The following is a 168,655-nucleotide window of genomic DNA, read 5'->3' on the forward strand; positions in this document are numbered from 1 at the left end:
CAGGGTCTTGCGCCCGTCTTCCTTCGCCTTGGCGATGCGGGATTCAAGGTCGGCGGGGGTCGCCACCGGCTCCTGCCCCGCTTCGACGATGACGTCGCCGAGATCGAGCCCGCGCTGGGACGCGGCACTGTCGCGGTCGACCTCCGTCACCACCAGCCCGTCGACATCGTCGGCGATGGAGAAGGTCTGGCGCAGGCCGGGGGTCAGCGGGGCGAGCTTGAGGCCCAGCGCCGACTTGCTCTCCTCCGGTTGGGCGGAGCGGGGGGCGCCGCTCGATCCGGACAGCGCCACCTGCTGCGGTTCGTCGCGCAGTTCGCCGATCGTCACCTGGACCGATTCCTCCTTGCCGCCGCGCAGCAGGGTCATCGGAACGGTGCTGCCGATCCCGGTGGAGGCGACGAGGCGGGGCAGCTGGCGCATCTGTTCCAGCGGATCGCCGTTGAAGGCGGTGATGACGTCGCCCTGGCGCAGGCCGGCCGACGCGGCCGGGCTGTCGGGGGACACGCTGGTGACCAGCGCGCCGCCGGTGCCGTCCACGCCCAGGCTTTCGGCGATGTCCGGCGTCACGCGCTGGACCTGGACGCCCAGCCAGCCCCGCCGCACCTTTCCACCGTCCTTCAACTGGTCGATGATCGGCTTGGCCAGCGAGGACGGAATGGCGAAGCCGATGCCGACCGACCCGCCGGTCGGCGAATAGATGGCGGTGTTGATGCCGATCACCGCGCCGTTGGCGTCATAGAGCGGACCGCCGGAATTGCCGCGGTTGATGGCGGCGTCGGTCTGCAGATATTCGTCGTAGGGACCTTGCTGGATGTCGCGGGCGCGGGCGGACAGGATGCCGGCGGTCACCGACCCGCCGAGACCGAAGGGATTGCCGATGGCGACCACCCAGTCGCCGACCTCCACGGATTCGCTGTCGCCCCAGTGGGCGGCGATCAGCGGCTTGTTGCTTTCGACCTTCAGGAGCGCAAGATCGGTCGGGGCGTCGGACCCCACCAGCTTCGCCGGCAGCTTGGTCCCGTCATGCAGGGTGACGGCGATCTCCGCCGCGTCGGCCACCACATGGCTGTTGGTGACGATCAGGCCCGACGGATCGATGATGAAGCCGGAGCCGAGCGCCATGCTCGGCAGGCCGTTCGGGCTTCCGTTCGGCGCGCCGTCGGGCGGGGCGTCTCCCTGCCCTCCCCTCTGGCGGTTGCGGAATTCGCGGAAGAACTCCTCCAGCGGCGATCCCGGCGGAAGGTCCAGCCCCTCCGGCAGCCGGCCGCCGCCGGCCGAGGCCTGGGGCGCCTGGGTGCTGGAGATGTTGACGACCGTGTCGATTTGCGTCCGGGCGAGGTCGCGGAAAGACGGCGGCGAATAGGTCCTGCTCGCCCCCGGCTGCGCGGAGGCATCCTGTGCAGCCGCAGGCAGCACCGGCAAAAGGACCGCGCCGGACAGCAGCGCGCACAGCGCCGCAGCCGGAAGGCGTCGGAAGATCGGATACGAGCGCGGCACGGACGCATGCGGCATGGACGGTCTCCGCAAAAAACGGTTGGGGCTGTTCTGCAACTGAAAACACGCCAGCCCCCGTCCGGGGTCCATCGCACTTTTCAAAAGTCGGCAATCGAAAGATGCCGGTAGCCGGATGCTGCGACCGGGGGTTTACCGCCGCTTGCGTATTTTAAAACACCCGATCTCCACCAAGCGTCGTACGCTGTTGTGACACCGGATACAAAATCACGATTCCGTGCAAAGTTATGCTGGCATTTTTGAGAAGAGTTTCCGATAGTCGTCCATACCGAAAACATCGCCCGCCAGCGTGAAGCCTCGATGCTGCTGACGCACGCGCCCGCGTGGTCCCGCGTCTGAAGCGTGCGGTCCGGGTAGACATGCTGACGAATGACTGAAAATTCACTTTGGCAACCGAGCGATATAATGAACGCAGAAACCGGGAGCGAACCGGAGTCTCCCAAGAAGCGTGGGCGCATTCCGCAGTCGGCGTGGCCCCAAATTCTTGAACGTTACCGCAGCGGCGTGACCCTTTCGGCCATCGCGCGTGAATTCGAATGCACGCCCAGCGCCATCTCCTACATCATCAAGAAGGCGGAGGCCGCGAGCGGCCAGGGCGATGCCGCTCATGGTGATGCCGGCGCCGAAGGGATGGGCGCCGAAGGGATGCAGGACGAGGCGCAGGCCGCCGCCGACACCTCTTCCGCAGCGCCGGAAACGGTTGGCGAGGCGGCCGCTCCGGTGACTCCGGCGGTCCCGGAAACGCCGGCACCCGCCGCTCCCGCCGCCGCGGAGGCCGGAACCCCGGCCGAACCGCGCCGCGCCGCCGGCCGAACCGGCCGCACCACGCTGACCCGTGCCCCGCGGACCGAGCCGGCCACCGAGCAGGCTTCGGCCGAGACGCCGGCTGCCGCGCCGGCTCCGACGGAGACGCTGCGCCTGAACCGGCCGGAGCCCGCCGCGGCTCCCGCGCCGGCTCCGGTTGCCGCCCCTGCTCCCGCCCAGTCTCCCGCTCAGGCTCCCGCCGCGCCGGAGACCCCGCGTGCCCCCGGCCAGCCGACGCCGCCGGTGGATGCGGTGGAAGGCCGTCTGCGCGACACCGCCAAGGCCTGCATTTCCGCTTATCGCGGCTGGCGTCAGCAGCCGAGCGAGGCGACGATCCAGGCGCTGTCCGAAACCGTGCACGAACTGCGCAAGGCCCTGGCCCGCGTGGAGATCGACATGTCGGCCAGCCGTCGCGAGGAACAGGCGATCCGTCCGATCCCGATCCCCGCGCACCGGGCGTCGCGCCGCCCGAACTGAGCGGTCTTTGAAAAGGGGGTTTGAAAAAGCCCCCTTTGAAAATCCGCCGTCTGAAAAAACCTCCGTTCCCACCCGGGGCGGAGGTTTTTTCATGGCCGCGTCTCCGCTTGCACCATCCACGCAAAAGGGGCTTGACGGCCCCCCGATCGAAAGGCTAATCCTCTGCGCCCCGATGGAAGGGTGGCCGAGTGGTTAAAGGCAGCAGACTGTAAATCTGCCCGCGTTAGCGTACGCTGGTTCGAATCCAGCCCCTTCCACCATCGCATTCAAATCGAGCGCGTCCGGCGAACGGAACAGCCCTCGCGAATGTCGAATCCCCCCTCATCGTCTTTTTAAAAATCTGCCGCCTACAGCGGCAGCGGTTCGGCCGGAGTCACGCGCGGGAAGCGCAGCGTGAAGGCGGTCCCCGCCCCCGGTGCGCTGTCCAGCCGCAGCCGGCCGCGCAGGGTCCGCATGACCAGCGTGTAGACGATGTTCAGCCCCAGCCCGCTGCCACCGCGGTCGCGGCTGGTCGTGAAGAAGGGCTCGAACACCTTGCCGTGCAGCTCTGCCGGAATGCCGCGTCCGTCGTCGGCATAGACCAGCTCCACCTCTCCATCCATCGCCGTGACGGTCACCGTCAGTTGGCCGCGCACCCCCGGGTCGTAGCCATGCAGAAGCGAGTTGATGACGAAGTTGGTCAGGATCTGGCTGAACGCCCCCGGAAAACTGTCGATCGTCAGATCGTCCGGGCAATGGACGGCAACTGTATGGCCGCTGCGGCGGATGCGCATGCCCAGGCTGCGCAGAACCTCGTGGATGTAGTTGTTCAGTTCGAAGACGCGGCGCTCCTCGCTCGCCTGGTCGACGGCGATCTGCTTGAAGCTCTGGATCAGTCGGGTGGCGCGCTCGATGTTCAGCAGCATCAACTGCGTCGCCTCGTCGGCGATGTCGATGAACTCGGCGAAATCGCCCCGCCGCAGCGCACCGGCCTCGAACAGGTGGCGCAGCGCGCGGGTCTTCTCCGCCAGCAGCGAGGCGCCGGTCAGGGCGATGCCGACCGGCGTGTTGATCTCGTGCGTCACTCCGGCCACCAATGAGCCCAGCGCCGCCATCTTCTCCGCCTGGATCAGTTGGACCTGCGCCTCCTTCAGGTCCTGCAGGGCGCGTTCGGCCTCTTCCTTGGCGGCGCGCACGGCTTCGGCCGCGCGCACGCTCTCGGTGACGTCGGTGTGGGAGCCGACGATGCGGAAGGGCTTGCCGTCGCCGCCCGCCACGGCGAGCGTTCGCGTCTCCAGGAAGACCGTGGCGCCCGAACGGTGGTGAAAGCGCTGCAGCAGCCGGCCTTCCGACCGCCGGCCGGCCGCCAGATCCCGTTCCATCTCCAGTGCGGCGCCGAGATCCTCGACGTGGATCAGTTCCTCCCAGCGGCGGCGGCTGTTGTCCATCTCCGCCTCGGAATAGCCCAGCAGGCCCCACCATTGCGGGGAGAACCACACCTCGCCGGTGCGGAGATCCCATTTCGAGATGCCTTCGCGCGCCGCTTGGATCGCCAGTTCCAGCAATTCCCGGCTGGAGGCGACCTCGCGCTCGGCCTGCTTGCGCTGGGTGATGTCGGTGTAGGTGGTGACGAACCCGCCGTCGGGCAGAGGCAGGGTCACCGTTTCGATGACGACGCCGTCGGGCCGCACGCGCTCGTTGTAAAAGGGCCAGGAGGCCTTGCGGATATAGTCCAGCCGCTGCGCCACCAGATCGTCGACTTCGCCGCGGCCATAGCCGCCCTGCTCCGCGATGTGGCGGACCACCGCCTCATAGGGCTGGGCATAGCGCGGAAATCCAGGATCGATGTAGAGCAGTTCCAGCACGCGCCGGTTCCAGGCGACCAGCCGCAGGTCATGGTCGAAGGCCATCACCCCTTGGCTAAGGCAGTCCAGCACCGAACTGGTCTTCGCCCAGGGCTCCTGCTCGGCCGGCGTCGCAACCGCATCGATCGCCGTCAGCAGCCATTCGTCCGCCCCGCCGGCCCCCAGCGCAAGGGTCACGGCGCTGCCGTCGGGGAGCCCCCGCGTCAATGGACAACCGCGGCGCAGGTCGGCAACGGCGGCACAACCCAGCAGGCCGCCGAACAGCCCCTCCAGCGTCGCATCGGCCGGCACGGCGAATCGGGCCGCGAAGGCGGCATTGGCCCATACCAGGCGTTCGTCGGCGTCAAAGCGGGCGAACCCGGTCTCCCCCATGCCCGTGCCTACTCCCTCCGCTGAATGGCGGGTTGAATTCACGGCCGGCATCCAACCGACGGGAGAAACCCGGCGACAGGACACGCGGCGTGACCCGCGATCGCATTCTTGTCTCTTGACGGTTGACGGGCAAGCGTCATTCCGCACCTGCCGGCGCCGGACCCGGCCGGGAGACCGGTTGTTTTTACGAAACAGTGAAGCGTAATCCTGCGCCTGTCCAGGGGCCGTGGCGGCCAAGCCGTTGTCCAGGATAAGGATTTGCACGATGGCAGATGCGGCGGCCTGTGGAAGCACGTTCCTGGCGGAGCCGGCCGCCGCGACGATTTTTCCCGCCCGGTCCGCGCTTCGGCCGGCCGGACCGCATGCATCGGCCAACCATCACGACGTTATCCTGACACTGGTGGCCGACATCCTGCGCATCGGCCTGCGACTGTCCCTCCTGCCCGTAACCGTCGGCTAGCTCAAACGGTGCGTTTAGCTGATTGCTTTGCTGAGATACAGTGTAGTCTCAGTATTATACGTGATACCTTTATTGTCGAACAATAATCAGCTTGTGGATTGGCCACCCGCCACAGTATTAACGGACCCCGAAACGCGGATCCCTCGAACCGGTGAAAAGCCTTAGATCTGGAATGGCTTTTCGGAATATCGACGTTGTTTGACAGAGGTCAAACACGCCGCACTGGTGGTCGAATATGCTCCGCGCCAACGTGGAACCGGAAATCAGGCGCATCGACATGCCAGACGGAAGCATCGTTCAGCAGGGCTCTGCCCAACCCGCCAAGGTCCCGCTGTACGAAAGCCATAAGACGATTCATCCGAAGGCGGTCAAGGGCCTCTATCGCCGCCTGAAGACGGTCACCTTCTCCGTTCTTCTGGCGCTGTTCTTCATCGCTCCCTGGATCCGGTGGGAACGCGGTCCCGACGCGCCGGCCCAGGCGGTGCTGTTCGACCTGACCACGCCCCGATTCTTCCTGTTCTGGATCGAGATCTGGCCGCAGGAAATCTACTACCTCACCGGCATCCTGATCGTCGCGGCGCTGGGCCTGTTCCTGGCGACGGCGCTGGCCGGCCGCGTGTGGTGCGGCTTCGCCTGTCCGCACACGGTGTGGACCGACCTGTTCGTCTGGATCGAGCGCATCTTCGAAGGCGACCGGGCGGAACGCATCCGCATGGAAAAACAGCCCTGGACGACGCGCAAGGCTCTGCGCAAGGCCGGCAAGCATGCGGGCTGGCTGACGCTCAGCCTCGTCACCGGGTTCGGCTTCCTCGCCTATTTCACCGACGCCCCGGCCCTGCTGCATGATCTGCTCACCTTCCAGGCCAGCTACGAGGCGGTGTCCTTCTTCGCCATCTTCGTCGGCATGACCTATGTGATGGCCGGCTGGGCGCGCGAGCAGATGTGCATGTACATGTGCCCGTGGCCGCGCATCCAGACCGCGATGCTGGACGAACATTCGCTGATCGTCACCTATCAGGCCGACCGCGGCGACAACCGCGGCCCCAAGCGCAAGTCGCAGAATTGGGACGAGCGGCGCGCCCAGGGCTTCGGCGACTGCATCGACTGCGGCCAGTGCGTGCAGGTCTGCCCGATGGGCATCGACGTCCGCACCGGCGAGCAGGCGGACTGCATCAATTGCGGCCTGTGCGTCGACGCCTGCGACAGCATCATGATCCAGCAGGGGCTGCCCACCCGCCTGATCGCCTTCGACAGCCTGGCCGCCCAGGACACCCGGGCCTCCGGCAAGACCTATCAGTGGCGTCTGATCCGCCCGCGCATCATTGTCTATGCCCTGCTGATGCTGGTCATCGGCGGCGCCATGGCCTGGAGCTTCGCGCTGCGTCCCAGCCTGAACATCACGGTGCTGCGCGACCGCGCCCCGCTGTTCGTGACGCTGTCGGACGGCTCGATCCGCAACGCCTACACCTTCAAGGTCGCCAACAAGACCCGGCAGGACCGCTCCTACACCCTCAGCGTCGCCGGCTTGCCCAATGCCGAGATCAAGGTGATCGGCGAGGCGGAGGATGAGGCCGCCGCCCACACCGCCACCATCTCCGCCGCGCCGGACAGCGTCGCCACCTACCGCGTCTATGTGACGGCCCCGCGCACGGCGGTCTCCGCCACGTCGCTGCCGCTGACCTTCCAGCTGTCCGACACCGGAACGAACGAGAAGAACAGCCACGACAGCGTCTTCATGGGTCCGGCGAACTAGCGTCCGAACCCTCCTTGGCACGAGCGCGAAAGGCGGGGGCCGGCGGATCGGCCTACCGCCTTTCGTGTTTTTGCGCAAAGGGAGGGCACCCGCATGGGCAGTTTGCGCGAGCTGGCAAGCCACTCACCTGACTCAGGCCAACGAAGGCTGGACCGCGGCGACGCCGGGCCGGCCTGCAGCGAGGTGAGAGACCCATGCTTTTCGACTTCGAGCCATCGGGCATCAACGACACCTACCTGCGCCTGACGCGGAGCGGGCTGTCCTGCATCGTCGCTCCGGCCGGCGCGTGGAACGGGCTTTTACGGGTCAACTACATCGTCGCCGGCGCCCCCGGCGGCGGCGAACCGCACATGATCTTCCGCAGCCTGGATGTCGGCTGGGATGATGGCCGCTTCTGCTGGAAAGGCCGGGCGGCGCCGGTGATGACCAGTTCCGGCATGGTCGACATCCTGCTGGAACGCGGGCTGGTGACCGACTCGGAGGCGGAGCGGCTGCTGTTCGGCATCAACACGCCGGCGGCCGGCGCCACCTCGGACGAGGCGCTGATGATCCGGGCGCTGCTCAGCGGCTGCAGCTTCACCCCCGTCTACGACCAGCCGCCGCTCAGCAGCGAGCCGCCGGTGGTCGCCGGATTCGCCATGCGCACCCTGGCCGATCCCGGCGCCTACATGCTGGAGGCCCGCAACGGCCTGCCGGTTTTGGACGGCGAGGCCCGCGACGCGTTGCGCCGGTTGGTCGGTCTGGTGATGTGACGCCCTCCTTCTTTGGTCGAAGACCGGGGCGAAATCGACCGAATCCCACCCCTATGGCGTAGGGACTAGACCTTCGGGCGATAGAAACTGTCACGTTGCCGGGACATTCTTATTGCAACTGCTCACAGGAGCCATGCTGCCGCTGACCCCGATCCCTTGCGAGAGAGCCCGACCGCCATGAACGCCAATCTGTCCCATCGCTGCACCGCCCTGATCGACCGCGCCCGCGCCGCCTGGCTGAGCCAGCCGCTGGCCCGCAAGCTGGCGTTCCGCAACGCCGCCCGACACACGTCTGCGGGGCGCCGCCGGATGTCGATGGAACTGTTGGACCTGGAACTCTTCCGCATCGACATCGGTGGCCGATAAGGGCGGCCCAAAAGAGACGGCTGAAAGAATCCGCCCTATTTCGCCAGCAGGTGTTCGTACCGCGCGTCGGTCAGCGTCTTCATGAAGGCGACCAGCGCCTTGACGCGGCGGGTGTCCAGCGCCGGTGCCGATTCCAGTTCCTTGGTCGACAGGTTCGCCGCCACCTCCGGCGGTCCCCAGGGCTTGCCGGTCTCCGGATTGATCGCGGCCTTTTCCGTACGATTGTTGTAGTGGTCGTAGAATCGGACGACCGTCTCCAGATCCTTGAAGACGCCGTTGTGCATGTAGGGTCCGGTCACCGCGACGTTGCGCAGGGTCGGCGTCTTGAACTTCCCTTCATAGGCGGGCTTGGCCGCGGCCGGGTTGTCGTGCAGCCCGCGGTCGGCGAAACCCGGTTTGCCGGAGGCCTCGCGCAGGGCGGGATTGGCGGGCACACCGATGTTGTGATGTTCGTAATTCGTGAACATCTCCCCCTCCGCGGCCGGCATCGCCTTCAGCTTGTGGCACTGGTTGCAGTTGGTGAACTGGGTGGAGAAGAACAGGGTCATGCCCAGATCCTCCTCCGGCGTCATCTTGTAGTCGCCGCGCAGATAGCGGTCGTATTTCGAATCGAAGGGCGCGAAGCGGTCGGTCTTCTCGAAAGCGGCGAGGCTGTCGGTCATCGCGTCATAGGCGCGCCCGGCATCATCCAGCACCCCGGCGCCGTAGAGCGCCACGAAGGCGCGGGCATAGTCGGGATTCTCCGCCAGCCTGTCTCGCGCCTGCTCCTTGGAGGTCAGCCCCATCTCCGCCGGGTTCAGCGGCGGGCCGCCGGCCTGATCCTTCAGCGTCGCGGCGCGGCCGTCCCAGAACTGGCCGCCGACCGCCTTGCCGTCCGCCTTGATGTGGAAGGCCGGCGTGAAGGCCGCATAGGCCGCCGTCGGCGCGTTGCGGTCGCCCACCGACTTGCCGTTGTCGCCGACCGACGCCGCCCCGCCCGCCCCGCCGGTCCGCGGATCGGCAAAGCCGAAATCCGGGTTGTGGCAGTCGGCGCAGGATTGCGTGCGGTTGGCCGACAGCGCGGTGTCGGAAAACAGCGCCTCCCCCAGCTTCTCCTTGCTCGACAGATTCGCGGCAAGAGCGGCCCCGCCCCCGGCCAGCCCGGCCGACAGCAGAACCAGCGCAAGCGCGTGGCGGAACAGGGGAGAAAGACAGACGGACATGACGACGCTCCTGGCAACGGCCGCTGACTGGGGTCAACACTGAGCGTCAAAGGTTAATCGAGAGTGAGAATCGTTATCAATTCGTCCGTGCATAGGGAGGGTGGGGCGAAAGGTCGCTGGCCCGCAAAGGGGGATGGCCGGTCAGGCCGGCTTGCTCCCCTCCCCCTCCGTCAGCAGCCGGCGGATGGCGGTGACCAGCGGCTTCATGTGGAAGGTCGAGTCCGGGGAAACCGCGACGGTGCCGCCGGCCGCCTCCACCGCTTCCGCCACCACCGGGCCGACGGCGGCGATGCGTGTCCTGGCGAAGCCCTGGCGGAAAGCGTCGCCGAGGCCGCAGGCCTCCGCCACCTCATGCAGGCGCCGCACCTGGGGCGAGGCGGTGAAGGCGACGAAATCGATGCGCCCGTCCGCCATGTCGCGGATCGCCGTCTGGACGGCGCCGGTCTCCGAGTCGTTGGCATAACGGTAGGGGGTCACCGCCACCGGACTGCCGCCACCGGCCCGCACCGCCTCCAGCAGCGGTTCGTTCGGGTTGTCGGGGTAGAGCTGAATGCCGACGCGGCGGCCGGTGAGGTCCTCCTCGCCCAGCATGGCGATGACGCCGTCAGTGGTCGGGGCGGGGGCGGATTTGTAGGGCGCGCAGCCGATCTCGCGCAGCGCCTTCACCGGCTTCGGCCCGCGCACGAAGACGCGCGCGCGGCCGATGGCGGCGACCACCTCGGCCTCGCGCTCCATGGCGCGGGCGACGGTCATCAGCCGCCGCAGCCCCTCGCCCGTCAGCAGGACGATGTCATCAAATCCTTCGGTCAGCAGCCGCTCCAGCCATTCCCTTGCCGGCGCCGGATCGTCGAGGTCGAGGATCTTGACCAGCGGGCAGCGGATCGTCTCGGCGCCATGCTGCTCCATCATGCCCGCGAACAGGTCGAGGTCCCGGCTTTCCGGCACCAGAATCCGCTTTCCCGCCAGATCGCCGCCCTGCTCGGCCATATCCCCGCTCCCATGGTCGCGTGTGTGGTGACGGCGAGACTAGATCGGATCGCGTAAAATCGGAATCGATTTGGAGCGTGAATCCGATCGCCAACCATAAGGCTACAGCAGGCGACCGGCGCGGTCACGCGGGATGGACAGGCGCTCCTATCCCCGCCGGCAATGCAGCAGGCTGAACAACCCGAAGGGCGGCAGGGTGCGGATGCTTTCCACTGCCAGCCGCGAGCCGGCCATCATCGCGTCCAGCGTGAAGTCGGGCCGCCAGCCGAGCTTCTTCGAAAGCGGCGACAGCCAGCCCTCCACCGCGCGGCGGACACCGGGGCAGGGGGCGGCGAAATGGTTGACGATGACGATGTCGCCGCCGGGTTTGCAGACGCGCTCCAGCTCCGCCATCGTGCCCTGGGGGTCGGGAACGACGGTCATCACATACATGGCGACCACCACGTCGAAGCTGCCGTCGGCGAAGGCCAGCTTGCCGGCATCCATCTCCAGCAGCCCTTCGACATGGTCGAGCTTTTCGCGTTCCACCCGCTCCTGCGCCACCTTCAGCATGTCGGTGGACAGGTCGATGCCGACGACACGGTTGTCCTTGCGGTAGTCGGACAGCGACAGGCCGGTGCCGACGCCGACCTCCAGGATGCGCAGGCCGCCGCGGCGGTTCAGCCACTCCACCGCCGCATGCCGGCCGGAGGCCAGCAGCACGCCGAACACCCGGTCATAGAATCCGGCATAGCGACGATAAGCGGCGCGAATGGATTCGGCGTCCATGATCCTGTCTCCCCCGTTTCGATCCCGTTGCCTGCATGTGCCGCAAGGTCCAGCCCAAGCCGGCAGCGGCGCACCATACCCGCCTTTTCCATGCCATGAAAGTGACGCAAACAACAGATGCCCGCCAAAGTCACCGCTGGTGAGCCCATTCATTTGTCATATCCGTTTGGTTGATTTGTGTTCGCACGACTCCTCGATATTATTGATTGGACGTTCATTCAAGAACCCTGACCGTTTTACCAACCCTCCCGGCGGCGGCAAAAGGCGCTGGACAGTATCGCCCCGGCGGTCCCATAGACAGGCCATGGCCGACACCGTCTCATCCCGTTCGCTGCGCCACCGCCGGCTGGCGATCCTCATCACGGCGCTGGCCGCGGTGACGGCGCTGGCCTGCTGGGGCGCCTATCGCTGGGCGGAGGCGGAGGCGCGGGCGGCGCTGACCCTGAACGGCGACCAGCGGCTTGGCCTCTATGCCAGCAGCATCCGCAATGCGGTCGGCCGCTACGACTACCTCCCCTTTCTGGTCGCCCGCGACCATGAGGTGCTGGACCTGCTCGATGCCCCGTCGGAAACGCGGCGCGACGCGGTGAACCGCCGGCTGGAGACGGCGAACGAGGCGGCGGGATCGGCGGCGCTCTATGTGGTGAACCGGTCGGGCCTCGCGCTGGCGGCAAGCAACTGGGCCGATCCGGCGCAGAGCTTCGTCGGCCAGACCTATGATTTCCGTCCCTATTTCCGTCAGGCGGTGGAGTCCGGCAGCGGCCGTTACTTCGGCATCGGCGTCACCACCGGCCTGCCCGGCTATTTCCTGTCACACGCCGTGCATCGGGGGGAAGCGCTGATCGGCGTCGCCGTGGTCAAGATCGACCTGGAGCCGCTGCAACGCGATTGGGCCGCCGGTGGCGAGCGGGTGCTGGTGACCGACGAGAACGGCATCGTTTTCCTGTCCAGCCACGCCGACTGGAAATACCGCGCCTTGCGCCCGCTGCCCGACGTGGTGAAGGCCCGTCTGGCACAGACCCGCCAGTATGACCGCAGCGAACCGGCCCCGCTCGGTCTGCGCGACGGCCCGCTGGCGGAAAACGGCGCGCGGCTGGTCAGTCTGCCCGATCCGCTCTCCCACGGCGCCCGCCACGCCTACCTGATGCAGGAACTCCCCCTGCCGGAATTCGGCTGGACCATCCGCTTCCTGTCGGATCTGGAGCCGGTTAAGGCGCAGGCGGCCGGTGCCGCCGTGCTGACCGCGATGGGCATCCTGCTGCTGGCCGCCGCCCTGGCGCTGGGCTGGCAGCGGCGCCAGACCCTGCGGCTTCAGCATGAGGCGCGCGTGACGCTGGAACGCCGGGTGGAGGAGCGCACGGCCGAACTGCTGACCGCCAACCGCGTCCTGCGCGAGGCGCAGGAGGAGCTGGTGCAGGCCGGCAAGCTGGCGGCGCTGGGCCAGATGTCGGCGGCGCTGGCGCACGAGATCAACCAGCCGCTGGCCGCCATCCGCACCTTCGTCGCCTCCACCCGCCTGCTGGCCGAGCGGGGCGAGACGGCGATGGTCCGCGACAACCTCGCCATGATCGGCGATCTGGCGGAGCGGATGGCGGTGCTGTCCGGCCATCTGAAGGACTTCGCCCGCAAGGGTCCGGCGCGGGTGGAGGCGGTGCCGGTCGCCCGCGCCATGGACCGCGCGCTGGCCCTGCTGGCCTCCCGCCTGCGCGAGGAGGAGGTGCAGGTGGAGCAGAGCATCCCGCCCGACGCCCGCGTCCGTGGCGACGCGGTGCGGCTGGAACAGGTCTTCGTCAACCTTCTGCGCAACGCCGCCGACGCCATGGCCGAGTGCGAGGAGCGGCGCCTGACCCTGACGGCCGACCGGAGTAGCGAGGGCTGGGAGATCCGCATCCGCGACACCGGCACCGGCATCGCCGAGGCGCACCAGTTCCAGCTGTTCGACCCCTTCTTCACCACCAAGGAGGTCGGACAGGGGCTTGGCCTGGGGCTGTCGCTGTCCTATGGCATCGTGCGCGACTTCGGCGGCACGCTGCGGGCGGAGAACAATCCCGAAGGCGGCGCCTGTTTCGTCGTCCAGTTGCCGGAAGCACAATGAGGGGCAGATGATTACCGATCCGCATGCCACCCCCGTCCTGTTCATCGACGACGAGCTGGCGATGCGCGTGTCGGTGACGCAATGGCTGCAACTGGCCGGCTTCGCCGCGCAGGGCTTCGAGACGCCGCAGCCGGCGCTCGACCTGCTGGCGCCCGACTTTCCCGGCGTGCTGGTCACCGATGTGCGAATGCCGCGGATGGACGGCATGGCCGTGCTGGAGCGGGCGCTGGAGCGTGACGCCGACCTGCCGGTGATCCTGGTGACCGGCCATGGCGACGTGGCGCTGGCGGTGGAGGCGATGCGGCGCGGCGCCTACGACTTCATCGAAAAGCCCTTCGAACCCGACCATCTGGTCGCCGTCATCCGCCGTGCGGCGGAGAAGCGGCGGCTGGTGCTGGAAAACCGCGGCCTGCGCCGCCGGGCCGGCGGTGGCGGGATCGAATCGAAGCTGATCGGCACCTCCCCCGCCATCGCCGAGCTGCGGCGCGACCTGATCGACCTCGCCGCCACCAGCGCCAGCGTGCTGATCCATGGCGAGACCGGCACGGGCAAGGAGCTGGTCGCCCGCTGCCTGCATGATTTCGGCCCCAGGGCTGCGAAGGGTGCGTTCGTCGCCGTCAATTGCGGCGCCATCCCCGACAGCATGGCGGAAAGCGAGCTGTTCGGGCATGAACCCGGCGCCTTCACCGGCGCCACCCAGCGCCGCGCCGGCAAGCTGGAGCATTCCAGCGGCGGCACCCTGTTCCTCGACGAGATCGAGAGCATGCCGCTGGCCATCCAGGTCAAGCTGCTGCGCGCCCTGCAGGAACGCACCATCGAACGGCTGGGCTCCAACAAGCAGGTTCCGGTCGATCTGCGGCTGGTGGCGGCAACCAAGATCGACCTGCTCGACCTCAGCGAGGAGGGGCGGTTCCGTGCCGACCTCTATTACCGCCTCAACGTGGCGGAGCTGCACATCCCGCCGCTGCGGGCGCGGGCGGAGGACATTCCGCTGCTGTTCGACTATTTCACCGCCGAATTCGCCGCCCGCCATGGCCGTGAGCCGCGCCCGCTGGAGCCGGCCGACATCGACGCGCTGCTGGCACATGACTGGCCCGGCAATGTGCGGGAACTGCGCAATCTGGCCGAGCGCCATGTCCTGTCGGTCGGGCGCAGCGGCGTCGCCGGCCTGCTGCGCCGCCGTCCCGTCGGCGGTGAGGCGGCAGTAACCCCGCGCGCGCTGGCCGATCAGGTCGACGCCTTCGAGAAGCGGGTGATCGAACAGGCGCTGGACCGCTGCAAGGGTGACATCAAGTCGGTGATGGACCTTCTGAACATCCCCCGCCGCACCCTGAACGAGAAGATGGCCCGCCACGGGCTGGACCGCGCGCGCTTCCTGCCAAAGGGATAGCCGTCACCAATGCCGCCGGAGGCGGCGGTCACCAATGCCGCTGATGCCGGCCGGTGCGCAGGCGGGCCATTTCGACGGTCGTTTCCGCCGGCTCCGCCGGCTTGCGCATATCCTTCACCACCGCCAGCAGGGCGCCATCGCGTTCGACCTCCGCCACCGTGGGACCGGTCATCAGCGCGTCGCAATCCTCCTGCGTCGGCGCGATGAAGAAGTCGGCTCGATTCCAGTCGTTGACCCAGCGCATGTTGGCCGGCGCCAGCTTTTCGAAGGCCAGCGGCTCGGCGCAGACGGCGACGCTGTAGGTCCTGTGATGGTGGGTGCGCGCTTCCTCCGCCGCGATCACCTCAGACAGATCCTCCACCGCTTCCGGCAGGCTGTTGACCCAGTAATCGACATCATACTTGCGCACCGCGCCGGCGACACCGCCGACCAACTCGTTGAAATAGACATATTCGTCCGGATGCAGCGACTCCAGGACCGTAGCCTCGCGGCCCAGCACCAGCGCCAGCGCGACCCCGGCCAGGACCGCCGCCGACAGCCCGCGCCCGGTCCGCTGCGACACGCCGAACCTCCAGGCTCCGGCCCAGCCGAGCAGCCGGTCGAGCCCGATGCCGCCCAACACCGCCAGCGGCGGCAGCACGAACAGGAAATGGCGGATCGCGGTGTAGCCGGGGGCATGGGTGACGGTGAACCAGGCGATCGGGAACAGCGCCGCCAGCGCCACCAGCCCGCAGCCGACCGCGCGGACCCGTCCATCGTCCACCGCCAGCCGGTCGCGATACATCATCACCGGCAGCACCAGCACCCCCAGCGCCACCCCGCCCAGCATCACCAGCGGCAGCTTGACCCCGAGATACCAGACCAGATAGCTGCGCGGCACCTCGTACATCCAATATTCGGTGCCGCCCAGCATGGTGCGGATCGGATAATGGAAATGCGAGAAATCGGCCAGCGCCCGCAACGGGTTCAGCGGCTCCAGCACCGCCCAGGGCCAGAATACCGCCATCAGCCCATAGGCGACCGGCAGCGCCGGCAGCAGCCGCAACGCCCCCCGTCCGGCGTCGCGCAGCCGTCCGGCGGAGACTCCGCCCACCAGCACCCAGCCCGCCAGCGCCGCCGCAGCGTAGCCGGCCACCAGCAGCGCCCCGACCCGGATGCCCAGCGCCAGCCCGGCGACCACGCCGAATCCCAGCACCGTGCCCCAGCGGGGCCGCGGCATCTGCCCGACCAGCCGGATCAGCATCGCCACGGCGGCCATCATCAGCACGCCGAAGGGCACGTCCTTGGTGTGGTTGAACAGCCCGCCATACCAGGGACCGCACAGCGCCAGCAGCGCCCCGGCCAGGAACCCGGCCCGCGGCCCGGCGACCCGGCGGCCGACGCCCCAGACCACCGCGATCCCCGCCACCCCGATCAGGGCGCACAGCAGGTGCCGCGTCTCATAGGGATCGAAGGGCAGCAGCGGCGCCAGCGCCACCGCCGCCATGTCGAACAGCCCGCCATAGAGATAGAGGTTCTTGTAGGTGAAGGCCGAATCGTCAGTGAAGCCGCTGCGGTACCAGTCGATCAGCTTGGCGCCATAGACATGCTGCACCTCCTCGTCATTGGAGATGCCGTATTGCCGGAAGGTGACGGCGACCAGCACGATCAGGGCCAGCAATCCCAACGCCGCGGCAAGATCCCACGGCTCGCCGATCAGCCGGCGCAAAACGCTGCTCTTCCCCCGCACGCCCGGCTCCCTCGCTTCCCGTCCGCAAGCCCCCCAAGGCCGATCTGCAGAAAGCACCGGCCGCCGCGGCTTGTCATGTGAAATCTCTGACATGACCGTGGATGCGCGGACCGGGCGTTCGGACACCGTGAGAAGGTAGGCGCCTCGGGCGCATCGCACATCACCGAGAACGGGAAGAAAGCAATGATCCTCAATCAATTTTCAGAATACTGGCGAATTATCTAAAATACTCGCACTTGTTGCACGGCCGCTTTTCCAAGCCTCTGCATGCGACACTCTAGCGCGCGTCCTTTGTAAGGATTTGGTTCACTATTCGCGCAACAATTCGCCGCAAGACAAGGCGTGTAAAGTGCGCCGAAAGGTGGTGAGCCATGACAGGAACTTCTCTCTCGATCCGTGCGAAGCTGCTGATGCTGGTTGCAACAGCCAGTCTCGCCTGTTTGGCAATCGCCGGTGCCGGGCTTTATCTCAGCTATAATCGGATGTACCAGGACCGCGTCGATGCCCTTCGTTTCATGGTCGAGGCGGGACACAGCATGGCGGCACGGTTCGAAGGCGAAGTCGCCGCCGGCCACCTGACCCGTGAGGAGGCGCAGGCCCGCTTCAAGGAAGCCTTCCTCGCCATCCGCTACAGTGGGGAGGAGTATCTGTTCGCCCACACCTATGACAGCATCGGGTTCGCCCATGCCAACAAGGCTTTGATGGGCAAGGACGTCTCCGGCATCAAGGACGCGGCGGGTCTGCCCGTCATCCCGGCGCTGATCGACATCGTGAAGAAGAAGGGCGAGGGCACCTACGCCTATGACTGGCCGCGCACCGTCGGCGGCACCGAGACGGCGGTGAAGCTCGCCTATGTGAAGGGGTTCGAACCCTGGCGGATCTTCATCGGCACCGGCGTCTTCATCGACGACCTGTGGTCCGCTTTCCTGTCGCAGCTATGGACCCTGCTCGGCGTCATCGGCGGGCTGGCGCTGCCGGCCATCCTGCTGCTGGCGCTGGTCGGGCACAACATCAGCGCCACCATCCGCTCGCTTGCCGGGCGGATGCGGGCGATGGCCGACGGCGACCTGACGGTCGGCTTCCCGGAAACCAGCCGCGGCGACGAACTGGGCGACATGAGCCGGGCCACCCAGGTGTTCAAGGAGAATGCGCTGGCCAAACAAAGGCTGGAGGCCGAACGGGCCGAGCAGGCCCGCCGCGCCGAGGAGGACAAGCACCGTGCCGTCGCCGCGATGGCGGACCGCTTCGAACAGGCGGTCGGCGGCGTGATCCATGCCGTGGTGGTGGAGGCCGCCGGCATGGAAAGCCGCGCCAGCGCCGTGACCAGGGCCGCGGACCAAACCGGCAAGCTCGCCGGCGACGTGGCGGTGACCACCGGTCAAACCTCCGCCAACGTCCAGACCGTCGCCGCCGCGACCGAAGAACTGACCAGTTCCATTGGCGAGATCAGCCGGCAGGTCGGCCAATCCTCTGAGATCGCCCGCGAGGCGGTCGGGATCGCGGAGCGCGCCAACGTCAAGGTCGGCGGTCTGGCCGAGGCGGTCGAGCGGATCGGCGCCGTGGTCGAACTCATCAACTCCATCGCCAGCCAGACCAACCTGCTGGCGCTGAACGCCACCATCGAGGCCGCCCGCGCCGGAGAGGCGGGGCGCGGATTCGCCGTGGTGGCGAACGAAGTGAAGGCGCTCGCCACCCAAACGGCCAAAGCCACCGACGATATCGCCGTCCAGGTCGCCGACATCCAGTCGATGACCGGTGACGCGGTGGGCGAGTTGCAGCAGGTCGTCCGGGTCATCGGCCACATCAACGAAGTCGCTACCTCCATCGCCTCCGCGGTCGAAGAGCAAGGCGCCGCCACCCGCGAGATCAGCCGCAACATCCAGCAGGCCGCCCAAGGGACGCAGACCGTTTCCGACAGCATTGGCGGCGTCAATCGGGCGGCGAGCGAAAGCGGCAAGGTCGCCTACGAAGTGCTGGCCTCCGTCCGTCAACTGTCCAGCCACACCGACTCGCTGAGCCAGGAGGTGAACCGCTTCCTCACACAGGTGCGCGCGGGCTGACAGCACGGTTGCACATAAAGTCCGCTTTAGCTCATTGACGTTGACTTCCCCCTGCGCCCGTGGCGAAATTGGTGGCACAGGGGAATGTCCATGGCCGAACGGGATCGGGTGTATGGCGTGACGGAGCTGGCGGCGGAGTTCGACCTTACGCCGCAGGCGTTGCGCTTTTACGAGGAAAAGGGACTGCTGGCGCCGCAACGGGCCGGGGGACGGCGGGTGTTCACCTACCGCGACCGCGCCCGGCTGAAGCTGATCCTCAAATTCCGGCGGGTCGGCTTCTCGCTGGAACAGATCGCCGAATACCTTGCCCATTACCGCTCCGGCCGGCCCAGCGCCGGGCAGTACCGCGACGGCCTGCGGAAGATCCGCGCCCGCCTGACCGAGCTTGAACGCATGCAGTCGGAAATCGCCGAGGTGATCGGCGAGTTGAAGGCGATGGAGGGCGATGCCGAACGGCGGCTCGCCGCCTGCTTGCCTGACGCCTGCTTGCCTGACGAAGACCCAAAACAGACCGTGCCCACACAGAAGAGAAATGAACCGGGAGTGAAACGATGCTGCGCGGAATGATGATGAATGGCCCGCTGCTGGTGACGTCGATCCTGCGTCACGCGGCGCTCTACCATGCCGACACCGAGATCGTGTCGCGCACCACCGAGGGGCCGATCCACCGCTACACCTATGCCGACGCCTGGGTCCGCGCCCAGAAGCTGGCGAATGCGCTGGCGGCGCTGGGGATGCAGCCGGGCGACCGCATCGGCACGCTGGCCTGGAACGGCTACCGCCATCTGGAATGCTACTACGGCATCGGCGGCTCGGGCATGGTCTGCCACACCATCAACCCGCGCCTGTTCCCGGAACAGATCGCCTACATCGTCAACCATGCCGAAGACCGGCTGCTGTTCACCGACCTGACCTTCGTGCCGCTGCTGGAGGGCATCGCCCACGAGCTGACCGGGCTGAAGGGCATCGTCGTGATGACCGACCGGGCCAACATGCCGGCCTCCAGCCTGCCCAACCTGCTGTGCTACGAGGATCTGCTGGCCGAACAGCCGGACAGCTTCGAGTGGCCGGAGCTGGACGAGAACACCGCCTGCGGCATGTGCTACACCTCCGGCACCACCGGCAACCCGAAGGGCGTGCTGTACAGCCACCGCTCCTCCTACCTGCATGCCATGGCCGCCTGCATGCCGGACGTGTTCGGCCTGTCGGCCGCGGACGTGGTGCTGCCGGTGGTGCCGATGTTCCACGTCAACGCCTGGGGCGTGCCCTATGCCGCGCCGATGGTCGGCGCCAAACTGGTCTTCCCCGGCGGCAAGCTGGACGGCGCCAGCCTGTACGAGCTGTTCGAAAGCGAAAAGGTCACCAACACCGCCGGCGTGCCGACCGTGTGGCTGGCCCTGCTGAACTGGCTGGATGCCAACAGGAAGAAGCTCACGACGATGCGCCGCATCGCCATCGGCGGCTCCGCCTGTCCGCCGGTGATGATCCAGCGCTTCCAGGAGATGGGCGTGGAGGTTCTGCATGCCTGGGGCATGACGGAGACCAGCCCGCTCGGCCTCGCCAACATGCCGAAGGGCAAGCATCGTGGGCTGGACGCCGACGCGGCGCTGGCGCTCGCCTCCAAGCAGGGTCGGCCGATCTGCGGCGTGCAGTTCCGCGTGGTCGACGGCTCCGGCAACGACGTGGCCCGCGACGGCACCAGCTTCGGCCGGCTGCTGGTGCGCGGGCCCACAGTCTGCTCCGGCTATTTCGGCGTGACGGAAAGCCCCGCCCATCAGACGGTGCCGGGCTGGTTCGAGACCGGCGACGTGGTGACGATGGACGCCGACGGCTATGTCCAGATCGTCGACCGCACCAAGGACGTCATCAAGTCCGGCGGCGAATGGATCAGCTCCATCGACCTGGAGAACATCGCCGTCGGCCATCCCGGCGTCCAGGAAGCCGCCGCCGTCGCGGTTCCCGACGAGAAATGGGGCGAGCGCCCGGTGCTGGTCGTCGTCCGCAAGCCGGACTCCACCCTGACCCGCGAGGAACTGCTGGCGGTCTTCGACGGCAAGGTGGCGAAATGGTGCATCCCCGACGACGTCCGCTTCGTCGACAGCCTGCCCCACACCGCAACCGGCAAGCTGTTGAAGAGCGAGATCCGCCACATACTGACCAGCCCGGACGGAGTGTGATCCAAAAAGAAAACGGGCCGGACGGCATGAACCGTCCGGCCCAGTGTCCTCGCGGGATTGGCGAGGACGACGCACCCGAGGGAGGAGCGCGCAACCAAGGTCAATCTACCGGCCGACGAAGACGGCGACTTGTTCGTCTGCGCCACAAACTCAGCAATTTCACGCCATCGAAGCTGCTTCAACGCTCCGACCGCACCCGCGCCACGGCGTCGCGCCAGCCGCCATAGAGGCGGTCGCGCCTGTCCTGCTCCATGCGCGGTTCGAACCGGCGCTCGCTGCGCCAGGCGTCGGACACCGAGTCCAAACCGTCGAACACGCCGACCCGCAGCGCCGCGAGGCAGGCGGCACCCAGCGCCGTGGTCTCGATCACCTTCGGGCGTTCGACCGGCATGTTCAGCAGGTCGGCCAGGAACTGGCAGAGCCAGTCGTTGGCCGCCATGCCGCCGTCGATGCGTAGCGCGTTGATGGTGCCGCCCCAGTCGCCGGCCATCGCCTCCATCAGGTCGCGGGTCTGGTAGGCGACCGCCTCCAGGGCGGCTCGGGCGATGTGGGCCGGGCCGACGTCCAGCGTCATGCCGAAGATCGCGGCACGGGCATCCGAATCCCAATGTGGCGCGCCCAATCCGACGAAGGCCGGGACGAAATAGACGCCGTGGCTGTCGGGCACGCGGGTCGCCATGTCGTCGGTCTGGCTGGCATGGGTGATGATGCCGATGCCGTCGCGCAGCCACTTGATGGCGGCACCCGCCACGAAGATCGAGCCTTCCTGCGCATAGGCCGTCTTGCCGTTCAGCCGGTAGGCGACGGTGGTCAGCAGCCGGTTCTTCGACACCACCGGCGTCTCCCCGGTGTTGATCAGCGCGAAGCAGCCGGTGCCGTAGGTCGATTTCGCCATGCCCGGCGTCAGACAGGCCTGCCCGAAGGCCGCCGCCTGCTGGTCACCCGCCACCCCGGCGATCGGGATCGGCCGGCCGAGCAACTCCGGCTCGGTGGCGCCGAAATCGTCGGAGCTGTCCAGCACCCGCGGCAGCATGGCGCGCGGCACCCGGAACAGCGCCAGAAGCTCGTCGTCCCAATCCTGGGCATGGATGTCGAACAGCATGGTGCGCGAGGCGTTGGTCGCGTCGGTCGCATGCACCTGACACCCGGTCAGGTGATAGATCAGGAAACTGTCGATGGTGCCGAAGCACAGCTCGCCGCGTTCGGCCCGCGCGCGGGCGCCCGGCACATGGTCGAGAATCCAGGCGATCTTGGTGGCGGAAAAATAGGCGTCGATCAGCAGGCCGGTCTTGGCGCGCACCAACTCGGCATTCCCTGAAGCGACCAGATCGTGGCAGAGCGACGCGGTGCGGCGGTCCTGCCAGACGATGGCGCGGTGGATCGGCTCGCCGGTGGCGCGGTCCCACACCACGGCGGTCTCACGCTGGTTGGTGATGCCGATGGCGGCGATGGCGGCGACATCGACCCCGGCCTTCTCCACCGCCTCGCGCGCCACGGTGCGGATGTCGCGCAGGATGTCGGCGGGATCATGCTCGACCCAGCCGTCGCCGGGATAATGCTGCGGGAACTCGCGCCGCGCCTCGGCCAGCGGAGTCCCCCTGCCATCGAACAGGATCGCCCGCGACGAGGTGGTGCCCTGGTCGATGGCGAGGATATGGCTGGCCTTGGTCATGCTGCGTGTCCCCCAGTTTTCCAATTATCGCGCGTCTCCCCCTCTCCCCCACTCACGCGCAAACTTCGTTTGCGCTGACGCGACAGGCGGACCCCCGGCCCGCCGAAAGCGGGGAGAGGGTCGGGGTGAGGGGGACGCATGGCGTGATTTTTCAAGGAATGCGGAGCGGCTTCAACAAACGAAGCCCACGCCGCGCACCCCCCTCACCCTAACCCTCTCCCCGGGGGGGAGAGGGGATTGGCTAGTGGTCGTATAAAGAAAAGGGGCGACGGCATGCCGCCGCCCCAGGGTCACCTCCGGCGCAACCAGGACGCCCGCCGGAAGAGCGAACCCGTCACCGCATCCCGGATCAGCGGGCGCGGCCTTCCTTCCAGGCCTTCAGCAGGTCGTCATAGGCAACGGTCTCACCCTTCGGCTTCTCGTTGGCCAGCTTCGGCTTCGGCGCGCCCGGCTTGTCGAACCAGACCTTGGCGTCCTCCGGCTTGTTCAGCTGCGGGGCGCACTCGCCGCCGATCTTGGCGCGCTCCATGCGGGCCATGACCTGCTCCATCTGGTCGGCCAGATTGTCCATCGCCTGCTGCGGGGTGCGCTCACCCGTGACCGCCTCGGCGATGTTCTGCCACCACAGCGGGGCCAGCTTCGGATAGTCCGGCACGTTGGTGCCGGTCGGCGTCCAGGCGACGCGGGCCGGGCTGCGGTAGAACTCGACCAGACCGCCCAGCTGCGGCGCGACCTTGGTCATCGCCTCGGACTGGATGTCGCTTTCGCGGATCGGCGTCAGGCCGACCAGCGTCTTCTTCAGCGACGCGGTCTTCGACACGGTGAACTGGGCATAGAGCCAGGCGGCCTTGCGGCGTTCCAGCGGAGTGGACTTCAGCAGCGTCCAGGAGCCGACATCCTGGTAGCCGAGCTTCATGCCCTCTTCCCAGTACGGGCCGTGCGGCGAGGGGGCCATGCGCCACTTGGGCGAGCCGTCCTCGTTGACGACCGGCAGGCCCTTCTTGGTCATGTCGGCGGTGAAGGCCGTGTACCAGAAGATCTGCTGCGCGACCGCACCCTGGGCCGGCACCGGACCGGCTTCGGAGAAGGTCATGCCAGAGGCTTCCGGCGGCGCGTACTTCTTCAGCCAGTCGATGTACTTGGTCAGCGAATAGACGGCGGCCGGGCCATTGGTGTCGCCGCCGCGCTTGACCGAGGCGCCGGCCGGGCGGCAGCCCTCGACGCGGATGCCCCACTCGTCCACCGGCTTACCGTTCGGCAGGCCCTTGTCGCCGGCGCCGGCCATCGACAGCCACGCGTCGGTGAAGCGCCAGCCGAGCGACGGGTCCTTCTTGCCGTAGTCCATGTGGCCATAGACGCGGGTGCCGTCGATCTCCTTCACGTCGTTGGTGAAGAAGTCGGCGATGTCCTCATAGGCCGACCAGTTCTGCGGCACGCCCAGATCGTAGCCGTACTTGGCCTTGAACTTCTCCTTCAGGTCCGGACGGGCGAACCAGTCGGCGCGGAACCAGTAGAGGTTGGCGAACTGCTGGTCGGGCAGCTGGTAGAGCTTGCCGTCCGGGCCGGTGGTGAAGCTGGTGCCGATGAAGTCCTTCACGTCCAGCGTCGGCAGGGTGACGTCCTTGCCCTCGCCCGCCATGAAGTCGGACAGCGCGACGGCCTGACCATAGCGGACGTGGGTGCCGATCAGGTCGCTGTCGTTGACGTAGGCGTCATAGACGTTGCGGCCCGACTGCATCTGCGTCTGCAGCTTCTCGATGACGTCGCCTTCCTGGATCAGGTCGTGCTTCAGCTTGATGCCGGTAAGCTCGCTGAACAGCTTGGCGAGGGTCTTCGATTCGAACTCGTGCGTCGTCAGCGTTTCGGAGACGACGTTGATCTCCATGCCCTTGTACGGCTCGGCCGCCTTCACGAACCATTCCAGCTCCTTCATCTGCTCGTCCTTGGAGAGCGTGGAGGGCTGGAGTTCCTCGATGATGCGCTTGGCGACGGCTTCCTGGTCCGGCGTCATGGCGGCGGACGGACCCGCCGAGGCCATCGCCAGCAGAACGCCGATGCCGCCGGCCATCACGGCCCCGGTCAGGCGGCGCCGCAGAGTCTGGTGCTGAAGCATGCTTCCTCCCACTTGTCGACTTGGTGTCTGGTTGACGTTTGATTGTTGAGCTACCGGCGGAAACCACCGTTCTTCCCGTATTCCCCGCAGCCCCGCGGAGGAACGGATCCCTTGAAAACCTCTGGCTCCCCCCTCAGCCGAAGCGGATCACGAAAGCAATCCACAGCAGCGAGACCGCAAAGGCGCCCCACAGCGACACGTCGGTCGCGGCGAGCCAGCCCAGATGGATGAAGGCGCTGCCGAGCAGGCCGATGAACAGGCGGTCGCCGCGGGTGGTGCGCATCGGCAGGAAGCCCTTGGCCTCCACCGTCGGCGACAGCACCTCCCACACCGTCATGCCGGCCAGCATCAGGGCGATGCAGACGAAGAAGATCGCGGTCGGCGCAGTCCACGCCATCCAACCCATATCCATGACGCGGCCTCCCTCAGACCCGGCCCAGGGCGAAGCCCTTGGCGATGTAGTTGCGGACGAACCAGATCACGAGCGCGCCCGGCAGGATGGTCAGCACGCCGGCGGCGGCCAGCAGGCCCCAGTCCATGCCCGACGCGCTGACGGTGCGGGTCATGGTGGCGGCGATCGGCTTGGCGTCGACCGAGGTCAGCGTGCGGGCCAGCAGCAGTTCGACCCAGCTGAACATGAAGCAGAAGAAGGCGGTGACGCCGACGCCGGCCCGGATCATCGGCAGGAACACCGTGCCGAAGAAGCGCGGGAAGCTGTAGCCGTCGATGTAGGCCATCTCGTCGATCTCGCGCGGCACGCCCGACATGAAGCCTTCCAGGATCCACACCGCCAGCGGCACGTTGAACAGGCAGTGGGCGAGCGCCACGGCCAGATGCGTGTCGAACAGGCCGACCGTCTGGTAGAGCTGGAAGAAGGGCAGCAGGAACACGGCCGGCGGCGCCATCCGGTTGGTCAGCAGCCAGAAGAACACATGCTTGTCGCCGATGAAGCGGTAGCGCGAGAAGGCGTAGGCCGCCGGCAGCGCCACCGTCAGCGAGATCACCGTGTTCAGCGTGACGTAATAGATCGAGTTGATGTAGCCGCTGTACCAGCTGGGATCGGTGAAGATGGTGACGTAGTTCTGCAGCGTCGGATTGCGCGGGAACAGCGTCAGGCCGGACAGGATCTCCTCGTTCGTCTTGAAGGACATGTTGACCATCCAATAGATGGGCAACATCAGGAAGACGATGTAGCAGACGAGAACGATCGTCCTGTTCGACACCCGGGCGGAGGACCGGCGGATGTTGGCCGGGGCGGCCAGCGAGCCGGGAGCGAGAACCGCAGCCTTGCTCATTTCTTCTCTCCCGATCCGGAGTTGGTGATGACGGTGTAGAAGATGAAGCTGAACAGCAGCACGATCAGGAAGTAGACGATGGAGAAGGCCGCGGCCTTGCCGATGTCGAACTGCCCCACCGCCATCTGCGTCAGATACTGGCTGAGGAAGGTGGTGGAGTTGCCGGGGCCGCCGCCGGTCAGCACGAACGGCTCGGTGTAGATCATGAAGCTGTCCATGAAGCGCAGCAGCACCGCAATGATCAGGACGCCGCGCATCTTCGGCAGCTGGATGTAGCGGAACACCGCCCATTTCGACGCGCCGTCGATCTTGGCCGCCTGATAGAAGGCCGGCGGGATCGACTGCAGCCCGGCATAGCACAGCAGCGCCACGAGGCTGGTCCAATGCCAGACATCCATGACCAGCACGGTCATCCAGGCATGGGCCGAGTTGTTGGTGTAGTTGTAATCGATGCCGAGGGCGCGGAAGGTGGCGCCCAGCAGGCCGATGTCGCCACGGCCGAAAATCTGCCAGATGGTGCCGACCACGTTGAACGGGATCAGCAGCGGCAGGGCCAGCAGCACCAGCGTCAGCGACGTCTTAGCGCTGCGACCGCCGGGCATGCCGAGAGCGATCAGGATGCCCAGCGGGATCTCGATCGCCAGCACCGCCAGCGAATAGATGATCTGGCGGACCAGAGCGTCATGCAGCCGGTCGTCGGTCAGCACCGCCTCGAACCATTCGGTGCCGACGAAGAAGGTCTGACCGGGGCCGAAGATCTCCTGCACCGAATAATTGACCACCGTCATCAGCGGGATCACCGCGCTGAAGGCGACGATCAGAAAGACCGGGATGATCAGGAACCAAGCCCGGTTGTCCTGGACCTTATCCATGGCTTGTGCCTCCTTCAACCGACCAGATGGCTGTCGCGGTAGAGCTTGGTCCACCGGGTGGGGAAACGGATGGCGGCGTCCAGCGCCGGGATCTCCTGCTCCTCGCTCAGCCGCGCCTTCAGCGTGTGGCTGCCCAGCCGCACCGTCGCCAGCTTGGAGGTGCCGAGATCGTCGACACCGGTGACCTGCACCGGGATCGATCCGGCGCTGCCGCTGCGGGTCAGCTCCAGGAATTCCGGCCGGATGCCCAGCTCGAACTTGCCCCCCACCGCGGGCACGGCGCGGTCGGGCAGCGGGATGGCGATGCCGTCGACCAGCGCATGGTCATTGCCCAGCGTGCAGGGCATCAGGTTGATGCCGGGGCTGCCGATGAAATAGCCGACGAAGGTGTGCTCAGGATTCTCGAACAGCTCCTGCGGGGTGCCGAGCTGGACCATGGCGCCCTCGTACATCACCGCGACCTTGTCGGCGAAGGTCAGCGCCTCCACCTGGTCGTGGGTCACGTAGATCATGGTCAGGCGGTATTCCTCATGGATCTGGCGCAGCTTGCGGCGCAGGATCCACTTGGTGTGCGGGTCGATGACGGTCAGCGGCTCGTCGAACAGGATGGCCGCCACGTCCGAGCGCACGAGGCCGCGGCCCATCGAGATCTTCTGCTTGGCGTCCGGCGTCAGCCGCTGGGCGCGCTTCTTCAGATCGTCGGTCAGGTCCAGCGCCTCGGCCACCTGCCGCACGCGGCGGTCGACATCGGCAGCCGGAACCTTGCGGTTGCGCAGCGGGAAGGCGAGGTTCTCGTACACCGTCATGGTGTCGTAGATCACCGGGAACTGGAACACCTGGGCGATGTTGCGCTCCTCGGGCGTGCAGCGGGTGACGTCCAGCCCGTCGAACAGAACCCGCCCCTCGCTGGGCACCAGCAGGCCGGAGATGATGTTCAGCAGCGTGGACTTGCCGCAGCCCGAGGGCCCCAGCAGCGCATAGGCCTTGCCGTCCTCCCACTCCTGCGACAGGCGGCGGAGCGCGTAATCCTCCGGCTTCGTCGGGTGCGGGTGATAGGAGTGGCCGAGATTGTCGAATTGGATGGTCGCCATCGCTTCCGCCCCCCTTAAGCGATGTTGCGCAGCGCGCCGCGCCGCCAGTTGGGTGCCGCCACCAGCTGCCCGGCGGTGGAGAAGACGAAGATGCGGTCGGGATCGGCGTAGACCTGGATGTCGCTGCCGATGGGATGGCTGTGCACCCCCTCCTCGCGCGCGATCAGCGTGGTGTCGCCGTGGCGCAGATGGACGAAGGTCTCCGACCCGCTGATCTCAGACAGGGCGACCCGGCCCTTGATCGGCACCAGCCGCTCGCTCCGCCGCAGCACCGTCAGGTGGTTGGCGCGGATGCCGACCCGGCAGGGGCCGGCCGGCAGGTTGCGGTCGTGGGCCGACAGCGGCAGGCTGGTGCCGTCGGACAGGGCGACGCGGTCGTTGGTGAGGATCGCGTCCACCACGTTCATCGGCGGATCGCTGAACACCTGTGCGCATTCCAGCGACGCCGGCGTGTGGAACACGTCGCCGGTCGCCCCTGTCTGCAGCATCCGCCCCTCGTGCAGCACCGTGACGTTGCCGCCCAGGACCAGCGCCTCCTGCGGTTCGGTGGTGGCGTAGACCACCGTGGTCTTGCCGTCCGCGAAGATGTCGCGCAGTTCGGCGCGCAGTTCCTCGCGCAGCTTGTAGTCGAGATTGACCAGCGGCTCGTCGAGCAGGAGCAGGCCGGCACCCTTCACCAGCGCCCGCGCGATGGCGCAGCGCTGCTGCTGACCGCCCGACAGTTCGGCCGGCAGGCGCTCCAGATAGGGCTCGATCCGCAGCATGGCGGCGGTCCGGCGCACCTTTGCATCGATCTCCGCCTTGTCCTTGCCCTGGCGGCGCAGCGGCGAGGCGATGTTCTCGTAGACCGTCATCGCCGGGTAATTGATGAACTGCTGGTAGACCATCGCCACGTCGCGATGGCGCACCGACGCGCCGGTGACGTCCTTGCCGTTTTCCAGCACGCGCCCGGCGGTCGGCTTGTCCAGCCCGGCCATCAGCCGCATCAGCGTCGTCTTGCCGGCCAGCGTCCGCCCCAGCAGGACGTTGAAGCTGCCGGGTTGCAGCTCCAGCGACAGGGGGTGGAGATGCTGCTCGGCGCCGACGCGCTTCGCCACGCCTTCCAGTGTGAGTGTCACCGCATTCCTCCCATCGACCGCAGGCCGGCGGTATCACCGCTCGTATCCCTGTTGGCCGTAGCTTCGCGGCGCCGGTCGAACCAGCCGCCGATGGCCTCCCGGACATTTGCGTCCAGGTGCAGCCCAAGTTTGGAGCGCCGCCACAGGAAGTCGTCGCCGGTCATGGCGAACTCCTCCCGCGCGGCATAGTCGAGTTCGGCCTCATAGACGCCGCCCCCGAAATCGATACCCAGATCGTCCAGCCCCTGGGCCGCGCCCAGCAGCCGCTCCACCCGCGTGCCGTAGGCCCGCGCCAGCCGATAGGCCACCGCATCGGGCAGCCAGGGCCGGCTGCGCTTCAGACCGGCCAGGAAGCCGGCGAAATCGGCGTCGGCGATGTCGCCGCCGGGGAGCGGCACGGCGGCCGTCCAGGTGGCGCCGCCCTTGCCGAGCGCCTTGCCCAGCTTCTCCGTCGCCTCCTCCGCCAGCCGGCGGAAGGTGGTGATCTTGCCGCCGAAGATCGACAGCATCGGCGCCTGCCCGGCCGGCTCGTCCATCTCCAGCACATAGTCGCGGGTAACGGCCGAGGCGTTGCCGCTGGCGTCGTCGAACAGCGGCCGGACGCCGCTGTAGGTCCACACCACGTCGCGCTCGCGCACCGGCTTGGCGAAGTAGCGCGACACCGCCCGGCACATGTAGGCGATTTCGTCAGGGGCGATCGCCACCGCGCCGGGGTCCCCCGAATAATCGAGGTCGGTGGTGCCGATCAGGGTGAAATCGCGCTCGTAGGGGATGGCGAAAACGATGCGGCGGTCATCGTTCTGGAAGATGTAGGCGTGTTCGCCTTCGAACATCTTCGGCACGACGATGTGGCTGCCCTTGACCAGACGCACCGACTTGTCGACGGTGACGCCAGTGCGCTTGGCAATCATTTCCCGCACCCAGGGGCCGGCGGCATTGACCAGCGCACGGGCGCGGACGGTGCGGGTGGCGCCGGTGGTCACGTCGACCAGCGTCGCTTCCCACAGCCCGTCGCGCCGCTCGGCCTTCTCGCAGCGGGTGCGGGTCAGGATTTCCGCGCCGCGGGCCTTGGCGTCCATCGCGTTCAGCACGACCAGCCGGCTGTCCTCCACCCAGCAGTCCGAATATTCGAACGCCTTGGTGAAGCCGCCCGACAGCGGCTTTCCCGCCGGCGCGCTGGTCAGATCGACGCCATGCGATCCCGGCAGTAGCTTGCGCTTTCCCAGATGATCGTAAAGGAACAGGCCGATGCGCACCATCCAGGCCGGGCGCATGCTGCTGTCATGAGGCAGAACGAAACGCAGCGGCCAGATGATGTGCGGAGCGGCGCGCAACAGAACTTCGCGCTCCTGCAGGGCCTCGCGCACCAGACGGAATTCGTAATATTCGAGATAGCGCAGGCCGCCGTGGATTAGCTTGGTGCTGGCCGACGAGGTGGCGCCCGCAAGGTCGCCCTGTTCGCACAGCACCACCGACATCCCGCGCCCGACTGCGTCACGGGCGATGCCCGCGCCGTTCACGCCGCCGCCGACGATCAGAAGGTCGGTAACTGCGGACTCGTTTGCCATGAGTTCCTCTCCGTACCGCGCCGGTTCCTTGCGAACCCGGCCGCTTTCGTTTCGGAACATATGATGTTCGTTCACGGTTGAAAAGGAAAATGTTTGTTCAGCGGACCATGTTTTGAGGCTACGCCGGTTTGCCTCCACTGGCTACGGGTAAATGGGGTGGGGGGACGGGAGCGGGACGATGAGCGCCGCAGGCCTTCGAGCTGCCACTGATTGGCGATACGCTTTCGTTTCCGAATATGCTTGTCTGGCGAACAGTCTTGCCTTTACGGTGAGGCTCGCGCTCTGCGGCGGATCGACCGATGGCAGCGCGGCCACCTGCTTTTCGCTTTGACCCATTCCGCGCATCTGATTGACTGACGCCCCACCCGACCGGAGACAGCCCCCCGATGGATGCGCGCCTGGACGCCGAACGCCGCCAGCAGGAAATCGTGGCCCTGGTCCATGCCAAGGGCATGGTGCAGATCCAATGGCTGGCCGAACATTTCGACGTCACGCCGCAGACCATCCGCCGCGACATCGAGCATCTGGCCGGGCAATCCGCCGTCCGCCGGTTCCGCGGCGGCGTCACCGTGCCGTCCAGCGTGGAGAACATCGCCTATTCCACCCGCCAGACCCTGATGGCGGAGGAAAAGCGGCGCATTGCTGAAATGGTCGCCCGCCATGTGCCGGAGGACGCCTCGCTGTTCCTCAACATCGGCACGACGACGGAGGCGGTGGCCCAGGCGCTGCTCGGCCACAAGCGGCTGCGGGTGCTGACCAACAACCTGAACGTCGCCACCATCCTGCACAAGAACACGAACTTCGCCCTGTCCATCGCCGGCGGCTTGGTCCGCGAGCGTGACGGCGGCATCATCGGCGAAGCGACGGTGGAGTTCATCCGCCGCTACAAGGTCGACATCGGCATCATCGGCATCAGCGGCATCGACGCCGAAGGCGACCTGCTGGATTACGACGAGCAGGAGGTCCGCGTCGCCCGCGCCATCATCGAAAGCTCGCGCCGCGTCTTCCTGGTCACCGACCACACCAAGTTCGGCCGCAACGCCATGATCCGCATGGCCGACGTCAGCGTGCTCGACGCGCTCTTCACCGACCGCCTGCCGCCGCCCGAACTGATGGAGGTGCTGAGCAACGCCGACTGCCAGGTCCATGTCGCCGACGGCAGCGAGCCGGCGAACGGCGACGGCGATGATGGGGAGGAATAGGAGGAAAGCAGTAGATTTCCCGGCCTTCGAACCACTTCCTGCCGATCGGTTTGGTGGCGATGGTGTGCTGAACGCGGATTTTCGAGGCAAGGCCGCGTTAGCGCACCATGGTCTGGTTCAAGATTGCGTTAATCCAACGGCTGAACGGACAGTTGCCGGATTCCCGCCCGGAAGCCGTCGGAAACCATCAGGCGAATTTCCAAATCGTTGGCTTTCTCATTGAGAGTGAATTCTCCGGAGATCAATTTCTTTGTCAAATCGTCCTGCGTAATTTGGCGAGCATAGATAACGTTTTGACCTGCACTATAGCAAATATCGACCACCATTGTGTCGGCTACCTGTGCATCAGGATCAAGCGCGTACTCGAACCGGTATTTTCCTTTTGCCAACTTCAAATAGGGCCCGTAAACCACAAAAGTTGGCTGTGAGTTGACCGGAACATCAATGTGAAGCGCATCTCCAGCGGCCGTCCCGAAATTCGAACCGATTTTCGAATCGGAGCCGGAAATAACGATCGGATCATATTTCCGGGCTGCATACCAAAAATGAGTGTCGACACAGGTACCACGCCAACCTGTCCTAAAAAGCAGCTCCTCAAAGAAATCACTGTGAAATCCAAGTTCCATCCAGCCGTTTTGCCGCACGACGAACAGCGCTTCACCATCAAGGCGCACGCCCCATGGCATCGGAAATTCCATGTTGATCGGCTCTCCGCCGAAATATATTTTCCCTCCGGGCTTTACAACTTTATGAAGAGATAGCAAGATCCTTTCGAATTCCCAGCAATGGTGGAAAGATTCGAAGAAGCAGACAGCGTCATATTTTTCTTCGGTCGTTTCAATCCATGTGAAATCAGAATGAACGACCTTTATGTCGACCTCGTGCAAGGCAGCTCGGCGTCGGACCACTTCGCAGTAGGACTCTGCGATATCAAGCGCAGTAACCTGACAGCCGAGCATTGCTAGAGCTAGTGTGGTGTTGCCAAACCCAACGCCACATTCCAGGATGGAACCTCCGGACTTGATGTCCATCATCCCCAAAAATTTACCAATTAATGAATAATGTTGCGCTGCAAGTTTAATGCTTTTTGTAAAGAACGGAAAAGGCCGGACGGTGAGTTCGTCTACATTGAACCCGGCCACTTCGTTGACAATAGAATAAGAATTTCTGGAGGATGCTTTTTTATAAATTTCCAATATTTTGTTGGAGTAAGCCGCAGAGAATGGGTCGGATGGAAGGTCCTCTGGCGGAACAACCTTGATCTCGGAAAACCTTCTATAAGCCTCATCTTGAGAAATCTTGTAACCTTCGTCGAAGTAAATCATAAGGTCATCAAGATCATCAAACGGAACGAGACGCATCATTAATCTCCAGAATTGCAATTTTATCCATAATAGGCACGCAGTCACGAAGTGCATAGTTTTTTTTCTGAGAAGGGTATGCGCTTCAGGCGAGAGGATTGGATTGCGATTGAGCGGCGAGCGCTCGGTACCAGGGCTTCCGGACGCACGGCGTCCGGTAGAGCATTTGTTTCGTCTTCCGGGCGGTTGGCAACGCAAAAAGTACTCCGGCAATGGTTGGTCGTCTCTCTTCCTGCGATGTCCGGGGAAGAGGGGAAGATGCGTCAGACATTGCGTGCGCGTGCCACGGCTTCGATGACCCTTGCCGAACGGAGGAACCACCTCCACTCTGTGATGTCGGGCGTTAGTTCAGCGGTCGGCCCGACCAACAGAGGGAACAGGTGTGCGGTGATCATCGAAAGCGACCTCAAGCTCGACTTCAAGGATGTGCTGATCCGGCCGAAACGCAGCACGCTGCAGAGCCGCAACGACGTGGACGTCAACCGGACCTTCACCTTCCTGCACACCCAGCGCGACTGGACCGGCTTCCCGCTGATCGCCGCCAACATGGACGTCACCGGCAGCATGGGCATGGCCCGCGCGCTGTCGCGCTTCGGCGCCATGACCGCCCTGCACAAGCATTACAAGGCGGACGAACTGGTCGCCTTCTTCCAGGCGGAGGCGGAATCCGCCGTCCAGTCGAACGTCTTCTATTCGATGGGCATCGCCGACGCTGACCATGACAAGTTCCAGGCGGTGAAGGCCAAGGCCCCGGTGGGCAAGATCTGCCTGGACGTCGCCAACGGCTATACCGAGCGCTTCGTCGAGGTCATCGCCCGCCTGCGCGAGGAGAACCCGGAGACCGTCATCATGGCCGGCAACGTCGTCACCGGCGACATGACGGAGGCGCTGCTGCTGGCCGGCGCCGACATCGTCAAGGTCGGCATCGGGCCGGGATCGGTCTGCACCACCCGCAAGATGACCGGCGTCGGCTATCCCCAGCTGTCGGCCATCATCGAATGCGCCGACGCCGCCCACGGGCTGAAGGGTCAGGTCTGCGGCGACGGCGGCTGCACCGTGCCGGGCGACATCTCCAAGGCCTACGGCGCCGGCGCCGACTTCGTCATGCTCGGCGGCATGCTGGCCGGCCATGACGAGTGCGAGGGTGAGATCCGCTACGAGGACCGCGACGGCGACCGCGTGCCGGTCGCCATGACCTTCTACGGCATGTCGTCGGACACCGCGATGCACAAATACTCCGGCGGCGTCGCCTCCTACCGCGCGTCGGAAGGCAAGACGGTGGAGATCCCCTATCGCGGCCCGGTGGAGAACACGATGCAGGAGATCATGGGCGGCGTGCGCAGCATGATGACCTACATCGGCGCCACCCGGCTGAAGGAGGTGCCGAAACGCACCACCTTCGTCCGCGTCGGCGCCCAGCTGAACACCGTGTTCGGGGGCTGACCCAGCCCCTTGCCGCATGGCAGATCCCTGCCGGAAGCCTCGTCCGAATCTTGTCTCTTGGACCCGTTCCGTTCTACTGCTTGGGTGAGCGGCGAATCGGAGCTTTGCGGGAACGAGAGAGCTTATGGACGGGGTGCCCGGCAGCGGAGCGGACGTCATCCGCGCCCAGTTGCCGACCCTGCCGGACACGCCCGGTGTCTATCAGATGCTGGCGGCCGACGGGTCGGTCCTTTATGTCGGCAAGGCGAAGAACCTGAAGCGCCGGGTGGCCAGCTACACCCGGACCGACGGGCTGCCCAACCGCACCCGGCGGATGGTGTCCCTGACCCGCTCCATGGAGTTCGTCACCACTCACACCGAGGCCGAGGCGCTTCTGCTGGAAGCGAACCTGATCCGCAGCCTGCTGCCGCCCTTCAACATCCTGGTGAAGGACGACCGCTCCTTCTCCTACATCGTCATTGGGAAGGGTCACGACTTCCCCCGTCTGATGCAGCATCGCGGCAGCGCCGAGCGGCGCGGCACATCAGGCAAGGGCAACCGCAGGGATTCCGACCTGTTCGGCCCCTACGCCTCGCCGCATCTCGTCGGCATGACCATCGCCGCCCTGCAACGGGCCTTCCTGCTGCGCAGCTGCGACGATGGCGTGTTCGCCTCGCGCACCCGCCCCTGCCTGCAGCACCAGATCAAGCGCTGCTCCGCCCCCTGCGTCGGCCGCGTCAGCGAGGAGGAGTATGCCGATCAGGTCCAGGGCGTGCGCGACGTGCTGTCCGGCCGCAGCGCGGAGGTGCAGGCGGAGTTCGCCCGCCACATGCTCGACAGCTCCGACCGGCTGGAATATGAGGACGCCGCCCGCTGGCGCGACCGCATCCGCGCGCTGACCGCCCTTCAGAGCCGCCAGGACATCAATCTGGAGGACACGCTGGGCGACGCCGACGTGCTGGCCCTGCACCGCGAGGGCGGTGCGGCCTGTGTCCAGGCCTTCTTCTTCCGCGGCGGCCGCAACCAGGGCACCCGCGCCTTCTTCCCGCGCATCGACGCGGAGGAGGAACCGGGCGACATCCTCGCCGCCTTCGCCGCCCAGCTCTATGCCGACACCCTGCCGCCGGCCCTGCTGCTGCTGAGCGACCCGGTCGAGTCACCGGACCTGCTGGCCGACGCGCTGAGCCTGTCCGCCGGTCACCGCGTCACCGTGGAATGCCCCAAGCGCGGCCCGAAACGCCGCGCGGTCGAACACGCGCAGACCAACGCCCGCGACGCTCTCGGCCGCCGGCTGGCCGAGCGCTCCACCCAGGCGACTCTGCTGGAGGGGGTGGCGCGCATCTTCGGCCTGCCCGCCGCCCCGCGCCGCATCGAGATCTACGACACCTCGCACATCCAGGGGGCCTTCCCGGTCGGCGCCATGGTGGTGGCCGGGCCGGAGGGGTTCCAGCGCAACGCCTACCGCCGCTTCTACATCCGCGATCCGGAAGCCGCCGGCGACGATTACGCCATGCTGCGCGAGACCTTCACCCGCCGCTTTCACCGCAGCAGCAAGTCCGACCCTGATTCTGCCCAGTGGCCCGACCTCGTCCTGATCGACGGCGGTCTGGGGCAGCTGAACACGGTGAAGGACGAATTGGCGATGCTGCAGATCACCGACATACCGCTGGTCGCCATCGCCAAGGGTCCCGACCGCAATGCCGGGCGCGAGCGCTTCTTCCGCCCCGGCCAGCCGCCGCTGACGCTGGAGCCCAACGATCCGGTTCTGCATTTCCTGCAAAGGCTGCGCGACGAGGCCCACCGCACCGCCATCGACAGTCACCGCGCCCGCCGCATGAAGGCGATGTCGCACACCCGCATCGACGGCATCCCCGGCATCGGCCCGGCCCGCAAGAAGGCCCTGCTCCACCATTTCGGCAGCGCCACCGCCGTCGCCTCCGCCGGCCTGAAGGACCTGGAGGCCGCCCCCGGCATCAGCGAAACCATTGCGCGGAAGCTCTACGAACACTTCCACGGATAGAGGGTTACGGCACCGTCTTGCCCGTGAACGGGTTCCAGCCCACCGCCGCCAGAGCCGCCCAGGCGGTGGCGCCCAGATGGGGACGGCGGTAATAGAGGAAGTCGTCGGTCTTGCTGTCCGGCCCGATGGCAAGGCCGGTGGACAGCACCTGCGGCCGGGTGGCGTAGAGATAGCCGCCGGGGCTGATCTCCTTCAGCAGTTCGCCGAACAGCCGGTCGGCATCGCCGCGGCGACCGACGGCGCGGTAGGCGAGCGCCGCCTGCGCCGTGCCCTCCACCCACATGCCGTCGCGGTCGTCGTTGAAGTCGAAGCCGCCGTCGGCGCCATGGGCGCGCTCCGCATAGGACAGGGCGGCACGCCAGGCCTCCGGCGCCTTCGGCAGCAACAGCGGCCAGAGCTGGGCATCGAGGCCGGAGGTGGAGGTGCTGACCGTCACCCCGTCCGGCGCGGTGCCGATGGGGAAATGATCGCCGCCCGCCATCCACATCTTATCGAGGAAATCGCGCGCCTCCTTCTCCGGCCCGGCGAAATCGCCGCCCATATCTCTTGCCAGCCAGCCGAACAGCGCGACCAGATCGGTGTTGTGCTCGGTCGATTTCCAGGTCAGCGGCTGCGGTGCGTCGTCGAAGCCCTGCAAACCGCCGTTGAAGCCGCCGGGGCCGCGCGGATCGCGGGTATGCTCGACCACCCAGCGCGCCAACTCCGCCGCTCCGTCGCGGAAGCGCGTTTCGCCGGTCGCATCGGCCAGCGTCAGCAGGGCCAGCCCGGCCCAGGCGACGTTGCCGGTGGCGGTGCCGACCTGATAGGGGTCCTCGCCCCAATGGTTGCCGACGGCATCCCACCAGCCATTCGGCGGGATCGGCCGTTGTTTCTGCGCACCGGCCCGATAGGTGTTGCGCAGCCGCCCCTTCCAGCCGGCGCGGTCGAGCGACACGGCGTCGAGCAAGGCCTCGCCGATGCGCAAGGCCTTGTCGCGCTGGCCGCAACCGGTCAGCGCCATGATCGCCAGCGCGTTGTCGTAGGTGAAGGCAGCGTTGGAGAGCGCCGGTTCCGAGGTCGGGCCGGGCGCGTATGAATTGTCGTAGCTGCGCAGGAACAGCGGCCCCCGCCCGGACACCGCATCGACCCGCGACGCGAGCGTGCCGCAGGTCTTCTGCGCCAGCTCCTTCGCCGGAGGAGCGGGTGCGGCGGAAGCGGGGGCGGTCATGAGGACGGAAACCCCAAGTGCGACTGCCGCCAGCGCGGCACGGCCGAACCGCGCCCCCCGCCGGGAGAGCATTCGCTTGACGCTGACACGCTTGGACATCGACACCGCCGGCCAGTTCCAGAAAGCCCCAGATATGGCCCCTTCGCCGGCCGACGGCAACCAAACGGGATGGCGTAGCCCTCGTTACAGCGGCGCCAGCCCGGCCATGATGTGCTTCTTGCGATCGTCATAGGCGCCGCCCAGTTCGGCCGCACGGTCGTCGTCGAGGACGTCCCTGGCCTCCTCGAACAACTCCTCTTCCTCTTCGTCGAGGTGGTGGCGGACCAGTTCGCCCAGCACCTGCAGCTTTTCCTTCCAGCCGCTGTCGGTGGTCTTCATCGCGTTCAGCTCGTCGAGCAGGCCGTTGATGAGGTGATGCTCGTTCAACCCCTCGACGGTTTCCGACTTCGCCTCCTTGGCCTTCTTCAGAGAGGCGTAGAAGACGCCTTCCTCCACCTTCGAATGGGCCCACAACTCGCGCTGCAGCTCCTCGAACACGGCGCGGCCGCTGCCGTTGGCCTTCTCGGTCTTGTCCAGAAGGCCGCGGATGGTGTCGTGATCGGTCTTGATGCGGGCGAAGATGTCGGTCTGGGTGCCGGTGGTCTTGCTGGCCATCGTCGGGGTCCTTGGAGGTCGTTAAAAGGCAATCGTTGAACGGTTGCCATTAGAACCCCGCCGCGGCCGGACTGTTCCCGCCCCCTTGACCTCAGCCCTGCGGATGCGTTTCCACGAATTCCCGCAGGGTGTGCATCAATTCCACCGCATGGTCGACATGCCCGTGGGCACAGGCGTCCGCGATGTCGTCGGCGATGATGTGGGCGATGCGGTCGGGTCCGCCGGGGCAGTGGGCAAGGCAATAGCCCATCTCCACCGCCACCATTTCCGGCAGATGTTCGTGTTCGGCGATCGCGTCGATCTCGGCTTCGGTGAGATCGCTCAGAGCGATGCAGTCCTTGATCGTCAACATGGCGCGTTCCTCCCGGGAACGGCCGGGCTGCAAATGCCGGCGCCGCACGGGATCCCCGCCGGAACAGGCGGCAGGGAAACCCGCGCGGCCGAAGACCGCAAAGATCAGTGGGCCATAAGAACCGGCAGCCCGGCGTGGTTCAGCACGTAGCGCGTGACACCGCCCAGGATCATTTCCCGCATCCGGCTGTGGCCATAGCCGCCCATAACCAGCAGGTCGGCGCCCAGCTCCACGGCTTTCTTGGTGACCGTCTCCCCAACGGGTTCCGATCCCGGATGCAATATAGTTAACTCAGGGTTAACACCCTGCCAAGCGAGATATTGGGCAATGCGGCGTCCTGTCGCGCCTTCCGTCACCGAAGTTTCGGCGGTCAGCACATGGGTGCGCTCGGCGCTGCGCAGGAAGGGCAGGGCCGCGGCGACGGCGCGGGTGGCCTCCGTCTTGCCGTTCCAGGCGACGGCGACGGTGTGACCGATCTCCGCCGGCAGGGTCTTCGGCACCAGCAGCACCGGCCGGGCGGATCCCAGCAGCGCCGTTTCCATGGTGGTGTAGCCCTGCGTGTCCGCCTCGATCGAGGTGTGGGCGCAGACGATCAGGTCGGCCAGACGACCCTCGGCCGGCACCACGTCCTCGATCCGGCCGACGACCTCGCGCCAGGAGGCGGACGGCGCCTCGACCCCGCCGGGGACCTCGCGCATCTCAAAGCCGGCCTCGGCGACGGCGGCGTCGAAGGAACGGCGGGCGGCGGCGCGATGGTTGTGCGATTCGGTCTCGGCCGCGCGCATGATCTCGTCCACCATGGCGCCGGACATGCCCTCGCCCAGCATCGGAACGGCATCGCGCGGGTCGAGGCTGACGAACAGGCCGACAAGGTGGGCGTCGAAATCGCGCGCCACCGAAATCGCGCCCTTCAGGGCCACCGGATCGTTCTCACTGCCGCAGAGCGGCACTAGGATGGTCTTGTAGGTCATGGACTCCTCCCGGACCGGTTCGAGCGGCCCTTCCCGGACGGCGGCGGTCCGTCCGCCGGTGCGGCGGGCGATTCTCACCGGGCCATCATTCGCCCCATCGTCGCTGCGGTCCGCGGTCCGGGGCAAGGGCCGCAAACCTTGAAGATTCAGTCCATAAGATGCTGTCACTCCTGGAATTAGGCCAAGCTTGCGCGGGCGTCGTCCAGCACATCCGCTGCAACCCTGCCAGAATCCAGGCGCGTCCAATCGATTGTACCCAAATCATAGGATTCCTGCCGTTCCACCACGTCGGCGGTGGCGTCGGACGCATCGTTGCGACGATTGGTCACACGCTCCACCCGTTCCGACAACGGCGCCTCCATCCAGATCCCGTCGAACCGCACCCCGGCGTCCGCCGCGACCCCTTCGATCCGGCGGCGCTCGTCCGGCCGGGCGCTGACCGCATCGACCACCACGGCATGCCCGGCGGCCAGAACCGCCGCCGCCCTTCGGTACAACTCATCATAGACCCGTTCCGTCACCGCCGGGGCATAGCCGTCGGCCGGCAGCCGGTCGGTGTCGGCGACTCCGCACAGCCGCTTGCGCAGCACGTCGCTGCGCAGCACCACCGCACCGGGCGACGGACCCAGATCGGGCGCGATCCCCTTGGCCAGTTTGGTCTTGCCGGTGCCGGACAGCCCGCCGACCGCCACCAGCCGCGCCGGCGTCGGGTCCAGCGCGGCGAGCGCTTGGTCCAGATAGCGCCGCGCCTCCTGCGCCAGCCCCTCCGCCTTTCCGCCAAGCCGCAGCGCCGCGGCCGACACCTTCGCCCGCACCGCCGCGCGCAGCGACAGGAACAGCGGCAGCGCCGCCAGCCCGCCGTAATCCTCCGTCTCCTCCAGATAGCGGTTCAGCACCGCGTTGCCCAACGGCCGCAGCCCGCGGTGATCCAGATCCATCAGCAGGAAGGCGAGGTCATAGAAGACGTCGGCCACCGCCAGCGCCTCGTCGAACTCGATGGCGTCGAACAGGGTCGGCTCGCCGTCCAGCAGGACGATGTTGCGCAGATGCAGGTCGCCATGACCGTGGCGGACGAATCCGTCCCCCCGCCGCGCCTCCAGCAGCGGCGCCAACCGGTCGAGCGCGTCGCCGGTGCGCTCTGCAAGCCGGGCCACCGCGTCTGCCGGGAACAGGTCCGGCGCGGCGCGCAGGTCCTCCAGATTGCCGTCCGCCACCGCGCGCAGCGCTTCCACCCCGCCGCCATCCGGCCGTGGAGCGGCGTCGCGGTGGAAGACGGCGATCCGCTCGGCCAGCCGGCGCATCAGGGCAGGGGTCAGGCCGCCCCGCTCGGCCATGCGGTCGAACAGCGCCTCGTCGGGGAAGCGCGCCATCGACACCAGCCAGTCGATTGCGTCCCCCGCCGCCTCACCGCCCTCTTCGTCCAGCCGCAAGCGCCCATCGGCCTCGCGGCGGATTGCGACCACGCCCCGATAAAGCGTCGGTGCGGTGCGACGGTTGATCGCCAGCTCCGCGACGCAGGCCGCATGGCGCTTCGCAACCGTCGAATAATCCAGATAGGGATAGCGCACCGCGCGCTTCAGCTTCAGCGCCCGGTCACCGGCCAGGAACACCAGGGCGGCATGGGTGTCGATCCGCTCCACCGGATGCCCGCCATGGGTGCGCGGATCGCCCAGGAAGGCGATCGCCTCCTCCTGCGGCCCAGGGCCGGACGCTGGCTCGGCGGGATGCACGCTCATGAGCATATGGTAACAGACAACCGTCCCGCACCGCTCATGCTTTCATGGTTGAAACGCGGATGGCGATCACGACATCCTAGGGGTAGTGCCGATACTCCATGGGTCAGTCGCCACGCCCCATCGTTATAGTGGCCGGACCGCGTGGTGCGATCCGACGCGTCACCGGGAGGGGGTGCCCGTGAACCGCCTGTTCAGCCGCCAGGGAAATTGCCGCCATAGGATTTGCCGGCCGGCCGTCTTGCCCGCCTGCCTGCTCGCGCTCGCCGTCACTCTTCTGGGCGCCGGCGCCGGATCGGCGCGGGCGGAGTCGATCGACGCGGACGGCCGGTTCGGCAACTGGGCGGTCGGCGGCCTCGCCTACAGCCTGCAGCCGCCGGCGGAAAGCAACCTCACCATCCTGAACAGCAAGATGCGGATCGGGTCTTCGCTGATCCCGCAGGTAGAACCCTATGTCAGCATCCAACCCTGGATCGGGCCGGGCAGCGGCAGCAGCCTGACCCCGCGCGGCGCCGTAACCGGCGTCGGCCCGGGACTGACTGGGGGACTGACCGGCGGCCTGAGCGGCGGCGTGCTGGTGGACGTGCCGCTCGGCTCCTTCGTCTTCACCCCCAGTTTCGGCGCCGGCACCCTGCCCACCGCCCGGCGCGAGGGCGCCCCCACCACCGAGTTCCGCTCTCAGCTGGAATTGGGATACGAGTTCGACAACAAGTCACGCTTCAGCCTGGGCTACAGCCGCATCGTCAACGACGCTGCGGCGGGCGATCCGGCGGCAGGCACCAACAACGTCTTTGGCTTTTACTATCGCTTGCCTTTCGGCGGCCCCTGACTGGTCGCCGAGCTCAGGACATCGTGTCGCGGCGTCTGGCGCCGGCAAAAGGCGCGCAAGGGTAGCGTCTTAACCACATCTTAAACATGGTTGGTTCAAGTGGACGCGGACCGAACGCTCCCCGGGGAACCCACCATGGCCACCAAGCGCAAGACCGCCTCTTCCGCCGCTCCCGCAACCGCTCCTGCCGCCACTGCCGCCGCCGCGCCGGTGTTCGAGGCTCCGGTGGAAAGCTGGGCCGACACCATCCTGCGCACCAACTTCGCGTCGGTGGAACAGGACAGCATCGTCCTGCTGCAGGCGGCCAGCACCCTGCTGGAATCGGATGTGCCGGAAAAGGTCAACCTCGCGCTGGACCAGAACCTGAAGCTGTGGATCGCCATCAAGACGGTCCTGCTGAACGACGACTGCCCGGTCGAGCCGGAAGTGAAGGCCAACCTGCGCAATCTGGCGCAGTATGTCGTCTCCACCACCATGCTGGCGACCCAGGGCGCGATCGAGACGCGCAAGCTGGTCTCGCTGGCCCGCCTGAACATGAACATCGCCGAAGGCCTGCTCAGCGGCCAGCGCAACCGCATGATCCAGGAACGCGCCTATCAGATCTGGCAGGAGGAAGGCTGCCCCGAAGGTCGCGAGCAGGAGCACTGGCTGCGCGCCGAGGCCGAAATCTCCGGCCTGTTCAAGGTCTGAGCGAAGGTCGGATGTTCCGGGCCGAGCGCCCGCGCGGGTTTACGCAACACCGCCATACCGCCCCGACATGACCGCCCGCGTCGCGACACAGTGACGCGGGCGGCAACGCTTGGTAGGCTCGGCGCACCGTGAAAGTCCCGCCGCAAACCATCCCCAAGCCGCACAAGCGCGTCGACAACACCCCGCTCGGCATCGCCTCGATGCTGATTTCCGTGCTGTTCTTCTCGCTGATGAACGTCCTGGCGAAGCTCCTGATGGACCGCTTCCCGGTGACCGAGGTCATGTTCTTCCGCAGCCTGTTCGCACTGATCCCGGTCTGTCTGGCGATCCATTTCGGCATGGGCTTCGTGACGACGCTGCGCACCCGCTATCCCTGGGGCCATCTGGGGCGGTCGCTGATCGGGCTCAGTTCCATGGCCGCCATGTTCTGGTCCTTCCACCTGCTGCCGCTGGGCGACGCCATCTCGCTGAATTTCGCCGCCCCGCTGTTCCTCACGGCGCTGTCGGTGCCGCTGTTGAGCGAGAAGGTCGGCATCCACCGCTGGAGCGCGGTTCTGGTCGGCTTCGTCGGCGTGCTCATCATCGTCCGGCCCAGCGGCGACGTGCTGAATCTGGGTGCGCTCATCGCGCTGTTCGGCGCGCTGACCAACGCGCTGGCGATGATCGCCATCCGCCAGCTGAGCCGGACGGAAGTTCCGAACACCATCGTCTTCTACTTCACCCTGCTGACCACCGTCCTGCTCGGCCTGACCCTGCCCTTCTCCTGGATCACGCCGGCCCCGATGGACTGGCTGCTGCTGCTGGCGACCGGGCTGTGCGGCGGCGGCGGCCAGTTGATGCTGACCCGCGCCTATTCGCTGGCCCCGGCCGCCCTGGTGGCGCCGCTGAACTACACTTCGCTACTGCTGGCGGTCGGCTTCGGCTGGCTCCTGTGGGGGGAGGTGCCGACCACGACCATGGCGGTCGGCGCCGCCGTGGTGATGGCGAGCGGCCTTTATATCCTGCACCGCGAAACCCGGCGCGGCACGGCCGTGACCAAGCCGCTCCCGGCCGGCGAAGGCGACTGACGGCACCCCGCGCGCCCCGAAATTTCGGCGGATCGCCGCGCGTCATAGTTTCGCCATGGCGCAATGATGGGCTGTAGCATTGCACCGGTGAACAAGTCGGTGGGCAAAAACCGCAGGCGGCACCTATATGATTGGCTCGCGCAGCATGACCGGTCGGCGGCGCCAAGCGAACCGCCGGACCGGCTGCATTTCGGCGCGGAGGGGGCGGCATGAAGCAGAACGAGCGACGCGGCGACTCCGGGCCCGGCCAGAATCAGGCTGCCCAGAACCGGGCAGCCGATGATCGTGGCGACAGCGACGGCGTGACCGAACCGCGCCTCCGCCTTGCCCAGGCGCGCGCGGCGCTGCTGTGGGAACGGCTGGGGCCGGCGCTGTGGGCTCCGCTGTCGGTGCTGGGCGCCTTCCTCGTGCTGGCGCTGCTGAATCTGCTGGTCCTGCTGCCGGGCTGGCTGCACGGGCTGGCCCTGCTGGTGCTTGCCGCCGCCTTCCTGCTGTCGCTCGTCATCGGGGTCCGGCGCTTCCGCAGCCCGGCCGAGGATGAGGCCCGCCGCCGGCTGGAACGGGACAGCGGGCTCGCCCACCGTCCGCTGCACACCCTGCGCGACCGGCCCGCCGGCAACGACCCGACCGCCCAGGCGCTGTGGCGCCTGCATCAGGAGCGCACACGCGCCGCCATGCGCGGCCTGCGCGTCGCCTGGCCGGGCACCGAGGTGCCGTCGCACGACCGCTATGCCCTGCGCGCCCTGGTGATCCTGACGCTGGTGGTCGCCGGTGCAGCATCCTGGGGTGACTGGCGCCCGCGCATCGCCGCCGCGCTGACCCCCCATTTCGCCGGCGGCACCGTCACGGCGGCGGCGACGCTCGACCTCTGGATCAACCCGCCCGACTATACCGGCCTGCCGCCGGTCTTCCTGAAATCCGGCTCCACCGCAAAGCCGGCAAGTCAGCAGACCGCCGGTTCCCCCACCGCCAACCACTCCGGCGACCACCCCGCCGACCAACCGGTGAAGGTGCCGCAGGGCAGCCTCGTGCTCGCCCGCGTCACCGGCGGCGGCGGCACCCCCAGCCTGGAGGCCGGCGACCAGACCGGCCCGTTCGAGGCGGTGGATTCGACCAATTTCCAGGTGCAGAAGCCGGTGACCGGCGGCACCCGCATCGCCGTCACCCAGGGCGGGCGCACGCTGGGCTCCTGGCCGATCGAGGTGGTGCCCGACCGCGCACCCATCATCGCCCATGCCAATCCGCCCGCCGCCGGAGAGCGCGGCGCGCTGAAGCTGGACTATGCCGCCCGCGACGACTACGGCCTGACCGAGGTGAAGGCGCAGATCCGCCGCGCACCCGATGTTCCGCCACCCCCCGGCGCCGCGAACAATGGCGCCGCGAAGACCGAGGCGCCGAAGGCCGAAGCCGACCCGGTTCTGGAATTCCCGCTGTCGCTGCCCGGCGTCCGGCCAAAGGAGGCGCACGCCACCGCCTTCCAGGACCTGACCGCCCATCCCTGGGCCGGCATGCCGGTGACGGTGCGGCTGACCGCGACCGACGGCGCCGGCCAGACCGGCCGGTCGGAGGACGCGGCCATCATCCTGCCGGAACGGACCTTCAACCATCCCGTCGCCCGCGCCATCATCAACCAGCGCAAGGTCCTGACCCGCAATCCGCAGGAGTCGCGGGTCCAGGTCGCCCGCGCGCTGGCGGAGATCTCCGCGCGCCCCGGCACCTATGGCGACGACATCGTCGCCTTCCTGTCGCTGCGCACCGCCATGGCCCGGCTGATGCTGGACCAGAGCGCCGACTCCGTCCCGGCCCTGCAGCAGCTTCTGTGGGAAACCGCGCTCCGCATCGAGGATGGCGGGCTGTCGCTGGCGGAGAAGGACCTGCGCGACGCCGAGAAGCGGCTGTCCGAGGCGCTGGACAAGAACGCCTCCGACGAGGAACTGAACCGCCTGATGGACGAGCTGCAGGCGGCGCTCGACAAGTTCATGGACGCCATGGAACAGCGGATGATGGAGGCGCTGCAGCGCGGCGAGAAGATCCCGATGGTCCCGCCGGAAATGGCCGACCAGATGACCGACCGCAACGACCTGCAGCAGATGCTCGACAAGATGCGCGAGATGGCGCAGACGGGGTCGCGCGACGCCGCCCGCCAGATGCTGTCCCAGCTTCAGCAGATGCTGGAGAACATGCGCTCCGGCGCCATGGCCCAGATGAACCAGCAGCAGGCCCAGCAGCAGAACCAGGCCTGGGAGATGATGCAGCAGTTGCAGAAGCTGGCGCAGCAGCAGCAGCAGCTCCTCGACCAGAGCTTCCGCCAGTCGCAGGAGTCGATGGATCAGCAGCAGCAGGGGCAGCAGGGCGAACAGCCCCGCGGCCGCCAGCCCAACCAGCGCCGCAACCAGAACGGCCAGCAGCAGAATCCGGGCAGCCCGACCCTGCAGAAGCAGGCCGAACAGCAGGAGGCTCTCCGTCGTCAGCTGGGCGAGCTGATGCGCCGCATGGGTGAACAGCAGGGCGGCGAGATCCCGCAGCCGCTGGGCCGCGCCGAGCGTGCCATGCGCGACGCCGCCCAGGCGCTGCAACAGGGCGCCCCCGGCGCCGCGGTGCCGTCGCAGACGGAGGCGATGGAGCAGCTGCAGCAGGGCATGCAGGGCATGGCCGAACAGATGGCCCAGCAGATGATGGGCCAGGGGGGGCAGGCGATGATGGGCCAGCAGGGCCAGATGCCCCGCCAGGGCCGGGGACGCGACCCGCTGGGCCGCCGCCCGTCCGGCTACGGCATGCAGGATTCCAACGACGTGAAAATCCCCGAACAGTCGGAACTCCAGCGCGCCCGTGAAATCCTGGACGAACTCCGCCGCCGGTCCGGCCAGTACGGCCGCCCGCAGGAGGAACGCAACTACATCGACCGGCTGCTGAAACAGTTCTGATACCTGTCGGGAGAATTCCGGCGATTCGGGCCGGAATTCCCGCCCGCCGAACCGCTTCGACTTGCAACGCTCCGCTCCCGCCGTCATTTCCTCAAATTCCGGCCAAACCGGAGCGGAGCGGTCGGCAAGTGGGGGAGAGCGGGCGTATGAAGGTCATCATCTGCGGGGCGGGACAGGTCGGGGCCAGCATCGCGCGGCATCTCGCGCTGGAAGACAACGACATCACGGTCATCGACACCTCGACCGAGCTTGCCCAGCGGATGGACGAGAGCCACGACGTGCGCGGCATGGTCGGCTACGCTTCGCACCCCGACGTGCTGGCCCAGGCGGGGGCGCGGGACGCCGACATGCTGATCGCCGTCACCCACTCCGACGAGGTCAACATGGTGGCCTGTCAGGTCGCCCATTCGGTGTTCGACATCCCGCTGCGCATCGCCCGTATCCGCAAGCAGGCCTATCTCCAGCCGGAATGGTCGAAACTGTTCGCCCCGGAGCATCTGCCGATCAGCGTTGTCATCTCGCCGGAGGTGGAGATCGCCCATAGCATCGCGCGCCGCCTGCGCTCCCCCGGCGCGTTCGAGATGGTGCCGCTCGCCGACGGCAAGGTGCATGTGATCGGCGTCCACTGCACCAACAGCTCGCCACTGCTGAACACGCCGCTGCGCCGCCTGACCGAGATGTTTCCCGACCTGCGCGCCGCCGTGCTGGCGGTCTTCCGCGACGGCACCGGCTTCGTGCCGAAGGGTAACGACCAGCTGCGGCTGGGCGACGACGTGCATCTGGTCTGCCGTACCGCCGACATCGTCCGCGTCGTCGCCCTGTTCGGCCACAGCGAGGCGCCGGCCCGCCGGCTGGTCATCGCCGGCGGCGGCAATGTCGGCTTCAATCTGGCGCAGATCGTCGAACGCCACATGCGCGGCATCTCGATCAAGATGATCGAGGGCAACGCCGACCGGGCGGAGCTGATCTCGCGCTCGCTGCGCTCCAGCACGGTGGTGCTGAACGGCGACGCGCTCGACCATGAGATCCTGGAGGAGGCGCAGGTCGGCCGGGCGGAGACCATCGTCGCCGTCACCAACGACGACGAGACCAACGTCTTCACCTCGCTGCTGGCCAAGCGCGCCGGCTGCGGCCGGGCGATCACGCTGCTGAACAAGACCTCCTACGCGCCGATCGTCGCCGGGCTGGGGATGGATGTCGTCGTCAACCCGGCGGCGGTCACCGTCTCCTCCATCCTGCGCCATGTCCGGCGCGGCCGGGTGGCGGCGGTGCAGACCATCGGCGACAATTTCGGCGAGGTGGTGGAGGCGGAGGCGCTGGAGACCTCGCGCGCCGTCAGCGGCCCCATCGGCACCATCGGCCTGCCGGCCGGCATGATGATCGGCGCGCTGGTCCGCGGCGGCGAGGTCATCATCCCCACCAGCCAGACGGTGATCGAACCGCGCGACCGCGTCATCGTGATGGCGACTGCCGATCTGGTGCGCAAGGTCGAAAAGCTGTTCGCCGTCGGGCTGGAGTTCTTCTGATCGGCCGCTCCCTCCCGTTGAGAATTCGCAGCCGCCCCATTCTGCCGTCCAGAGACATCATGCCGAATTTCAGGCCGATCCTGTTCATCATCGCCATCGTGCTGCTGGCGCTCGCCGCGACGATGCTCATCCCGGCCGCGGTCGACTATGCCTATGGGAATCCGGATGCGCGGGTCTTCCTCTATTCCGCCGCCTTCACCAGTGCCTGCGGCGCGGCGCTGGCGTGGTCCGCGCGCTGCCATCTGCACGGCGGGCTGTCGCTGCGGCAGGCCTTCCTGCTGACGCCGCTGACCTGGACCACCACCGCGGCCTTCGCTGCCTTGCCGTTTCAGTTCGGCCATTTCCCCGACCTGTCGCTGAACTACGCCAACGCCTTCTTCGAGACGATGTCGGGGCTGACCACCACCGGATCGACCGTGCTGGTCGGGCTGGACCTGACGACGGAGGGGATCCTGCTGTGGCGGGCGCTGCTGCAATGGCTGGGCGGCATCGGCATCATCGGCGTCGCCATCGCGGTGCTGCCGGCGCTCAGGGTGGGCGGCATGCAGCTGTTCCGCACCGAATCCTCCGACCGCTCGCAGAAGGTGCTGCCGCGCGCCCAGCAGATCGCCAAGGCCATCACGGCGGTCTACACCGGACTGACGGTGATCTGCGGTCTCAGCTATTGGCTGGCCGGCATGACCCCGTTCGAGGCGGTGGTGCATGCGCTGACCAGCCTGTCGAGCGGCGGCTTCTCCACCTCGGACGCTTCGGCCGGGCATTTCAGGAATCCGGTGCTGCATTGGCTGATGACGCTGTTCATGCTGGCGGGCAGCCTGCCCTTTGTCCTCTATGTCCGCACCCTGACCGGCCAGCGCGACGCGCTGTGGCGCGACAGCCAGGTGCGCACCTACCTGACCTTCCTGACGGCGGTGATCCTGCCGCTCAGCCTCTGGCTGACGCTCAAGCATGACTACGGCTTCGCCGATGCGCTGCGGCTGGTCTCCTTCAACGTGGTGTCGGTCGTCACCACCACCGGCTACGCCTACACCGACTACAGCCTGTGGGGAAATCTGGCGGTCGGCGTGTTCTTCGGCCTGACCTTCATCGGCGGCTGCACAGGATCGACCGCCGGCGGCATCAAGATCTTCCGGTTCGAGGTGATGGCGACGGTGCTGCGCACCCATTTCCTCCACCTGATCTATCCCCGCGGCGTCTTCCCGCGCCAGTACGGCAACCGGCAGCTGGACGACGACGTGCTGGGATCGGTGATCGTCTTCTTCGCGTTGTTCTTCACCGCCTACAGCGTCACCACGATCGCGCTGATGGCGCTGGGGCTGGACTTCATCACCAGCGCCAGCGCCGCGGTGACCGCGCTGGCCAATGTCGGCCCCGGGCTGGGCGACGTCATCGGTCCGGCCGGGACCTTCGCCCCGCTGCCGGATTCGGCCAAATGGCTGCTGTCGCTGGCGATGCTGCTGGGCCGGCTGGAGCTGTTCACCGTGCTGGTGCTGTTCATGCCACAATTCTGGCGGGGCTGAAACGGCGACGGGACCGGCTTTCGCACGGTCCCGTCCCGAAACACCTCAACCGGTACCCGGCATCATTCGTCAGGATTGTGGTTGGCGACGTGGTCCTGCATCTGTTCGGTCTGCACGGCCTTGCTGTCCAGGCCGCGGGCGTCGGAATGACGGGACTTGTCGCGGTTCGACAGCACTTCGTTGTCGCCGATGGAGCCGGCGGGCAGGTCGGTGGTGGCGCCGGTGCCGGTGCCCTTGCCCTGTCCACTCGGGCTCATGTGCTTCTTGCTGGCGTTCGCCATGGCGTTATCTCCGTCGGTTGGCCGTGTCGTTTGGCTGTACGGGGCCGCCGGGAAGACGGTCCCCGGCGGCCGACGGCTGGAAGCGGGATCAGGAGTGACCGTCAGGCCCAGCCAATGTTACTGCGGCTTGCTCACTGCGGGTTGCGCGGCTTGGTGCTGTCCAGGCTGTTGGCCGTGCCATGGGTCGCATCGTCGGACATGCCGCTGTGGTTGGCATTGCTGCCGGTGCTGCCGGTGTTGTGGTCGCCGTTGCGCTTGCCCAGTGAGACGGTGTTGTCGTCGTACTTGAACTCCGCCATCTGCTTGACCTGATCCTCGGTCACCTGACGGGCGACGACGCGGTCGCCGTCGGTCCGCAGCAGGTTGTAATCCAGCGCCACCTGCTTGGCGCCGATGCCCAGCACGCCGCCGCGGTTCAGGATCACCTGGGTGGCCTTGCCGCTCTGGGCGTCGAGGATGATGTCGGCGACGTCGCCCAGCTTCTTGCCGTTCTCGCCGTAGACGTCCTTGCCCATCATCTTCTCGAAGCTGGTGCCCTGCTGGGCGGCGGCACCACCGGCGGAGGCGACGGCCGGGCGCTGGTCGCGGGCCATGCGCAGATGCTGTTCCAGCGTCGGCAGGGTCTGCTCGGCGAAGCGCTTCAGGTCGGCGTCCTTGCCGTTCTGCGCCTCCTCACGGAACAGCGAGACGGCGGTCTGGTGGGCGTCGGCCTGACCCTGCATATAGGCGGAATCGAACTGCTCGCCCTTCATGCCGCGCAGCTTGTCCAGCTTCTGCTGGTGTTCGGAATCGAGCTTGGTCGGCAGCGTCATCGACTTCTTCTGCGCCATCTCCTTCATGGCGTCGGAGGTCTTGGTGTGGTCGGACACCATGTGGCTGCCGAACTGCTTGACGTCCTTGTCCTTCGCCTGGTCCTGCGCCAGCTTGCCCGCCTGGATTTCGAACATGTCGCTCATCGCCGCCTTGGTGGCGAAATTCATGTCCTGCTGCGCCAGCTGGCCCTTCTCGGTCACCTTGGCGGTCGGCGTCGGCGTCTGGGCCAGGGACAGGGCGGGGGCCGCGAACAGAACCAGGGCGGCGGTCGCGAGAAGATGATGGCGTTTCATGGAGGCGGCTCCTGCAATTACATGGTTTTCCGGTCGCCGACAGTCCGACCTCGCGGCCGGGCCGAAGCGCCCTTCTTCGCCACCTCAACCGTCGAGCGCGGCGGTCGTTCCCTTCCACCCGGCAGACTGGCCGGCCCCCCCCACCCATCCCCCACCCATCCGGACCACCCCGTCCGGTTCGTCCGGGGTGCCGCGCTTGTGTGCCGATTCGGCCAATGGGGACGCGCCGGGGGTATAGCCGAAAGAGCACTCGGCCTAGGCCGCGCGTCCGGGGCAAGAAGGGTGGTCTATGACCCCTGTTTGGAGGCCCGCTTGCTTCGTGACGCCCGCCATGTCCTGAACGGCACGCACATCGATTGCGATCTGTGCGTGATCGGTGGCGGTGCCGCCGGCCTGACCATCGCGCGCGAACTGGCGGGCGGCAGCTTGAGCGTCGTCCTGCTGGAAGGCGGCGGGCTGGAGGTCGACGGCATCTCCCAGGCGCTGTACGCCGGCCGCAACGTCGGCCTGCCCTATGAACGGCTGACCACCGCGCGCAGCCGCTATCTGGGCGGCAGCACCAATTGCTGGGGCGGCTTCTCCCGTCCGCTGGAGCCGGGCGATTTCGCCGAGCGCCCCTGGATGCCCGGCAGCGGCTGGCCGATCCCACGCGACACGCTGATGCCCTATTACGAGCGCTCCCACGACGTGCTCGGCCTCGGTCCCTTCCAGTATGACAACGATTTCTGGATGGAGCGGGTCGGCGGGCCGAAAACGGCGCTGATCCCGCTGGAAAACGACGGCAATGGCGGCGGCGATTTCGAGAACCGCGTCGCCCAGCTCAGCCCGCCGATCCGCATGGGCGAGGCCTATCGCGCCGAGATCGGGCGGGCGGCCAACATCACCGCCTTCCTCAACGCCAACGTCACCGGACTGGACACCAACCCGACCGCCACCGCGGTGGAACGGGTGCAGGTCCGCACGCTGGCCGGCCCCAGCTTCACCGTCGGCGCCCGGCTGTTCGTGCTGGGCTGCGGCGGGATCGAGAATGCGCGCATCCTGCTGCTGTCCAACAAGGTGCAGGCTGCGGGGCTGGGCAACGGCAACGATCTGGTCGGCCGCTATTTCGCCGACCACCCGCGCTTCAAGACCTCGCCGATCCGCCTGACCCGGCAGGGGCAGCACCGCACGCTCTACGACGTCAGCCTGTGCCTCGCCCGGCGGCGGCTGCGCCGGCCCCATCCGTCGATCGCGCTGGCGCTGTCGCCAACGGCGGAGCTTCAGGAACGGCATGGGTTGCCCAACTCGCGCACATATCTCGTCGCCTCCTACCATTCCGGGGCGTTGGACGCCTTCAAGGCGATGCGCGACCTGCGGCTCCTGCCCTCGCGCCACAGCTGCCGCCGCTTCGGCGTGTCGGAGGACGAGGCGGCGAGCCTGCTGCGCAATGCCGGCCCGCGCATCCTGCGCAGCCTGCCGCAGCTGACCCATGCGCTGTTCGACAGCACCATCGACCCCGGCTGGCTGTCTCGCCGCTTCACCCTGGAAACGGTGCTGGAGCCGGTGCCCAACCCCGACAGCCGGGTGACGCTGGACCACGCCACCGACCCGTTCGGCTGCAACCTGCCGCGGGTCGACTGGCGCCTGACCGATCAGGACCGCCGGGGCGCCACCGAGACCCAGCGCCTGCTGCGCGAGGACCTGCTGCACCGCGGCCTGATCACCGTGGAGGACGGGGGCGAGGCGTCGGCCGAGGCGACGATGGCCGATGTCGGCTGGTGCTGGCACCATATGGGCACCACCCGCATGCATGAATCGCCGCGCCACGGCGTGGTCGATCCGGACGGCCGGGTCCATGGCGTCGGCAATCTCTATGTCGCCGGCAGCTCCGTCTTCCCGACCATGGGGGCGGACCATCCGACCATGACCATCGTGGCGCTCGCCCTGCGGATGACCGACCGCATCCTCGCCCTGCTGCAGGACGAACGCAGCAGTCCGCCTGCTCCCGCGGTCGCCGCCTCGCTTTGAGCGGGGCGGCGGCATCCTATATTCCTCTCCTTCGCGGAGAGGATTTCACCATGGATCTGTTCGACGATGTCCCGGCCCCACGTCCGGAGGGGTTGCCGCTTCCGGACGGTCCGCTGCCGGACATCGTGGCGCCGGGGCTGGACTGCCTGTTCGTCGGCTTCAATCCCGGTTTGCGGTCGGGGGCGCTCGGCCATCATTACGCCGGGCGCGGCAACCAGTTCTGGCGCCTGCTGGCCGAGGCCGGCCTGACCCCGCGCCTCTACCGGTCGGAGGAGGACGTGACCCTGCCGGCCATCGGGCTCGGCTCCACCAACCTCGTCGCCCGCGCCACCGCCAGCGCCGCAGAGCTGTCGCGGGCGGAACTGCGCGGCGGGGTGCCCCGGCTGGCGCGGATCGTCGCCTTCGTCCGGCCGCAGGTGCTGGCCTATACCGGCAAGGGCGTCTATCTGGCGGCGACCGGCCTGCCCGACGCCCCCTGGGGCGTGCAGGACCGCGGCCTGTTCGACGGCGTTGCCGACGTGGTGGTGCCCTCCCCCAGCGGCCTCGCCCGCCTGCCCTTCGAGGAAAAGCTGCGCTGGTTCCGCGAGGTGCGGGCCGAGATCGGGCGGCGGCGTCCCGGCTCCTTTGCAATTCCTGGCTAGGCGGTAGAGATAACGATCCGGACGGGGAATGCCGGCAGGCGGTGGGGGAACGCGGGTGGCAATCCCCCTGCCCTGGCGGTTCGCCGGGAAAGGCTGGGGGCATCGGCACCGCCTTGAGCGATGCTGTGCCCCGCATGACCGCCATACACCGCCACAGCACCCGTCACGACCCACTGCCCGCGCCGGAGACCGACATGGTCGCCCGGCAGCTGCGCCGCCGTCATTGGGCAGTGCTGGCGCTGGCCGTCCTGCTGCTGGCCGGAGTGCTGCGCGCCGCCTTCTACCTCACCGCGCTGACGCCCGCCCAGACGGCGACCGGCACGGCGACCGGCACGGCGCCCGCCACAGCGACGGCCATGGCCGATCCCTGGGGACCGCATCTGCCAACGCCGTCCCTTCCGGTCGTCAAATCCTTGCGGCTCGCCAAGTTTCTGCGCATGGAGCCGCCACGCAAAAAAGAACCGGCGGAGACGTCCGTCCCCGCCGGTCCGACGCGGGTCGATCCCGCGGTGAGGCTGCTGGTGGACCAGGGCTGGCCCGGCCGCCGGCCGGCGGCGCTTCCCGCCGCCGCCCGGACTGCCAGCATTGGGACGGCCAGCATCGCCCCGTCCCCGCAACTGACCTCGGCCCAACCGGTCCCCGCCCAACTGACGGCGGAGACCAAGTCGGTCTCGCCCTAGCCGCCCCTACTCAGCTGACGATGCCGCCACGGCTGAAGGGCAGCGTCTGCAGCGGCTGTCCGGTCACCGAGAAGACGGCGTTCGCCACCGCCGGCGCCACGGTCGGGACGCCGGGTTCGCCGGCGCCGGTCGGCCGTTCGTGCGAGGGCACGATGTGGACCTCCACCGCCGGCATGTCCGACATCCGCATCGGCAGATAGCTGTCGAAGTTGGCCTGATCCACCTTGCCGTCGGTCATGGTGATCTCGTCGCGCAACGCATGGCCGATGCCCCAGCCGGCACCGCCCTCCATCTGCGCCTTGACGATGTCGGGGTTGACCACCTCGCCGCAATCGACGGCGACGACGACGCGATCCACCTTGATCTGACCCTTGGCGTCGACCGACACGTCGGCGACATGGGCGACATAGGTGTTGAAGCTTTCATGCACGGCAACGCCGCGACCCTTGCCCTGCGGCAGCGGCTGGCCCCAGCCGGCCTTCTCCGCCGCCAGCTTCAGCACGCCGGCCAGACGCGGATGGTCCTTCAGCATCTCCATGCGGAAGGCCACCGGGTCCTTGCCGGCCGCCTTGGCGAGACGGTCGATCATCACCTCCTTGGCATAAGCCGTGTGGGTGTGCCCGACCGAGCGCCACCACAGCGTCGTCACCGGCGAGGCGACGGTGTGCGCGTCAACCGCAAGGTTCGCCACCGGATAGGCCATGTCCGAGGCGCCCTCGACCATCGTCGCATCGACGCCGTTCTTGACCATCACCGCCTCGAACGGCGTGCCGGCCATGAAGCTCTGGCCGACGATGCGCTGCTTCCAGCCGACCAGATCGCCCTTGGCATCGACCGCCGCGGTGATCCGATGCAGGACCAGCGGACGGTAGCGGCCGCCCTTGATGTCGTCCTCGCGCGTCCAGACCAGATGCACCGGGGCCTTGGGATAGGCCTTGGCGATGGTCACCGCCTCGGCGATGTAGTCGGCGCTGGGGGTGGCACGCCGGCCGAAGCTGCCGCCGGCCCACTGGGTCTCGATCTTCACCTGCTCCGGCTTGCAGCCCAGGATGTGGGCGGCGGTCATCTGCTCGACCGTCTGGAACTGCGACCCGGCCCAGATGGTGCAGCCACCTTCCGGATTCAGCGCCACCACGGCGTTCAGCGGCTCCATCGGCGCATGGGCGAGGTAGGGGAAGACGAACTCGCCTTCCACCACATGGCCGCCCTTGGCCTTGGCGTCGGCAATCGCCTTCTCCGCATCGCCCTTGGCGGCGGCGACGTCACCCGGCTTCTCCGCCGCCTTGCGGTAGTCGGCCAGCATGGCGTCGGTGCCGCGCGTCTCGGCCTTGGCATCGTCCCAGGCGACCGTCAGCGCCTCGCGGCCCTTGATGGCGGCCCAGGTGTTCCTGGCGATCACCGCGACGCCGACCGGCAGGGTCAGCACCTCGATGACGCCCGGCACCTTGCGGGCGGCGGCGTCATCGACGCTCTTCACCGTGCCGCCGAAGCGCGGGCTGCGGGCCAGCACCGCCGTCACCTGGCCGGGACGGCGGATGTCCATGGCGAAGATGGCGGTGCCGTTGGTCTTGCTGACATGGTCCAGACGGTGCAGGGCCGGGTTGCCGATCAGCACATAGTCCTTCTGGTCCTTCAGCTTGACCTGCTGCGGCACCGGCAGCTTCGCCGCCTCTTCCGCCAGCTCGCCGAAGGTCAGGCTGCGGTTGCTGGCGGCATGGCGGACCACGCCCTTCGACACCGTCACCTCGCCGGCCGGCACGTTCCAGCGGGCGGCCGCGGCGGCGACCAGCATGGCGCGGGCGGCGGCGCCGGCCATGCGCAGCTCGTCCCAGCTGTTGGCGACGGCGGTGGAGCCGCCGGTGCCCTGTACGCCGAACATATGGTTGGCATACAGCTTCTGGTTGGCCGGAGCGAAGGCGCCGCGCACCTGGGACCAGTCGGCGTCAAGCTCCTCCGCCGCGATGGTGGCGAGGCCGGTGACGATGCCCTGGCCCTTGTCCAGATGCTTGGCCAGCACGGTGACCGTGTTGTCCGGCGCGACGATGATGAAGGCATGCGGGCGCGGGTCGGCGGGCCCGACGATCTTGGGTGCCGCTTCCGCGGCCAGCGCCGGCATGGGCAGATGCGCGCCGATGACCAGCGCGCCGGCCCCGACGCCGATGGCCTTCAGGAAACCGCGGCGCGACGGGGCCGGCAGCGGACCGGGAGCGAAACCGGACTCCGGAAACCCATGCTCGGCGGCGTGGCGGATCAGATGATGCAGCATGGATCAGGCCCTCATCGTCTGGGCGGCATCCTTGATCGCCGCGCGGATGCGGACATAGGTGGCGCAGCGGCAGACATTGCCGTCCATCGCCGAATCGATGTCCTGGTCGGTGGGGTTCTGGTTGTCGGTCAGCAGCGCGATGGCGCTCATGATCTGGCCCGACTGGCAATAGCCGCACTGGACGACGTCCAGCTTCTGCCATGCCGCCTGGACGGCCTGGGCGGCCTTGCCCTTCACGCCCTCGATGGTGGTGATCTTGCTGTCCGGCGTCAGCATGCTGACGGGGGTCTGGCAGGCGCGGGTCGGCGTGCCGTCGACATGGACGGTGCAGGCGCCGCACTGGGCGATGCCGCAACCGAACTTGGTGCCGGTCATGTTCAGCTCGTCCCGCAGAACCCACAGGAGCGGCATGTCCTCCGGAACGTCGACCTGACGCTCCTCGCCGTTGACGTTGATGCGAACCATGGCTCTTGCCTCTTTCTCCCTGAACGGAACCGCCGGCTTTTTGGGGGCGACGACAGGTCCGCTGCCCGGCTATGGGCGTTGGCTAGGAATTGAAAGTTTTTTGATTGTCGGCTGCTGGGTCAGCTCTGCCTCGACAGAATACACCGTCCAGTGCACAATGAAGTAGGTGGCTTTGGTTCATATCGTCATGAAGGCAATTCATAACCCCGCGCTCGACCTCAACCTCATCAAGGTGTTCGACGCGCTCTTGGAGACCCGCAACGTCTCCCGCGCCGCTGACGCGCTGGGTGTCAGCCAGTCGGCGGTCAGCCACGCGCTGGCCCGGCTGCGCACGCTGGTCGGCGACCCGCTGTTCGTGCGCACCGGCAACCGGATGGAGCCGACGCCGCGCGCCCAGCGTCTGGCCGAACCGCTGCGCGACCTGCTGGTGGGGGCCGCTCGCGCCCTGTCGGCGGAGGAGGATTTCGATCCCCAGCGGGAGGAGCGGAACTTCACCATCTCCACCTCCGATTCGATGCAGGCGGTGCTGCTGACCGGCATCCTGCGCGATGCGGTGGAGGGCAACCAGCGCGTCACGGTCTCGCTGCTCAGCCTCGATCCCGACGCCATGCTGAACGCGCTGGACGATGGCACGCTGGACCTCGCCATCGGCTATCTGCCGGAGCTGCGGCGCTGGCACGACCGGCAGGTGCTGTACCGGGAAACCCATGTCTGCCTGTTCAACCCGGCGCTTGTGCCCGTCACCCCGCCGATCGGGCTGGAGGATTACACCCGCTATCCGCACCTGATGCCGTCGTTGCGCGGCGGCCTGACCAGCTTCATCGACGACGAACTGGCGGCGCTGGGCACAAGGCGGCGCGTCGCCGCATCCACCACCCAGTTCCTGGCGATCCCGATGATCCTGACCCAGGCGCCGATGCTGACCTCGCTGCCCGCCCGGCTGGCCCAGTTGTGCGCCGATGCGCTGGGGCTCGCCACCAGCCCGCTGCCCTTCGACGTCGGCGACTACGAGGTGTCGATGATCTGGCACCGCCGCAACACCGGCTCCCCCTCCCACGGCTGGCTCCGGCAACGGATGGCCGAGGAAGCGGCGAAGCTCTGACACGAAAAGGGCGCCCACACCGGGGCGCCCCTCCTTTGCCGTCCTGTCCGCCGTCCCTCAATCCGCCGTAATCGACCGGATCTCGTCCTGGCTGAAGCGCTGCTGCTCCTCCATCACCATCTGGGACAGCTCGCGCTTCAGGCGGTTGAACTCCGAGGCGGAGCCGTCGCGGGGACGCGGCATGTCGACCAGCACGTCGCGCTTGATGGTGCCCGGCCGGTAGGTCATCACGATGATCCGGTCGGCCAGATAGATGCTCTCCTCGATGGAGTGGGTGACGAACAGGATGGTCTTGCCGACCTCCTCCCAGATGCGCAGCAGCTCGTCCTGAAGGGTGCGGCGGGTCAGGGCGTCGAGCGCGCCGAACGGCTCGTCCATCAGCAGGATCGGGCTGTCGAGCGCCAGCACGCGGGCGATGGCGACGCGCTGGCGCATGCCGCCCGACAGATCCTTGGGGAAGCGGTTGCGGAAGTCCTGCAGGTGCAGCTTCTGCAGCAGCCACTCCACCCGCTCCGCGATCTCGGCCTTGGACATCCCCTTGATCTCCAGGCCGAAGGCGACGTTCTGCGCCACCGTCATCCAGGGAAACAGGGCATATTCCTGGAACACCATGCCGCGGTCGGGACCGGGTTCGGTGATGGTGCGGCCATCGACGGTGACGGTGCCCTTCGTCGGCGGCTGGAACCCGGCCACCGCGTTCAGCAGCGTGGACTTGCCGCAGCCCGATGGCCCCAGCAGGCAGACGAACTCGCCCTTGCGGATGTCGAGGTCGATGTTCTGCAGGGCGACGATCTTCTGCGCACCGACGGAGAAGGTCTTCTCCACCCCGCGCACCTGGATCTGCACGGGCGCGGCGTCGGGAACGGGCGTGGTGTCGGCAACGGTCTTCAGCATGGACATCATCTCCAGTCCCTCCCCATCAATTCTCAAGCCCGCGGTGCCAGCGCAGCAGGTGGTTGTTCAGGCGGTTCATGCCGATGTCGATGGCGAGACCCAGCAGGCCGATGGTGAACATCCCGGCGATGATCTTGTCCGACCACATGAACTCGCGCGCTTCCAGGATGCGGAAGCCGAGGCCGGAGTTGACGGCGATCATCTCCGACACGATGACGACGATGAAGGCGGTGCCGATGCCGATCCGGGCGCCGGCCAGGATATAGGGGGTGGCGGCCGGCAGGATGACGCGGACGAACATGGTCAGCCGGCCGGCGCCCAGGTTGCGGGCGGCGCGCAGATAGATGCCGTCGACATGGCGCACCCCGGCGATGGTGTTCATCAGCACCGGGAAGAAGGCGCCGATGGCGATCAGAAAGATTGCCGGCGGGTTGCCCAGCCCGAACCACAGGATCGACAGCGGGATGTAGGCGATGGGCGGGATCGGCCGCAGCACCTGCATCAGCGGATCGAACAGCGCGTAGATGCGCGGATTGCCGCCCATGGCGAGACCCAGCGGAAGGGCCAGCCCGGCGCCGACGGCGAAGCCCAGCACCACGCGGTACAGGCTGGACCAGGCGTCGAACAGCATCTCGCCCGACAGCGCCCACAGGATCCAGCTGGATTGCGCCGGATCATAGGGCTCGGTCGGCAGCAGATAGGCCCACCAGCGCTCCACCACCGCGACGGGCGACGGCAGAACCACCTGGTTGATCAGGCCGGAACTGGACAGGGCCTGCCACAGCGCGATGGCGAGGACCGGAACCAGGGCGCCGCGCGCGACGGCGGCGGGCGAGAAACGGGGCTTGGCTTGGGACATCGGGCGTCCTCCTTCCGCTGGGTGTGGCTCAGTTCGCCTTCACGGTGCCGGCATCAGCCGCCTTGGTGGCGGCCTTCGCCTTCTCCAGCAGGTCCAGCTTCACCCAATCCTCGGCCTTCGGCGGGGTGTCCATGCGGCCGACGCCGAACTTCTGCATCATGTCGGTCGTGACCTGCACATGATGGACCGAGATGTCGTAGCTGTAGGGCGAGTTGCCGATGGCGTCCTTGAAGTCCTGGCTGCTCAGCTGGCCCTTGAACATCTTCTCGCGGACATAGGTCTCGGCCAGATCAGGGTTGGCGATGAAGGTCGCCGTCGCCTCGACGAAGCAGCGGACCAGCCGCTGGGCGACGTCCGGCTTCTTCTTGTAGAAATCCTCGGTGACCACCAGCGACCGCACCGGCTCGCCCAGCTCGGTGTCGTAGGGCTTCACCACCTCGACGCCGAAGCCCTTGTTGATGGCCTGGCTCGACTGCGGTTCGGACTGCGACATGGCGTCGATGCTGCCGGCCAGCAGGGCCTGATTCATGTCGGCGTAGGCCATGTAGACGATCTGCACGTCCTTGCCCGGACGGTCGGACCAGCTCAGCCCATGCTTCGACAGCTCGGCCAGCAGGATCAGCTCCTGGGCGCCGCCGCGCGGGGTGGCGACCTTCTTGCCCTTCAGGTCGGCGATGCTCTTGATGCCGGCGTCCGGCTTGGCGACGATGCGGGCGCCACCCTTGGCGAAGCCGGCCACCGCATAGATCGGCACGCCGGACGCGCGGCCGGCGATGGCGGCGTCGACGGCGCTGGCGGCGACGTCGATCTCGCCCGCCACGATGGCCGGCAGGATGTCGATGCCCTTGGCGAAGACCCGCTCTTCGATCTTCAGGTCGTACTTGCCGGCGATCTCCTTCATGTAGGAAACCGCGCCGTAATGGGCGAATTTCAGGTTGCCGAGTCGGACCAGATCGGCGGCCGAGGCGGCCTGGGTGGCGAGCGCGGCGGCGGCGAAGGCGGTGGCGGCAAGCAGGGTCTTCCTGAGCATCTGGTCTCTCCCATGGGGCTTGGTCCGCGACCCGTCGCCGCGGTTGACCAGGAAGAGAGCAAGCGCCGTGCCATAATCAGTTCGCTGCGCAAACAGTTGAAAAGCCTGGACCCGGCCTTTCCGGCCACAGATCCTTTCGGCGGAAATCCGCCGTCCCGGCTCCAGCGGTCGGCGGATTTCCGCCGATGGCAGGGCTGCGTCAGGTCGCCGCGCCGGGCGGAAGCCCGCCTTGCCGCATACGACAAGTCATCGCAGCGCAACGAAAAAACGTGTAGAAGATGCTGCATCTGCGAACCAACGCACGCGCTCAACGATAGGGACAAGAAACATGGCCGAGAGCATGGGAATCGAGACCATCGGCGTCATCGGCGCCGGACAGATGGGTAACGGCATCGCCCAGGTCTGCGCCGTCGCCGGCCTGACGGTGGTGATGACCGACATCTCCGAGGCAGCGGTGCAGCGCGGCCTGTCGACCGTCGCCAGCAGCCTGGACCGTCTGGTCAAGAAGGAGAAGATGACCGCCGCCGACCGCGAAGCGGCCCTGGCGCGCATCACCGCCACCACCGACAAGTCGAAGCTGGCTGCTTGCGATCTGGTGATCGAGGCCGCGACCGAGAACGAGGACCTGAAGGTCAAGATCCTGAAGGATCTCTGCGCGACCCTGAAGCCGGAGGCGCTGGTCGCCACCAACACCTCGTCGATCTCCATCACCAAGCTGGCGACGGCCACCGACCGTCCGGACCGCTTCATCGGCCTGCACTTCTTCAACCCGGTGCCGCTGATGGCGCTGTTGGAGATCATCCGCGGCATCCAGACCAGCGACGACACCCACGCCAAGGCGATGGCCTTCGCCAAGCGCGTCGGCAAGTCGCCGATCACCGCGAAGAACAGCCCCGGCTTCGCCGTCAACCGCATCCTGTGCCCGATGATCAACGAGGCGATCTTCGCGCTGCAGGAAGGCATCGCCACGGCCGAGGACATCGACGCCGGCATGAAGGCCGGCTGCAACCACCCGATCGGCCCGTTGGCGCTCGCCGATCTGATCGGTCTGGACACCATGCTGTCGGTGATGGAGGTCTTCTATGAAGGCTTCAACGATCCGAAGTACCGCCCGGCCCCGCTGCTGAAGGAGATGGTCGACGCCGGCTTCCTCGGCCGCAAGACCGGCCGCGGTTTCTACGACTACAGCAAGTGAGCTAAGGGGGTGGGGGAAGTTAGACCCCCACCCTAACCCTCCCCCGCTCTCAGCGGACCTACGGTCCGCCTGTCGCGTCAGCACAAAGCGAAGCTTTGTGCGAGAGCTTCGCAGGGGAGGGGACTGCCGCCACTGTTCCGCTCAAGCGCCTGCCCCCTCCCCCGCACAGCGGGGGAGGGTTGGGGTGGGGGCACGCCCGCGCTCCGCCGCCGCGACCAGTTCGCGCTCCAGCGTCTCGGCCCGGTGCGCCGCGGTGTGCGCGGCCAGGATGCGCCGACGCGCCTGCTCGCCGATCTCGCCCTCCGCCGCCGGGCGGCGCAGCACCTCCAGCACCTCGCCGGCGCTTTCGGCCAGGATGATCTCCCGCCCCGGCTCCAGCAGCGTGTCGATGCCGTCCCAGATGTCGGAGATGATCGGCGTGGCGCAGGCTGCCGCTTCGAACAGGCGGACGCTGGGGCTGTAGCCGGCGCGGATCATGTCCTCGCGCGTCACGTTCAGCGTGAAGCGGCTCGCCGCATAGAAGGCCGGGTGGTCGGCCGGCGGCACATGGTGCAGCCGCTCGACATTCGCCGGCCAGACGATGTCGTCCGGGTATTGCGGCCCGGCCACCACGAAGCGCAGCTCCGGCGCCCGGCGGGCCGGTTCCAGCAGCAGGCGGTCCAGCGTCGGCTGGCGGTCGATGCTGTAGGTGCCGAGATAGCTGAGGTCCCAGCGCTTGGGCACCGGCATCGGCGCATAGGCCTCCGCATCCACCGAGCAATAGAGCGCCCTTGCGGCAGGCGACCCATACTGCCCCATCAGCCGGTCGAGCGTCGGCCCGCCGGTGAAGGAGAAATACACATCAAAGCCGGGGATGATCTCCGGGGCGAGATACTCGTAATCGCCGCGCTCCAGCTTCGCCAGCGTCACCGGCGTGTCGATGTCGTAGAAGACCACCGCGCCACGCGCCGTCTCCTGCGCCCAGCGGCCGACCGCCACGCCCTCCGGCACATAGGATCCCACCAGCACCGCATCGGCCCCGGCAACGGCGGCGGTGAAACGCTTCAGATCCTCAAGGTCGCTGTAGAGGGCCAGCTCGCACCAGCCCGGATTCGGCAGGTCGCGGTTGTTCGCGTACCAGGGAACGTCCCGCTCCAGGAACAGGATCTCGTGCCCGCGCGCCGCGAAGGATTTCAGCAGCGCGCGGAAGGTGGTGGCATGCCCGTTCCCCCAGGAGGAGGACAGGCTGAGCCCCAAAACGACCAGCTTCATGCCGCGCTCCGTTCCCGGCGGGCGGCCAGCGCGCCGCGCAACAGCTGGTCCACCTCGACCGCCCGGCGGGCATAGGTGTGGCCGGCCAGGATGCGGCGCCGCGCCGCCTCGCCGATGGCACGGGAGCGTTCCGGCGTCAGGGCGCGCAGATGCTCGGTCACGTCCTGTCCGTCGCGGGCCACCAGCACCTCGTCGTCCGGGGCCAGGAACAGCTCCACCCCCTCCCAGGCGTCGGTGATCAGGCAGGCGCCGGCACCGGCCGCCTCGAACACGCGGGTGGCGGGGGAGAAGCCGACCTCCGCCATGCTGTCGCGGGCGATGTTCAGCACCGCCTTGGCCGAGGTGTTGAAGGCATTGTGGTCGGCGGTGCCGACATGGCCGATGTGGGTGACGTTGGCCGGCAGCCCCTTGGTCTCCCAGCCGCTGCCGCCGATGATGTAACGGGCATCCGGATTGCGCGCCGCCGGCTCCAGGAAGAAGCGCTCCACCCGCGCCTCGCGGTCGGGCAGCCGGTTGCCGAGGAAGTTCAGGTCGGCGCGGAAGCGGTCCTGCGGCGGCACCGGATGGTGGGTCGACGGGTCCAGCGCGTTGTAGACCGGCCGGCAGACCGGCGCCCCCATCGCCTCATAGGCCGTCACCACCGACGGCCCGCCGCCATAGGTCAGCACGAAGTCCAACTCCGGCAGGCGGCGGCGCAGCACATGGTCGGGCGCCTGCCGCAGCTCCGCCAGAGTCGCCGGGGCGTCCACGTCCCAATAGATGCGCAGCGCCTGCGGGTTGGCGGCATCCATCACGCCGTCCAGCAGTTCGTCGTCGAAGACGCCGACGCCATTCGCCTTCACCACCACGTCGGCCTTCACCGCTTCGGCGATCACCGCACGGCAGGCCTCGGGCGTGGCGTCATAGACGACAACCTTGGCGTAGTCCGGCGGCTCGATGTCACGGTGCTTCTGGCGGTCGAAGGCGTCCGGCTCGTAAAAGGTGATGTCCCAGCCATGCTTGGCCAGTTCGCTCAGCATGCCGCGGTAATAGGTGGCCGCGCCGTTCCAGTAGGAGGACAGCAGGCTGGACCCGTAAAAGGCCATCTTCATCGGGCGGACTCCTCGAGAACCGGTTCTTTTTCATTGCCGCGCAGGCTGCCGACGATGGTCAGCAGCTCGTCCACGCGATGGGCGCAGGTGTGACGGGCGCGGATCGTCTCCAGCCCGTTGCGGATCAGCTCGGCGCGCAGCCCCTCGTCCCGGTCGATGGCGCGCAGGTGGGCGGCCATTTCCTCGCCGTCGCGAGCGAACAGGAAATCGCGGCCGGGGCGGAACAGCCCTTCCGCATCGCTCCACGGCGCGCTGACCAAGGGGATGCCGCAGGCCAGCGCCTCGAACACGCGGATGGTCGGGATGCCCGGCAGCAGGTCGACATAGAAGCGGCGCGGCACATGGACGGTGACGCGGTGGCGGGCGAAGATCTCCGGCGCCCGAGCGTTCGGCAGCCAGCCCTTGTAGGCGATGCCGTAGCGCTTCAGCGTCGCCAGCGCGGCGGCCGGATAGCGCACGCCGTAGATCTCCAGTGGCAGCCCGGCGTCCCTGGCCGGTGCGAACAGGAAGCGTTCAAGCTCCTCCGTCCGCTCGCCGTCGCCCCAATTGCCGATCCACACCGCGCCTTCACGCGACCCTTCCTCGGCCGGCGGATGGAACAGGCGGATGTCGGCCGCCTCGTGCCAGACGAAGACGCGGCCTTCCCAGCCCCAGCGGCGGTAGACGGCGGCGAGCGTCTCGCCGAAGGCCAGCACGCCGTCATAGCCGGACAGGTCGAAGGCGTTGATCGCCTCAGGCTCGCTGACCGCGCGGTGGTGGGTGTCGTGGAACAGCAGGGTGAAGCGCCCGCCGCGCTTGCGCGCTTCGCCCACCGCCGCGACCAGCGCCGGGTCGTTCCATTCATGAACGATCACAAGATCGGCACCATCGCAAGCCGCCTCCACGTTGAAGCCCTTCGGCATAGCCCGCGACGACAGTTCCGGATACAGCGTGCGATAGGCCTCCAGCCCCGCCTCGCCATGGTCGGCAAGCAGGTTTTGCAGGCTCCAAGCCCCTTCCGGTTCCAGCACCTGCACATCATGGCCGCGGGCGATCAGGTCGCGCAGGACGCCGCGCAGGAAATGGGCGTTGCCGTGGTTCCAGCAGGAGGCCAGCGAATGGGTGAAATAGACGATCCTCACGCGATCACCTCCGAACGCACGGGATGCGTCACCGACCAATAGACGTAGAGCATCCCGGCGGTGAGCCGGTCCATGTCATAGCGGGCGGAGCGGCGGCGGGCGGCGGTGCCGAGCCGCCGGGCCTCCAGCGGGTCGTCGAGCAGCCGGCGCAGGGTCGCGGCCAGCGCCTTGGCATCGCCCGGATCGGCGAAGATGGCGGCGCCGTCCCATAACTCGCGGAAGCTGGCGATGTCCGACAGCACCAGCGCGCAGCCGGCCTGCGCCGCCTCCAGCACCGTCAGCCCGAAGGGCTCGTAGAGCGGCAGGGAGGCGAAGACCGGCGCCCGCGCCATCCATCCGGCGACCGACGCGCCGTCCAGCCGCCCCAGCGCCCGCGCATGCCCCAGCGCCACGCGATGCCCGGTCGGGCTTTCCAGCGACCCGGCGGCGAAGACCGGCACATCCAGCAGCTTCGCCGCCGCGTCCAGCAGCGCGACGTTCTTGCCGCAATCCCACAGCCGCCCGGCAGTGAAGACGAAGCGCTCCCGCCCCATCGCGGCCCGCCGCGGTCCGGCCTTGCGGGCATAGCGCCCGTTGCGCACCACCACCGGCGCCGCCACGCCATACAAGGCGGCGGTCGCTTCGGCAAAGGCGGCACTGGGCGCCACCAGCACGTCGCAGGCCTGATAGCCGCGGCGCAGCAGCTCCGTCCGCCAGCGGAAATCCTCCGGCATCCCGCCGCCGCGCACCGCCACCCACCAGCTCGCCATGCAGGAATGGCAGACGCCGACGACCGGCATGGTGAAGCCGGCGTCGGCGGCCAGCGCCGGACTGTTCAGATGCACCACGTCGGGACCGAGCCGCGCGGCCAGATCGCCCAGCGCCTCCGCCGTGCGGCGCACGGCCGCCTCGTCGGGGGCGGTCCAGTCCAGGGCCAAGCCGGTGTCGATCAGTTCCAGCCCGTCCACCGCCGCGGCGGCGGCGATCTGGTCGGGGTGGGGCGACGGCCCCAGCACCGCCAGCGTCACCCGCGTCCCCTGCCCTGCCAGTTCACGCGCCAGATCCAGCGCATAGGTCCACACCCCGCCGACACTGTCGGCCGTCATCAGCACGTATGGGGGTTCTGCAGGCAGCGGTTTCTTCTGGGCACCAGTCAGCGGCAGGAGCATGCCGCCTCCAGTTCCGTCAGCGGCAAGGGCTCGTCCTCCTGGATGTCGCTCAGGCGTTCGAACTGGCCAAGGTAATGCTCGTGTGCCCGCTCCCACGCCCGGTCGTCCGGCTCGCCCCACAGGCGGCGGTAGTCCGGCGATGCCGGATAGGGATAGAGCGGCACCGGGTCGTTGGCCCACACCCCGGCGGCCAGCAGCTTCTCCCGCCAGGTCTTGACCATGTCGGCGTCGTCGCCGGCCATGGCGATCAAATTGGCCTGGACGAAGGGCACGCTGCGCCGGGCATGGATCAGCCGGTCGGCCAGATCGTCGGTGCTCATCCGGCATTTCTTGTCGAGCGAGGCGCGGCCTTCCTCGGTCAGGCTTTCCACCCCGGCCTCGATCGAGACGCAGCCGGCCGCGCCCAGGAGGTCGAGCATGTCCGGCTTCCACAGATCGATGCGCGTCTGCACGCCGAACTGGATCGGCCGCTCCACCAGCGCTTCCAACAGGTCGCGCCGGGGCAGGAAGATTTCGTCGATGAAATAGACATAGCGGACGCCGGCCGCGATCAGCCCGTCGATCTCCTCCAGGATGATGGCGGTGTCGCGCCGCCGGTACTGGTCGCGGAAATCGATCTTGGCGCAGAAGCTGCAGTTGTAGGGGCAGCCGCGCGACGCCTCCACCTCCGCCCCCGGCCCGACCGGCTCGGTGCCATAGCGGTGGTGGTGGTGCGGATGGCGCTGCAGCCACTCCACCGGCCAGGATTGCGCCGGCAGATCGGTGAAGCGCGCCGCGTGCGGCCCGCCGGTCACCACCAGATCGCCGTCGCGGCGGAAGGCCAGTGCCGGAATGTCGTCCAGCGCCCCACCGTCAACCATCGTGTCAGCCAGTTTGGCGACGATCTCCTCGCACTCCCCGCGCACCACCAGATCGACGCCGAGCTTGCTCAGCGTCGGAGCCGGGGTGGTGGAGCCGTGCGGCCCGACCGCGATGGTCCGCCCGCCCCGGCCGTCGAGCGCCGCCAGGAACTCGCGCGGCACCCGCAGCTCCGGCTGGGCGCAGCGCCAGAACAGGTAGGTCGGCGCCGTGGTCAGCACGGTCATGGTGGGGGCGAACGCGGCGACCCGCTCCGCCATCTCCGCGTTCGACAGGCCGTCCAGTGCGCCGTCGAGCATCAGCACCTCGTGCCCGCCCTGCTCCAGCAGCGCTTTGCTGTATCCCAGCTCCAGCGGCAGATGCGCTTCGCGGCATCCGAAATAGATGCTGTGGTCGAAGCTCCAGGCCGGGTTGACCAGCGCGACCCTCATCAGGCCGCCTCCACCGACGGGGCGGCTTCGGGCAGGCCGCTCTTCTCCGCCCGCAGCCATTCGGCCAGCAGAGCCACGCCGCGCTTCCACTCCGTCGGCGCGGCCAGTCCCAGCGCGTCGCGCACCGCGCGGGTGTCCGACACGTAATAGCGCTGGTCGCCCGCCCGCCAGTCGCCGTAGCTGACCTCCACCTTGCGGCCCATCAGATATTCGATGTGCGCGATCAACTGGCGCAGGCTGATGGCGTTCGCCGCCCCGCCGCCCAGGTTGAAGGCGCGGCCCTTCACCTGCTCGATCCGCTCCCAGGCAGAGACATAGGCCTGCACCGTGTCGGCGGCGAACAGCACGTCGCGCACCTGCCGGCCGTCGCCGTAGATGGTGATCGGCTCGCCGTTCAGCGCGCGGATCAGGAAATGGGCGACCCAGCCCTGATCCTCCGTTCCCATCTGGCGCGGGCCATAGATGCAGCTCATCCGCAGCACGGCGGTCGGCAGGTCGAAGCTGCGGGCATAGTCCAGCACATACTGGTCCGCCGCCCCTTTCGAGCAGCCATAGGGGGTGTGGAAGTCGAGCGGCCGGGCCTCCGACACGCCATGCGCGCGGATCGCCGGATCCACCGGCGCATAGGCGTCGTTCACCAGTTCCAGGGGCACGTCGGCGAGGTCGCCATAGACCTTGTTGGTGCTGGCGAAGATCACCGGCGTGCGCCGGCCGGTTCGGCGCACCGCCTCCAGCAGGGACAGCGTGCCGCGGATGTTCACCTCGAAATCGTCGACCGGGTCGACCATGCTGGTGGTCACCGCCACCTGGGCGGCCAGATGGAACACCGCCTTGGCGTCCTTCGCCGCATCGGCCAGCGCCTGTTCGGCGCGCAGGTCGGCGATGACGGCGCTGATGCGCGACGGGTGACGGGCCTGCAGCCAGCGCAGGTTCCGCTCCACCCCCGGACGGCGCAGCGCGTCGTAGATCAGCACGTCATGCCCGTCCGACGCCAGCCGGTCGGCAAGGTTCGATCCGATGAATCCGGCGCCGCCGGTGATCAGAATCGGGTTCTTGGTGCCGCTCATGCCACCAGACCCCGCTCTTCCAGTTCGCGGCGGGCGTCGGCGACGCGGTCCTGCGCCTCCTGCCGGGCGACCCACTCGGCCAGCTCGGCGAGCCCTTCGGAGAAATCCTCCTTCCGCTCATAACCCAGCACGGTGCGCGCCTTGGTCAGGTCGGGGATGTTGTGGCGGATGTCGCCGGCGCGCGCCTTGCCGGTGATCTCCGGCGACAGGTCGGCGCGGCCCATCGAGGCGGCCTGCAACAGCGCCACCTCCTCCACCGTGCGCTCCTCGCCGGAGCCGATGTTGAACACCTCGCCGTTGGCCGCCGGGTTATCGAGCGCCAGCAGGAAGGCGCGGGCGACGTCGCGGACATGGACGAAGTCGCGGCGCTGCTGCCCATCCTCGAAGATCATCGGGCGCTGGCCATTGGCGATGCGGGAGGCGAAGATCGCCAACACACCGGTGTAGGGGTTCGACAGCGCCTGCCCCGGCCCATAGGCGTTCCACAGGCGAAGGGCCGATCCCTCCATCCCGTACTGGGCGGTCAACGTCAGGGTCAGCCGTTCCTGCACATATTTGCCGATGGCATAGACCGACTTCAGCGCCGGGCGCTTGCTTTCCGGGGTGCGCACCGGCACCAGCGGCCGGCCCTGCTGGTCCAGCGGATCCCAGGTCCCATCCGGATTGCGGGCGCCGCGGACGACGTCCTCCATCAGCGTGCCGTCGGCGGTGCGGTACAGCCCCTCGCCATAGATGCTCATCGACGAAGCGACGACCACCCGGCGCACCGGCTTGTCGATCAGGCGCTGGAACAGCACGGCGGTGCCGTAGTCGTTCACCGAGGTGTAGCGGTCGACCGCATACATGCTCTGGCCGACGCCGACTTCGGCCGCGAGGTGGATCACCGAATCAACGCCTTCCAGCGCCTGGGCCACCATCGCCTCGTCGCGCACGTCGCCGACCAGCAGCTCCACGTCGGGGTCCAGTTCATCGGGGCGCTGCTGCGTCGGGTGCACCTGTTCGATCAGGCTGTCCAGAACCCGGACACGGTCGCCGCGGGCAAGCAGGGCCTTGGCGACGTGGCGGCCGATGAAGCCGGCTCCGCCAGTGACGAGAACGGTCTCTCCCACAAGTCCCTCCGAGGAATTTCAAACATTCTTGACGTTGACGTGCGGAAACAAGGGGCAGGGCCTGCGGACATCGACACCGCGAGCCCCCCGCTCGTCCCCGCAAGTTGCCCAGGGCACCCTGTGCGGTTTTATTTCAGGACCGGCTCGCAACTCATTGTCGGAGTCACGTCGGCCGTACTGTCGACGTTAACACCGGCGTGAAAAATTGCGCACCTCGTCCAAAAGGCTTGCTACCAACGACCGATCTTCCGATGACTCCTTTTAAAGTCTACAAATATCCGCGCTCCGTGAAATGACGTGCATTTAAGGACGGGAGATCTCAGTGACTGGGAAAAAGCTCCGGGTAGCAATCGCTGGCGTCGGAAATTGTGCATCATCTTTTGTACAAGGGATATGCTATTATGCTGACGCCAAAGCCAATGAGCCGCCACCGGGGCTTATGACTGTCGATCTTGGCGGTTATCACGTTGGAGACATCGAGATTTCTGCGGCCTTCGATGTTGCAGCCTCAAAAGTGGGTTTTGATGTCGGAGAGGCTATTTTCGCACCTCCAAATAATACTTTCCGCTTCGCCAAGCCGCCGCGCTTCGGCGTGCAGGTCGACCGTGGGCCGACGCTGGACGGCATAGGAAAATACCTCGCCGGTGACATCACCGAATCGGAGCAGCGGCCGGTGAACGTGGCGGAAACGCTGCGCCGCACCGGCACCGACATCCTGGTGTCCTACCTGCCGGTCGGGTCGCAGCAGGCCACGGAATTCTATGCCGAACAGGCGCTGGAGGCTGGCTGCGCCTTCGTCAACTGCATACCCGTCTTCATCGCTTCCAACCCCGTCTGGGCACGGCGCTTCGCCGAGCGCGGGCTGCCGATCATCGGCGACGACATCAAGAGCCAGGTCGGCGCCACCATCGTCCACCGCATGCTGGCCAACCTGTTCCGCGAGCGCGGCGTGCGGCTGGACCGCACCTACCAGCTGAATTTCGGCGGCAACACCGACTTCAAGAACATGCTGGAACGCGAGCGTCTGGAATCGAAGAAGATCTCCAAGACCCAGGCCGTCACCAGCCAGCTCGACGTGCCGCTCGATCCGGATGACGTGCATGTCGGCCCCAGCGACCATGTGCCGTGGCTGACCGACCGGAAATGGGCGCATATCCGGCTGGAAGGCACCACCTTCGGCGGCGTGCCGCTGAATGTGGAGCTGAAGCTGGAGGTCTGGGACAGCCCCAATTCCGCCGGAATCGTCATCGACGCGGTGCGCTGTGCCAAGCTGGCGCTGGATCGCGGCATCGCCGGCCCGCTGGTCGGCCCGTCCAGCTACTTCATGAAGTCGCCGCCGGAACAGTTCACCGATCATGAAGCGCGGGAGCGCACGCTGCGCTTCATCGCCGGCGAGCCGCCTATGGATTTCCCGCGGGAGCCCAAGCCGACCCGCCTGATGTGAGCGGCGGCATGGAAACCATCTTCATCCTGATCCGCCACGGCTCGCACGACCGGCTGGGCTCGGTCCTGTGCGGCCGCATGGCCGGCGTGACGCTCAGCGCCCAGGGCCGGGCGGAGGCCGACACGCTGGCCGACCGCCTGTCGGGACAACGCCTGGCCGCCGTGCTGTCCAGCCCGCTGGAACGCGCGATTGAGACCGCCACCCCCATCGCCGAACGGCAGTCCCTTCCCCTGACCATCGAACCGACGCTGAACGAACTCGACCTCGGCGCCTGGAGCGGCAAGCGGTTCGAGGAACTGCACGGCGACCCCGCCTGGGACCTGTGGAACCGGGCGCGCAGCCATGGCCGCCCCACCCCCGGCGACACGCCCGGCGAGTCGATGGCGGAGGCGCAGAACCGGATCGCGGCGCTGCTCGACCGGCTGCGCCGCGCCAACCCCGGCGGCATGCTGGCCCTGGTCAGTCACGGCGACATCATCAAGGCGGCGCTGGCCCACGCCATGGGCCTGCCGCTGGATTTTTACGGACGATTCGAAATCAGCCCGGCTTCCCGCAGCGTCCTGATCGCCGGTGATTGGGGGCTGAAGGTCCACAGCATCAACGAGGGTGCGGCATGACGAGCCTGACGGCCGACCAGATCCGCGAACGGGTGGCCGAACTCGGCGACTGGTTCCACAACATCGACCTCAACGGCGTGCGCACGGCGCCCAACCATTTCCTCAACGACTACCCGAACGTGAAGTGGAAGCGCTTCGAGCATGCGGTGCCGAAGGATCTGACCGGCCGCACCGTTCTCGACATCGGCTGCAACGGCGGCTTCTACTCCATCGAAATGAAGCGCCGTGGCGCCGACCGGGTGGTCGCCATCGACTTCGACGACCGCTATCTGGCCCAGGCGAAATTCGCCGCCGAAGTGACCGGCCAGGACATCGAGTTTTACAAGATGTCGGTCTATGACGTCGCCAAACTCGGCGAAAGCTTCGACGTCGTGCTGTTCATGGGCGTGCTCTATCACCTGCGCCATCCGCTGCTGGCGCTCGACCTGATCCACGACCATGTCGCCAAGGATCTGATGATCTTCCAGTCGATGCAGCGCGGCTCGGCCGAGGTGGCGCCGGTGCGCGCCGACTACGACTTCTTCGAACAGGATCACTTCGACGATCCCGGCTATCCGAAGCTGCATTTCATCGAACACGAATACGCCCGCGACTGGACCAACTGGTGGGCGCCCAACGCCGCCTGCGCCGAGGCCATGCTGCGCAGCGCCGGCTTCGCCATCACCGAACATCCGGAACGCGAGGTCTATGTCTGCCGCCGGGTCGACCGCCCGACCGAGGCCGGTGCGGTGTATCCGGCCCAGCCCAAAGAAGACGCCGTGAAGAAAGGGACCGAGGGATGATCGAAGCCGCCAAGATCTGGAACGAGCCGAACAACAAGTCGCACTGGGATCCCAACCTCGACCCCGAATGGGACCTGTTCGCCCGCATGACCATCCTGGCCGGGCAGGCGATCCGGGCGGAGAACTCCACCATCACCCGCGTGCTGGGCGGCATGTCCCCCATCGACCCGTCCTTCGTCCGCCGGCTCGATGAGCGCGGCGTGCTGGAGGAGGTGGACGTGGTGGCGGTCCACGGCTTCCCGCTCGACTGGAATCTCTGGCAGATCCACGAGTGGCCGAACAAGATCGACGAGATCCGCACCGTCACGGACAAGCCGATCTGGGTGACCGAGGCCGGCGTCTCCTCCTTCGGCGCCGAAGAGGTGCAGGCCTGGGGCGTCAAGCGTACCGCCGAGCTATTGATCGGCAAGGTGCCGCGCATCCACTGGTACAGCCTGTACGACCTGCCCAGCCACTGGGAGGCCACCACCCGCCACAAGGAGGCGGAGGGGTCGTCCTACTACCGCCATTTCCACATGGGGCTTCTGCGCGCCGACGGCACGCCGAAACCGGCGGTGGAGGCCTTCGCCCCCTATGCCGGCCAGATGGGCATCTGCCAGTGGTTCCATTACGAGGATCACCGGCTTGACGAGGCGGTGGCGTGGCTGAAGCGGCTGGGTGTCCGCCACCTGCGCACCGGCCTGTCCTGGGCCGACAGCTTCCGCCCCAATGCGCTGGATTGGTTCGACCGCCAGATGGAGGCGCTGGCCGATTTCGAGGTGACCGTCACCTTCTGCTTCACCCCGGAACACCGCGGCGTCGAACCCCACCACACCAGCCCGCCCCAGGTGGCGGAGGAGTTCGCCGAGTTCTGCGCCGCGATGATCCGCCGCTACGGCACCACGCGGACGGCCGATTCGGCAGCGTCGATGGCGGCGGTGGGGTAAGCCGCGCGCAGAACCGGCAAAAGCGGTTCGGAAGGAGCAATCACGCCACCGGGCATCTCCCTAGGATCGGTGCAGTCCAGCGCCCTAACGGAGATGCCCCATGTCGGCCCGCCTTCGCGCGGCGGCGGTTGCCCTTTTGCTGTGGATCGGTCCGGCCTATGCGGCCCAATCGACAAATCCACCGCCGCTGACCAACACCCGCTTCGACGAGGATTACCGCTACCTGCTCTCGCCCGAGGCCCGCTCCGGCGCCTTTTGGGAGCGGTTCAAGGCCATCCCGGTCACCGGCGACGGCACCGCCTCGCTCTCAACCGGCCTGGAGCTTCGCCTGCGCGGCGAGGCGATCCGCAACAGCAGCTGGGGCCAGGACGAGCCGCGCAACGACGCCTACGGACTGTGGCGCGCCCTGCCCTATGCCGACCTGCGCGTCGGCCAGAGCCTTCGCCTGTTCGGCCAGCTCATCATGGCCGGCACGGCGGGCAAGCTGGACCCGCTGGCGCCGCCGGACGCCGACCGCATCGACCTGATGCAGGGCTTCGCCGACCTGAACGCCCCGCTCGGTGATGCCCAGGGCACGCTGCGCGTCGGCCGCCAGATGCTGGCTTATGGGTCAGAACGGCTGATCTCCATCCGCTATGGCGCCAACGTGCCGCGCTCCTTCGATGCGGTGAAGGGGATCGTCACCGCCGGACCCTGGCGGATCGACGCCTTCCTCGGCCGCCCGGTCCAGCCGACGCCGGAGCTGTTCGACGACGGCCGCGACGCCAAGCGCACGGCATGGGCGCTCTACGCCACTCGCCCGCTTGATTTCGGTTGGACCGACAGCGCCGGGCTTGATGCCTACTACATCGGCTACCGCAACCGCCGCGCCAGCTTCGACTCCGGCAGGGGTAACGAACTGCGCCACACCATCGGCCTGCGCAGCTTCGGCAAGGCCGCCGGCTGGGATTGGAACTGGGAGGCGATGGGCCAGTTCGGCCGCTTCGCCAATAATTCCTCTGGGGGCGGGTCCATCCGTGCCTGGTCGCTCGCCACCGACAGCGGCTATCGCTTCACCACGCTGCCGTTGCAGCCCCGCCTCAGCCTGAAGGCCAACATCGCCAGCGGCGACGGCAATCCCCGCGACGACCGGCTGGAGACCTTCAACCCCCTGTTCCCGCGCGCCCAATATTTCGGCGAGCTGACGCCGATCGGTCCCTATAACCTGATGAACCTGCACCCGACGCTCGACCTCGCCCTGACCGACGAGTTCAGCCTGTCCGCCTCCGCCATCGCCTATTGGCGGGAGAGCCTGGACGATGGGGTGTACGACCTGACCGGCGGCCTGCTGCGCTCCGGCGCCGCGTCACGGGCGCGCTATGTCGGCACCCAGGGCGAACTGGTGCTGTCCTACAGCTCCGGCCGCTCCTTCGAGGGGCTGGTCTCCTATTCGCTGTTCCGCCCCGGTCCCTTCCTGAAGGACAGCGGCCCGGCCAAGACCATCCATTTCGCCGGCATGGAAGCGGTCTTCAAATTTTAAAGGCGCGGCTCCCGCGACCCGAACGCGGTTTCGCGCGTTCAGACTATCGGGCGGAAAGCCCGAACGGACGAACAGCGGAAACAGGATCCGGTGGAGCGGCGAATACAGGACAGAAGACGAGGCAGGCCGTCCCTGAAGAAGGGGCGGCTTCTCCATGTCCGCTCCGGCCTGTCGGCGGAAAAGACCCTGCTGCTGCGCATCGGGATCGTCGCCGTCCTGATCGCGCTGGTCATCGCGGTGTTCTGGTTCGACCGTGACGGACTGAAGGACCAGATCGACGGCACCATCAGCTTTCCCGACATCCTCTATTTCGCCATGATCACGGTGACCACCGTCGGCTATGGCGACATCGTGCCGGTCAGCCACTCCGCCCGCCTGATCGACGCCTTCGCCGTCACCCCCATCCGCATCTTCATCTGGTTCATCTTTCTCGGCACCGCCTACGAGCTGGTGGTGCAGAGGATCGTGGAGGAATTCCGATTGAGCCGCATTCAGAAGCAGTTGCAGGGCCACATCGTGCTGTGCGGCTTCGGGCACAGCGGATTCATCGCGGCGCAGGAGACCGTCGCGAAGGGCCATCCCGCCGACCACATCGTCGTCATCGACGATTCGGAGGACCGCATCCAGTTGGCCGCCGACGCCGGCTTCATCGGCCTTCTCGGCGACGGCACCAGCGAGGAGACGCTGACCAAGGCCTGCGTCGGCAAAGCCAAGGCGGTGATCGTCAGCACCGGGCGCGACGACACCACCATCCTGGTGATCCTGACCGTGCGCCACCTGTCCGCCGACACCAAGATCGTGGCGAACATCAGGCAGGAGGAGAACATCAAGCTCGCCAACCTCAGCGGCGCCGATCTGGTGGTGTCGCCGCCGAAGATCGGCGGCTACCTGATGGCCGACGCGGTGGAGACGCGCCACGCCACTCCCTTCCTGTGCGACCTGATGTCGACCGGCGGGCAGATGGTGCTCAGCGAACGCCGTGCGGAACCGGACGAGGTCGGCCTGACGATGGCGGAGGTCACCGGCGGCATGGTGGTGCAGGTGCACAGCCACGGCCGCAACATCCCCTTCACCGAACGCAACCGCTACATCATCCAGCCCCAGGACACGCTGCTGATCATCAGCCCGCCGGGCGACAGAGGTCAGCCCTTGTAATGCCGCCCGAAGCGGTTGTTCAGGAAGGCGTCCAGCGGCACCTGCTCCTGCCGGATGAAGCCGGCCTGCGGGATAGAGCCCTCGCGCAGCAGGTCCAGCACGGCGCAGATGCCGGCGGCGGTGGTGACCTGGATGGCGCTCCAGGTGCGGCCGGCGATCTGCTTGCTGTAGATCTTGGTGGCGAAGGTCTCCTGCCGCAGTTCGCCCTCCTGCACGCCGGTGGCGGTCGCCAGCACCAGAACCACGTCCTGCAGCGTCAGCGGCACCGCCGTCTCCAGCACGTCCTTCAGCAGGTGGCGCCGCTCGCCCAGCCGCAGGTCGCGGATCAGCAGGCGGACGATGTCGCGGTGGCCGGGATAGCGCACCGTCTTGTAATCGAGGTTCCGCACCTTGCCGGCCAGCGTCTCGCACAGCGACCCCAGCCCGCCCGAGGTGTTGAAGGCCTCGTAATCGACGCCGTCCAGCGCGAAGCGCTCGTCGCCCTCCAGCGGCATCACCTCGTGCGGGCGGCCGTCGACGATGGCCTCGCACGGGTTGCAGTATTCGTTGATCAGCCCGTCGGTGCTCCAAGTCAGATTGTACTTCAGGGCGTTGGTCGGATACTGCGGCAGGGCGCCGACCCTAAGGTGCAGGTTGTGCAGCTCGTCGAAGCGGCGGGCGAGGTCATGACCGACGATGGAAATGAAGCCGGGCGCCAGACCGCATTGCGGGATCAGCGCGCTGTTGGCGGTTTCCGCCAGCGACTTCACCTTGCGGGTGGCGGCGACATCCTCGGTCAGGTCCAGGTAATGGGCGCCGGCCGCGACGGCGGCGGTGGCGATGGCCGGGGTCAGGGTGAAGGGGCAGGCGCTCAGCACCGCATGCTGGCCGGCCATGGCGGCGCGCAGGGAATCGTGATCCTCCACATCGACGCGCATCACCCGCAGCCCGGCATGTTCGGCGCGGTACAGCAGCGCCTCGTCCCGGTCGCCGATGGTGACGGCGAAATCGTCGGTCTCGGACAGCAGCGTGCCGATCATCGACCCGATCTTGCCGGCCCCCAGAACCAGAACCTTCATCGTTGCCATCTCTCGCGCTCCTCTGTTCAGCCGTATCCGTGTTGGCGAGCCAAGCTGACGATTTGGCTCGCACACAAAAGGTGCCGGCGGATGTGGCCGGGCTGAACCGGGCAATGCGCCGGTCACGCTGGAGATTTCCGGCGGAATGACGGAGACTCCGTTGAAATGACGGATGCGCTTTATCCCTCGCGCAGCGTCGGCACCGGCGCTAAGGTCGCAGCCGGTTTTCACGAAGTCCGGCCCGCACCCATGACCACGCGCCAACTGACCGCCCCGCACGCCGTCCTGCTGGAGGAGCCGCAACAGGGCATCCCTCAGACCAGCGAGATGATCCGCGGCGAACGTTTCTGCATTCTGGAGGAGCGTGACGGCTGGCTGCGGGCGGAGAACGCCTTCGACGGCCATGTCGGCTGGCTGCCGCCGGGTACCGCGCATCGGGAGCCGGTGGCCCCCACCCACCGCGTGCGGGCTCTGCGCGCCGACCTGCACCCCGGACCGACGCACCGGGCGCCGCCGGTGGCGACGCTCAGCTTCGGGTCGCTGGTGACGCTGGACGGCCGGGCCGAGAATGGCTGGGTCGGCACCGACGACGGGCTTTGGCTGTTCGCGGGCTGGCTGGAGCCGGTGGACGCCCCTCCCGCGACCGACCATCTCGCCACCGCCCTGCGCTTCCTGGAGACACCCTATGTCTGGGGCGGACGCAGCAGCTTCGGCATCGACTGTTCCGGGCTGGCGCTGACCGCCATGGCGGCGGCCGGCGTGGTCTCCCACCACAGCAGCGGCATGCAGCGCAAGGACGAGCGGCTGGGGGCGTGGGTGTCCGACGATGGCCGCGACGTGGAGTATCGGCGTGGCGACATCGTCTTCTTCCCCGGCCATGTCGGGCTGATGGTGGACGGGGCGAACCTGCTGCACGCCACCGTCTTCACCATGTCAGTCGTGATCGAGCCGCTGAGCGAAGTCGCCAAACGCGCGGAGATCAATGGAGTCCGCCGTCCCGGCCAGGGCGTCCGCCGCCCCGACCTGACGCGGGCGTAGCGCCTCGCCCACCAGCAGCAGGGTCGGCCCCTTGCCGGCGGCCACCCCCTGCTCCGCCATGGCGCCGAGCGTCGTCCAGTAACGCCGCTCATCGGGCCGGCAGCCGTTTTCCACCGCCAGAACCGGCGTGTTGGCCGGCAGCCCGGCCCCTGTCAGGCCCTGGCCGACCGCGCGCGCCTGCTCGCGTCCCATATAGATCGCCAGCGTGCCCTGCGGATCGGCCAGCCGCGCCCAGTCGGGCTCGAACCGCTCGCCGTCGCGGCCATGGGCGGTGACGAAAGTGACGGCGCGCGACACCCCGCGCCGGGTCAGCGACAGCCCCGTCGAGGCCGCACAGCCGAGCGCCGCGGTGATGCCGGGGATGACGCGAACCGGAATGCCGAGGCTGTCGAGATGCTCGATCTCCTCGCCGGCGCGACCGAACACCATCGGATCGCCGCCCTTCAGCCGCACCACCCGCTTGCCGCGCCGGGCATGGAAGGCGATCAGCGCGTTGATCTCCCCCTGCGGCAGCGAATGCCGGCCGGAGCGTTTGCCGACGCAGATGCGCTCCGCCTTCGGGTTGGCGAGATCGAGAATGCCGTCGCCGACCAGCGCGTCATAGAGCACGACCTCGGCCGCGGCGAGCGCCTTCACCGCCGCGACGGTGAGCAGGTCCGGGTCGCCGGGACCGGCGCCGACGAGGCTTACGGTGCCTCCCCTGCCCATATCCCCCTCTCCCCCCCGGGGAGAGGGTTGGGGTGAGGGGGAAAACTTCTCCGAAAGACGAGCGAACATTGGGAATGTGGCGCGCAGCCAATCCCAGAAGGCCCCGCCGCGCATCCCCCTCACCCCGCCCCTCTCCCCGCTAACGGCGGACCAAAGGTCCGCCTGTCGCGTCAGCGCAAACGAAGTTTGCGCGTGAGCGGGGGGGAGAGGGAGGGTCTGGCCATCACGCCACTTCGCGCTGATGAGCATGACGAAGCACCTCCTTGAGTTCAGGCACGCAGGAACCACAATTCGTCCCGGCCTTCAACGCCGCACCGATCTCCGCCACGCTGGTCAGCTGCCGGTCGCGGATCGCCCCCACCAGCCGGTTGATGCCGACGCTGAAGCAGGCGCAGACGATCCGCCCCTCATCCGCTTGCCTGCCCGGCTCCCGCCCGGCAAGCAGCCCGGCCCGCGCGCCATCATCCAGCCCGTCGACCTCCAAGAGCCCGGCGAGCCAGCCACGCGGCGGCAGGCGCCCGTCGGAGGCGACGAACAAACAGGCCTCCAGCCGGTCCCCGTCCATCCAGGCCATCCGCAGACCGCCGCGCGCGTGGTCACGGAACTCCACCACCGCCTCGGCCGGGTCGAGACCGGGCAGCCACGCCGCAACATCGGGGATCGCCCCCGTCCCGGCCATCTCCACCAGATGTCCGCCGCTCACCGCCCGCCGCGCCCAATAGCCGCCATGCCCAGGTTCAACCACCCGGCGGGTCAGCAGGAAGGCGGTCCAGTGCGGCCGCCATGGCTCCACCGTCGCCGGCATCCGCTTCAGATCCGGCTGGCCGGAGACCGGGTCCACCGCCTCGTCGTCGATCAGCCGGCCGATGACACAGGCGCCGGTGAAGCGGTCGGTCCAATGCATCGGCAGGAAGATCGTGCCTTCGCTTTGGGCATCGGTGACGCGGACCCGCGCCAGCGCCTCCCCCGCCGCCGTGGCGATGCGAGCCAGCCCGCCATCGTCCACGCCCCGCGCCGCCGCATCCGCCGGGTGAATGTCCAGCCGCGGTTCCGGCACATGGGCCGACAGCCGCGCCGACAGTCCGGTGCGCGTCATCGTGTGCCACTGGTCGCGCAGCCGCCCCGTGTTCAGCAGCAAGGCACCGTCCGGCACCGCACGCGGCATCGGCTTCGCCGTCACCGCCAGCATCCGCGCCCGCCCGTCGGCGGTGAAGAATCGGCCGTCGCCGAACAGCCGCTTCTGCGGCTCGCCCCCGGCGCGCCAGGGCCAGGGGAAGGGCGCCAGGGCGTCGTAACCGGCATCATCCAGTCCGCTCAGCGCCCCGATGTCGAAGGCCCGCGAACCGCCATTCTCGAAATCCGACAGCGCCGCATGCTCGCGGAACACCGCGGCGGCGGTCTCATACGGAAAGGCCTCGGCGAAGCCCATCCGCCGCGCGACCTGCGTCACGATCCACCAGTCCGCCCGCGCCTCTCCCTCGCCATCCTTGAAGGCCCGCTGCCGCGAAATGGTGCGGTCGGAGTTGGTGACGGTGCCGTCCTTCTCGCTCCAGCCCTTGGCCGGCAGGCGGATATGGGCGAAGCGGCCGGTGTCGGTGTCGCGGATGCAGTCGGAGACCACCACGGTTTCACACTTCGCCAGCGCCCGGCGGACCCGCCCGGCGTCGGGCATGCTGACCGCCGGGTTGGTCGCCATGATCCACACTGCCTTGACCGAGCCGGCCTCGATGGCGCGGAACAGATCCACCGCCTTCAGCCCCGGCTTGTCCGCCATGCGCCGCGCCTGCCAGAAGCGGCCGACCCGCTCGACCTCTTCCGCCGTGAAGCCCATATGGGCGGCAAGCTGGTTCGCCAGCCCGCCGACCTCGCGCCCGCCCATGGCGTTCGGCTGCCCGGTGACGGAGAAGGGACCGCAACCCGGCCGGCCGGTGCGCCCGGTCAGGAAATGCACGTTCAGGATGGCGTTGACGGTGTCGCTGCCCTGGGACGACTGGTTGACGCCTTGCGAATAGACCGTCACCACCCGTTCCGTCGCCGCGAACTCGGCATAGAAGGCGGCGACCTCTGCCTCCGCCAGCCCGCAACGGCGGGCCACCGTCTCGATATCGGCCGCATCAGCGCGGGCGGCGGCCAGCGCCTCCTCCACCCCCTCGGCATGGGCGGCGACGAAGCCGGCATCGCGATGGCCCCGGCTGTCCAGATATGCCAGCAGCCCGTTGAACAGCACCGCGTCGGTCCCGGCGTTCAGCGCCAGATGACGGTCGGCGGCATCGACGCAATCGGTCCGCCGCGGATCGACCACGATGATGCGCGTGCCGCGCTCCGCCCTCGCCGCCAGCAGCCGCTGGTTCAGCACCGGGTGGCACCAGGCGAGGTTCGACCCCACCAGCACCACCAGATCGGTGCACTCGAAATCCTCGTAGCTCCCCGGCACCGCATCGGCGCCCAGCCCGCGCTTGTGCCCGACCACCGACGAGGCCATGCACAGCCGCGAGTTGGTGTCGATGTTCGCCGAGCCGATGAAGCCCTTCATCAGCTTGTTGGCGACGTAATAATCCTCGGTCAGCAGCTGGCCGGAGACGTAGAAGGCGACCGAGTCCGGCCCATGCTTGGCGATGGTGTCGGAAAACCGCCGAGCCACCTCGTCCAGCGCCTCGTCCCACGACACCCGCCGGTCCCCGATCTCGGGATGGAGCAAGCGCCCATCCGGCACCAGCGTGTCGGCCAGCGCCGATCCCTTGGAGCAGAGCCGTCCCCGGTTCGCCGGGTGGTCGGCATCGCCGCGTACGGTGACGGCGCCATCGGCCGAAACGCGCGCGATCACCCCGCACCCGACCCCGCAATAGGGACAGGTGGTCTTCACCTCCCGTTTCGGCCCGGAGGTTGGCTCCGCTCCATCAAACATGGCCGCAGGCCTTGCGGCAGCCGCCGCGAGACAGCTTGGCCTCGCCGAGCGCGATGGCAACGCTGCGCCCCTCGACCCGCACCGGAACATGGCCGGTGCGGCCCTCGTCGGGGGCGACGGCCTCGCCGGTCGCCAGCTCGATCACCCAATTGTGCAGCGGGCAGGTGACGCGGCGGCCATGGACGATGCCCTGGGACAGCGGCCCCTGCTTGTGCGGGCAGGCATCCTCCAGCGCGAAAACCTCGTCGGCCGCCGTGCGGAACAGGGCGATGTCGCCGCCGGGAGTGCGGACGACGCGCGAGCCCAGCACCGGGATGTCGTCGATGTTGCCGACCTGGGTCCAGACGGTTTCCATGATGATGCTGTCCATGATCCTTACCCCACTTCGGCGAGCAGATTGAATTCGTGACGGTCGACGCCCTTGGCGGCGCGCTCCGCCCACGGGTCGTCCTGCGAGAAGGTCTGCGAGAACAGGAAGCGCGCGTTGAGCGCCCGCCGCCGCTCCGGATCATCGACCAGCGCCGCCTTGATGTGGTCGAGGCCGACCCGCTCCACCCACGGCGCGGTGCGCTCCAGATAGCGGGCCTCTTCGCGGTACAGCTGCATGAAGGCGCCGGTGTATTCCAGCACCTCCTCCTCCGTCGCGACGCGGACCAGCAGGTCGCAGGCCCGGACATGCAGGCCCCCGTTGCCGCCGACATGCAGTTCATAGCCGCTGTCGATGCAGACGACGCCCAGATCCTTGATGGTCGCCTCGGCGCAGTTGCGCGGGCAGCCGGACACCGCCAGCTTGACCTTGTGCGGGGTCCAGGTGCCCCAGGTCATGCGTTCCAGCTTCACGCCCAGCCCGGTCGAATCCTGCGTGCCGAAGCGGCACCATTCCGACCCGACGCAGGTCTTCACCGTGCGCAGACCCTTGGCATAGGCATGGCCGGACACCATCCCGGCGGCGTTCAGATCGGCCCAGACCGCCGGCAGATCCTCCTTCTTCACGCCGAACAGGTCGATGCGCTGGCCGCCGGTGACCTTCACGGTCGGAATGTTGAACTTGTCCACCACGTCGGCGATGGCGCGCAGCTCGGCGGCGTTGGTCAGGCCGCCCCACATGCGCGGCACGACCGAATAGGTGCCGTCCTTCTGGATGTTGGCGTGGGCGCGCTCGTTGATGTAGCGGGACTGATAGTCGTCCCGATACTCGCCGGGCCACGCGCACAGCAGGTAGTAGTTCAGCGCCGGCCGGCAGGACGCGCAGCCGTCGGGCGTCGTCCATTCCATCGCCTGGAACACCTCGGCCATGGTCTTCAGCCCGTGCTCCACGATGGCCGCCCGCACCGCGTCATGGGTGTGGTGGGTGCATTTGCACATCGGCTTGACCTTGGGCGCCGCCGTGAAGCCGTCGCCCAGCGTCACCGCCAGCAGCCGTTCCACCGTGCCGGAGCAGCCGCCGCAGGAGGCCGAGGCCTTGGTGTGCGCCTTCACCTCGTCCAGGCTGGTCAGGCCCTTTTCGGTGATCGCCTTGACGATGGTGCCCTTGCACACGCCGTTGCAGCCGCAAATCTCGGCGCTGTCGGGCAATGCTGCGATGGCGGCGTTCGGGTCGCCCGCATCGGCACCGCCGAAGCCCTGCCCGAAGATCATGGTGTCGCGCTCAGCCGACACGTCGGCGCCGTCCTTCAGCAGCGAGAAGTACCAGGCGCCGTCCTTGGTGTCGCCATACAGCACGGCGCCCAGCAGCTTGCCGTCCTTCAGCACCAGCCGCTTGTAGACGCCGCGCGCCGCGTCGCGGAACACGATGTCCTCGGTCCCCTCCCCGCCCGAGAAATCGCCGGCGGAGAACACGTCGACGCCCGTGACCTTCAGCTTGGTCGAGGTGACGGAGCCGGTGTAGGCCGCACCCTCCCCGCCCGCGAGGTCGTGGGCCAGCACCTTCGCCATTTCGAACAGCGGGGCGACGAGGCCCCAGGTGACGCCGCGATGCTCGACGCACTCGCCGACCGCGTAGATCGACGGGTCGCTGGTGCGCATCTGGTCATCGACGCGGATGCCGCGCCCGCACTCCAGCCCGGCCGCTTTGCCCAGCGCCATGTTCGGGCGGATGCCCACCGCCATGACGACGATGTCGGCAGGCAGCTCGCGCCCATCCTTCAGCCGCACCGCGCTGACCCAGTCATCCCCGACGATTTCCGCCGTGTCGGCGCCGGTCAGCACCTCGATGCCGCGGCGCTCCAGTTCGCGCTGCAGCAGCATGCCGGCCGACGGGTCGAGCTGGCGTTCCATCAGCGTCGGCATCAGGTGGACGACGGTGACGTCCATCCCCTTGACCCGCAGGCCGTTGGCTGCCTCCAGACCCAGCAGACCGCCGCCGATCACCACGGCGCGCCCGCCCTTCGCCGCCGCCGCCAGCATGGCGTCCACGTCCGCCAGATCGCGGAAGCCGATGACGCCCGGCAGGGTCGATCCCGGCACCGGGATGATGAAGGGCATCGACCCGGTGGCGATCAGCAGCTTGTCGTAGGGAACGACGCGGCCGGACTGCGAGACCACCGTCCTGGCCGCGCGGTCGATGCCCTCCACCGGTTCGCCGGTCAGCAGGGTGATGCCGTTGGCGTCGTACCACTCGCGGCTGTTCAGCACGATCTGGTCGAAGGTCTTCTCTCCCGCCAGCACCGGCGACAGCATGATGCGGTTGTAGTTCGGATGCGGCTCGGCCCCGAAGACGGTGACGTCAAAGCGGCCCGGCGCCTTGGCCAGCAGCTCTTCCACCGTCTTCATGCCGGCCATGCCGTTGCCGACCACCACCAGCCGCTCCCTGGCCGGGCCGGCACTGCGCAGTTCGGCCTCGTTCAGTTCAACGACGGGCCCGTTGTTCGATGAGAGATGCATGTCCATGGCGCGTCTGCCTCGTCAATCGTGTCCGGCCTGCCGCAAAGTCAGGCACGGGGCCAAAAAGAAAGGCGTCCGAACGGGCCGTCTCCCTGCCCCGCGAGTGGATCGCGAAGGAGGGTGCAGACCTGTTCGGACGCCGTTGTCCGGGCGGTTCGTCGTCGAACCAGAGCCAATTCCGCACGTCGTCGCACGGCTTCGGCCGATGTCGCGGGTTTCGGCGACGTTGCCGGCACCCGCTGCTGTCTCGCCACTCCCTTCGCAATCCGTGTGCCAATCGCCCCGCCAGCAGGCCGGCGCAGGAAAACTCCAGGGAATCCGCGGGGTCCTGCCCGGATCCGCACCCAAGACCTAGGTGCCTGTTTTTGGATCATCCATAGGTGCTGCACAAAGGATGACCATGCGGGCTTGTGTGCGCCGCAAAAATCGGCAGGCACACCGCGGCCCTGTCAGGTGCTTCATACCTTCCGCCGGGTCATAGTCAGCAAAATCAACCTCTGCGGCTCGATTTCCGGCAAAACCCATCCTTTGGCATGAGGCTTGCGAAGAGGGAGGCCAGAGACGCGCCAACGACGGTGCGTGCATCCCAAGCGTCCAATGATGGGCCAGCCCCCGGCAGTGTTGCCGACCCCGGTATCGACACGCTTTTCCGGTCGATCCCGCTGGACGCTTTCGACGGCCAAGGTGCGCAAGAGCCATCTGCCCGAAAAACAGCCAGTCGGGGACCTGCCCAGAAAATCGCCAAGGTTCGAGACCGGTGTCGCCCCACCCGGCCGCTGGCCCGGATTTCAGAGATGGAGCAACCGACGTGGCTCATACCTCCCGCACCACCTCCCGCCCTCTGCGCCACCTTCTCGCATCCGCCGCTGCGGTCGTCGCCCTGACCGCAGGCGTCTCTGCCTATGCCGCCCCGCTCGACGTGGAGAAGGAGCAGCTGAAGCTCGGCTTCATCAAGCTGACCGACATGGCGCCGCTCGCCATCGCCGTCGAGAAGGGCTTCTTCGAGGATGAGGGCCTTTCCGTCACGCTGGAGCCGCAGGCGAACTGGAAGGTCCTGCTCGACCGCGTGATTTCCGGCGAGCTGGACGGCGCCCACATGCTGGCCGGCCAGCCGCTGGGCGCCACCATCGGCTTCGGCACCAAGGCGCACATCGTCACCGCCTTCTCCATGGATCTGAACGGCAACGGCATCACGCTGTCGAACGATGTCTGGCAGAAGATGAAGGCCAACGTGCCGAAGGGTGCCGACGGCAAGCCGGTCCACCCGATCAAGGCCGACGCGCTGAAGCCGGTGATTGCCCAGTACAAGGCGGAGGGCAAGCCCTTCAACATGGGCATGGTCTTCCCGGTCTCGACCCACAATTACGAGCTGCGCTACTGGCTGGCCGCCGGCGGGATCAGCCCCGGCTTCTACAGCCCGACCGACGTGTCGGGCCAGATCGGCGCCGACGCGCTTCTCTCCGTCACCCCGCCGCCGCAGATGCCGGCGACGCTGGAGGCCGGGACCATCTATGGCTACAGCGTCGGCGAGCCGTGGAACCAGCAGGCGGTGGTCAAGGGCATCGGCGTCCCCGTCATCACCGACACCGAGATCTGGAAGAACAATCCGGAGAAGGTCTTCGGCGTCACCGACGATTGGGCGAAGAAGAACCCCAAGACCCATCTGGCCGTCGTCAAGGCGCTGATCCGCGCCGCCCAGTGGCTGGACGAGAACAATAACGCCAACCGCGCCGAAGCGGTGAAGATCCTGGCCAAGTCCGAATATGTCGGGGCCGACGCCAAGGTCATCGCCAACTCGATGACCGGCACCTTCGAGTATGAGAAGGGCGACAAGCGCGACGTTCCCGACTTCAACGTCTTCTTCCGCTACAACGCGACCTACCCCTTCTATTCCGACGCCGTCTGGTACCTGACCCAGATGCGCCGCTGGGGCCAGATCGCCGAGGCCAAGCCCGACAGCTGGTACGACCAGACCGCGCGCAACGTCTACAAGCCGGACATCTACCTGCAGGCCGCCAAGCTGCTGGTCGAGGAGGGCAAGGCGAAGGAGGCCGACTTCCCCTGGAAGAGCGACGGCTACAAGCCGGTCGACACCGGCTTCATCGACGGCATCCCGTACGACGGCCACAAGCCCAACGACTACCTCGCCAAGCAGCCCATCGGCCTGAAGGGCGACCAGAAGGTTGAAGGCGGTCAGGTGGTGGGGGGCTGAGCGCCCGCAGCACTTCCACCCGCCAAATCCCCCTCTCCCCCCCGGGGAGAGGGTCGGGGTGAGGGGGATCCGCTTCGAGGATCTCTTCGGCTGCGCCGAACCCCCTCATCCTAACCTTCTCCCCAGGGGGGAGAAGGGACCTTGCCGAAGGGACACCCCGCCATGACCAGCCTGACCGACAGCACCGCCTCCGACCTCGCCCGCGCCCAGCGCAAGGCGCGGCGCGCCCACGCTCTCAACCGCATCGCCGCCGTCCTGACCACCGTCGGCCTCGGCTGGCTGGCGCCGCTGCTGCGGCTCGCCGCCGGCGAGAACCCGCGCCAGCAGGGCATCGAGCTGTGGCGCCAGATGGGCGTCCCGCTGACCGCCATCCTGCTGTTCCTCGCCGCCTGGGGCTGGGCCGCGCCGCAGGTCCACACCAGCCTCGGCGCCATCCCCGGCCCGGCCCAGGTGTGGGAGCAGGCGACCAACCTCTACGCCGACCACAAGGCCGAGCGCGCCAAGGAAGCCGCCTTCTACGAACGCCAGGAAAAGCGCAACGCCGAAAAGCTGGCGAAGAACCCGGCGGCGGAGGTGAAGACCCTGCCCTATGCCGGCAAGCCGACCTACCTCGACCAGATCGTCACCAGCCTGAAGACGGTCTTCACCGGTTTCCTGCTGGGCGCCCTGGTCGCGGTTCCGCTGGGTGTCGCGAGCGGCCTGTCGCCGACCGTCAACGCCGCGATCAACCCGCTGATCCAGATCTTCAAGCCGGTGTCGCCGCTGGCCTGGCTGCCGCTGGTCACCATGGTGGTCAGCGCCACAGTGTCGGGCAACGACCCGCTGTTCGAGAAGTCCTTCCTGACCTCCGCCATCACCGTCACGCTCTGCTCGCTGTGGCCGACGCTGATCAACACGGCGGTCGGCGTGTCCTCCATCGACCGCGACCTGATGAATGTCGGCAAGGTGCTTCAGCTCTCCGGCTTCACCATGGTGCGTCGCCTCGTGCTGCCGTCGGCTCTGCCCTATATCTTCACCGGCCTGCGGCTGTCGCTGGGCGTGGGCTGGATGGTGCTGATCGCGGCGGAAATGCTGGCCCAGAACCCCGGCCTCGGCAAGTTCGTCTGGGACGAGTTCCAGAACGGCTCCTCCAACTCGCTCGCCAAGATCATGGTCGCCGTCTTCACCATCGGCCTGATCGGCTTCCTGCTCGACCGCGTGATGCTGGCGCTGCAGTCCGCCGTCAGCCACAGCCCCGCCCGCTAAGGAGACCTCGGCCATGGCGATCCTGGACCTGAAGGGCGTGTCGAAGTCCTACGGCGGCAACACCGTGCTCCACAACATCGACCTGTCGATCGAAGAGGGCGAGTTCGTCGCCATCGTCGGCTTCTCCGGCTCCGGCAAGTCGACGCTCATCAACCTGATCGCCGGTCTGGCGATGCCGGACGCCGGCGAGGTGCTCTACCGCGGCAAGCCGGTGACCGGCCCCGGCCCGGAGCGCGGTCTGGTCTTCCAGTCCTACTCTCTGATGCCCTGGCTCAGCGTGAAGGAGAATGTCGCGCTGGCGGTCGACGCCGTCCACACGGCCAAGCCGTCGGCCGAGCGCGGCGTGCTGACCCGCCGGGCGGTGGAGACGGTCGGCCTCGGCCACGCCACCGACCGCCGGCCCAAGGAGCTGTCGGGCGGCATGCGCCAGCGCGTCGGCTTCGCCCGCGCGCTGGCCATGAGCCCGGAGATGCTGCTGCTGGACGAGCCGCTGTCGGCGCTCGACGCCCTGACCCGCGCCAAGCTGCAGGACGAGATCGAGGCGATCTGGCGCAAGGACCGCAAAACCGTCATCCTCATCACCAACGATGTGGACGAGGCGATCTTGCTGGCCGACCGCATCATCCCGCTGACCCCAGGCCCGAACGCCACGCTCGGCCCCGCCTTCACCGTCGATCTGCCGCGTCCCCGCGACCGCACCGCCGTCAACCATGACGAGGATTTCAAGCGCCTGCGCGCCGAGGTCACCGCCTATCTGATGGAGGTCGGCGTCGCCCGCGGCACCGGCGGTGACGACGATCTCGTCCTGCCCGATGTGAAGCCGATCACCGCCTCGCCCCCGCCCAAGGCCTATATCGAGGCGATGGGCGGGCGCGGGATGGAGGACCGCTATCTCGAATTCACCCGCCTGACCAAGACCTTCGCCACGCCCAAGGGTCCGCTGACCGTGGTGGACGGCTTCGATCTGAAGATGCGCAAGGGTGAGTTCGTCTCGCTGATCGGCCATTCCGGCTGCGGCAAGTCCACCGTGCTGTCGATGGTGGCGGGTCTCGCCGACGTGACCAGCGGCGGCATCGTGCTGGACGGCAAGGAGGTGGACGGCGCCGGCCCCGACCGCGCCGTGGTGTTCCAGGCCCCCAGCCTGTTCCCCTGGCTGACCGCCTACGAGAACGTCATGCTGGGCGTCGACCGCGTCTTCCCCCATGCGAACAAGGGCGAGCGCGCCGACATCGCCCGCTATTACCTCGCCCGCGTCGGGCTTGGCGATAGCATGGACCGCAAGGCGTCGGAGTTGTCCAACGGCATGAAGCAGCGCGTCGGCATCGCCCGCGCCTTCGCCCTGTCGCCCAAGCTCTTGCTGCTGGATGAGCCCTTCGGCATGCTCGACAGCCTGACCCGCTGGGAATTGCAGGAGGTGCTGATGGAGGTGTGGGCGCGCACCAAGGTCACCGCGGTCTGCGTCACCCACGATGTGGACGAGGCTCTGCTGCTGGCCGACCGGGTGGTGATGATGACCAACGGCCCGAACGCCAAGATCGGCCACATCCTGACGGTGGACATCCCCCACCCGCGCACCCGTCAGGCTTTGCTGGAGCATCCTCGCTATTACGACTACCGGGAGGAGCTGCTGAACTTCCTGGAAGGCGGCCATGCCGGGGCGCCGAAAAAGGCGGCATAACCCCGTCCCATCCCCCGGAAAGCCCACCGAAGATCCATCGACAAGCTGGCCCCGCAGGACCAGCTTGTTGTCTTTCGGTACGACAGACGGGAGAGACGGAGATGAAGCGCGTGACCCTGCCCGACGGCACCGAGGTCCCCGCTCTCGGCCAGGGCACCTGGATGATGGCGGAAGGGCGCGGCGACCGCGCCGCCGAGATCGCCGCGCTGCGGGCCGGCATCGACCGCGGCATGACCCTGATCGACACCGCCGAGATGTACGGCGACGGCGCGTCGGAGGAGCTGGTGGGCGAGGCCATCGCCGGCCGCCGCGACGGCCTGTTCATCGTCACCAAGGTCCTGCCCAGCAACGCGTCCCGCATCGGCACGGTGAAGGCCTGCGAGCGCAGCCTGAAGCGGCTGGGGATCGACCGCATCGACCTCTACCTGCTGCACTGGCGCGGCGGCGTGCCGCTGGAGGAGACGGTGGAGGCGTTCCAATCGCTGATCCAGGCCGGCAAGATCGCCCGCTGGGGCGTGTCGAACTTCGACGTCGACGATCTGGAGGAACTGGCGGAGATTACCGACCTGCACGGCTGCGCCGCCAATCAGGTGCTCTACAACCCCGAACATCGGGGGATCGAATACGATCTTCTGCCCTTCCAGCACACCGCGCGCATGCCGCTGATGGCCTATTCCCCCATCGGCCAGGGCGGCCGCCTGCTGCGCTCCCCCGCCCTGTTGGCAGTGGCGAAGCGCCACGACGCCACCCCGGCGCAGGTGGCGATTGCCTGGGCCTTGCGGCAGCAGGGCGTGATCGCGATTCCCAAGGCGGGAACGACGGAGCACGCGCTCCAGAACGCCGAGGCCGTGAAGCTGACTCTGACCGCCGAGGACATCGCGGAGATCGACAAGGCCTTCCCGCCGCCGAAGCGCAAGCAGCCGCTGGCGATGATTTGAGGAGCGGGTGTTCAAAATAGAGAAGGCCGCCAACCCGCTCTGGTTGGCGGCCATTATGATGGTGGTCCCGACTGGGATTGAACCAATAACCTTTACGATTTCAACGGATGAATAACAACTAACGGGCGGAAACCTCGACCCTGGTTACTGCCGGACTGAGCTTGCCGCTGAAACCTCAATTCTTACGTTGGCACACAGCCATCCAAGCACGGCCGCTGCACCCATGTTATACTGCCAACTTTAAGCAACTGCCCGTCTCACCGCAGCGGCGATCTCCTCAAAAAATTTATACAACTGAACTTCCTGGTGCGCCCCGCCTCGTTGTATCATATTGGGATCACGAATCGATCATTTTAAACTTTCAGTATACGTTTGCATGCAAAGGGGATCAGAGATGGCGGTTCCGTTTATCTTAGCCGGCGCAGCGTTGCTTGCTGGGGGATTTGGCATCAAGAAAGGCATCGATGCCAAACGCGATTTTTCGGAAGCCAGCGACACCAATGACAACGCAAATCAGATTGTCGAGAATGCGCAAAGATCTCTGAATTTGGTTCGTCAGCAGACCCAAGACAGGATTGAGGGCCTGGGAAAGGCGAAGCTCAAGGCCTATAAGACTGCACTCATTCCGTTCGTAGAAGCTTTTAAGCAGCTGAAGAATGTCGATTTCCAAGAGCGGGCGGTGAACGGGGAAGTTAAGCTTACCAAGGCGTCCTTTGCAGAACTCGAAGCAGCCAGTGGCTACATGAGCCCCATTCTTCTCTCTGGCATCAGTTCTCTGGGTGCTGGCGGGTTGGCCGGCCTGGCGGCCTTCGGTGGCGCAGGGGCATTCGCCGCGGCCTCGACCGGCACCCCTATTGCTGTTCTGAGTGGCGCCGCCGCAACGAACGCCACGCTGGCATGGTTTGGCGGCGGGGCTCTGAGCGCCGGTGGACTGGGCATGGCCGGAGGCACCGCCATTCTCGGCGGAATTGTCGCCGGGCCGGTGCTGGCAGTGGGGGGGATGATGCTGGCATCAAAAGCCGAGGCCGCCAAGCACGCCGCCTATGAGAACCTCGCCAAAGCACGGGCAGCAGCCGAAGAGATGAAGGGCGCGGAAGTTATGGCCAAGGGAATCGGCACATCGTTCGCACAGGTGCGGGTCGTGCTCGAGGATTTGCTTGTGCGGTTCAATCCCTTACTGACCGGGTTGCAGGCCGCTGTCGCCCACAGCACCGACTACCGGACCCACACAGAGGAGACCCGAAAGGGCATAATGATGACCGCCGCATTGGCGTCCACGATACGTAACGTCATCGACAAGCGCCTCCTCACAGACGAAGGCACCATCATCCAGGAAGCATTGGGCGAGATCGAACATCTACGCTCCAGCGCCGCGGCGCAACGATCGGTTTCGTAAAACTGATGCCCGGGTGCGGCAGGAACCGTGCGCTGCCGCACCGCAGTCTGCATCCTGATTTCCTGAGGAACAGCCATGCCGCGCACCAAGGGCGACGCAGCCATCTCGTTTTTCTCCACGCTGATGGCAGAGCAAAACACCAAAGTTCTTAGCGAACGGACGCGAGAGTTCTTCAGCGACACGGACCGCCTGCGCCGCATCGCGCTGCAACGCCAGAACATGATGGCGGACAAGGCACAGGGATTCGTGTTCGAGCAGCTTGAAGTATCGAAGTTCAACTTGGACGCTTTATTCAAGAATAGCTCATACAAAGCAACCACAACGGACGCTTTGGGTGAAATCAACAATCCGATAGCCGATATCCGGATCAAAAATTCCGAGACTGGTGAAGTCGTAAAGAGTTACCAGGCAAAATCCTGCGCAAAGCCGTCGCATACACTTTTCGAGCTGAGGAATCCAAAGTACGAAGAGGTATCGCTGGTCGGCCCCTCCGAGCAGCATCAGGAGATGCAGAAACTCATCAATGACCGTACAGAAAAGGCCGAGTCGATCTATGCCCCTCAGTACGAAAGCGCAAAGAAGCGGCTGGATCAGGGAATCCAGCATGATGGGGTGCAGTCCGGCGGCACCACACATGAGGAGGCTATTGCGAACACCAATGCCGCCACAGCCGCACAAACTGCCTCAAAGATGGAATGGCAGGCGATTGGCAACGAGATGCATAAGGCCGGCATGCAGGCAGGGACGTTCGCCGGTACCGTAGGCGGCGGTGTCGCGTTGGCCGGGGGACTCTGGAAGCTGCACAAAGGAGAGGTTACACCGACGCAGGTGGCACTGGATACAATCTACGCAGGGGTCGGGAGCTTCGCGACGGGCTACGCGTCGGCGGCAACCGCGAAAGGGATACCGCACCTCCTGACCGGCATGGGTATCAGCGATGCCAGCTTGGGATCGCTCACGAGGTCCAATGCGCATGTCGCGATAGCGAGCGGAATTATTCAGTCAACGAAACACGTCGCCCAGTATCTTAAAGGCGATATCGATTTCGACGAGATGGTCAATCAGGTCGGCGGCACCGCGATCATTGGGGCAAGCAGCTTCTACTACGGAGCTCTGGGTCAGGTTCTGATTCCTATACCCGTCGTCGGAGCAATGGTCGGCTCCTCGGTCGGATACTTTGTCGGCAACATCCTTCATCAGTCCGGAGTGATCAGCCTGGGCGAAAGCGCCCAAGTCCGTGTGGCCCGTGAAAGGCGAGAGCGCATAGAGCAACTCTGTGTCGAGGCAGTCGCAAGGATGCAAGCGGCCCGCTTGGCCATGACGGAACTGATGGAGGAGCACTTCGCCGCCCAGGCCGCGGCCCTCTCGACCGCCTTCGATGATATGGATGAAGCGATGATGTCGTGGGATGCCGACGGCTTCATGAAGGGGCTAACGAACCTGAACAGCACATTCAGCCTCTCGCTGCCTTTTCATGACTTTGAGAGCTTCGAGAACTTTATGCATGACGATGATGCGGTGTTCGTGTTGTGAAGCCCTTTGAGTGTTCATCCTGTGGTGCATGCTGCCGCCACGTTCACCTGTCGCCCGAGACCAGATTCCTTGATAGAGGGGATGGTGTCTGCAGAGAATACGAGGACGTCACTCGCCTATGCAAAATCTACCAAGTTCGCCCGGAAATCTGCCGGATTGATGTCCAGTACGAAAAGCGGTTCCAGTCTCAAATAACCTGGGAGGATTTCTGCTCCCTGAATCACAAGTCGTGCTCGTTATTGCGGGAAAAGTGCTAAGCGACCAGCGCTAAACTTCGCTGCTCAGCCCGACCACGATGATACTGACCCCCAAAATAGCGAAGGCCCCCACCCGGTTCGGGTGGGCCCTTCATAGATGGTGGTCCCGACTGGGATTGAACCAGTGACCCCTACGATGTCAACGTAGTGCTCTCCCGCTGAGCTACGAGACCACGGGAACCCAAAACTGTCGCTCCAGTAATGGAGCGGGCGAAGGGATTCGAACCCTCGACCCCAACCTTGGCAAGGTTGTGCTCTACCCCTGAGCTACGCCCGCAAAGTGGCGCGAGTGACGGGACTTGAACCCGCGGCCTCCGGCGTGACAGGCCGGCGCTCTAACCAACTGAGCTACACCCGCGCTGAGGAGCGGCGCCTTATACAAGGCTTCACCCCGACAGACAAGACCTAAACCTACCAAAACCTTCAGAAGTGGTGGAGCCAAGGAGGATCGAACTCCTGACCTCTACAATGCCATTGTAGCGCTCTCCCAGCTGAGCTATGGCCCCACTATACTTCTGTTCCTCTACACCAACACTTGAAGTGTTGGTGCGCTTGGAGGGACTCGAACCCCCACGGCCTTTCAGCCACTAGGACCTGAACCTAGCGCGTCTACCAATTCCGCCACAAGCGCTTTCCCCGCACCGCGTTGTGCGCCGCGGGGAGCGCCTATGTAGCGGGATGGACCGCGGCCCGCAAGCGGAGAATTCACTCTCCGCGAAAATTTTTCCCAAGCCCGTTCCGGCGGGCCAGAAGGGCCAGTCCGACACCAACCGCTGCCCCCGCGGCGACCCCGACCCCGACGCGCCATGCCGCCCGGTTGACGTCCCCGAACGCCGTCGCGCCGCGCAGGATCGTCTCCGCCATCGGCTCCGGCCGGTCGGGGTCGAGCAGGCGCTCGTCCACCAGTCGGCGCTCCGCCTCGTTCAGCGGCTCCAGTTCCAGCGGGCGGAGCGAGCGGCCGGCCGGGCGCATCAGCCGGTCCACCATGGCGGTCAGCGACCCGGTCTCCTCCTCCGTCCGCTCCACCTCCTCCACCCCGACCCCCAGATGCTCCGCCATCAGGCGGGTGCGGACGGAGCGGATGGCGCGGCACACCTCCGGCCGCTCGCCCTGCGCGACCTCGATGGCGAGGTCGCATTCGGTGTCCAGCCCCTGGGAGCGGTTGTTGATGTTGGACGATCCCACCCGCAGCAGCCGGTCGTCGACCACCAGCACCTTGGCATGGACATAGATACCCTCTCCGCCCTCGGTCACCGGCGAGAGGATGCGGAAACGCCCGTGCGGATCCTGCTCGCGCAGGCGCTGGACCAGCAGCGAGCGGGCGCTGCCCATCGCCTCCTCCTCCACCCAGCCGGGGGTGCGTTCGGGGTTGACCACCACCACCTCCGGCCCGTCGGGTTCCGACAGCCGGGCGGTGATGGCGCCGACGATCCTCTGCGAGGCGAAGTACTGGCTTTCCAGATAGATGAAATCGCGTGCGGCGGCGACGGCGGCCAGATACAGCGCCTCGATCTCGCGGGCACCGCCCTGGGGTTGGTCCGTCATCGGATCGGTGCGGGCAATGGCGACGGGGATGTCGCGGAAGTCCGGCGTCAGGTCCTCGGGCCAGTGCGCCTTGGTCGGCGGCGGCGGGGCCAGCTCCTCGCCGGTCGCGCGCCGCCAGCGCTCCCGTGCCAGGTCGCCCAGCGCCCGCGCGGCCTCCCCGTCGACCGCCGTCGTCACATCATGGAAGGGGCCGTATGGCTCGCCGCTCGGCCGCACCCGGCGCGGGTCGCCGTCGCGGTGGTCGGGCGTGTCCCAGCGGTCGGTCGTCATGTCGATGCCGCCGCAGAAGGCGAGCGCATCGTCGATGATGGCGATCTTCTGGTGGTGGCAGGCGCCCGGCGGGTGGGCGGAATCGAGGCGGAAGCGCAGGCGCCGGCTGGTCATCCAGTCCAGCAGCACCAGCGGGGTCCCGCCGCGGAACGGCATCTTCAGGATCGACAGATCCCATTTCAGCACATTGATGGTCAGTTCCGGCCGCACCCGGACGATCCAGCTCAGGAAATCGCCCAGCTCGTTCGGCACGCCCGGCATCGGTTCGTCGGGCTCCAGCTTGATCCGGGTGTCGAAATCCCAGCCGATCAGCATCACCGTGTGGCGGGCATTGAGGATGGCGGCCTTGATCCGGGCGAAATAGGCAGCGGCGTCGATGATGACCGCCACCCGATCCGCCTTTTCGATCCGCCAGCAGGTCCGGCCGGGCACCAGAACCGGGTGGGCCGGGGTCTGGCCAGCCTGATATGCGGACTCTGGGCGGGCGGCGTCCGGCATCGCAGCCATGTCGAGCTTTCCTTCCGGCGTTGTGGAGCGGCATCGCAGGACCGGCAGCGGAACCGCTGCCATGCCCTTCGATGAACCCCGCAATCCGGCGGACGGTTCCCCGATTCCGTTCAGTCCGCCCTGAATCGCAGCCGCATCCGATGGCGGTAGGTTTCGCCGGGATCGAGCCGCGCCGACGGGAAATGGCCGATGTTCGGGCTGTTGGGAAACCGCTGACTCTCCAGCGCCAGCCCGGCGAAGCGTCGGTAGGGTTGTCCGCCCTTCCCCACGATTTTTTCGCTGAGATAGCCGCCGCTGTAGACCTGCAAGCCCGGCTGGTCGGTCGCCAGCTCCATCCGCCGGCCGGATGCCGGATGCTCCAGCACCGCCACCGGCCGCAGCTCCCCCGCCGGACCGTCCAGGCACCAGTTATGGTCGAAGCCGAAGCCGCCGACCGCCTCCAGCGCCTCGCCCAGCTCCACCCCACCACGCAGGTCGAAGGCCGTGCCGTCCACCGGCCGCACCTCCCCCGTCGGGATCAGGTCGGCACCGACCGGCGTGGTGAAGCCGCCCCGCACCGTCAGCTGATGGTCGCGCAGATCGCCGGAGGCATGGCCCCCGAGGTTCCAGTAGCTGTGATGGACGATGTTGACGATGGTCGGCCGGTCGGTCGTCGCCGTCATCCGGATGTCCAGCACTCCGTCATCGCTCAACTGGTAGCGCGTGCTCGCCGTCAGCGTCCCCGGATAGCCCTGGTCGCCATCCGGCGACTCATGCGTGAAGGTGACGGCGTTCTCCGCCTCATCGACCTCGGCCTCCCAGATGCGCCGATCGAACCCCTCCGGTCCGCCATGCAGCTGGTTTGGCGGCTCGTTGACGGCCAGCTCATGGCGCACACCGTCGAGCGCGAAGGCCGCACCGCCGATGCGGTTGCCGTAGCGGCCGCAGGTGGCGCCGAAATAGGCGTCGCTCGCCAGGTAATCGGACAGCCGGTCGAAGCCCAGCACCACATCGGCTCTGTTCCCGTCGCGGCCGGGCACCATCATCCGCACCAGCCGGGCGCCATGGGCGATGACGGTCGCCTCCAGCCCGCCGGCGGAAAGGGTGAACCCCTCCACCGGCCGCCCCTCGACGGTATCGAACAGGAAACTCTCGATGGGCATCACGCCTCCGCCGGTTCGCCGCCGCGGCCGGCCCAGACCGTCAGCAGACCCTTCTGCAACAGGATGAAGACGAACAGCAGCACACCAATGGCGATCTTGGTCCACCAGCTGCTCAAGGTGCCGTCGAAGGTGATGTAGGTCTGGATCAGCCCCTGGATCAGCACCCCGACGAAGGTGCCGACGACATAGCCATAGCCGCCGGTCAGCTGGGTGCCGCCGATCACCACCGCGGTGATGGTGTCCAATTCCACCCCCGTCGCCGCCAGCGAGTATCCCGCTCCGGTGTAGAGCGAGAAGACGATCCCCGCCAGCCCAGCCAGCAGCCCCGACAGCGCATAGACCGCCACCGTGGTCCGCCCGACCGGCACGCCCATCAGCTCCGCCGACTGCCGGTTGCCGCCCAGCGCGTAGAGGTTGGCGCCGAAGCGGGTCCAGTGCGCCAACACAACCGCCGCGACCACCACCCCCAGCATCAGCATCGCCGGCAGGCTGAGCTTGCCGCCGGCGCCGAAGCGCAGCGCGATGTCGTTCAGCTCGCCATAGAGCGGATGGTTGATCGGCACCGAATCGGTGGTCAGGACGAAGCCCAGGCCGCGGGCGATGAACATGCCGGCCAGCGTGACGATGAAGGGCGGCATCTGGAAGACATGAATCACCCCGCCCATCGCCGCGCCGAAGCCGCCGGCGGCGATCAGCGCGACGGCGAAGGCGGCCAGCGGGTGCCAGCCGCCATGCTCGATCAGCACGGCCAGCAGCACGGTGGTGAAGCCGATCACCGCCCCCACCGACAGGTCGATCCCGCCGGACAGGATGACGAAGGTCATGCCGACCGCCGTAATCCCGAGAAAGGCGTTGTCGGTCAAAAGGTTGCCCACCACCCGCCAGGAGGCGAAGTTGGGGAACTGCGCCGCGCACAGCAGGAACCCGACCACCAGCACGGCGGTGGTGACGATCAGGGGAAGGAACCGCTGGAGTGCACTGGTCATGGCTTAGCCCCTCCGCTGGTCGGCGCCACCGGCGGCTTGACCCTGGCCATCGGCCGCGCCCCCTTCGGGTGCGGCAGGAACAGGGTCAGCGTCGGCGATTGCAGCAGCAGGACGACCAGCAGGACGCCCGCCTTGACGATCAGGTTGAATTCCGGCTTGAAGCCGCTCAGCAGGATGCCGGTGTTCATCGCCTGGATGATCAGCGCCCCAACCACCGACATCACCAGCCCGAAACGCCCGCCCAGCAGCGACGTGCCGCCGACCACCACCGCCAGGATGGCGTCCAGCTCCAGCCACAGCCCGGCATTGTTGGCGTCGGCGCCGCGGATGTCGGCGGTGACGATCAGCCCGGCGACCGCGGCGCACAGCCCGCACCAGACATAGACGGCGACCAGCACCACCGGCGTATTGACGCCGGCCCCGGCGCTGGACAGCCGGTTGATGCCGACCGCCTCGATCATCAGCCCCAGCGCAGTCGCCCGCACCAGCAGCGCCGTCACCGCCAGCAGCGCCACGGTGATGACCACCGGCATCGGCACGGTCAGGAAGGATCCGCCGCCGATGAAGGCGAGCGCCGGGCTGGTGAAGGTGACGATCTGCCCCTCCGTCACCAACTGGGCGATGCCGCGCCCGGCGACCATCAGGATCAGGGTGGCGATGATCGGCTGGATGCGCAGCACTGCCACCAGCAGCCCGTTCCACAGCCCGCACAGCAGCCCGGCCGCCAGCGACGCCGCCAGCACCGCCGGCAGGCCCCAGCCCGCCCCGGTCATGGTGGCGGCGATGGCGCCGGAGATCGCCATGACCGCACCCACCGACAGGTCGACGCCGCGGGTGGCGATGACCATCGTCATGCCGATGGCGAGCAGCGCCACCGGCGCGCCGCGGTTCAGCACGTCGATCAGGCTGCCGAACAGCCGGCCGTCCTGCAGACGGATCGCGAAGAAATCGGGAAACAGCAGCCAGTTGGCCAGCAGAACGGCGACCAGCGCGCCATATTGCGGCAGGTTGCGCGACGGGCCGGGAGCGGACAGCGTCATTGCCGCACCTCTGAGCCCGATCCGGCTGCATTCGGCGTCTCGGACGCGATGGCGGCGACGATGCGCTCCACGCTGACCTCCCCTCCCCTCAGTTCCGCCACATGGCGGCGGTCGCGCAGCACGACGACGCGGCGGCTGTAGGCGACGATCTCCTCAAGCTCCGACGACACCACCAGCAGCGCCATGCCGTCGGCGCACAGCCGCTCGATCAGGCGGATGATCTCGGCATGCGCGCCCACGTCGATGCCGCGCGTCGGCTCGTCGAGGATCAGCAGCCGCGGCTCGGTCGCCAGCCAGCGCGCCAGCAGCGCCTTCTGCTGGTTGCCGCCCGAGAGCAGCTGGATCGGCCGTTCGGCGTCCGGCGTGCGGATGTCGAGCAGGCGGATGAAGCGGTCGGCGATCTCCTCCTGCCGGCGGCGCGGGATCGGCTTCAGCCAGCCCTGCCGCGCCTGCAGCGCCAGGATGATGTTCTCCCGCACCGACAGCTCGCCGACGATGCCCTCCTTCTTGCGGTCCTCCGGACAGAAGCCGAAGCCGAGCCGCACGGCGTCGCGCGGCCCCTTCAGCCGCACCGGACGGCCATCGACGGTCGCCTCGCCCTGGTCGGCGCGGTCCATGCCGAAGACCAGCCGCACCGTTTCGGTCCGCCCCGATCCCAGCAGACCGGCCAGCGCCACCACCTCGCCGGGACGGATGTCGAGGTCGAAGGGCTCGACGCTGCGCGACTTGCCGAATCCCTTGAAACGCGCCAGCGGCGGACGGCTGTCCACCTCCGCCGGGCCGAGGTCGATGCGGTGCGCCGCCGCCTCCAGCTCCCGCCCCAGCATCATGGCGACCAGATCCAGGCGCGGCAGCTCGGCCGTCCGCCGCTCACCCACCAGCCGGCCGTTGCGCAGCACGGTGATGCGGTCGCAGACTTCATAGACCTGATCGAGGAAATGGGTGACGAAGACGATGCCGATCCCGCGCGACCGCAGGGTCCGCATCACCTTGAACAGCACCGCCACCTCCTGCGCGTCCAGGCTGGCGGTGGGCTCGTCGAGGATCAGCACCTTGGCCGACATGTCGACCGCGCGCGCGATGGCGATGATCTGCTGGGTCGCCACCGAAAAGCGGCCGAGCGGCGCCGTCACGTCGATCGACAGGCCGTAGGGCATCAGGATGGCACGCGCCCGCCGCCGCATGGCGCCACGGTCGACCAGCCCGAAGCGCATCGGCTGGCGCCCCAGGAACAGGTTCTCCGCCACCGACAGGTTGGGCAGCAGGTTCACCTCCTGATAGACGGTGCCGATGTGCAGGCGCTGCGCCTCCTCCACCCCGCGCGGCGCGATCTCCCGTCCCTCAAGCGCCACGGTGCCGCCATCGCGCTGGTAGACGCCGGTCAGCGTCTTGATGAGCGTCGATTTGCCGGCGCCGTTCTCGCCCAGCAGGGCATGGATTTCGCCATGGCGCAGGGTGAAATCGACGCCGTCGAGCGCCTGGACGCCGAGAAAGGCCTTGGACAGCCCGCGGATCGCCAGCAGCGGCGCGGAGGGAGGAGCGGTGGATGCCGTCATGGCGGACCTCGCCGGAAGCGCGGAGAAACAATGTGGGAAGACGCAGCCCTCTCCCGTCCCGGGAGAGGGAGGGGACCCACGAAGTGGGGAGGGTGAGGGGTGGCCCAAGAATTCTGAACCGCATGGTTCCTTGGATCACCCCTCACCCTCCCCACCGCTTCGCGGCGGGCCCCTTCCCTCTCCCGGGACGGGAGAGGGAGACTTCACCCCCCGATCAATAAGCGTCCTTGCGGCGCTCATACTCTTCCTTGGCGGTGTCGGGCGTGAACAGCTTCGATTCCGTCTGGATCCACTTCGGCGGCATCTTGCCGTCCTTCTTGTAGGCGATCAGCGCGTCGAAGGCCGGGCCGGCCATGTTCGGCGTCAGCTCCACCGTGGCATTCGCCTCGCCTTCGGACATCGCCTTGAAGATGTCGGGCACACCGTCGATGGACACGACCAGGATGTCCTGGCCCGGCTTCAGGCCGGCTTCCTTGATCGCCTGGATGGCGCCGACCGCCATGTCGTCGTTGTGGGCGTAGACGGCGCAGATGCCCTTGCCGCCATTCTCGGCCTTGATGAAGCTCTCCATCACCTCCTTGCCCTTGGCGCGGGTGAAGTCGCCGGACTGGGTGCGGATGATCTTCATCCCCGGATTCTTGGCGACGATCTCGTCGAATCCCTTCTTGCGGTTGATGGCGGGCGAGGAGCCGACGGTGCCCTGCAGTTCCACCACCGCGCATTTGCCGCCGGTCTTCTTGGCCAGCCATTCGCCCGCCACGCGGCCCTCATGCACGGTGTCGGAGGTGACGGCGGTCATGTACAGGCTCTGGTCCTTGGTCTCGATCTGGCGGTCGAGCAGCATGACCGGGATCTTCGCCTCCTTGGCCTCCTTCAGCACCGAATCCCAGCCGGTCGCCACCACCGGCGCGATGAAGATCGCGTCGACGCCCTGGGCGACGAAGGACCGCACGGCTTTGATCTGGTTCTCCTGCTTCTGCTGGGCGTCGGAGATCTTGAGGTCGATCCCGCGCTTCTCGGCTTCCGTCTTGGCGGTTTTCGTCTCGGCCGCGCGCCAGCCCGATTCCGATCCGATCTGCGAGAAGCCGACGACCAGCTTCTTGGCATCGGCGGCCTGGACGGCGCCCAACCCGATGAACAGCGCCGCGGCGGCGGTGGCGGCGGAGATCACCCATTTCCTGGACATCCGTTTCACTCCCTGAGGTTTTATGGCGAGGATTTATTGCGGTGCTTGCTGGATGGAGGCAGGCGACGGGACGGGCGCGGAATTTTCCTGATCGCAGCCCGGTCCGAAATTGTTCGTCATGCCTACTTTAAGTACACAGAACCATAACTGTCCAATACGATTCTCGACCTGAACGATGTCGAAAAGAATATGGCCGGCCCAAAATCAGGCGAAAAAGTCAGGTCGAAAAAACGGCCGGGCAGCGCAAGGCCGCCCGGCCGTAAGGTGACCCTGCTCCAGTCCGGAACAGGGCCGACGCACCCGAGGGAGAGCGCGCCGGGACGCAACCGCCGCGGCGGGATGGAGAGCAACACCGCGGGCGGCGCGAAGCCGAAAGAAAGGGCCAGGACGTCAACCGGCCGGTATCAGAGGGCGAGGCCCTTAGAAGGCGAGGCCCTTAGAAGGCAAGATTCGCCTGGACCAGGAACATGTCGCCCTTGTCGCTGTTGGCGGCGACGTCGGAGCTGAGCTTGAAGTGGTTGTATTCCGGCCCGATGGCGAAGCCGGGGGCGACGACATACTTGGCGCCGACGGTGATCAGCTCGAACTTGGTCCGGCCGCGCACGGTCAGGTCGCCGGCGTCCTTGGCGTTCAGGTAACCGACGCCCAGCGTGGTGGGGCCGAAGGTGTACTGCGCGCCGGCCGTCCAGACGTCCTGCTTCTCGCGGCTGACGATGCCGGCGGTGCTGGACTTGGCATAGCCGCTGTCGCCCGACCAGGCATAGCTGCCGCCGACCTTCAGCCCGCCATAGGCCACGGTCAGGCCGGCATGGGTGGAGGACAGATCGTCGAAGCTCGCCCCGGTGATGCTGGAGTCCTTGGCCTTGCCGCCCAGGTAGAACAGGCTGGCATTGACCGCGACGCCGCCGAAGTTGTTGGTGTAGGTGCCGCCGACCTCGTAGACGTCGCGATAGGCGCCGGTGCGGTTGGCCGAGGCCAGCGCGAACTTGGAGCGGTTGACGTCGGTGCCGCTGCTGTCCGACGACGGCTGGTAGGAGGCGCCGAGCTTGAAGCCGGCGATCTCCGGCGTCCAGTAGGTGGCGCGGGTGGCAGGGTTGCCGGAGATCAGGGCGCGGATGTTGCCGATGGTAACCGGCGAATTGGCCGCGCTGTTGCCGAGCCAGGACGGGAAGGAGCCGTCGACGCCGCCGGTGCCCCAGTCGGACGGGGCGATGATGCCGCTGTCGTCGGACGGGCCGTTCTCCACGCCCATATGCACAGTGCCGAAGCTGCCGTTGACGAACAGGAAGGCGCGGTCATAGGTGGCGGTGCGGGCGTTGCTGGTGCCGTTCTCGGCCAGCAGGCGCAGGCGGGCGCCATATTCCAGCCCGTTGTCGGCCTTGGCCTTCGGCGTCACCAGCAGGCGCAGCCGGTTGCGGAACTCGGTGGAGCGCAGGCCGGCGTCACGGTCCTGGTCGACATAGCCGGCTTCGAAATAGGCGTCGCCGCCAATGACGACGTCGAACTTCGACTGGGCGGAGGCCGGGCCGGCCGCCATGACGGAGACGAGCGAAAGGGTGGCTGCGCCAAGCAGTAGAGCGGATCTCACCATCAGGGTTTCCTCTTAATGCGGTTTGTTCTTGCTTCGGTACCGTTTGCGGGAGCGGTGCTTCGGCCGTGCGCGGACGCACGCCGTCCCCGGCCGCCGAACCCGGCACACGGCCGGCTCCGACGGTTTGCTCTGCGTCAGCGCTCCCTCTGACGCAGCCGTTGCGGGTTGCTGGTGTCGGTCAGTCCTGTCCGAGTTTTCCGTCGATGCGCCGCCACAGCCCCAGCGGGTTGCCGTCGCGCAAGGGCTCCGGCAGCAGGTCGGGCGGCAAGTCCTGGTAGCAGACCGGGCGCAGGAAGCGGCGGATCGCCAGCGTGCCGACCGAGGTGCTGCGCGGGTCCGAGGTCGCCGGGAACGGGCCGCCATGCACCATCGCGTGGCAGACCTCAACCCCCGTCGGCCAGCCGTTCGCCAGGATGCGGCCAGCCTTGCGCTCCAGCGTCGGGATCAGACCCGCCACCGCGCCCTTGTCCTCCGCATCCATCTGCAAGGTCGCCGTCAGCTGCCCTTCCAGCTTTTCCGCCACCGCTTTCATCGCCGCCACGTCCGGGCAGCGGATCAGCAGCGACGCGGCGCCGAACACCTCCTCCTGCAACTCGGTGTCGGCCAGGAAGGCGTCGGCCGTCGTGGTGAAGAAGGCCGCCTGCGCCTGGTTCGGGCCGCTGCAGGCCAGACCGCGCGCCAGCGTCGTCACATCGCCGCTGCCGGCCAGCTTGGCGACGCCGGCGTCATAGGCAGCGTGGATGCCCGGCGTCAGCATGGTCGAGGCCGCACTGCCGCCGAGAGCCGCAACCGCAGCATCGACGAAGCGGTCGAGGTCCGGCCCTTCGACGCCCAGCAGGATGCCGGGGTTGGTGCAGAACTGCCCGGCGCCCATGGTCAGCGAGGCGACGAACGCCTTGCCCAGAGCCTCGGCCCGCGAGGACAGCGCCGCCGGCATCAGGAAGACCGGGTTGATGCTGCTCATCTCGGCATAGACCGGGATCAGCTCCGGCCGCCGGGCCGCCACCTCCATCAGCGCCAGCCCGCCACGACGCGAGCCGGTGAAGCCGACCGCCTTGATCCGCGGGTCGGCGACCAGCGCCGTGCCGATCTCGTTGCCGGTGCCGAACAGCAGGGAGAAGACGCCCTCATGCAGGCCGCAGGAGGCGACCGCCGCCTGGATGGCGCGGCCGACCAGCTCCGACGTGCCGGGATGGGCGCCATGGCCCTTCACCACCACCGGGCAGCCGGCGGCGAAGGCCGAGGCCGTGTCGCCACCGGCCACCGAGAAGGCGAGCGGGAAGTTGGACGCGCCGAACACCGCGACCGGCCCCAGCGCGATGTGGCGCTGGCGGATGTCGGATCGGGGCAGCGGCGTGCGCGCCGGCAGGGCCGGGTCGATGCGGGCCTCGATCCAGCTGCCCTCGCGGACGACCTGGGCGAACAGGCGGAGCTGGCCGACGGTGCGGCCACGCTCGCCCTCCAGCCGGGGGCGCGGCAGGCCGGATTCGGCCATGGCGCGGGTGATGAGGTCGTCGCCGATGTCGAGGATGTTCTGGGCGACCGTTTCGAGGAAGGTCGCGCGCTGCTCCAGGCCGGTCTCGCGGAAGCTGTCGAAGGCGGCCCAGGCCAGGGCGCAGGCGCGCTCCACCTCTGCCGCGCCGCCGCCGCCGAAGACGGGCTCCAGCACCTCGCCGGTGGCGGGGTCGACGGCGCGGAACTCGCCCTGGGCGCCGCGGTGGGCGCTCGCGCCGATCAGCATCTCGCCGGTGATGGTCATGATGTCTCCTTCGTCGGGGCGTTTTGCCCCCTCCCTAACCCTCCCCCGCCCTCGGTCGGCCGAAGGCCGATCCGATCGCGGGAGAGGGGACTGCCGCCGTCCTTTACTGAACCCTCGCAAAGCTCCTGCCCCCTCTCCCGCCAAAGGCGGGGGAGGGATGGGGAGGGGGCACCCGTCGCGACGACCTACCGCCCCCAGCGCAGCACCAGCGGATCGAGCCGCCTTGCCGCGTCCAGCAACCCCTCGCGGCTCATCGGGTGCGGACCGGCCAGCGGGTGGCGCATCGCGTCGGACTTGATGACGCCGCCCTCCTTCATCAGGATTTTCGCGGTGGCGATGCCGCACTGGCGGTTCTCGTGATTGATCAGCGGCAGCCAGCGCCCATAGGCCGCCACCGCCGCCTCGCGGTCGCCCGCCAGATACGGATCGAGGATCTGCCGGATGCCGTCGGGATAGCCGCCGCCGGTCATCGCCCCGGTCGCCCCGGCGTCGAGGTCGGCCAGCAGCGTGATCGCCTCCTCGCCGTCCCAGGGGCCTTCGATGGCGTCGCCGCCCAGCTCGATCAGCGTCCGCAGCTTCGCCGCCGCCTGCGGCACCTCGATCTTGAAATAGGAGACGTTGGCGATCTCCCGCGCCATCCGCGCCAGCAGAGGCGCGGACAGTGCGGTGCCGCTGACCGGCGCGTCCTGGATCATGATCGGGATGTCGATGGCGTCCGAAACGCGCTGGAAGAACTCGACGATGCCGGCCTCCGGCACGCGGATGGTGGCGCCGTGGTAGGGCGGCATCACCATCACCATCGAGGCCCCGAGATCCTGGGCGCGGCGGCTGCGCTCGGCGCAGGCGCGGGTGCTGAAATGGGTGGTGGTGACGATCACCGGCACCCGGCCGGCGACATGGGCCAGCATCGTCTCCATCAGCACCGTGCGCTCGTCGTCGGTCAGCACGAACTGCTCGGAGAAGTTGGCGAGGATGCACAGGCCGCTGGAGCCGGCATCGATCATGAAGTCGACGCAGCGCTTCTGACCGTCGAGGTCCAGCTCCCCCGACTCAGTGAAGATGGTGGGGACGACGGGGAAAACGCCGCGATAGGGGCGTGCGCTGGGCGGCATGGTGAAAGTATCCTTTATCGAAATCCAGTCGGCGGTCAGCGCGAGGCGGGTCCGAACCCGCAGGCCGGCAGGCCGCGCACGCCCGGATCGCACTCGAACAGTGCGCCGGCCAGCGGTTCCTCGTCCCGGCCATGCGCCGCGGTGGTGATGAACATCCGGTCCAGATCGGGACCGGCGAAGACGCAGGAGGTGACGCGGGACACCGGCAGCGCGATCACGCGGTCCAGCGTCCCGTCGGGACGGAAGCGGCTGACGCGCGCGCCGTCCCAATGGGCGATCCACAGCCCGCCCTCGGCATCGCAGGTCATGCCGTCGGGATAGCCGTCGGCCTCGGCGAAGCGGATGTGGACGCGCTTGCCCGACAGGCCGCCGTCGGCGCCGATGTCGAAGGCGTAGACCGTCCGCGCCGCGCTGTCGGTGTGGTAGATCGTCCGCCCGTCCGGCGACAGCGCCGGTCCGTTGGCGACGGTGTAGCCCTCATCGACCCGCGTGACCGAGCCATCGCCGTCGATGCGGTAGAAGCTGCCGGCCGGCGCCTCCTCCGCATCGTCCATGCTGCCGACCCACAGCCGGCCGTCGCGGTCTGCCTTGCCGTCGTTCAGCCGGTTGCCCGGCATGTCCGGCTCGATCCGCGCAATCTCTTCGGCAACCGCCGCCTGTCCCGGCTCCAGCCGCAGCCGGACCACCCGGCGCGAGCGCAAGCCCCCGATGAAGCCGTCGCCATCGGCGCTCTCCACCAGCCAGCAGGCGGCGTCATCCAGGTCCCATCCCGCCTGCGAACCATCGGACAGGCCGTGGCGCAGGATGCGGGAACCACGGATATCGACGAAATAGACGGCATCCTGCCGCGGGGACCAGAGCGGACCTTCCCCCAGCAGCGCCCGGGCCTGCCAGACGCAACGCGCTTCCTGCGCCATGCCGCTGTACTCCCCCTCACCCCGACGGACCGCCATTCGCCGGCGGCCTTTTCAAAATTTGTTGACGGCCCAAACGATAAGGGGCCACTTGATAATCGTCCAATATGAAGATCGGCGTTTGCGATATCAAATGTCGTATCCCGGCATTTCCGATCCCGACGCCGCTGCCCCACCGGAGGCATTCCCCCGTGACCCCGCAACGCTTTTCACCCAACTGGTTCCAGAAGGCACGGCTTAAGCTGCGCCATCTCCAGCTGTTCGCGGCGCTCGACGAACACCGCAACCTGCACCGCGCCGCCGCCAGCCTGAACATGTCGCAGCCCGCCGCCTCCAAACTGCTGGGCGACCTGGAGGAAACGCTGGGCATCGAGCTGTTCGACCGCCATGGCCGCGGCATCGAACCGAACTGGTACGGCAGCCTCATGATCCGCCACGCCCGGATGATCCTCAGCGAGCTGCAGGAGACGGGGGAGGAGCTGAACGCCCTACTCGCCGGCCACAGCGGCCGGGTGTCGATCGGCACGGTGATGGCCCCGGCGGTGGAGCTGGTGGTGCCGGTCATCAGCAGCCTGACCCGCGAGCATCCCAACCTGAAGGTCGCGGTGGCGGTGGAGACCAGCGACGTTCTGGCCGACCGTGTCCATCAGGGGGTGATGGATTTCGCCATCGGCCGCCTGCCCGGCCATTTCGACCCCACCGCCTTCGAATATCAGGAAATCAGCAGCGAAGAGCTGTGCTTCATCTGCCGCGAGGGCAACCCCCTTCTGCAGCTGGGCCGTCCGCTGACCGCCGCCGACCTGTCCGACGCCACCTGGATCCTGCAGCCGGTCGGCACGCTGCTGCGCGACCGGGTGGAGGCGCTGTTCCGGGCCGAAGGCGCCCGGCTGCCGCACCGGGTGATCGAAAGCGCCTCTCCCGTCATTTCGATGGCGATGGTGGCGGAAACCGAGTCGATCACCGTCTTCGCCCGCGCGCTGGCCCAGGTGTTCTCGCCCAGCGGCTGCTGCGCCATCATGCCCTTCCACAAGCGCTTCAGCGTCGAACCCTACGGCATCTTCTGGCTGAAGGACCGGCCGCTGTCGCCCGGCGCCCGCACCGTGCTGTCGGCGGTGCGCGCGGCGTCGGAGCTCAAGATGCGCCTGATGTCGGCCACCGCCGCCGCGCTGTGACGGCCGATACCTAAATGCATATCGATTTGCCGAATAATCATATTTGACAGTTATGGGAAAACGGAGGATTGCTAGGGACACAAACCATCGCGTCCGACGCCATCCGCGCCACAGAACGCGGGGGCGGCGTATCGCGTGCCGCAGTAACGGGGAGGATTCCGGTCCATGTCGTCTCCTAAAGGGTCTTCTTTCAGCTCCAAGTTCGCCGGCCTCGCCGTCGGCCTGCTCGTCGCCACCAGCGCTCTCGTCCCGGCCATGGCCCAGGACAAGCCGACCGTCGGCATCGCCATGCCGACCAAGTCGTCGGCGCGCTGGATCGACGACGGCAACAACATGGTCAAGTATTTCCAGGAAAAGGGATACAAGACCGATCTGCAATATGCAGAGGACGACATCCCCAACCAGCTCGCCCAGATCGAGAACATGGTCACCAAGAACGACAAGGTTCTGGTGATCGCCGCAATCGACGGGACGACGCTGACCGACGTGCTGCAGAAGGCGGCGGAACAGGGCGTCAAGGTCATCGCCTACGACCGGCTGATCCGCAATTCGCCGAACGTCGATTACTACGCCACCTTCGACAACTTCCAGGTCGGCGTCCTCCAGGCCTCCTACATCGAGAAGGCTCTCGGCCTCAAGGACGGCAAGGGTCCGTTCAACATCGAGCTGTTCGGCGGCTCGCCCGACGACAACAACGCCTACTTCTTCTACAACGGCGCCATGTCGGTGCTTCAGCCCTACATCGACAGCGGCAAGCTGAAGGTGCAGAGCGGCCAGATCGGCATGGACAAGGTGTCCACCCTGCGCTGGGACGGCGCCGTCGCCCAGGCCCGCATGGACAACCTGCTCAGCGCCTATTACGGCGACAAGAAGCTGGACGCCGTGCTGTCGCCCTATGACGGGCTCAGCATCGGCATCATCTCGTCGCTGAAGGGTGTCGGCTATGGCACCCCGCAGCAGCCGATGCCGGTCGTCACCGGCCAGGACGCCGAGGTGCCGTCGGTCAAGTCGATCCTGGCGGGCGAGCAGCGCTCCACCGTCTTCAAGGACACCCGCGAACTGGCGAAGGTCACGGTGGGCATGGTCGACGACCTGTTGGCCGGCCGCAAGCCGCAGGTCAACGACACCAAGACCTACGACAACGGCAAGAAGGTGGTTCCCTCCTATCTGCTGAAGCCGGTCAGCGTCGACGCCTCCAACTGGAAGCAGGTCCTGGTCGACAGCGGCTATTACAAGGAATCGCAGATCAAGTGAGTGAACGGCGCGGGGAGCGGGGGTGCCGACCGGCGCCCCCCCCGCGCTCTGCCCAAGAGCGGATCGGGCGATCAGGGGTTTATCAATGGACAGCATTCTTGAGATGCGCGGCATCACCAAGACGTTCCCGGGCGTCAAGGCGCTCGACAACGTCAACCTCTCGGTCCGCGAGGGGGAGATCCACGCGCTGATCGGCGAGAACGGCGCCGGCAAATCGACGCTGATGAAGGTGCTCAGCGGCGTCTATCCGCACGGCACCTACGAGGGCGAGATCCGCTTCCGCGGCCAGCCCGTCGCCTTTCGCGGCATCGCCGACAGCGAGAAGCTGGGCATCATCATCATCCATCAGGAACTGGCGCTGGTTCCACTGCTGTCGATCACCGAGAACCTGTTTCTCGGCAACGAGCAGGCCCCCAGTGGATTTTTGGGTCGCGGCCGGATCGACTGGATCGCCGCCACCGCCCGCGCGCGCGAGCTTCTGCGCACGGTCGGCCTAACCGATTCCCCCGAAACCCTGATCACCGACATCGGCGTCGGCAAGCAGCAGCTGGTGGAGATCGCCAAGGCCCTGTCCAAGGAGGTCAAGCTGCTGATCCTGGACGAGCCGACGGCCAGCCTGAACGAAAGCGACAGCGACGCCCTGCTGGCCCTGCTGCTGCGCTTCAAGGAACAGGGCATCTCCTCCATCCTGATCTCGCACAAGCTGAACGAGATCGCCAAGGTCGCCGACCGCGTCACGATCCTGCGCGACGGCACCACGGTGGAGACGCTGGACTGCCACGACGCGCCGATCAGTCAGGACCGCATCATCAAGGGCATGGTCGGCCGCGACCTTGCCGACCGCTATCCGCGCCGCACCAGCAACCCCGGCAACATCCTGTTCGAGGTGAAGGGCTGGAGCGCCGACCACCCGATCCATCCCGGCCGCCGCGTCGTGCGCGACATCGACCTGCATGTCCGCCGGGGCGAGGTGGTGGGCATCGCCGGCCTGATGGGCGCCGGCCGCACCGAATTCGCCATGAGCCTGTTCGGCCGCTCTTACGGCCGCAACATCCGCGGCAAGGCCTTCCTCGCCGGGCGCGAGATCGACGTGTCGACCATCCGCAAGGCGATGGACAGCGGCCTCGCCTACGCCACCGAGGACCGCAAGCATTACGGCCTCGTTCTGGACAACGACATCCGCCACAACGTGACGCTGGCCAAGCTGGACGGCGTCGCCAAGCGCGGCGTCATCCACCACGAGCGCGAGATCGAGGTCGCCAACGACTTCCGCCGCCGTTTGCGCATCCGCTGCTCCGACGTGTTCCAGCAGACGGTCAACCTGTCCGGCGGCAACCAGCAGAAGGTCGTGCTCAGCAAATGGCTGTTCGCCGACCCGCAGGTGCTGATCCTGGACGAACCGACCCGCGGCATCGACGTCGGCGCCAAATATGAAATCTACACCATCGTCAACCAGCTGGTGGCCGAGGGCCGCGGCGTCATCCTGATCTCGTCGGAACTGCCGGAGCTTCTGGGCGTCGCCGACCGCATCTACGTGATGAACGAAGGCGCGCTGGTCGCCGAGATGCCGGCGGCGGAAGCCAGCCAGGAAAAGATCATGCACGCCATCATGTCCTCCGCCTCCAGATCACCAGCCAATTCTCCGGCAGCAGCCGTCCGGGAGTCCCTGCAATGAGCGCCGAACTGAACATGCCCGCCGCGCCGTCCCGCCAGGCTTCGATGGCCAAGTTCCTGAAGAGCCACATGCGCGATTACGGCATGCTGATCTCGCTGCTGGCGATCGTGGCGTTCTTCCAATACATGACCAACGGCACGCTGCTGCAGCCGCTGAACCTGACCAACCTCGTCCTGCAGAACAGCTACATCGTCATCATGGCGCTGGGCATGCTGCTGGTGATCGTCGCCGGGCACATCGACCTGTCGGTCGGGTCCATCGTCGGCTTCATCGGCGCGCTGGCCGCCATCCTGATGGTGCAGTTCCACTGGCACTTCGTCCCCACCGCCATCGTCAGCCTGATCGCGGGCGCCGCCATCGGCGCGGCACAAGGGTACTGGGTCGCCTATTTCCGCATCCCGTCCTTCATCGTGACGCTGGCCGGCATGCTGGTCTTCCGCGGCCTCAGCCTCGCGCTGCTGGCCGGCCAGTCCGTCGGTCCCTTCCCGGTGGAGTTCCAGCGCCTCAGCTCCGGCTTCATTCCGGACATCTTCGGCACCACCGGCTTCCACACCACCACTCTTCTGCTGAGCATCGCGACGCCGGCCATCCTGATCGCCTTCAGCGTCGCCGCCCGCATCCGCCGCCACCGCTTCGCCATCGAGCAGGAGCCGCTGGTCCTGTTCGTGCTGAAGAGCGCCGGGCTGTTCGCCGTGGTCTCCTATGTCGGCTGGCTGCTGGCGACCTACAAAGGGCTGCCGAACGTCCTCATCATCATGGCGCTGCTGATCGGCCTCTACGCCTTCGTCACCCGCGACACCACCATCGGCCGGCGCATCTACGCGCTGGGCGGCAACGAGAAGGCGGCCAAGCTGTCGGGCATCGATACCCGCCGCCTGTCCTTCTACACCTTCGTGAACATGGGCGTGCTGGCGGCGCTGGCCGGCCTGATCTTTGCCGCCCGCCTCAACACCGCCACGCCGAAGGCCGGCGTCTCGTTCGAACTGGACGTGATCGCCGCCTGCTTCATCGGCGGCGCCTCGGCTTCGGGCGGCGTCGGCCGGGTGACCGGTGCGGTGATCGGCGCCTTCATCATGGGCGTGATGAACAACGGCATGTCGATCGTCGGCATCGGCATCGACTGGCAGCAGGTCATCAAGGGTCTGGTGCTGCTCGCCGCCGTCTGCTTCGACGTCTACAACAAGGGCAAGGCCTGAGGCTTTCGGCCCCGACCGGACTAACCGCCATGACGCTCCCCACCCTCGGTCTCGTCGGCTTGGGCAAGATCGCCCGCGACCAGCACATCCCGGCCATTGCCGCCACCGGCCTGTTCCAACTCGCCGCCGTGGTCAGCCCGGACGGCGCCGGCACCGAAGGCGTGCCGACCTTCCGCTCCCAGGCGGAGATGCTCGCCGCCCTGCCCCATCTCGACGCAGTGGCGCTCTGCACCCCGCCCGCCGTCCGCCACGGCCTGACGGTGGAGGCCCTGCGCGCCGGCAAGCATGTGCTGATCGAGAAGCCTCCCGCCGCCACCCTGTCGGAGCTTCACGATCTGGTGGCGGAGGCCGATGCCGCCCACCGCACGCTGTTCACCGCCTGGCATTCGCAGTTCAACCCGGCGGTCGAGGAGACCCGCCGCCGGTTGGCGGACACCGACATCCGCAGCGTCGCCATCACCTGGAAGGAGGATGTGCGGCGCTGGCATCCGGGCCAGGACTGGATCTTCGCGGCCGGCGGCTTCGGCGTCTTCGATCCCGGCATCAACGCCCTGTCGATCCTGACCGACATCCTGCCCGCCCCGGTCTTCGTCCGTTCCGCCGACCTGCATGTGCCGGCAAACCGCGACACGCCGATCGCCGCGACGCTGGACATGAGTGCGGCCCCCGGTTCCCGCATCGGCCGCGTCACCGCCGATTTCGACTTCCTCCAGCAGGGCGAGCAGACCTGGTCCATCGTCATCGACACGGCCGACGGACGCCTCGACCTCACCCATGGCGGCACCCGCCTGCTGGTGGACGGCGTCCCGGTCCTGGCCGAGCCCGACACCGAATACCAGCGCATCTATCGCCATTTCCATCGGTTGATCGGCGAAGGGGCGAGCGACGTCGATGCCCGTCCGCTGTCGCTGGTCGCCGACGCCTGCATGGTCGGGCGCTGGCACCGCACCGACTCCTTCGACTGGTAGAAGGCCCCGGGAGAGGGTCCGGCAACAGGGAGGTTCCCCGCATGTCCATCGCCACCCGCGTGCAAATCGGCACCCGCATCGGCCACCGGATCACCGCCGGCAGCGCCGGAATCCTGCTGTTCCTCGCCGCCGTCGCCGGGGTGGGCATCAACGCCCTGTCGGAGACGGAAACGGTGGTGCGCCGCAACGGCGTGCTGGCGGAACAGGTGGTCGATCTCGGCCGCATGCAGACGCTGATGCTGGACATGCGCCTCAAGACCACCGCCTTCCTGCTGAACGGCCGCGACGAGGATGCCGATGCCGTCGCCTCGCTGGCGGCGGAGGCCGCCGCTCTGGTCGCCGCCGTCGACCAACGCCTCAATGGCAGCGGCGACACCGCGGCGGTCCAGCAGATGAAGGCCCGCGTCGCCCAATATGGCGACAGCTTCGCCTCCGTCCGCGCCGCCCATGCCCAGCGCAGCGAGGCGGTGGCCGAGGTGGCGAAGTTCGGGTCGAAGCTGCAGACCATGCTCAGCACCATCCTGACCAACGCCAAGAACAGCGGCAATGTCGACGCCCTGAACCTCGCGGCCCAGGCGGCGATGCATGTCCAGGCCGCCCGCACCGTCGCCGCCCGCTTCCAGGGGGAGGGCACGGCCGGCCTCGCCACCGCGACGAAGACCGAGCTGAAGACCGCCGCCCAGAATGGCGACACCATGGCGAAGACGCTGACCGACCCGGCCCTGCGCGGGCTGGTCGCCGCCTTCCTGAAGACGCTCGACGGCTATGCCGCCGGCTTCGACCGGCTGGTGGAGACGACGCAGCGCCGCGACGGGCTGGTCACCGGCACCCTCACCCCGCTCGGCACCGCCATCGGCGAGCAGGCCCGCGCCCTGACCGACCAGGGCATCGCCGACGAACAGCAGCTGCGCGCCGACACCACCGCCGACATCGCCGGCTACCGCAGTGCGATGGTGCTCGCCTCGGCCGCCGGCCTGATCCTCGGCCTTGCCGCCGCGGTGCTGATCGCCCGCAGCCTGTCGCGCCCGGTGGTCGCCATGACCGACGCCATGACCCGGCTGGCCGGCGGCGACCGCTCCGTCGCCATTCCCGGCCTCGACCGCCGCGACGAGATCGGCGGCATGGCCAAGGCGGTGCAGGTCTTCCAGGCCGGCCTGATCGAGGCCGACCGCATGGCCGCCGACAAGGCCGCCGAGCATGAGACCCGCGTCCGCCGCGGCGAGCGCATCGACCGCCTGACCCAGGAGTTCGAGCGCATGGTGGAAAGCACGCTGGGCCGCGTCGCCAGCGCAGCCACCCAGCTGCAATCGACCGCCCACTCCATCCAGTCGACCACCGACGAGACCAGCCGGCTGGCCGGCGACGCCGTCCGCAGCTCCGGCGAGACCACCGGCAGCGTCGAGACGGTGGCCGCCGCCGCCGAGGAACTGGCCGTCTCCATCGCCGCGATCAGCCAGCATGTCGCCCACAGCGCCCAGGTGACCGAGCAGGCGGTCGGCATCGCCCGCATCACCGACGAGACGGTGCGCAGCCTGACCGGCGTCGCCCGCCAGATCGGCGACGTGGTGCAGTTGATCGGCTCCATCGCCGCCCAGACCAACCTGCTGGCGCTGAACGCCACCATCGAGGCGGCACGGGCCGGCGAGGCGGGGCGCGGCTTCGCCGTGGTGGCGAACGAGGTCAAGAGCCTCGCCGCCCAGACGGCGAAGGCGACCGAGGAGATCGAGACCCAGATCGCCGCCGTCCAGCGCGTCAGCAGCGAGGCGGCCGGCGCCATCACCGAGATCACCAAGGTGATCGGCGAGGTCAACGAGGTCTCCACCACCATCGCCTCCGCCATCGGCGAGCAGCGGGCCGCCACCCAGGAGATCAGCGGCAGCATCCAGCTCGCCGCCCGCGGCACCCAGGATGTCCGCGACACCATCACCGGCGTGACCCACGCCTTCCAGGCCACCAGCGACGCCTCGCGTCAGGTCAAATCCGCCGCCGACGGCCTGTCCGGCGAGGCCGACGACCTGCGCGGCTGCGTGTCGCGCTTCCTGGCCGACATGCGCGCGGCCTGATCCAACCCATCGAGACACAAACCCAACTCCGGCGCCCAGCCATCCGCTCCGCGCCCCAACCTGAAACCGGTGCCGATATGTCCGAGACGAAGCCCCCCTTCCCCGCCAATGCCGACGGTTCAGAACGGCGTCTGCGTTCGCGCGCGTGGTTCGACAATCCCGCCAACCCCGACATGACCGCGCTCTATCTGGAGCGGTACCTGAATTTCGGCCTGACGCGGGAAGAGTTGCAGTCCGGCGCCCCGATCATCGGCATCGCCCAGACCGGCTCCGACCTCAGCCCCTGCAACCGCCACCATCTGGTGCTGGCCGAACGCCTGCGCGAGGGCATCCGCACCGCCGGCGGCATCGCCATCGAGTTTCCCGTCCACCCGATCCAGGAAACCGGCAAGCGGCCGACCGCCTCCATCGACCGCAACCTCGCCTATCTCGGCCTCGTCGAGGTTCTGCACGGCTATCCGCTGGACGGCGTGGTGCTGACGATCGGCTGCGACAAGACCACGCCGGCCTGCCTGATGGCCGCCGCCACCGTCAACATCCCGGCCATCGCCCTGTCGGTCGGCCCGATGCTGAACGGCTGGTTCCGCGGCGAGCGCACCGGCTCCGGCACCATCGTGTGGAAAGCGCGCCAGATGATGGCGGCCGGCGAGATCGACTATCAGGGCTTCATCGAGCTGGTGGCCTCCTCGGCCCCCTCGACCGGCTACTGCAACACCATGGGCACCGCCTCCACCATGAATTCGCTGGCGGAGGTGCTGGGCATGCAGCTCCCCGGCTCCGCCGCCATCCCCGCCCCCTACCGCGAGCGCCAGCAGGCCGCCTATGAGACCGGCAAGCGCATCGTCGAGATGGTGCGCCAGGACATCAAGCCGTCCGACATCCTGACCCGCGACGCCTTCCTGAACGCCATCGTCGTCAACTCGGCCATCGGCGGCTCGACCAACGCGCCGATCCACATCAACGCCATCGCCAAGCACATCGGCGTGCCGCTGACGGTGGACGACTGGCAGACCCACGGCCTTGACATCCCGCTGCTGGTCAACCTCCAGCCGGCCGGCGAATATCTGGGCGAGGACTTCCACCGCGCCGGCGGCGTCCCGGCCGTGGTCGGGCAGCTGATGACCAAGGGCCTGATCCGCGAGGGCGCCCCCAACGTCAACGGCCGTACCATCGGCGAGAACTGCCGCAACACCGAGATCCTCGACACCCGTGTCATCCATCCGATCGACGATCCGCTGAAGATCAACGCCGGCTTCGTCGTGCTGCGCGGCAACCTGTTCAACGCCGCCATCATGAAGACCAGCGTGATCTCCGACGAGTTCCGCGAGCGCTACCTGTCCAACCCGAAGGACCCGGAAGCCTTCGAGGCCAAGGTCGTCGTCTTCGATGGTCCGGAGGACTATCACCACCGCATCGACGACCCGTCGCTGGGCATCGACGCCTACACCATCCTGGTCATCCGCGGCGCCGGCCCGATCGGCTACCCCGGCGCGGCCGAGGTGGTGAACATGCGTCCGCCCGCCGACCTCATCAAGCAGGGCATCCATTCCCTGCCCTGCATCGGCGACGGCCGCCAGTCCGGCACCTCGGGCTCGCCGTCCATCCTCAACGCCGCCCCGGAAGCGGCGGCCGGCGGCAACCTCGGCATTCTGCGCACGGGCGACCGCGTGCGGATCGACCTGCGCCGCGGCAGCGCCGACATCCTGATCTCCGAAGCCGAACTGGCCGACCGCCGCGCCGCCCTGGAGGCCGCCGGCGGCTACCCCGCTCCACCGTCGCAGACCCCGTGGCAGGAAATCCAGCGCGGCATCGTCGACCAGCTGGACGAGGGCATGGTCCTGAAGCCGGCGGTCAAGTACCAGCGCGTGGCGCAGACCATGGGGATCCCACGCGACAACCACTAAAGCAGAGAGACTTTGGGCCGCACGCCGCCCTCCTGCATTGCGGGAGGGTGGCGGTGCCTTTGGGCATGGAAGCGGTAGATCTCCGTTGGGACTCCAACACTTTTTTATTCTCCTCCTTTGCCGGGCGACCTCACCGCTCCAATTCGTCACCCGCCTGCGGCGGTCTGTCCGGCACCGTGTCCAGGAAGGAGCGCAAGCCGGCACCGGTCGCGTTGCCGGCGCGGGCCTTCAGGAAGGAGGCTGCCGTTTCGACGGCGCCGACCTTCTCGGCCACGGCTGCGGCGATCCACTGGTTCAGCGACACGCCATCTTCGCGTGCCAGCCGGGCGGCGGCATCCTTGACCGATGCGGGCAGCTTCAGGGGATAGGTCGCCTTGCTCATGTCGCTACTCCTCGCAGGAACTCCGCCGGCCGGAGAACCGGAATGCCAAATCGCGTTGCGGCGCCGGCGAAGTCCCGGACATTGTGGGTGACCAGCACATCCGCCCGGCCGTTGACCGCCGCCTCCAGCACCATCTCGTCGGCCGGGTCCGAGAGTTGCGGGCGCCAAGTGAAACGCACGTCCACAGGCTCCAGGACTGCGGCCAGTTCGCTCAGCAATCGATCCACGTCGGCCTCGTCCAGTCCGTGAACCTCGTGTTGTTCCGGACGCTTCAACACCGCCTCGTATTCCAGGAACAGGGCAGTCGTCACCAGTGCCCGGAACTGTCCATCGGCAAGAAGGCTCAGCACCGCAAATGAGGCGCCCCGGCGGCTGCGCAGCCCTGCGGTCAGAATATTGGTGTCGAGGACGGCTCTCTTCATGCGAGTGATTATAGGCGCGTATATCAAGCCAAGCAAACGATGTGAGATCCTATGGGATGTCCAACCGACGGCATCGGGCGAGGGTTGGCCGGCTACGCATCCCAGCAATGCCCCACCATTTCGTGTGACTTTTCACGCCCGCCCTTGACGTACGCCTCGCTTTGCCCACATAAGCCCTCACGAGACATCCGAACCCCAGCCGTCCGACGGCCGCCGCCAAGGCGCCTCCGGCCGGGTCCCCCCACCCCCGAGATCCGCATCGACGAGCGATGCACGCCCGTCCGGCAGCGTCGAATGCCGGCTTATGTGAGACGTACGACAGAGGCATGACGTTTGATTCAAAGCGGCGCCGGATGGCGCCGAACAACCGCGCACGCAACCGCAACCCGCGTCCGCGTGACGATTTCGACGGCTCCCGCCCGGCGACCATTCCGGTCCATGGCGGCGGCCCCACCGGCCCGGTTCCGGGCAAGGACGAGATCCTGTTCCTTCCGCTGGGCGGCTGTTCCCGCATCGGCATGAACATGGCGCTCTACGGCCACGCCGGCAAATGGCTGATCGTCGACGCCGGCGTCGCCTTCATGGGCGACGAGGCGCCGGGCATCGACAGCCTGATGGCCGATCCGACCTTCATCGAAGAGCGGATGCAGGATGTCGTCGGCCTCGTGGTGACCCATGCGCACGAGGACCATATCGGCGCGATCCACCATCTGTGGCCGCGCCTGCGCTGCCCGATCTATGCCAGCCCCTTCGCCTCCCACATCATCCGGGACCGGCTGAAGGAAAAGGGCGCGCACCGCGCCGCCAAGGTGCAGACCTTCGAAATCGGCGACACGCTGACCATCGGTCCCTTCCGGATCGAGACCATCGCCGTCACCCATTCGATCCCGGAGCCGATGTCGCTGGCGATCCGCACGGCGGCCGGCACGGTCCTGCACACCGGCGACTGGAAGTTCGATCCCAACCCGCTGGTCGGCCGCAGCACCGATTTCGCCGCGCTGAAGCGTCTGGGCGACGAAGGGCTGCTCGCCATGATGTGCGACAGCACCAACGCCGACGTGCCCGGTTCCACCGGCTCCGAGGCCGACGCCCGCGCCGGCCTGATCGGCGCCTTCGCCGGCCGTTCCGGCGCCATCGCCGTGACCGGCTTCGCCTCCAACGTCGCCCGCATGACCGCGGTGGCGGAAGCGGCGGCGGCGGTCGGGCGCAAGGTGGTTCTGGTCGGCCGCTCCATGCTGCGCATGGAAAAGGCGGCGCAGGCCTGCGGCTATCTCGACCATGTGCCGGACTTCATGGATGTCCGCGAGGCCTCCTGGACCCCGCGCGAGAACCTCGTGTTCCTGTGCACAGGCAGCCAGGGCGAGGAGCGGGCGGCGCTGAGCCGTCTGGCCCGCAACGAACACCGCGACCTCTGGCTGGAAGAGGGTGACACCGTCATCTTCTCCGCCCGCGCCATCCCCGGCAACGAGGAGGTGCTGGCCGACATCCACGCGCATCTGCGCAGCATGGGTGTCGAGATCGTCACCCCGGCCGATGCGCCGGTCCATGTCTCCGGCCACCCGAAGCGCGACGACCTCGCCCGCATGTATGGGCTGGTCCGCCCCCGCTTCGCCGTGCCGGTCCATGGCACCATCGAGCATATGGAGGCCCACGCCCGCCTCGCCCGCACTTGCGGTGTCGAACGCGCGCTGGTTCCGGAGGATGGCGACATCCTGCGCATCGCCAAGGAAGGCACCCGCGTGATCGGCCGCATCGAGCCGAAGCGCCTCGCCAACACCGGGCGGGACCTGATCCCCTGGATCCCGCCGGTGGCGGTGGACGCAGAGGAAGAGCGCGTCGCGGCCTGACCGCCGCCTCCCCTCTCCGAACGAACAAAAGCAAACGGGTCCTGTGGAACACTCCACAGGACCCGTTTACATTTCACGACACTGAAACCGTCATTCGGCCGGGGTAGCGACCATCGGAACCTCGACGGCGCGGGCCTGCAGCAGTTCCTTCCACTTGCGGAAGGCGGCGATCAGGATGATGAAACCCAGCACCAGCATGATGATCGAGATGCCGGCGTTGAAGGGGTTGTAGCCCTTGGCGGCCTTGTTCAGATAGACGTTGGCGATCATCCAGTAGCCGGCGACGTTCACCGTCACGAACAGGTAGGCCAGCGGGACCAGGCAGGTCAGCATGTAGATCCGCTTCTGGGCCAGCCGCAGGATGATGGTGGCGCCGATGATGAGGCCGACCGAGGCCATCAGCTGGTTCGACACGCCGAACAGGGCCCAGACCGAGTTGATGTCGCCCGACGTCAGCAGATACCCCCAGGCCACGCAGGCGATGACGCTGGCGATGATCGAACCGGGAACCCAGTCCAGCCGCTTCATCGGGGCATAGATGTCGCCCAGCAGGTCCTGGATCAGGTAACGGGCGACGCGGGTGCCGCTGTCCACGGCGGTCAGGATGAACACCGCCTCGAACATCACGACGAACTGGAAGAAGTAGGAGGCGAGGCTGTTGAACCACGGCACGCGGGTGAAGATCTCGGTCATGCCGACCGCCAGGGTCACAGCACCGCCGGTCCGGCCGTAGAGGTCGAGGCCGATTTCCTGGCTCAGCCGCGGCAGGTCCACCACATTCATGCCCAGGGCCTTGAAGGCGGCCGGCGCGGAGTTGATGGCGAAGTAATCGGCCGGATGCAGCGAGGTCGCGGCGATCAGCGCCATGACGCCGACCAGGCATTCCGCCAGCATGCCGCCGAAGGCCACCGGACGGATGTCGCTCCACTTGTCGATCAGCTTGGGCGTGGTGCCCGATCCGATGAAGGCATGGAAGCCGGAGATGGCGCCGCAGGCGATGGTGATCGAGATGAAGGGCCAGACCGGGCCGTTCAGCACCGGGCCGCCGCCATGGATGAAGTCGGTCAGGGCGGGGAAGCGGATTTCCGGGTTGATGAAGACGACGCCGACGACCAGCGCGCCGAACACCCCGACCTTCATGAAGCTGGACAGGTAACCGCGCGGGGTCAGCAGCAGCCACACCGGCAGCGCCGTGGCGAAGAAGGCGTAGATGGGCAGGATGACGGCGACCGTTTCGGCATGCAGCGTCAGCCATTCGCCCAGCAGCGTGCCCTGGATGTAGGGGCCGGCGAAGACGGACGCGGCGATGGCGGCGATGCCGACCTGGGTGGCGCCCTTGGACGAGCCGGTGATCTTCTCGTAGAGGCCCAGCGCGATGGCGATCGGGATCGTCATGAACACCGCGAAGGCGCCCCAGGCGTTGCGTTCCAGCGCATGGACGACGACCATCGACAGGCCGGCCATGGTGATGGTGATGATGAACAGCATCGCCAGACCGGTGCACCAGCCGGCCACTGGGCCAAGCTCGGCCTTGGCGACCTCGGACAGCGACTGTCCCTTGTGCTTCATCGAGGCGAACAGCACGACGGTGTCGTGCACCGCGCCACCGATCACGCAGCCGATCAGCAGCCACAGGAAGCTCGGCAGATAGCCGAACTGGGCGGCCAGAACCGGGCCGACCAGCGGGCCGGCGGCGGCGATGGCGGCGAAATGCTGCCCGGCATTCACCCACTTCTTGGTGGGCACATAGTTACGGCCGTCCGCCAGCATGTGGGACGGGGTGACTTCCGAATCGTCGGCACGGAGAACCTTGCGCACGAAGAACACGCCGTAGAAGCGGTAGCAGAGCGCAAGAATGCAGAGTGTCGCGATCACAAAGGTTAGGGCGTGATCCATGACGGCTCTCCTGAAAAGGATATGCCGCCGGTGTACGCCCGCCGCGGAGCCCCGTGTGGTGGAATGCCGCGAGCGGCAGCCGGGACGTGCTAAGCGGCAGCCGGCAGGGGGCGAGCGGCGGCGCTCAAGCCCCCTACCCGCCGCTCACTTGCCGCCAGTGACATCGAGGAACGTGCCGGTGATGAAGGAAGCCTCGGCGCTCGCCAACCACAGGATCGCCCGCGCAACCTCCTCGGGCTGGCCGCCTCTTCCCATGGGGATCGACTCCTTGACACGGTCCACCCGTCCCGGCTCCCCGCCGCTCGCATGCATGTCGGTGTAGATGTGGCCGGGGCGGATGCAGTTGACGCGGATGCCGTCCCGCGCGACCTCCTTGGCGAAGCCGATGGTGAAGGTCTCCAGCGCGCCCTTGGAGGCGGCATAGTCGACATATTCGTTCGGGCTGCCGAGCCGGGCCGATGCAGACGAGATGTTGATCACGACGCCGCCCCGCCCGCTGTGGCGATGCGACATGCGCTTCGCCGCCTGCTGCGCGCAGAGGATCGGGCCGATTGCGTTGACCGCGAAGATGCGCTGCATCCGTTCGAAGCCGAGATCCTCGGTCCGGCACTGCCGCGCGAGCACCGCGGCGTTGTTGACCAGCACGTCGATCCGGCCGAACTCCCGGTCGATCGCGGCGAACAGCGCGGCGACTTGCGCCGGATCCGCGCTGTCGGCGCGCACCGCCAACACCCGGCGACCCAGGGCTTCGACATCCGCCACCACGGCACGGGCGGCGGTCTCATCGGAGACGAAGCTGATCGCGACATCATAGCCCTGGGCGGCGGCAAGCCTTGCGGTCGCGGCGCCGACGCCACGGCTCCCGCCCGTTACCAGAATCAGCGGCGTTTCAGAGACGGTGGTCATTGAGACGATCTCCATATGGCGGTGGAACGGTCACGCGGAGCGCGGCAGGCCGGGCTTCCCATGCGGCTCCGCGGCGGCGGCGCCCAGATGGGGCCTCAGCATCAGGACAAGCGGAACGATCAGGGCGGCGGTCGCCGCCGAGGCCAGCACGCCGGTCGTCTGGCTGCTGTGATCGGCGATTGCGCCATAGAGGATCGGGGCCAGACCGCCGGACCCGATGACGCTGGTGTAGAAGACCGCGAAGGCCCGGCCGGTATCGCCGTTGGAAAGCTCCGGCACGGTGCCGTAGAGCACCGAAGAGGTGCCGTTGAGCACGATGCCGAGCAGCGGCAGCAGGACGAGCGTCGGCGTCAGCGAGGTGAGCAGCGTCGCCGCGATCAGCACGGCCGTGGCGGCTTCGGTCACCATGACGCTGCCGACGACGCCCAGCCGCTCCCCGAGCAGGCCGCAGGTCGCCTTTCCCAGCGCGCCGCCGATGAACAGCAGGGCCAGCGCCAATCCGACGGTCGCCGAGTCCCCGCCCTGGCCCTGGATAAGGAAGGGCAGAAACAGCAGATAGCCCATGCGGGTCGCCGTATCGAGCGCACCGATCACCGTCAGTATGCCGAAGCCGCCGCGGCCGCGACCCGCCGTGGTCCCGGTCTTTGCGGTCCTCACGATGGGAACCGCCGGCGCCAGCGGCAGCAGGGCGAGCGACAGGGCGATGCCGATCACCGCCATCAGCCCCAGCACCGGTTGCCAGCCGAACGTCGGCAGCAGCACCGCGACGAGCGCCGGCAACGCCGCTTTCCCGAGGTCGCCTGAAAAATTGTAAATGCCGAGCGGATGCCGTGATGCCGAACCGTAACTGACGGTGACGAGCATCGACCCGCAGGGGTGCTGGATGCTCGATCCGATGCCGGCGACGACGAGGCCGACGCACAGCCCCGGCAAGCCGAACGGCAACGCCATGATCAGCAAGCCCGTCGCCGCGAGTATTGTCGACAGGATCAGCGCCGCCCGCGGCGACAGGCCGCGAAGAGCCCGGTCGGCCGGGATTTGCAGTCCCCCCATAGTTGCGGAGTAAAGGGCGCGGATGATGGCAAGCATCGCATAGGAAAGGCCGAACTGCGCCTGCCAGACCGGCAGGAAGACATAGAGCGCGTCGGTGTATCCATCATGCAGCGCATGGGCAAGGCACGCGCCCGTCAGGCTTTTCTTCTTCTCTGTCCACCAATGTCTCGGATTCATCTTCAATGGCTTTCCCAGAGGCGCCACAGGCATTGCCCGGCTGGTCTGAATGGAAAGGCAGGGTATACGTGTGAAATTTCAGCGACTAGTATGCTTTGATTCACGGATAGCGTTCGTTTTTCTCACGGATCGCCCTTACGGACTGCCCATGCGCCGCCTTCCTCCCCTGAACGCCCTGCGCATCTTCGAGGTCGCGGCCCGGACCGGCAGCTATGCCGAGGCCGGGACTGAACTCGGTCTCACCCATGGCGCGGTGAGCCGGCAGATCGCTGCGCTCGAAGGCTGGCTCGGACAGAGGCTCTTCGTGAGGGACGGGCGCCGCATGGTCGCGACGCCGATGGCGAGGATCTTCGCGGCAGAGGTCGGCCTTTCCTTCGACCGGCTGGCCGTCGCGGCGGAAGCCTGCGGCCGGCCCGACGCGCGCCGCATCCTGCGGGTCAGCGCACCGACCAGCTTCGCGATGCGCTGGCTGATCCCGCGGCTCAGCCGCTACCACGCCGACCATCCGCAGGTCGAAGTGGCGGTGACGACGGTTTCGACCGTGCTTGAGGAACTGCGCGGCGGCGTCGACGTGGCGATCCGGCGCGGCGTCGCTCGGGAGCATGTGTGGCCTCAGCATCGCGTCGTCCCCGTGCTGGATGACGTGGACACGCTGATCATGAGCCCGGCGCTGTTCGCCCGACGGCCGATCCGCAAGCCCGCCGACATCGAGGGACACACGCTGCTCGCAAGCGAGACCCGTGCCGGCGATTGGACGGGCTGGCTTGAGGCGGCAGGACTCCAGCACCTTGCCGGGCATCCCCGCCAGATATTCGATCACTTTTACGTCACCCGTCAGGCGGTGGAGGATGGGCTTGGCATCGGGATCGGCCCGTTGCCGATGCTCGACATCGACATCGCCGGCGGACGGCTGATGACGCCGTTGCCCGATATTCGCGTTCCCAGGACCGGGTACGTCGCTCTCGTTCCACGTCAGGCCGACGCCGGAAACCTCGTTGCCGGCTTCGTCGACTGGCTTGTCGGAGAGGCGCCGGGACCACGGTGACGGGCCGGGCATCGAACCGCTCAGGCTCCGGATTACGCCACTCAGACGGCCAAACCGCCGCTCGCCGGAAACCGGCTCAATGCCTGCCGCAACGGCGCTAACGTGGGACGTCCCACAACGCCGGCTCCCGCCAGAGGTCTCCGATGGACACTCCCTGCCCCCGCACACCCCTGCGTAAGGCCCTCGCCAATCTGCGTCGTCTGTTCAACGACGACTCCTATGACCGCTACCGCGAAGCCCAGGCCCGCCTCGCCCCGGAGGAGGAGCCGCTCGACGAACGGTCTTTCAAGGCGCGGCAGATCCTGATGACTCTGGGACGCGGCTGCTGCGGGCGGTAGCCCCCTCCCCTACCCCAGGGCCTACCCCAGGGCCCACCCCAGGCCCCGCCTCCGGGTTCAGCCCCGGCATCCGTGCCCGGCTGCCGCTGCGCTCCGAATAGGCGCGGGTCAGTTCCGCCCCGAACAGGAAGATCACCGCCGAATAATAGACCCACAGCAGGATCAGCACGAAGGACCCCGCCGCGCCATAGACCGTCACCACACCGCTGGTGGCGATGTAGAATCCGATCAGGAACTTGCCGACCGCGAACAGGAAGGCGTTCGCCGCCGCCCCCAGCCAGACGTCGGTCCAGCGGATGTAGGTGTCGGGCAGGATGCGGTAGATCATCGCGAACAGCCCGGTCAGCACCACCCAGGACGTGACGACGTCGAGCAGCCACAGCAGTGACGGCATCGCCGGCAGATAGCCGGCGGCCCAGCGGCCGGCCGCCGCCAGCGCGGCGCTGACCACCAGCGACACGATCAGCAGGAAGCCGATGGCGCCGATCAGCGCCAGCGCCTTCAGCCGGACCCGCACCAGCCATGTGATGGTCGATTCCTGCGGCGCCGCCACCCGCCAGATGCGGTTCAGCGCGGTCTGCAGTTCGACGAAGACGGTGGTGGCGCCGACGATGATGGTGCCGATGCCGATGACGCTGGCGACGATCCCGGTCTCCCGCGCGCCAGCCCGCGCGATCAGATCCTGCAGGGTCTGCCCGGCGTCGCGCCCGACCAGCGCGGTCAATTGCTCGATCAGCGCGCCGCGCGCCGCCTCGTCGCCGAACACCAGCCCGGCCAGCGCAATCACCAGGATCGCCAGGGGCGCCAGCGAGAAGATGGTGTAGAAGGCGATGGACGCCGCCATGCTCATCGCATCGTCGTTCATCCAGCCATAGGCCGCATCGACCACGATCCCCCACCCCCGCCGCACGCCGCCCATCGCCACCCTCCCGTCCCGAACCGTCCCATCCCTGGGGTAACAGCGACGGTGGCGATTTGGTCATACCGGTAACCTCGCGCGCCCGTTCCATGGTAGGAAGAAGGTGTCGGCGGCCGGACTCCGCCCGCCGCCGCCCATTGAACAGTGAACAACGCGCCGGAAAGCGTTTCACGGCGTTCCAAGTGTCCCATCCACCAAGGCAGGAGACCCGCCCGGTGTCGCAAAAGGTGATCGGCCTGATCGGGGGCATGAGCTGGGAAAGCTCCGCCGAATATTACCGCATCATCAACGAGGGCGTCCGCGACCGGCTGGGCGGGCTGCGCTCGGCCCGCTGCCTGATGTGGTCCTTCGACTTCGCGGAGGTCGAGGCGTTGCAGCATGCCGGCCGCTGGGCAGATGCCACCACCCTGATGATCGACGCCGCCCGCCGGCTGGAGCGCGGTGGCGCCGACTTCCTGCTGATCTGCACCAACACCATGCACCGCATGGCGGCCGAGGTGCAGGCCGCCGTCAGCATCCCGCTGCTGCACATCGCCGATCCCACGGCGGAGCGCATCCGCGCCGCCGGCCACCGCCGCGTCGGCCTGCTCGGCACCGCCTTCACCATGGAACAGGACTTCTACAAGGGCCGGCTCGCCGAGCGCCACGGTCTGGAGGTGCTGATCCCCGACGACGCCGACCGCGCCACCGTCCACCGCATCATCTACGAGGAACTGGTCCAGGGCCGGGTCGAGGCCGCCTCCCGCCAGGCCTACCGCGAGGTGATCGCCCGGCTGGTGGAGCGCGGCGCGGAGGCGATCATCCTCGGCTGCACCGAGATCATGCTGCTGGTGAAGCCGGAGGACAGTGCCGTCCCCCTGTTCGACACCACCGCCATCCACGCCGAAGCGGCGGTGGAGCGGGCAATCGCCGGCTTCACCCCATCCCCAGCCGTTCCTTGAGCGCGCCCAGGAAGCGCCGGCTGACCGGCACCACATGCCCGCCGCTGGTCTGAATCTCTGCCAGCCCGCCGTCGACGAAGCGGATCTCCCGGATGCGGTCCGGGTTGACCAGATGCTGGCGGTGGCAGCGGAACAGCGGGCTTTTTTCCTGGATGGTGTGCAGGGTCAATTCGGTGAAGCGCTCCTGCCCGTCCTCCCCCACCACATAGACGCCGGCGGGGCGGGAGACGACATACTCGACATCGGCCAGCTTCATCAGGGTGATGCGGTTGACCCCGGTGCAGGGGATGTGGCGCAGCTCCGCCGCCCCCGGCAGGACGGACACCTCCTGCGGCGCATGCTGCCGGCGCAGGCGCTGCAGCGTCTTCTCCAGCCGCGCCGGATCGGCCGGTTTCAGCAGATAATCGAAGGCATGTTCCTCGAACGCCTGGACGGCATACTCGTCATGCGCGGTCAGAAAGACGATGCGCGGCATCCGCTCAGGGTCGAGCATGCTCAGCATCTCCAGCCCGCTGACCCGCGGCATCTGGATGTCGAGGAAGACCACGTCGGGCGCCTGCCGGTTGATGGCGCCGATGGCCTCGATGGCGTTGGCGCATTCGCCGACGATGCGGAGGTCGGCGGCCTCCTCCAGCATCCGGCGCAGTTCCTCGCGCGCCAGCGGCTCGTCATCGACGATCAGGACATTCATGGCGGCCGTCATGCGGGCACGGTTTCCTCAAGAGGCAGGCGCAGGGTAACACGGGTGACGGCATCGGGCTCGCAGGCGACCGAAACGCCGTACTCCTCACCGTAGCGGTTGCGGATGCGGCGGTCGACGATGGTCATCCCCAACCCGTCGCCGCCCGGCCTGGCCTCGTACAGCCCGGCATTGTCCTCCACCGACAGCAGCAAATCGCCGCCCTCCCGCCGCGCCGCGATGCGCACCCGCCCGTCGCCCAGAAGCTGCGCCGTGCCGTGCTTGATCGCGTTCTCCACCAGCGGCTGGAGCGAGAAGGCCGGCAGCCGGGCGTGGCCCAGCTCCTCCGGCACCTCGATCTCCACCGCCAGCCGGCCGGTGAAGCGGGCCAGCTCGATCTGCAGATAGGCGCTGACATGCTCGACCTCGTCGGCCAGCGTCGCCATCTGGCTCGGGCGCTTCAGGTTCTTGCGGAAGAAGGTCGACAGGTTCTGCACCAGCTGCCGTGCCCGCTCCGGATCATTGCGGATGACGGCGGAAATGGTGTTCAGCGCGTTGAACAGGAAATGCGGGTTCACCTGCGCATGCAGCAGCTTGATCTCCGACTGCGCCAGCAGCGCCTTCTGCTGCTCGTAGCGGCCCGCCAGGATCTGGTTGGACAGCAGCCGCGCCACGCCCTCCCCCAGCGTGCGGTTGATGGTGGAGAAGATCTTGGTGCGCGGCTCGTACAGCTTGATGGTGCCGATCACCCCGCCCTCCTCGCCCACCAGCGGGATGACCAGCGCCGCCCCCAGCCGGCAGCCCGGACTGATCGAGCAGCGATAGGCAACCTCGTTGCCGTCGGCATAGATGACCTGATTGCTGGCGATGGCCTGATGCGTCTGGGGCGAGCTGATCGGCGTGCCGGGCAGATGGTGGTCGTCGCCGATGCCGATGAAGGCCAGCAGCTTTTCCCGATCGGTGATGGCGACGGCACCGACGCCGGTCTCCTCATAGATGATGCGGGCGACCCGCGTGCTGTTCTCGCTGTTGAAGCCGCCGCGCAGCACGCCGTCGCAACGCGCGGCGATCTTCAGCGCCTTGGCGGAAAAGGCGCTGGACTGCTTCTCGTCCAGCACGCGGCGCTCCAGCAGGATGCGCATGAACAGCGCCGCGCCCAGCGTGTTGGCGACGATCATCGGGGCCGCCACCACCTCCACCAGATGCATCGCCGCCTCGAACGGCCGCGCCACCGCCAGGATGATGAGCATCTGCACCACCTCCGCCACGAAGGTGACGGCGCCGACGCGCAGCGGGTTGAACAGCGGCTCGATCCGGCCGTGGCGCACCATGTGGCGGTGGACCAGCCCGCCGATCAGCCCCTCCGTCATGGTGGAGATGGCGCAGGCCAGCGCCGACATGCCGCCCAGCGAGTAGCGGTGCAGGCCCCCGGTCAGCCCGACCGCCAGCCCCACCGACGGCCCGCCGAAGATGCCGCCCAGCACCGCCCCGATGGCTCGGGTGTTGGCGATGCTGTCGTCGATGTGCAGCCCGAAATAGGTGCCCATGATGCAGAAGATCGAGAAGATCGCGTAACAGGCCAGCTTGTGCGGCCAGCGCACCGTCACATGGGTCAGCGGCAGGAACAGCGGCGTGCGGCTCAGCAGATAGGCGATCACCAGATAGACGCACATCTGCTGAAGCAGCGAGAGGATCAGGGTGAAGGGCTCGACGGGCATGGCGGTGCTTCCAACGGCGGCTCGGAACAATGATGGCCGCTCGCCACCATCCTACACCGGCCGGGCTCCCCCGCCGATGGGACATCCTTGCATCCCTACGGTCACGGCATGCCAAGGTCTCCCAAGGTCGGGATCATCCCCTCTCCCCCCCGGGGAGAGGGTTAGGGTGAGGGGGACGCGTGGCAGGATTTTCGGGATAGCCACGCGGTGCATCCCCCTCACCCCGACCCTCTCCCCGGGGGGGAGAGGGAGATTAGGGCGCTCAGCGCCGCCGCGGTACCGGGTGCAGCAGCGCCATTTCCGGCGTCACCGATTGCCGCATCGCCACGTCCCACTCGCTCATGGTGACGAAGCGCAAGCCCTGCCTCTCCCCCTCCTCCAGGATCGCCGGCAGCGCCGCGACGGTCGCCGCCTTGGTGCTGTGCATCAGCACGACAGCGCCCGGCGCCAGCCGTTCGGTCACCCGGTGGCGGATGATGTCGGGACCGCTGTCCTTCCAGTCCTGGCTGTCGGCGGTCCACAGCACCGTCGCCATGCCATGCCGGCGCGCCAGCGCCGCCAGGGCGTCGTCCACATCGCCGAAGGGCGGCCGGAACCACGTCGCGGTCACGCCGACCGACGCCAGCGCCTTCTCCGCCTGTGCCAGGTTCCACTCGCGCTCCGCCGGCTTCAGGTCGGTGGTCATCGGATGGGTTTGGGTGTGGCTGCCGACCTCGTTGCCGGAGGCCGCCACCTGCTTGGCGATGTCGTGATGTGCCGGGATCTTGGCGCCGATGTAGAAGAAGGTCGCCTTCGCCCCATGCGCCCGCAGGATGTCGAGGATGCGCGGATCATTGGCATCCGGCCCGTCGTCGATGGTCAGCGCCACCACCCGCGCCTGCGGCAGGGTCCGGTCGACCTGATCGAGGTCGAGGTCGGATCCGGGGATCAGATGCTCCGTCACGAAGGGAGCGGCGCCATGGGTGGCGGCATAGCTGCGCTGCCCGGCCATGGCCGAAACGGGCAGGGCAAGCAGGGCCGCCGCCAGCGGCAGGACGGCACGGCGGAACAGGGTCATCATCGCGGGCGCACATGGAAAAAGCCGGAGCCGCGCCACTCCCTTCGAAAGGGGTATGGCGCGGCAGAAGGCCGAGCATTGCTCCCGCCGCAGACGGCGGACAAGCGATTTCTTGGGGACCTCGGCCGGAGTTCCCCTTACGCCCCGAAACGGCCCTTGTTCGCCTCCCGCAGCAGGTTCTTCTGCACCTTGCCCATAGCGTTGCGCGGCAACTCGTCGACGAAGGCCACCGCCTTCGGCACCTTGAAGTTCGCCAGCTGCTCTTTGCAGGCGCCGACCACCGCCGCCTCATCGACCGCGGCCCCCGGCCGGCGCAGCACCACCGCCATCACCGCCTCGCCGAAATCCGGGTGGGGGATGCCGATCACCGCCGATTCCACCACGCCGTCGATGGCGTCGATCACCGTCTCCACCTCCTTGGGGTAGACGTTGAAGCCGCCGGAGATCACCAGATCCTTGGCGCGGCCGATGATGTGGACATAGCCGCGCTCGTCGATCCGGCCGACATCGCCGGTGATGAACCAGCCGCCGGGGCGGATCTCCTGCGCCGTCTTCTCCGGCATCCGCCAATAGCCGGAAAACACGTTCGGCCCCTTCACCTCCAGCACGCCGATCCCGCCCTCCGCAACCGGCTCCCCCGTCTTCTCGTCGGCGACCCGCACCGACACCTCGGGCAGCGGGAAGCCGACGGTGCCGGGGATGCGCTCGCCGTCCAGCGGGTTGGAGGTCAGCATGCCGGTCTCCGTCATGCCGTAGCGTTCCAGAATGGCGTGGCCGGTGCGCTCCCTGAACTCCCGGTGGGTGTCGGCCAGCAGCGGGGCGGAGCCGGAGATGAACAGCCGCATATGCGCCGCCGCCTCCCGCGTCAGGCGCGGATCGGCCAGCAGACGCGTGTAGAAGGTCGGCACCCCCATCATCACGGTGGCCCGCGGCAGCAGGCGGAACACGGCGTCCGGATCGAACTTGCCGAGGAACAGCATGCCGGTGCCGTTCATCAGCACGCAGTTGGTGGCGACGAACAGGCCATGGGTGTGGAAGATCGGCAGGGCGTGCAGCAGCACGTCGTCGGGCCGGAAGCCCCAGATGCGGTGCAGGGTGGCGGCGTTGGAGGACAGGTTGCGGTGGCTCATCATCGCCCCCTTCGACCGTCCGGTGGTGCCGGAGGTGTAGAGGATCGCCGCCAGATCGTCCGCCGCGCACGCCACCGTGTCGAACTCCGGATCCAGCCCGGCCGCCCGTTCCGGCAGGCTGCCGTCGCCACCGGTCCCCAGCGTCAGCAGCGTGTCCACCCCGGCGCCCGTCGCGGTGTCGGCCAGCGCCGCCTCGTTGGCGGCCGTGCAGACGAAGACCTTCGGCTCGGCATCGCCCAGGAAATAGCCGACCTCCGCCCTGGTATAGGCGGTGTTCAGCGGCAGATAGGCGGCCCCGACCCGCAGGCAGGCGAGATAGAGGAAGACCGCCTCCGGCGACTTTTCCACCTGCACCGCCACGCGGTCGCCCTTGGCGACGCCCAGCTCCGCCAGCAGCCGGGCATAGCGGCCACTGATCTCCATCAGGTCGCGGTAGCTGTAGCGGCGGCCGGACTCCAGCTCGATGAAGCTGCTGTCGGCATCGGCGGGAAAGCGGGCGGCGGCGATGTCGAAGAAGTTGTCGCTCATTCTGGTCGGACCTCTGCGGAACGGATTGTCCATCATACACATCAATGGGGCAGGGGAGCAGCGCAACGCGGGGATTGTGGGACGTCCCACATGCGAACCTCCGGATCACCGGCACGAACAGTGGTGGGCTTTCTCAACTCCGGCAGCATCCCATCACCCTCAACTCTCCCGCGCGCGAAAAATGTGCGTCCACCCGATTATTTACGGTGGAAACCCTTGAAGTGCTCGCGTAAGCACGAATCACGAAGCGGGAAAATCATCCAACGAACACAACCTCCCGCGCCAGACATGCCCACCCCACCCCGGCAGCGCCGCCGGACGGTACAGGAGACGGAGCGAATGACCGCCAAAGACCCCAACAAGAGTCCCCCCTGCTTCGACTGCGCGACCAACGCCACCCAGCGGCTGGACGAGATGTTCATCGCCATGGGCCAGATGAAGCGCATCGCGCTGGGCCAGAAGCCGGCGGAACGCGCGGTGTTCCGCAAGCTGCACGGGGCCGCCCATGGCCGTCTGGTGATGGATCCCAACCGGCCCGAGGCGCTTCGCGTCGGCGTCTTCGCCAGGGATGAACTGCCGGCCTGGATGCGTTTCTCCAGCGACACCAGCCCGACCTCGCCCGATCTGGGCTCGACGCTCGGCATCGGGTTAAAGGTCTGGGGCGTCGATGGCGTCAACGCGCTGGGCGAGACGGGCGACGTCGCCGACTTCATCATGCAGAACTTTCCCGTCTTCTTCGTCGACAACGCCGAGGAGATGTGCGAGTTCACCTATGCCGGCACGGTCCTGAAGGATTATCCCGGCTATCTAACCAAGCACCCAAAGACCAACGACATCCTCGACGCCATGTCGGCCCAAGTCGACGGCAGCGTGCTGACCACCCAATATTGGGCGATCCTGCCCTTCGCCTTCGGCCCCGACCATTACGCCAAATACTCGCTGGTGCCGGAAACGCCGCCGCCCGGCCACCCGGCGGTCAATGTCCCGACCGACGACAAGAACTATCTCGCCACCGACCTAGCCAACCGGCTGCTGGAGGACGAATACCGCTTCACCTTCATGGTACAGGTGGTGCCGAAAAGCGCCGGCTATCCGCTGGACAAGGCGACGGAGGAATGGCCGACCGACCAATACCCCTACCAGCCGGTGGCGACGCTGGTCCTGCCGAAACAGGACGTCTGCGCCCGCGGCCAGGGCGACTATGGTCAGGAACTCGCCTTCAACATCTGGCGCACGCCGGTGGAGCAGGCGCCGCAGGGCAGCATCGCCGCGGTGCGCAAGGTCGTCTACAACCACGGCGCCGACGTCCGCCATCAGGCCAACGGCCAGCCGCTGCAACAGCCGACGCAGCCCCGCGACCAAGCACCGCCGCTCCCCAAGGACGACTGCATCGTCAAGGCGGTGATCCACCCGCCCATCGGCATCGCCCGCATCGGCAACGCGCCGGAGGGCTATGTCGTCGGCCCCGAAGTGCCGAACCCGAAGCCGCTGATGGCCGGCGACGACCCGGCGCGGAACCCCTACCGTGACGCCGAAGGCCGGCTTCTGCCGCAGGCGGCGCGCTTCCGCATCTATGGCGTCAACGCCATGGGCCGGATCGTCCGCGAGCTGACCGCCACCGACAGCGGTGCCGACATCACCTGGAAGGTCCATCTCGCCAACAAGAAGTCGGCCTGGTACGGCTTCCAGCTGGCGCTCGACATTCCGGAAGCGGCGTCGGCCGACCCGACCACGCTGCGCAACCCGACCGTCGCCGACCGTCAGGCGCTGGTGCTGGATGCCGGCGAGCATGCCATCCACGCCGGCCATGGCCGCCAGAGCCACGAACTGGTCGCCGGCAAATTCATGCACCAGGGCGACCCGGTCTATCTCGGCCGCATGTGGTGCGAGAAGGGCGACCATCGCCTGCTGGTCACCGGCGGGCGCGGCAAGTCGGCCTCCTACAACGGCACCAAGGCGATCACCTTCGGCAACAACGAGGGCTGGCACGACGACACCTCCGACGGCCCGGTCGATGCGGTGGTCAAGCTGAACGGCATGGAGCTGCCGGTTACCCCCGCCTGGATCGTCGTCGCCCCGCCGAACTACGGGCCGCAACGCAAGTCCGTCCGCACCATGTGGGACCTGATGCGCGACGTGGCGATCCAGGCCGGAACCCTGCCGAAGCCCGCCCGCCCGTCCTTCACCCACGACATCTACCCGGTGTTCGAGCGGATGACCGGCCTGCAATGGGTCAATGCCGGCTTCGCCGCCGGGTTCGGCTGGAACTCCGCCAACGACTTCACCAAGCCGGAGTGGATCGCGCGGCTCAGCGACCGCAGCCTCGCCAACCAGGAAACCCGGCGGGTGCTGAAGAACTCCTTCCGGCATGACGCGGTCGACAGCTGGTCGCCGACGCCCTGGCCCTGGGTCTATGGCGACGCGATGAACATCCCGCCGGCCGAGACTCCGCGCCAATACACCTCGCTGACCCAGACCCAGCTGGAGTTCCTCGACCAGTGGGTCGCCGGCGATTTCGACGACGATTGGGGCAAGGTCCCGGTCTACACCGACTTCGATCAGGTGCCGCTGGACGAGCAGGGCGACGTGTTGACCCGCGCCGCGATGGACTTCTGCCTTGCCGACGCCTTCCATCCCGGCTGCGAGATGACGTGGCCGGTGCGCGCCGCCACAATGTATATGGAGCCGTTCCGCTTCGCCCATGCGCCGAAGGGCTGGGTCGAGCCGGGCCTGGGCGCCATCCTGTCGAGCGACACCGTGACCATTCCCAACGGCCCGCTCTATGGCCAGCTTCCCGGCGGCATCACCCGCTGGATGGCGGTGCCGTGGCAGACCGACACCGGCAGCTGCCGCTCCGGCTACGATGCCAGCTACGACCCCAATGTCCCGACCTTCTGGCCGGCCCGCGTGCCGAACGAGGTGCTGACCCGGGAGAACTACGACATCGTGATGGATGCCGCCCAGCCGGCCCAGGTGCGTCTGGCCGCCTTCGCCAACCGCGCCGCCTGGGTGGCGCCGCTGGGCACCACCAGCTACACCGACCAGATCAACAACATGATCCGTCACTTCGACCATCTCGGCGTCGTCGAGGTCAATCCCGGCCCGACCGATCCGGAAGGCGCCAAGCTGTTCCCGCCGCTGATCGAGGTGGAGGACCAGCACATCCCCATCCCCGACGTGGACGACACCGTCGACACCAAGGCGGTTCGGGCCGCCCACCGCACACTGTCCAGCAAGGCGCCGGCCCCGTCGGGCGGCGGTGGCGGGCTGCGGGCGACGCAACCGGTCGACCTCAGCCGGATCGACAAGGTCCGCCGCTTCCCGCGCGGGCTGCGGTGATTCGGGTCGGTACGCCCGTAACAGGCGGGTCGGAGACGGACAAGGCCGTGGCTCGTGCGGTTGGGGTGGATGCGGTCGTGGTCGGGGCAGGCCCCGCCGGGACCACCTTCGCCCTCAACCTCGCGCCGCTGCACCGGGTGCTGGTGCTGGACCGGCGGGCCGGCCCCGCCGTCCGCATCGGTGAATCGCTGGCCCCGGCGGCGCGCCGCCTGTTGAGCGACATGGGGCTGTGGGACGCCTTCCTCGCCGAAGACCACTCCCCCTGCCATGGCGGCCGGTCGGTCTGGGGCGGGCCGCTGCCGGTCGAGGCCGACAATCTGCGCGACCTTGACGGGCCGGGCTGGCACCTCGACCGCGGCCGGTTCGACGGCTGGCTCCGCCGGGTGGCGGCCTCACGCGGCGCCGTCCTGCAGATCCCGGCCCAGCTGCTGTCGGTGAACAGGGCAGGGGAGGGCTGGCTGCTTGAGGTGGAGACCGCCAGCCGCCGCCTTCCCGTCCACGCCCGCCTGCTGGTCGATGCCGGCGGGCGGGGCTCGCCGCTCGCCAAGCGCTTCGGTGCCCGCCGGGCGGTGTCGGACCGGCTGGTCTGCGGCTGGGTCCATGGCCGGGACGCCCCCGGCCGCCAGTCCGGCCTGACCTGGATCGAGGCGGAGCCGGACGGCTGGTGGTACAGCGCCCCATTGCCCGAAGGTCGCCGGGTCGTCGCCTTCCACACCGACGCCGACCTGCCAGCAGCGGCGGATGCCCGCGACACGGCATCGCTGCTGCGCCGGTTGTCCGGCTGCTCCGTGCTTTCGGACTCGTTGCGCGCCTGTGGTTTCGAACCGGAGGGGCAGGAAGAGGGGAGGGGCGGTTTCTGCGCCGCCCACAGCAGCACCTTGTCCCCCGCGTCCGGTGAAGGCTGGCTGGCGGTCGGCGATGCCGCGCTGGGCTTCGACCCGCTGTCGTCGCAGGGCATCTTCAACGCGCTCTACACCGGCTTGGCCGCGGCGGAGGCCGCCCACCGTCATCTGTTCGGCGATCCCGGCGCACTGTCTGGCTACGCCGCCGGCCTGACACCGATCCGCGACGCCTACCGCGCCCATCTGCGTGCGTGGTACGGCCTGGAACGCCGCTGGCAAGACCGCCCCTTCTGGCAGCGGCGTCTCTCAATCCCCCTCTCCCCCCCGGGGAGAGGGTCGGGGTGAGGGGGATGCACGGCGGGACCTTCGTGAAAGTCCTGCGGCGCTTCCCCCTCACCCTAACCCTCTCCCGGGACGGGAGAGGGACATGATTGTGGGACGTCCCACATCGCCCTCTACCGTCCGCCCCCAAACTCCCGCACCAGATCCACCAACGCCCGCAGCCCCGGCGGCAGGTGGCGCCGGCCTGAATAGTAAAGGCACAAGCCCGGAAACGGCTGCGTCCACTCCCCCAGCACGCGCAGCAGCCTCCCGGCGGCAATGTCCTCGGCGACATGCCATTCCGCCAGATAGCCCACCCCCATCCCCGCCCGCACGGCCTCAAGCATCAGATCCGGATCGTCCAATATCAGCGGCCCGCTGCCGTCGATGGCGACCGTCTCGCCATGCCGCTCGAACTCCCAGCGATAGAGCGCGCCGCTCGGCAGCCGGCTGCGGATGCAGCGGTGCCCGGCAAGGTCGGCCGGCGTGGCCGGCAGGGAACGGCCCGCGAAATAGTCGGGCGTGCCGACCACCGCGAAGCGCAGCTCGGGACCGAGCGGGATGGCGATCATGTCCTGCGGCACCTGTTCCGCCAGCCGGACCCCGGCATCGAAGCCCTCCAGCACGATGTCGACCAGCTTGCCTTCGGTGACGATGTCCACCGTCATCTCCGGATAACGGCGCAGATACTCCAGGATGACCGGCTTCATGATCATCCGCGCGGCTCCGGCCGAGCTGTTGATGCGCAGCGTACCCGCGGGGGATGCCCGATGGTCGGACAGCCGGTCGATGGCCGCCCGGAGATCGCGCAGGGCAGGGGCGGTATCGGCAACGAACTGCTCCCCCGCCTGGGTCAGCGCCACGCTACGCGTCGTCCGGTGGAACAGCCGCACCCCCAGCCGCTCCTCCAACGCCGCGATGGCGTGGCTGAGCGCCGAGCGCGACATCCCCAGCTCGGCCGCCGCGGCCCGGAAACCGCGATGCCGGGCGACCGCCTGCACGGCCTCAAGCTCGGCCAATCCAGTGAGTGACATTGTCCCGATCCGTTCACCGATTCATGCGGGATTGTCCACCTTATCACCCGCCAGGCCGTGTGCCACCTGAATGGCCGACACACACCGGCCATTCCGCGAGACCAGTCATGCACACCATCGAGACCATCTATATAGACGGCCGCTTCGTCACCCCGCACGGGACCGAACTGTTCGACCTGCACAATCCGGCGACCGGCGCCGTCACCGGCCGCGTCCGCCTTGCCGACGAGGAGGATGCCCACGCCGCCATCGCCGCCGCCAAGCGCGCCTTCCCCGCCTTCTCCCGCACCGGCAAGGCGGAACGGATCGCCATGCTGCACCGGCTGGGCGATGCCGTCGCCGCCCGGCGCGACGATCTGCTGGAAGCGGTGATCGAGGAGTATGGCGCCCCGACCTCGCGCGCCGCCTTCATGGTCGATCATCCGGTGAACGCCTTCCGCGAAACCGCCGCGCTGCTGGCCGATTACCCCTTCCTCCGCCGCATGGGCACGGCCGAGGTCAGCATGGAGCCGCTCGGCGTCGCCGGGCTGATCACGCCGTGGAACAGCAACGCCGGCTTCATCTGCGGCAAGCTCGCCACCGCCATCGCCGCCGGCTGCACCGCCGTGATCAAGCCCAGCGAAATGAGCGCCCGCCAGACCCAAATCGTCACCGAGGCGCTGCATGCCGCCGGCTTGGCCCCCGGCCTGTTCAACATCGTGACCGGCCACGGCGACCGGGTGGGGGCGGTGATCTCCAGCCATCCCGATGTCGCCAAGATCTCCTTCACCGGCTCCACCGCCACCGGCAAGGCGATCCTGCGCGCGGCTGCCGACACGCTGAAGCGGGTGACGCTGGAACTCGGCGGCAAGTCGCCGACCATCATCCTCGACGACGCCGACCTGTCCCGGGCGATCCCGCTGGCGGTCAACGCCGCCTTCATGAACAGCGGCCAGGCCTGCATCGCCGGCACCCGCCTGCTGGCTCCGCGCAGACGCCTCGCCGAGATCGAAGCGCTGGCCAAGGCGGCCGTCGAAGCGGTGCGCGCCGGCGACCCGCGCGATCCGGCGACCACCGTCGGCCCGATGGTCAGCCGGACCCAGTGGGAACGGGTGCAGCGCTACATCCGCATCGGGGTGGAAGAGGGCGCGGTCCTGCTGGCCGGCGGAGAAGGGCGGCCAGAGGGCCGGCCGGAGGAGACCGAAGGCTGGTTCGTGCAGCCGACCCTGTTCACCGGGGTCCGCAACGACATGACCATCGCCCGCGAGGAGATCTTCGGCCCGGTCCTCTCCATCATCCCCTATGACGACGAGGAGGAGGCGATCGCCATCGCCAACGACACCGTCTACGGCCTCCAGGCCTATGTGCTGTCGGGCGACACCGCCCGCGCCCGCCGGGTGGCGGAGCGAATCGTCGCCGGCCGCGTGCTGATCAACAGCCTGACCCACGACCCGAAGGCGCCCTTCGGCGGCTTCAAGCAGTCCGGCATCGGCCGCGAATACGGCAGCTTCGGCCTCGACGCCTTTCTGGAACCCAAGGCGCTGCTGGGGGAGGGCGTCTAGGCGCCCGCTTCCCCGTCCAGAATGGCGTCGATCTCCGCCCGCAGCCGCATCAGCCGGTCGCGGTTGTCGGGGTCGAGGAAGCGGCGCTGCTCGCGCACCACGGCCACGTCGCGCAGGATGCGCTTCACGCTGGCCTGCAAGGTCCGCATCGCCTCCTTGGCATCCGGCTCCTCAGCCGGCGCGTCTTCCACAGCCCCCCCCTGGGCATGGTCGCGCTTGGCCTGCCGCACCGCCTTGACGCTCGCCCCCTCCTTGGCGCGCTCCCACAGCCGTGCATGCAGCTCCGCGGGGGCGGCGGCGATCTCGATCATGACGGAGCGGGAGACATGGGCGAAGCGCGTCGCATACTCCTCCCGCATCTCGGCCGGCAGACCCATGATCGCCAGCAGCTTGGTCACGTCGGTGCGGTCGCGCCCGACCACGGCGGCCAACTCGTCATGGGTGTAGCCGTGCTTGTCGATCAGCCGGGCCAGCGCCGCCGCATATTCCACCGCATTCAGGTCGACGCGCTGGACATTGTCGATCAGCCCGATCTCGTCCGGATCGCCGGAGGTCAGAATGGCGAAGACCGTCTTGCGACCCAGCATCTCGTGCGCGCGCACCCGGCGCTCGCCGCCGATCAGCAGATACTCGCCCTGGGGCAGCGGGCGGACCAGGATCGGGTTCTGCAACCCATGCCGCTCGATGGACGATGCGAGGCTGCGCAGCTCGGCCTCGTCGAAATGGCGGCGGGGCTGGTCGGGATTGCGGTGGACGCGGGCGAGGTCAAGCTCGACCACATGCGGGAAGCCGGCGGAGGTGCCGAACAGCCGGTCGCTGCCCACCGTCAGCCCGCCGGCCATCGCGCCCGCCGGCTCGGCGGCGGTGCCCAGCAACTCGCGGGTCTTGCGTTCGAACTTACGCGACATGCGGCAACTCCCGGTTCTGGGCATAGGCACGGATCTGGCGCGCCACCTCGCGGAAGGTCTCGGCCCCCGGCGCCTTCGGATCGCCGGCCAGCGTGATCATGCCGGCCGCCGCCGCCTTGCCATAGACGGTGGCGCGCGGGATGGGGGCGAAGACCGGCACCTGATCGGCGTAGGATTCGTGCAGCTCCTGCAGCGTCGCGCGGTCCTGGGTCAGCCGGTCGTTGTACATGGTCGGGATGATGCCGGCGATGCGCAAGGACGGGTTCACCCGGCGGCGGATGCGGCCGATGGTGTCGACCAGCCGCTTGACGCCCAGCAGGGCCAGCGCCTCCGTCTGCACCGGCACCACCACCAGCTCGGCCGCCGACAGCGCGTTGGCGGTCACCAGCCCCAGGTTGGGGGCGCAGTCCATCACCACGAAATCATAGGCGTGGCGCACCTCGTCCAGCTTCTCCCGCAGGATCAGCCCGCCGGTGGAGTCCGCCGCCAGCTCCACGTCGGCATCGGCCAGCGACAGCCCGGCCGGCGCCAGATCCAGCCCGCGCTCCGCCGTCGGCATGATGACCGAGGTCAGCGGCTCTTCCGAGCGCAGCACATAATAGAGTGTCTTGCGCTGCTGCTCCAAAGCGACGATGGCAGCGTTGCCGATGCCGACATGGACGGTGGCGTTGCTCTGCGAATCGCAGTCGATCAGCAGCACCCGTGCCCCGCCCTCCGTCAGGGCATAGGCGAGGTTGACGGCGGTGGCGGTCTTGCCGACGCCGCCCTTCTGGTTGGCGACGGCAAGATAGGTGGCGGAGCGGGGCCGCTCGTCCGCCTTGTGGCGGGTCAGGAAGTCGACCAGCTGCTGCGGAATCCGCTCCGCCCCGCTTTCCCAGCGGCTGATCCGCGCCTTGGTATAGCTGCGGCCGAGCTGCGCGTTCAGCCATTCGGCGAACTGCGTCTGGTTCTCGCCGCGGCGCTCGCGCAGCTGGCGCATGTCGTCGCCCCCGATCGACAGCATTCCGATAATTCCCCTTCAGACTCCGGCGGCCCGCAGATGCGGCCGCGCGGAGTCTGAGCAAGTTGCCGGAACTTTGTCAATGGAGCCTGCGCGGAGTTGCCACAACAGACGCCCTCAGCCGCCCATCTTGGACAGGGTGAAGGCGGCGAGGAATCCGGCGACGGTGATGAAGCCGGCATAATCATGGGTCGCCTCGAAGGCTTCCGGGATCATGGTGTCGGCGATCATCGCCAGGATGGCGCCGGCCGCCACCGCCTGGGTTGCCGCGACCACCGCGTCGCCCAGCCCGGCGAACACCACATAGCCGAGCCACGCCGCCAGTCCGGAGATCAGGGCGATCCCCGCCCACAGCCCGAAAATATAGGCGGCGGATTTGCCGGCCTTGCGCATGCCGGCCGCGCTCGACAGCCCTTCCGGCACGTTGGAGAGGAAGACGGCGATGACCGCGACCATGCTGACCGCCCCGCCTTCGATCAGGCTGACGCCGATGACGATGGATTCAGGGATGCCGTCCAGCAGCGCGCCGATGGCGATGGCCAGCCCGTTGTCGCCGCCGGAGTTATCACCATCGGAGTCAGGCGCCTTCTGCTGCCCGCCCGACCGCTTGCGGTGCTTGCCGCCGGCCTTGGAGACGGCGACGTTGGCCAGCGTGTAGACCAGCGCCCCGCCGAGGAAGCCGAGCGCGGTGGCGATGAAGCCGCCGCGCTGGATCGCCTCCTCCATCAGCTCGAAGGACAGTGCGGAGATCAGGACGCCACTGCCGAAGGCCATCACCGCGGCGATCACGCGCTGCGGGATGTTGGCGACCCAGGCCGCCCCCGCCCCCAGCAGAAGCGCGGACCCGCTGAGCAGGCCCCACAGCCCGGCTTGAATCGACACTGGCATGGATCACCCGTTCCGGTTGGTTCTGTTGTCGGTCGGCAAGCCTGCCGCTCGCACTTCGGTGAAGACGCGGCGGATTTCCGGGAATCGCTCCGTCACCCGCCGTTCGATACGGGCCAGCGCCTGCTCCACCTGCCCGGCGCTGACCTCGTCCCGCACATCGAGACTGACGGTCACGATCACCACCTGCGGGCCGAGATGGATGGTCAGCACCTCGTTCACACGGTCGACGGCGGCATCCTCCATCAGCAGGGCGCGCACCCCGCGCACGAGGTCGGGGCGGGCGGACTCGCCGATCAGCAGGCTCTTCGTCTCATAGGCGAGGAAGGCGGCGGTGGCGGCCAGCACCAGCCCGATCAGGACCGATCCGATGCCGTCCCACACCGGCTGGTCCAGAACCAAGTCGGCCGACAGGCAGGCGGCGGCGATGAGCAACCCGACCAGGGCGGCCGAATCCTCGAACAGCACGATGAAGACGGTGGGGTCCTTGCTGGCATGGACGGTCTCGATCACGCCGGCCTCGCCCCGGCTGGCGTTGAAGGCGCGCAATGCGATGGTCCAGCTGATCCCCTCCATCACGAAAGCGATGCCCAGCACGACGAAGTTGATCCAGGGCGACTCCACCTGCTGCGGGTGCAGGATCTTCTCCACCCCCTCATAGATGGAGACCACCGCGCCACCGGCGAAGATCACCAGCGCCACGACGAAGGTCCAGAAATACAGTTCGCGCGCGTAGCCGAAGGGATGGCGCTCGTCGGGCGGCTTCTTCGACCGTTTCAGCCCGACCAGCATCAGCGCCTCGTTCCCGGTATCGACCAGGGAATGGACCGCCTCGCTCAGCATGGAGGCGCTGCCGGTGAAGACCGCCGCGACGAATTTGGTGACGGTGATCGCCAGATTGGACGCGATGGCGGCGAAGACGACCCTCCCCGATTCCCCGTCTTCGGCCCCGTCCGCCGGTGCCGTCATCGCATTCCGCGCCATATCGCCCCCTCCGCCCGGCCGAACCCCAGGGCAAGACAACTCCGCCGCCGCCGGCCGGTTCCCTGGCGGTGGGACGCCTGAACCTTGGTGACGCCCCGACGGCGGTACGGCCCGCCCGGATTTGAACTTTGGTGACGCCCCCAGCCGGACCGACTCGGCAAGACTCCTGAACTTTGGTGACGCGGAGCGGTTCAGCGGCGGTTCGGGGGTTTGAACTTTGGTGACGCCATGGGGTCCGAATCGACTCGACCGGCAGTTTGAACTTTGGTGACGCCCGGACAGTGCGGACCGATGATAGGAGACGGAATGAGCCTCCACCCAGGCCTCCACCCATCTCAGCGTCATTCCCGCGAAGGCGGGAATCCAGCCGTTTCAGTGACTTAGCCGGGGCGTTTCCTGATTCGCCGCCTTCGCGGGGATGACGGAAAGCCCATGCCGTCCGGCAGTCTGCGGACTGGGTCGCAGAACAGGCCCCTCGCACAGCCCGATCTTACCCGCTGGAATCCTTGAACTTTGGTGACGCACCACAGGCGCCGCGACCCGACTCCGCCCCCGAATCGACAAGTCCAGCGTCACCAAGGTTCAAATCGCCAAGCGATCGGCAGACCCGATTCGTCCACAGACCCCCGGTTTTTCCCCATGAACTCTGGTGACGCCATCCTTGAACTGTGGTGACGCGACTCGGACTTATCCCCTGAACCTTGGTGACGAATCTAATAGTTGGTTCCAAATAGCTTCCAATTAGCCTGCGTCACCAAGGTTCAAATTGCCTTCGGCGCGATCCGGGGTGTTGTATCTGGCAGGTTCGGTCACCGGCCCGTCACACGACGGTCATGGCGGCCAAAAGCGGGAGGTCGTCATGGGCAGCATTCATCGTTTGATCGAGACTCACGGACGCGACGGCGCGCTGGCCCTCGTTTCGGACGAGGAACGGCCCCTGATCGACATCGCCGCCGCGGTCCAGGCGGCGGAGAACGGCAAGCTCGGCATCACCTATGCCGGATTCTGCCAGACGGCGCTGCCCCACCGCCAGCTTCCCGACGACCAGCATTGGGAACGGCCGGGCCACAAGGTGAAGCTGGTGATCCAACCCGGCGTGATCGAGGACCGCAACGGCGTCACCCGCCGAATCGGCGTTCCCTATGGCAGCCGGGCGCGCATGATCCTGCTCTATCTGCAGACCCGCGCCATCCAGACCGGGAATCCGGAGGTGGAACTGGGCGGTTCCATGCATGATTGGCTGAAGCGCATGGACATCCCGATCTGCGGCAAGGCCTATCGTGACGTGGAGGATCAGGCAGCGCGCCTGTCCGCCTGCCATCTGACCTTCTTCACCGACGCCGACGGCGGCCGGCGGCAGAGCAAGGAATCGATCGTCGCCGACGCCATCCAACTGCGCCGCCCCGACGACCGCCAGGGAACCCTGTTCACCGAGACGGTGCGGCTCAGCGACAGCTTCTTCAAGGCGTTGCGCGAGCATCCGGTCCCGGTGGCGGAAGAGGCGCTGAAGGCGATCAGCGGCAAGTCGATGGCGCTCGATGTCTATATCTGGCTGGCCTACCGCCTGCATTCGCTGGACAAGCCGACGCCGATCACCTGGGCCGCCCTGCACGGCCAGTTCGGCGCCGGCTATGCACTGGTCCGCCAGTTCAAGACCAAGTTCATCCCGAATCTGAAATACGCCATGGCCGCCTATCCCGACGCCCGTGTCGAGGAAGCGGCCGAAGGGCTGATCCTCTACCCGTCGCGACCGCCGATCAACGAGCGGGTGATGGCGCGCATTGCCTGATCTCCTGCGGACTCCCGCCGCTGAACTTTGGTGACGCCGGTCCCGCCGATTCCTGAACTCTGGTGACGCTGCGCATCACAGGCCGGCGGTCACGAAAAGCGGTCGATCATCAGATCCAGCAGGGCGCGCAGGCGCGCCAGCCGGCGGAGATCCTGGTGATAGCCGACCCAGACATCGCGTCCGGGCGGCGGTTCGCCAAGGTCGATGACCTGCAACCTGTCCAAGGCATCGCCGATCGGGCGCGGCAGAACCGCCAATCCGACGCCGAAGGCCGCCATGGCGGCCTGGACGTCACGGTTGTTGCTGCGAAACGCGATGCGGGCGTTGGGCAGCATCCGCCGCAGCCATTCCACATCCGGCATGCCGCCGAAGGCGACGTCCATCGTGACCAGCGCGCAGCCCGTGCCGTCACCGACCTCCGGCGGCGGGCTGCCGACGATCCCGTATAGGGCGTAGTCGATCCGGGTCAGCTTGCGCTGCACCACTTCCGGCTCGTCAAACGGACGGATGCGAAACACGAGGTCGGCCTCGCGCCTGGACAGGCTCAGCAACCGTGACTCGGTCAACAGCTCCACCACCACACCGGGGTGGCGCCGCGTGAACTCGTGAATGACCGGCGTCAACATGTGCAGGCCGAACCAGTCGGAGGACGACAGCCGCAGGCTACCCTCCAGCCGTCCGCCTTGACCGGCCAGTTCGCGTTCCAGCGCAAGGCTTTCCTCTTCCATGCGCTCGGCATGGCGCAGCACCGCGGCCCCTTCGTCGGTCAGCACGAAGCCGTCGCTGGTCCGCTGGAACAGCGTGTGCCCTACCGCCTCCTCCAGCGCGCGCAGACGACGTCCCATGGTCGGCTGGGTCTGTCCGATCCGCCGTGCCGCCGCGCCGAGCGTGCCCTCGCGGGCGATCGCCAGGAAAATCCGAAGGTCGCTCCACTCCATGCCACATCATACAGAAATGAATGGAGATCAAACAGTATCGTTGTTTTTCAAACATCCACGTTGGGCACATCCTTCAGGACATCACCACGATGTTTCCCCCAACGAGGAGCAAGGCCATGTCCCGGAATCCGAACAACACGATGCGCGCGCTGGTGCTGGATGCGTATGACGCCCCGTTCCGGCTGACCGAGGTGGCGCGGCCGGTGGCCGGTCCCGGCCAGGTGCTGGTCCGCATCGCCGCCAGCGGCGTCAATCCGCTGGACACCAAGATCCGGGCCGGCGCGGCGGCCCACGCGAAGCATCCGCTGCCCGCCATCCTCGGCATCGATCTGGCGGGTGAGGTCGTTGGCGTCGGTCCCGGTGTCACCGCCTTCAAGCCCGGCGAACAGGTCTATGGCATGACCGGCGGCGTCGGTGGCCGGCAGGGCTCGCTGGCGGAATACGCCGCGGTCGAGGCCGATCTGCTCGCGCACAAGCCGGCGAACCTGACGATGCGCGAAGCCGCCGCACTGCCGCTGATCACCATCACCGCCTGGGAAGGGCTGGTCGACCGCGCCAATGTGCAGTCCGGCCAGACGGTTCTGGTCCAGGGCGGCGCCGGCGGTGTGGGCCATGTGGCGGTGCAGATCGCCCGTGCTTTCGGCGCGACCGTCTGGGCGACCGAATCGGCCGGGAAGTCGGCGCTGGTCGAACAACTGGGCGCCACCGCCATCGATTACCGGGCGGAAACGGTCGAAGCCTACGTCGCCCGTCACACCCAGGGCCGTGGTTTCGATCTGGTCTATGACACCGCCGGCGGGCCGGTGCTCGACGCCTCGTTCCAGGCGGTGCGGCGCTTCGGCCATGTGGTCAGCTGCCTGGGCTGGGGGACGCATGCGCTGGCGCCGCTGTCGTTCCGCGCCGCGACCTATTCCGGCGTCTTCACCCTGCTGCCAATGCTGACGGGGGAAGGGATGGCGAACCATGGCGAAATCCTGCGCCGGGCCGCCGCCCTGGTCGAAGCCGGCAAGCTGCTGCCCCGTCTCGATCCGCGGCGCTTCTCGCTGGAGCAGGCCGACGAAGCGCACACCGCCGTGACCGACGGCAGTGCCGGCGGCAAGATCGTTGTCGAGATCGCGCTCTGACTGCCGGGCTCTCCACCTTGGGCCGGCGGCCTGCTCGCACGCCGAACCGCCGTCACCAGAGTTCAAACGTCCGATTCCCCCTCCGCCCCAGGGTGGGCGAAGGGGGAGGGGGCAGTGGCGGACCGCTACGCCCGTCCGGCCGTCACGTCGCGCAGATAGCCGCGCGGCAGCGCTTCGGTCAGCCCATCCACTCCGGTCTGCACCGCACGGGCGAGCGCGGTGCGGGCCAGCACCACCAGCAGGTCGGTCTGGGTGACCATGCCGAGGATCCGGCGGTTCTGGTCGACGATCACCACGTCGTGGGTGCGGCCGTCGGACAGGCGGCCGAGCAGGCGGAAGACCGGCGTGTCGGGCAGCTCGGTCGCCGCCGGTGCCATCACGGCGCCGACGCGCGCTCCATGACGGGCGACATCACCGTGCGACAGCTGCTCGTGCCCGACGATGCCGACCAGTATGTTCTGCGCATCCACCACCGGCAGGGTGCGGAAGCCATGCTCCAGCAGCCGGGCGCGGGCCACCTGCGGATGGGTGTCCGGCGTGACGGTGACGAGGTCGCGCGACATGATCTCCCGGCAGCTGATGTCGACATGCAGCCGCTCCAGCGCGTGCAGCTCGGCATTGACCAGCAGGGTGCCCAGATCGTCGCGGCTGACGTCCAGCGTCTCGGCCAGCGTACGCAGCGCGTCGTCCACGTCGCCCTGGGTCAGGCCGGGGCGCAGCTGCGCCGGCGGATCGTTGGTGCGGTGGGTGTTGACCGCCCTGTGCGGATAGCGGTGGCCCGACAGCCGGTGGAACATCAGTCCGGCCGTCACCAGCAGGATGGAGTTCACCGCGACCGGGAAGAAGGCGAACTTGATGCCCATCTCCGTCACCGCCGGCCCGCCCAGCACCGCGGTCAGGGCGGCGGCGCCGCCGGGCGGATGCAGGCAGCGGGTCAGCGACATGGTGGCGATGGCCAGCGCCACCGCGGCGGCCCCGGCCAGCATCGGGTCGGGGATGACGCTGGCGACCAGCACGCCGACGACGGCCGACAGCGTGTTGCCGCCGATGATCGACCAGGGCTGTGCCAGCGGACTGGCCGGCACGGCGAACAGCAGCACCGCCGACGCCCCCATCGGCGCCACCAGAACCGGTGCGCTGGACATGAAGGTCAGCATGTTGCGGCACAGCAATCCGGTCGCGGCGATGCCCAGCAGCGCGCCGCAGCAGGCGATCATCCGGTCGCGCAGCGTGGCGCCCGGCAGGATCGGCCGGAACACAAGCTCACCCAATCGCGCCCCAAATCCCGCGAGGCGTTCCTGCAAGGCGGCAAACTTTCCCCTGCTCATTCGGTCCCCATCCCCCTCGTTGCACCATCCGGCCCGTTCGGGCAGCAAAGTTGGGCGACCCTAAAACCTCAACAGGACTTGAGGTCAAGCGGAAAAGCCGTCAGACTTGCGGGACGGAGGGTTGCAGGAAAGGGGAGGAACCGCAATGCTGTCACCTGAGGACTACGACAAGGACCTGACGGTGGGGGAGGTGGCGCGCCGTTCCGGCGTGGCTGTCTCGACCATCCATTTCTACGAGGCGCAGGGGCTGATCCGCAGCTGGCGCAATCCCGGCAACCAGCGCCGCTTTTCCCGCGACGTGCTGCGGCGGGTGGCGGTCATCAAGGTGGCGCAGCGGCTCGGCATCTCGCTCGCCTCCATCGCCGACGCGCTGAACGCCCTGCCGCAGGACCGCTCCCCCACCACCGCCGACTGGCGCCGCATGTCGGAGCGCTGGCGGGCGGAGTTGGACGACCGCATCGCCAAGCTGACGAAGCTGCGCGACAATCTGGACGGCTGCATCGGCTGCGGCTGCCTGTCGATCCGCGACTGCCCCCTGCGCAACCCGTGGGACGAGCTTGGCGACGCCGGCGCCGGCCCGCGGCTGCTCGACCCCGCCTGATCCTGCCCCCTGATCTTGGGCTCGTCCCACATTAAAATTGCGGCCCATACGAAAATAAGGGGTGAAGCCGGCGCGGCGATGGTTCATGGAAACGGCCGTCGAAAGAGCCATCCGTCACCTCAGAGGATCCGCAGGGTGATCGTCGCCAATCCGCCCCGTTCCGCAGTCCGCTCCGCCGCCCCGTTCCGCAGACCGCTCCGTCGTCTGGCCGCCTGCCTGTCGCTCGCCGCCGCCCTCCTGGGTTCGGTCCCCGCCATCGCGCTGACCCCGCCGGACACGGCGGCCAAGCAGGCCTATCTGGTCGATCTGACCAGTGGGGAGGTGCTGCTGGACAAGAACGGCGAAACCCGCATGGCGCCGTCATCGATGACCAAGATGATGACGGCCTATCTCACCTACGACGCGCTGGTCCATGGCCGGACGACGCTCGACACCGGCTTCCCGGTCAGCCAGACCGCCTGGAAGATGGGCGGCTCGCGCATGTTCCTGAAGCTGGGCAGTCAGGTGCGGGTGGAGGATCTGCTGCGCGGCCTGCTGATCGACAGCGGCAACGACGCCGCCGTGGCCCTGGCCGAGGGGCTGGCCGGCAGCCAATCCGCCTTCGCCGCGATGATGAACGCCAAGGCGCGCGACCTGGGGATGACCGACACCCACTTCATGAACGCCAGCGGCTGGCCGGACCCGGACCACTACACCACCGCCCGCGATCTGGCGACCCTCGCCACCCACCTGATCCGCGACTTCCCGCAATTCTACCATTACGAGTCGGAACGGACCTTCACCTGGAACGGCATCCGCCAGGGCAACCGCAACCCGCTGCTCTACCACCCGGTCAGCGTCGACGGCATCAAGACCGGCCACACCGAGGTCGGCGGCTACGGCCTGACCGCGTCGGGCGAGCGCAACGGCCGCCGTCTGGTTCTGGTGGTCAACGGCCTGCCCAGCCCGCAGTCCCGCAACGACGAGCCGACGCGGCTGCTCGACTGGGCCTGGAACAGCTTCAAGCTCTACCCGCTGCTGCACAAGGGCGAGCTGGTCGAACAGGCCCCGGTGTGGATGGGCGAGGAGGACAGCGTGCCGGTGACGGTCGCCGACGACGTGACGGTGACCATGGCGCCCGCCGACCGCAACAGCCTGCATGTCGTCGCCACCCTGGCCGAACCGCTGCCCAGCCCGGTCCATCGCGGCGACGTTGTCGGCAAGCTCCGCATCGACTATGCCGGCGCCGTCCGCCGGACGGTCGATCTGATCGCTGGCGCCGACGTGCCGGCCTCCAGCGGCCTGACCGCTCTCGGTCAGCGGCTGGGGCAGATCCTGCCCTGACGGGAAGAATGCCCTCTCCCGGGGCGGGAGAGGGCATTCTTCCCCCGCTCAATCCACCTTCAGCGTGATGGTGCCCATGGTGCCGTAGCGGGCGACCGACCGGCTGCCGGGCTCGACGAAGACGGTGCCGGTGCAGGATCCGGTGGTCACCACCTCTCCCGCATGCAGGCCGCCGAAGCTGCGGGTGCCGACATTGGCCATCCACACCAGCAGCCGGACCGGATCGCCGGCGCTGTTGCCGCCGACGACATCGACCTTGGTCTCGCCGTCGACCTCCAGCGTCACCGCCTCTTTCAACGGGTCGAGCGAGCGCCAGTCGGCGATGGCCGGCCCGACGATCAGGGCGCCGTGGTTGAACTGGTCGGCCATATGGCTGAGCCTGTCCTGGCTGCCGAACCCGGCGAAGCGGGTGTCGACGATCTCCCAGGCCGGATGGACGGACGCTACGGCGTCCAGCACCTCTTCGCGGCTGTAGGGCTGCTCGCGCACCGGCAGGTCGCGGGCGAAGCGGTAGGCGATCTCCGCCTCCACCCCGATGACCTGGAAGATCTTGGCTGGCAGATGGTCGGTGCCTTCGAAGACGGTGGCGGCGTTGATCGGCGCGCGGAACGGCTCGGCGTCGGGCGTGGCGGCGCCGACCTTCCAGGCGGTGACGGGGCCGAGGCGGCGGGCGACGGCATCCTGGATCGCATAGGCCTCCGCTTCGGTCGCCGGGCGGTTGTCCAGCCCGGTCAGCCACTGGCGGGTCTCGCGCGCGGCGATCAGGGCCTCGACGGTATCGGTCATGACAGGTCTCTGTGGTGAGGGGAAGGGGAGGGGGCGCCGCCCAGGGTGTCGCTGGGAGCGCCGCAGGATTGGCGGACGACCAGCCGGCTCGGCAGGATGATCCGCTCGGGCGGGCCTTGCGGGTCGGCGATCCGGCGCAACAGCAGCCGGGCGGCTTCCTGCCCGATCTGCCTTGCGGAGGTGGCGACGGTGGTCAGCGCCGGCCGGCTGAGTGCGGCCTCCGGCACGTCGTCGAAGCCGGTGACGGCCAGATCGCGCCCGGCCCTCAGACCGCGCGCCTCCAGCCCCAGCATCAAGCCGAGCGCCACCACGTCGTTGTAGCACAGCGCCGCCGTCGGCGGTTTGGCCCGGTCGAGCAGGGCACCCACCACTTCGGCGCCAGCCCGCCGGGTCAGCGGGCAGCGCAGCACCAGATCGTCGGCCAGCCCGTGCCGCCGCATCGCCGCGGTGAAGCCGGCATGGCGCGCCGCGTAGGCGGAATGGTCCAGCGTCCCGCCGACGAAGGCGATCCGCCGGTGACCCAGCGAGATGAGATGCTCGGTCACCGTCTCCATGCCCGCCTGGTAATCCACCCCGGCATAGTCTCTTCCCTGGTCGGACACGAAGCGCAGGGCCTGCACGCAGGGCAGCCGCCAGCGGTCCAACCGGTCGAGCAGCTCGGCTTGCGTTCCGGCGGCGGGGCAGAGGATCACCCCGTCGACATTGTGCTCCCGCATCCGCTGCAGGAATCGGTCCTGGCGCTCCGGCTGTTCGGCGGTGTTGGCGATGAAGGCGACGAAGCCTTCGGTGTCCAGCACGTCGTCCACCCCCGCCGTCAGCTCGGCATAGAAGGGGTTGTTCAGCTCGCAGACCAGCAGCCCGACCGTTTGGGTGCGGGCGGCGCGCAGGTTGGCGGCGCCGCGGTTGTAGATGTAGCCGAGCGCCGCCATGGCGGCCTGGACCCGCTCCCGCGTTTCCGCCGCCACCAGAGGGCTGCCGCGCAGCACCAGCGACACGGTCGAGCGCGACACCCCGGCATGGCCCGCGACCTCCGTCAGGGTGACGCTTTCCGGTTTGCTGGTGGCCGGCTTGCTGCTATCGGGCGCTCTGGCCACGGCGGCGGTGCCTCACACCACGGCGGTCGGCAGCGGCCGGCCGGCGAAGAAGGCTTCCAGATTGTCCAGCACCAGCTGGCCCATCGCCATCCGCGTTTCCACCGTGGCGCTGGCCTGATGCGGCTGCAGGACGACGTTGTCGAGGCCATAGAAGCCTTCCGGCACGTTCGGCTCGTCGGCGAAGACGTCCAGCCCGGCGCCGCCGATCCGGCCCTCGGTCAGGGCGGCCAGCAGCTCCGGCTCGTCCACCACGCTGCCGCGGGCGACGTTGATCAGCAACCCCTCCGGCCCCAGCGCGTCGAGCACGGCGCGGCCGACCATGTTGCGGGCATCCGCCCCGGCCGAGGCGGCGACGATCAGGATGTCGCTCTCGCGCGCCAGATCGACCGGCGAGGCGACGAAGCGGTAGGACACGCCGTCGCGCGGCTTGCGGTTGGTGTAGGCGATGGTCATGCCGAAGGCTTCCGCGCGCTTGGCGATGGCCTCGCCGATGCGTCCCAGACCCAGCACGCCCAGCCGCTTGCCGCTGACCTTGCGGGCGAGCGGCAGCTTGCCCTTCGGCCAGTTTCCGGCGCGGACGAAGCGGTCGCCCACCATCATCCGGCGCGAGGCGGCGATCATCAGCCCGATGGCGAGGTCGGCGACGTCGTCGGTCAGCACGTCCGGCGTGTTGGTCACCCGCACGCCGCGGCCGCGGGCATGCTCCAGATCGACCGCGTCGGTGCCGACGCCGTTGATGGTGACGATCCCGAGATTGGGCAGCGCCTCGACCACCGCCTTCTTCACGCCGGTCCCGCCGCCGGTGACGACGGCGCGCACCCGGTCGGCGACCTCAGTGATCAGCCGGTCGCGATCCGCAGCGGCGGACAGGCGGTGGACGGTGTAGGCCGCATCCAGCGCCTGCTCGATGGCGGGCATCATGGGTTCGACCAACAGGATTTCGGGCTTCATCGCAATTCGTCCTTGGTGGAAGAAAATTCCTCAGTGCGCCAGGATCTGGCCCAGGAAGCTTCGGGTCCGCTCCGATTTCGGATCGGTGAAGAACGCCTCCGGCGTGTTCTGCTCGACGATCTCGCCGCGGTCCATGAAGATCACACGGTGGGCGACCGACTTGGCGAACCCCATCTCGTGCGTCACGCACAGCATGGTCATGCCGTCTTCCGCCAGCCCGATCATGGTGTCGAGCACCTCCTTCACCATCTCCGGATCCAGCGCGGAGGTCGGCTCGTCGAACAGCATCACCTTCGGGTTCATGCACAGCGACCGCGCGATGGCGACGCGCTGCTGCTGGCCGCCCGACAGCTGGCCGGGGTATTTGTCGGCCTGTTCGGGGATGCGCACCCGCTCCAGATAGCGGATGGCGGTGGCCTTCGCCTCGGCCTTGGTCGTGCCGCGCACCTTCATCGGCGCCAGCATGCAGTTCTCCAGCACGGTCAGGTGCGGGAACAGGTTGAAGCTCTGGAACACCATGCCGACCTCGCGCCGGACGGTGTCGAGCTGGCGGTGGTGCGGGCCGAGTTCGACGCCGTTGACGGTGATCCGGCCCTTCTGGTGGCGTTCCAGCTGGTTGATGCAGCGGATCAGGGTCGATTTGCCCGATCCGGACGGGCCGCAGATGACGATGCGCTCACCCCGGTGGACCTCCAGGTCGATGTCCTTCAGCACCTGGAAATGATCGTACCATTTCTGGACGCCTTCCATGCGGATGACGACATCCGCGCTCATCGCGGGCGCGACGCCGTCGCGCGTCGGCTCAGACGCCATTGCCATGGTCGTAACCTCCACCGGGGATTGCGCTTCGTTCGACTTAGGACTTGCTGGCGGTGACCGCCGCCGGCAGGTCGGTGCCCAGCCACTTCTGATGGATGGCGTTCAGCTCGCCGTTCTTCTTCACGGTGTCGAGGAAGCCGTTGACCCAGCCCATCAGCTTGTCCTGGCCCTGGCGAAGGGCGATGCCCTGCACTTGGCTCTTCAGCACGAACTTCATCTCGTAATTGGCCTGGGGCGCCATCGTCTTGATCTGCTGCGCCACCACATTGCTGACGCCCAGCGCATCGACCTGACCGGACAGCAGGGCCTGCACGGCGCTGGCGTCGTCGTCGAAGCGCATGATGCGGGCATCCTTGGGCGCCACCGCGCTCAGCGACTGGTCCTGCGTGCTGGCGCGGGCGACGCCGACGCTCTTGCCCGACAGGTCTTCCGGCTTCTTGACCGCCGACTTCTGCGGGGCGAGCAGCCCGATCTCGATCGCCGCATAGGGCTCGGAGAAGGCGACCTGCTTGGCGCGCTCCGGCGTGACGCCGAGCGAGGCGACCAGCACGTCGACCTTGCCGGTCAGCAGGTAGGGGATGCGGTTCGGCCCGGTCACCGGCACGATGTCGACCGGCACGCCCATGTGCTTGGCCATCAGCTTGGCGACGTCGGCGTCATAGCCGTCCGGCTTGCCTTCGCTGTTGGTGATGCCGAAGGGCGGGAAGTCGACCAGCATGCCGATGGTCAGCTTGCCCTTGCCCTTGATCTCCTCGACGGTCTGGGCGTGCGCCGTGGCGGTGAGGCCAATAGCGGCGGACATCAGGGCGCCGGCGACGACGAGGCGGCGGGTGACGGTGAAGGCCATGGGTGTTTCCTCCAAGTGCTTATTGGGTGTTTAACGGGAAGGCGCGGCGTAGCGGGCTTCCAGACGCTGACTCAACAGCGACAGCGGCCAGCACAGCGCGAAATAGATCGCGGCGACGATGCTGAAGACCAGGAAGGGCTGGAAGGTGGCGTTGTTGACGATCTGCCCGGCGCGGGTCAGCTCGACGAAGCCGATGATGGCGGCCAGCGAGGTGCCCTTGATGACCTGGACCAGATAGCCCACGGTCGGCGGCACCGCGACCTTCACCGCCTGCGGCAGGATCACGTAGCGCATCAGGCCGGGATAGCGCAGGCCGAGCGCCGACGCCGCTTCCCACTGGCCGCGCGGCACCGACTGGATGCAGCCGCGCCAGATCTCGCCCAGGAAGGCGCTGGTGTTCAGCGTCAGCCCAACCGCCGCGGCGACCCACGGGCTCATGTCGATGCCGATCACGGTGGCGCCGAAGAAGACCAGGAACAGCTGCATCAGCAGCGGCGTGCCCTGGAAGACCTGGATGTAGCCGGTCGCCAGCAAGCGCAGCGGCTTCACGTCGGACGTGCGGCCCAGCGCCACGAACAGCCCGACGATGCCGCCGCCGATGAAGGCGATGACCGACAGCATCAGCGTCCATTGCACGGCGCTGAGCAGGAACAGGAATTCGTTGTATCCAAAGGCGCGGATCATCGCTCAGCCCCCTCTCAGCGCCGGTCAACGGTATAGGCGAAGGCCAGCCGGTAGATGCCGGCGAACAGCGCCGAGAACATCAGCGCAAGCACCAGATAGATGCCGGTCACCACGATGTAGATCTCGAAGCTGCGGAAGGTCTGCGACTGGATGTTGTTGGCGACCGAGGTCAGCTCGTCGGCGGAGATGGCGGACACCACGCTCGAACTCAGCATCAGTAGGATGAACTGGCTGGTCAGCGCCGGATAGACCGTGCGCAGCGCCGGCTTCAGCACGACATAGCGGAAGACCTGCAGCGGCCGCAGCCCCAGCGCCAGCCCGGCTTCGATCTGGCCCTTGTGGATGGATTCGATGCCGGCGCGGATGATCTCGGTGGCATAGGCGCCGACATTGACGACCATCGCGATCAGCGCCGCCACGTCCGGCGACAGCCTGAGCCCGATGCTCGGCAGCCCGAAGAAGATCAGGAAGATCTGCACCAGGAAGGGCGTGTTGCGGATGACCTCGATATAGGCGTTGATCAGCCAGCGCACCGGTTTCGGCCCGGAGGTCTTGCCGAGTGCGCAGATGATGGCGATCACCAGGCCGATGGCCATGGCGCCGAACGACAGTCTGACGGTCAGCCAGGCGCCGTCGAGCAGGTAATCCCACGACGCGAACACCGCGTCGAATTGAAAATCGTAGGTCACGGGCGTTCCTCCGCACCCGCGTCGCGCCGCCCTTTAAGGCCGGCGTCGCGCGGATTGCCTTTGTCCGCTTGGGCTGTCGTCCGGGGAAGCCTCACCCGGACCGCCGGGACGCCGCGACGACGGCGGTCCCGCTCTCTCAGTGTTCGTACACGGTAATTGGATCGATCCAAAAGCGCAACGGGAAATGAGGAGTGCCGTGATGATTTGCAGACCAGACATTTGATCGGGTCCAGCATGTGCGGAAACCTTCCGGCGGCGCAGGGCGTTTCACCGGACACCGGAACGCCGCCCGACCGTCAGCCTCGAGGAGCCCCCCGACATGACCGCAGGAACCAGTGCCGTCAGGAGCACCGCCGCGGTGAGCAGCCTCGTTCCCGCCCGGATGGACCGGCTGCCCTGGGCGCGCTTCCACTGGATGGTGGTGGTCGGGCTGGGCGTCAGCTGGATTCTCGACGGCATCGAAATCCAGCTGATCTCCGCCTCCGGCTATAAGGAAAGCTTGGGCATGTCGAGTGCCGAGGTCGGGTTCGCCGGCACCGTCTACCTGATGGGGCAGGTGGTGGGCGCGCTGGTCTTCGGCCGGCTGACCGACCGCTGGGGGCGCAAGAAGCTGTTCATCACCACGCTGGCGCTCTACCTGATCGCGTCGGGCATCGCCGGCTTCGCCTGGACGCCCTGGTTCCTCTATGTCTGGCGCTTCATCGCCGGGATGGGCATCGGCGGTGAATATGCCGCCGTCAACTCCGCCATCGACGAACTGATCCCCGCGCGTTTCCGCGGTCGGGTCGACATCGCCATCAACGGCACCTATTGGGGCGGCGCGATGATCGGCGCGGTCGGCAGCGTCTTCCTGCTCGACCATTCATTGGTGCCGGAAAATCTCGGCTGGCGCATCGCCTTCTTCATCGGCCCGCTGTTGGGACTGATCATCATCTATTTGCGCCGGCACATCCCGGAAAGCCCGCGCTGGATGGTCACCCACGGCATGGAGGACGAGGCCGAGCGCATCGTCGACGACATCGAGGCCAGCGTGCGCGCGCAGGGCAAGGCGCTGGCCCCGGTCGATCCCAAACGTGCCATGCACATCATTCCGGAAGATCATGTGTCCTGGGCACAGCTGGTCGACGTGTTCTTCCGGCAATACCCGTCGCGCACCTTCCTGGGCGTGACGATGATGGTGACGCAGTCCTTCCTCTACAACGCGATCTTCTTCACCTATGCCCTGGTTCTGCAGAATTTCTACCATCTCGATCCGTCGCAGACGGCGCTCTATTTCTTCCCCTTCGCCGCCGGCAACCTGATCGGGCCGCTGCTGCTGGGGCCGCTGTTCGACACGGTGGGGCGGCGGCGGATGATCTTCGGCACCTATCTGCTGGCGGGCGTGGTGCTGCTGGTCTCGGCCTTCCTGTTCCGCCAGGGGGTGCTGACGGCGAACACGCACACGATCTTCTGGTGCGTCTCCTTCTTCTTCGCCTCGGCCGGCGCCTCGTCCGCCTATCTGACGGTCAGCGAGATCTTCCCGCTGGAGGTCCGGGCGCAGGCGATCTCCTATTTCTTCGCCATCGCCCAGGTGGTGGGCTCCACCGGCCCGCTGCTGTTCGGCTGGCTGGTGGGGGAGGGGACGGAGCGCGACCCGCTGTTCTGGGGCTATGTGGTGGGATCGGTGGTGATGATGTTCGGCGGAATGGTCGCCCTGGTCTATGGCGTCGATGCCGAAGGCAAGGGGCTGGAGGACATCGCCGAACCGCTGACCAAGGCCAACCGCGACCAGGGCGTGGGAGGGGAGGCGGCGGAGACGATTTGACCGCTTGTCGCCGTCAGCCCGCCTTGGTCTCCGGCACGCGCGCCCCGTTCAGGAACAGCCGCACCGCCTGCCGGACATAGCGGTCCAGATCGGGGATGGCCGGCGCGCTCTGCGGCAGGATCAGGCGGCGGATCACCAGATTGCCGGTGACCATGCCGAGGAAGGCCTGCGCCGCGGCGGCCGGATCGTCGATCCGCAAGGCGCCGCTGTCCGACAGCCGCCGCAGATAGTCCGCCAGCCGTCGGATGGCGTTCTCCGGCCCGATGCGGAAGAAGGCCTCGGCGATGTCGGGCACGCGGTCGCCCTCCGCGATCAGGACGCGGAGGGTGGCGGTCGTCTCCTCGTTCAGCAGGGCCTTGACCAGATGCAGGGCGAAGGCGGTCAACCCGGCTTCCGGCGTCACATGCTCGTCCGCCTGGGCGGTGGCGAGACCGGAGAGGAACATAGCGTTGTCCTCTTCCATGATGGCGCGGAACAGGCCCTCCTTGTCGCCGAAATGCTCGTACAGCGTGGCGCGGGACCCGCCGGCGACGGCGATGATGTCGCTCAGCGTCGTCTTCTCGAACCCCTTCTCGATGAACAGCCGGCGGGCCGCCGTCAGGATCGCCTGCCGGCGCGCCATGCCGCGCGGTCCGCAGGTGGACGGGCCGCAGACGGCCGTGACATTGGCGGGTGTTTCCTGCCCGGTGTCGATCCGCGCCTTGTGGTTGCTGGTCATCGTGCGTTCCCTTCCGGTGCGGCGGCCGCAGCCGGGTCCATTTTTGATTCAGCGCCTTTCCACGGGGTCCTTTGTCGGACATTAGCGTCGGACATCTGCGGAACCCTCTTGCGCGGTGCAGCATTCTGACTGTATCGTCTGGTACACTGTACTGTATGAGACAGTACTAAGCAACGGGGATGTGCCGGACCAACCGAAGCCCGGCGTAGCAGGGAGACGGGTCCGCCGACGCGCGGCGCCGAGACGAGGAAAGAGATGTCCAGATCCAACTCATTCATGACGCTGGCCGCGGCGGCCTGCCTGATCGCGCTGCTCGCCGGCTGCAACCAGCAGAAGCAGGCGGGCGGACAGCCCCAGGGCGGCGGCCCGCCGGAGGTGTCGGTCCTCACCATCGAGCCTCAGCGCCTGACCGTGACCACCGAGCTTCCCGGCCGCACCGCCGCCTACCGGATCGCCGAAATCCGGCCGCAGGTCAGCGGCATCGTGCTGAAGCGCCTGTTCCGCGAGGGCAGCGACGTCAAGGCCGGCGACCAGCTCTATCAGATCGACCCCGCCACCTACGAGGCATCGCTGGCGAGTGCCCAGGCCGATGTCCAGAAGGCGGAGGCGAACCTGCAGGCCGCCCGCAACAAGGCGTCGCGCTACGGCGACCTGGTCAAGAACAGCGTGGTCAGCAAGCAGGACTTCGACGACGTCCAGGCCTCGCTGAAGCAGAACGAGGCGCAGGTCGCCGCCGCCAAGGCCGCCTACAACCTCGCCAGCATCAACCTGAACTACACCAAGGTGTTCGCCCCCATCTCCGGCCGCATCGGCAAGTCGGCGGTGACGGAAGGCGCGCTGGTCACCGCCAATCAGGCGACGGCCTTGGCCACCATCCAGCAGTTCGACCCGATCTATGTCGACGTGACGCAGACCGCCTCGCAGCTGATGAAGCTGCGCGAGGACATGGCGACCGGCCGCATCCGCCCGGCGGAACCCGGCAAGATCCCGGTGACGCTGTTCCTGAACAGCAACGGCAGCGGCGACGACACCGCCTATCCGGCCAAGGGCGAGCTGCAATTCTCCGACGTCACCGTGGATGCCGGCACCAGTTCGGTCCAGTTGCGCGCAGTCTTCCCCAACCCGAACAAGGACCTGCTGCCCGGCCTGTTCGTCCGCGCCCGCGTCGAGCAGGGGGTGGCCGAGAACGCCATCACCGTGCCGCAGGCCGCGGTCGCCCGCGGGCCGGACGGCTCCGCCCGCGTCTGGGTGGTGGGGGCCGACAACAAGGTGAACCCGCGCACCATCAAGACCGAACGCGCGGTCGGCAATGTCTGGCTGGTGTCGGACGGGCTGGCCGTCGGCGAGCGCGTGGTGGTCGAGGGCCTGCAGAAGGTCAAGCCGGGTGCCGAGGTGAAGCCGGTGCCGGCCCAGAACGCCCTTGCATCGCTGCCGGAAAAGGCCGCCTCGGCCCGCTGATCCCCGGATACCGACCCCAGGAACCGCTCCCATGTCAAAATTCTTCATCGACCGGCCGGTCTTCGCCTGGGTCATCGCCATCGTCATCATGATGGCGGGTGCGCTGGCGATCCTGCGGCTGCCCGTCGAGCAATATCCGAAGATCGCGCCGCCGACGGTGTCGATCACCGCCAGCTATCCCGGCGCCTCGGCCAAGACGCTGGAGGACACGGTCACCCAGGTCATCGAGCAGAAGATGACCGGGCTCGACCATTTCCGCTACATGTCCTCCAACAGCGACTCCTCCGGCAACGTCACCATCACCCTGACCTTCGAGCCGGAGGCCAACCCCGACATCGCCCAGGTCCAGGTGCAGAACAAGCTGCAGCTGGCGGTTCCCCTGCTGCCGCAGGAGGTCCAGCAGCGCGGCATTCAGGTGTCGAAGGCCGGCAACGACTTCCTGCTGGTGGTCGGTTTTGTGTCGAGCGACGGGCGCCTCAGCCAGGGCGACATCGCCGACTACGTCACCTCCAACCTGCAGGACACGCTGAGCCGCGTCGAAGGCGTCGGCGACATCACCGTCTTCGGGCCGCAGCATGCCATGCGCATCTGGCTCGACCCCGACGCGCTGAACAACTTCGCGCTGACCACCACCGACGTCACCAACGCGATCAAGACCCAGAACGCCCAGGTCTCCGCCGGCCAGCTCGGCGGCGCCCCCGCCGTTCCGGGCCAGCAGATCAACGCCACCATCACCGCCCAGTCCCGCCTGCAGACGCCGGAGCAGTTCGGCGCCATCCTGCTGCGCGTGAACCCCGACGGGTCGCAGGTGCGGCTGCGCGACGTGGCGCGGATCGAGATCGGGTCGGAAACCTATGAGATCAACGCCGCCTACAACGGCAAGCCGGCGGCGGGTGTCGGCATCAAGCTGGCGACCGGCGCCAACGCGCTGAACACCGCCGCCGCGGTCAAGGCGCGGGTGGCGGAACTCCAGCCCTTCTTCCCGGCCGGCATCGAGGTCATCTACCCCTACGACACCACCCCCTTCGTCCAGCTGTCGATCCACGAGGTCATCAAGACGCTGTTCGAGGCGATCGTCCTCGTCTTCGTCGTGATGTACCTGTTCCTGCAGAATTTCCGCGCGACGCTGATCCCGACCATCGCGGTGCCGGTGGTTCTGCTCGGCACCTTCGGTGTGCTGTCGGCCTTCGGCTTCTCCATCAACGTGCTGACGATGTTCGGCATGGTGCTGGCGATCGGCCTGCTGGTGGACGACGCCATCGTCGTGGTCGAGAATGTCGAGCGCGTGATGAGCGAGGAGGGGCTTCCCCCGCGCGAGGCGACGCGCAAGTCGATGGACCAGATCACCGGCGCGCTGGTCGGCATCGCGCTGGTTCTGTCGGCGGTGTTCGTGCCGATGGCCTTCTTCGGCGGGTCGGCCGGCGCCATCTACCGCCAGTTCTCGCTGACCATCGTCTCGGCGATGGCCCTGTCGGTGCTGGTCGCCCTGGTGCTGACGCCGGCGCTTTGCGCCACCATCCTCAAGCCGGTGGCTGTTGGGCATGGCCATGCCCGCGGCGGCTTCTTCGGCCTGTTCAACCGCGGCTTCGACGCCGGCAGCCGGGTCTATGTCCGCGGCGTGCGCGGGGCGGTCAACCGGCTGGGCCGTTATTTCATCGCCTATCTGCTGATCCTGGGCGGTCTCGGCTACCTGTTCCTGCAGATGCCGTCCTCCTTCCTGCCGACGGAGGACCGCGGCCAGCTGTTCGTGCTGTGGTCGGCGCCGCCGAACGCCAGCTCCCAGCGCACTGCCGAGACCGCCAAGACCGTCACCGCCTATTTCCTGGAAAAGGAGAAGGACAACGTCGAAGGCCTGTTCACCATCGTCGGCTTCAACTTCTCCGGCCGCGGCCAGAATGCCGGCATGGCCTTCGTCCGGCTGAAGGACTGGAGCGAGCGTCCCCTGCCGTCGCAGAAGCCGCAGGCCATCGCCGGCCGGGTGATGGGGGCGATGTCGAAGCTGAAGGACGCGGTCGTCTTCTCCTTCCTGCCGCCGTCGGTTCCGGGCCTCGGCAACGCCACCGGCTTCGACCTTCAGCTGGTCGACCGCGGCGGGCTGGGCCATGACCGGCTGATGCAGGCGCGCAACCAACTGCTCGGCATGGCGGCGCAGAACCCCAAGCTGGTCGGCGTCCGCCCCAACGGGCTGGAGGACACGCCGCAGTTCAAGCTCGACATCGACCGCGAGAAGGCGAGCGCGCTCGGCCTGTCGCTCAGCGACATCAACACGACGCTGTCGGCAGCCTGGGGCTCGTCCTACGTCAACGACTTCATCGACCGCGGCCGGGTGAAGAAGGTCTATCTCCAGGCCGACGCGCCCTATCGCATGCAGCCCAGCGACATCGACCGCTGGTACGTGCGCAACTCCAGCGGCCAGATGGTGCCCTTCTCCGCCTTCACGACGGCGCAGTGGATCTACGGTTCGCCCAAGCTGGAGCGCTACAACGGCGCCTCGTCGCTGAACATCCAGGGATCGGCCGCACCGGGCATCAGTTCGGGCGAGGCGATGGCCGAGATGGAGGCGATGATGCAGAAGCTGCCGCAGGGCATCGGCTACGAGTGGACCGGCCTCTCTTACGAGGAACGGCTCAGCGGCTCGCAGGCGCCGGCGCTCTACGCCCTGTCGATGATCATCGTCTTCCTGTGCCTGGCCGCGCTCTATGAGAGCTGGTCGGTGCCGGTGTCGGTGATCATGGTGGTGCCGCTGGGCGTCATCGGCGCCGTCATCGCGGCGACGCTGCGCGGCCTGCCGAGCGACGTCTATTTCCAGGTCGGCCTGCTGACCACCATCGGCCTGTCGGCGAAGAACGCCATCCTGATCGTGGAGTTCGCCAAGGCGCTGTACGACCAGGGCATGGAGCTGAAGGAAGCGGCGGCGGAAGCCTGCCGTCAGCGCCTGCGCCCGATCATCATGACCTCGCTGGCCTTCATCCTCGGCGTGCTGCCGCTGGCGATCAGCACCGGCGCCGGGTCGGAGAGCCAGAACGCCATCGGCGTCGGCGTGATGGGCGGCATGATCTCCGCGACCGTGCTGGCGATTCTGTTCGTGCCGGTCTTCTTCGTCGCCGTCTACCGCCTGTTCGTCCGCCGCCGCCCTGGCCACGGCGCCATGCCGCAGCCGGCTGCGGGGGATTGAGGCTTGCGGCCGCCGCCCACCTCTCCCCGAAGGCATCCCCCTCTCCCCCCCGGGGAGAGGGTCGGGGTGAGGGGGAAGCAGAGCATGGATTCTGTACGGATCGGGGAGTGCGCGATACTTGATGGTCCTCGCCGCGCGACCCCCTCACCCTAACCCTCTCCCCGGGGGGGAGAGGGGAGCCCAGCATCCGTCAGCAGCGTGTCCAGCACCTCGACCAAACGGTCGATGCGGTAGGGTTTCGGCAGCACCATCACCCCGGTGGCGCGGGCGACCTCCTCGCTGTAGCCGGTCGCCAGCACGACGGGCAGGTCCGGGCGGAGCCGTTGCGCGGTGCGGGCCAGATCGACGCCGCTCATGGTGCCGGGCATCACCACGTCGCTGAACAGCAAATCGAACCCGCCGGCCTCCAGCAGGGGCAGCGCCTCGTCGGCGGTGGTGGCGCGGGTGATGGTGAAGCCGGCATCCTCCAGCGCGGTCGCGACGGTCAGCGCCACGATGGGGTCGTCCTCCACCACCAGCACATGGCCGCCGACGCGGGTGGCGCCCGCCTCATCCATCGCCGGCTCGGCCGCCGTGGCCGGAGCGGTGCCGGAGCGGCGGATCAGCAGCCCGATGGTGGTGCCGCGCCCCTCCTCGCTCTCGATCCAGGCGGTTCCGCCGGAATGGCGGGCGAAGCCGTAGACCTGCGACAGGCCCAGCCCGCTGCCCTTGCCGATCTCCTTGGTGGTGAAGAAGGGATCGAAGGCGCGCGCCCGCACGTCGGCCGGCATGCCGGTGCCGGTGTCGCTCACCGTCAGCTGCACGAATTCTCCCGGCAGCCCGTCCGAAACGCCCTGGGGCGCCCGCGCGTCGCCGGGCGTCAGGATCACGTTGGCCGCCCGGATCGTCAGGGCGCCGCCGTCGGGCATCGCATCCCGCGCATTGACCACGAGGTTCAGCAGAGCCAGTTCCAGTTGGGTCGCATCGACCTCCACCGGCCACAGCCCGGTGGTGAAGTCGATCTCCAGCCGGATGTCGGCGCGCAGCGCCCGGTTCAGCAACTCCGACATGCCGAGCACGCGGTCGCGCAGATCGACCGTCTCCGGCCGCAGCGCCTGCCGGCGGGCGAAGGCCATCAGCTGCTGCACCAGCTTGGCGCCGCGGTCCACCGCCTGCCGCCCGGCATCGACCAGCGGCTGTATGTGCGTCCCCTCCGCCCGCTTCTCGATCATGTGCAGGCAGCCCGACAGCGCCTGCAGCAGATTGTTGAAGTCGTGGGCGACGCCGCCGGTCATCTGGCCCAGCGCCTCCGTCTTCTGCGTCTGCAGCAGGGCGACCTGGACGCGCTCGCGCTCCGCCACCTCCTCGGCGACGCGGGCCTCCAGCGTGGCGTTGAGCTGATGCAGCTCCTCCTCCGCCCGTTTGGCCTCGGTGACGTCGCTGCCCTCCACGAACAGGCCGCTGACGTGCCCGTCCTCATCCCGGATCGGCTGATAGACGAAGGTGAGGAAGCGTTCCTCCAGCGGTTCGCCCGGACGGCGCTGGAAGCGGATCGGCATGCCGCGCCCGACGAAGGTCTCGCCGCTGGCATAGACGCGGTCGAGCAGTTCGAAGAAGCCCTGGCCCTCCACCTCCGGCAGCGCCTCGCGCGCCGGGCGATCCACCAGATCCTGGCGGCCGACCAGTTGCATATAGGTGTCGTTCGCCATCTCGAAGACATGGTCCGGCCCGCGCAGCACGCACATGAAGCCCGGCGCCTGCCGGAACAGGGTGCGCAGCCGCTCCCCCTCCGCCGCCAGCCGGGCGTTGGCCGCCTCCACCGCGGCGCGTTCGCGCATCAGCGCCTTGTTGGCGGCGCGCAGGGCTGCCTCGGCGAGCGCACGTTCCACCGCGGCCCAGGTCCGCTCCGCCACATCCTCCGCCAGGGCGGCGTCGGTGTCGGTCCAATGGCGCGCCCTAGTTTCATGCAGATAGAGGATCGCCGTCAGCTGTCCCGCCTTCAGCAGCGGGACCACCAGCAAGGAGCGCGCACCGATGCCGGCGAAGGCCGCCGCCGGTCCGCCGCCACCGGTGTGGGGATCGGAGATGCGCGGATCGGTGGCGACGTCGTCCACGCGCAGCGTGTATCCCGCCCGCAGCTCCGCGATCAGCGCCGGGCCGAAGCTGTCGAGCAGGCGGGACTCCCCGGCGAGGCTCGCCACCCCGCTGTCGCTCCAGTCGCGCTCGACCGAGATCAGGCTGCCGGTCGGATCGGTGCGGCCATAGCCGGCCCGCGCCACCCGCAGATGGCGGCCGATCGCCTCGGCGGCGGCGGCGGTGATGCCGACCGGGTCGTTCAGCCCGCGCAGCCGCTCCGCCAGATCGAGCTGGAAGGTCAGCCGCCGTTCGGCCAGCACGCGGGCGGTGTTCTCGGTGCAGGCGCAGAACATGCCGGCGACGTGGTCGGTCTCGTCGCGGACCGGGCTGTAGGAGAAGGTGAAATAGGTCTCCTCGCGGTAGCCGTGCCGCTCCATCACCAGCCGCCGGTCCTCGTGATAGGTCGCTTCGCCGGCAAGCGCCCGCGCCACCAGGGGGGTCAGGTCGGGCCAGATGTCGGCCCACACCTCGGCGAAGGGACGGCCCAGCGCCTCCGGCTTGTCGCCCAGGATCGGGCGGTAGCTGTCATTGTAGAGGAAGGTCAGTTGCGGCCCCCAGACCGCGAACATCGGGAAGCTGGAGGTCAGCATCAGGTTGACGATGGTGCGCAGCGACTGCGGCCAGTCCTCTGCCGGGCCGAGCGGCGTGGCCGACCAGTCCATCGCCCGCATCCGCCGGCCCATCTCCCCACCGCCGGTGAAGACGTCCGGCCCGCCCGGAGCCGGATCGCCGTGAACCGGCCCGCCCGGAGCCGAACTGCCGGACACCCCGGCCTGCCGCAGCCTTGCGGCATCCTGCCAGACCGGATCGGTCGTCATGCGACGAACACCGCCGCCGCGGGTTTGCGTCGACGATGCCCGGTAGTCCGGAAAAAGATAGGGGTATTCACACAGATCATGGCGCGAGAATAGGCAATCGCAGGATGGGTGGCAATCAGCGGAATCTAGCCATTTGGGAGTAGTTTTCTTGACTCCTTATGCAGGCGCGACGTTCACGCCTCCGCTGATGTTGTCGAGATCATCATATCTGCCTACCGCTTCTTGTCCTGTCCGGGAGATCGGCCCCGGGAGATCAGACGGGCAGCCGCTCATTCTGTACCGCTTTCTTTGGAGAACGCCCGTGGGTCCGTTCCATCTGGCCGCCATCCTGCTGACTCTGGCGGCTGCCTTCGGCTTCATCAATTACAAGTGGCTGAAGCTGCCCAGCACGATCGCGCTGTTCTTCGAAGGGCTGGCGCTGGCGCTGCTGGTGAGCGGCGCGGATTCGCTCAGCGCCAGCCTTGGCGTGGGCAATTGGCTGCGCAACCTGATTCAACAGATCAGCCTGCCGGCAATCCTGCTCGACGGCATTCTCAGCCTGCTGCTCTACGCAGCCGCGGTGAACGAGGATCTGTGTGCGCTGCTGAAGCGGAAATGGACGGTGCTGGCGTTGGCAACCGTGAGCGTCCTGCTGTTCACCGGCCTGATGGGGCTGGGTCTGCACGTGATCTTCAAGCTGGTCGGGATCGAGGTGCCGCTGATCTGGTGTCTGGTTCTGGGGGCGGCCGTCGCACCGACCGATCCGGTGGCGGTGCATGGCATCCTCGGGCGGCTGCCGATTCCGGACTCGCTACGGTCGGTGATCTCCGGTGAAAGCCTGTTCAATGACGGTGCCGGTGTGGTGCTCTTCGTCACTCTGCTTCACCTCGCGACCGGCAGCGACCAGGACCTGACGGTTGGGGAAGCCGCGCTGGACTTTCTGAAGGAGGCGCTCGGCGGTGCGGCGCTGGGTTTCGTCTGTGGCTGGATCGCTTATCAGGCGAAACGGCGGGTCGACGAAAGCGTGGTGGA

At 67.7% G+C, this 168,655-nt stretch carries 134 protein-coding genes and 6 tRNA genes (2 of these 140 only partly in view); 60 read left to right on the forward strand and 80 right to left on the reverse strand.

Translation table 11 applies throughout. The features are described 5' to 3' along the window. On the reverse strand, positions 1-1,512 hold the 5' portion of the coding sequence (locus tag ACCD06_RS01255; protein ID WP_413338152.1) for a DegQ family serine endoprotease. It extends 81 nt beyond the left edge of the window; the window shows 1,512 of its 1,593 coding nt (coding positions 1-1,512); it begins with the start codon at positions 1,510-1,512; the stop codon falls past the left edge of the window. Between the two features lie 405 nt (positions 1,513-1,917). Here ACCD06_RS01255 and ACCD06_RS01260 point away from each other — a divergent pair, with 405 nt between their 5' ends. Beyond that, positions 1,918-2,793, forward strand: a complete 876-nt coding sequence (locus ACCD06_RS01260) for a hypothetical protein (protein ID WP_413338154.1) — start codon at positions 1,918-1,920, stop codon at positions 2,791-2,793. Between the two features lie 174 nt (positions 2,794-2,967). Continuing rightward, positions 2,968-3,053 (forward strand) — tRNA-Tyr (locus ACCD06_RS01265). 87 nt (positions 3,054-3,140) lie between these two features. On the opposite strand, the gene ACCD06_RS01270 is transcribed toward ACCD06_RS01265, so the two are convergent. Continuing rightward, positions 3,141-5,009, reverse strand: coding sequence for a PAS-domain containing protein (locus ACCD06_RS01270; protein WP_109073427.1), 1,869 nt, complete (start codon positions 5,007-5,009; stop codon positions 3,141-3,143). Between the two features lie 265 nt (positions 5,010-5,274). Here ACCD06_RS01270 and ACCD06_RS01275 point away from each other — a divergent pair, with 265 nt between their 5' ends. The 4 genes from ACCD06_RS01275 to ACCD06_RS01290 all read left to right on the forward strand — a co-directional run bounded on the left by ACCD06_RS01275 (position 5,275) and on the right by ACCD06_RS01290 (position 8,340). Continuing rightward, entirely contained in the window at positions 5,275-5,469 is a 195-nt protein-coding gene (locus ACCD06_RS01275; protein ID WP_109073428.1) for a hypothetical protein, read from the forward strand. A 277-nt stretch (positions 5,470-5,746) separates the two neighbouring features. Then, the gene (gene ccoG, locus ACCD06_RS01280; RefSeq protein WP_247871449.1) at positions 5,747-7,222 is read left to right on the forward strand and encodes a cytochrome c oxidase accessory protein CcoG; all 1,476 of its coding nucleotides are present in this window, start codon (positions 5,747-5,749) and stop codon (positions 7,220-7,222) included. A 194-nt stretch (positions 7,223-7,416) separates the two neighbouring features. After that, complete coding sequence (locus ACCD06_RS01285; RefSeq protein ID WP_136702372.1) at positions 7,417-7,974, forward strand: hypothetical protein; 558 nt, start codon at positions 7,417-7,419, stop codon at positions 7,972-7,974. Positions 7,975-8,151: 177 nt separating this feature from the next. Next, positions 8,152-8,340 (forward strand): hypothetical protein, encoded by a 189-nt coding sequence (locus ACCD06_RS01290; protein WP_413338157.1) that lies wholly within the window; start codon positions 8,152-8,154, stop codon positions 8,338-8,340. Positions 8,341-8,375: 35 nt separating this feature from the next. Here ACCD06_RS01290 and ACCD06_RS01295 read toward each other — a convergent pair whose 3' ends face one another. The 3 genes from ACCD06_RS01295 to ACCD06_RS01305 form a co-directional block, all read right to left on the reverse strand. Further along, the gene (locus tag ACCD06_RS01295; RefSeq protein ID WP_413338159.1) at positions 8,376-9,542 is read right to left on the reverse strand and encodes a cytochrome-c peroxidase; all 1,167 of its coding nucleotides are present in this window, start codon (positions 9,540-9,542) and stop codon (positions 8,376-8,378) included. Between the two features lie 141 nt (positions 9,543-9,683). Then, entirely contained in the window at positions 9,684-10,529 is an 846-nt protein-coding gene (locus ACCD06_RS01300) for a uroporphyrinogen-III synthase (RefSeq protein WP_413338161.1), read from the reverse strand. Positions 10,530-10,676: 147 nt separating this feature from the next. Further along, a complete protein-coding gene (locus tag ACCD06_RS01305; RefSeq protein WP_413338163.1) occupies positions 10,677-11,297 on the reverse strand; it encodes a class I SAM-dependent methyltransferase in 621 nt (206 codons plus the stop codon). Between the two features lie 304 nt (positions 11,298-11,601). On the opposite strand from ACCD06_RS01305, the gene ACCD06_RS01310 reads away from it, so the two are divergent. Both ACCD06_RS01310 and ACCD06_RS01315 read left to right on the forward strand, forming a co-directional pair. Next, positions 11,602-13,392, forward strand: a complete 1,791-nt coding sequence (locus ACCD06_RS01310) for a sensor histidine kinase (protein ID WP_413338165.1) — start codon at positions 11,602-11,604, stop codon at positions 13,390-13,392. 7 nt (positions 13,393-13,399) lie between these two features. Beyond that, entirely contained in the window at positions 13,400-14,782 is a 1,383-nt protein-coding gene (locus ACCD06_RS01315) for a sigma-54-dependent transcriptional regulator (protein WP_413338167.1), read from the forward strand. 28 nt (positions 14,783-14,810) lie between these two features. Here the strand turns inward: ACCD06_RS01315 and ACCD06_RS01320 are convergent, their stop codons facing one another. After that, the gene (locus ACCD06_RS01320; RefSeq protein ID WP_413338169.1) at positions 14,811-16,511 is read right to left on the reverse strand and encodes an ArnT family glycosyltransferase; all 1,701 of its coding nucleotides are present in this window, start codon (positions 16,509-16,511) and stop codon (positions 14,811-14,813) included. A gap of 371 nt (positions 16,512-16,882) precedes the next feature. Between ACCD06_RS01320 and ACCD06_RS01325 the strand changes: the two genes are divergently transcribed. The 3 genes from ACCD06_RS01325 to ACCD06_RS01335 all read left to right on the forward strand — a co-directional run bounded on the left by ACCD06_RS01325 (position 16,883) and on the right by ACCD06_RS01335 (position 20,748). Further along, positions 16,883-18,571: a methyl-accepting chemotaxis protein gene (locus ACCD06_RS01325; protein WP_413338171.1), complete on the forward strand. Its 1,689-nt coding sequence runs from the start codon at positions 16,883-16,885 to the stop codon at positions 18,569-18,571. 90 nt (positions 18,572-18,661) lie between these two features. Beyond that, positions 18,662-19,138, forward strand: coding sequence for a MerR family transcriptional regulator (locus tag ACCD06_RS01330; RefSeq protein ID WP_413338173.1), 477 nt, complete (start codon positions 18,662-18,664; stop codon positions 19,136-19,138). Further along, positions 19,123-20,748, forward strand: a complete 1,626-nt coding sequence (locus ACCD06_RS01335) for a 3-(methylthio)propionyl-CoA ligase (protein WP_136702379.1) — start codon at positions 19,123-19,125, stop codon at positions 20,746-20,748. Before ACCD06_RS01330 ends, ACCD06_RS01335 begins: the two co-directional genes overlap by 16 nt. A gap of 178 nt (positions 20,749-20,926) precedes the next feature. On the opposite strand, the gene glpK is transcribed toward ACCD06_RS01335, so the two are convergent. The 8 genes from glpK to glpD form a co-directional block, all read right to left on the reverse strand. Next, a complete protein-coding gene (glpK, locus tag ACCD06_RS01340; protein WP_413338175.1) occupies positions 20,927-22,420 on the reverse strand; it encodes a glycerol kinase GlpK in 1,494 nt (497 codons plus the stop codon). 349 nt (positions 22,421-22,769) lie between these two features. Further along, a complete protein-coding gene (locus tag ACCD06_RS01345) occupies positions 22,770-24,533 on the reverse strand; it encodes an ABC transporter substrate-binding protein (protein ID WP_136702381.1) in 1,764 nt (587 codons plus the stop codon). 133 nt (positions 24,534-24,666) lie between these two features. Continuing rightward, entirely contained in the window at positions 24,667-24,939 is a 273-nt protein-coding gene (locus tag ACCD06_RS01350) for a DUF2160 domain-containing protein (RefSeq protein WP_109073460.1), read from the reverse strand. Positions 24,940-24,958: 19 nt separating this feature from the next. Beyond that, the gene (locus tag ACCD06_RS01355) at positions 24,959-25,711 is read right to left on the reverse strand and encodes a carbohydrate ABC transporter permease (protein ID WP_085091209.1); all 753 of its coding nucleotides are present in this window, start codon (positions 25,709-25,711) and stop codon (positions 24,959-24,961) included. Positions 25,712-25,824: 113 nt separating this feature from the next. Further along, positions 25,825-26,700: a carbohydrate ABC transporter permease gene (locus tag ACCD06_RS01360; RefSeq protein ID WP_109073443.1), complete on the reverse strand. Its 876-nt coding sequence runs from the start codon at positions 26,698-26,700 to the stop codon at positions 25,825-25,827. Positions 26,701-26,714: 14 nt separating this feature from the next. Next, positions 26,715-27,791: an ABC transporter ATP-binding protein gene (locus ACCD06_RS01365; RefSeq protein WP_413338178.1), complete on the reverse strand. Its 1,077-nt coding sequence runs from the start codon at positions 27,789-27,791 to the stop codon at positions 26,715-26,717. Positions 27,792-27,805: 14 nt separating this feature from the next. Then, positions 27,806-28,909, reverse strand: coding sequence for an ABC transporter ATP-binding protein (locus ACCD06_RS01370; RefSeq protein ID WP_413338180.1), 1,104 nt, complete (start codon positions 28,907-28,909; stop codon positions 27,806-27,808). Beyond that, positions 28,906-30,477: a glycerol-3-phosphate dehydrogenase gene (glpD, locus tag ACCD06_RS01375; protein WP_413338182.1), complete on the reverse strand. Its 1,572-nt coding sequence runs from the start codon at positions 30,475-30,477 to the stop codon at positions 28,906-28,908. Before glpD ends, ACCD06_RS01370 begins: the two co-directional genes overlap by 4 nt. Before the next feature lie 398 nt (positions 30,478-30,875). On the opposite strand from glpD, the gene ACCD06_RS01380 reads away from it, so the two are divergent. Then, a complete protein-coding gene (locus ACCD06_RS01380) occupies positions 30,876-31,679 on the forward strand; it encodes a DeoR family transcriptional regulator (protein WP_413338363.1) in 804 nt (267 codons plus the stop codon). Between the two features lie 128 nt (positions 31,680-31,807). On the opposite strand, the gene ACCD06_RS01385 is transcribed toward ACCD06_RS01380, so the two are convergent. After that, a complete protein-coding gene (locus tag ACCD06_RS01385) occupies positions 31,808-33,043 on the reverse strand; it encodes a class I SAM-dependent methyltransferase (protein WP_413338184.1) in 1,236 nt (411 codons plus the stop codon). 384 nt (positions 33,044-33,427) lie between these two features. Between ACCD06_RS01385 and ACCD06_RS01390 the strand changes: the two genes are divergently transcribed. Together ACCD06_RS01390 and uvrC are read left to right on the forward strand one after the other, a co-directional pair. After that, positions 33,428-34,483 carry a GMP reductase gene (locus tag ACCD06_RS01390; RefSeq protein WP_085091107.1) on the forward strand — a complete coding sequence of 352 codons (1,056 nt, stop codon included), beginning with the start codon at positions 33,428-33,430 and terminating at the stop codon, positions 34,481-34,483. Positions 34,484-34,607: 124 nt separating this feature from the next. Then, positions 34,608-36,482 (forward strand): excinuclease ABC subunit UvrC, encoded by a 1,875-nt coding sequence (gene uvrC / locus ACCD06_RS01395; protein WP_413338186.1) that lies wholly within the window; start codon positions 34,608-34,610, stop codon positions 36,480-36,482. Positions 36,483-36,486: 4 nt separating this feature from the next. Here the strand turns inward: uvrC and ACCD06_RS01400 are convergent, their stop codons facing one another. From ACCD06_RS01400 to ACCD06_RS01420, 5 genes are all read right to left on the reverse strand, one after another. Beyond that, the gene (locus ACCD06_RS01400) at positions 36,487-37,689 is read right to left on the reverse strand and encodes a hypothetical protein (protein ID WP_413338188.1); all 1,203 of its coding nucleotides are present in this window, start codon (positions 37,687-37,689) and stop codon (positions 36,487-36,489) included. A gap of 183 nt (positions 37,690-37,872) precedes the next feature. Further along, the gene (locus ACCD06_RS01405; RefSeq protein WP_136702389.1) at positions 37,873-38,343 is read right to left on the reverse strand and encodes a hemerythrin domain-containing protein; all 471 of its coding nucleotides are present in this window, start codon (positions 38,341-38,343) and stop codon (positions 37,873-37,875) included. A gap of 91 nt (positions 38,344-38,434) precedes the next feature. Then, positions 38,435-38,695 (reverse strand): hypothetical protein, encoded by a 261-nt coding sequence (locus tag ACCD06_RS01410; protein WP_109073453.1) that lies wholly within the window; start codon positions 38,693-38,695, stop codon positions 38,435-38,437. 104 nt (positions 38,696-38,799) lie between these two features. Continuing rightward, positions 38,800-39,666 (reverse strand): universal stress protein, encoded by an 867-nt coding sequence (locus ACCD06_RS01415; RefSeq protein WP_413338191.1) that lies wholly within the window; start codon positions 39,664-39,666, stop codon positions 38,800-38,802. A 176-nt stretch (positions 39,667-39,842) separates the two neighbouring features. Continuing rightward, positions 39,843-41,402 (reverse strand): AAA family ATPase, encoded by a 1,560-nt coding sequence (locus tag ACCD06_RS01420; protein WP_413338193.1) that lies wholly within the window; start codon positions 41,400-41,402, stop codon positions 39,843-39,845. 178 nt (positions 41,403-41,580) lie between these two features. On the opposite strand from ACCD06_RS01420, the gene ACCD06_RS01425 reads away from it, so the two are divergent. From ACCD06_RS01425 to ACCD06_RS01450, 6 genes are all read left to right on the forward strand, one after another. Further along, positions 41,581-42,228, forward strand: coding sequence for a hypothetical protein (locus ACCD06_RS01425; protein ID WP_413338195.1), 648 nt, complete (start codon positions 41,581-41,583; stop codon positions 42,226-42,228). A 135-nt stretch (positions 42,229-42,363) separates the two neighbouring features. Next, positions 42,364-42,918 carry a DUF2934 domain-containing protein gene (locus ACCD06_RS01430; protein ID WP_136702392.1) on the forward strand — a complete coding sequence of 185 codons (555 nt, stop codon included), beginning with the start codon at positions 42,364-42,366 and terminating at the stop codon, positions 42,916-42,918. Positions 42,919-43,046: 128 nt separating this feature from the next. Next, entirely contained in the window at positions 43,047-43,985 is a 939-nt protein-coding gene (locus ACCD06_RS01435; protein WP_413338197.1) for a DMT family transporter, read from the forward strand. Positions 43,986-44,194: 209 nt separating this feature from the next. After that, positions 44,195-46,909 carry a TIGR02302 family protein gene (locus tag ACCD06_RS01440; RefSeq protein ID WP_413338199.1) on the forward strand — a complete coding sequence of 905 codons (2,715 nt, stop codon included), beginning with the start codon at positions 44,195-44,197 and terminating at the stop codon, positions 46,907-46,909. Between the two features lie 146 nt (positions 46,910-47,055). Next, positions 47,056-48,435 carry a Trk system potassium transporter TrkA gene (trkA, locus tag ACCD06_RS01445; RefSeq protein ID WP_413338201.1) on the forward strand — a complete coding sequence of 460 codons (1,380 nt, stop codon included), beginning with the start codon at positions 47,056-47,058 and terminating at the stop codon, positions 48,433-48,435. A gap of 59 nt (positions 48,436-48,494) precedes the next feature. Continuing rightward, entirely contained in the window at positions 48,495-49,955 is a 1,461-nt protein-coding gene (locus tag ACCD06_RS01450) for a TrkH family potassium uptake protein (RefSeq protein WP_413338203.1), read from the forward strand. A gap of 62 nt (positions 49,956-50,017) precedes the next feature. Here ACCD06_RS01450 and ACCD06_RS01455 read toward each other — a convergent pair whose 3' ends face one another. Beyond that, on the reverse strand, positions 50,018-50,236 hold the full coding sequence (locus ACCD06_RS01455; protein ID WP_109073458.1) for a hypothetical protein: 219 nt from the start codon (positions 50,234-50,236) through the stop codon (positions 50,018-50,020). Between the two features lie 131 nt (positions 50,237-50,367). Then, positions 50,368-51,342, reverse strand: a complete 975-nt coding sequence (locus ACCD06_RS01460) for a DUF4142 domain-containing protein (RefSeq protein ID WP_413338205.1) — start codon at positions 51,340-51,342, stop codon at positions 50,368-50,370. A 312-nt stretch (positions 51,343-51,654) separates the two neighbouring features. Here ACCD06_RS01460 and ACCD06_RS01465 point away from each other — a divergent pair, with 312 nt between their 5' ends. The 3 genes from ACCD06_RS01465 (at position 51,655) to ACCD06_RS01475 (ending at position 54,670) form a co-directional block, all read left to right on the forward strand. After that, positions 51,655-53,349 carry an FAD-dependent oxidoreductase gene (locus ACCD06_RS01465; RefSeq protein ID WP_413338207.1) on the forward strand — a complete coding sequence of 565 codons (1,695 nt, stop codon included), beginning with the start codon at positions 51,655-51,657 and terminating at the stop codon, positions 53,347-53,349. 50 nt (positions 53,350-53,399) lie between these two features. Next, on the forward strand, positions 53,400-53,990 hold the full coding sequence (locus ACCD06_RS01470) for a mismatch-specific DNA-glycosylase (RefSeq protein WP_413338209.1): 591 nt from the start codon (positions 53,400-53,402) through the stop codon (positions 53,988-53,990). Between the two features lie 134 nt (positions 53,991-54,124). Then, positions 54,125-54,670: a hypothetical protein gene (locus ACCD06_RS01475; protein ID WP_413338211.1), complete on the forward strand. Its 546-nt coding sequence runs from the start codon at positions 54,125-54,127 to the stop codon at positions 54,668-54,670. A gap of 10 nt (positions 54,671-54,680) precedes the next feature. Here ACCD06_RS01475 and ACCD06_RS01480 read toward each other — a convergent pair whose 3' ends face one another. Together ACCD06_RS01480 and ACCD06_RS01485 are read right to left on the reverse strand one after the other, a co-directional pair. Continuing rightward, positions 54,681-56,936, reverse strand: a complete 2,256-nt coding sequence (locus ACCD06_RS01480) for a molybdopterin cofactor-binding domain-containing protein (RefSeq protein ID WP_413338213.1) — start codon at positions 56,934-56,936, stop codon at positions 54,681-54,683. Between the two features lie 3 nt (positions 56,937-56,939). After that, the gene (locus ACCD06_RS01485; protein WP_109155666.1) at positions 56,940-57,401 is read right to left on the reverse strand and encodes a (2Fe-2S)-binding protein; all 462 of its coding nucleotides are present in this window, start codon (positions 57,399-57,401) and stop codon (positions 56,940-56,942) included. Positions 57,402-57,588: 187 nt separating this feature from the next. Here ACCD06_RS01485 and ACCD06_RS01490 point away from each other — a divergent pair, with 187 nt between their 5' ends. Next, positions 57,589-58,503 carry a LysR family transcriptional regulator gene (locus ACCD06_RS01490; RefSeq protein ID WP_109155665.1) on the forward strand — a complete coding sequence of 305 codons (915 nt, stop codon included), beginning with the start codon at positions 57,589-57,591 and terminating at the stop codon, positions 58,501-58,503. 57 nt (positions 58,504-58,560) lie between these two features. Here ACCD06_RS01490 and ACCD06_RS01495 read toward each other — a convergent pair whose 3' ends face one another. From ACCD06_RS01495 to ACCD06_RS01505, 3 genes are read right to left on the reverse strand one after another with little or no spacing between them, the layout of a single operon-like run. After that, complete coding sequence (locus ACCD06_RS01495) at positions 58,561-59,397, reverse strand: ABC transporter ATP-binding protein (RefSeq protein WP_413338216.1); 837 nt, start codon at positions 59,395-59,397, stop codon at positions 58,561-58,563. A 25-nt stretch (positions 59,398-59,422) separates the two neighbouring features. After that, positions 59,423-60,256, reverse strand: a complete 834-nt coding sequence (locus ACCD06_RS01500; RefSeq protein WP_136702400.1) for an ABC transporter permease — start codon at positions 60,254-60,256, stop codon at positions 59,423-59,425. A gap of 28 nt (positions 60,257-60,284) precedes the next feature. Further along, positions 60,285-61,286: an ABC transporter substrate-binding protein gene (locus tag ACCD06_RS01505; protein WP_413338219.1), complete on the reverse strand. Its 1,002-nt coding sequence runs from the start codon at positions 61,284-61,286 to the stop codon at positions 60,285-60,287. A gap of 328 nt (positions 61,287-61,614) precedes the next feature. Here ACCD06_RS01505 and ACCD06_RS01510 point away from each other — a divergent pair, with 328 nt between their 5' ends. Continuing rightward, on the forward strand, positions 61,615-62,481 hold the full coding sequence (locus ACCD06_RS01510; RefSeq protein WP_413338221.1) for a 3-hydroxybutyryl-CoA dehydrogenase: 867 nt from the start codon (positions 61,615-61,617) through the stop codon (positions 62,479-62,481). A gap of 141 nt (positions 62,482-62,622) precedes the next feature. Here the strand turns inward: ACCD06_RS01510 and ACCD06_RS01515 are convergent, their stop codons facing one another. From ACCD06_RS01515 to ACCD06_RS01545, 7 genes are read right to left on the reverse strand one after another with little or no spacing between them, the layout of a single operon-like run. Next, entirely contained in the window at positions 62,623-63,732 is a 1,110-nt protein-coding gene (locus ACCD06_RS01515; RefSeq protein WP_413338223.1) for a glycosyltransferase, read from the reverse strand. Further along, entirely contained in the window at positions 63,729-64,823 is a 1,095-nt protein-coding gene (locus ACCD06_RS01520; protein WP_413338225.1) for a glycosyltransferase, read from the reverse strand. The genes ACCD06_RS01515 and ACCD06_RS01520 overlap by 4 nt, the downstream gene beginning before the upstream one ends. After that, the gene (locus ACCD06_RS01525; RefSeq protein WP_413338227.1) at positions 64,820-65,944 is read right to left on the reverse strand and encodes a glycosyltransferase; all 1,125 of its coding nucleotides are present in this window, start codon (positions 65,942-65,944) and stop codon (positions 64,820-64,822) included. The genes ACCD06_RS01520 and ACCD06_RS01525 overlap by 4 nt, the downstream gene beginning before the upstream one ends. Further along, on the reverse strand, positions 65,941-67,092 hold the full coding sequence (locus tag ACCD06_RS01530; protein ID WP_413338229.1) for a glycosyltransferase family 4 protein: 1,152 nt from the start codon (positions 67,090-67,092) through the stop codon (positions 65,941-65,943). Before ACCD06_RS01530 ends, ACCD06_RS01525 begins: the two co-directional genes overlap by 4 nt. Then, positions 67,077-68,381: a TIGR04295 family B12-binding domain-containing radical SAM protein gene (locus ACCD06_RS01535; RefSeq protein WP_413338231.1), complete on the reverse strand. Its 1,305-nt coding sequence runs from the start codon at positions 68,379-68,381 to the stop codon at positions 67,077-67,079. Before ACCD06_RS01535 ends, ACCD06_RS01530 begins: the two co-directional genes overlap by 16 nt. Beyond that, positions 68,381-69,448, reverse strand: coding sequence for an NAD-dependent epimerase/dehydratase family protein (locus ACCD06_RS01540; protein WP_413338233.1), 1,068 nt, complete (start codon positions 69,446-69,448; stop codon positions 68,381-68,383). The genes ACCD06_RS01535 and ACCD06_RS01540 overlap by 1 nt, the downstream gene beginning before the upstream one ends. Beyond that, entirely contained in the window at positions 69,445-70,557 is a 1,113-nt protein-coding gene (locus ACCD06_RS01545) for an NAD-dependent epimerase/dehydratase family protein (RefSeq protein ID WP_413338235.1), read from the reverse strand. Before ACCD06_RS01545 ends, ACCD06_RS01540 begins: the two co-directional genes overlap by 4 nt. Before the next feature lie 439 nt (positions 70,558-70,996). Here ACCD06_RS01545 and ACCD06_RS01550 point away from each other — a divergent pair, with 439 nt between their 5' ends. The 6 genes from ACCD06_RS01550 (at position 70,997) to ACCD06_RS01575 (ending at position 77,000) form a co-directional block, all read left to right on the forward strand. Beyond that, positions 70,997-72,001 (forward strand): inositol-3-phosphate synthase, encoded by a 1,005-nt coding sequence (locus ACCD06_RS01550; protein ID WP_413338237.1) that lies wholly within the window; start codon positions 70,997-70,999, stop codon positions 71,999-72,001. A gap of 8 nt (positions 72,002-72,009) precedes the next feature. After that, positions 72,010-72,618 carry a histidine phosphatase family protein gene (locus ACCD06_RS01555; RefSeq protein WP_413338239.1) on the forward strand — a complete coding sequence of 203 codons (609 nt, stop codon included), beginning with the start codon at positions 72,010-72,012 and terminating at the stop codon, positions 72,616-72,618. Continuing rightward, positions 72,615-73,400: a TIGR04290 family methyltransferase gene (locus ACCD06_RS01560; RefSeq protein WP_413338241.1), complete on the forward strand. Its 786-nt coding sequence runs from the start codon at positions 72,615-72,617 to the stop codon at positions 73,398-73,400. The genes ACCD06_RS01555 and ACCD06_RS01560 overlap by 4 nt, the downstream gene beginning before the upstream one ends. Beyond that, complete coding sequence (locus tag ACCD06_RS01565; RefSeq protein WP_413338243.1) at positions 73,397-74,326, forward strand: beta-xylosidase; 930 nt, start codon at positions 73,397-73,399, stop codon at positions 74,324-74,326. Before ACCD06_RS01560 ends, ACCD06_RS01565 begins: the two co-directional genes overlap by 4 nt. A 100-nt stretch (positions 74,327-74,426) precedes the next feature. Continuing rightward, positions 74,427-75,845: an alginate export family protein gene (locus ACCD06_RS01570; RefSeq protein WP_413338245.1), complete on the forward strand. Its 1,419-nt coding sequence runs from the start codon at positions 74,427-74,429 to the stop codon at positions 75,843-75,845. Positions 75,846-75,935: 90 nt separating this feature from the next. Further along, positions 75,936-77,000 carry a potassium channel family protein gene (locus ACCD06_RS01575; protein WP_413338247.1) on the forward strand — a complete coding sequence of 355 codons (1,065 nt, stop codon included), beginning with the start codon at positions 75,936-75,938 and terminating at the stop codon, positions 76,998-77,000. On the opposite strand, the gene ACCD06_RS01580 is transcribed toward ACCD06_RS01575, so the two are convergent. Further along, complete coding sequence (locus ACCD06_RS01580) at positions 76,988-78,067, reverse strand: saccharopine dehydrogenase family protein (RefSeq protein WP_413338249.1); 1,080 nt, start codon at positions 78,065-78,067, stop codon at positions 76,988-76,990. The genes ACCD06_RS01575 and ACCD06_RS01580 overlap by 13 nt on opposite strands. A gap of 240 nt (positions 78,068-78,307) precedes the next feature. On the opposite strand from ACCD06_RS01580, the gene ACCD06_RS01585 reads away from it, so the two are divergent. Beyond that, positions 78,308-79,096, forward strand: a complete 789-nt coding sequence (locus tag ACCD06_RS01585; protein ID WP_413338251.1) for an NlpC/P60 family protein — start codon at positions 78,308-78,310, stop codon at positions 79,094-79,096. Here the strand turns inward: ACCD06_RS01585 and cobA are convergent. The 4 genes from cobA to nirB form a co-directional block, all read right to left on the reverse strand. Next, complete coding sequence (cobA, locus tag ACCD06_RS01590; RefSeq protein WP_413338253.1) at positions 78,992-79,804, reverse strand: uroporphyrinogen-III C-methyltransferase; 813 nt, start codon at positions 79,802-79,804, stop codon at positions 78,992-78,994. The genes ACCD06_RS01585 and cobA overlap by 105 nt on opposite strands. 223 nt (positions 79,805-80,027) lie before the next feature. Next, the gene (locus tag ACCD06_RS01595; RefSeq protein WP_413338255.1) at positions 80,028-82,667 is read right to left on the reverse strand and encodes a molybdopterin-dependent oxidoreductase; all 2,640 of its coding nucleotides are present in this window, start codon (positions 82,665-82,667) and stop codon (positions 80,028-80,030) included. A gap of 34 nt (positions 82,668-82,701) precedes the next feature. Further along, positions 82,702-83,079 (reverse strand): nitrite reductase small subunit NirD, encoded by a 378-nt coding sequence (gene nirD / locus ACCD06_RS01600; RefSeq protein WP_109155647.1) that lies wholly within the window; start codon positions 83,077-83,079, stop codon positions 82,702-82,704. Positions 83,080-83,084: 5 nt separating this feature from the next. Further along, positions 83,085-85,592: a nitrite reductase large subunit NirB gene (gene nirB, locus ACCD06_RS01605; RefSeq protein ID WP_413338365.1), complete on the reverse strand. Its 2,508-nt coding sequence runs from the start codon at positions 85,590-85,592 to the stop codon at positions 83,085-83,087. An 808-nt stretch (positions 85,593-86,400) separates the two neighbouring features. Between nirB and ACCD06_RS01610 the strand changes: the two genes are divergently transcribed. The 6 genes from ACCD06_RS01610 (at position 86,401) to ACCD06_RS01635 (ending at position 94,594) form a co-directional block, all read left to right on the forward strand. Then, positions 86,401-87,804: a CmpA/NrtA family ABC transporter substrate-binding protein gene (locus tag ACCD06_RS01610; RefSeq protein ID WP_413338257.1), complete on the forward strand. Its 1,404-nt coding sequence runs from the start codon at positions 86,401-86,403 to the stop codon at positions 87,802-87,804. A gap of 162 nt (positions 87,805-87,966) precedes the next feature. Continuing rightward, entirely contained in the window at positions 87,967-89,049 is a 1,083-nt protein-coding gene (locus ACCD06_RS01615) for an ABC transporter permease (protein WP_109155644.1), read from the forward strand. Positions 89,050-89,062: 13 nt separating this feature from the next. Further along, positions 89,063-90,727, forward strand: coding sequence for an ABC transporter ATP-binding protein (locus ACCD06_RS01620; protein ID WP_413338259.1), 1,665 nt, complete (start codon positions 89,063-89,065; stop codon positions 90,725-90,727). Between the two features lie 101 nt (positions 90,728-90,828). Further along, complete coding sequence (locus tag ACCD06_RS01625; RefSeq protein WP_413338261.1) at positions 90,829-91,665, forward strand: aldo/keto reductase; 837 nt, start codon at positions 90,829-90,831, stop codon at positions 91,663-91,665. Between the two features lie 394 nt (positions 91,666-92,059). After that, positions 92,060-93,061: a hypothetical protein gene (locus ACCD06_RS01630; RefSeq protein ID WP_413338263.1), complete on the forward strand. Its 1,002-nt coding sequence runs from the start codon at positions 92,060-92,062 to the stop codon at positions 93,059-93,061. A gap of 75 nt (positions 93,062-93,136) precedes the next feature. Then, complete coding sequence (locus tag ACCD06_RS01635; RefSeq protein ID WP_413338265.1) at positions 93,137-94,594, forward strand: hypothetical protein; 1,458 nt, start codon at positions 93,137-93,139, stop codon at positions 94,592-94,594. A 355-nt stretch (positions 94,595-94,949) separates the two neighbouring features. Here ACCD06_RS01635 and ACCD06_RS01640 read toward each other — a convergent pair. The 15 genes from ACCD06_RS01640 to ACCD06_RS01710 all read right to left on the reverse strand — a co-directional run bounded on the left by ACCD06_RS01640 (position 94,950) and on the right by ACCD06_RS01710 (position 108,462). Further along, a tRNA-Val gene (locus ACCD06_RS01640) sits at positions 94,950-95,024 on the reverse strand. A 29-nt stretch (positions 95,025-95,053) separates the two neighbouring features. Further along, positions 95,054-95,128, reverse strand: a tRNA-Gly gene (locus ACCD06_RS01645). A 4-nt stretch (positions 95,129-95,132) separates the two neighbouring features. Beyond that, positions 95,133-95,209: transfer RNA gene (locus ACCD06_RS01650), tRNA-Asp, on the reverse strand. 72 nt (positions 95,210-95,281) lie between these two features. Next, a tRNA-Ala gene (locus tag ACCD06_RS01655) sits at positions 95,282-95,357 on the reverse strand. Between the two features lie 38 nt (positions 95,358-95,395). Then, a tRNA-Leu gene (locus ACCD06_RS01660) sits at positions 95,396-95,482 on the reverse strand. Between the two features lie 74 nt (positions 95,483-95,556). Then, positions 95,557-97,173, reverse strand: coding sequence for a phospholipase D-like domain-containing protein (locus ACCD06_RS01665; RefSeq protein WP_413338267.1), 1,617 nt, complete (start codon positions 97,171-97,173; stop codon positions 95,557-95,559). A 110-nt stretch (positions 97,174-97,283) separates the two neighbouring features. After that, the gene (locus ACCD06_RS01670) at positions 97,284-98,315 is read right to left on the reverse strand and encodes an aldose epimerase family protein (RefSeq protein WP_413338269.1); all 1,032 of its coding nucleotides are present in this window, start codon (positions 98,313-98,315) and stop codon (positions 97,284-97,286) included. Beyond that, complete coding sequence (gene yjfF, locus ACCD06_RS01675) at positions 98,315-99,301, reverse strand: galactofuranose ABC transporter, permease protein YjfF (protein ID WP_085091061.1); 987 nt, start codon at positions 99,299-99,301, stop codon at positions 98,315-98,317. Before yjfF ends, ACCD06_RS01670 begins: the two co-directional genes overlap by 1 nt. Continuing rightward, positions 99,298-100,341 carry an ABC transporter permease gene (locus tag ACCD06_RS01680; RefSeq protein ID WP_413338271.1) on the reverse strand — a complete coding sequence of 348 codons (1,044 nt, stop codon included), beginning with the start codon at positions 100,339-100,341 and terminating at the stop codon, positions 99,298-99,300. The genes yjfF and ACCD06_RS01680 overlap by 4 nt, the downstream gene beginning before the upstream one ends. Next, positions 100,338-101,897 carry a galactofuranose ABC transporter, ATP-binding protein YtfR gene (gene ytfR / locus ACCD06_RS01685; RefSeq protein ID WP_413338273.1) on the reverse strand — a complete coding sequence of 520 codons (1,560 nt, stop codon included), beginning with the start codon at positions 101,895-101,897 and terminating at the stop codon, positions 100,338-100,340. Before ytfR ends, ACCD06_RS01680 begins: the two co-directional genes overlap by 4 nt. Positions 101,898-102,111: 214 nt before the next feature. Then, complete coding sequence (gene ytfQ / locus ACCD06_RS01690; protein WP_109155636.1) at positions 102,112-103,083, reverse strand: galactofuranose ABC transporter, galactofuranose-binding protein YtfQ; 972 nt, start codon at positions 103,081-103,083, stop codon at positions 102,112-102,114. Between the two features lie 436 nt (positions 103,084-103,519). Then, positions 103,520-104,674 carry a porin gene (locus tag ACCD06_RS01695; RefSeq protein WP_136702427.1) on the reverse strand — a complete coding sequence of 385 codons (1,155 nt, stop codon included), beginning with the start codon at positions 104,672-104,674 and terminating at the stop codon, positions 103,520-103,522. A 178-nt stretch (positions 104,675-104,852) separates the two neighbouring features. Continuing rightward, positions 104,853-106,433 (reverse strand): aldehyde dehydrogenase (NADP(+)), encoded by a 1,581-nt coding sequence (locus tag ACCD06_RS01700; protein ID WP_413338276.1) that lies wholly within the window; start codon positions 106,431-106,433, stop codon positions 104,853-104,855. 185 nt (positions 106,434-106,618) lie between these two features. Then, positions 106,619-107,545: a dihydrodipicolinate synthase family protein gene (locus ACCD06_RS01705; protein WP_413338278.1), complete on the reverse strand. Its 927-nt coding sequence runs from the start codon at positions 107,543-107,545 to the stop codon at positions 106,619-106,621. Positions 107,546-107,580: 35 nt separating this feature from the next. Then, positions 107,581-108,462 carry an SMP-30/gluconolactonase/LRE family protein gene (locus ACCD06_RS01710; RefSeq protein ID WP_413338280.1) on the reverse strand — a complete coding sequence of 294 codons (882 nt, stop codon included), beginning with the start codon at positions 108,460-108,462 and terminating at the stop codon, positions 107,581-107,583. A 188-nt stretch (positions 108,463-108,650) separates the two neighbouring features. Here ACCD06_RS01710 and ACCD06_RS01715 point away from each other — a divergent pair, with 188 nt between their 5' ends. The 7 genes from ACCD06_RS01715 to ACCD06_RS01745 all read left to right on the forward strand — a co-directional run bounded on the left by ACCD06_RS01715 (position 108,651) and on the right by ACCD06_RS01745 (position 118,691). Further along, on the forward strand, positions 108,651-109,631 hold the full coding sequence (locus tag ACCD06_RS01715) for a LysR family transcriptional regulator (RefSeq protein WP_413338282.1): 981 nt from the start codon (positions 108,651-108,653) through the stop codon (positions 109,629-109,631). A 165-nt stretch (positions 109,632-109,796) separates the two neighbouring features. Then, positions 109,797-110,885, forward strand: coding sequence for a multiple monosaccharide ABC transporter substrate-binding protein (chvE, locus tag ACCD06_RS01720; protein WP_413338284.1), 1,089 nt, complete (start codon positions 109,797-109,799; stop codon positions 110,883-110,885). 85 nt (positions 110,886-110,970) lie between these two features. Continuing rightward, entirely contained in the window at positions 110,971-112,560 is a 1,590-nt protein-coding gene (gene mmsA, locus ACCD06_RS01725; RefSeq protein ID WP_413338286.1) for a multiple monosaccharide ABC transporter ATP-binding protein, read from the forward strand. Beyond that, positions 112,557-113,756 (forward strand): multiple monosaccharide ABC transporter permease, encoded by a 1,200-nt coding sequence (mmsB, locus tag ACCD06_RS01730; RefSeq protein ID WP_109156361.1) that lies wholly within the window; start codon positions 112,557-112,559, stop codon positions 113,754-113,756. Before mmsA ends, mmsB begins: the two co-directional genes overlap by 4 nt. 29 nt (positions 113,757-113,785) lie before the next feature. Beyond that, the gene (locus ACCD06_RS01735) at positions 113,786-114,724 is read left to right on the forward strand and encodes a Gfo/Idh/MocA family protein (RefSeq protein ID WP_413338288.1); all 939 of its coding nucleotides are present in this window, start codon (positions 113,786-113,788) and stop codon (positions 114,722-114,724) included. A gap of 41 nt (positions 114,725-114,765) precedes the next feature. Beyond that, positions 114,766-116,787 (forward strand): methyl-accepting chemotaxis protein, encoded by a 2,022-nt coding sequence (locus tag ACCD06_RS01740; protein WP_136702436.1) that lies wholly within the window; start codon positions 114,766-114,768, stop codon positions 116,785-116,787. A 77-nt stretch (positions 116,788-116,864) separates the two neighbouring features. Next, entirely contained in the window at positions 116,865-118,691 is a 1,827-nt protein-coding gene (locus ACCD06_RS01745; RefSeq protein WP_413338291.1) for an IlvD/Edd family dehydratase, read from the forward strand. A 130-nt stretch (positions 118,692-118,821) separates the two neighbouring features. Here ACCD06_RS01745 and ACCD06_RS01750 read toward each other — a convergent pair whose 3' ends face one another. Continuing rightward, positions 118,822-119,073, reverse strand: coding sequence for a pilus assembly protein HicB (locus ACCD06_RS01750; RefSeq protein ID WP_136702438.1), 252 nt, complete (start codon positions 119,071-119,073; stop codon positions 118,822-118,824). Continuing rightward, positions 119,070-119,495, reverse strand: coding sequence for a putative toxin-antitoxin system toxin component, PIN family (locus ACCD06_RS01755; protein ID WP_413338293.1), 426 nt, complete (start codon positions 119,493-119,495; stop codon positions 119,070-119,072). The genes ACCD06_RS01750 and ACCD06_RS01755 overlap by 4 nt, the downstream gene beginning before the upstream one ends. 326 nt (positions 119,496-119,821) lie before the next feature. On the opposite strand from ACCD06_RS01755, the gene ACCD06_RS01760 reads away from it, so the two are divergent. Continuing rightward, positions 119,822-121,342 (forward strand): ribonuclease J, encoded by a 1,521-nt coding sequence (locus ACCD06_RS01760; RefSeq protein WP_413338295.1) that lies wholly within the window; start codon positions 119,822-119,824, stop codon positions 121,340-121,342. Positions 121,343-121,432: 90 nt separating this feature from the next. On the opposite strand, the gene ACCD06_RS01765 is transcribed toward ACCD06_RS01760, so the two are convergent. The 3 genes from ACCD06_RS01765 to ACCD06_RS01775 all read right to left on the reverse strand — a co-directional run bounded on the left by ACCD06_RS01765 (position 121,433) and on the right by ACCD06_RS01775 (position 125,374). Continuing rightward, positions 121,433-123,238, reverse strand: a complete 1,806-nt coding sequence (locus ACCD06_RS01765; protein WP_413338297.1) for a carbon starvation protein A — start codon at positions 123,236-123,238, stop codon at positions 121,433-121,435. A 144-nt stretch (positions 123,239-123,382) separates the two neighbouring features. Continuing rightward, the gene (locus ACCD06_RS01770) at positions 123,383-124,144 is read right to left on the reverse strand and encodes an SDR family oxidoreductase (RefSeq protein WP_413338299.1); all 762 of its coding nucleotides are present in this window, start codon (positions 124,142-124,144) and stop codon (positions 123,383-123,385) included. Positions 124,145-124,174: 30 nt separating this feature from the next. Further along, a complete protein-coding gene (locus ACCD06_RS01775) occupies positions 124,175-125,374 on the reverse strand; it encodes an MFS transporter (RefSeq protein WP_413338301.1) in 1,200 nt (399 codons plus the stop codon). 148 nt (positions 125,375-125,522) lie between these two features. Here ACCD06_RS01775 and ACCD06_RS01780 point away from each other — a divergent pair, with 148 nt between their 5' ends. After that, a complete protein-coding gene (locus tag ACCD06_RS01780) occupies positions 125,523-126,419 on the forward strand; it encodes a LysR substrate-binding domain-containing protein (RefSeq protein ID WP_109156353.1) in 897 nt (298 codons plus the stop codon). A gap of 143 nt (positions 126,420-126,562) precedes the next feature. Next, entirely contained in the window at positions 126,563-126,757 is a 195-nt protein-coding gene (locus ACCD06_RS01785; protein ID WP_252142089.1) for a hypothetical protein, read from the forward strand. Here ACCD06_RS01785 and ACCD06_RS01790 read toward each other — a convergent pair. Further along, on the reverse strand, positions 126,705-127,676 hold the full coding sequence (locus ACCD06_RS01790; protein ID WP_413338304.1) for a YihY/virulence factor BrkB family protein: 972 nt from the start codon (positions 127,674-127,676) through the stop codon (positions 126,705-126,707). The two genes, ACCD06_RS01785 and ACCD06_RS01790, sit on opposite strands and share 53 nt — an antisense overlap. A 215-nt stretch (positions 127,677-127,891) precedes the next feature. Here ACCD06_RS01790 and ACCD06_RS01795 point away from each other — a divergent pair, with 215 nt between their 5' ends. After that, positions 127,892-128,617 carry an aspartate/glutamate racemase family protein gene (locus ACCD06_RS01795; RefSeq protein WP_413338306.1) on the forward strand — a complete coding sequence of 242 codons (726 nt, stop codon included), beginning with the start codon at positions 127,892-127,894 and terminating at the stop codon, positions 128,615-128,617. Here the strand turns inward: ACCD06_RS01795 and btsR are convergent. From btsR to ACCD06_RS01815, 4 genes are all read right to left on the reverse strand, one after another. Continuing rightward, positions 128,592-129,308, reverse strand: a complete 717-nt coding sequence (gene btsR, locus ACCD06_RS01800; RefSeq protein WP_413338367.1) for a two-component system response regulator BtsR — start codon at positions 129,306-129,308, stop codon at positions 128,592-128,594. The genes ACCD06_RS01795 and btsR overlap by 26 nt on opposite strands. An 8-nt stretch (positions 129,309-129,316) precedes the next feature. Beyond that, complete coding sequence (locus tag ACCD06_RS01805) at positions 129,317-131,014, reverse strand: LytS/YhcK type 5TM receptor domain-containing protein (RefSeq protein ID WP_413338308.1); 1,698 nt, start codon at positions 131,012-131,014, stop codon at positions 129,317-129,319. 262 nt (positions 131,015-131,276) lie between these two features. Beyond that, entirely contained in the window at positions 131,277-132,074 is a 798-nt protein-coding gene (locus tag ACCD06_RS01810; protein WP_413338310.1) for a polysaccharide deacetylase family protein, read from the reverse strand. Between the two features lie 134 nt (positions 132,075-132,208). Beyond that, positions 132,209-133,729, reverse strand: a complete 1,521-nt coding sequence (locus tag ACCD06_RS01815; protein WP_413338312.1) for a malonate--CoA ligase — start codon at positions 133,727-133,729, stop codon at positions 132,209-132,211. Between the two features lie 339 nt (positions 133,730-134,068). Between ACCD06_RS01815 and ACCD06_RS01820 the strand changes: the two genes are divergently transcribed. Then, positions 134,069-137,068 carry a LodA/GoxA family CTQ-dependent oxidase gene (locus ACCD06_RS01820; protein ID WP_413338314.1) on the forward strand — a complete coding sequence of 1,000 codons (3,000 nt, stop codon included), beginning with the start codon at positions 134,069-134,071 and terminating at the stop codon, positions 137,066-137,068. 47 nt (positions 137,069-137,115) lie between these two features. After that, positions 137,116-138,255, forward strand: a complete 1,140-nt coding sequence (locus tag ACCD06_RS01825; protein ID WP_413338316.1) for an NAD(P)/FAD-dependent oxidoreductase — start codon at positions 137,116-137,118, stop codon at positions 138,253-138,255. Positions 138,256-138,365: 110 nt separating this feature from the next. On the opposite strand, the gene ACCD06_RS01830 is transcribed toward ACCD06_RS01825, so the two are convergent. After that, positions 138,366-139,265: a LysR family transcriptional regulator gene (locus ACCD06_RS01830; RefSeq protein WP_413338318.1), complete on the reverse strand. Its 900-nt coding sequence runs from the start codon at positions 139,263-139,265 to the stop codon at positions 138,366-138,368. Between the two features lie 107 nt (positions 139,266-139,372). On the opposite strand from ACCD06_RS01830, the gene ACCD06_RS01835 reads away from it, so the two are divergent. After that, entirely contained in the window at positions 139,373-140,806 is a 1,434-nt protein-coding gene (locus tag ACCD06_RS01835) for an aldehyde dehydrogenase family protein (protein ID WP_413338320.1), read from the forward strand. Here ACCD06_RS01835 and ACCD06_RS01840 read toward each other — a convergent pair. From ACCD06_RS01840 to ACCD06_RS01855, 4 genes are all read right to left on the reverse strand, one after another. Beyond that, positions 140,803-141,714, reverse strand: coding sequence for a ParB/RepB/Spo0J family partition protein (locus tag ACCD06_RS01840; RefSeq protein ID WP_413338322.1), 912 nt, complete (start codon positions 141,712-141,714; stop codon positions 140,803-140,805). The two genes, ACCD06_RS01835 and ACCD06_RS01840, sit on opposite strands and share 4 nt — an antisense overlap. Then, positions 141,704-142,717 (reverse strand): AAA family ATPase, encoded by a 1,014-nt coding sequence (locus ACCD06_RS01845; RefSeq protein ID WP_109150984.1) that lies wholly within the window; start codon positions 142,715-142,717, stop codon positions 141,704-141,706. The genes ACCD06_RS01840 and ACCD06_RS01845 overlap by 11 nt, the downstream gene beginning before the upstream one ends. Before the next feature lie 114 nt (positions 142,718-142,831). Further along, entirely contained in the window at positions 142,832-143,602 is a 771-nt protein-coding gene (locus ACCD06_RS01850) for a ZIP family metal transporter (protein ID WP_413338324.1), read from the reverse strand. Positions 143,603-143,605: 3 nt separating this feature from the next. Beyond that, the gene (locus tag ACCD06_RS01855; protein ID WP_109074721.1) at positions 143,606-144,583 is read right to left on the reverse strand and encodes a cation diffusion facilitator family transporter; all 978 of its coding nucleotides are present in this window, start codon (positions 144,581-144,583) and stop codon (positions 143,606-143,608) included. A gap of 859 nt (positions 144,584-145,442) precedes the next feature. On the opposite strand from ACCD06_RS01855, the gene ACCD06_RS01860 reads away from it, so the two are divergent. Further along, positions 145,443-146,372 (forward strand): replication protein RepA, encoded by a 930-nt coding sequence (locus ACCD06_RS01860; RefSeq protein WP_109074722.1) that lies wholly within the window; start codon positions 145,443-145,445, stop codon positions 146,370-146,372. A gap of 89 nt (positions 146,373-146,461) precedes the next feature. On the opposite strand, the gene ACCD06_RS01865 is transcribed toward ACCD06_RS01860, so the two are convergent. Then, positions 146,462-147,310: a LysR family transcriptional regulator gene (locus ACCD06_RS01865; RefSeq protein WP_413338327.1), complete on the reverse strand. Its 849-nt coding sequence runs from the start codon at positions 147,308-147,310 to the stop codon at positions 146,462-146,464. A gap of 116 nt (positions 147,311-147,426) precedes the next feature. Here ACCD06_RS01865 and ACCD06_RS01870 point away from each other — a divergent pair, with 116 nt between their 5' ends. Beyond that, a complete protein-coding gene (locus tag ACCD06_RS01870) occupies positions 147,427-148,434 on the forward strand; it encodes a zinc-dependent alcohol dehydrogenase family protein (RefSeq protein WP_413338329.1) in 1,008 nt (335 codons plus the stop codon). 125 nt (positions 148,435-148,559) lie between these two features. On the opposite strand, the gene ACCD06_RS01875 is transcribed toward ACCD06_RS01870, so the two are convergent. Further along, positions 148,560-149,705, reverse strand: coding sequence for an HPP family protein (locus ACCD06_RS01875; RefSeq protein WP_413338331.1), 1,146 nt, complete (start codon positions 149,703-149,705; stop codon positions 148,560-148,562). Positions 149,706-149,907: 202 nt separating this feature from the next. Here ACCD06_RS01875 and soxR point away from each other — a divergent pair, with 202 nt between their 5' ends. Continuing rightward, complete coding sequence (gene soxR / locus ACCD06_RS01880) at positions 149,908-150,363, forward strand: redox-sensitive transcriptional activator SoxR (protein ID WP_109074726.1); 456 nt, start codon at positions 149,908-149,910, stop codon at positions 150,361-150,363. Between the two features lie 135 nt (positions 150,364-150,498). Next, a complete protein-coding gene (locus ACCD06_RS01885) occupies positions 150,499-151,686 on the forward strand; it encodes a D-alanyl-D-alanine carboxypeptidase family protein (RefSeq protein WP_413338334.1) in 1,188 nt (395 codons plus the stop codon). Positions 151,687-151,734: 48 nt separating this feature from the next. Here the strand turns inward: ACCD06_RS01885 and ACCD06_RS01890 are convergent, their stop codons facing one another. From ACCD06_RS01890 to ACCD06_RS01920, 7 genes are read right to left on the reverse strand one after another with little or no spacing between them, the layout of a single operon-like run. Then, on the reverse strand, positions 151,735-152,472 hold the full coding sequence (locus ACCD06_RS01890) for a 2-keto-4-pentenoate hydratase (protein WP_109074728.1): 738 nt from the start codon (positions 152,470-152,472) through the stop codon (positions 151,735-151,737). After that, a complete protein-coding gene (locus ACCD06_RS01895; protein WP_413338336.1) occupies positions 152,469-153,566 on the reverse strand; it encodes a LacI family DNA-binding transcriptional regulator in 1,098 nt (365 codons plus the stop codon). The genes ACCD06_RS01890 and ACCD06_RS01895 overlap by 4 nt, the downstream gene beginning before the upstream one ends. Before the next feature lie 12 nt (positions 153,567-153,578). Then, entirely contained in the window at positions 153,579-154,517 is a 939-nt protein-coding gene (locus ACCD06_RS01900) for a 2-hydroxyacid dehydrogenase (RefSeq protein WP_413338338.1), read from the reverse strand. 30 nt (positions 154,518-154,547) lie between these two features. Beyond that, positions 154,548-155,336, reverse strand: coding sequence for an amino acid ABC transporter ATP-binding protein (locus ACCD06_RS01905; protein WP_371306752.1), 789 nt, complete (start codon positions 155,334-155,336; stop codon positions 154,548-154,550). A gap of 37 nt (positions 155,337-155,373) precedes the next feature. After that, entirely contained in the window at positions 155,374-156,183 is an 810-nt protein-coding gene (locus ACCD06_RS01910; protein ID WP_413338341.1) for a transporter substrate-binding domain-containing protein, read from the reverse strand. A gap of 30 nt (positions 156,184-156,213) precedes the next feature. Beyond that, entirely contained in the window at positions 156,214-156,867 is a 654-nt protein-coding gene (locus ACCD06_RS01915; RefSeq protein ID WP_136702454.1) for an amino acid ABC transporter permease, read from the reverse strand. Positions 156,868-156,881: 14 nt separating this feature from the next. Next, a complete protein-coding gene (locus ACCD06_RS01920; protein WP_295836568.1) occupies positions 156,882-157,556 on the reverse strand; it encodes an amino acid ABC transporter permease in 675 nt (224 codons plus the stop codon). 319 nt (positions 157,557-157,875) lie between these two features. Here ACCD06_RS01920 and ACCD06_RS01925 point away from each other — a divergent pair, with 319 nt between their 5' ends. Then, entirely contained in the window at positions 157,876-159,360 is a 1,485-nt protein-coding gene (locus tag ACCD06_RS01925; protein ID WP_413338343.1) for an MFS transporter, read from the forward strand. A 13-nt stretch (positions 159,361-159,373) separates the two neighbouring features. On the opposite strand, the gene ACCD06_RS01930 is transcribed toward ACCD06_RS01925, so the two are convergent. After that, positions 159,374-160,078: a TetR/AcrR family transcriptional regulator gene (locus ACCD06_RS01930; RefSeq protein WP_413338345.1), complete on the reverse strand. Its 705-nt coding sequence runs from the start codon at positions 160,076-160,078 to the stop codon at positions 159,374-159,376. A gap of 255 nt (positions 160,079-160,333) precedes the next feature. Here ACCD06_RS01930 and ACCD06_RS01935 point away from each other — a divergent pair, with 255 nt between their 5' ends. Together ACCD06_RS01935 and ACCD06_RS01940 are read left to right on the forward strand one after the other, a co-directional pair. Beyond that, positions 160,334-161,536 carry an efflux RND transporter periplasmic adaptor subunit gene (locus ACCD06_RS01935; RefSeq protein WP_413338347.1) on the forward strand — a complete coding sequence of 401 codons (1,203 nt, stop codon included), beginning with the start codon at positions 160,334-160,336 and terminating at the stop codon, positions 161,534-161,536. 31 nt (positions 161,537-161,567) lie between these two features. Continuing rightward, positions 161,568-164,711: an efflux RND transporter permease subunit gene (locus ACCD06_RS01940; RefSeq protein ID WP_413338349.1), complete on the forward strand. Its 3,144-nt coding sequence runs from the start codon at positions 161,568-161,570 to the stop codon at positions 164,709-164,711. 149 nt (positions 164,712-164,860) lie between these two features. On the opposite strand, the gene ACCD06_RS01945 is transcribed toward ACCD06_RS01940, so the two are convergent. After that, a complete protein-coding gene (locus ACCD06_RS01945; RefSeq protein WP_413338351.1) occupies positions 164,861-167,644 on the reverse strand; it encodes a PAS domain-containing protein in 2,784 nt (927 codons plus the stop codon). 301 nt (positions 167,645-167,945) lie between these two features. Between ACCD06_RS01945 and ACCD06_RS01950 the strand changes: the two genes are divergently transcribed. Further along, positions 167,946-168,655, forward strand: the 5' portion of a protein-coding gene (locus ACCD06_RS01950; RefSeq protein WP_413338353.1) for a cation:proton antiporter. The gene runs 550 nt beyond the window's last position; the window shows 710 of its 1,260 coding nt (coding positions 1-710); the start codon lies at positions 167,946-167,948; its stop codon lies off the right edge, out of view.

This window comes from Azospirillum sp. CT11-132 (genome assembly GCF_047302835.1).
In the GTDB taxonomy this organism is placed as follows: domain Bacteria; phylum Pseudomonadota; class Alphaproteobacteria; order Azospirillales; family Azospirillaceae; genus Azospirillum.

Coding starts and splice junctions, on each gene's coding strand:
- ACCD06_RS01260 (WP_413338154.1), top strand. CDS start 1,918: ATGAACGCAGAAACCGGGAGCGAACCGGAGTCTCCCAAGAAGCGTGGG.
- ACCD06_RS01270 (WP_109073427.1), bottom strand. CDS start 5,009: ATGGGGGAGACCGGGTTCGCCCGCTTTGACGCCGACGAACGCCTGGTA.
- ACCD06_RS01275 (WP_109073428.1), top strand. CDS start 5,275: ATGGCAGATGCGGCGGCCTGTGGAAGCACGTTCCTGGCGGAGCCGGCC.
- ccoG (WP_247871449.1), top strand. CDS start 5,747: ATGCCAGACGGAAGCATCGTTCAGCAGGGCTCTGCCCAACCCGCCAAG.
- ACCD06_RS01285 (WP_136702372.1), top strand. CDS start 7,417: ATGCTTTTCGACTTCGAGCCATCGGGCATCAACGACACCTACCTGCGC.
- ACCD06_RS01290 (WP_413338157.1), top strand. CDS start 8,152: ATGAACGCCAATCTGTCCCATCGCTGCACCGCCCTGATCGACCGCGCC.
- ACCD06_RS01295 (WP_413338159.1), bottom strand. CDS start 9,542: ATGTCCGTCTGTCTTTCTCCCCTGTTCCGCCACGCGCTTGCGCTGGTT.
- ACCD06_RS01300 (WP_413338161.1), bottom strand. CDS start 10,529: ATGGCCGAGCAGGGCGGCGATCTGGCGGGAAAGCGGATTCTGGTGCCG.
- ACCD06_RS01305 (WP_413338163.1), bottom strand. CDS start 11,297: ATGGACGCCGAATCCATTCGCGCCGCTTATCGTCGCTATGCCGGATTC.
- ACCD06_RS01310 (WP_413338165.1), top strand. CDS start 11,602: ATGGCCGACACCGTCTCATCCCGTTCGCTGCGCCACCGCCGGCTGGCG.
- ACCD06_RS01315 (WP_413338167.1), top strand. CDS start 13,400: ATGATTACCGATCCGCATGCCACCCCCGTCCTGTTCATCGACGACGAG.
- ACCD06_RS01325 (WP_413338171.1), top strand. CDS start 16,883: ATGACAGGAACTTCTCTCTCGATCCGTGCGAAGCTGCTGATGCTGGTT.
- ACCD06_RS01330 (WP_413338173.1), top strand. CDS start 18,662: ATGGCCGAACGGGATCGGGTGTATGGCGTGACGGAGCTGGCGGCGGAG.
- ACCD06_RS01335 (WP_136702379.1), top strand. CDS start 19,123: ATGCTGCGCGGAATGATGATGAATGGCCCGCTGCTGGTGACGTCGATC.
- glpK (WP_413338175.1), bottom strand. CDS start 22,420: ATGACCAAGGCCAGCCATATCCTCGCCATCGACCAGGGCACCACCTCG.
- ACCD06_RS01345 (WP_136702381.1), bottom strand. CDS start 24,533: ATGCTTCAGCACCAGACTCTGCGGCGCCGCCTGACCGGGGCCGTGATG.
- ACCD06_RS01350 (WP_109073460.1), bottom strand. CDS start 24,939: ATGGGTTGGATGGCGTGGACTGCGCCGACCGCGATCTTCTTCGTCTGC.
- ACCD06_RS01355 (WP_085091209.1), bottom strand. CDS start 25,711: ATGTTGCCCATCTATTGGATGGTCAACATGTCCTTCAAGACGAACGAG.
- ACCD06_RS01360 (WP_109073443.1), bottom strand. CDS start 26,700: ATGGATAAGGTCCAGGACAACCGGGCTTGGTTCCTGATCATCCCGGTC.
- ACCD06_RS01365 (WP_413338178.1), bottom strand. CDS start 27,791: ATGGCGACCATCCAATTCGACAATCTCGGCCACTCCTATCACCCGCAC.
- glpD (WP_413338182.1), bottom strand. CDS start 30,477: ATGGCAAACGAGTCCGCAGTTACCGACCTTCTGATCGTCGGCGGCGGC.
- ACCD06_RS01385 (WP_413338184.1), bottom strand. CDS start 33,043: ATGATGCGTCTCGTTCCGTTTGATGATCTTGATGACCTTATGATTTAC.
- uvrC (WP_413338186.1), top strand. CDS start 34,608: ATGGACGGGGTGCCCGGCAGCGGAGCGGACGTCATCCGCGCCCAGTTG.
- ACCD06_RS01400 (WP_413338188.1), bottom strand. CDS start 37,689: ATGACCGCCCCCGCTTCCGCCGCACCCGCTCCTCCGGCGAAGGAGCTG.
- ACCD06_RS01405 (WP_136702389.1), bottom strand. CDS start 38,343: ATGGCCAGCAAGACCACCGGCACCCAGACCGACATCTTCGCCCGCATC.
- ACCD06_RS01410 (WP_109073453.1), bottom strand. CDS start 38,695: ATGTTGACGATCAAGGACTGCATCGCTCTGAGCGATCTCACCGAAGCC.
- ACCD06_RS01415 (WP_413338191.1), bottom strand. CDS start 39,666: ATGACCTACAAGACCATCCTAGTGCCGCTCTGCGGCAGTGAGAACGAT.
- ACCD06_RS01420 (WP_413338193.1), bottom strand. CDS start 41,402: ATGAGCGTGCATCCCGCCGAGCCAGCGTCCGGCCCTGGGCCGCAGGAG.
- ACCD06_RS01430 (WP_136702392.1), top strand. CDS start 42,364: ATGGCCACCAAGCGCAAGACCGCCTCTTCCGCCGCTCCCGCAACCGCT.
- ACCD06_RS01440 (WP_413338199.1), top strand. CDS start 44,195: ATGAAGCAGAACGAGCGACGCGGCGACTCCGGGCCCGGCCAGAATCAG.
- trkA (WP_413338201.1), top strand. CDS start 47,056: ATGAAGGTCATCATCTGCGGGGCGGGACAGGTCGGGGCCAGCATCGCG.
- ACCD06_RS01450 (WP_413338203.1), top strand. CDS start 48,495: ATGCCGAATTTCAGGCCGATCCTGTTCATCATCGCCATCGTGCTGCTG.
- ACCD06_RS01455 (WP_109073458.1), bottom strand. CDS start 50,236: ATGGCGAACGCCAGCAAGAAGCACATGAGCCCGAGTGGACAGGGCAAG.
- ACCD06_RS01460 (WP_413338205.1), bottom strand. CDS start 51,342: ATGAAACGCCATCATCTTCTCGCGACCGCCGCCCTGGTTCTGTTCGCG.
- ACCD06_RS01470 (WP_413338209.1), top strand. CDS start 53,400: ATGGATCTGTTCGACGATGTCCCGGCCCCACGTCCGGAGGGGTTGCCG.
- ACCD06_RS01475 (WP_413338211.1), top strand. CDS start 54,125: ATGACCGCCATACACCGCCACAGCACCCGTCACGACCCACTGCCCGCG.
- ACCD06_RS01480 (WP_413338213.1), bottom strand. CDS start 56,936: ATGCTGCATCATCTGATCCGCCACGCCGCCGAGCATGGGTTTCCGGAG.
- ACCD06_RS01485 (WP_109155666.1), bottom strand. CDS start 57,401: ATGGTTCGCATCAACGTCAACGGCGAGGAGCGTCAGGTCGACGTTCCG.
- ACCD06_RS01490 (WP_109155665.1), top strand. CDS start 57,589: ATGAAGGCAATTCATAACCCCGCGCTCGACCTCAACCTCATCAAGGTG.
- ACCD06_RS01495 (WP_413338216.1), bottom strand. CDS start 59,397: ATGCTGAAGACCGTTGCCGACACCACGCCCGTTCCCGACGCCGCGCCC.
- ACCD06_RS01500 (WP_136702400.1), bottom strand. CDS start 60,256: ATGTCCCAAGCCAAGCCCCGTTTCTCGCCCGCCGCCGTCGCGCGCGGC.
- ACCD06_RS01505 (WP_413338219.1), bottom strand. CDS start 61,286: ATGCTCAGGAAGACCCTGCTTGCCGCCACCGCCTTCGCCGCCGCCGCG.
- ACCD06_RS01510 (WP_413338221.1), top strand. CDS start 61,615: ATGGCCGAGAGCATGGGAATCGAGACCATCGGCGTCATCGGCGCCGGA.
- ACCD06_RS01515 (WP_413338223.1), bottom strand. CDS start 63,732: ATGAAGCTGGTCGTTTTGGGGCTCAGCCTGTCCTCCTCCTGGGGGAAC.
- ACCD06_RS01520 (WP_413338225.1), bottom strand. CDS start 64,823: ATGAAGATGGCCTTTTACGGGTCCAGCCTGCTGTCCTCCTACTGGAAC.
- ACCD06_RS01530 (WP_413338229.1), bottom strand. CDS start 67,092: ATGCTCCTGCCGCTGACTGGTGCCCAGAAGAAACCGCTGCCTGCAGAA.
- ACCD06_RS01535 (WP_413338231.1), bottom strand. CDS start 68,381: ATGAGGGTCGCGCTGGTCAACCCGGCCTGGAGCTTCGACCACAGCATC.
- ACCD06_RS01540 (WP_413338233.1), bottom strand. CDS start 69,448: ATGAGCGGCACCAAGAACCCGATTCTGATCACCGGCGGCGCCGGATTC.
- ACCD06_RS01550 (WP_413338237.1), top strand. CDS start 70,997: ATGACTGTCGATCTTGGCGGTTATCACGTTGGAGACATCGAGATTTCT.
- ACCD06_RS01555 (WP_413338239.1), top strand. CDS start 72,010: ATGGAAACCATCTTCATCCTGATCCGCCACGGCTCGCACGACCGGCTG.
- ACCD06_RS01560 (WP_413338241.1), top strand. CDS start 72,615: ATGACGAGCCTGACGGCCGACCAGATCCGCGAACGGGTGGCCGAACTC.
- ACCD06_RS01565 (WP_413338243.1), top strand. CDS start 73,397: ATGATCGAAGCCGCCAAGATCTGGAACGAGCCGAACAACAAGTCGCAC.
- ACCD06_RS01570 (WP_413338245.1), top strand. CDS start 74,427: ATGTCGGCCCGCCTTCGCGCGGCGGCGGTTGCCCTTTTGCTGTGGATC.
- ACCD06_RS01580 (WP_413338249.1), bottom strand. CDS start 78,067: ATGGCAACGATGAAGGTTCTGGTTCTGGGGGCCGGCAAGATCGGGTCG.
- ACCD06_RS01585 (WP_413338251.1), top strand. CDS start 78,308: ATGACCACGCGCCAACTGACCGCCCCGCACGCCGTCCTGCTGGAGGAG.
- cobA (WP_413338253.1), bottom strand. CDS start 79,804: ATGGGCAGGGGAGGCACCGTAAGCCTCGTCGGCGCCGGTCCCGGCGAC.
- nirD (WP_109155647.1), bottom strand. CDS start 83,079: ATGGACAGCATCATCATGGAAACCGTCTGGACCCAGGTCGGCAACATC.
- nirB (WP_413338365.1), bottom strand. CDS start 85,592: ATGCATCTCTCATCGAACAACGGGCCCGTCGTTGAACTGAACGAGGCC.
- ACCD06_RS01615 (WP_109155644.1), top strand. CDS start 87,967: ATGACCAGCCTGACCGACAGCACCGCCTCCGACCTCGCCCGCGCCCAG.
- ACCD06_RS01620 (WP_413338259.1), top strand. CDS start 89,063: ATGGCGATCCTGGACCTGAAGGGCGTGTCGAAGTCCTACGGCGGCAAC.
- ACCD06_RS01625 (WP_413338261.1), top strand. CDS start 90,829: ATGAAGCGCGTGACCCTGCCCGACGGCACCGAGGTCCCCGCTCTCGGC.
- ACCD06_RS01630 (WP_413338263.1), top strand. CDS start 92,060: ATGGCGGTTCCGTTTATCTTAGCCGGCGCAGCGTTGCTTGCTGGGGGA.
- ACCD06_RS01635 (WP_413338265.1), top strand. CDS start 93,137: ATGCCGCGCACCAAGGGCGACGCAGCCATCTCGTTTTTCTCCACGCTG.
- ACCD06_RS01665 (WP_413338267.1), bottom strand. CDS start 97,173: ATGGCTGCGATGCCGGACGCCGCCCGCCCAGAGTCCGCATATCAGGCT.
- ACCD06_RS01670 (WP_413338269.1), bottom strand. CDS start 98,315: ATGCCCATCGAGAGTTTCCTGTTCGATACCGTCGAGGGGCGGCCGGTG.
- yjfF (WP_085091061.1), bottom strand. CDS start 99,301: ATGACCAGTGCACTCCAGCGGTTCCTTCCCCTGATCGTCACCACCGCC.
- ACCD06_RS01680 (WP_413338271.1), bottom strand. CDS start 100,341: ATGACGCTGTCCGCTCCCGGCCCGTCGCGCAACCTGCCGCAATATGGC.
- ytfR (WP_413338273.1), bottom strand. CDS start 101,897: ATGACGGCATCCACCGCTCCTCCCTCCGCGCCGCTGCTGGCGATCCGC.
- ytfQ (WP_109155636.1), bottom strand. CDS start 103,083: ATGTCCAGGAAATGGGTGATCTCCGCCGCCACCGCCGCCGCGGCGCTG.
- ACCD06_RS01695 (WP_136702427.1), bottom strand. CDS start 104,674: ATGGTGAGATCCGCTCTACTGCTTGGCGCAGCCACCCTTTCGCTCGTC.
- ACCD06_RS01700 (WP_413338276.1), bottom strand. CDS start 106,433: ATGACCATCACCGGCGAGATGCTGATCGGCGCGAGCGCCCACCGCGGC.
- ACCD06_RS01705 (WP_413338278.1), bottom strand. CDS start 107,545: ATGCCGCCCAGCGCACGCCCCTATCGCGGCGTTTTCCCCGTCGTCCCC.
- ACCD06_RS01710 (WP_413338280.1), bottom strand. CDS start 108,462: ATGGCGCAGGAAGCGCGTTGCGTCTGGCAGGCCCGGGCGCTGCTGGGG.
- chvE (WP_413338284.1), top strand. CDS start 109,797: ATGTCGTCTCCTAAAGGGTCTTCTTTCAGCTCCAAGTTCGCCGGCCTC.
- mmsA (WP_413338286.1), top strand. CDS start 110,971: ATGGACAGCATTCTTGAGATGCGCGGCATCACCAAGACGTTCCCGGGC.
- mmsB (WP_109156361.1), top strand. CDS start 112,557: ATGAGCGCCGAACTGAACATGCCCGCCGCGCCGTCCCGCCAGGCTTCG.
- ACCD06_RS01735 (WP_413338288.1), top strand. CDS start 113,786: ATGACGCTCCCCACCCTCGGTCTCGTCGGCTTGGGCAAGATCGCCCGC.
- ACCD06_RS01740 (WP_136702436.1), top strand. CDS start 114,766: ATGTCCATCGCCACCCGCGTGCAAATCGGCACCCGCATCGGCCACCGG.
- ACCD06_RS01745 (WP_413338291.1), top strand. CDS start 116,865: ATGTCCGAGACGAAGCCCCCCTTCCCCGCCAATGCCGACGGTTCAGAA.
- ACCD06_RS01750 (WP_136702438.1), bottom strand. CDS start 119,073: ATGAGCAAGGCGACCTATCCCCTGAAGCTGCCCGCATCGGTCAAGGAT.
- ACCD06_RS01755 (WP_413338293.1), bottom strand. CDS start 119,495: ATGAAGAGAGCCGTCCTCGACACCAATATTCTGACCGCAGGGCTGCGC.
- ACCD06_RS01760 (WP_413338295.1), top strand. CDS start 119,822: ATGACGTTTGATTCAAAGCGGCGCCGGATGGCGCCGAACAACCGCGCA.
- ACCD06_RS01765 (WP_413338297.1), bottom strand. CDS start 123,238: ATGGATCACGCCCTAACCTTTGTGATCGCGACACTCTGCATTCTTGCG.
- ACCD06_RS01770 (WP_413338299.1), bottom strand. CDS start 124,144: ATGACCACCGTCTCTGAAACGCCGCTGATTCTGGTAACGGGCGGGAGC.
- ACCD06_RS01775 (WP_413338301.1), bottom strand. CDS start 125,374: ATGAATCCGAGACATTGGTGGACAGAGAAGAAGAAAAGCCTGACGGGC.
- ACCD06_RS01780 (WP_109156353.1), top strand. CDS start 125,523: ATGCGCCGCCTTCCTCCCCTGAACGCCCTGCGCATCTTCGAGGTCGCG.
- ACCD06_RS01785 (WP_252142089.1), top strand. CDS start 126,563: ATGGACACTCCCTGCCCCCGCACACCCCTGCGTAAGGCCCTCGCCAAT.
- ACCD06_RS01790 (WP_413338304.1), bottom strand. CDS start 127,676: ATGGGCGGCGTGCGGCGGGGGTGGGGGATCGTGGTCGATGCGGCCTAT.
- btsR (WP_413338367.1), bottom strand. CDS start 129,308: ATGAATGTCCTGATCGTCGATGACGAGCCGCTGGCGCGCGAGGAACTG.
- ACCD06_RS01805 (WP_413338308.1), bottom strand. CDS start 131,014: ATGCCCGTCGAGCCCTTCACCCTGATCCTCTCGCTGCTTCAGCAGATG.
- ACCD06_RS01810 (WP_413338310.1), bottom strand. CDS start 132,074: ATGATGACCCTGTTCCGCCGTGCCGTCCTGCCGCTGGCGGCGGCCCTG.
- ACCD06_RS01815 (WP_413338312.1), bottom strand. CDS start 133,729: ATGAGCGACAACTTCTTCGACATCGCCGCCGCCCGCTTTCCCGCCGAT.
- ACCD06_RS01820 (WP_413338314.1), top strand. CDS start 134,069: ATGACCGCCAAAGACCCCAACAAGAGTCCCCCCTGCTTCGACTGCGCG.
- ACCD06_RS01830 (WP_413338318.1), bottom strand. CDS start 139,265: ATGTCACTCACTGGATTGGCCGAGCTTGAGGCCGTGCAGGCGGTCGCC.
- ACCD06_RS01835 (WP_413338320.1), top strand. CDS start 139,373: ATGCACACCATCGAGACCATCTATATAGACGGCCGCTTCGTCACCCCG.
- ACCD06_RS01840 (WP_413338322.1), bottom strand. CDS start 141,714: ATGTCGCGTAAGTTCGAACGCAAGACCCGCGAGTTGCTGGGCACCGCC.
- ACCD06_RS01845 (WP_109150984.1), bottom strand. CDS start 142,717: ATGCTGTCGATCGGGGGCGACGACATGCGCCAGCTGCGCGAGCGCCGC.
- ACCD06_RS01850 (WP_413338324.1), bottom strand. CDS start 143,602: ATGCCAGTGTCGATTCAAGCCGGGCTGTGGGGCCTGCTCAGCGGGTCC.
- ACCD06_RS01855 (WP_109074721.1), bottom strand. CDS start 144,583: ATGGCGCGGAATGCGATGACGGCACCGGCGGACGGGGCCGAAGACGGG.
- ACCD06_RS01860 (WP_109074722.1), top strand. CDS start 145,443: ATGGGCAGCATTCATCGTTTGATCGAGACTCACGGACGCGACGGCGCG.
- ACCD06_RS01865 (WP_413338327.1), bottom strand. CDS start 147,310: ATGGAGTGGAGCGACCTTCGGATTTTCCTGGCGATCGCCCGCGAGGGC.
- ACCD06_RS01870 (WP_413338329.1), top strand. CDS start 147,427: ATGTCCCGGAATCCGAACAACACGATGCGCGCGCTGGTGCTGGATGCG.
- soxR (WP_109074726.1), top strand. CDS start 149,908: ATGCTGTCACCTGAGGACTACGACAAGGACCTGACGGTGGGGGAGGTG.
- ACCD06_RS01890 (WP_109074728.1), bottom strand. CDS start 152,472: ATGACCGATACCGTCGAGGCCCTGATCGCCGCGCGCGAGACCCGCCAG.
- ACCD06_RS01900 (WP_413338338.1), bottom strand. CDS start 154,517: ATGAAGCCCGAAATCCTGTTGGTCGAACCCATGATGCCCGCCATCGAG.
- ACCD06_RS01905 (WP_371306752.1), bottom strand. CDS start 155,336: ATGGCAATGGCGTCTGAGCCGACGCGCGACGGCGTCGCGCCCGCGATG.
- ACCD06_RS01910 (WP_413338341.1), bottom strand. CDS start 156,183: ATGGCCTTCACCGTCACCCGCCGCCTCGTCGTCGCCGGCGCCCTGATG.
- ACCD06_RS01915 (WP_136702454.1), bottom strand. CDS start 156,867: ATGATCCGCGCCTTTGGATACAACGAATTCCTGTTCCTGCTCAGCGCC.
- ACCD06_RS01925 (WP_413338343.1), top strand. CDS start 157,876: ATGACCGCAGGAACCAGTGCCGTCAGGAGCACCGCCGCGGTGAGCAGC.
- ACCD06_RS01930 (WP_413338345.1), bottom strand. CDS start 160,078: ATGACCAGCAACCACAAGGCGCGGATCGACACCGGGCAGGAAACACCC.
- ACCD06_RS01935 (WP_413338347.1), top strand. CDS start 160,334: ATGTCCAGATCCAACTCATTCATGACGCTGGCCGCGGCGGCCTGCCTG.
- ACCD06_RS01940 (WP_413338349.1), top strand. CDS start 161,568: ATGTCAAAATTCTTCATCGACCGGCCGGTCTTCGCCTGGGTCATCGCC.
- ACCD06_RS01945 (WP_413338351.1), bottom strand. CDS start 167,644: ATGACGACCGATCCGGTCTGGCAGGATGCCGCAAGGCTGCGGCAGGCC.